General features: G+C 68.7%; 226 protein-coding genes, 4 tRNA genes, 1 other RNA gene and 1 riboswitch (2 of these 232 running past the window's edge). Of the genes, 120 read left to right on the top strand and 111 right to left on the bottom strand.

Features of this window, described 5'->3' with window-relative positions:
• On the bottom strand, positions 1-533 hold the 5' portion of the coding sequence (locus QTI45_RS22595) for a C40 family peptidase (RefSeq protein ID WP_286655967.1). The gene continues 28 nt to the left of window position 1, outside the view; the window shows 533 of its 561 coding nt (coding positions 1-533); it begins with the start codon at positions 531-533; its stop codon lies beyond the left edge, outside the window.
• A 242-nt stretch (positions 534-775) separates the two neighbouring features.
• Here QTI45_RS22595 and QTI45_RS22590 point away from each other — a divergent pair, with 242 nt between their 5' ends.
• Together QTI45_RS22590 and QTI45_RS22585 are read left to right on the top strand one after the other, a co-directional pair.
• A complete protein-coding gene (locus QTI45_RS22590) occupies positions 776-1,885 on the top strand; it encodes a PQQ-dependent sugar dehydrogenase (RefSeq protein ID WP_286655996.1) in 1,110 nt (369 codons plus the stop codon).
• Positions 1,886-1,953: 68 nt separating this feature from the next.
• A complete protein-coding gene (locus QTI45_RS22585) occupies positions 1,954-2,553 on the top strand; it encodes an isochorismatase family protein (protein WP_286655966.1) in 600 nt (199 codons plus the stop codon).
• Positions 2,554-2,577: 24 nt separating this feature from the next.
• On the opposite strand, the gene QTI45_RS22580 is transcribed toward QTI45_RS22585, so the two are convergent.
• From QTI45_RS22580 to QTI45_RS22555, 6 genes are all read right to left on the bottom strand, one after another.
• On the bottom strand, positions 2,578-2,997 hold the full coding sequence (locus QTI45_RS22580; RefSeq protein WP_286368200.1) for a hypothetical protein: 420 nt from the start codon (positions 2,995-2,997) through the stop codon (positions 2,578-2,580).
• Positions 2,998-3,071: 74 nt separating this feature from the next.
• Positions 3,072-3,632, bottom strand: a complete 561-nt coding sequence (locus tag QTI45_RS22575) for a GAF domain-containing protein (RefSeq protein ID WP_286655965.1) — start codon at positions 3,630-3,632, stop codon at positions 3,072-3,074.
• Between the two features lie 160 nt (positions 3,633-3,792).
• On the bottom strand, positions 3,793-4,602 hold the full coding sequence (locus tag QTI45_RS22570) for a tetratricopeptide repeat protein (RefSeq protein ID WP_286655964.1): 810 nt from the start codon (positions 4,600-4,602) through the stop codon (positions 3,793-3,795).
• Between the two features lie 26 nt (positions 4,603-4,628).
• Entirely contained in the window at positions 4,629-5,540 is a 912-nt protein-coding gene (ku, locus tag QTI45_RS22565; protein WP_286655963.1) for a non-homologous end joining protein Ku, read from the bottom strand.
• 83 nt (positions 5,541-5,623) lie between these two features.
• The gene (ku, locus tag QTI45_RS22560; protein WP_286655962.1) at positions 5,624-6,520 is read right to left on the bottom strand and encodes a non-homologous end joining protein Ku; all 897 of its coding nucleotides are present in this window, start codon (positions 6,518-6,520) and stop codon (positions 5,624-5,626) included.
• Between the two features lie 2 nt (positions 6,521-6,522).
• Entirely contained in the window at positions 6,523-6,696 is a 174-nt protein-coding gene (locus QTI45_RS22555; protein ID WP_286655961.1) for a DUF3606 domain-containing protein, read from the bottom strand.
• 260 nt (positions 6,697-6,956) lie between these two features.
• Here QTI45_RS22555 and QTI45_RS22550 point away from each other — a divergent pair, with 260 nt between their 5' ends.
• Entirely contained in the window at positions 6,957-7,163 is a 207-nt protein-coding gene (locus QTI45_RS22550) for a hypothetical protein (protein ID WP_286655960.1), read from the top strand.
• 50 nt (positions 7,164-7,213) lie between these two features.
• Here the strand turns inward: QTI45_RS22550 and QTI45_RS22545 are convergent, their stop codons facing one another.
• Positions 7,214-7,669, bottom strand: coding sequence for a hypothetical protein (locus QTI45_RS22545; RefSeq protein ID WP_286655959.1), 456 nt, complete (start codon positions 7,667-7,669; stop codon positions 7,214-7,216).
• A 281-nt stretch (positions 7,670-7,950) separates the two neighbouring features.
• On the opposite strand from QTI45_RS22545, the gene QTI45_RS22540 reads away from it, so the two are divergent.
• From QTI45_RS22540 to QTI45_RS22520, 5 genes are all read left to right on the top strand, one after another.
• Positions 7,951-10,833 (top strand): 2-oxoglutarate dehydrogenase E1 component, encoded by a 2,883-nt coding sequence (locus QTI45_RS22540; RefSeq protein WP_286655958.1) that lies wholly within the window; start codon positions 7,951-7,953, stop codon positions 10,831-10,833.
• 62 nt (positions 10,834-10,895) lie between these two features.
• Positions 10,896-12,170 carry a 2-oxoglutarate dehydrogenase complex dihydrolipoyllysine-residue succinyltransferase gene (odhB, locus tag QTI45_RS22535; RefSeq protein ID WP_286655957.1) on the top strand — a complete coding sequence of 425 codons (1,275 nt, stop codon included), beginning with the start codon at positions 10,896-10,898 and terminating at the stop codon, positions 12,168-12,170.
• Between the two features lie 10 nt (positions 12,171-12,180).
• Positions 12,181-13,611: a dihydrolipoyl dehydrogenase gene (gene lpdA / locus QTI45_RS22530; RefSeq protein ID WP_286655956.1), complete on the top strand. Its 1,431-nt coding sequence runs from the start codon at positions 12,181-12,183 to the stop codon at positions 13,609-13,611.
• 4 nt (positions 13,612-13,615) lie between these two features.
• The gene (gene zapE / locus QTI45_RS22525) at positions 13,616-14,716 is read left to right on the top strand and encodes a cell division protein ZapE (protein ID WP_286368183.1); all 1,101 of its coding nucleotides are present in this window, start codon (positions 13,616-13,618) and stop codon (positions 14,714-14,716) included.
• A complete protein-coding gene (locus QTI45_RS22520; RefSeq protein WP_286655955.1) occupies positions 14,713-15,372 on the top strand; it encodes a hypothetical protein in 660 nt (219 codons plus the stop codon). Before zapE ends, QTI45_RS22520 begins: the two co-directional genes overlap by 4 nt.
• A 21-nt stretch (positions 15,373-15,393) precedes the next feature.
• Here the strand turns inward: QTI45_RS22520 and QTI45_RS22515 are convergent, their stop codons facing one another.
• The gene (locus QTI45_RS22515; RefSeq protein ID WP_286368181.1) at positions 15,394-16,164 is read right to left on the bottom strand and encodes a PP2C family protein-serine/threonine phosphatase; all 771 of its coding nucleotides are present in this window, start codon (positions 16,162-16,164) and stop codon (positions 15,394-15,396) included.
• A gap of 125 nt (positions 16,165-16,289) precedes the next feature.
• Between QTI45_RS22515 and QTI45_RS22510 the strand changes: the two genes are divergently transcribed.
• Together QTI45_RS22510 and yoaA are read left to right on the top strand one after the other, a co-directional pair.
• Entirely contained in the window at positions 16,290-16,493 is a 204-nt protein-coding gene (locus QTI45_RS22510; RefSeq protein ID WP_286368180.1) for a DUF465 domain-containing protein, read from the top strand.
• Positions 16,493-18,520: a DNA repair helicase YoaA gene (yoaA, locus tag QTI45_RS22505; RefSeq protein WP_286655954.1), complete on the top strand. Its 2,028-nt coding sequence runs from the start codon at positions 16,493-16,495 to the stop codon at positions 18,518-18,520. Before QTI45_RS22510 ends, yoaA begins: the two co-directional genes overlap by 1 nt.
• 12 nt (positions 18,521-18,532) lie before the next feature.
• Here yoaA and QTI45_RS22500 read toward each other — a convergent pair whose 3' ends face one another.
• A complete protein-coding gene (locus tag QTI45_RS22500; protein WP_286368178.1) occupies positions 18,533-19,342 on the bottom strand; it encodes an outer membrane protein assembly factor BamD in 810 nt (269 codons plus the stop codon).
• Between the two features lie 14 nt (positions 19,343-19,356).
• Here QTI45_RS22500 and QTI45_RS22495 point away from each other — a divergent pair, with 14 nt between their 5' ends.
• The 20 genes from QTI45_RS22495 to QTI45_RS22400 all read left to right on the top strand — a co-directional run bounded on the left by QTI45_RS22495 (position 19,357) and on the right by QTI45_RS22400 (position 39,685).
• Positions 19,357-20,382, top strand: a complete 1,026-nt coding sequence (locus QTI45_RS22495) for an RluA family pseudouridine synthase (protein WP_286655953.1) — start codon at positions 19,357-19,359, stop codon at positions 20,380-20,382.
• A 127-nt stretch (positions 20,383-20,509) separates the two neighbouring features.
• Positions 20,510-21,301, top strand: a complete 792-nt coding sequence (gene scpB / locus QTI45_RS22490) for an SMC-Scp complex subunit ScpB (protein WP_286655952.1) — start codon at positions 20,510-20,512, stop codon at positions 21,299-21,301.
• The gene (locus QTI45_RS22485; RefSeq protein ID WP_286655951.1) at positions 21,298-23,040 is read left to right on the top strand and encodes a pseudouridine synthase; all 1,743 of its coding nucleotides are present in this window, start codon (positions 21,298-21,300) and stop codon (positions 23,038-23,040) included. Before scpB ends, QTI45_RS22485 begins: the two co-directional genes overlap by 4 nt.
• 151 nt (positions 23,041-23,191) lie before the next feature.
• Positions 23,192-23,617: a nucleoside-diphosphate kinase gene (ndk, locus tag QTI45_RS22480; protein ID WP_286368174.1), complete on the top strand. Its 426-nt coding sequence runs from the start codon at positions 23,192-23,194 to the stop codon at positions 23,615-23,617.
• Positions 23,618-23,637: 20 nt separating this feature from the next.
• A complete protein-coding gene (rlmN, locus tag QTI45_RS22475) occupies positions 23,638-24,786 on the top strand; it encodes a dual-specificity RNA methyltransferase RlmN (RefSeq protein ID WP_286655950.1) in 1,149 nt (382 codons plus the stop codon).
• A 4-nt stretch (positions 24,787-24,790) separates the two neighbouring features.
• Positions 24,791-25,624 carry a type IV pilus biogenesis/stability protein PilW gene (gene pilW / locus QTI45_RS22470; RefSeq protein WP_286655949.1) on the top strand — a complete coding sequence of 278 codons (834 nt, stop codon included), beginning with the start codon at positions 24,791-24,793 and terminating at the stop codon, positions 25,622-25,624.
• Positions 25,617-26,525 (top strand): helix-turn-helix domain-containing protein, encoded by a 909-nt coding sequence (locus QTI45_RS22465; RefSeq protein ID WP_286655948.1) that lies wholly within the window; start codon positions 25,617-25,619, stop codon positions 26,523-26,525. The genes pilW and QTI45_RS22465 overlap by 8 nt, the downstream gene beginning before the upstream one ends.
• Before the next feature lie 11 nt (positions 26,526-26,536).
• Entirely contained in the window at positions 26,537-27,829 is a 1,293-nt protein-coding gene (gene ispG / locus QTI45_RS22460) for a flavodoxin-dependent (E)-4-hydroxy-3-methylbut-2-enyl-diphosphate synthase (protein WP_286368170.1), read from the top strand.
• Positions 27,830-27,838: 9 nt separating this feature from the next.
• Positions 27,839-29,140: a histidine--tRNA ligase gene (gene hisS, locus QTI45_RS22455; protein ID WP_286655947.1), complete on the top strand. Its 1,302-nt coding sequence runs from the start codon at positions 27,839-27,841 to the stop codon at positions 29,138-29,140.
• A gap of 3 nt (positions 29,141-29,143) precedes the next feature.
• Positions 29,144-29,839: a YfgM family protein gene (locus QTI45_RS22450; protein WP_286655946.1), complete on the top strand. Its 696-nt coding sequence runs from the start codon at positions 29,144-29,146 to the stop codon at positions 29,837-29,839.
• On the top strand, positions 29,836-30,981 hold the full coding sequence (gene bamB / locus QTI45_RS22445; RefSeq protein ID WP_286655945.1) for an outer membrane protein assembly factor BamB: 1,146 nt from the start codon (positions 29,836-29,838) through the stop codon (positions 30,979-30,981). Before QTI45_RS22450 ends, bamB begins: the two co-directional genes overlap by 4 nt.
• Before the next feature lie 21 nt (positions 30,982-31,002).
• The gene (gene der / locus QTI45_RS22440; RefSeq protein WP_286368166.1) at positions 31,003-32,343 is read left to right on the top strand and encodes a ribosome biogenesis GTPase Der; all 1,341 of its coding nucleotides are present in this window, start codon (positions 31,003-31,005) and stop codon (positions 32,341-32,343) included.
• 187 nt (positions 32,344-32,530) lie between these two features.
• A complete protein-coding gene (hfq, locus tag QTI45_RS22435) occupies positions 32,531-32,776 on the top strand; it encodes an RNA chaperone Hfq (RefSeq protein WP_093123058.1) in 246 nt (81 codons plus the stop codon).
• 53 nt (positions 32,777-32,829) lie between these two features.
• A complete protein-coding gene (gene hflX / locus QTI45_RS22430) occupies positions 32,830-33,999 on the top strand; it encodes a GTPase HflX (RefSeq protein ID WP_286655944.1) in 1,170 nt (389 codons plus the stop codon).
• 79 nt (positions 34,000-34,078) lie between these two features.
• Positions 34,079-35,422 (top strand): FtsH protease activity modulator HflK, encoded by a 1,344-nt coding sequence (gene hflK / locus QTI45_RS22425; protein WP_286655995.1) that lies wholly within the window; start codon positions 34,079-34,081, stop codon positions 35,420-35,422.
• A gap of 13 nt (positions 35,423-35,435) precedes the next feature.
• Entirely contained in the window at positions 35,436-36,338 is a 903-nt protein-coding gene (gene hflC / locus QTI45_RS22420) for a protease modulator HflC (protein WP_286655943.1), read from the top strand.
• Positions 36,339-36,355: 17 nt separating this feature from the next.
• On the top strand, positions 36,356-36,544 hold the full coding sequence (locus QTI45_RS22415) for a DUF2065 domain-containing protein (protein WP_286368163.1): 189 nt from the start codon (positions 36,356-36,358) through the stop codon (positions 36,542-36,544).
• Between the two features lie 79 nt (positions 36,545-36,623).
• Entirely contained in the window at positions 36,624-37,778 is a 1,155-nt protein-coding gene (locus tag QTI45_RS22410) for an ATP phosphoribosyltransferase regulatory subunit (protein ID WP_286655942.1), read from the top strand.
• 20 nt (positions 37,779-37,798) lie between these two features.
• Positions 37,799-39,130, top strand: a complete 1,332-nt coding sequence (locus QTI45_RS22405) for an adenylosuccinate synthase (protein WP_286368161.1) — start codon at positions 37,799-37,801, stop codon at positions 39,128-39,130.
• A gap of 30 nt (positions 39,131-39,160) precedes the next feature.
• A complete protein-coding gene (locus QTI45_RS22400) occupies positions 39,161-39,685 on the top strand; it encodes a phosphoribosyltransferase (protein WP_286368309.1) in 525 nt (174 codons plus the stop codon).
• 21 nt (positions 39,686-39,706) lie between these two features.
• Here QTI45_RS22400 and QTI45_RS22395 read toward each other — a convergent pair whose 3' ends face one another.
• Together QTI45_RS22395 and QTI45_RS22390 are read right to left on the bottom strand one after the other, a co-directional pair.
• Complete coding sequence (locus QTI45_RS22395; protein ID WP_286655941.1) at positions 39,707-40,144, bottom strand: VOC family protein; 438 nt, start codon at positions 40,142-40,144, stop codon at positions 39,707-39,709.
• Positions 40,141-41,052: a helix-turn-helix transcriptional regulator gene (locus tag QTI45_RS22390; protein ID WP_286655940.1), complete on the bottom strand. Its 912-nt coding sequence runs from the start codon at positions 41,050-41,052 to the stop codon at positions 40,141-40,143. The genes QTI45_RS22395 and QTI45_RS22390 overlap by 4 nt, the downstream gene beginning before the upstream one ends.
• A 47-nt stretch (positions 41,053-41,099) precedes the next feature.
• On the opposite strand from QTI45_RS22390, the gene QTI45_RS22385 reads away from it, so the two are divergent.
• Positions 41,100-42,293: a PLP-dependent transferase gene (locus tag QTI45_RS22385; protein WP_286655939.1), complete on the top strand. Its 1,194-nt coding sequence runs from the start codon at positions 41,100-41,102 to the stop codon at positions 42,291-42,293.
• Positions 42,294-42,363: 70 nt separating this feature from the next.
• Positions 42,364-42,567: a hypothetical protein gene (locus QTI45_RS22380; protein WP_286368157.1), complete on the top strand. Its 204-nt coding sequence runs from the start codon at positions 42,364-42,366 to the stop codon at positions 42,565-42,567.
• A 100-nt stretch (positions 42,568-42,667) separates the two neighbouring features.
• On the opposite strand, the gene QTI45_RS22375 is transcribed toward QTI45_RS22380, so the two are convergent.
• Positions 42,668-43,372, bottom strand: coding sequence for an arylesterase (locus QTI45_RS22375; protein ID WP_286655938.1), 705 nt, complete (start codon positions 43,370-43,372; stop codon positions 42,668-42,670).
• Between QTI45_RS22375 and QTI45_RS22370 the strand changes: the two genes are divergently transcribed.
• From QTI45_RS22370 to rlmB, 3 genes are read left to right on the top strand one after another with little or no spacing between them, the layout of a single operon-like run.
• On the top strand, positions 43,335-44,045 hold the full coding sequence (locus QTI45_RS22370) for an ABC transporter ATP-binding protein (RefSeq protein ID WP_286368155.1): 711 nt from the start codon (positions 43,335-43,337) through the stop codon (positions 44,043-44,045). The two genes, QTI45_RS22375 and QTI45_RS22370, sit on opposite strands and share 38 nt — an antisense overlap.
• A 21-nt stretch (positions 44,046-44,066) precedes the next feature.
• Positions 44,067-44,249 carry a hypothetical protein gene (locus tag QTI45_RS22365; protein WP_286368154.1) on the top strand — a complete coding sequence of 61 codons (183 nt, stop codon included), beginning with the start codon at positions 44,067-44,069 and terminating at the stop codon, positions 44,247-44,249.
• A gap of 7 nt (positions 44,250-44,256) precedes the next feature.
• Positions 44,257-45,003: a 23S rRNA (guanosine(2251)-2'-O)-methyltransferase RlmB gene (gene rlmB, locus QTI45_RS22360; protein ID WP_286655937.1), complete on the top strand. Its 747-nt coding sequence runs from the start codon at positions 44,257-44,259 to the stop codon at positions 45,001-45,003.
• Between the two features lie 6 nt (positions 45,004-45,009).
• Here the strand turns inward: rlmB and QTI45_RS22355 are convergent, their stop codons facing one another.
• The 5 genes from QTI45_RS22355 to QTI45_RS22335 form a co-directional block, all read right to left on the bottom strand.
• Positions 45,010-45,483 (bottom strand): DUF3237 domain-containing protein, encoded by a 474-nt coding sequence (locus QTI45_RS22355; protein WP_286655936.1) that lies wholly within the window; start codon positions 45,481-45,483, stop codon positions 45,010-45,012.
• 34 nt (positions 45,484-45,517) lie between these two features.
• Positions 45,518-45,688, bottom strand: coding sequence for a hypothetical protein (locus QTI45_RS22350; protein WP_286368151.1), 171 nt, complete (start codon positions 45,686-45,688; stop codon positions 45,518-45,520).
• A 92-nt stretch (positions 45,689-45,780) separates the two neighbouring features.
• Positions 45,781-46,755 carry an aldo/keto reductase gene (locus QTI45_RS22345; protein ID WP_286368150.1) on the bottom strand — a complete coding sequence of 325 codons (975 nt, stop codon included), beginning with the start codon at positions 46,753-46,755 and terminating at the stop codon, positions 45,781-45,783.
• A 22-nt stretch (positions 46,756-46,777) separates the two neighbouring features.
• The gene (locus QTI45_RS22340; RefSeq protein ID WP_286368149.1) at positions 46,778-47,377 is read right to left on the bottom strand and encodes a chromate transporter; all 600 of its coding nucleotides are present in this window, start codon (positions 47,375-47,377) and stop codon (positions 46,778-46,780) included.
• A gap of 58 nt (positions 47,378-47,435) precedes the next feature.
• A complete protein-coding gene (locus QTI45_RS22335; protein ID WP_286368148.1) occupies positions 47,436-48,023 on the bottom strand; it encodes a chromate transporter in 588 nt (195 codons plus the stop codon).
• Positions 48,024-48,107: 84 nt separating this feature from the next.
• On the opposite strand from QTI45_RS22335, the gene QTI45_RS22330 reads away from it, so the two are divergent.
• Positions 48,108-49,019, top strand: coding sequence for a YihY/virulence factor BrkB family protein (locus QTI45_RS22330; protein WP_286655935.1), 912 nt, complete (start codon positions 48,108-48,110; stop codon positions 49,017-49,019).
• On the opposite strand, the gene QTI45_RS22325 is transcribed toward QTI45_RS22330, so the two are convergent.
• On the bottom strand, positions 48,998-49,591 hold the full coding sequence (locus tag QTI45_RS22325; protein WP_444813303.1) for a DUF924 family protein: 594 nt from the start codon (positions 49,589-49,591) through the stop codon (positions 48,998-49,000). The two genes, QTI45_RS22330 and QTI45_RS22325, sit on opposite strands and share 22 nt — an antisense overlap.
• A gap of 55 nt (positions 49,592-49,646) precedes the next feature.
• Between QTI45_RS22325 and QTI45_RS22320 the strand changes: the two genes are divergently transcribed.
• The 11 genes from QTI45_RS22320 to QTI45_RS22270 all read left to right on the top strand — a co-directional run bounded on the left by QTI45_RS22320 (position 49,647) and on the right by QTI45_RS22270 (position 60,608).
• Positions 49,647-50,096 (top strand): CHRD domain-containing protein, encoded by a 450-nt coding sequence (locus tag QTI45_RS22320; RefSeq protein WP_286368145.1) that lies wholly within the window; start codon positions 49,647-49,649, stop codon positions 50,094-50,096.
• A gap of 54 nt (positions 50,097-50,150) precedes the next feature.
• Positions 50,151-51,362 carry a patatin-like phospholipase family protein gene (locus QTI45_RS22315; RefSeq protein ID WP_286655934.1) on the top strand — a complete coding sequence of 404 codons (1,212 nt, stop codon included), beginning with the start codon at positions 50,151-50,153 and terminating at the stop codon, positions 51,360-51,362.
• 61 nt (positions 51,363-51,423) lie between these two features.
• Positions 51,424-52,206: a 3-hydroxybutyrate dehydrogenase gene (locus tag QTI45_RS22310; protein WP_286368143.1), complete on the top strand. Its 783-nt coding sequence runs from the start codon at positions 51,424-51,426 to the stop codon at positions 52,204-52,206.
• Positions 52,207-52,314: 108 nt separating this feature from the next.
• Complete coding sequence (locus tag QTI45_RS22305) at positions 52,315-53,121, top strand: substrate-binding domain-containing protein (protein WP_286655933.1); 807 nt, start codon at positions 52,315-52,317, stop codon at positions 53,119-53,121.
• A gap of 7 nt (positions 53,122-53,128) precedes the next feature.
• Positions 53,129-54,055 (top strand): LysR substrate-binding domain-containing protein, encoded by a 927-nt coding sequence (locus QTI45_RS22300; protein ID WP_286368141.1) that lies wholly within the window; start codon positions 53,129-53,131, stop codon positions 54,053-54,055.
• Positions 54,056-54,135: 80 nt separating this feature from the next.
• Positions 54,136-55,542: an FAD-dependent tricarballylate dehydrogenase TcuA gene (tcuA, locus tag QTI45_RS22295; RefSeq protein ID WP_286655932.1), complete on the top strand. Its 1,407-nt coding sequence runs from the start codon at positions 54,136-54,138 to the stop codon at positions 55,540-55,542.
• Positions 55,529-56,716, top strand: coding sequence for a tricarballylate utilization 4Fe-4S protein TcuB (gene tcuB / locus QTI45_RS22290; protein ID WP_286655931.1), 1,188 nt, complete (start codon positions 55,529-55,531; stop codon positions 56,714-56,716). Before tcuA ends, tcuB begins: the two co-directional genes overlap by 14 nt.
• Positions 56,717-56,750: 34 nt before the next feature.
• Entirely contained in the window at positions 56,751-57,539 is a 789-nt protein-coding gene (locus tag QTI45_RS22285) for a class II aldolase/adducin family protein (RefSeq protein WP_286655930.1), read from the top strand.
• Between the two features lie 135 nt (positions 57,540-57,674).
• Positions 57,675-58,592 (top strand): Bug family tripartite tricarboxylate transporter substrate binding protein, encoded by a 918-nt coding sequence (locus QTI45_RS22280; protein WP_286655993.1) that lies wholly within the window; start codon positions 57,675-57,677, stop codon positions 58,590-58,592.
• Positions 58,593-58,620: 28 nt separating this feature from the next.
• Entirely contained in the window at positions 58,621-59,604 is a 984-nt protein-coding gene (locus tag QTI45_RS22275; protein ID WP_286655929.1) for a D-2-hydroxyacid dehydrogenase, read from the top strand.
• A 23-nt stretch (positions 59,605-59,627) separates the two neighbouring features.
• Positions 59,628-60,608: a Bug family tripartite tricarboxylate transporter substrate binding protein gene (locus tag QTI45_RS22270; RefSeq protein WP_286655928.1), complete on the top strand. Its 981-nt coding sequence runs from the start codon at positions 59,628-59,630 to the stop codon at positions 60,606-60,608.
• Between the two features lie 19 nt (positions 60,609-60,627).
• Here the strand turns inward: QTI45_RS22270 and QTI45_RS22265 are convergent, their stop codons facing one another.
• Complete coding sequence (locus QTI45_RS22265) at positions 60,628-61,671, bottom strand: bifunctional helix-turn-helix transcriptional regulator/GNAT family N-acetyltransferase (RefSeq protein ID WP_286655992.1); 1,044 nt, start codon at positions 61,669-61,671, stop codon at positions 60,628-60,630.
• Positions 61,672-61,837: 166 nt separating this feature from the next.
• On the opposite strand from QTI45_RS22265, the gene QTI45_RS22260 reads away from it, so the two are divergent.
• A complete protein-coding gene (locus tag QTI45_RS22260) occupies positions 61,838-64,186 on the top strand; it encodes a YgiQ family radical SAM protein (protein WP_286655927.1) in 2,349 nt (782 codons plus the stop codon).
• A 34-nt stretch (positions 64,187-64,220) separates the two neighbouring features.
• Positions 64,221-65,117 carry a hypothetical protein gene (locus QTI45_RS22255; protein ID WP_286655926.1) on the top strand — a complete coding sequence of 299 codons (897 nt, stop codon included), beginning with the start codon at positions 64,221-64,223 and terminating at the stop codon, positions 65,115-65,117.
• 26 nt (positions 65,118-65,143) lie between these two features.
• On the opposite strand, the gene QTI45_RS22250 is transcribed toward QTI45_RS22255, so the two are convergent.
• The 5 genes from QTI45_RS22250 to QTI45_RS22230 form a co-directional block, all read right to left on the bottom strand.
• Entirely contained in the window at positions 65,144-65,590 is a 447-nt protein-coding gene (locus QTI45_RS22250; RefSeq protein WP_286368133.1) for a universal stress protein, read from the bottom strand.
• Between the two features lie 97 nt (positions 65,591-65,687).
• Positions 65,688-66,158 carry a nucleoside deaminase gene (locus QTI45_RS22245; protein WP_286368132.1) on the bottom strand — a complete coding sequence of 157 codons (471 nt, stop codon included), beginning with the start codon at positions 66,156-66,158 and terminating at the stop codon, positions 65,688-65,690.
• 22 nt (positions 66,159-66,180) lie between these two features.
• Positions 66,181-66,516, bottom strand: coding sequence for a hydroxyisourate hydrolase (gene uraH / locus QTI45_RS22240; RefSeq protein ID WP_286368131.1), 336 nt, complete (start codon positions 66,514-66,516; stop codon positions 66,181-66,183).
• A gap of 21 nt (positions 66,517-66,537) precedes the next feature.
• Positions 66,538-67,044 carry a hydroxyisourate hydrolase gene (locus QTI45_RS22235; protein ID WP_286655925.1) on the bottom strand — a complete coding sequence of 169 codons (507 nt, stop codon included), beginning with the start codon at positions 67,042-67,044 and terminating at the stop codon, positions 66,538-66,540.
• Position 67,045: 1 nt separating this feature from the next.
• Positions 67,046-68,383: an MFS transporter gene (locus QTI45_RS22230; RefSeq protein WP_286655924.1), complete on the bottom strand. Its 1,338-nt coding sequence runs from the start codon at positions 68,381-68,383 to the stop codon at positions 67,046-67,048.
• Between the two features lie 123 nt (positions 68,384-68,506).
• On the opposite strand from QTI45_RS22230, the gene QTI45_RS22225 reads away from it, so the two are divergent.
• The 4 genes from QTI45_RS22225 to QTI45_RS22210 all read left to right on the top strand — a co-directional run bounded on the left by QTI45_RS22225 (position 68,507) and on the right by QTI45_RS22210 (position 73,177).
• Positions 68,507-69,451, top strand: a complete 945-nt coding sequence (locus QTI45_RS22225; RefSeq protein WP_286368128.1) for a LysR family transcriptional regulator — start codon at positions 68,507-68,509, stop codon at positions 69,449-69,451.
• An 85-nt stretch (positions 69,452-69,536) separates the two neighbouring features.
• The gene (gene uraD / locus QTI45_RS22220; RefSeq protein ID WP_286655923.1) at positions 69,537-70,064 is read left to right on the top strand and encodes a 2-oxo-4-hydroxy-4-carboxy-5-ureidoimidazoline decarboxylase; all 528 of its coding nucleotides are present in this window, start codon (positions 69,537-69,539) and stop codon (positions 70,062-70,064) included.
• Between the two features lie 122 nt (positions 70,065-70,186).
• Entirely contained in the window at positions 70,187-72,313 is a 2,127-nt protein-coding gene (locus tag QTI45_RS22215) for an esterase-like activity of phytase family protein (protein ID WP_286655922.1), read from the top strand.
• A 147-nt stretch (positions 72,314-72,460) separates the two neighbouring features.
• Complete coding sequence (locus QTI45_RS22210) at positions 72,461-73,177, top strand: hemerythrin domain-containing protein (RefSeq protein ID WP_286655921.1); 717 nt, start codon at positions 72,461-72,463, stop codon at positions 73,175-73,177.
• 9 nt (positions 73,178-73,186) lie between these two features.
• On the opposite strand, the gene QTI45_RS22205 is transcribed toward QTI45_RS22210, so the two are convergent.
• The 3 genes from QTI45_RS22205 to QTI45_RS22195 all read right to left on the bottom strand — a co-directional run bounded on the left by QTI45_RS22205 (position 73,187) and on the right by QTI45_RS22195 (position 76,123).
• The gene (locus QTI45_RS22205) at positions 73,187-74,542 is read right to left on the bottom strand and encodes a GAF domain-containing protein (protein WP_286655920.1); all 1,356 of its coding nucleotides are present in this window, start codon (positions 74,540-74,542) and stop codon (positions 73,187-73,189) included.
• Positions 74,543-74,546: 4 nt separating this feature from the next.
• Entirely contained in the window at positions 74,547-75,044 is a 498-nt protein-coding gene (locus QTI45_RS22200; RefSeq protein ID WP_286655919.1) for a pyridoxamine 5'-phosphate oxidase family protein, read from the bottom strand.
• Between the two features lie 104 nt (positions 75,045-75,148).
• Positions 75,149-76,123 carry a LysR family transcriptional regulator gene (locus QTI45_RS22195; protein WP_286368118.1) on the bottom strand — a complete coding sequence of 325 codons (975 nt, stop codon included), beginning with the start codon at positions 76,121-76,123 and terminating at the stop codon, positions 75,149-75,151.
• 157 nt (positions 76,124-76,280) lie between these two features.
• Between QTI45_RS22195 and QTI45_RS22190 the strand changes: the two genes are divergently transcribed.
• Both QTI45_RS22190 and QTI45_RS22185 read left to right on the top strand, forming a co-directional pair.
• Positions 76,281-77,261, top strand: a complete 981-nt coding sequence (locus QTI45_RS22190) for a Bug family tripartite tricarboxylate transporter substrate binding protein (protein ID WP_286655918.1) — start codon at positions 76,281-76,283, stop codon at positions 77,259-77,261.
• A 99-nt stretch (positions 77,262-77,360) separates the two neighbouring features.
• Positions 77,361-78,014 carry a peroxiredoxin gene (locus QTI45_RS22185; protein ID WP_286655917.1) on the top strand — a complete coding sequence of 218 codons (654 nt, stop codon included), beginning with the start codon at positions 77,361-77,363 and terminating at the stop codon, positions 78,012-78,014.
• Between the two features lie 6 nt (positions 78,015-78,020).
• Here the strand turns inward: QTI45_RS22185 and QTI45_RS22180 are convergent, their stop codons facing one another.
• Positions 78,021-78,902, bottom strand: coding sequence for a CoA transferase (locus tag QTI45_RS22180; protein WP_286655916.1), 882 nt, complete (start codon positions 78,900-78,902; stop codon positions 78,021-78,023).
• A gap of 106 nt (positions 78,903-79,008) precedes the next feature.
• Between QTI45_RS22180 and QTI45_RS22175 the strand changes: the two genes are divergently transcribed.
• Complete coding sequence (locus QTI45_RS22175; RefSeq protein WP_286655915.1) at positions 79,009-79,911, top strand: SDR family oxidoreductase; 903 nt, start codon at positions 79,009-79,011, stop codon at positions 79,909-79,911.
• Here QTI45_RS22175 and QTI45_RS22170 read toward each other — a convergent pair.
• Genes QTI45_RS22170 through QTI45_RS22150 form a run of 5 tightly spaced genes read right to left on the bottom strand, consistent with a single transcriptional unit; the run spans position 79,902 to position 84,991 of the window.
• Positions 79,902-80,852, bottom strand: a complete 951-nt coding sequence (locus tag QTI45_RS22170) for an EamA family transporter (protein WP_286655914.1) — start codon at positions 80,850-80,852, stop codon at positions 79,902-79,904. The genes QTI45_RS22175 and QTI45_RS22170 overlap by 10 nt on opposite strands.
• Positions 80,852-81,835, bottom strand: a complete 984-nt coding sequence (locus tag QTI45_RS22165) for an SDR family oxidoreductase (RefSeq protein WP_286368112.1) — start codon at positions 81,833-81,835, stop codon at positions 80,852-80,854. Before QTI45_RS22165 ends, QTI45_RS22170 begins: the two co-directional genes overlap by 1 nt.
• Positions 81,836-81,841: 6 nt before the next feature.
• Positions 81,842-82,762, bottom strand: a complete 921-nt coding sequence (locus tag QTI45_RS22160; protein WP_286368111.1) for a bile acid:sodium symporter family protein — start codon at positions 82,760-82,762, stop codon at positions 81,842-81,844.
• An 11-nt stretch (positions 82,763-82,773) separates the two neighbouring features.
• Positions 82,774-84,105 (bottom strand): flavin-containing monooxygenase, encoded by a 1,332-nt coding sequence (locus tag QTI45_RS22155; protein WP_286368110.1) that lies wholly within the window; start codon positions 84,103-84,105, stop codon positions 82,774-82,776.
• A gap of 34 nt (positions 84,106-84,139) precedes the next feature.
• Positions 84,140-84,991, bottom strand: coding sequence for an SDR family oxidoreductase (locus QTI45_RS22150; RefSeq protein ID WP_286368109.1), 852 nt, complete (start codon positions 84,989-84,991; stop codon positions 84,140-84,142).
• A 92-nt stretch (positions 84,992-85,083) separates the two neighbouring features.
• Here QTI45_RS22150 and QTI45_RS22145 point away from each other — a divergent pair, with 92 nt between their 5' ends.
• Both QTI45_RS22145 and QTI45_RS22140 read left to right on the top strand, forming a co-directional pair.
• Complete coding sequence (locus QTI45_RS22145) at positions 85,084-85,872, top strand: IclR family transcriptional regulator (protein ID WP_286655913.1); 789 nt, start codon at positions 85,084-85,086, stop codon at positions 85,870-85,872.
• 7 nt (positions 85,873-85,879) lie between these two features.
• A complete protein-coding gene (locus tag QTI45_RS22140; RefSeq protein ID WP_286655912.1) occupies positions 85,880-86,305 on the top strand; it encodes an iron chaperone in 426 nt (141 codons plus the stop codon).
• A gap of 17 nt (positions 86,306-86,322) precedes the next feature.
• On the opposite strand, the gene QTI45_RS22135 is transcribed toward QTI45_RS22140, so the two are convergent.
• On the bottom strand, positions 86,323-86,742 hold the full coding sequence (locus tag QTI45_RS22135; protein ID WP_286655911.1) for a DUF1801 domain-containing protein: 420 nt from the start codon (positions 86,740-86,742) through the stop codon (positions 86,323-86,325).
• 82 nt (positions 86,743-86,824) lie between these two features.
• Complete coding sequence (locus QTI45_RS22130) at positions 86,825-88,087, bottom strand: DUF1835 domain-containing protein (protein ID WP_286655910.1); 1,263 nt, start codon at positions 88,085-88,087, stop codon at positions 86,825-86,827.
• A 247-nt stretch (positions 88,088-88,334) separates the two neighbouring features.
• Here QTI45_RS22130 and QTI45_RS22125 point away from each other — a divergent pair, with 247 nt between their 5' ends.
• Entirely contained in the window at positions 88,335-89,036 is a 702-nt protein-coding gene (locus tag QTI45_RS22125; RefSeq protein WP_286655909.1) for a DUF899 family protein, read from the top strand.
• Positions 89,037-89,049: 13 nt separating this feature from the next.
• Here QTI45_RS22125 and QTI45_RS22120 read toward each other — a convergent pair whose 3' ends face one another.
• Positions 89,050-90,195: a citrate/2-methylcitrate synthase gene (locus tag QTI45_RS22120; protein ID WP_286655908.1), complete on the bottom strand. Its 1,146-nt coding sequence runs from the start codon at positions 90,193-90,195 to the stop codon at positions 89,050-89,052.
• 94 nt (positions 90,196-90,289) lie between these two features.
• Here QTI45_RS22120 and QTI45_RS22115 point away from each other — a divergent pair, with 94 nt between their 5' ends.
• From QTI45_RS22115 to QTI45_RS22100, 4 genes are read left to right on the top strand one after another with little or no spacing between them, the layout of a single operon-like run.
• Positions 90,290-91,243: a 2-hydroxyacid dehydrogenase gene (locus QTI45_RS22115; protein WP_286655907.1), complete on the top strand. Its 954-nt coding sequence runs from the start codon at positions 90,290-90,292 to the stop codon at positions 91,241-91,243.
• Positions 91,244-91,261: 18 nt separating this feature from the next.
• Complete coding sequence (locus tag QTI45_RS22110) at positions 91,262-92,008, top strand: fumarylacetoacetate hydrolase family protein (RefSeq protein ID WP_286655906.1); 747 nt, start codon at positions 91,262-91,264, stop codon at positions 92,006-92,008.
• Positions 92,005-92,769, top strand: coding sequence for an SDR family oxidoreductase (locus tag QTI45_RS22105; protein ID WP_286368100.1), 765 nt, complete (start codon positions 92,005-92,007; stop codon positions 92,767-92,769). Before QTI45_RS22110 ends, QTI45_RS22105 begins: the two co-directional genes overlap by 4 nt.
• A 33-nt stretch (positions 92,770-92,802) precedes the next feature.
• Positions 92,803-93,783 carry a Bug family tripartite tricarboxylate transporter substrate binding protein gene (locus QTI45_RS22100; RefSeq protein ID WP_286368099.1) on the top strand — a complete coding sequence of 327 codons (981 nt, stop codon included), beginning with the start codon at positions 92,803-92,805 and terminating at the stop codon, positions 93,781-93,783.
• A gap of 18 nt (positions 93,784-93,801) precedes the next feature.
• Here the strand turns inward: QTI45_RS22100 and QTI45_RS22095 are convergent, their stop codons facing one another.
• A complete protein-coding gene (locus QTI45_RS22095) occupies positions 93,802-94,200 on the bottom strand; it encodes a DUF488 domain-containing protein (protein WP_286655905.1) in 399 nt (132 codons plus the stop codon).
• Between the two features lie 25 nt (positions 94,201-94,225).
• Entirely contained in the window at positions 94,226-96,076 is a 1,851-nt protein-coding gene (locus tag QTI45_RS22090) for a PhoX family protein (protein ID WP_286655904.1), read from the bottom strand.
• Between the two features lie 103 nt (positions 96,077-96,179).
• Here QTI45_RS22090 and QTI45_RS22085 point away from each other — a divergent pair, with 103 nt between their 5' ends.
• Positions 96,180-97,016 (top strand): crotonase/enoyl-CoA hydratase family protein, encoded by an 837-nt coding sequence (locus tag QTI45_RS22085; protein ID WP_286655903.1) that lies wholly within the window; start codon positions 96,180-96,182, stop codon positions 97,014-97,016.
• 9 nt (positions 97,017-97,025) lie between these two features.
• On the opposite strand, the gene QTI45_RS22080 is transcribed toward QTI45_RS22085, so the two are convergent.
• Complete coding sequence (locus QTI45_RS22080) at positions 97,026-97,697, bottom strand: nitroreductase (protein ID WP_286368095.1); 672 nt, start codon at positions 97,695-97,697, stop codon at positions 97,026-97,028.
• Positions 97,698-97,771: 74 nt separating this feature from the next.
• Here QTI45_RS22080 and QTI45_RS22075 point away from each other — a divergent pair, with 74 nt between their 5' ends.
• Both QTI45_RS22075 and QTI45_RS22070 read left to right on the top strand, forming a co-directional pair.
• Positions 97,772-97,990 (top strand): hypothetical protein, encoded by a 219-nt coding sequence (locus tag QTI45_RS22075; protein ID WP_286368094.1) that lies wholly within the window; start codon positions 97,772-97,774, stop codon positions 97,988-97,990.
• Between the two features lie 80 nt (positions 97,991-98,070).
• Positions 98,071-98,538, top strand: a complete 468-nt coding sequence (locus tag QTI45_RS22070; RefSeq protein ID WP_286655902.1) for a BON domain-containing protein — start codon at positions 98,071-98,073, stop codon at positions 98,536-98,538.
• A gap of 2 nt (positions 98,539-98,540) precedes the next feature.
• Here the strand turns inward: QTI45_RS22070 and dkgB are convergent, their stop codons facing one another.
• A complete protein-coding gene (gene dkgB / locus QTI45_RS22065; protein WP_286655901.1) occupies positions 98,541-99,353 on the bottom strand; it encodes a 2,5-didehydrogluconate reductase DkgB in 813 nt (270 codons plus the stop codon).
• Positions 99,350-100,555 (bottom strand): MFS transporter, encoded by a 1,206-nt coding sequence (locus QTI45_RS22060; protein WP_286655900.1) that lies wholly within the window; start codon positions 100,553-100,555, stop codon positions 99,350-99,352. Before QTI45_RS22060 ends, dkgB begins: the two co-directional genes overlap by 4 nt.
• 113 nt (positions 100,556-100,668) lie before the next feature.
• Between QTI45_RS22060 and QTI45_RS22055 the strand changes: the two genes are divergently transcribed.
• Together QTI45_RS22055 and QTI45_RS22050 are read left to right on the top strand one after the other, a co-directional pair.
• Positions 100,669-101,580, top strand: a complete 912-nt coding sequence (locus QTI45_RS22055) for a LysR family transcriptional regulator (RefSeq protein WP_286655899.1) — start codon at positions 100,669-100,671, stop codon at positions 101,578-101,580.
• A gap of 150 nt (positions 101,581-101,730) precedes the next feature.
• Positions 101,731-101,964 (top strand): DNA-directed RNA polymerase subunit alpha C-terminal domain-containing protein, encoded by a 234-nt coding sequence (locus QTI45_RS22050; RefSeq protein ID WP_286368089.1) that lies wholly within the window; start codon positions 101,731-101,733, stop codon positions 101,962-101,964.
• 28 nt (positions 101,965-101,992) lie between these two features.
• Here the strand turns inward: QTI45_RS22050 and QTI45_RS22045 are convergent, their stop codons facing one another.
• Complete coding sequence (locus tag QTI45_RS22045) at positions 101,993-102,190, bottom strand: hypothetical protein (RefSeq protein WP_286368088.1); 198 nt, start codon at positions 102,188-102,190, stop codon at positions 101,993-101,995.
• Positions 102,191-102,291: 101 nt separating this feature from the next.
• Between QTI45_RS22045 and QTI45_RS22040 the strand changes: the two genes are divergently transcribed.
• The gene (locus QTI45_RS22040) at positions 102,292-103,533 is read left to right on the top strand and encodes an NUDIX hydrolase (protein WP_286655898.1); all 1,242 of its coding nucleotides are present in this window, start codon (positions 102,292-102,294) and stop codon (positions 103,531-103,533) included.
• Positions 103,534-103,592: 59 nt separating this feature from the next.
• On the opposite strand, the gene QTI45_RS22035 is transcribed toward QTI45_RS22040, so the two are convergent.
• Positions 103,593-103,669 (bottom strand) — tRNA-Arg (locus QTI45_RS22035).
• Between the two features lie 152 nt (positions 103,670-103,821).
• On the opposite strand from QTI45_RS22035, the gene QTI45_RS22030 reads away from it, so the two are divergent.
• On the top strand, positions 103,822-104,640 hold the full coding sequence (locus QTI45_RS22030; RefSeq protein WP_286655897.1) for a class I SAM-dependent methyltransferase: 819 nt from the start codon (positions 103,822-103,824) through the stop codon (positions 104,638-104,640).
• A 68-nt stretch (positions 104,641-104,708) separates the two neighbouring features.
• Here QTI45_RS22030 and QTI45_RS22025 read toward each other — a convergent pair.
• The 4 genes from QTI45_RS22025 to QTI45_RS22010 form a co-directional block, all read right to left on the bottom strand.
• A tRNA-Pro gene (locus QTI45_RS22025) sits at positions 104,709-104,785 on the bottom strand.
• A 51-nt stretch (positions 104,786-104,836) separates the two neighbouring features.
• Positions 104,837-105,541 carry a glutathione binding-like protein gene (locus tag QTI45_RS22020; protein ID WP_286368085.1) on the bottom strand — a complete coding sequence of 235 codons (705 nt, stop codon included), beginning with the start codon at positions 105,539-105,541 and terminating at the stop codon, positions 104,837-104,839.
• Positions 105,542-105,624: 83 nt separating this feature from the next.
• On the bottom strand, positions 105,625-105,885 hold the full coding sequence (locus QTI45_RS22015; protein WP_286368084.1) for a UBP-type zinc finger domain-containing protein: 261 nt from the start codon (positions 105,883-105,885) through the stop codon (positions 105,625-105,627).
• A gap of 32 nt (positions 105,886-105,917) precedes the next feature.
• Positions 105,918-107,600, bottom strand: a complete 1,683-nt coding sequence (locus QTI45_RS22010; protein WP_286655896.1) for an FAD-dependent oxidoreductase — start codon at positions 107,598-107,600, stop codon at positions 105,918-105,920.
• Between the two features lie 134 nt (positions 107,601-107,734).
• Between QTI45_RS22010 and QTI45_RS22005 the strand changes: the two genes are divergently transcribed.
• The 3 genes from QTI45_RS22005 (at position 107,735) to QTI45_RS21995 (ending at position 111,319) form a co-directional block, all read left to right on the top strand.
• A complete protein-coding gene (locus QTI45_RS22005) occupies positions 107,735-108,595 on the top strand; it encodes a GNAT family N-acetyltransferase (RefSeq protein WP_286655895.1) in 861 nt (286 codons plus the stop codon).
• 120 nt (positions 108,596-108,715) lie between these two features.
• A complete protein-coding gene (ppk1, locus tag QTI45_RS22000; RefSeq protein WP_286655894.1) occupies positions 108,716-110,854 on the top strand; it encodes a polyphosphate kinase 1 in 2,139 nt (712 codons plus the stop codon).
• A 3-nt stretch (positions 110,855-110,857) separates the two neighbouring features.
• The gene (locus QTI45_RS21995) at positions 110,858-111,319 is read left to right on the top strand and encodes a SixA phosphatase family protein (RefSeq protein ID WP_286368080.1); all 462 of its coding nucleotides are present in this window, start codon (positions 110,858-110,860) and stop codon (positions 111,317-111,319) included.
• A gap of 28 nt (positions 111,320-111,347) precedes the next feature.
• Here QTI45_RS21995 and QTI45_RS21990 read toward each other — a convergent pair whose 3' ends face one another.
• Positions 111,348-112,865 carry a Ppx/GppA phosphatase family protein gene (locus QTI45_RS21990; RefSeq protein WP_286655893.1) on the bottom strand — a complete coding sequence of 506 codons (1,518 nt, stop codon included), beginning with the start codon at positions 112,863-112,865 and terminating at the stop codon, positions 111,348-111,350.
• 211 nt (positions 112,866-113,076) lie between these two features.
• Between QTI45_RS21990 and pstS the strand changes: the two genes are divergently transcribed.
• From pstS to phoR, 7 genes are all read left to right on the top strand, one after another.
• On the top strand, positions 113,077-114,117 hold the full coding sequence (pstS, locus tag QTI45_RS21985; protein ID WP_286368078.1) for a phosphate ABC transporter substrate-binding protein PstS: 1,041 nt from the start codon (positions 113,077-113,079) through the stop codon (positions 114,115-114,117).
• 17 nt (positions 114,118-114,134) lie between these two features.
• The gene (gene pstC / locus QTI45_RS21980; protein WP_286368077.1) at positions 114,135-115,205 is read left to right on the top strand and encodes a phosphate ABC transporter permease subunit PstC; all 1,071 of its coding nucleotides are present in this window, start codon (positions 114,135-114,137) and stop codon (positions 115,203-115,205) included.
• Positions 115,202-116,086, top strand: coding sequence for a phosphate ABC transporter permease PstA (gene pstA / locus QTI45_RS21975; RefSeq protein ID WP_286655892.1), 885 nt, complete (start codon positions 115,202-115,204; stop codon positions 116,084-116,086). The genes pstC and pstA overlap by 4 nt, the downstream gene beginning before the upstream one ends.
• 8 nt (positions 116,087-116,094) lie before the next feature.
• A complete protein-coding gene (gene pstB, locus QTI45_RS21970; RefSeq protein WP_286368075.1) occupies positions 116,095-116,877 on the top strand; it encodes a phosphate ABC transporter ATP-binding protein PstB in 783 nt (260 codons plus the stop codon).
• A 12-nt stretch (positions 116,878-116,889) separates the two neighbouring features.
• The gene (gene phoU / locus QTI45_RS21965) at positions 116,890-117,591 is read left to right on the top strand and encodes a phosphate signaling complex protein PhoU (protein WP_286368074.1); all 702 of its coding nucleotides are present in this window, start codon (positions 116,890-116,892) and stop codon (positions 117,589-117,591) included.
• A gap of 18 nt (positions 117,592-117,609) precedes the next feature.
• The gene (gene phoB, locus QTI45_RS21960; protein ID WP_286368073.1) at positions 117,610-118,302 is read left to right on the top strand and encodes a phosphate regulon transcriptional regulator PhoB; all 693 of its coding nucleotides are present in this window, start codon (positions 117,610-117,612) and stop codon (positions 118,300-118,302) included.
• 62 nt (positions 118,303-118,364) lie between these two features.
• Positions 118,365-119,699, top strand: a complete 1,335-nt coding sequence (gene phoR / locus QTI45_RS21955; RefSeq protein ID WP_286368072.1) for a phosphate regulon sensor histidine kinase PhoR — start codon at positions 118,365-118,367, stop codon at positions 119,697-119,699.
• Positions 119,700-119,715: 16 nt separating this feature from the next.
• Here the strand turns inward: phoR and QTI45_RS21950 are convergent, their stop codons facing one another.
• From QTI45_RS21950 to QTI45_RS21940, 3 genes are all read right to left on the bottom strand, one after another.
• Positions 119,716-121,077, bottom strand: coding sequence for an MATE family efflux transporter (locus QTI45_RS21950; RefSeq protein ID WP_286655891.1), 1,362 nt, complete (start codon positions 121,075-121,077; stop codon positions 119,716-119,718).
• Positions 121,070-122,800: a DUF4956 domain-containing protein gene (locus QTI45_RS21945; protein ID WP_286655890.1), complete on the bottom strand. Its 1,731-nt coding sequence runs from the start codon at positions 122,798-122,800 to the stop codon at positions 121,070-121,072. The genes QTI45_RS21950 and QTI45_RS21945 overlap by 8 nt, the downstream gene beginning before the upstream one ends.
• An 82-nt stretch (positions 122,801-122,882) precedes the next feature.
• Complete coding sequence (locus tag QTI45_RS21940; protein ID WP_158722485.1) at positions 122,883-123,152, bottom strand: type B 50S ribosomal protein L31; 270 nt, start codon at positions 123,150-123,152, stop codon at positions 122,883-122,885.
• 120 nt (positions 123,153-123,272) lie between these two features.
• Between QTI45_RS21940 and QTI45_RS21935 the strand changes: the two genes are divergently transcribed.
• Entirely contained in the window at positions 123,273-124,334 is a 1,062-nt protein-coding gene (locus tag QTI45_RS21935) for an oxidoreductase (RefSeq protein ID WP_286655889.1), read from the top strand.
• A gap of 26 nt (positions 124,335-124,360) precedes the next feature.
• On the opposite strand, the gene rho is transcribed toward QTI45_RS21935, so the two are convergent.
• A complete protein-coding gene (rho, locus tag QTI45_RS21930; protein WP_158722484.1) occupies positions 124,361-125,626 on the bottom strand; it encodes a transcription termination factor Rho in 1,266 nt (421 codons plus the stop codon).
• Between the two features lie 184 nt (positions 125,627-125,810).
• Positions 125,811-126,143, bottom strand: coding sequence for a thioredoxin TrxA (gene trxA, locus QTI45_RS21925; protein ID WP_286368068.1), 333 nt, complete (start codon positions 126,141-126,143; stop codon positions 125,811-125,813).
• 130 nt (positions 126,144-126,273) lie between these two features.
• Between trxA and QTI45_RS21920 the strand changes: the two genes are divergently transcribed.
• The 3 genes from QTI45_RS21920 (at position 126,274) to QTI45_RS21910 (ending at position 128,371) form a co-directional block, all read left to right on the top strand.
• The gene (locus QTI45_RS21920) at positions 126,274-127,512 is read left to right on the top strand and encodes a TIGR03862 family flavoprotein (RefSeq protein WP_286655888.1); all 1,239 of its coding nucleotides are present in this window, start codon (positions 126,274-126,276) and stop codon (positions 127,510-127,512) included.
• A gap of 59 nt (positions 127,513-127,571) precedes the next feature.
• Positions 127,572-127,769, top strand: a complete 198-nt coding sequence (locus QTI45_RS21915; protein WP_286655887.1) for a hypothetical protein — start codon at positions 127,572-127,574, stop codon at positions 127,767-127,769.
• Positions 127,770-127,969: 200 nt separating this feature from the next.
• Positions 127,970-128,371: a hypothetical protein gene (locus QTI45_RS21910; RefSeq protein ID WP_286655886.1), complete on the top strand. Its 402-nt coding sequence runs from the start codon at positions 127,970-127,972 to the stop codon at positions 128,369-128,371.
• Positions 128,372-128,387: 16 nt separating this feature from the next.
• Here the strand turns inward: QTI45_RS21910 and ffs are convergent.
• Both ffs and QTI45_RS21900 read right to left on the bottom strand, forming a co-directional pair.
• Positions 128,388-128,484: signal recognition particle sRNA small type (gene ffs / locus QTI45_RS21905), an RNA gene on the bottom strand.
• A 37-nt stretch (positions 128,485-128,521) separates the two neighbouring features.
• Positions 128,522-129,643 carry a M12 family metallopeptidase gene (locus QTI45_RS21900; RefSeq protein WP_286655885.1) on the bottom strand — a complete coding sequence of 374 codons (1,122 nt, stop codon included), beginning with the start codon at positions 129,641-129,643 and terminating at the stop codon, positions 128,522-128,524.
• A 112-nt stretch (positions 129,644-129,755) separates the two neighbouring features.
• Here QTI45_RS21900 and dnaX point away from each other — a divergent pair, with 112 nt between their 5' ends.
• From dnaX to QTI45_RS21865, 7 genes are all read left to right on the top strand, one after another.
• On the top strand, positions 129,756-131,582 hold the full coding sequence (gene dnaX / locus QTI45_RS21895; protein WP_286655884.1) for a DNA polymerase III subunit gamma/tau: 1,827 nt from the start codon (positions 129,756-129,758) through the stop codon (positions 131,580-131,582).
• A 159-nt stretch (positions 131,583-131,741) separates the two neighbouring features.
• Positions 131,742-132,074: a YbaB/EbfC family nucleoid-associated protein gene (locus QTI45_RS21890; RefSeq protein WP_012747441.1), complete on the top strand. Its 333-nt coding sequence runs from the start codon at positions 131,742-131,744 to the stop codon at positions 132,072-132,074.
• Between the two features lie 17 nt (positions 132,075-132,091).
• Positions 132,092-132,682, top strand: a complete 591-nt coding sequence (recR, locus tag QTI45_RS21885) for a recombination mediator RecR (RefSeq protein ID WP_286655883.1) — start codon at positions 132,092-132,094, stop codon at positions 132,680-132,682.
• 26 nt (positions 132,683-132,708) lie between these two features.
• Positions 132,709-133,101, top strand: a complete 393-nt coding sequence (locus tag QTI45_RS21880; protein ID WP_286655882.1) for an MAPEG family protein — start codon at positions 132,709-132,711, stop codon at positions 133,099-133,101.
• 114 nt (positions 133,102-133,215) lie between these two features.
• Entirely contained in the window at positions 133,216-134,250 is a 1,035-nt protein-coding gene (locus tag QTI45_RS21875) for an ABC transporter substrate-binding protein (RefSeq protein WP_286368060.1), read from the top strand.
• A gap of 50 nt (positions 134,251-134,300) precedes the next feature.
• Positions 134,301-135,116, top strand: coding sequence for an ABC transporter ATP-binding protein (locus tag QTI45_RS21870; protein WP_286368059.1), 816 nt, complete (start codon positions 134,301-134,303; stop codon positions 135,114-135,116).
• Positions 135,117-135,129: 13 nt separating this feature from the next.
• On the top strand, positions 135,130-135,969 hold the full coding sequence (locus tag QTI45_RS21865; protein ID WP_286368058.1) for an ABC transporter permease: 840 nt from the start codon (positions 135,130-135,132) through the stop codon (positions 135,967-135,969).
• Positions 135,970-135,990: 21 nt separating this feature from the next.
• On the opposite strand, the gene QTI45_RS21860 is transcribed toward QTI45_RS21865, so the two are convergent.
• Positions 135,991-137,595, bottom strand: a complete 1,605-nt coding sequence (locus QTI45_RS21860; protein WP_286655881.1) for a transglycosylase SLT domain-containing protein — start codon at positions 137,593-137,595, stop codon at positions 135,991-135,993.
• Positions 137,592-138,389 (bottom strand): hydroxyacylglutathione hydrolase, encoded by a 798-nt coding sequence (gene gloB / locus QTI45_RS21855; protein WP_286655880.1) that lies wholly within the window; start codon positions 138,387-138,389, stop codon positions 137,592-137,594. The genes QTI45_RS21860 and gloB overlap by 4 nt, the downstream gene beginning before the upstream one ends.
• On the opposite strand from gloB, the gene QTI45_RS21850 reads away from it, so the two are divergent.
• Together QTI45_RS21850 and rnhA are read left to right on the top strand one after the other, a co-directional pair.
• Complete coding sequence (locus QTI45_RS21850; RefSeq protein ID WP_286368055.1) at positions 138,388-139,182, top strand: class I SAM-dependent methyltransferase; 795 nt, start codon at positions 138,388-138,390, stop codon at positions 139,180-139,182. The two genes, gloB and QTI45_RS21850, sit on opposite strands and share 2 nt — an antisense overlap.
• Entirely contained in the window at positions 139,179-139,628 is a 450-nt protein-coding gene (rnhA, locus tag QTI45_RS21845) for a ribonuclease HI (RefSeq protein ID WP_286509015.1), read from the top strand. The genes QTI45_RS21850 and rnhA overlap by 4 nt, the downstream gene beginning before the upstream one ends.
• On the opposite strand, the gene QTI45_RS21840 is transcribed toward rnhA, so the two are convergent.
• From QTI45_RS21840 to QTI45_RS21805, 8 genes are read right to left on the bottom strand one after another with little or no spacing between them, the layout of a single operon-like run.
• Positions 139,625-140,113: a Crp/Fnr family transcriptional regulator gene (locus tag QTI45_RS21840; protein ID WP_286655879.1), complete on the bottom strand. Its 489-nt coding sequence runs from the start codon at positions 140,111-140,113 to the stop codon at positions 139,625-139,627. The two genes, rnhA and QTI45_RS21840, sit on opposite strands and share 4 nt — an antisense overlap.
• 35 nt (positions 140,114-140,148) lie before the next feature.
• The gene (gene moeA, locus QTI45_RS21835; RefSeq protein WP_286655878.1) at positions 140,149-141,456 is read right to left on the bottom strand and encodes a molybdopterin molybdotransferase MoeA; all 1,308 of its coding nucleotides are present in this window, start codon (positions 141,454-141,456) and stop codon (positions 140,149-140,151) included.
• A 13-nt stretch (positions 141,457-141,469) separates the two neighbouring features.
• The gene (gene mobA / locus QTI45_RS21830; protein WP_286655877.1) at positions 141,470-142,120 is read right to left on the bottom strand and encodes a molybdenum cofactor guanylyltransferase MobA; all 651 of its coding nucleotides are present in this window, start codon (positions 142,118-142,120) and stop codon (positions 141,470-141,472) included.
• The gene (moaA, locus tag QTI45_RS21825; RefSeq protein ID WP_286368050.1) at positions 142,117-143,232 is read right to left on the bottom strand and encodes a GTP 3',8-cyclase MoaA; all 1,116 of its coding nucleotides are present in this window, start codon (positions 143,230-143,232) and stop codon (positions 142,117-142,119) included. The genes mobA and moaA overlap by 4 nt, the downstream gene beginning before the upstream one ends.
• 60 nt (positions 143,233-143,292) lie before the next feature.
• The gene (locus tag QTI45_RS21820; RefSeq protein WP_286655876.1) at positions 143,293-144,054 is read right to left on the bottom strand and encodes an SDR family oxidoreductase; all 762 of its coding nucleotides are present in this window, start codon (positions 144,052-144,054) and stop codon (positions 143,293-143,295) included.
• Positions 144,055-144,112: 58 nt separating this feature from the next.
• Entirely contained in the window at positions 144,113-145,546 is a 1,434-nt protein-coding gene (locus tag QTI45_RS21815; RefSeq protein ID WP_286368048.1) for an aldehyde dehydrogenase family protein, read from the bottom strand.
• 45 nt (positions 145,547-145,591) lie between these two features.
• Positions 145,592-147,094, bottom strand: a complete 1,503-nt coding sequence (locus QTI45_RS21810; RefSeq protein WP_286655875.1) for a M81 family metallopeptidase — start codon at positions 147,092-147,094, stop codon at positions 145,592-145,594.
• A gap of 18 nt (positions 147,095-147,112) precedes the next feature.
• Positions 147,113-147,667, bottom strand: a complete 555-nt coding sequence (locus QTI45_RS21805; RefSeq protein ID WP_286368046.1) for a peroxiredoxin — start codon at positions 147,665-147,667, stop codon at positions 147,113-147,115.
• A gap of 86 nt (positions 147,668-147,753) precedes the next feature.
• On the opposite strand from QTI45_RS21805, the gene QTI45_RS21800 reads away from it, so the two are divergent.
• The 4 genes from QTI45_RS21800 to QTI45_RS21785 all read left to right on the top strand — a co-directional run bounded on the left by QTI45_RS21800 (position 147,754) and on the right by QTI45_RS21785 (position 150,777).
• A complete protein-coding gene (locus tag QTI45_RS21800) occupies positions 147,754-149,331 on the top strand; it encodes a phospholipase D family protein (protein ID WP_286655874.1) in 1,578 nt (525 codons plus the stop codon).
• 60 nt (positions 149,332-149,391) lie between these two features.
• The gene (locus QTI45_RS21795; RefSeq protein WP_286368044.1) at positions 149,392-149,739 is read left to right on the top strand and encodes a hypothetical protein; all 348 of its coding nucleotides are present in this window, start codon (positions 149,392-149,394) and stop codon (positions 149,737-149,739) included.
• The gene (locus QTI45_RS21790; protein ID WP_286368043.1) at positions 149,732-149,977 is read left to right on the top strand and encodes a hypothetical protein; all 246 of its coding nucleotides are present in this window, start codon (positions 149,732-149,734) and stop codon (positions 149,975-149,977) included. Before QTI45_RS21795 ends, QTI45_RS21790 begins: the two co-directional genes overlap by 8 nt.
• 233 nt (positions 149,978-150,210) lie before the next feature.
• Positions 150,211-150,777 carry a hypothetical protein gene (locus QTI45_RS21785; protein ID WP_286655873.1) on the top strand — a complete coding sequence of 189 codons (567 nt, stop codon included), beginning with the start codon at positions 150,211-150,213 and terminating at the stop codon, positions 150,775-150,777.
• Between the two features lie 110 nt (positions 150,778-150,887).
• On the opposite strand, the gene QTI45_RS21780 is transcribed toward QTI45_RS21785, so the two are convergent.
• Positions 150,888-151,256, bottom strand: a complete 369-nt coding sequence (locus QTI45_RS21780; RefSeq protein ID WP_286655872.1) for a nuclear transport factor 2 family protein — start codon at positions 151,254-151,256, stop codon at positions 150,888-150,890.
• A gap of 2 nt (positions 151,257-151,258) precedes the next feature.
• Positions 151,259-153,781, bottom strand: a complete 2,523-nt coding sequence (locus QTI45_RS21775) for a sodium-translocating pyrophosphatase (RefSeq protein WP_286655871.1) — start codon at positions 153,779-153,781, stop codon at positions 151,259-151,261.
• Positions 153,782-154,035: 254 nt separating this feature from the next.
• Between QTI45_RS21775 and ppa the strand changes: the two genes are divergently transcribed.
• Positions 154,036-154,563 (top strand): inorganic diphosphatase, encoded by a 528-nt coding sequence (gene ppa, locus QTI45_RS21770; protein WP_286368039.1) that lies wholly within the window; start codon positions 154,036-154,038, stop codon positions 154,561-154,563.
• Positions 154,564-154,611: 48 nt separating this feature from the next.
• On the opposite strand, the gene QTI45_RS21765 is transcribed toward ppa, so the two are convergent.
• Positions 154,612-156,042: a GNAT family N-acetyltransferase gene (locus QTI45_RS21765; RefSeq protein WP_286655870.1), complete on the bottom strand. Its 1,431-nt coding sequence runs from the start codon at positions 156,040-156,042 to the stop codon at positions 154,612-154,614.
• Positions 156,043-156,053: 11 nt separating this feature from the next.
• Positions 156,054-157,070, bottom strand: coding sequence for a DMT family transporter (locus QTI45_RS21760; protein ID WP_286655869.1), 1,017 nt, complete (start codon positions 157,068-157,070; stop codon positions 156,054-156,056).
• 29 nt (positions 157,071-157,099) lie between these two features.
• Here QTI45_RS21760 and QTI45_RS21755 point away from each other — a divergent pair, with 29 nt between their 5' ends.
• Positions 157,100-158,794, top strand: coding sequence for an NAD+ synthase (locus tag QTI45_RS21755; protein WP_286655868.1), 1,695 nt, complete (start codon positions 157,100-157,102; stop codon positions 158,792-158,794).
• A complete protein-coding gene (locus tag QTI45_RS21750; protein WP_286368035.1) occupies positions 158,791-159,129 on the top strand; it encodes a P-II family nitrogen regulator in 339 nt (112 codons plus the stop codon). The genes QTI45_RS21755 and QTI45_RS21750 overlap by 4 nt, the downstream gene beginning before the upstream one ends.
• A gap of 132 nt (positions 159,130-159,261) precedes the next feature.
• Here the strand turns inward: QTI45_RS21750 and QTI45_RS21745 are convergent, their stop codons facing one another.
• Genes QTI45_RS21745 through QTI45_RS21720 form a run of 6 tightly spaced genes read right to left on the bottom strand, consistent with a single transcriptional unit; the run spans position 159,262 to position 162,614 of the window.
• Positions 159,262-159,852 (bottom strand): LOG family protein, encoded by a 591-nt coding sequence (locus tag QTI45_RS21745; protein ID WP_286655867.1) that lies wholly within the window; start codon positions 159,850-159,852, stop codon positions 159,262-159,264.
• Positions 159,853-159,870: 18 nt separating this feature from the next.
• Positions 159,871-160,260, bottom strand: coding sequence for a diacylglycerol kinase (locus QTI45_RS21740; protein ID WP_286368033.1), 390 nt, complete (start codon positions 160,258-160,260; stop codon positions 159,871-159,873).
• 7 nt (positions 160,261-160,267) lie between these two features.
• Positions 160,268-160,825: an RDD family protein gene (locus tag QTI45_RS21735; protein WP_286655866.1), complete on the bottom strand. Its 558-nt coding sequence runs from the start codon at positions 160,823-160,825 to the stop codon at positions 160,268-160,270.
• 7 nt (positions 160,826-160,832) lie between these two features.
• Positions 160,833-161,603, bottom strand: coding sequence for a DUF3106 domain-containing protein (locus QTI45_RS21730; RefSeq protein WP_286655865.1), 771 nt, complete (start codon positions 161,601-161,603; stop codon positions 160,833-160,835).
• A 13-nt stretch (positions 161,604-161,616) separates the two neighbouring features.
• Positions 161,617-162,051, bottom strand: a complete 435-nt coding sequence (locus tag QTI45_RS21725) for a DUF3619 family protein (protein WP_286655864.1) — start codon at positions 162,049-162,051, stop codon at positions 161,617-161,619.
• Positions 162,048-162,614: an RNA polymerase sigma factor gene (locus QTI45_RS21720; protein ID WP_286368029.1), complete on the bottom strand. Its 567-nt coding sequence runs from the start codon at positions 162,612-162,614 to the stop codon at positions 162,048-162,050. The genes QTI45_RS21725 and QTI45_RS21720 overlap by 4 nt, the downstream gene beginning before the upstream one ends.
• A 284-nt stretch (positions 162,615-162,898) precedes the next feature.
• Here QTI45_RS21720 and QTI45_RS21715 point away from each other — a divergent pair, with 284 nt between their 5' ends.
• The 7 genes from QTI45_RS21715 (at position 162,899) to QTI45_RS21685 (ending at position 172,103) form a co-directional block, all read left to right on the top strand.
• Positions 162,899-164,683 (top strand): acetolactate synthase 3 catalytic subunit, encoded by a 1,785-nt coding sequence (locus QTI45_RS21715; RefSeq protein ID WP_286368028.1) that lies wholly within the window; start codon positions 162,899-162,901, stop codon positions 164,681-164,683.
• Positions 164,684-164,819: 136 nt separating this feature from the next.
• Positions 164,820-165,311 carry an acetolactate synthase small subunit gene (gene ilvN / locus QTI45_RS21710; RefSeq protein ID WP_286368027.1) on the top strand — a complete coding sequence of 164 codons (492 nt, stop codon included), beginning with the start codon at positions 164,820-164,822 and terminating at the stop codon, positions 165,309-165,311.
• 43 nt (positions 165,312-165,354) lie between these two features.
• Positions 165,355-166,371, top strand: a complete 1,017-nt coding sequence (ilvC, locus tag QTI45_RS21705; protein WP_286368026.1) for a ketol-acid reductoisomerase — start codon at positions 165,355-165,357, stop codon at positions 166,369-166,371.
• Positions 166,372-166,518: 147 nt separating this feature from the next.
• A complete protein-coding gene (gene pssA, locus QTI45_RS21700; protein WP_286368025.1) occupies positions 166,519-167,343 on the top strand; it encodes a CDP-diacylglycerol--serine O-phosphatidyltransferase in 825 nt (274 codons plus the stop codon).
• A 182-nt stretch (positions 167,344-167,525) separates the two neighbouring features.
• Positions 167,526-169,229 (top strand): 2-isopropylmalate synthase, encoded by a 1,704-nt coding sequence (leuA, locus tag QTI45_RS21695; protein ID WP_286655863.1) that lies wholly within the window; start codon positions 167,526-167,528, stop codon positions 169,227-169,229.
• Between the two features lie 51 nt (positions 169,230-169,280).
• Entirely contained in the window at positions 169,281-170,819 is a 1,539-nt protein-coding gene (locus QTI45_RS21690) for a 2-isopropylmalate synthase (protein ID WP_286368023.1), read from the top strand.
• 117 nt (positions 170,820-170,936) lie between these two features.
• Entirely contained in the window at positions 170,937-172,103 is a 1,167-nt protein-coding gene (locus tag QTI45_RS21685; protein WP_286655862.1) for a serine hydrolase, read from the top strand.
• Between the two features lie 93 nt (positions 172,104-172,196).
• Here the strand turns inward: QTI45_RS21685 and QTI45_RS21680 are convergent, their stop codons facing one another.
• From QTI45_RS21680 to aat, 3 genes are read right to left on the bottom strand one after another with little or no spacing between them, the layout of a single operon-like run.
• The gene (locus QTI45_RS21680) at positions 172,197-172,991 is read right to left on the bottom strand and encodes an IclR family transcriptional regulator (RefSeq protein WP_286655861.1); all 795 of its coding nucleotides are present in this window, start codon (positions 172,989-172,991) and stop codon (positions 172,197-172,199) included.
• 30 nt (positions 172,992-173,021) lie between these two features.
• On the bottom strand, positions 173,022-173,771 hold the full coding sequence (locus QTI45_RS21675) for an arginyltransferase (protein WP_286655860.1): 750 nt from the start codon (positions 173,769-173,771) through the stop codon (positions 173,022-173,024).
• Positions 173,768-174,520 (bottom strand): leucyl/phenylalanyl-tRNA--protein transferase, encoded by a 753-nt coding sequence (gene aat / locus QTI45_RS21670; RefSeq protein WP_286655859.1) that lies wholly within the window; start codon positions 174,518-174,520, stop codon positions 173,768-173,770. The genes QTI45_RS21675 and aat overlap by 4 nt, the downstream gene beginning before the upstream one ends.
• 122 nt (positions 174,521-174,642) lie before the next feature.
• On the opposite strand from aat, the gene QTI45_RS21665 reads away from it, so the two are divergent.
• Positions 174,643-176,973: a xanthine dehydrogenase family protein molybdopterin-binding subunit gene (locus QTI45_RS21665; protein ID WP_286655858.1), complete on the top strand. Its 2,331-nt coding sequence runs from the start codon at positions 174,643-174,645 to the stop codon at positions 176,971-176,973.
• 117 nt (positions 176,974-177,090) lie between these two features.
• On the opposite strand, the gene pobA is transcribed toward QTI45_RS21665, so the two are convergent.
• Positions 177,091-178,272, bottom strand: a complete 1,182-nt coding sequence (gene pobA / locus QTI45_RS21660; protein ID WP_286368017.1) for a 4-hydroxybenzoate 3-monooxygenase — start codon at positions 178,270-178,272, stop codon at positions 177,091-177,093.
• Positions 178,273-178,391: 119 nt separating this feature from the next.
• Here pobA and QTI45_RS21655 point away from each other — a divergent pair, with 119 nt between their 5' ends.
• From QTI45_RS21655 to QTI45_RS21635, 5 genes are all read left to right on the top strand, one after another.
• A complete protein-coding gene (locus tag QTI45_RS21655; protein ID WP_286655857.1) occupies positions 178,392-179,162 on the top strand; it encodes an IclR family transcriptional regulator domain-containing protein in 771 nt (256 codons plus the stop codon).
• A gap of 42 nt (positions 179,163-179,204) precedes the next feature.
• Positions 179,205-179,864, top strand: coding sequence for a response regulator (locus QTI45_RS21650; RefSeq protein WP_286368015.1), 660 nt, complete (start codon positions 179,205-179,207; stop codon positions 179,862-179,864).
• A gap of 22 nt (positions 179,865-179,886) precedes the next feature.
• The gene (locus QTI45_RS21645; RefSeq protein ID WP_286655856.1) at positions 179,887-181,191 is read left to right on the top strand and encodes an ATP-binding protein; all 1,305 of its coding nucleotides are present in this window, start codon (positions 179,887-179,889) and stop codon (positions 181,189-181,191) included.
• Positions 181,192-181,301: 110 nt separating this feature from the next.
• A complete protein-coding gene (locus tag QTI45_RS21640) occupies positions 181,302-182,792 on the top strand; it encodes a Do family serine endopeptidase (protein WP_286368013.1) in 1,491 nt (496 codons plus the stop codon).
• A gap of 208 nt (positions 182,793-183,000) precedes the next feature.
• Positions 183,001-183,273, top strand: coding sequence for a hypothetical protein (locus QTI45_RS21635; protein ID WP_286655855.1), 273 nt, complete (start codon positions 183,001-183,003; stop codon positions 183,271-183,273).
• A 2-nt stretch (positions 183,274-183,275) separates the two neighbouring features.
• Here the strand turns inward: QTI45_RS21635 and QTI45_RS21630 are convergent, their stop codons facing one another.
• A complete protein-coding gene (locus QTI45_RS21630; RefSeq protein WP_286655854.1) occupies positions 183,276-183,479 on the bottom strand; it encodes a hypothetical protein in 204 nt (67 codons plus the stop codon).
• 126 nt (positions 183,480-183,605) lie between these two features.
• Between QTI45_RS21630 and QTI45_RS21625 the strand changes: the two genes are divergently transcribed.
• The 3 genes from QTI45_RS21625 (at position 183,606) to QTI45_RS21615 (ending at position 185,966) form a co-directional block, all read left to right on the top strand.
• A complete protein-coding gene (locus QTI45_RS21625; protein WP_286368010.1) occupies positions 183,606-183,986 on the top strand; it encodes an FHA domain-containing protein in 381 nt (126 codons plus the stop codon).
• Between the two features lie 125 nt (positions 183,987-184,111).
• Entirely contained in the window at positions 184,112-184,273 is a 162-nt protein-coding gene (locus QTI45_RS21620; protein WP_286368009.1) for a hypothetical protein, read from the top strand.
• Positions 184,274-184,328: 55 nt separating this feature from the next.
• Positions 184,329-185,966 (top strand): putative bifunctional diguanylate cyclase/phosphodiesterase, encoded by a 1,638-nt coding sequence (locus tag QTI45_RS21615; RefSeq protein ID WP_286368008.1) that lies wholly within the window; start codon positions 184,329-184,331, stop codon positions 185,964-185,966.
• A gap of 19 nt (positions 185,967-185,985) precedes the next feature.
• Here the strand turns inward: QTI45_RS21615 and QTI45_RS21610 are convergent, their stop codons facing one another.
• The 8 genes from QTI45_RS21610 to QTI45_RS21575 all read right to left on the bottom strand — a co-directional run bounded on the left by QTI45_RS21610 (position 185,986) and on the right by QTI45_RS21575 (position 198,726).
• Complete coding sequence (locus QTI45_RS21610) at positions 185,986-190,281, bottom strand: cellulose biosynthesis protein BcsC (RefSeq protein WP_286655853.1); 4,296 nt, start codon at positions 190,279-190,281, stop codon at positions 185,986-185,988.
• Positions 190,257-191,477, bottom strand: a complete 1,221-nt coding sequence (gene bcsZ, locus QTI45_RS21605) for a cellulose synthase complex periplasmic endoglucanase BcsZ (protein ID WP_286655852.1) — start codon at positions 191,475-191,477, stop codon at positions 190,257-190,259. The genes QTI45_RS21610 and bcsZ overlap by 25 nt, the downstream gene beginning before the upstream one ends.
• A gap of 24 nt (positions 191,478-191,501) precedes the next feature.
• Positions 191,502-193,766 (bottom strand): cellulose biosynthesis cyclic di-GMP-binding regulatory protein BcsB, encoded by a 2,265-nt coding sequence (gene bcsB, locus QTI45_RS21600; protein ID WP_286655851.1) that lies wholly within the window; start codon positions 193,764-193,766, stop codon positions 191,502-191,504.
• Positions 193,763-195,934, bottom strand: coding sequence for a UDP-forming cellulose synthase catalytic subunit (gene bcsA, locus QTI45_RS21595; RefSeq protein WP_286655850.1), 2,172 nt, complete (start codon positions 195,932-195,934; stop codon positions 193,763-193,765). Before bcsA ends, bcsB begins: the two co-directional genes overlap by 4 nt.
• On the bottom strand, positions 195,931-196,743 hold the full coding sequence (gene bcsQ, locus QTI45_RS21590; RefSeq protein WP_286655849.1) for a cellulose biosynthesis protein BcsQ: 813 nt from the start codon (positions 196,741-196,743) through the stop codon (positions 195,931-195,933). Before bcsQ ends, bcsA begins: the two co-directional genes overlap by 4 nt.
• Positions 196,725-197,141 carry a hypothetical protein gene (locus QTI45_RS21585; protein ID WP_286655848.1) on the bottom strand — a complete coding sequence of 139 codons (417 nt, stop codon included), beginning with the start codon at positions 197,139-197,141 and terminating at the stop codon, positions 196,725-196,727. Before QTI45_RS21585 ends, bcsQ begins: the two co-directional genes overlap by 19 nt.
• 25 nt (positions 197,142-197,166) lie before the next feature.
• A complete protein-coding gene (gene bcsD, locus QTI45_RS21580) occupies positions 197,167-197,637 on the bottom strand; it encodes a cellulose biosynthesis protein BcsD (RefSeq protein ID WP_286655847.1) in 471 nt (156 codons plus the stop codon).
• 84 nt (positions 197,638-197,721) lie between these two features.
• Positions 197,722-198,726 (bottom strand): diguanylate cyclase domain-containing protein, encoded by a 1,005-nt coding sequence (locus QTI45_RS21575; RefSeq protein ID WP_286368000.1) that lies wholly within the window; start codon positions 198,724-198,726, stop codon positions 197,722-197,724.
• Between the two features lie 178 nt (positions 198,727-198,904).
• Here QTI45_RS21575 and QTI45_RS21570 point away from each other — a divergent pair, with 178 nt between their 5' ends.
• On the top strand, positions 198,905-201,052 hold the full coding sequence (locus QTI45_RS21570; RefSeq protein ID WP_286655846.1) for a PAS domain-containing hybrid sensor histidine kinase/response regulator: 2,148 nt from the start codon (positions 198,905-198,907) through the stop codon (positions 201,050-201,052).
• A 134-nt stretch (positions 201,053-201,186) separates the two neighbouring features.
• On the opposite strand, the gene QTI45_RS21565 is transcribed toward QTI45_RS21570, so the two are convergent.
• Complete coding sequence (locus QTI45_RS21565; protein WP_286655845.1) at positions 201,187-201,525, bottom strand: hypothetical protein; 339 nt, start codon at positions 201,523-201,525, stop codon at positions 201,187-201,189.
• Between the two features lie 179 nt (positions 201,526-201,704).
• Positions 201,705-202,241, bottom strand: a complete 537-nt coding sequence (locus tag QTI45_RS21560) for a thermonuclease family protein (RefSeq protein ID WP_286655844.1) — start codon at positions 202,239-202,241, stop codon at positions 201,705-201,707.
• 359 nt (positions 202,242-202,600) lie between these two features.
• On the opposite strand from QTI45_RS21560, the gene QTI45_RS21555 reads away from it, so the two are divergent.
• Both QTI45_RS21555 and QTI45_RS21550 read left to right on the top strand, forming a co-directional pair.
• Complete coding sequence (locus QTI45_RS21555) at positions 202,601-203,413, top strand: helix-turn-helix domain-containing protein (protein WP_286655843.1); 813 nt, start codon at positions 202,601-202,603, stop codon at positions 203,411-203,413.
• Positions 203,414-203,480: 67 nt separating this feature from the next.
• Positions 203,481-204,104, top strand: coding sequence for an FMN-binding negative transcriptional regulator (locus QTI45_RS21550; RefSeq protein ID WP_286655842.1), 624 nt, complete (start codon positions 203,481-203,483; stop codon positions 204,102-204,104).
• 23 nt (positions 204,105-204,127) lie between these two features.
• Here QTI45_RS21550 and QTI45_RS21545 read toward each other — a convergent pair whose 3' ends face one another.
• From QTI45_RS21545 to QTI45_RS21515, 7 genes are all read right to left on the bottom strand, one after another.
• Positions 204,128-204,334, bottom strand: coding sequence for a DUF3606 domain-containing protein (locus QTI45_RS21545; protein WP_286367994.1), 207 nt, complete (start codon positions 204,332-204,334; stop codon positions 204,128-204,130).
• Positions 204,335-204,546: 212 nt separating this feature from the next.
• Positions 204,547-204,622: transfer RNA gene (locus QTI45_RS21540), tRNA-Asn, on the bottom strand.
• 207 nt (positions 204,623-204,829) lie between these two features.
• Positions 204,830-204,905: transfer RNA gene (locus QTI45_RS21535), tRNA-Asn, on the bottom strand.
• A gap of 79 nt (positions 204,906-204,984) precedes the next feature.
• Positions 204,985-205,905, bottom strand: a complete 921-nt coding sequence (locus QTI45_RS21530) for a thiamine phosphate synthase (RefSeq protein WP_286655991.1) — start codon at positions 205,903-205,905, stop codon at positions 204,985-204,987.
• Between the two features lie 5 nt (positions 205,906-205,910).
• Positions 205,911-206,729, bottom strand: a complete 819-nt coding sequence (locus tag QTI45_RS21525; protein ID WP_444813102.1) for a thiazole synthase — start codon at positions 206,727-206,729, stop codon at positions 205,911-205,913.
• Between the two features lie 9 nt (positions 206,730-206,738).
• Positions 206,739-206,936: a sulfur carrier protein ThiS gene (gene thiS, locus QTI45_RS21520; RefSeq protein WP_286367993.1), complete on the bottom strand. Its 198-nt coding sequence runs from the start codon at positions 206,934-206,936 to the stop codon at positions 206,739-206,741.
• Entirely contained in the window at positions 206,933-208,033 is a 1,101-nt protein-coding gene (locus tag QTI45_RS21515; RefSeq protein WP_286655841.1) for an FAD-dependent oxidoreductase, read from the bottom strand. The genes thiS and QTI45_RS21515 overlap by 4 nt, the downstream gene beginning before the upstream one ends.
• A gap of 47 nt (positions 208,034-208,080) precedes the next feature.
• On the opposite strand from QTI45_RS21515, the gene thiD reads away from it, so the two are divergent.
• Positions 208,081-208,926: a bifunctional hydroxymethylpyrimidine kinase/phosphomethylpyrimidine kinase gene (gene thiD / locus QTI45_RS21510; protein ID WP_286655840.1), complete on the top strand. Its 846-nt coding sequence runs from the start codon at positions 208,081-208,083 to the stop codon at positions 208,924-208,926.
• On the opposite strand, the gene QTI45_RS21505 is transcribed toward thiD, so the two are convergent.
• The 13 genes from QTI45_RS21505 to QTI45_RS21445 form a co-directional block, all read right to left on the bottom strand.
• Entirely contained in the window at positions 208,871-210,208 is a 1,338-nt protein-coding gene (locus QTI45_RS21505) for a purine-cytosine permease family protein (protein WP_286655839.1), read from the bottom strand. The two genes, thiD and QTI45_RS21505, sit on opposite strands and share 56 nt — an antisense overlap.
• A 72-nt stretch (positions 210,209-210,280) precedes the next feature.
• Positions 210,281-210,388, bottom strand: a riboswitch (TPP riboswitch).
• Between the two features lie 61 nt (positions 210,389-210,449).
• The gene (locus QTI45_RS21500) at positions 210,450-211,034 is read right to left on the bottom strand and encodes a phosphatase PAP2 family protein (protein WP_286655838.1); all 585 of its coding nucleotides are present in this window, start codon (positions 211,032-211,034) and stop codon (positions 210,450-210,452) included.
• Between the two features lie 96 nt (positions 211,035-211,130).
• On the bottom strand, positions 211,131-212,207 hold the full coding sequence (locus QTI45_RS21495) for an NAD(P)/FAD-dependent oxidoreductase (RefSeq protein ID WP_286655837.1): 1,077 nt from the start codon (positions 212,205-212,207) through the stop codon (positions 211,131-211,133).
• On the bottom strand, positions 212,165-212,494 hold the full coding sequence (fdxA, locus tag QTI45_RS21490; RefSeq protein ID WP_286655836.1) for a ferredoxin FdxA: 330 nt from the start codon (positions 212,492-212,494) through the stop codon (positions 212,165-212,167). Before fdxA ends, QTI45_RS21495 begins: the two co-directional genes overlap by 43 nt.
• A 43-nt stretch (positions 212,495-212,537) precedes the next feature.
• Positions 212,538-213,875, bottom strand: coding sequence for a sulfate adenylyltransferase subunit 1 (locus QTI45_RS21485; RefSeq protein WP_286655835.1), 1,338 nt, complete (start codon positions 213,873-213,875; stop codon positions 212,538-212,540).
• Positions 213,875-214,828, bottom strand: coding sequence for a sulfate adenylyltransferase subunit CysD (gene cysD / locus QTI45_RS21480; protein ID WP_286367986.1), 954 nt, complete (start codon positions 214,826-214,828; stop codon positions 213,875-213,877). Before cysD ends, QTI45_RS21485 begins: the two co-directional genes overlap by 1 nt.
• A 42-nt stretch (positions 214,829-214,870) precedes the next feature.
• Positions 214,871-215,491 carry a phosphoadenosine phosphosulfate reductase domain-containing protein gene (locus QTI45_RS21475; RefSeq protein WP_286655834.1) on the bottom strand — a complete coding sequence of 207 codons (621 nt, stop codon included), beginning with the start codon at positions 215,489-215,491 and terminating at the stop codon, positions 214,871-214,873.
• On the bottom strand, positions 215,488-215,907 hold the full coding sequence (locus tag QTI45_RS21470; protein ID WP_286655833.1) for a DUF934 domain-containing protein: 420 nt from the start codon (positions 215,905-215,907) through the stop codon (positions 215,488-215,490). The genes QTI45_RS21475 and QTI45_RS21470 overlap by 4 nt, the downstream gene beginning before the upstream one ends.
• Positions 215,904-217,682 (bottom strand): nitrite/sulfite reductase, encoded by a 1,779-nt coding sequence (locus QTI45_RS21465; protein WP_286655832.1) that lies wholly within the window; start codon positions 217,680-217,682, stop codon positions 215,904-215,906. The genes QTI45_RS21470 and QTI45_RS21465 overlap by 4 nt, the downstream gene beginning before the upstream one ends.
• Positions 217,683-217,922: 240 nt before the next feature.
• Positions 217,923-218,720, bottom strand: coding sequence for an SDR family NAD(P)-dependent oxidoreductase (locus QTI45_RS21460; protein ID WP_286655831.1), 798 nt, complete (start codon positions 218,718-218,720; stop codon positions 217,923-217,925).
• 5 nt (positions 218,721-218,725) lie between these two features.
• Positions 218,726-219,484, bottom strand: coding sequence for an SDR family NAD(P)-dependent oxidoreductase (locus QTI45_RS21455; RefSeq protein WP_286655830.1), 759 nt, complete (start codon positions 219,482-219,484; stop codon positions 218,726-218,728).
• A complete protein-coding gene (locus QTI45_RS21450; protein WP_286367980.1) occupies positions 219,477-220,406 on the bottom strand; it encodes a branched-chain amino acid ABC transporter permease in 930 nt (309 codons plus the stop codon). Before QTI45_RS21450 ends, QTI45_RS21455 begins: the two co-directional genes overlap by 8 nt.
• 18 nt (positions 220,407-220,424) lie before the next feature.
• Positions 220,425-220,704: the 3' portion of an ABC transporter substrate-binding protein gene (locus tag QTI45_RS21445; protein ID WP_286655829.1), read on the bottom strand. The gene runs 1,040 nt beyond the window's last position; 280 of the gene's 1,320 nt are visible here — the last part of the coding sequence; its start codon lies beyond the right edge, outside the window; it ends in the stop codon at positions 220,425-220,427.

Below are 220,704 nucleotides of genomic sequence, written 5' to 3'. Positions count from 1 at the left end.
TGCACCGCCGCCACGCGCCGGGCGCCGCTGAAGCGGCGCGACCAGTAGCTGCCGCTCATGTCCTCGACCCGGACCTGCGCGCCGGGCTTGGGCGAATGGATGAACTTGCCTTCGCCGACATAGATGCCGACATGGCTGAAGGCGCGGCGCATGGTGTTGAAGAACACGAGGTCGCCGGGCTTGAGCTCGCTGCGGTCGATCTTCTGGGTGGCGGCGGCCTGTTCTTCGGCGCGTCGCGGCAGCAGGTGGCCCACGGTCTGCGTGTACATGGCGCGGACGAAGCCGCTGCAGTCGAAACCGGTCTCGGCCGTGTTGCCGCCGCGGCGATAGGGAACGCCCAGGAAACCGATCGCCGTGACCACCAGATCGGAGGTGCGGTCGACGACGGTCTGGCGAACTTGATGGAACTGGCTCATCAGTCCCTTGTCGACCACCAGCGTGTCGGCGTGATGGTCGTCGGCCCGATCCTGCTGCGGCGCGGCGTGGGCCGCGAAGGCGAACAGCATGGTGGCGGTGAGGAGAAAAAGTCGCATGGCGCGTAGGATATGGATGACACCTCGGGGTGTCAATTTCATGCGGATTCGGGATTTTGCACGTAAATGATTGTCGGGAAAAGGATTTTTTCCTTTTCTCACATACCCAAATGTAAAAGTCACCGTTATGCCTGATAAGTGCTTTGCTCGATGTAATGCAAAAGATTTGCAATTCGGGTTGAAATGGCGTTGATCTCCAACTCGTCGTTTCGAAGGAAAGCATGAAAGTCCTGCCCTGCCGGATGGCCTTCAGTCGGGCCTGCCGTCTCCTCATCACGGCCTCGGCGGCGATCGGCATCGCCCACGCCGCGCCGCGGCCCGAGGTCGTCGCCTCCGGACTCGAGAACCCGTGGGGCGTGGCTTTTCTTCCCGATGGACGCTTCGTCGTGACCGAGAAACCCGGCCGGATGCGCGTCATCGGGGCCGACGGCAAGCTCGGGGCGCCGCTGGCCGGGCTGCCGCCCATTGCGGCGGGGGGGCAGGGCGGCCTGCTCGACGTGCTGGCCGACTCCGACTTTGCGCGCAGCCGCACGCTGTATTTCTGTTACTCCGAACCTGAGGCGGGCGGATCGGCCAACGGCACGGCGCTGGCGCGGGCGCGGCTGTCCGTCGATGGCAGCCGCCTCGAGGATCTCGCGGTGATCTTCAGCCAGCGCCCCAAGGTCGCGAGCCGCAACCACTTCGGCTGCCGCATCGTCGAGGCCAAGGACGGCACGCTGTTCCTCACGCTGGGCGATCGCTTCAGCCGCAAGGAGGACGCGCAGAAGCTCGACAACCACCTGGGCAAGATCGTGCGCATCGGCAAGGACGGTTCGGTGCCCGCGGGCAATCCCTTCGTCGGCAGGGCGGGTGCGCTGCCCGAGATCTGGAGCTACGGCCACCGCAACGGCCAGGGCGCCACGCTGGGTCCCGACGGCGCGCTGTGGATGCACGAGCACGGACCGCAGGGTGGCGACGAGATCAACATCCCGCAGGCCGGCCGCAACTACGGCTGGCCGGTGATCACCTATGGCGAGAACTACGGTGGCGGCAAGATCGGTGACGGCCTCACGCAGAAGGCCGGCATGGAGCAGCCGCTGCACTACTGGGTTCCGTCGATCGCGCCATCGGGCATGGCCTTCCTCGGCAGCGACCGCTATGGTGCGGCCTGGAAGGGCAATCTCTTCATCGGTTCGCTGAAGTTCGGCTATCTGGACCGGATCGAACTCAAGGACGGCAAGGTCGCGGCCGAGCACAGGCTGCTAGAGGACGGCAGGGCGCGCATCCGCGACGTCAAGCAGGGGCCGGACGGGCTTCTGTATGTGCTGACCGACGAGTCCAACGGCAAATTGATCCGGCTGCTGCCCGACTGAGCGGTCCGGGCGGCGTCCGATCGGTGGTACGGTTTGGCCTCAAACCGCATTTCCCCGAAAGACTTTCCATGCTGCTCGACGCTTCGCAATCCCAACTGGTCCTGGTCGACTATCAGGCCCGCCTGATGCCGGCGATCTTCGAGGCCGATGCCGTCGCGAAGAACGCGGTCCGCCTGGGCGAGATCGCCCGGCTGGTGGACGTCCCGACCTGGGGCACCGAGCAGGCGCCGTCGAAGCTCGGCGAGAACCTGCCCGAGATCCGTGCCCTGTGCAAACGCACCCTTGCCAAGATGCATTTCAGCGGCGTCGAGGAAGGGCTCGGAGAGTGGCTCCGGGCACCCGCCAAGGCGCCGCAGGGCAACGCCCGCAGCCTGCCGAAGCACCTGCAGAAACCGGCCGCGGCCGAGGAGCGCAACACCATCGTGATGGCCGGCTGCGAAGCCCACGTATGCCTGATGCAGACCGCGCTCGACCTGCTCGAGGACGAATTCGAGGTCTGGGTCGTGACCGACGCCTGCAGTTCGCGCACCGAGCGCAATCGCGATGCGGCCTTCGACCGGCTGGCCGGCGCGGGCGCCGAGCTGGTGACCACGGAGATGGTCGGTTTCGAATGGCTGCGCACGGCCGAGCACCCGCGCTTCAGGGACTTCCTGGCGCTGATCCGCTGATTGCCGGGTTCCGAGGGCCGGGGCTCAGGGCGGCGTGCCGCGCCGCGGTCGCCGCAAGCGCTTGAGATAGGCCTCGCGCACGATCAGGGCCATGGTTTCGACCGGCGTGAAGACCAGCGAGGCGCCGCCGAGCACGGCCGAGGCAAAGTCGCCGAGCTGGAAGATGGCCGGCGTGCCGTCCTGGGCCAGGTAGTGGCTGAGGACCAGGGCGTGGAACACGAAAAGCAGGAAATTCGTTGCCACCACCGATTTCAGCAGCCGGCTGCCGAACATGGCGGAGCAGATGCCGGCCTGCACCGTCGACGCCGCCAGCAGTGACATGCCCATCGGATAGCCCGCCGCGTAGCCCTGCAGCGCGAATGCCGCCAGCAGCAGTGAGACGGCTGCGAGCAGTGTCGACTTGCGGCGAACCGAGACGATGGCGGCGGAACGGTGAGGTGTCACTGGCCCCAGTCTGGACGAAGCGCGTGCTCGTGGGTATCCGCCAGAAGGAAGAGGGCCCCGGCGCAGCTGCGGCTTCAGTGGGGCGCGGCCAGCGGCTCGACGTTGCGTCCCTCGGCCTGCGCGATCAGGCGGGCGGTGGCATTGGCGGCCATCTCCAGCCGCCGCACGTCGCGTTCGTCGAGATGGGGACAGGCTTCGAAGCTGAATCCGCACAGCATGCCGTACAGCGTGCCGTCCGAGAAGCGCACCGGCACGCCGATATGCCCGCCGAGCGCATCGTAGTAGAGGGGCAGCCCATGTTCGGCGCGCACGCGGGCGACATCGGGCGTGAGGGATGGCATCCGGCCATCGACGATGCGCTGGCAGATGGTTTCGTCCAGACCGTGGCACTCGCCCGGCTTGATGACCGGGTCGTCGCTGCTCGACGAGATGTGGCGGAAAACGCGGCTGGCGCCGACGAACTCGCCGATGAACACGACCTCCAGCTTGAGCTGCTCGCGCACCACGCGAAGCAGGCTGCCGATCGAGACCTCGATCATGTCGCAGTCCCGCAGGTCGGCGTTGGCGGTCACGGTGGCGAGGTGCATCGCCCAATCGGCCGCCGCGTCGGGCCCGGACTCGAGAATCGTTTTCATAGATCGGTAATTTTGCCGGCAGAGTCCTGCTTTTGGCGCTTGACAGCAAGCGAATCAGGTGTCTGTCGGTCACATCGTCGGGCCCGGGCAACGGCTTGCCCCCACGAGTTCGGCCAATAGTTCTCAATGGCGATTTCCCGGTCGAAATAGCCAGAACCGTTTATTTGTCTTGAAGACGCCGGTAGGCGCTGAAATGCCGAATCGCCTTCTGCTTGTCGCCGAGATGGTCGTGAAGCCGCGCCACGTTGAAGTGCGCGTCGCCGAGCCGGGGGTCGAGCGTGAGGCAACGGTCGTAGGCCAGCAGCGCATCGCGCAAGCGCTCGAGGTCTTCGAGTGCCACTGCGCGGTTGAAGTGCAGCAACGCGGTATCGGGGCAGTGCCCGAGGGCCGTGTCGTAGAGCGCCACGGCCTCTGCGCAGCGGCCCGATTCGCACAGCAAGGCGCCCAGGTTGAGGTAGCCGTCGGCGTGTGCCGGCGCGATGTCGAGCAGTCGCCGGTAGCTTCGCTCGGCGGCGCCGGGATCGCTGGCCTCGAGGGCCTCGGCCCGTGCGAACAGGAGCTCGGCCGATGACTCGACCAGGGCCGGCGCCTCGGCCGGTCCGCGTTCGACGAAGGCGACCGCACCGCGCACCGGCGCAACGTCGAAATCCATCAGCAACTGGCCCGACTCCGCCTCCCAGCGGCTCTCGCGTTCGTGTACGGCGATCTCGCTGCCGATGGCCGTGATCCGCAGCCCGCTCAGCGGCAGTTCGGCCGGCAGCGTGGCCTTGAGGCGCTGCAGCGCCCGGACGATCTTGCGCGTCGGGATGTCGGCCTGTTGAAGCCTGTGGGCCGTGCGCAGCAGAACGACGTCGCGAAACGAGAAGCGATATTCATTGCGCGGCCCGCGCGAGGGGCTGACGAAGCCGTGGGCGATCAGCCTGGAGACCGCGCTGCGGGACAGGCCCAGCATCTCCTGGATACCGCGCAAGGTGTGCGGAGCCTCCGGCGGCGCGTTCACTTCCTGGACCGCGCACGCGCCGGCGCCGCGACTTCGGGCGGCTTCGAGGTGGCCCGCTTGACGCCCTTGCGTTCCTTCGACGCCAGCGGCGTGACCTTCTCGGTCGGCTTGCCGGCGGCCGCGCGCTGGCCACCGCGGGCCAGGCTGGCACGCAGCATCTCGGTGAGGTCGATGATCTGGCCGCCCGATTCGGATTCGCGGGCCTCGGCGGCGACCACCTGCTTGCCGGCGATCTTGGCGTCGATCGCGGCCAGGATGCGCTGCTTCTCCTCGTCGACGTACTGCGTCGGGTCGTAGCTGTCCTGCGCGATCTGGTCGATCAGTTGCAGCGCCAGCTTCACTTCGGCGTCGGAAGGCGCGACCTGCTCGATCTCGAGTTCCTTCAGCGACCGGACCTCGTCGGCATAGAGCAACTGCTGCAGCACCAGGCCGTCCTCGGCCGCCCGGACCTGGACCACGTACTGCTTGCCTTTCCAGGCCCATTTGGCGAGGGCGCAGCGCCCGCTCTGCTGCATCGCGGCTCGCAGCAGTGAGTACGACTTCGCGCCGCGCTTGTCGGGGGCGAGGAAGTAGGCCTTGTCGTAGTAGATCGGGTCGACCGCCTTCTCGGGGATGAAGCTCACGATCTCGATCGCGTGGCTCGCGCTTTCCTCGACCGCCTTCAGTTCGTCGGGCGTGAAGAGCACGTAGCGATCCTTCTCGAATTCGTAGCCTTTGACCATCTCGGAGCGCGGAACGACCGTGCTCGGGTCCTTCTCGGAGACGTATTGCTGCTTGACCCGGGAGCCGTCCCTGGCCAGCAGGTTGAACCGGACCGTGCCGCTGCTTTCGGTCGCCGAGTACAGCTTGACCGGAATGGAAACCAGGCCGAAGCCCAGCGACAGGGACGCGATCGAACGAGCTGCCATGCCTATCTCCAACGCGGGTGCGACGGACACCCGGGGTGCGCAGAATGCCACTTTCCAGAGGCTTCGAGAAGGGGCCGCATGTTTCAGGCACGCTTTCGCGCCTTGCTCGCAGGCCTCTTGCCTGCGGTCTTCTTCGCGGTTGCCTTGGCAGCCGTCCGGGTCCCTGCGGCCTTGCCGCCCTTGAGGCTGCGCGCCAGCAATTCGGTCAGGTCGAGGATCCTGGCCCCGGCCGCGGGCGCTTCCTCCTCGGGTTCGACGACGGTCTCGGTGTCGCCGGCCTCGACCTTGCGATCGACCAGCTTCATGACCTGCCGCTTGAACTCGTCCTTGAATTCATCCGGCTCCCAGGGGCCCGTCATGTCCTTCACCAGTTGCTCGGCCATCTTCATCTCGGCGGCGCTGATCTTCGCGCCCCTGGTGCCTTCCGGCGGCAGATCGAGCCCTTCCATGCTGCGGACTTCGTCGCCCCAGCGCATCAGGTTGAGCACCAGCGCGCGGCCGGACGGCACCAGCACGGCCAGGTGCTGCCGGGTCGCGATCACCACCTTGGCGAGACCGACCTTGCCGGTCTTGAGGAGGGCTTCCCGCAGCAGGGCATAGACCTTCTGCCCGCGGTTGCTCGGTGCCACGTAGTAGGGGCGTTCGAGGTAGACGAAAGGGATCTCGCCCGCGTTCACGAAACGCAGGATCTCGATCGTCTGGGTGGTGCGCGGATAGGCCGATTCGATCTCCTGCGGCGAGACGATGGCGTATTTGCCGTCCTCGTATTCGACGCCCTTGACGATGTCCTTCCTGTCGATCTCCTTGCCGGTCTTCTTGTTGATGCGCTTGTAGCCCACCGGGTCCATGCTGCGCCGGTCCAGCCAGTCGAAATCGATACCCTGCTCGCTGCTGGCGGGGTGCAGGCCGATCGGGATGTGGACCAGGCCGAAGGTGATCGCGCCCTTCCAGAGCGTCCTGGCGGCGGAGCGCGTGACCATGCTCAGCCTTTGCCGAGGTGCACCGCGACCTGCTCGGCAGAGGCGCCGACATCGGCCACTGCCTGCCGCAGCGCGTGCTCGCTGACGCCAAGGCGTTCGCACCAGTACTGCACTTCGTCGACCCGGTTGACGTCGATCGGACGCTGGGAATCAGGGGCTTTGAGGTCTTCGGCCATCGCTCTCTCCAAAACGGTGGGAAGAGCTTGGCAGCCGCCCGGGCGCCGGCTTGGCGGAAAAGCCTCCGTCTTCGTGCAGGACGGCGCCGATGCGCCGCCGCCGCACTGCCTGGGCTGCAGGTGCATGAAGATTAGCCGCTCAGCGTGAAATCCGTCCGCGCGCAAGCGTGTGCAAGTTCACGGCGTTCACCAGATGGCGTATGCCCCTGGACCGCCAGACCGGGCAGACTCGCAGCACCCGAACGACGAGGAGGTCGATGATGGAAATCGCGCAATGGATACTGATCGTGGTCGCCACCGCCGTGATGGCGGTGGCCTGGCTGCTGGTGATGCCGCTGTGCCGCAACTGGAAGCCCCTGAACGACCGCATGGCGGACCATGCCACGCGCTCGGCCGCGCTGGTGAGGGAATGCTCGACCAGCATGGGTTGCGGCACGGCCTTCGGCAGGCTGTCGACGATTCGCTGAGCGAACCCGGCGACCAGCGGCAGGTTGGGAATGCTGACCGTCGCCTGACTTTATTTCGACGGGCCGGAGCCTCGATCACCCCGCAGTCCGACCACCACCCAGCAGCAACCGAGCGCCGCCACGCCGGCCACCGACAGCGTCAGGGCGAGCGTCAGGTCGGTGCTCTCGCTGCGCTCGGCCGCGGTCGCGGCAACCGGCGGCGTCGACCGATGGTCGCGCGGCAGACTGGCGAATGGGCTGTAGATCGCTGCGCCGGGGCCGGCCTCTTCGACCGGCGTCTGGCCGGCGGATGGCGTCGAGGAGGGCGTCGGAGAGGGTTCGGGCAGTGCTGGCGCCTCGGGGCCTTCGGGGATGAGGGTCGATTGCAGAACCCCGCCGTACGGGTCGGTCTCGACCGGGCCCGAGATGACCGGAGGAGGCGCGCCCGCAGGGGCGGCCTGCGCGATCAGCACCGCGCAAAGCGACACGGCACCGAGAATGGCATGGATCGACGCGTTGGGAGACATGCAGTTCCTTGCGTGTCCGCTCGAGCGGCATGGGCATGCGATTATGCGCTCGCGGCTGCGCCGCCCAGGGGGCGGTGCACAGAGCTATGCACGGTTCGACACAAGTGCAATCGCGCATTGAGAAAGTCCGGGTGCGCCTCCAGATAGCTGGCATGGCACAATCCTGGGTGTACTCAGGCCCTTCCCCAGCCACAGTCGCATCCGCCAATCGGTCCAGCCGTGTCGCGGAAGGTTTCTTAACCAGCTAGTGCTTCCTTCAGGGAAGCGAAGGTCAGCGGAATATGAGCGATTCCTCGTCGACGGGTTCTTCCGTCTACAGCGCCTACCAAGGCAACACCTACCTCTTCGGCGGCAATGCGCCCTATGTCGAAGAGATGTACGAAAACTACCTCTCGAACCCCGGCAGCGTGCCCGACAACTGGCGTGCGTATTTCGACGCGCTCCAGAACGTGCCCGCCACCGACGGCAGCAACGCCAAGGACGTGCCCCACCTGCCGGTGGTCAACGCCTTCGCCGAGCGCGCCAAGCAGGGCACCACCAAGGTCGTGGTGGCCAGCGGCGCCGACTCCGAACTCGGCCGCAAGCGCACCGCCGTCCAGCAGCTGATCGCCGCCTACCGCAACGTCGGCGCCCGCTGGGCCGACCTCGACCCGCTCAAGCGCACCGAGCGTCCGGCGATCCCCGAGCTCGAGCCTTCGTTCTACGGCTTCGCCGATGCCGACCTCGAGACGGTGTTCAACACCAGCAACACCTTCTTCGGCAAGGAGACGATGTCGCTGCGCGATCTGCTGAATGCGCTGCGCGAGACCTACTGCGGCACCATCGGCGCCGAGTACATGTACATGACCGACCAGGGCCAGAAGCGCTGGTGGCAGCAGAAGCTCGAGAGCGCGCGCACCAATCCGCAACTGGGTGCCGAGCAGAAGAAGCGCGTGCTCGAGCGGCTCACCGCCGCCGAAGGCCTCGAGCGTTTCCTGCACACCAAGTACGTCGGCCAGAAGCGCTTCTCGCTCGAAGGCGGCGAGAGCTTCATCGTCGCGATGGACGAGCTGATCAACCAGGCCGGCATCGCCGGCGTGCAGGAAATCGTGATCGGCATGGCCCACCGCGGCCGCCTCAACGTGCTGGTCAATTCGCTCGGCAAGCTGCCGGCCGACCTGTTCGCCGAGTTCGACCACACGGCCCCTGAAGACCTGCCCAGCGGCGACGTCAAGTACCACCAGGGCTTCAGCTCCGACGTGACCACGGGCGGCGGCCCGGTCCACCTGAGCCTGGCATTCAACCCCTCGCACCTCGAAATCGTGAACCCGGTGGTCGAAGGCTCGGTGCGCGCGCGCATGGACCGCCGCGCCGACCCGCTCGGCAAGCAGGTGCTGCCGGTGATCGTGCACGGCGACGCCGCCTTCGCGGGCCAGGGCGTCGTGATGGAAACGCTGGCGCTGGCCGAGACCCGTGGCTATTCCACGGGCGGCACGGTGCACATCGTGATCAACAACCAGATCGGTTTCACCACCAGCGACCCGCGCGACAGCCGCTCGACGCTGTATTGCACCGACATCGTCAAGATGATCGAGGCGCCGGTGCTGCACGTGAACGGCGACGACCCCGAAGCCGTGGTGCTGGCCACCCAGCTCGCTCTCGAGTTCCGCATGGAATTCCAGAAGGACGTGGTGGTCGACATCATCTGCTTCCGCAAGCTCGGCCACAACGAGCAGGACACGCCCGCGCTGACCCAGCCGCTGATGTACAAGAAGATCGCCCAGCATCCCGGCACGCGCAGGCTGTATGCCGACAAGCTGGCGGCCCAGGGCCTGGGCGCCACGCTCGGCGACGACATGGTCAAGGCCCAGCGCGCCGCCTTCGATGCCGGCAAGAACACCTCCGACCCGGTGCTCACCAACTTCAAGAGCAAGTACGCGGTCGACTGGAGCCCCTTCCTCAACAAGAAGTGGACCGACGCCGGCGACACCGCGATTCCGACCGCCGAATGGAAGCGGCTGGCCGAGCGCATCACGAAGGCGCCCGAAGGCTTCACGGTGCATCCGCTGGTCAAGAAGGTGCTCGACGACCGCGCCGCGATGGGCCGTGGCGACGTCAACGTCGACTGGGGCATGGGCGAGCACATGGCCTTCGCCTCGCTGGTGGCGAGCGGCTATCCGGTTCGCCTCTCGGGCGAAGACAGCGGTCGCGGCACCTTCACGCACCGCCATGCCGTGCTGCACGACCAGAACCGCGAGAAGTTCGACGAAGGCACCTACGTGCCGCTGCAGAACGTGGCCGACAACCAGGCTCCCTTCGTCGTCATCGACTCGATCCTGTCCGAAGAAGCGGTGCTGGCCTTCGAATATGGCTACGCCTCGAACGACCCCAACACGCTGGTGATCTGGGAAGCGCAGTTCGGCGACTTCGTGAACGGCGCGCAAGTCGTGATCGACCAGTTCATCGCCTCGGGCGAGGTCAAGTGGGGCCGCGTCAACGGCATCACGCTGATGCTGCCGCACGGCTACGAAGGCCAGGGCCCCGAGCACAGCTCGGCGCGCCTGGAGCGCTTCATGCAATTGGCGGCCGACACCAACATGCAGGTGGTGCAGCCGACCACGGCGAGCCAGATCTTCCACGTGCTGCGCCGCCAGATGGTGCGCAACCTGCGCAAGCCGTTGATCATCATGACGCCGAAGTCGCTGCTGCGTAACAAGGACGCGACCTCGCCGCTGTCCGAGTTCACCAAGGGCGCCTTCCAGACCGTCATTCCGGACAACAAGGAACTGAAGGCCGACAAGGTCAAGCGCGTCGTCGCCTGCTCGGGCAAGGTCTACTACGACCTGGCCAAGAAGCGCGAGGAGAAGGGCATCGACGACGTCGCGATCATCCGCGTCGAACAGCTCTATCCGTTCCCGCACAAGGCCTTCGGCGCCGAGCTCAAGAAGTACCCGAATCTGGTCGATGTGGTCTGGGCGCAGGACGAGCCGCAGAACCAGGGTGCCTGGTTCTTCGTGCAGCACTACATCCACGAGAACATGCAGGAAGGCCAGAAGCTCGGCTACTCGGGCCGTGCCGCTTCGGCATCGCCTGCGGTCGGCTACTCGCATCTCCATCAGGAACAGCAGAAGGCGCTGGTCGACGGCGCGTTCGGCAAGCTCAAAGGCTTCGTGCTGACCAAGTAAACAAAAGAGCGCCGAGAGCGCTCTGACCCAACTCCAAAGAAACACGAAGCGAGCACATAGAAATGTCCATCGTAGAAGTCAAAGTCCCCCAGTTGTCCGAGTCCGTGGCCGAAGCCACCATGCTGCAGTGGAAGAAGAAGGCCGGCGATGCCGTCGCCATCGATGAAATCCTGATCGAGATCGAGACCGACAAGGTCGTGCTCGAAGTGCCGGCCCCCGCGGCGGGCGTGCTGGCCGAGATCGTCCAGGGCGACGGTGCCACCGTGATCGCCGAGCAGTTGATCGCCCGCATCGACACCGAGGGCAAGGCCGGCGCCGCCGCGCCTGCCGCCGCTGCACCGGCCGCCGCGCCGGCCGCGGCCCCCGCGCCGGCTGCGGCCGCAGCCGCTGCCACCGGCGGTTCGAAGTCCGACGTCGCCATGCCGGCGGCCGCCAAGCTGCTGGCGGACAACAAGTTGAGCACCGGCGACGTTGCCGGCACCGGCCGCGATGGCCGCGTCACCAAGGGCGACGTGCTCGGCGCCGTGGCGGCCGGCACCACCGCGAAGGTGGCTGCACCCGTGCCGGTGCCGACCGGCGCGCCCAAGGCGGCGCTGCCGCAGGTTGCTGCGCCGACCCGCGCGCCCGACCTCGGCGACCGTCCGGAAGAGCGCGTGCCGATGAGCCGCCTGCGCGCGCGCATCGCCGAGCGCCTGCTGCAATCGCAGTCGAGCAACGCGATCCTGACCACGTTCAACGAAGTCAACATGGCCCCGGTCATGGAGATGCGCAAGAAGTTCCAGGACGCGTTCACCAAGGAGCACGGCGTCAAGATCGGCTTCATGAGCTTCTTCGTGAAGGCCGCTGTGCATGCGCTCAAGAAGTACCCGGTGATCAACGCCTCGGTCGACGGCAACGACATCGTCTACCACGGCTACTTCGACATCGGCATCGCGGTCGGTTCGCCGCGCGGCCTGGTGGTGCCGATCCTGCGCAACGCCGACCAGATGAGCTTCGCCGACATCGAGAAGAAGATCGCCGAGTTCGGCCAGAAGGCCAAGGACGGCAAGCTGGGCATCGAAGAGATGACCGGCGGCACCTTCTCGATCTCCAACGGCGGCACCTTCGGCTCGATGCTGTCGACCCCGATCATCAACCCGCCGCAGTCGGCCATCCTGGGCGTGCACGCGACCAAGGACCGCGCAGTGGTCGAGAACGGCCAGGTCGTGGTGCGTCCGATGAACTACCTCGCGATGAGCTACGACCACCGCATCATCGACGGCCGCGAAGCCGTGCTGGGCCTGGTCGCCATGAAGGAAGCGCTGGAAGATCCGTCGCGCCTCCTGTTCGACATCTGAGGAGCACCGGATGTCTGAAAAGCAATTCGACGTCGTCGTCATCGGCGGCGGCCCCGGCGGCTATGTGGCTGCGATCCGCGCGGCACAGCTCGGCTTCAACGTGGCCTGCATCGACGAGTGGAAGAACGCCAAGGGCGGTCCGGCACTCGGCGGCACCTGCACCAACATCGGCTGCATCCCCTCGAAGGCGCTGCTGCAGTCCTCCGAGCACTACGAGCACGCTGGCCACAGCTTCGCCGACCATGGCATCAAGGTCGAGGGCCTGGGCCTCGATGTCGCCAAGATGCTGTCCCGCAAGGACACTGTCGTGAAGCAGAACAACGACGGCATCGTCTACCTGTTCAAGAAGAACAAGGTCGCGTTCTTCCATGGCCGCGGCTCCTTCGTGAAGGCCTCCGACGCCGGCTACGAGATCAAGGTCGAGGGCGCTGCCGAAGAGAGCATCACGGCCAAGCAGGTCATCGTCGCGACCGGCTCCAACGCGCGTCCCTTGCCGGGTGCGCCGTTCGACGAGGAGAACATCCTCTCGAACGACGGCGCGCTGCGCATCGGCGCCGTGCCGAAGAAGCTGGCGCTGATCGGCTCCGGCGTGATCGGCCTCGAGATGGGCTCGGTCTGGCGCCGCCTCGGTGCCGAGGTCACGGTGCTCGAAGCACTGCCGACTTTCCTCGGCGCGGTCGACGAGCAGATCGCCAAGGAGGCGCTCAAGGCCTTCACCAAGCAGAACCTCAAGATCGAGCTCGGCGTCAAGGTCGGCGAGGTCAAGTCGGGCAAGAAGGGCGTCTCGATCGCCTACACCGATGCCAAGGGCGGCGCGCAGTCGCTTGAGGTCGACAAGCTGATCGTCTCGATCGGCCGCGTGCCCAACACCATCGGCCTCAACGCCGAAGCCGTGGGCCTGAAGCTCGACGATCGCGGCGCCATCGAGGTCGACGAAGAGTGCCGCACCAACCTGCCCGGCGTCTGGGCCATCGGCGACGTGGTGCGTGGCCCGATGCTCGCGCACAAGGCCGAGGAAGAGGGCGTGGCGGTGGCCGAACGCATGGCCGGCCAGCATGGGCACGTCAACTTCAACACGATTCCCTGGGTGATCTATACCTCCCCGGAAATCGCCTGGGTCGGCCAGACCGAGCAGCAGCTCAAGGCCAGCGGCCGCGCCTACAAGGCCGGCACCTTCCCGTTCCTCGCGAACGGGCGGGCGCGCGCGTTGGGCGACACCACCGGCATGGTCAAGTTCCTGGCCGACGCGGCCACCGACGAGATCCTCGGCGTCCACATGGTCGGCCCGATGGTGAGCGAGCTGATCTCCGAAGCCGTGGTGGCGATGGAGTTCAAGGCCAGCGCGGAAGACATCGCACGCATCTGCCATGCCCACCCGTCGCTGTCGGAAGCCACCAAGGAAGCTGCGCTCGCCGTCGACAAGCGTACGCTGAACTTCTGAGTACGTGACGACCGTCAGGCAAGCGTACGACGCCGAGCTGGTTGCGCGGGGTTATCAAAGTGACCCCGCGCAGTTGCGCGCCGTCGAGGCCCTCGACCGCTGCGCGCGGGAGTGGGGCGAGTACAAGGCGCAGCGCTCGAACGCCTTCAAGAAACTGATCAACCGGCCCGAGATCCCGCGCGGGGTCTACATGTACGGTGGCGTCGGGCGCGGCAAGAGCTTCCTGATGGACTGCTTCTACAACGCGGTCCCGCTCAGGCGCAAGACGCGCCTGCACTTCCACGAGTTCATGCGCGAGGTGCACCGCGAACTGGCGGATCTGCAGGGCACGGTCAATCCGCTCGACGAACTCGGCCTGCGGATCTCCAAGCGCTACAGGCTGATCTGCTTCGACGAGTTCCACGTGTCCGACATCACCGATGCGATGATCTTGCATCGGCTGCTGGCGGCGCTGTTCGACAACGGCGTGGGCTTCGTCACCACCTCCAATTTCAAGCCCGACGATCTCTATCCGGGGGGCTTGCACCGTGACCGCATCCTGCCGGCCATCGCCTTGCTGAACCAGCGGCTGGAGGTGCTCAGCGTCGACAACGGCACCGACTACCGGCGCCGCACGCTCGAGCAGGTGCGGCTCTACCTCACGCCCAACGGCGCGGCGGCCGACAAGGAGATGCGCAAGGCCTTCGAGCGGCTGGCGGAAAGCGCCGACGAAAACCCGGTGCTGCACATCGAGTCGCGCGAGATCCACGCCCGGCGCAAGGCCGGCGGCGTGGTGTGGTTCGACTTCAAGACGCTCTGCGGCGGCCCTCGCTCGCAGAACGACTATCTGGAGATCGCGACCCAGTTCCATACCGTGCTGCTGTCCGACGTGCCCTACATGCCGGTCCGCATGGCCTCTGAAGCACGTCGTTTCACCTGGTTGGTCGACGTGTTCTACGATCGTCGCGTGAAGCTGATCATGTCCGCCGAAGTGGCGCCCGAGGCGTTGTACACCGAGGGTCCTCTGGCCCACGAGTTTCCCCGCACCGTGTCGCGTCTCAACGAGATGCAGTCGGCCGAATTCCTGGCGCTGGAACGCCGCACCGTCGACACCCGCCTGACATGAAGAACATCGTCCTTGCCCTGCTGATCGGTCTCGCTGCTGCGCCCCTGTGGGCGCAGTCGGGCGCGACCACCGGCGGCGCCGACCTCGACGCCGAACGGGCGCGGCTGAGCGCCGAGCGCAAGGTGATCAGCGAGCGCTACGACGCCGAGCGGGCCGCCTGCTACAAGAAGTTCGCGGTCGAGGGCTGCCTGGAAGACAGCCGGCGCCGGCGCCGGCTCGCCACCGACGACATCAAGCGCCAGGAGGCGGCGATCAACGAATTCGAACGCAAGCGCCGCGGCGCCGCCGCGCTCGACAAGCTCGAAGAGAAGGGCAGCAGCGCCCGCTCCAAGGAGGCCGATGCAGAGCGCGAGCAGTCGGTCAAGTCGCAGCAGGAGCGCGAGCAGCGCGCCGCCGACCATGCGGCCGGCCGCGCCCAGGCGGCCGCCGAGGCGGCCGACAAGCAGCGCCAGTTCGACGACAAGCAGCGGGCGCACGCCCAAGAGCAGGAGAAGGCGGCGCGTCGCCGCGCGGAGGCTCCGGCGGCCCGGCAGGCCTACGATGAAAAGCTGCAGCGGGCCGAGCAGCAGCGCGCCGAGAACGAGCGCCGCAATGCCGCCAAGACCAAGCCGCGTTCGGCACCCTTGCCGGACCCGGAGCGTTCGGCCGCGCCCTGATCAGCGCGGCCCGGGGGGCTCTCAATCCTCCTTCGGGAGGTCTTCCAGCTTCACGACGACGATCGAGATGTTGTCGCCGCCGCCATGGGCGCGCCTGCGGGCTTCGGCCACCAGCAGTTCGACGGCCTCGCGCGGTGGCTTCGCGGCCAGCAGTTCGCCCATCTCGATCGGGCTGAAGTAGTGCCACAGGCCGTCGCTGCAGGCCATCAGCACGTCGCCGGCCTTGAGTCGCGGGATCAGGTGGACATCGACCGGCGGCGGCGTCGACTTCATGCCGAGGCAGCCGAGCAGGATGTTGCCCTGGGGGTGGACGCTGGCCTCGTCCTCGTCGATCTCGCCGCGATCGACCAGCACCTGCACATAGGAATGGTCCTTGGTGCGCTTGATCAGCCGGCCTTCGTGGAAGTGATAGATGCGCGAGTCGCCGGCGTGGATCCAGGCGCAGTCGCCTTCGGGGTTCATGAGGAAGGCGGCGAGCGTGCTGTGGGGCTCCTGTTCGCTGGACACCGCCGTGAGCTTGATCACGGTGTGTGCGTCCTCGAGCAGCTGGCGCAGCATGCCGACCGGCTCGTCGCGCCCCGGCTTGTAGCGGGAGAACAATTGGCGAGCGGTCAGCAGCACCTGGTCGGAGGCCTTGCGGCCGCCGCTGCGCCCGCCCATGCCGTCGGCCACGACCGCCAGCACGCAGCCCGCCACGCGCGGATGGGTGATGACCAGGACCTGGTCCTGCTGGTAGGGGCGATCTCCCTTGTGGAGGCCGGTGGCTGCAGCGAGTCGAAAGCCTCGGGTCATGTGGCGCGGTTGCGCCGATGGCGCGGTCGTTGAGGATGAGGTTGCAAACGGAGCGAAGACGTATTATCGAGCGAACACAAGCCGCGGCCGGACCGCCGCGGCATCGCTTTCCCTACTGCGCCCCCTTGGACTCCAATCTTCACTCATTTTCCCGCCAGCTGATCGAACTGCGGATCGAGCATGCCGACCTCGATGCCACCATCGACCGTCTCGGCGATGTCGTGCCGCAGGACGAGCTGCTGCTGCGCCGCCTGAAGAAAAGGCGGCTGGCCCTGCGCGACCAGATCGCGCGCCTGGTCGACCTGCTCGACCCGCAAGAGCCCGCCTGATGGCGCTCGAACAAGAGGTGCGCGAGGTCTTCGCGCAGGGCGGGGTGCTCTCGCATGCGGCCGACCAGTTCCGGGAGCGCGACGGCCAGACCGAGATGGCGGTCGCGGTCGCGCGCACCATCACGAACGGCGGCCAGCTCGTGGTCGAGGCCGGAACCGGCGTCGGCAAGACCTTCTCCTACCTGGTGCCGGCGCTGCTGAGCGGCGAGCGGGTGCTGCTGTCGACCGCCACCAAGACGCTGCAAGACCAACTCTTCGGCCGCGACCTGCCGCGGCTGGTTGCGGCGCTGGGCCTGCCGGTGCGCACGGCGCTGCTCAAGGGCCGAGCCAGCTACCTCTGCCTGCACCGGCTCGAGCTCGCACGCCACGACGCCTCGCTGCCCGAGCGCGGTTCGCTGCGTACGCTGGCCAAGATCGAGCAATGGTCCAAGGCCACGCGCACCGGCGACCTGGCCGAGCTGCCGGGGCTGGACGAGCGCTCGCCGCTGATCCCGCTGGTCACTTCCACGCGCGAGAACTGCCTCGGTGCCCAATGCCCGCAGTTCAAGCCCTGCCACGTGAACCTGGCGCGGCGCGAGGCCATGGCGGCGGACGTGGTGGTGATCAACCACCACCTTTTCTTTGCCGATCTCGCGGTGCGCGAGTCGGGCATGGCGGAACTGCTGCCGAGCGTGCGCGTGGTGGTGTTCGACGAGGCGCACCAGCTCAACGAGACCGGTGTGCAGTTTCTCGGCGTCCAGATCGGCACCGGGCAGGCCTTGGACTTCGCGCGCGACCTGCTGGCAGCCGGCCTGCAGCAGGCGCGCGGCCTGGTCGACTGGCAGCAGCTGGCGGCCGCGGTCGAGCGCGGCGCCCGCGAGCTGCGCCTGGCGGTCGGCAAGCAGTGGCCGGGCGCCAAGCTGCGCTGGGCGGGCGAGGCGCCCGAAGGGGTTCCCGGCCCCGACTGGCAGCAGGCGCTCGATGCCCTGCAGGAGGCCTTCGCGGGCGCTGCGCGCGGGCTCGACACGGTGAGCGAACTGTCGCCCGATTTCGTCCGCCTGCACGACCGCGCCCAGCAGCTGGCGCAGCGCGCCGAGCGCTTCGCCGAGCCCTGTGCGATCGGCTCGGTGCGCTGGGTCGACGTCGGCTCGCAGCTGCGGCTGGTCGAGTCGCCGCTGGACATCGCCGAGGCGGTGCGCACCCGCGTGCTCAAGTCATCCGCTGCGGCCGGGTCCGAGTCCGAGCCCGTGGAGGAGGGCCGCGCCTGGGTGTTCACCTCGGCGACGCTGGGCGACGACCCGAAGCTGCGCTGGTTCACCGAGCCCTGTGGCCTCGAAGAAGCCGAAGTGCTGCGCGTGCAGAGCCCCTTCGACTATGCGCAGCAGGCCGCGCTCTACGTGCCGCGCGCCTTTCCGAAGCCGAACGACCCTGCGCACAGCCAGCAGGTGGCGCTGCTGGCGGCTCGCGGCGCCGCTGCCCTCGGCGGACGCACGCTGGTGCTGACCACCACGCTGCGCGCGCTGCGGACCATCGGTGACGCGATGAAGGCGCAATTCGAACGTCTGGAGTCGGGCGAGCGCCCCGAGGTGCTGGTCCAGGGCGAGTTGCCCAAGCGGGTGCTGATGGACCGCTTTCGCGAAGGCGCCAGCGCCGGGCGGGCAGGCTGCGTGCTGGTGGCCTCGGCCTCGTTCTGGGAGGGCTTCGACGCCCCGGGCGACGCGCTGCAGCTGGTGGTGATCGACAAGCTGCCGTTCCCGCCACCCAATGACCCGCTGGTCGAGGCACGATCGCAGCGTCTCGAGTCGCAGGGCCGAAGCGCCTTCGGCGACTACTCGCTGCCGGAGGCTGCGGTGTCGCTCAAGCAGGGCGCGGGCCGGCTGATCCGGCGCGAATCCGACCGGGGCGTGCTGGTGATCTGCGACACGCGGCTGGTCGCGATGGGCTACGGCAAGCGCCTGCTGGCGGCGCTGCCGCCGATGCGAAGGATCGAGGGCGAAGCCGAGCTGGACGCCGAGATCGCCGCGCTCGTGCCGCCTACGCGCGACTGACCGGCCGACCGCTTACCAGAGCTTCCACCACGGATCGTCCTTGGCGCGGAAACCGCGCGACAGGTACTCGCTCTGCGGGTAGTTCTTGGTCAGCACGCGCTGGGTGTCGTCGCGCAGGTCGTTCATGCCGAGCTTGTCGTAGGACAAGTACATGATGTACAGCGCCTCTTCGAGCGCCGGCACTTCGCGGTAGTCCGCCAGCGCCAGCTGCGCGCGGTTGATGGCCGCCAGGTAGGCGCCGCGGGTGTAGTAGTAGCGCGCCACGTGCACTTCGTACTGCGCCAGCGAGTTGACGATGTAGTTCATGCGCAGCCGCGCATCCGGCGTGTAGCGCGACTCGGGGAAGCGGGTGATCAGTTCCTTGAACGACTCGAAGGATTCCTTGGCCGCCTTCTGGTCGCGTTCGGACAGGTCCTGGCGCGTCATCCACGCGAACATGCCGAGGTCGTCGTTGAAGTTGATCACGCCCTTCAGATAGAGCGCGTAGTCGATCGCCGGACTGGCCGGGTGGAGCTTCATGAAGCGATCGAGGGTGGCGATGGCCGGCACCTTGTCGCCGGCCTTCCATTGGGCGTAGGCCTTGTCGAGCTGGGCCTGCTGGGCCAGCGGCGTGCCGGCGGCGCGGCCCTCGAGCTTCTCGAGCAGGGGCACGGCCTTGTCGTAGGCGCCCGAGTTCGTTTCGTCCTTGGCTTCGGAGTAGATGCGGTTCGGGCTCCAGTTCGCGGTCTTGTCGGCTTCGGTCGTCGAGCAGCCGGCCACCAGCCAGGCCGTGGCGCACAGGGCCAGCCAGCCGGGGACGACCGATAATTTGGCGCGAAACATCAGATAAGGCTTTCGTGAAACAGTTGCCCCCGATTATATCGACCGACCCCCTGGCGGACGCCCCGGAGGCGGCCGAGCACGAGGAGGGCGCCGAGCTCTCCGCCGCGAGCGAAGTCCGGGATTTCCTGATCGGGCCGGCCGAACATGGCCAGCGGCTCGACCGTGCACTGGCGGCGCTGGTGCCGGAATTCTCGCGCAGCTACCTGCAGCAGCTGATCGAAGCCGGGATGGTCGAGATCCAGGGGCGGGTGCTCACCAAGGCCTCCGCCACGGTGCATGCCGGCGAGGCCGGGCGCATCGAGCTGCGGCCGACGCCGCAAAGCCAGGCCTTCAAGGCCGAGCCCATGGACCTGCGGGTGGTGTACGAGGACGATCACCTGCGGATCATCGACAAGCCGGTCGGGTTGGTGGTGCATCCGGCCCCCGGCCACTGGAGCGGGACCCTGCTCAACGGCCTGCTGGCGCTCGATCCGCGGGCGGCCCTGCTGCCGCGCGCCGGCATCGTGCACCGGCTCGACCGCGACACCAGCGGACTGATGGTGGTGGCGCGCAGCCGCCAGACGATGGATGCCCTGGTGGCGCTGATCGCGGCACGGGAGGTCAAGCGGCAGTACCTGGCGCTCGCCCACCGGAGCTGGCAGGGCGCCCGCGCGCGCCATGTCGATGCCCCGATCGGGCGCGATCCGCGCAACCGGCTGCGCATGGCGGTGGTCGATCTGGAGCGTCATTCGGGCAAGCTGGCGCGCACGCTGATCGAGGCGCTCGACAGCAACGAACAGGGCTGCACAGTGCGCTGTACGCTCGAAACCGGCCGCACCCACCAGATCCGCGTGCACATGGCGTCCATCGGTCATCCGCTGGTCGGCGACACGCTCTACGGCGGTGCGCCGGCGGCCGGCCTGACGCGGCAGGCGCTGCATGCCTTCAGGCTGGGATTCGCGCATCCGGTGACAGGGGAGCCGATGGAGTTTCGATCGCCGCCGCCGCCGGATCTGCTTCAGGGTTTCTCCGAGTGGGGGCTGGATTACAATCCCGGATGACGGTCCCGAGGGCCGCGCCGGCCACCTGATGCCGGCTTTGCGTTGCTTTTCGCCGCGTGCAGGCAGCGCTCCATCCATCCTTCTGAACAAGCGTCCTCGAGGCGCCTTTTCCCGGATAACGCGAACCATGAATACGGCGGATGCCAAGCGCATTCTCGAAACCGCCTTGATCTGTTCGACCCAGCCGTTGCCGGTGCGCGAACTGCGCGTGCTGTTCGACGACGAACTGGGCGCCGACACGATCAAGTCGCTGTTGCTCGAGTTGCAGGAAGACTGGTCGCAGCGCGGCCTGGAGCTCGTGAGCGTGGGCAGTGGCTGGCGCTTCCAGAGCCGCCCCGAGCTGCGCGACCACCTCGACCGGCTGCACCCCGAGAAGCCGCCGCGCTACACCCGTGCGGTGCTCGAGACGCTGGCGATCATCGCCTACCGGCAGCCGGTCACGCGCGGCGACATGGAAGACATCCGCGGCGTCACGATCAATTCGCTGATCCTGAAGCAGCTCGAAGACCGCAACTGGGTCGAGGTGATCGGCCACCGCGAAACGGTGGGCCGGCCTGCGCTCTATGCGACCACGCGCCAGTTCCTCGACGATCTGGGCCTGGCGTCGCTGGACCAGCTGCCCCTGATCGAGACGCCGGCGCAGCAGGGCGCGCTGATCGACGCGCTCGGCCAGGCCGCGGGCGACGACCAGCCGGCGCTGCCGATGGACGACTCGCCGGCCGATGAGCCGCCGGCCGTGGAGCCGTCGACCACGGAACCGTCGACCACGGAACCGTCGGCCGAAGCCCTGGCGACGTCCGATCCGGTGGCGCAGCCCGCCGCCGAGGTCGCCGAAACCGCAACCCCCATGCCCGTCGACGCCGAATCCGCGCCCGACGAGGCCGACACCACCGCTGTCTCTTCCGGAACCCGACCATGAGCCCCATTGAACCCGATGATGCAGCCGCGCTGCCGGCCGACACCGTTTCCGAGCTGCCTGCGGGCGAGACCCCGGTCGAGGCCGTGGAAGGAGCCGCAGCCCCGCGCAAGCGCCGCCCCCGCAAGCCGAAGGCGGTAGCGCAGGAGGTGCTGGCGGAAGTGCCCGCAGAGCCGCTGGCCGAGGCTATGGAGCCGGTCGAGCCGGCTGCCGCACCGGCGGCCGTCGCCGAGCCCGTAGCTGTCTCCGAGCCGGCCGCCGTCGCCGAGCCGGTCACCGAGCCGCCGGTGGAGGCCCGCAGCGCCGAAGCCGCGGCGCAGGACGACGACGAGGAAGATGAAGAGGAGGAGGAGCCGGACGAGGAGGAGGACGATCTCGACCGCGCCCGCCGGGCCGCCGAGCGCGAGCAGCGCAATGCGCCGCCGCCCGAGCCGATCCGCTTCGCCGACGTCATTTCGGGCCAGTTCGATGCCGACGAGGAAAGCCCCGAGGTGCCGCCGCTCAAGCGGGTGCTGCTGCCCGAGGCCGATTCGCCCAAGCTGCACAAGGTGCTGGCCCAGGCGGGCCTGGGTTCCCGGCTCGAGATGGAGCAGCTGATCCTGCAGGGGCGCATCTCGGTCAACAACGAGCCGGCCCACATCGGCCAGCGCATCCAGTACGGCGACCAGGTCAAGATCAACGGCAAGCCGATCCGCTATCGCATCGCGCCACCGCCGGCGCGCGTGATCGCCTACCACAAGCCGGTCGGCGAAGTCGTGACGCACGACGACCCGCAGAACCGCCCGACCGTGTTCCGCAAGCTGCCGCGCCTGCAGCAGGGCAAGTGGCAGTCGGTCGGCCGGCTCGACCTCAACACCGAAGGCCTGCTGCTGTTCACGAGCTCGGGCGAACTGGCCAACCAGCTGATGCACCCGCGCTTCGGGCTGGAGCGCGAGTACGCGGTGCGCGTGCTCGGTGCGCTGAGCGCCGAGGAGAAGAAGCGCCTGCTCGAAGGCGTGCGGCTGGACGACGGCATGGCCCAGTTCGGCACCATCGAGGAAGGCGGCGGCGAGGGCTCCAACTGCTGGTACCGCGTCACCATCTCGGAAGGCCGCAACCGCGAGGTGCGGCGCCTGTTCGAATCGGTCGGCCACGCGGTGAGCCGCCTGATCCGCATCCGCTACGGCGCCATGGTGCTGCCGCGCGGGCTCAAGCGCGGCGCCTGGATGGAGCTCGACGAGCGCGACATCCAGGCCCTGTTCCAGGCCGCCGGCGGCGGCGGCGAGCGGGCGCCCCGGCAGGGTGCCGGGCCCAGGGGCCAGGGGCCGGGCCAGGACAACGGCGGGCGCAACCGCAATCGCAAGCGCCGCGGCAACCGCAACGGGAGTGGTGCCGGTGCCGCCGGCCCGCAGGGCGAAGGGCGCGAGGCGATCCCGAATCCGCTGGCCCATGGTCCGGGTGCGCGCTCCGATCGCGGCGGCGGCAAGGGCCCGCCGCAAGGGCGCCGCAACAGCCGCGGCGGCGACCGGCAGGGCGGCGCCGCGCAGCAGGGCCAGGGGCGCAATCGGCAAGGCGAGGACCGCGCACCCGGCGGCGCCAGCCAGCCCGACCCGATGAAGACGTCGCTCGGCTACATCGGCACCGACAGCTTCTCGCGCCAGCGCAAGGAGCAGCGCCAGGGCCCGCGTCGCGGCGGCCCGGGGGGCGGCGGCGGTGGCGGCAACTTCGGCGGGTCGGGCGGCGGTCGGCGCCGCGGCCGCTGATTTTCGGTACCCCGGCACGGCCTTTCGCTCGCCGATGGCGAGGGAACGCTCTCGCGCCGGTTAAAATCAGAGGCTTTGTCAAGGCTTGCAACCCGCATGTTGCGGCCCTGGCGGAACTCATTCAGATTCAAGCTCTCAGGAAAGCACTTCAATGGCCATCGAACGCACCCTCTCCATCATCAAGCCCGACGCAGTCGCCAAGAACGTCATCGGCAAGATCGTTTCCCGCTTCGAGGCCGCCGGCCTCAAGATCGTGGCCGCCAAGCTGATCCACCTGTCGCGCGCCGAAGCCGAGCAGTTCTACGCCGTGCACAAGGAGCGTCCCTTCTTCAAGGATCTGGTCGAGTTCATGATCTCCGGCCCGGTGTTCGTGCAGGCGCTCGAAGGCGACAACGCGATCGCCAAGAACCGCGACCTGATGGGCGCCACCGACCCCAAGAAGGCCGCTCCCGGCACCATCCGCGCCGACTTCGCCGACAGCATCGATGCCAACGCGGTGCACGGCTCCGACGCGCCCGAGACGGCGCAGGTCGAAATCGCGTTCTTCTTCGCCGGCCTCAACGTCTACGCCCGCTGAGGGCGAGCCCGCCTGACGCAATGACCTCGGCCAACCTGCTCGACTTCGATCTGGAGGGATTGGCCGCGTTCTGCGAACGGCTGGGCGAGAAGCGTTTTCGCGCGACGCAGTTGTTCCGCTGGATCCACCAGCGGGGCGCCAGCGATTTCGCGCAGATGACCGACTTGGCGAAGTCGCTGCGCGAAAAACTCGCGACCACCGCCCGGGTCGAGGCGCTGCCGGTCATCACGCAGCACGAATCCGCCGACGGCACCATCAAGTGGCTGTTCGATGTCGGCGACGGCAATGCGGTCGAGGCCGTGTTCATTCCCGAGGACGATCGCGGCACGCTGTGCGTGTCGTCGCAGGCCGGCTGTGCGGTCGGCTGCCGCTTCTGCTCGACCGGCCACCAGGGCTTCAGCCGCAACCTGACGACCGGGGAAATCACGGCCCAGCTGTGGTTCGCCGAGCATTTCCTGCGCAAGCACCTGGGGCGCGCCGAGCGCGTGATCTCCAACGTCGTGATGATGGGCATGGGCGAGCCGCTGCAGAACTACGCGGCGCTGGTGCCGGCGCTGCGCACCATGCTCGACGACAACGCCTACGGCCTTTCGCGCCGCCGCGTGACGGTGTCGACCTCGGGCGTGGTTCCGATGATCGACCGCCTCGGGGGCGATTGCCCCGTGGCGCTCGCCGTCTCGCTGCATGCGCCCAACGATGCGCTGCGCGACGACCTGGTGCCGCTCAACCGCAAGTACCCGATCGCCGAACTGCTCGAGGCCTGCAAGCGTTACCTCGCGCACGCACCGCGCGACTTCATCACCTTCGAGTACTGCATGCTCGACGGCGTCAACGACCAGCCCGAGCATGCGCGGCAGCTGCTCGAGCTGGTGCGTTCGTCCGGCGTGTCCTGCAAGTTCAACCTGATTCCCTTCAATCCCTTTCCGGCGTCGGGCCTGCTGCGTTCGCCGCAGCCCCGGGTCCTGGCCTTCGCCAAGGTGCTGAGCGAGGCGGGCATCGTCACCACCGTGCGCAAGACGCGCGGCGACGACATCGACGCCGCCTGCGGGCAGCTGGCCGGCGACGTCAAGGACCGCACCCATGCGGCCGAGCGCATGGCTCAGCGGCGCACCGTGATCCTGCATCCGGCCCCTCGCAAGGCCGCCACCCCCACTGCCGAGGAGCAATGATCCGATGAGCAAGGCCTTTTCGAATGCACGCACGCTGATGCTGCAGGTGTCCTGCGGCCTCGCTGCAGTCTTCCTGCTGGCAGGCTGCATCAACACCCGCAATGGCGTGCTGCAGACTTCGGCCAACAAGGACGCGGCCATCGTGACCGACTCCGACGAGAGCAACGGACGCAAGCGGGCCAAGCTGCGCATCGAACTGGCGATCGGCTATTTCCAGCAGGGCCAGACCACGATCGCCCTCGACGAGATCAAGCAGGCGCTGGCGGCCGACCCGAGTTTCGCCGATGCCTACAACCTGCGCGGCCTGGTCTACATGCGGCTCGACGATCCGGCGCAGGCCGAAGACAGCTTCCGCCGCGCGATCGCGCTCGATCCGCGCGAACCCAACGTGCTGCACAACTACGGCTGGCTGCTGTGCCAGCAGAACCGCTTCGCCGATGCCCAGCAGCAGTTCAGCGCCGCGCTCGCGGTGCCCACCTACACGGACCGCGCCAAGACCCTCATGACGCAGGGCGTCTGCCAGCTGAAGGCGGGCCAGCGCGCCGAAGCCGAGCGCAGCCTGATGCAGGCCTACGAGATCGACGCCGGCAATCCGGTGATCGGCTTCAACCTGGCGTCGATCCTGGTCCAGCGCAACGATTGGCAGCGGGCCCAGTTCTACATCCGCCGCGTCAACAACAGCCCGGCGGCCAGCGCCGAGACCTTGTGGCTCGGCATCAAGATCGAACGCCAGCTCAACAACCGAGAAGCGGTGGCGCAGCTGGCGGGCCAGCTGCAACGGCGCTTCCCCCAGTCGCGGGAGGCGATTGCGTACGAGCGCGGAAATTTCAATGATTGAGCGAGCGAGTGAATTCGGGGCTTCGGCCGCCGTGCCCCTGGTCGGGGGCGACAGCACGAACATGACGGCCGGCGACATGCTGCGCGAGGCGCGGGAGGCCCACGGCCTGCACATCGACATGGTGGCGGCGGCGCTCAAGGTGACGCCGCAGAAACTGGCCGCCCTCGAGGCCGACGACATCGAGTCGCTGCCCGACGCGGTGTTCGCGCGCGCGCTGGCCGCGAGCGTCTGCCGCGCGCTCCGCATCGATCCGGCGCCGGTCCTGGCCAAGCTGCCGGGCGCCCAGCGGCCCGGCCTGGCGGATGCCGACCGCACCATCAGCAGGAGCCTCAAGTCGGCGGCGCCGCGTTCCGGCGCAGGCGCCAGCGGACTGCCTTCGCGTGCCCTGCTGACCGTGGTGGTGCTGCTCCTGCTGGGCGCAGCGGTCCTGTTCTGGCTCCCGCAGTCGGCCTTCGACCACGTCGGCGCGGCTTTCTCGCGCCTGAGTTCGTCCAGCGAGGAGGCCGCGCCGCCATCCACGCTGGCCGCGGGTACGCCGGCTGCGGCCGGCATGGCGGTCGAGCCCTCGGCCGCGCCCAATGCGCTGCCGGTGCTGCCGCCGCCGGCTGCTCCCGCCGAGCCCGTGGCGGCCGCGCCCGCAGCGGAGGCGGCTGTCGGCAACGACCTGATCGTCTTCGTCGCTCGCGACGAGTCCTGGATCACGGTGACCGAAGCCGGCGGCAAGCAGCTGATCCGGCGCACGGTCAAGGCCGGCGAGACCGTCGGACTGACCGGTGCACTGCCGCTTTCGGTCGTGGTCGGCCGTGCGGCGGCGGTCGATGTGCGCGTGCGCGGTCAGGCCTTTGACCTCACGCCGCTCGCGCGTTCCGGCGGCGTGGCACGCTTCGAAGTCAAACCCTGATCGAGCCCCTCATGACCGATGCCCCGAATCCCCTCGGCTGCCTGCCGATCGAACCCGCCGCGCCCCGGGCGCGCCGCTCGCGCCAGGCCCAGGTGGTCTGGGGACCGCGCACGGTCACGGTCGGCGGCGATGCGCCGGTGCGCGTCCAGTCGATGACCAACACCGACACCGTCGACGCCATCGGCACCGCGATCCAGGTCAAGGAACTGGCGCTCGCCGGCTCCGAGATGGTGCGCATCACGGTCAACACGCCCGAGGCCGCGGCGCAAGTGCCCTACATCCGCGAGCAGCTCGACCGCATGGGCGTCGACGTGCCGCTGATCGGCGACTTCCACTACAACGGCCACCGGCTGCTGACCGACTATCCGGCCTGCGCCGAGGCGCTCAGCAAGTACCGCATCAATCCCGGCAACGTCGGCAAGGGCGACAAGAAGGACAAGCAGTTCGGCCAGATGATCGATGCCGCGATGCGCTGGAACAAGCCGGTGCGCATCGGCGTCAACTGGGGCAGCCTCGACCAGGAACTGCTGGCCAGCCTGATGGACACCAACAGCGCCCGGGCCGAACCCTGGGACGCCAAGTCGGTCATGTACGAGGCGCTGGTCACCTCGGCGATCGATTCCGCGAAGCTGGCCGAGTCGATGGGCATGGCCGGCAACCAGATCATCCTGAGCTGCAAGGTGAGCGGCGTGCAGGACCTCATATCGGTCTACCGCGAACTGGCGCGCCGCTGCGACTACACGCTGCACCTGGGCCTGACCGAGGCCGGCATGGGCACCAAGGGCACGGTGGCTTCGGCGACCGCGCTGTCGATCCTGCTCCAGGAAGGCATCGGCGACACGATCCGCGTCTCGCTGACCCCGCAACCGGGCGAATCGCGCACCCAGGAGGTGCTGATCGCCAACGAGATCCTGCAGGCGCTGGGCCTGCGCGTGTTCGTGCCCAGCGTCACGGCCTGCCCGGGATGCGGGCGCACCACCAGCACCACCTTCCAGGAGCTGGCCAAGCAGATCGACGACTACCTGCGCATGCAGATGCCGGTCTGGCGCAACAAATATCCGGGCGTCGAGACCATGAAGGTGGCCGTCATGGGCTGCATCGTCAACGGGCCGGGCGAGAGCAAGCACGCCGACATCGGCATCAGCCTGCCCGGCACCGGGGAGGCGCCGGCGGCGCCGGTCTTCATCGATGGCCAGAAGGCCCTCACGCTGCGTGGCGACAACATCGCCAACGAGTTCCACCAGCTGGTCGAAACCTACATCCAAAAACGCTTCGGCAGCGGCATCGCTTCCGAGGTCGCCTGAGCTCCATCCATGGCTGAAAAAATCAGTGCCGTCAAAGGCATGAACGACATATTGCCGCCCGATTCGGCGCGCTGGGAATGGCTCGAAGCCATCGTGCGCGACCTGATGGGCCGCTACGCGTACCGCAATATCCGCACGCCCATCCTCGAGCAGACGGCCTTGTTCGTGCGCGGCATCGGCGAGGTCACCGACATCGTCGAGAAGGAGATGTACTCCTTCGAAGACAAGCTCAACGGCGAGGCGCTCACCTTGCGTCCCGAGAACACCGCCAGCGTGGTGCGCGCCGTGACCGAGCATTCGCTGCTCTACGACGGTGGCAAGCGCCTCTGGTACATGGGCCCGATGTTCCGCCACGAGCGGCCGCAGCGCGGGCGCTACCGCCAGTTCCACCAGATCGGTGCCGAGGCCCTGGGCTTCGCCGGTCCGGACGTCGATGCCGAGCTGATCCTGCTGGCCAGCGCGCTCTGGAAGGCCCTGGGCCTCACCGACGTGCGGCTCGAACTCAACAGCCTGGGCCAGCCGGCCGAGCGGGCGCTGCACCGCACGCAGCTGATCGCCCATTTCGAGCAGCACGCCGACAAGCTCGACGAAGACGGCAAGCGCCGGCTGCACAGCAACCCGCTGCGCATCCTCGACACCAAGAATCCGGCCATGAAGGAAGTGGTCGAATCGGCGCCCAGGCTGATGGACTTCCTGGGCGAGGAATCGCTGGCGCATTTCAACGGTCTGCGCGCCATCCTGGACGCCAACGGCATCGGCTACACGATCAATCCGCGGCTCGTGCGCGGCCTCGACTACTACAACCTCAGCGTGTTCGAGTTCGTGACCGACCGGCTCGGCTCGCAGGGCACGGTCTGCGCCGGCGGCCGCTACGACGACCTGATCGTGCAGATCGGCGGCAAGGCGGCGCCGGCGGTCGGCTGGGCGCTGGGCGTTGAGCGCGTGCTCGAGCTGGTGAAGGAGCAGGGCACGCAGATCCCGCTGCCGGTCCCCGACGTCTACGCGGTGGTGCCCGACGCCGCCGCCATGCCGGTCGCGCTGCGCACCCTGCAGCAGCTGCGCGATGCCGGCCTGCGGGCCCAGATGCATGCGGCCACGGCCGACGGCCTCGGCAGCTTCAAGTCGCAGTTCAAGAAGGCCGACGCCAGCGGCGCGGCGCATGCGCTGGTCTTCGGCGCCGACGAGCTCGCCCGCGGCGAGGTCACGGTCAAGGCGCTGCGCGACGGCAGCGGCGCCCAGACCACGCGGCCGCTGGCCGACGTGGCTGCCTGGGCCGCCACCCTACAATCCTCGGCTCCCCAACATTCATAGCGCATGGCCACCCATCTCGATCTCGAAGAACAGGAACAGCTCGACCAGCTCAAGCATTTCTGGAACACCTACGGCACCCTCATCACCTGGGTCGTGCTGCTCGCGGCCGGTGCCTTCGTGGCCTGGAACGGCTGGCAGTATTTCCAGCGCACCAAGGCCTTGCAGGCCTCGGCGCTCTATGACGAAGTCGAACGCAGTGCGCAGGCTGGCGACACGGCCCGCATCGAGCGGGCGCTGGCCGACATGAAGGACAAGTTCGCAGGCACCGCCTATGCGCAGCAGGCCGGCCTGCTGGCGGCCCGCGCGCTGTACGACAAGGGCAATGCCGAGGGCTCGCGCGGTGCGCTGGCCTGGGTTTCCGAGCACGCGGTCGACCCCGGCTACCAGGCGGTCGCCAGGCTCAGGCTGGCGGGCGAACTGCTCGAGGCCAAGCAGTACGACGAGGCCCTGAAGGCGCTTTCGAGCAGCGTGCCGAAGGAATTCGATGCGCTGGTGGCCGATCGCAAGGGCGACATCTACCTCACGCAGGGCAAGCGCGACGAGGCCAAGGCCGAGTACCTCAAGGCCCTGGCCGCCTTCGAACCGGGCGCCGACTACCGCCGCCTGGTCGAGATCAAGCTCAACGCCGTCGGCGTCGACCCGAAGAGCGTGGCTCCGGCGGCCGCCGGCGCCGCATCCCCAGCCAAGACCACACCATGAATTTGAAGCGTTACCTGACTCTGGCGCCCGCCCTGCGCATCGGGACCGCCGCGGCATTGGTCGCCGCGCTGGCCGCCTGCTCCGGCACGCCGCGGCCGAAGCCCGCCGACCTGCCGCCCAACGTTGCGCTGATGGGCATCAAGCAGGCCTGGACCATCAAGATCCCGAAGGTCGAGTTCCCCTTGTCCACCGTCGTGAACGGCGACCAGATCGCGGTCGCCGGGGCCGATGGAACCGTGGTCGTGATCGATGCCCGGGCCGGCACCGAACTCTGGCGCGCCAGCGTCGGTGCGCCGCTCGCGGCCGGCGTCGGCAGCGACGGCCGCACGGTCGCGGTGGTCACGGCCAACAGCGAACTGGTGGCGCTGGAGGCCGGCAAGGTGCTCTGGAAGGAGCGCCTCACGGCGCAGGCCTACACGCCGCCGCTGGTGGCGGGCCGCCGCATCTTCGTCCAGGCCGCAGATCGCACGACCAGCGCCTGGGACGGCCAGAGCGGCCGCCGCCTCTGGTCGCAGCAGCGCACCGCCGAGAACCTCGTGCTCAAGAAGCCGGGCGTGCTGCTGGCCGTGGGCGACACCCTCATCGCGGGCGTCGGCGGCCGCCTGGTCGGCATCAATCCGGCCAATGGCCAGTCGCGCTGGGAGTCGCCGATCGCGGCGCCGCGCGGCACCAACGACGTCGAGCGCCTGGTCGACCTGACCGGCACCGTGAGCCGGCAGGGCGAGGTGGTCTGCGCGCGGGCCTATTTCGCCAACGTCGGCTGCGTCGACACCGCACGCGGCGCATTGCTCTGGACCAAGCCGGCAGTGGGCGCCGACGGCGTCGGCGGCGACGACCGCTTCGTCTACGGCACCGAGGACAGCGGCGCCGTGCTCGCCTGGCGGCGCACCGACGGCGAGCGCGCCTGGCAGCAGGCCGACCTGCTCAAGTACCGGATCCTGACGGCGCCGCTGGCGGTCGGCCGTTCGCTGATCATCGGCGACACCACCGGCCTGGTGCACGTGCTCTCGCGCGACGATGGCAAGCCGTTGAACCGCCTCACGCCCGATGGCTCCGCCATCGCGGCGACACCGGTCCTGGCCGGCAACACGGTCGTGGTCGTCACCCGCAATGGCGGCGTGTTCGGCTATCGGCCCGAGTAATCAAGTGAAAGGACGCCTTCCATGAAGCCGGTCATCGCGCTGGTCGGGCGTCCCAACGTCGGGAAGTCGACCCTGTTCAACCGCCTGACGCAGACGCGCGACGCCATCGTCGCCGACTTCGCCGGCCTCACGCGCGACCGCCACTACGGCAACGGGCGCATCGGCAAGCACGAGTTCATCGTCATCGACACCGGCGGCTTCGAACCCGACGCCGGCAGCGGCATCTTCAAGGAGATGGCCAAGCAGACCCGGCAGGCCGTGGCCGAGGCGGATGTCGTGATCTTCGTGGTCGATGCGCGGGAAGGGCTGTCGGCCCAGGACCATGACATCGCGAACGAATTGCGCCGGCTCGGCAAGCCCTGCGTGCTGGTGGCCAACAAGGCCGAAGGCATGCACGACGGCACCAGGCTGGTCGACTTCTACGAGCTCGGCTTCGGCGAGGTGCACGGCATCTCGGCGGCGCACGGGCAGGGGATCCGCGACCTGGTCGAACTCGCGCTCGAGCCGCTCGCGCTGCCCGAACCCGAGGAAGATGCCGAAGAAGACCCCAACAAGCCGATCAAGCTGGCGGTCGCCGGCCGCCCGAATGTCGGCAAGTCGACCCTGATCAACACCTGGCTGGGCGAGGAGCGGCTGGTCGCCTTCGACCTGCCGGGCACCACGCGCGACGCGATTTCGGTGCCGTTCGAGCGCAATGGCCAGCGCTTCGAACTGATCGATACCGCCGGCCTGCGCCGCAAGGGCAAGGTGTTCGAGGCGATCGAGAAGTTCTCGGTGGTCAAGACGCTGCAGGCCATCGAATCGGCCAATGTCGTGCTGCTGCTGCTGGACGCCACCCAGGGCGTGACCGACCAGGACGCCCACATCGCCGGCTACATCCTCGAGAGCGGCCGGGCGGTGGTGATCGCGATCAACAAGTGGGACGCGGTCGACAGCTACCAGCGCGAGCAGATCCAGCGCCAGATCGAGACCCGGCTCCCGTTCCTCAAGTTCGCCTCGCTGCATTTCATTTCCGCCATCAAGCGGCAGGGCCTGGGGCCCGTGTGGCAGTCGATCGTGCAGGCCCACAAGTCGGCCACCCGCAAGATGTCGACGCCGGTGCTGACGCGGCTGCTGCTGGAGGCGGTGCAATTCCAGGCGCCGAAACGCTCGGGTATGTTCCGCCCGAAGATGCGCTATGCGCACCAGGGGGGGATGAATCCGCCGATCATCATCATCCACGGCAATTCGCTGGAGCATGTCACCGAGGCCTACAAGCGCTTCCTGGAAGGCCGCTTCCGCAAGGAATTCGACCTGGTCGGCACGCCGCTGCGCATCCAGCTCAAGACCTCCAGCAATCCGTATGCCGACAAGGACGAATAGGGCTCCGATGGCTGGCAGGCCCGGGCGCTTTTGAGCTCTAATGAGAGCCGATGACCGGCGTCGAGCACGGAAGTTCCGGCTTTCGGTGCCGTTATTTTTCAAAGGCCTTTGGACTTATTTGCTGCGATGCAGAATCGCTGTGTTAAGGTGACCGGTCCAACAACAACTCTTGAACACGGAGAATATCGTGAGCAATAAAGGGCAGCTTCTTCAAGACCCGTTTCTGAATACCTTGCGTCGCGAGCATGTGCCGGTTTCGATCTATCTGGTCAACGGCATCAAGCTGCAGGGCCAGATCGAGTCGTTCGACCAGTACGTCGTGTTGCTTCGCAATACGGTGACCCAGATGGTCTACAAGCACGCCATCTCCACCATCGTGCCGGGTCGGGCCGTCAACTTCTCGGCTGCCGAGAACGACGACACCGCCGCCTGATCGGCGCGAAGCGCGGCGGTTCATCCGCCGCGCTTTTTCACATGTGATTCCGCTTGTCTGAACTGATCCCCCGGATTGAAGGCGCCGTCGTTCTCGTCGGCGTGGATTTCGGACTGCCCCATTTCGACGGCGAACTCGAGGAACTCGGCCTGCTCGCGCAGACCGCGGGCCTGCAGCCCGTCGCGCGCCTGGTCTGCAAGCGAAAGGCGCCCGACGCGGCGCTTTTCGTCGGCAGCGGCAAGGCCGACGAGATCCGCGAACTGGCCGAACTGCATCGCGCCAGCGAGGTGGTCTTCGACCAGTCGCTGAGTCCCGCGCAACAGCGCAATCTCGAGCGCCAGCTCGGCATCGCGGTCTACGACCGCACCTTCCTGATCCTCGAAATCTTCGCCCAGCGCGCCCGTTCGCATGAAGGCAAGCTGCAGGTCGAACTGGCGCGCCTGCAGTACCTGAGCACCCGGCTGGTGCGGCGCTGGTCCCACCTGGAGCGTCAGACCGGCGGTGCCGGCGTGCGCGGCGGCCCGGGTGAAAAGCAGATCGAACTCGACCGCCGGATGATCGGCGAATCCATCAAGCGCACCCGCGAGCGCCTGGTCAAGGTGCAGCGCCAGCGCGGCACGCAGCGCCGGCAGCGCGAGCGGCGCGACACCTTCAACATCTCCCTGGTCGGCTACACCAACGCGGGCAAGTCGTCGCTGTTCAATGCGCTGGTCAAGGCCCGCGCATATGCCGCCGACCAGCTGTTCGCGACGCTGGACACCACCACGCGGCAGCTCTACCTCGGCGATGCGCGCCGCAAGGTGTCGATCTCCGACACCGTCGGCTTCATCCGCGACCTGCCGCACGGGCTCATCGATGCCTTCAAGGCGACCCTGCAGGAGGCGGTCGACGCCGACTTGCTGCTGCACGTGGTGGATGCCTCCAATCCGCATCATCCCGAGCAGATGGCCGAGGTCCAGTCGGTGCTCAGGGACATCGGCGCCGACGCCGTGCCGCAATTGCTGGTATTCAACAAGCTCGACGCCCTTGAAAGCACGCAGCGGCCCCTCAATCTGCAGGACGAAATGGACATCGACGGCGTGCAGGTGTCGCGGATCTTCCTGAGCGCGCATACCGCAGAAGGGCTTCCGGCGCTGCGGGCCGAATTGGCCTTGCGCTCGCAGTCGGTGGCCGAGGAGATGCCCTTAGAGGGCGGAGCCGAATTGCACGAGGCGGCCGACTGAGTTTGTGCACAATCCCACTTCACTGACCAAAGAACAGACTCGAATGAATTCAAAGCCAGTGTGGAGACGGTTTCCGGCGATGTTCAACCTGAACGACGGCCGCTGGGGCCGGGGCGACGATTCCTCGCCCAATGGCGACCGTCCGGCCGCCAACCGGCCCGACGGCGAGCCGCCCGCGCCACCGCCTTCCGGCAACAACAACCGCCCGCGGGGCCAGGGCCCGAACCAGGGACCGCCCGACCTCGACGAACTCTGGCGCGACTTCAACCGCAAGCTCGGCGGCCTGTTCGGCGGCGGGCGCGGCGGCGGCGACCGTCCGCCGGGCGGCAATGGCAACGGCGGCGGCATGCGCCCCGACATGAAGAACGCGGGCTTCGGGCTCGGGCTGATCGCGGTGGTCGCGGTCCTGATCTGGCTCGGCACCGGCTTCTTCATCGTCAACGAAGGCCAGCAGGCCGTGATCACCCAGTTCGGCCGCTACAAGGCGACCGTGGGCGCCGGCTTCAACTGGCGGCTGCCGTACCCGATCCAGCGCCATGAGATGGTCGTGACGACGCAGATCCGTTCGGTCGACGTCGGCCGCGACACCATCGTGCGCTCCACCGGCCTGCGCGAGTCGGCGATGCTGACCGAAGACGAGAACATCGTCGAGATCAAGTTCGCGGTGCAGTACCGCCTGAACGACGCCCGCGCCTTCCTTTTCGAAAGCAAGGCGCCCACGGACACCGTGGTGCAGGTGGCCGAGACGGCGGTGCGCGAAGTGGTCGGCAAGATGCGCATGGATGCGGCGCTGGCCGACGAACGCGACCAGATCGCCCCGCGCGTGCGCACCCTGATGCAGACCATCCTCGACCGCTACAACCTCGGCGTCGAGGTCGTGGCGATCAACCTGCAGCAGGGCGGCGTGCGTCCGCCCGAGCAGGTGCAGGCGGCCTTCGACGACGTGCTCAAGGCCGGCCAGGAACGCGAGCGCGCCAAGAACGAGGCCCAGGCCTACGCCAACGACGTGGTGCCTCGCGCGACCGGTACCGGCTCGCGCCTGAAGGAAGAATCCGAGGCCTACAAGGCGCGGATCGTGGCCCAGGCGCAGGGTGATGCGCAGCGCTTCAGCTCGGTGCTGTCCGAATACCAGAAGGCACCGCAAGTGACGCGCGACCGCATGTACACCGATGCCATGCAGCAGATCTACAGCAGCACCAGCAAGATCCTGGTCGATTCCAAGCAGAACTCGAACCTGCTGTACCTGCCGCTCGACAAGCTGATGCAGCAGACCGGCGCCAATGCCGCCGGCACGCCATCGGATGCCGCGAGCCCCAACGTCGCCGGCACCGCCGCGCCGCAGTCGTCGGTGATCCCGGTCGCTCCGTCCGCCGGCGATGCCCGGGCCCGCGACGGCCGTTCCCGCGATCGCGACGTGCGCTGAGGACCAGAAAAACATGAACAGAATCGGATTCATCGTCTCGTCGGTCCTGGTGGCGCTCGCGCTGCTGAGTTCCACGCTCTTCGTGGTCGACCAGCGCCAGTTCGGCGTCGTCTACGCCCTCGGCCAGATCAAGGAAGTGATCACCGAGCCCGGCTTGAACTTCAAGCTGCCGCCGCCGTTCCAGAACGTGTCGTACATCGACAAGCGGCTGCTGACCCTGTCCAGCCTCGACCCGGAGCCGATGCTCACGGCCGAGAAGCAGCGGGTGGTGATCGACTGGTACGTGCGCTGGCGCATCACCAATCCCTCGGAGTACATCCGCAACGTCGGCCTCGACGAGAACGCCGGCGCGGTGCAGCTCAACCGGGTGGTGCGAAACGCCTTCCAGGAAAACATCAACAAGCGCACCGTGCGCGACCTGATCTCGACCCGCCGCGACCAGCTGATGGCCGACGTCCAGCGCGAAGTGCTGGCGGTCGTGAAGGGCGCCAACAAGCCCTGGGGCGTGGACATCGTCGACGTCCGCATCACGCGGGTCGACTATGTCGAGGCGATCACCGAGTCGGTCTACCGCCGCATGGAGGCCGAGCGCAAGCGGGTCGCCAACGAGCTGCGCTCGACCGGCTTCGCCGAAGGCGAGAAGATCCGCGCCGACGCCGACCGCCAGCGCGAGGTGATCGTCGCCAATGCCTACCGCGATGCACAGAAGATCAAGGGCGAGGGCGATGGCCGCGCCGCCGGCATCTATGCCGAGGCCTTTGGCCGCGACCCGCAGTTCGCGCAGTTCTATCGCAGCCTGGACGCCTACAAGCAGAGCTTCAACAAGAAGAGCGACGTCCTGGTGCTCGACCCGTCGTCGGAATTCTTCCGGGCGATGCAGGGCTCCGGCTCGACCAGCAACGCACCGCGTCGCTGAGGACGGCCGCAAGCGTCGTGGACGGCGACACCTTCTGGAGCGCGCTGGCCCTGGTCCTGGTGATCGAGGGCCTGCTGCCTTTCCTGTCTCCAGGAGGATGGCGGCGGGGCTTCGGTCAGCTCATGCAGCTGCGCGACGGCCAGCTGCGCTTCTTCGGCCTTTGCAGCATTCTTCTCGGCCTGGCCCTGCTCTGGCTGCTCGCTTGAACCCCGGCCTGAGCCGGCGGCACGGCGCCTGCCTGCGCGCTCCCGGTAGAATCCCGGTTTAACCACGCCCCCGATCCCCATGTCCGCCTGGGTCCTCCCGGATCACATTGCCGATGTGCTGCCTTCCGAGGCGCGCCACATCGAAGAACTTCGACGCCAGCTGCTCGACACCGCCCGTGGCTATGGCTACGAGCTGGTGATGCCGCCGCTGCTGGAGCATCTCGAATCGCTCCTGTCCGGCACCGGCGAAGCGCTCGACCTGCAGACCTTCAAGCTGGTCGACCAGCTCTCGGGGCGCAGCATGGGCCTGCGCGCCGACACCACGCCCCAGGTGGCGCGCATCGATGCCCATCTGCTCAACCGCTCGGGCGTGGCGCGGCTGTGCTACTGCGGCCCGGTGGTCCATACCCGGCCCGACCGGCCCCACGCGACCCGCGAGCCGCTGCAGTTCGGGGCCGAGATCTACGGCCACGCCGGGCTCGAGGCCGACACCGAGGTCCTCCGGCTGGCCCTCGACTGCCTGCGCGTGACCGGATTCGCGCAGTCGCCCGTGATCGTCGACCTGGCCGACGCCCGCATCGTGCGTGCGCTGTTCGCCGGCGTGCCGGTCGATGCGGCCGCCATCGCGCGGGTCCATGCGGCGCTGGCGGCCAAGGACGCCAGCTCGCTGCGCGAGCTCACGGCCGCCTTTCCGGCGCCGTCGCGCGAAGGCCTGCTGGCCCTGGTGCAGCTCTACGGCGACGCCGCCGTGCTCGACGAGGCGGCCCGAGTGCTGCCCGACGCGCCCGGCATTCGCGCCGCGCTGTCCGACCTGAAGCAGCTCGCCGCCCGCCTCGAGGGCGCGCGCGTGAGCTTCGACCTGGCCGACCTGCGCGGCTATGCCTACTACAGCGGCATGCGCTTCGGCATCTACACCGAGGGCGCCAGCGACTCGCTGGTGCGCGGCGGCCGCTACGACGAGGTGGGTGCCGTGTTCGGCCGCAACCGTCCGGCGGTCGGCTTCAGCCTCGACCTGCGCGAACTGGTCGCGGCGCTGCCGGCGCGGCCGCTGCGGGCCGCGATCCGCGCGCCCTGGAGCGACTCCGAGACGCTCAACAAGGCCATCGCCGCATTGCGCGGCGAAGGCGAGACCGTGGTCTGCGTGCTGCCGGGCCACGGCAACGAAATCGACGAATTCCATTGCGACCGCGAGCTTGTCGAAGCCGGCGGCCAATGGCGCGTGCAAGTCATCTGAATCTTGAGAAGCGAGACATCATGAGCGTTACCACCGGAAGAAACGTGGTCGTCGTCGGCACCCAGTGGGGCGACGAAGGCAAGGGCAAACTGGTCGACTGGCTGACCGAAAGCGCGCAGGGCGTGGTGCGCTTCCAGGGCGGCCACAATGCCGGCCACACGCTGGTCATCAACGGCGTCAAGACCGCGCTGCACCTGATCCCGAGCGGCATCATGCGGCCGGGCGTCAAGTGCTACATCGGCAACGGCGTGGTCGTTTCGGCGGCCAAGCTGTTCGAGGAGATCGAAGGCCTCGAGAAGGCCGGGGTCGAAGTCCGGTCGCGGCTGCGCGTCAGCGAGGCCTGCCCGCTGATCCTGCCGTTCCATGCGGCGCTCGACATCGCCCGCGAGGCCTACCGCGAGAAGGGCGGCATCGAGAAGATCGGCACCACCGGCCGCGGCATCGGCCCGGCCTACGAGGACAAGATCGCACGCCGCGCGCTGCGCGTGCAGGACCTGAAGCATCCCGAGCGCTTCGCCACCAAGCTGCGCGTGCTGCTCGACCTGCACAACCACGTGCTGACCCAGGTGCTGAGCGCGCCGGCGATCGATTTCGACACCGTCTACGACGAGGCGATGCGTCACGCCGAACTGCTCAAGCCGATGATGGCCGACGTCTCGCGCGAGCTCAACGACGCCCATCGCGCCGGCGCCAACCTGCTGTTCGAGGGCGCGCAAGGCACGCTGCTCGACGTCGACCACGGCACCTATCCCTACGTCACCTCGAGCAACTGCGTGGCCGGCAATGCGGCCGCCGGTTCGGGCGTCGGCCCGGGCATGCTGCACTACGTGCTCGGCATCACCAAGGCCTACTGCACGCGCGTCGGCGGCGGCCCGTTCCCGACCGAACTCGACTGGGAAAAGCCCGGCACGGTCGGCTGGCACCTGAGCAACGTGGGCGCCGAGAAGGGCGTGACCACGGGCCGGAGCCGCCGCTGCGGCTGGTTCGACGCCGCGCTGCTCAAGCGCTCGGCCCAGGTCAACGGCCTCTCCGGCCTGTGCATCACCAAGCTCGACGTGCTCGACGGCCTCGAGGAACTGAAGCTGTGCACCGGCTACGAGCTGGACGGCGAGTACACCGACATCCTGCCGATGGGCGCCGACGAGATCGAGCGCTGCACGCCGGTCTACGAGACGCTCGAGGGCTGGAGCGACAGCACCGTGGGCGTGACCCAGTACGACAAGCTGCCGATCAATGCGCGGCTCTACCTGCAGCGCATCGAACAGGTCACGGGCGTGCCGATCCACATGGTGTCGACCAGCCCCGATCGCGACCACACGATCATGATGCGCCATCCCTACCTGGCCGACTGAACGCAACCACCCCGCAGGAACACCATGACCATGTTGACCGAAGACGGCAAGCACCTCTACGTGAGCTACGACGAGTACCACAACCTGATCGAGAAGCTCGCGATCAAGGTGCACCAGTCTGGCTGGCAGTTCGACACCATCCTGTGCCTGGCGCGCGGGGGCCTGCGGCCCGGCGATGTGCTGTCGCGCATCTTCGACAAGCCGCTGGCGATCATGTCGACCAGCTCGTACCGCGCCGATGCCGGCACGGTGCAGGGCCACCTGGACATCGCGCGCTTCATCACCACGCCCAAGGGGGAGATCGCGGGCAAGGTGCTGCTGGTGGACGACCTCGCGGATTCGGGCCACACGCTGCATGCGGTGGTGGAGCAGCTCAAGAGCAACTACAAGCCGATCACCGAGCTGCGCAGCGCGGTGCTCTGGACCAAGGCGCTGTCGACCTTCACGCCCGACTACTCGGTCGAGTTCCTGCAGACCAACCCCTGGATCCACCAGCCCTTCGAGGGCTACGACTCGCTGGGCGTCGAGAAGCTCATCGAGAAGTGGTCCGTCTGATCCCGGCTGGGCAGCCGGCACTCACTTGAGTTCGTCGGTGTAGCGCTGCTGCATCTGCTCGGTGCTCACTTCTTCGATGCTGTGGCCGACGTTCCAGCGGTGGCCGAAAGGGCAGCGGAAGGTGCCCGAGCGCTCGCCGTAGAAGTGGTCGGCGAGCGGCATCTCGAGTGTCGCGCCGGCCTTCAGCGCGCGCTCGACCAGCGCGTCCGCGTCGTCGACATGCAGGTGCAGCGTGACCGGCGTCGCGCCCAGGGTGCTTGCGCTGCGGATGCCGTATTCCGGAAACTCGTCGCACAGCATCACGGTGGTGCCGCCGAAGTCGAGTTCGGCGTGGCCGATGCGTCCGCTGGGCTCGGTCAGCCGGAACTTCTCGGTGGCGCCGAAGACCTCGCCGTAGAAGGCGATGGCGGCGGCCGTGTCCTTCACGCAGAGATAGGGGAACAGTTCATGGACGGTCATGCTGGAGTCCTCGATGAAGCGGGTGTCGGCGCGATTCTGAGCCTGTCCGACGCAGCCGTATTGGACGAATTTGACCTGCCGCCTTCGACCGCGACGTGGTTCGGCGCGCTCGGCGAGGCGCGGCGATAGGCCTCGGGCGTCATGCCGGCGATGTCGCCGAACTCGCGAATGAAGTGCGACTGGTCGCTGTAGCCCATCGACAGGGCCAGGTCGGTCCAGGGCAGGGGCCCGCTCCTGGGTGCGGCGGCCAGGAGCTGCTGCAGGCGCAGCACGCGCTGCAGGCGCTTGGGAGGCAGCCCTGCGGCCTCCTTGAAAAGCGCCACGAAATGCCGGTGGCTGTAGCCGCTGGCGCGAACCAGCTCGCGAACCGGGGTGCCGCCGGCCACGCCCCGCAGGGCCATCGCCACGGCGGGATGGAGGGCCTGCGGCCGCCGCGCCAGGCGCTCGGCCAGCAGGGCGGCCAGCGCCGCCAGGCGCTCCTCGAGCGTGGGCAGTCCGTGGAGCCGTTCGAGCGCCTCCGCCGCCTTCGTACCCCATAGGACGTCGAGCGGCGTGTGCCGCTCGGCCAGCGCCGAGGCGGGCATGCCGAACAGCGCCCAGGCCGCGCCCGGGTGCAGCTGCACGCCGACCGATGCGCTCGGCAGCGACAGCTCCCGCGCGTAGAAGGCCGAGCGCGCACCGCCCACGATCGCATGGCCGACGGCCCAGCCGGCCGTGTCGGCGGCATCGGCGAAGAGCCGCAGCGGCTCGGCCGACAGCCTGAACACCAGGTGCATGTCGCCGGTCGGCAGCACGTGCTGGCGCTGCGGCGTCCGCCGCGGGTCCGCACGCTCGGGGCCGGGCGCGCTCGCCCACATCGATCGAACGAAGGGCCGCAGGCAGGGGGGCGGCGCGCGCGTCAGCAGCATGCGCCATTGTGCGCACCGGCGCCGATCCGGTCGACTAGCATCGAGGGATGCCCAAGCCCATCACCGAACTGATCCACCATCCCTACAGCCCGCCGGCGCGGTTCGCGGCGCCCCAGCCAGGCGTCTACAAGGCCTCGACCGTGTTCTTCGCCGACGTCGCCGCCATGCGCGCGCGGGACTGGAAGACCAAGGCCGGCTACACCTACGGGCTGCACGGAACGCCGACCACCTTCACGCTCGAGGAGCGGCTCGCGACCCTGGAAGGCGGCACCGAATGCCTGCTGGTGCCCAGCGGCCTGGCGGCGATCTCGCTGGTCTCGTTCGCGCTGCTGAAGGCCGGCGACGAGGTGCTGATCCCGGACAATGCCTACGGCCCGAACAAGGCGCTGGCCACCGGCGAGCTGGCCAATTTCGGCATCAGCCACCGGCTCTACGACGCCATGAACCCGGCCGATCTGGCGGCCAAGCTGTCGGACCGCACCAAGCTGGTGTGGGTGGAGGCGGCCGGCTCGGTCACGATGGAATTCCCGGACCTGCCGGCCCTGGTCGGCGCCTGCCGCAACCGCGGCGTGATCACCGCGCTGGACAACACCTGGGGCGCCGGGCTGGCCTTCGCGCCCTTCGACTTCAATGGCACCGGGCAGGGCGTCGACATCTCGGTCCATGCGCTCACCAAGTACCCGAGCGGCGGCGGCGACGTGCTGATGGGCAGCGTGGTCACGCGCGACGAGCGCCTGCACCGGGCGCTCAAGCTGACCCACATGCGCATGGGCTTCGGCATCGGCGTGGGCGATGTCGAGACCCTGCTGCGCTCGCTGCCGAGCATGGCGCTGCGCTACCGCGCACACGACCAGAGCGCCCGCGAACTGGCGCGCTGGCTCGAAGGCCGCGGCGAGATCGCCCAGGTGCTGCACCCGGCGCTCGAAGGCTCGCCCGGCCACGCGCACTGGCTGCGCCTGTGCGGCGCGAGCGACCTCGCGGCGGGCATCTTCTCGGTGGTCTTCGATGCCCGCTATGGCACCGAGCAAGTCGATCGTTTTTGCGACAGCCTCGCCTTGTTCCGGCTCGGCTACTCGTGGGGCGGGCCGATCAGCCTGGTGGTGCCCTACGACATCGGCCTGATGCGCGATGCCGCTGTCGCCCGCTGGCCGCACAAGGGCACTCTGGTGCGCTTCTCGATCGGCCTGGAGGATGCGGACGACCTGCGCGCCGACCTCGAACAGGCCCTTGCAACTCTCTGAGGGCCCCCCTTTATCGCGTACAGTCTGCCCATGTGCAGTCACGGTGACTGTCTCGCGCGAAGGAGAAGCAGTGGCAACACCAAATTACGGCTATGAGAAGCGCCAGAAGGAACTGGCCAAGAAGAAGAAGAAGGAAGACAAGCTGAGGGAGAAAGCCAACCGCAAGCTCAGCCCAAGCAGCGACGGCCTGGCGCCGGGCGATCCGGAAACCGATGTCGCATCGCTGGAACGCGATCCGCCGACGGCGCCCGAGTTGCCCACCAAGAACGGCTGAGCCGTTCCGGCACCGAATCTCGTTGAAAAAGCCGCCGCGGCCGAGCGCCGCGGCGGCTTTTTGCTTGCGTGATCCGCGAACCCCGCGGCGGCCGCCAGCCCTATTTCGGCAGCATCTTGCGCAGCGTCGGCCAGACGTTGTCGAGCATGCGCGGCTGCGCGGCCGCCGTCGGATGGATGCGGTCGGCCTGGAACAGGGCCGCAGCGTCGGGCCCGTCGGCGATGCCCTTCAACAGGAAGGGCACCACGGGCGTCTTGGTCGCCGCCGCGACCTTCGCGAAGATGGCCTCGAAGCGGCGCGTGTAGTCGCTGCCGTAGTTCGGCGGCACCTGGATGCCGACCAGCAGCACCTGGGCTCCTGCGCTCTGCGCCGCCTTGGTCATCTGCAGCAGGTTGTCCTCGGTGCTGGCCAGCGGCAGGCCGCGCAGGGCGTCGTTGCCGCCCAGTTCGAGCACCACGTGCGTCGGCTTGTGCTGCGCGAGCAGGTTCGGCAGCCGGGCGCGGCCGCCCGAGGTGGTGTCGCCGCTGATGCTCGCATTGACCACCGTGGCCGGGACCTTCTGTTCGCCGAGCCGCTTGTCGAGCAGCGGCACCCAGCCTTCGCCGCGCTTGAGGCCGTACTCGGCCGACAGCGAGTCGCCGACCACCAGGATCAGGGGCTGCTTGCCGGGCGCGGCACGCGCATCGGCGGCCAGACATTCCCCTGAAATCGCGGCCAGGGTGCCGCTCAAGATAAAGTGCCGTCGATTCACCACGCGAAACCTTTCAATGTCCTCACTCCGATCCGATGGCCGAGCCGACGCCATCGTTGCCGTCCAGCATGTGTTCAAGTCCGTCACCGATTCCACCGGAACGCTGGACATTCTGCAGGACATCGATTTCACCCTGGGTGCGAAGGAAACGGCGGCGATCGTCGGCGCCTCGGGCTCCGGCAAGAGCACGCTGCTGTCGATCGTCGCCGGGCTCGACACGCCGACCCGCGGCACCGTGAAGCTCGGTGGCGAAGACCTGTTCGCGATCGACGAGGACGAGCGGGCGGCCTTGCGGGCCCAGAAGGTCGGCTTCGTGTTCCAGAGTTTCCAGCTGCTCGGCAACCTGAGCGCGCTCGAGAACGTGATGCTGCCACTCGAACTGGCCGATCGCAAGGACGCCCGCAAGGCGGCCACCGAGATGCTCGGCCGCGTCGGCCTGGGCCAGCGGCTGGGCCACTATCCCAAGGTGCTGTCGGGCGGCGAGCAGCAGCGGGTGGCGCTGGCCCGGGCCTTCGTGGTCCAGCCGGCCCTGCTGCTGGCCGACGAGCCCACCGGCAGCCTCGACTTCGCCACCGGCGAGCAGGTCATGCGGCTGATGTTCGACCTCAATCGCGAACTGGGCACCACACTCGTGCTGGTGACGCACGACCGCGGCATCGCGGCGCAGTGCGAGCGCAAAATCACGATCGAGGCAGGGCGCGTGGCGCTCGACGAGGGCGGGAGCTGAACTGAAGCAGGGGGATTTCCCATGCCTGGACCTTCATCCGACGGCGACGACGAAGAGGACACTGCATTCGGAGGACTGGCGCCGCGCAGCGGGCCGCAGGCCGAGCCCGCGGCCCGCAAACCGAGCCGATGGGGGCTGGTGGTCGGCGTGCTCCTGGTGCTGGGCCTGGTGGTCGCCATCGTGTTCCAGCTGGTGGCTCGATAATCACCGCATGTCTTCTCCCAAAGTGATCTTCGGCTTTCATGCCGTGGGCGTGCGCATCAAGACCGCGCCGAAATCGGTGATCGAGGTCTTGTTCGATGCCAGCCGGCGCGATGCGCGCATGCGTCAGTTCGTGGCCCGCGCGCAGGAGGCCGGGGTGCGGCTGGTCGAAGCCGACGGCTTGCGCCTGTCCAAGCTGAGCGGCAGCCACGGCCACCAGGGGGTGGCGGCGCGGGTCGAGCCCGTGGCCCAGACCCATTCGATCGACGAGCTTCTCGAAGGCCTGGAAGCGGCGGGCACGGTGCCGCTGCTGCTGGTGCTCGATGGCGTGACCGATCCGCACAACCTGGGCGCCTGCCTGCGCGTGGCCGACGGCGCCGGCGCGCACGCGGTGATCGCACCGAAGGACCACGCGGCCGGCATCAACGCCACCGTGGCCAAGGTGGCGAGCGGGGCGGCCGAGACCGTGCCGTACTTCATGGTCACCAACCTGGCGCGCACGCTGGGCGAGCTCAAGGAGCGCAACATCTGGTGCGTGGGCACCAGCGACGATGCGCCCGGGACGCTCTACCAGAGCGACCTCAGGCGGCCGCTCGCGCTGGTGCTCGGCGCCGAGGGCGAGGGCATGCGCCAGCTCACGCGCAAGACCTGCGACGAGTTGATCAGCATCCCGATGGCGGGTGCGGTCGAGAGCCTCAACGTGTCGGTGGCCAGCGGCGTGTGCCTCTACGAGGCGATGCGGCAGCGGCTGGTCTGAAAAGCCCTAGAGGCTGAAGAAGCGCATCACGACCTCGGCGGGATGGCGCACGCCGACACCGACGAACATGCGGTCGGTGATCCAGCCCAGCGCCTTCGAGGCGGTCTCGAAGCGCGGATGGCAGCGGAAATACACCTGCGACGGGTCCACAGGCTCGCCGCACAAGAGCTTGGCCATGACCTCGGCCGGCGCCGCGCGCACCGCGTGGTTCTGGACGTAGATCAGGTCGCCGGCGTCGGTCTCCAGGCCGTAGCGGGCGTCGAGTTCGGACAGGGTGTCGCTGACGATCAACTGGAAGTCGGTGCCGCCGGGCAGCACGCGGGCGGTCCAGCCGTCGCCGCGGGCCGTGCCGCCGGTGATCGGCACCAGGCGGCGCATGCCGCGCGGGCCGCGACTCAGGACTTCGGGCTTGCCGACCTCCACCCGGAGGTCGGCGAAATAGGCGAGCGCGGGCGCGGCGAGCGGGTCTTGCGGATTCATCCCCCGAGCGTAACGCGGTCGTCGCCCGCCGGGCTCAGGACGGGTCCTTGCCGCGCGTGCGGCCGACGCCGCTGAAGATGCCGATCCCGAGCAGGATCAGGGCGCCGATGCCGATGTAGAGCGAGGGGACGCCGGCGACCGTGGCCGCCCAGCCGAGGCCGGCCAGGAAGATCAGGAAGCCGATCATGTAGAGGGCGAAGGACATGGTTCTCTCTCCGGGACTTGGATTCGGCCCAGTCTGCCTGCGCATCGCCCAGGGCGCAGCGGCCATGGCCGCCATCGCGTGTCGGAGGGAACCTACCGTCCGGCCGGGTCGGCGGCTTCAGCGCTCGCTGCATCCAGTGCAGCGATGGTCTCGGGCGCCAGGCGCAGCGCGGCCGCCGCAGTGAGTTCCTGCAACTGCTTCATCGAGGTCGCGCTGGCGATCGGCGCGGTGATGGCCGGGCGTCCGATCTGCCAGGCGAGCGCCACCTGACCGGGCGTCGCGGCGTGGGTACGCGCTGCGGCGTCGAGCGCATCGAGGATGCGCAGCCCGCGCGGATTCAGGTATTTCTTCGTCGTGTTGGCGCCGCGTGCGCTCTTGGCGGCATCGGCTTCGCTGCGGTACTTGCCGGTCAGGAAGCCGGCCGCCAGTGCGTAGAAGTTGATGACGCCGACGCCGCGAGCCAGGCACAGCGGCTCGAGCGCATCCTCGAACACGGCCCGGTCATAGAGGTTGAACAGCGGCTGCAGGCTCTCGTAGCGCGGGAGGCCTCGCTGTTCGGCCAGGTCCAGCGCCTCGGCCAGGCGGGGAGCGCTGAAGTTCGAGGCCCCGATCGCACGCACCTTGCCGGCCTTGATCAGCGCGGCGAAGGCTTCGGCCGTGTCCGACAGCGGCGTCTCCGGGTCGTCGTCGTGCGACTGGTAGAGGTCGATGTGGTCGGTCTTGAGGCGCCTGAGCGAGGCGTCCACGGCCTCGTGGATGTAGGCCGGCGACAGGCCCTTCTTGCCTTCGCCCATCGGCTTGCCGAGCTTGGTCGCGAGCACCACGCGATTGCGCTTGCCGGTCTGCCGCAGCCACTTGCCGATGATCGTCTCGGATTCGCCACCGCTGTGGCCGGGCACCCAGCTCGAATAGACATCGGCGGTGTCGATGAAGTTGAAGCCGGCGTCGAGCCAGGCGTCGAGCAGCCGGAACGACAGGCTCTCGTCGACGGTCCAGCCGAAGACGTTGCCGCCGAAGGCGAGCGGCGAAACCTGGAGGCCCGAGCGGCCGAGGGGTCGGAGTTGCATGGAGAAACCTTGGTTGGGAGGATCAGACGAAACCGAGAGCGCCCAGCAGCGCCCCGGCGCCCAGCAGCCACAGCAGGTGGATGCGGGTGCGCCAGACGATAAACGCGGCCACGCCGGTCAGCAGCCACAGGTGCCAGGCGGGCGCGTTGCCGGCATGGTTTCCGGCCGCCAGCACCCAGCCGGTGGCGATCAGCAAGCCGATCACGATCGGCGCCATGCCCTGCTTGAAGGCGCGCACGCCGCGCCGGTTCCGGTTGCGATGGCCCCAGCGGGTTGCGAACCAGGTCAGGGTGGTGCTCGGCAGCATGATGCCGACCATCGTGATGGCGAGGCCCAGCAGGCCCAGCAGCCAGGCCTGGGGACCGGCCTCGATGCCGCCGCCGGCATTGAGCCCGACGTTCCAGCCCATCAGCGCGACGAACAGCACGTTGGGGCCCGGCGCCGCTTGGGCGATGGCCACTGACGAGCTGAACTGGGCGTCCGTCAGCCAGCCGTGGTCGCTGACCAGGTAGCGGTGCATGTCGGGCACGGTGGTGATGGCGCCGCTGATCGACAGCAGCGAGAGCATCAGGTACTGGGCGAAGAGCGCGAGCCAGTCCTGCCAGTGCATGACGATGCTCATGAAGCAACCTTCGTGCTGCGCACTGCGGTGCGAGCGCCTTCGGGCGGCCGGGCGTCGCTCATGGCGCGATCTTTCGCCAGGTCCAGGTGCAGGCCACGCCGCCGACCGCCAGCAGCACCCAGCCGAGCGGGATGCGGGCGAAGGCGATCGCGGCGAAGACCACGGCGACCAGCACCAGGCAGGTGGCGAAGCCGAGCGGATGCCTGCGCAGCTGGGGGATCAGCTTGATGCCGGTGGCGGCGATCAGGCCGCCGGCGACTGCGCCCATGCCGCGCAGCGCGCCCGCGACCTGGGGGTTGCCGGCGTAGTGGGCATAGAGCACCGCCAGCGCCAGGATCACGGCCAGCGGCACCGTCAGCATGCCGGCCACCGCGGCGATCGCGCCGCGCAGGCCGAAGTGGCGGTCGCCGATCATCAGCGCCAGGTTGATCACGTTCGGGCCCGGCAGCACCTGGGCCACGGCCCAGTCCTCGAGGAATTCGTCGGCCGTCAGCCAGCGCTTTTTCTCGACCATCTCGCGCTGCACGATGGCCAGCACGCCGCCGAAGCCCTGGAGGGCAAGCCAGGTGCAGGAAACGAACAGGTCGCGCGGGGACTTGGGGCGCGGGCGGTCGGACGCCGCCGCAGGGGAGGATGCCGGGTGCATGTGCGGCGATTATCGTTGGCGCTGCCGCCACCCCGGCGCACCGTCCCACGCGCCGCCGGCCAGCTTGCTGCGAAACTCCCGCCCATGAACGCTCGCTCGCTCTTTCAGCTCTGCAAGGATTCGGTCGCCTCGTGGCGGGCCGACTACGCCCCCAGCATGGGCGCCGCGCTGGCCTACTACACGGTGTTTTCGGTCGCGCCGCTGATCCTCATCGTGATCTCGGTGGTCGGCCTGGTGTTCGGCCAGGAGGCGGCCCGCGGCGAGATCTTCGAGCAGCTCTCGGGGCTGATGGGCGCCGACGGCGCGCGGGCGGTGCAGTCGATGCTCGAAGCCCTCAACAGGCCGACCCAGGGCGTGGTCGCCACCGTGGTGGGCGTCGGACTGGTGGTGATCGGCGCCACCACGGTCTTTGGTGAGCTGCAGGACGCCTTCGACCGCATCTGGCGGGCGCCGGTGCGCGACGAGGGCGGCGGCGTGCTGTCGCTGGTGCGGACCCGCCTGCTGTCGTTCAGCATGATCATGGGCATCGGCTTCCTGCTGATCGTCTCGCTGGTGGTCAACGCGGCGCTGGCGGCCCTGGGCGAATGGTGGGCGCCGCTCTTCGGCGGCTGGGCCACGCTGGCGCAGCACGTCAATTCGGTCTTCGGCTTCGTGACCGTGACGATCGGCTTCGCGATGATCTACAAGGTCATGCCGCGCGTCAGCGTGCAGTGGCGGGACGTCTGGGTGGGCGCCACGGTCACGGCGGTGCTGTTCACGGTCGGCAAGTACCTGATCGGCCTGTACATCGGCACCACCGGCGTCGCCTCGGGCTATGGCGCGGCCGGCTCGCTGGTGGTGGTGCTGGTGTGGGTCTACTACTCGGCGCAGATCTTCCTGTTGGGCGTCGAGTTCACCTGGGTCTATGCCCATGCCTACGGCTCGCTCAAGGCGGTGCCGCGGCCGGCGCCCGGACGGTCGCCGACGCGCCAGGATCAGCCCGCGAATCCGCCCTGATCGAGGAATTGCTGCTCCTCGGGCGTGCTGCGCCGGCCGAGCGCCGCGTTGCGATGCGGGAAGCGGCCGAAGCGCGCCACGATATCGCGGTGCAGCACGGCGAAGCGCTGGGTGTTGTCGTCCAGCGGGCTGCACAACTCGACCGAACGCTGCTGCTCGGCCAGCGACTCGGAGTGCATGAAGGGCAGGTAGAAGAACGGCCGCAGTCCAGGCTCGACCTGGCGGTCGAATCCGGCCGCGACCGCCGCCTGCGCGATCGCGAGCGCCTTGCCGTCGGTCGCGAACATGTGGCCGCTGCCGCGCCAGGCGTTGCGCGGCAACTGGTCCAGCAGCACCAGCAGGGCCAGCGCGCCTTCGGCGTCGGCCGCCCAGTGGTCGAGGGCGCCGCTGGCGGCGAGGTGGTGCGCGGCCTCGAAGCGGGTCTTGAATTCGGCGTCGAAGGCATCGTTCTTGGCGAACCATCGACTCGGGCCGGCGTCGCGCCAGAAGGCAGCGACGTCGCCGGGGGAGGGCAGGGTGTTCATGCGCCGGATGATGCCATCGGGCCCGAAAGTCGCGGCGGTGGCCGACATCGCTGCGGCTTGGCGCTGCCTAAGCTGAACGGGTCACCACTCGATGGAGGTCCTCATGACCCGTTACGGAAAACTACTGCGCCTGGCCCTCGTCGCAGGCGTCGCGACCGCGGCGCTCGCGGGCTGCGGAATGATGTCGAAGTCCAGCACCGCGAGCTTCAGCGGTGCCATGAACGCGGCCAGCGAAGTGCCGCCCAACATGACGCGCGGCAGCGGCACGGCGGAGGCCTGGCTCAACAAGGACACCAATGTGCTCAAGTACAAGATCACCTACGAGGGCTTGAGCGGGCCGGCCACCGCGGCGCACTTCCACGGCCCGGCCGCGGCCGGCGCGAACGCCGGTGTGGTCCTGCCTTTTGCATCGCCGGCCAGCCCGATCGAGGGCCAGGCCACCCTCACGCCGGCGCAGGCGGCGGACCTGATGGCCGGCAAGTGGTACGCCAACATCCATACGGCGGCCAACCCGGGCGGCGAGATCCGCGGCCAGATGCTGCCGAAGATGTAGGCCGATGCGGCGGACCGGCGCGAGGATCGGCGGCGGCTGGTGTCAAATGGCGCCATGTCCGCCGCTCGAAAACCCCGATCCCCCGTCTCCACCCCTGCCGGCCCGCGGGTCGACATCACGACCGCCCGCAAGGCCCTGGTGCTGCAGGGCGGCGGCGCGCTCGGCGCCTACCAGGCCGGTGTGTACGCCGGTGTCCTCGAGAAGCACAAGACGCTCGACTGGGTCGCCGGCGTCTCGATCGGCGCGGTCAATGCGGCTCTGATCGCAGGCAACCCGCCCGAATTGCGGGTGCAGCGCCTGCGCGAATTCTGGAACCTGGTGTCGTCGGGGCCGGCGCAGCGCCTGCCGGCCTGGTGGGGCGGCGACCGGGCCGCCCTGAACCAGTGGAGCGCCACGGCGGTCGCGATGTTCGGCGTGCCGGGTTTCTTCGAGCCGCGCCGCTCGCCCGCGCTGCTGCTCGGCGGGGCGGCGCCGCTGCTGAGCTACTACGACACCGCGCCGCTCAAGTCCACGCTCGAGCGCCTGGTGGACTTCGACCGCATCAACCATCGAGAGATCCGCTTCAGCGTCGGCGCGGTCAATGTGCGCACCGGCAACTCGATCTATTTCGACAACACGGTGCAGCGCATCGGGCCCGAGCACATCATGGCCAGCGGCGCGCTGCCGCCGGGCTTCGCGCCGGTCCACATCGACGGCGAGGACTACTGGGACGGCGGCATCGTGTCGAACACGCCGCTGCAGTACGTGCTGGACATGCACCCGCGCAGCGAGCCGCTGATGGTGCTGCAGGTCGACCTGTTCAGTGCCCGCGGCGCGATGCCGAGCACGCTGGCGGAGACCCTCGAACGGCAGAAGGACATCACCTATTCGAGCCGCACCCGGATGAACACCGACGCGCTGGCCTCCAACATGAACCTGCAGCAGGCCATCGCGGACCTGATCGGCAAGCTGCCGGCACCGCTGCGCAAGGACCCGAGCGTGCAGGCCGTCTGCGACCAGCTCAACCACGAGCCGGTCGAGATCGTGCACCTGATCTACCGTGACAAGCCCTACGAGCTCGATTCGAAGGACTACGAGTTCTCGCGCGCCTCGGTCGACGACCACTGGGAAGCCGGCATGCGGGACATCTGCAACACGCTGGATCATCCCGAGTGGCTGCAGGCCGCCTCGCTGTCGAACGGCGTCACCACCTTCGACCTGAGCGAGCCGAACGCGCGCCGGGTCCGCCATCCGATGAAGCTGCCGCAGATTCCGGCCGCCCGCTAGCCGCCGCACAGGCACGCAGATTGCACGCATTCCCCCATCCCCCTCATCCCAAGGAAAACCCATGCAGCTCAAGGACAAGGTCGCTTTCATCACCGGCTCGGCCAGCGGTATCGGCAAGGAGATCGCCATCGTCTTCGCCCAGGAGGGCGCGAAGATCGTGATCGCCGACCTCAACAAGCAGGCCGCCGACGCCACCGCGGCCGAGCTCAAGGCAGGCGGCGCCGAAGCCATCGGCGTCGGCGTCGATGTCACGAGCGAGGAACAGGTCGATGCCGCGGTCGAAGAGGCCGCCAAGGCCTTCGGCGGCATCGACATCCTGATCAGCAACGCCGGCATCCAGATCGTGCATCCGGTCGAGGAGTTCAGCTTCGCCGACTGGAAGAAGATGCTGGCGATCCATCTCGACGGCGCCTTCCTGACCACCAAGGCCTGCCTCAAGCACATGTACGCGCAGGGCCGCGGCGGCAGCGTGATCTACATGGGCTCGGTGCACTCCAAGGAAGCCTCGCTGCTGAAGGCGCCCTACGTGACCGCCAAGCACGGCCTGATCGGACTGGCCAAGACCGTCGCCAAGGAAGGCGCCAAGCACAACGTGCGGGCCAACGTGATCTGCCCCGGCTTCGTGCGCACGCCGCTGGTCGAAAAGCAGATCCCCGAGCAGGCCAAGACCCTGGGCATCACCGAAGAGCAGGTGATCAAGAACGTGATGCTCAAGGAGACCGTGGACGGCGAATTCACCACCACCGACGACGTCGCCCGCGTGGCGCTGATGTTCGCGGCCTTCCCGACCAATGCGCTGACCGGCCAGTCGCTGGTGGTGAGCCACGGCTGGTTCATGCAGTGAGCGGCACGGTAGTTTCCCTGTGTTCGATGCGGGCTGAATGACAGCTTGGCGGCCTAGGATCGCAGCAGCGGCGCACCCGGCGCCCGCCACGAACCGGAGACCCCGCCCATGACTGCATCCCTTCCCGCTCTCGGCCGCCGCGCAGTGCTGCTCGCGGCCGCGCTGGCGCTCGCCGGCTGCAGCAGCATCGCACCGAAGCCGGCTGCCACCGACATCCATGTCATGACCTCGGGCGGCTTCACGGCCGCCTACAACGACCTGCGGCCCGGCTTCGAGAAGGCCAGCGGCCGCGCGGTCAAGACCGCCTACGGCGCCTCGATGGGCAATGCCAGCGACTCGATCCCGAGCCGGCTGGGGCGCGGCGAGCCGGCCGACGTCGTGATCCTGGCGCGGCCGGCGCTCGATGCGCTGGTCGCCGAGGGCAAGGTCGTGCCCGGCAGCCAGGTCGACCTGGTGCGCTCGACCATCGGCTTCGCGGTCAAGAAGGGCGCGCCCAAGCCCGACATCGGCACCGTCGACGCGCTCAAGCGAACGCTGCTCGCCGCGCCCTCGATCGCCTATTCGGCGAGCGCCAGCGGCACCTACTACGAGACCGAACTGCTCCGGAACCTCGGCATCGAGGCGCAGGTCAAGCCCAAGAGCAAGCGCATCCTGAGCGAGCGCGTGGGCACCGTGGTGGCGCGCGGCGACGCGGCGCTCGGCCTGCAGCAGGTGAGCGAACTGCTGCCGATCGAAGGCATCGACTACGTCGGCCCGCTGCCGGCCGAGGTCCAGCGCGTCACCGTGTTCTCGGCCGGCGTCGCCACCGGCTCGAAGCAGCCCGAGGCGGCGCGCGAACTGATCCGCTACCTGAATTCGCCGGCCGCCGCGCCGACCATCGCCAAGACCGGCCTCGAGCCGATCACCGCCCGCTGAAGCCGCGATGGAACTGCGGCAGCTGCGCTATTTCGTCAAGACCTGCGAGCTGCGCAGCATGGGGCGCGCGGCGCTCGAACTGCAGCTGGCGACCTCGGCCTTGAGCCAGCAGATCAGCCGGCTCGAAAGCGAACTGAGCACGCGCCTGCTGCAGCGCAGCTCGACCGGCGTGACGCCGACCGATGCCGGCCTGGCCTTCCTGCAGCAGGCCCAGCTCACCTTGCGCCACGCCGACGAGGCGGTGCGGGCGGCCCAGCAGGCGCGGCTCGCGGGCCACGTCAGCATCGGGCTGCCGCCGACCACCTCGTCGGTGCTCGGCGTGCCGCTGATGCAGGCCATGGCCGAGCGCTACCCCGAAGTCCGGCTGCATCTGGTGGAGGCGCTGTCGGGCCATCTGGGGGTGATGCTCGGGGCGCGCCAGCTCGACCTCGCGGTGCTGTTCCAGACCGACACCGCACGGCGCTGGAGCGTGCTGCCGCTGCTGGACGAGAAGCTGTTCGTGATCGCCAGGGCCGACCTGCCCGGCCTGCCGAAGGGGCCGCAGGTTCGCATCGCCCGGCTGGGCGCGCTGCCCTTGATCCTTCCGAGCGCCTCGCACGGACTGCGCGCCACGCTGGCCGCGGCCTTCGCGCGGGCCCGGGTGGCGCCGCGCGTGGTGACCGAGATCGATGGCCTGGCGCTGCTGATGGATGCGGTGCGGGCCGGCCTGGGGGCCACCATCCAGCCCGGCGCGGCCACCGCGCGCCTCGGTGACGACCGTCTGGTGCAGGTGCGCATCGCCGATGCCCAGGTCGGGCGGCTCAACCTGCTGGCCAGCCTGTCGGACGACGAGCTGTCGCCGGCGGCGCTGGCGGCCCGCGTGGTGTTGTCCGATGTCGCGCGCCGGCTGGTGCGCGAAGGCCGCTGGGCCGGCGCCACCCTTCACGAAAACTGAAGACCCCTTGCCGCGGGCGGACTGTCGCTCGGAGCCCCCGTTGCCTACAGTCGTGCCCACCACGATAGGAGACAACGCAAATGATCGATGTGCTGGTCGTCGGCGGCGGCAATGCCGCGCTGTGCGCTGCGCTGATGGCGCGCGAGGCCGGCGCCCGCGTGCTGCTGGTCGAAGCCTCGCCGCGCGAATGGCGCGGCGGCAACTCCCAGCACACGCGCAACCTGCGCTGCATGCACGACGCGCCGCAGGACGTGCTGGTCGAGGCCTATCCCGAAGAGGAGTACTGGCAGGACCTGCTGAAGGTGACCGGCGGCCTGACCGACGAGCACCTGGCGCGCATCGCGATCCGCGCCTCCTCGAGCTGCCGCGACTGGATGCGCAGCCACGGCGTGCACTTCCAGCCCCCGCTGTCGGGCGCGCTGCACGTGGCACGCACCAACGCCTTCTTCATGGGGGGCGGCAAGGCGCTCGTGAACGCCTATTACCGCAGCGCCGAGCGGCTCGGCGTCGCGGTGCGCTACGACACGCCGATCGTCTCGGTCGAACTCGACGGCGATCGCTTCGTGGCGGCGCTCACCGAGGGCGGGGAGCGCATCGAGGCCCGCAGCTGCGTGCTCGCGGCCGGCGGCTTCGAGTCGAACCGCGACTGGCTCATCGAGGCCTGGGGCGAGAACGAGCGTGGCGAGCGTCCGGCGGAGAACTTCCTGATCCGCGGCACCCGCTTCAACCAGGGCGTGCTGCTCAAGGCGCTGATCGACGCCGGCGCCGATTCGATCGGCGATCCGACGCAGGCCCACATGGTGGCGATCGATGCCCGGGCGCCGCTGTACGACGGCGGCATCTGCACCCGCATCGACTGCGTGTCGCTCGGCGTGGTGGTCAACCGCGAAGGGCAGCGCTTCTATGACGAGGGCGAGGACTTCTGGCCCAAGCGCTATGCGATCTGGGGCCGGCTGGTGGCCCAGCAGCCGGGCCAGATCGGCTACTCGATCATCGACCGCAAGGCGATCGGACGCTTCATGCCGCCGGTGTTCCCGGGCACCGTGGCCGACACGCTGCCCGAGCTGGCGCGCAAGCTGGGCTTGCCCGAAGGCAGCTTCGTCGGCACCTTGAACGCGTACAACGCGGCTTGCCGGGTCGGCAGCTTCGATCACACGACGCTCGACGATTGCCACACCGAAGGACTGGCTCCCGCCAAGACGCACTGGGCGCGGCCGATCGACACGCCGCCGTACTACGGCTATGCGCTACGGCCCGGAGTCACCTTCACCTACCTGGGCCTGAGGGTCAACGACGAGTCGGCCGTGCACTTCGGCGGCCGGCCGAGCCCGAACCTGTTCGTCGCCGGCGAGATGATGGCGGGCAACGTGCTCGGCAAGGGCTACACGGCGGGCGTCGGCATGGCGATCGGAACCGCCTTCGGCCGCATCGCGGGCACCCAGGCCGCCAGGGCCGCAAGCAGGGAGCACGCGCATGCAGCAGCTTGAGGCCCTGACGCGCGAGGCGGTGTCGCTCGCGACCGGCGGGCAGCGCGTGATCCCGATCCTCGGCGAGCGCGAGACCGAGGTCGGCCGCCAGATGCAGATCTGCAATGCCTGCCGCTACTGCGAGGGCTTCTGCGCCGTGTTCCCGGCGATGACGCGGCGGCTCGAGTTCGGCCGCGCCGACATCCACTTCCTGGCCAACCTGTGCCACAACTGCGGCGCCTGCCTGCATGCCTGCCAGTACGCGCCGCCGCACGAGTTCGCGGTCAACGTGCCGAAAGCGATGGCCGAGGTGCGCGGCCGGACCTATGCCGACTACGCCTGGCCGCCGGCGCTGGGCCGCCTCTATCAGCGCAACGGATTGACGCTGTCGCTCGCGCTCGCGGCCGGGCTGGCGCTGTTCCTGCTGCTCGCGGTGGTGCTCAAGGGCTCGCTGTGGGGCGGGGCGCTGGGGGGCAACTTCTACAGCCTGTTCCCGCACAACCTGCTGGTCGGCCTGTTCGCGCCGGTGTTCGGCTTCGTGGTGTTCGCGCTCGGCATGGGCGTGACGCGCTTCTGGCGCGAGATCACGCCGGTGACCAGCGGCGCCCCGCTGCGGGCGCCGGCCGCGGCCGAAGCGGCCGATGCCGTGCTGCGCCTGAAGTACCTGGACGGCGGCCATGGCGAGGGCTGTCCCAACGAAGACGATGCCTGGACGCAATCGCGCCGGCGCTTCCACCACTTCACCTTCTACGGCTTCCTGCTGTGCTTCGCGGCCACCAGCGTGGCGACGCTCTACCACTACCTGCTCGGCTGGCAGGCGCCCTACGAGTTCCCGAGCCTGCCGAAGCTGCTGGGGGCGGTGGGCGGTGTCAGCCTCATGATCGGCACGGCCGGCCTCTGGCGGCTCAACCGGCGGCGCCATCCGCTGCATGGCGATGCGGCGCAGAAGCCGATGGACCTGGGCTTCATCGCCTTGCTGTTCCTCACCAGTGCGAGCGGCCTCGCGCTGTGGCTCGGGCGCGGCACGCCGGCGCTGGCGTTGCTGCTGTGCCTGCACCTCGGCGCGGTGATGGCGCTCTTCGCCACCTTGCCCTACGGCAAGTTCGCGCACGGCATCTTCCGCACTGCGGCGCTGCTGCGGCACGCGGTCGAGAAGCGCGAGCCGAATCCGATCGGCCTCGGTGCCGACGACTGAATCGACCACCACGATCCATCCCCAGGAGAAGCGCATGACGACCCCCGGCACGCTCGCCATTCCCTCGATGAAGCACCAGTGCACGCCGGCCGAATGGCAGGCCCGTGTCGACCTGGCCGCCTGTTACCGGCTGGTCGAGTTCTACGGCATGGCCGACATGATCGCCAACCACATCTCGGCGCGGGTGCCGGGCGAAGACGGTGCCTTCCTGATCAATGCCTACGGGATGATGTACGAGGAGATCACCGCCTCCAGCCTGGTCAAGGTCGACCACGACGGCAACGTGCTGTCGAAGCCGGACTTCGGCGACCTGGGCTACGGCATCAACAAGGCGGGCTACGTGATCCACAGCGCGGTGCATGCGGCGCGGCCGGAGGTCGCCTGCGTGATCCACACCCACAGCTGGGCCTCGATGGCCGTGTCGTCGCTCGAGTGCGGGCTGCTGCCGCTCACGCAAACGGCCATGCGCTTCCTCAAGGTCGGCTATCACGCGTACGAGGGCGTCGTGCTCGACACCGCGGAGCAGGCTTCGCTGGTGGCCGATCTCGGCCAGTCCGAAGCGCTGATCCTGCGCAACCACGGAGCGCTGGTGGTCGGCAACACGGTGGGCGAGGCCTTCAACTGGATGCACCGGCTGGAGCTGGCCTGTCGTTCGCAGCTGGCCGCGATGGCCTGCAACAGCCCGCTGCAAGCGGTGCCGCCGGCTGTGCTCGAGGCGACCTGGAAAAACTACCAGCCCGGCACCCGCCGCCCCTACGGCGTCATGGAGTGGCCGGCGCTGCTGCGAAAGCTCGACCGGATGGACCCGGGCTACCGCGACTGATTCACCCACCACAAGAACGAGAGACAAGACATGAGCCATGCACATTCTGGCGGCGCTTGCACGGCCGCGAGCCCCTTCGCGCGGCAGCCGAACCGGCGAGGGGCGACGCTGGCCCTGGTCGCGCTGGGCGCCTCCATGATCGCCCCGCCCGCGTTCGCGCAGGCCTACCCCGCCAAGCCGGTGCGCATCGTGATCGCCTTCTCGGCCGGCGGCACCACCGACATCCTGGCCCGCTCGGTGGCGCAGAAGCTCGGCGAGCAGCTCAAGCAGTCTTTCGTGATCGACAACAAGCCGGGCGCCGGCGGCAACATCGGCACCGAGTCGGTGGTGCGATCGGCGCCCGACGGCTACACGCTGATCGTCAATTCGGTGGGGCCGATCGCGGTCAACCAGACGCTCTACAAGAACCTGTCCTACGACCCGCTGAAGGACCTGGTGCCGATCGTGCAGATCGCCGACGTGCCGAACGTGCTGGTCGTCCACCCCTCGGTTCCCGCGAACAGCTTCGAGGAGTTCGTCGCCTACGCCAAAGCCAATCCCGGCGTGCTCAATTACGGCTCCACCGGCACCGGCACCTCGTCGCACCTGTCGAGCTACATGCTCAGCAAGCGCATCGGCACCGAGACCACGCATGTGCCCTACAAGGGCGCCAACGCACTCAATGATCTGCTGTCGGGTCGGCTGCAGTTCATGTTCGCCACCATCCCCTCGGTGATCCCGCACATCCGCGCCGGCAAGCTGCGCGCGCTGGCGGTGTCGAGCGACAAGCCGTCGCGCTCGCTGCCGGGCGTCCCGACGGTGGCCGAAAAGGGCTTCCCGGGATTCGCCGCCGGCTCGTGGTTCGGCTTCTTCGCGCCCAAGGGCACGCCGGAGCCGGTGGTCGCGCTGATCAACAGGACGGTCAACGACATCCTGCCCTCGCTGGAGGAGCAGATGATCCGCGAGGGCGCCGATCCGGTCGGCGGCTCGCCGGCCCAGTTCGGCCAGTTCACGCAGCGCGAGTACGAGAAGTGGAAGATCATCGTGCGCGACTCCGGCGCGACGCCGGAATGAGCGCCGTGCGCAGCCGGGAGGCTGTCCGGTGAGCCAGGCGCCGCTGCGCATCCTGCTGTCGGAGGCCGCCCGGCGAGCGGCGGGCGCCGCGATCGCCGAGACGGTGGGATCGCGCGGCCACCGCTTCGTCGCCCCGGCGCCGGGTGTGGATGCCGACATCGCCTTCGTGTCGCGCGATGTCACCGGCCTGTCGACCAAGCATGCCGTGCTGCCGGCCACCCAGGCCTTCCACGACGCGATGCGCGGGGCGCGCAGCCTGCGCTGGGTGCATGTGCATTCGGCCGGCGCCGACCGGCCCGTCTATGTGGAGCTGCGTGCCCGCGGCGTCGCCATCAGCAGCTCGTCGGGCGCCAATGCCGCCGTGGTGGCGCAGACCGCGCTGGCCGGCCTGCTGGCGCTGGCCCGGCGCTTTCCGCAGCTCATGCGGGCCCAGCGCGCCGGCAGCTGGGCGCCGCTGATCGGCAGCGGCCTGCCGCGCGACCTGGCGGGCCAGACCGCGGTGATCGTCGGCTGGGGCCCGATCGGCCGCCAGCTGGGGGCCTCGCTGCAACTGCTGGGCCTGCGCATCGTCGTGGTTCGCAGCAGCGCCGCCGCCGCCGCGGCGGATGTGCAGACCCTGGCCTTCGAAGACATCCGCCGCGTGCTGCCGCAGGCCGACTGGGTGCTGCTGGCCTGTCCGCTGACGCAGCGCACGCGCGGGCTGATCGATGCCGAGGCGCTGGCGCTGCTGCCGCCCGGCGCCCACCTGGTCAACGTGGCGCGGGGCGAACTGCTCGACGAGCCGGCGCTGGTCGAGGCGCTGGCCGGCGGCAGGCTGGGCGGCGCCTTCCTCGACGTCTTCGCGCAGGAGCCGCTGCCGCCCGACTCGCCGCTCTGGCGGCTCGACAACGTGATCGCGACGCCCCACAGCGCGGGGTTCTCGGACGGCAACGAGGCGCGCGTGACAGCGCTCTTCATCGACAACCTCGGGCACTGGCTGGCCGGCGGGTCGCTGCGCAACCAGGTTCCATGAGACAGAGATAAAGGAGACCCTCGATGAACAAGAGACGACTGCTGCTGCGCACCGCTGCGCTGGCCGCATCCACCCTGCTGCTGGCCGCGATCGGCCAGGCCCAGGACTTTCCGCCGGCCAAGCCGGTGACGCTGGTGGTGGGCTTCGCGCCCGGCGGTGCGGCCGATGCGGCGGCGCGACTGATCGCCAAGAAGCTGGGCGAGAACGTCAGCCAGAGCGTGGTGATCGACAACAAGGCCGGAGCCGGCGGCAACATCGCCCATCAGCTGGTGGCCGGCGGGCCGGCCGACGGCACGATGCTGCTGTTCGGCTCGATCGGGCCGCTGACCATCGCGCCGCACGTGATGAAGCTGCGCTACGACCCGTTCAAGGACCTGGCGGCGGTGTCGGGCGGCGTCAACTTTCCGAACGTGCTGGTGGTCCACAAGGGCCTTGGCGTGAAGACCCTGGCCGAGTTCGTGGCGCTCGCGAAGACCCGGCCCGGCGGCGTGGATTTCGCCTCCACCGGTGCCGGCTCGGCCTCGCACCTGGCGGGCGAATTGTTCAACCAGCGCGCCGGCATCGACATGGTCCACGTGCCGTACAAGGGCGGCGCACCGGCCATGCAGGACCTGATCGGCGAAAGGGTGGCCTCGTACTTCTCGGCGCCGCCGACGGCGCTGCCGCAGGTGGAAGCCGGCAGGCTGGTCCCGCTCGCCACCACCGGATCGACGCGGCCGGCCTACATGCCGGGCATCCCGACGGTGGCCGAGTCGGGCTATCCCGGCTTCGAGGCGCTCAACTGGTATGCCTTCGTCGCGCCCGGGAAGACGCCGGCGCCGATCCTCGATCGCTGGAACCTGGAGATCGTCAAGGTGCTGAACGACCCGGGCGTCAAGGAGGCGCTGGACAAGCACGGCCTGACGCCGCAGCCCACCACGCGGGCCGAACTCACGGCGTTCATGCGCAAGGAGGATGCCAAGTGGGGCGGCATCGTGCGCGAGCGCAAGATCTCTGCTGATTGATTGGAGCCCCCACGCTCCCTCACTGCGTGTGGTCGCTGCCCCCCGAGGGGGCCGCAGGCCGCCTTGGGGCGGCCCGGCGCCGGCCTGGGCCTTCAGGCGGAAGATGGGGGAGCTTGAGCTCCCAGGTCTCGCCGACGAGCTGCTGGCCGAAGCCCTCGTAGGGCTCGGACTTGACGAGCTTGAAGCCGCGCGCCGCATAGATGCCGCGCGCGGCCGCCAGGCAGCTGTTGGTCCAGAGCACCATCTTCCGGTAGCCCTTGGCGCGGGCGAAGGCGATGCACTCGTCGGTGAGCCGCGCGCCGAGGCCGAGCCCGCGGGCCTTCGGACTCAGGATCAGCATGCGCAGCTGCGCGGTGGTGGGGGACTTGCGCACCACGAACACCGCGCCCACGCGCTCGCCGTTCAGCTCGGCGATCCAGCAGCGCTCCCAGGCGGGCTGGAACTTGCGCAGGAACTGGCCCGCGATGTCGGCCACCAGCGCCTCGAACTCGCTGTTCCAGCCGTATTCGCGGGCGTAGATCTCGCCGTGCTGCTGCACCACCCAGCCGATGTCGCCGGGCGCCGGGTCGCGCAGCACCGCCGCCTGCGTGCGGGCCGGCGGCCGCGTTCCCGGCTCCAGAAGGTCCTGCAGCGTGTCCATCGCCTCGATCAGCCGGCGCCGCTCGGCCGGCGCCAGCGGTGCCAGCAGCGCGAGCGCCTCGTCGCGCGACTTCTGCTGCAGTGGCGCGAAAGCCGCGTGGCCGGCTTCGGTCAACGCCAGCAGGCTCTGCCTGGCATCGCGCGGATGGGGCTGGCGGCGCAGCCAGCCCAGGGATTCGAAGCGGCGCAGGATCCGGCTCAGGTAGCCGCCGTCGAGGTGCAGGTCCCGGCCGATCTCGCTGGCCACCGCTTCCGCCCGATGCGCCAGTTCGTAGAGCACCCGCACGTCGGTCAGCGACATGTCGCTGTCGAGGTAGGGATCGAGAACGCCGATGCGGCGCGTGTAGAAGCGGTTGAAACGGCGGATCGCCTTGACCTCTGCAACTTCCGTAGAAGGGGTGGGAATGCTGGACATGATTGCCATTGTCATGTAATTGATTGACTAAAGCAATCAAATGATCGACTGTTGTCGCTGCTGGTTTGCCCTTTAGGGCGACAGATCCAATGGAAAACCCTAAAATCACGGGTTGCCCACCACGGGCCCACCCGGCCCGCAGGCCTGCGCGGCAATCCCTTTGCCGCATATCCCGATGAACGCCCCAGTCGACGTCTCCTTTTTCGCGCGCGCCGCCAAGCCGCTGACCAGCTACCGCAAGTACTGGGCGGCCCGCTTCGGCACGGCCAGGTTCCTGCCGACCTCGCGCGCCGAGATGGAAGCCCTGGGCTGGGACAGCTGCGACGTCATCGTGGTCACGGGCGATGCCTATGTCGACCATCCGAGCTTCGGCATGGCCGTGATCGGCCGCATGCTCGAGGCCCAGGGCTTCCGGGTCGGCATCATCGCCCAGCCCGACTGGCAGAGCGCCGACCCGTTCAAGGTGCTGGGCCGCCCGAACCTGTTCTTCGGCGTCACCGCCGGCAACATGGATTCGATGATCAACCGCTACACGGCCGATCGCAAGGTGCGCAGCGACGATGCCTACACGCCCGGCGACATCGGCGGCCGGCGGCCCGACCGCGCGGCCATCGTCTATTCGCAGCGCTGCAAGGAAGCCTGGAGCGACGTGCCGATCGTGCTCGGCGGCATCGAGGGTTCGCTGCGCCGCATCGCGCACTACGACTACTGGCAGGACAAGGTGCGGCGCTCGATCGTGGTCGATTCGAAGTGCGATCTGCTGCTGTACGGCAACGCCGAGCGCGCCATCGTCGAGATCGCGCACCGGCTGGCCGCCCGCGAGCCGGTGGCGCAGATCACCGACGTGCGCGGCACGGCCTTCGTGCGCCGTGAAACGCCCGAAGGCTGGTTCGAGATCAACTCGACCAGCGTCGACGAGCCCGGCCGCGTCGAGGCCCACGTCAACCCGTACCTGATGGTGTCCGAGCAGGCCAAGGCCAACGGCGCGACCTGCGCCAAGGAAGACGAGGCGCAATCGGTGGCCCAGGCCGCCGAGGCTGCGGGCTCGGTCAACCTGTCGATCAAGCCGCTCAACTTCGTGCCCAATCCGGCGCTGCAGAGCCGCGAGCGCATCAAGGTGCCGCCGCGCGATCGTTCGGTGATCCGGCTGCCCTCCTACGAGCAGGTGCGCGCCGACCCGGTGCTCTACGCCCATGCCAACCGCGTGCTGCACCTCGAGACCAATCCGGGCAACGCCCGCGCGCTGGTGCAGGCGCACGGCGAAGGCACGACCGCGCGCGACGTCTGGATCAATCCGCCGCCGATCCCGCTGACCACGGCCGAGATGGACCACGTGTTCGACCTGCCTTATGCGCGCAGCCCGCATCCGACCTATGCCGACGAGCACGGCAGCCACGACGGCGCAACGAAGATCCCGGCCTGGGAGATGATCCGCTTCAGCGTGAACATCATGCGCGGCTGCTTCGGCGGCTGCACCTTCTGCTCGATCACCGAGCACGAGGGCCGCATCATCCAGAGCCGCTCCGAAGATTCGATCATCAAGGAAGTGGAAGCCATCCGCGACAGCGTGAAGGGCTTCACCGGCACCATCTCCGACCTCGGCGGGCCGACCGCCAACATGTACCGCATTGGCTGCAAGTCGCCCGAGATCGAATCGGCCTGCCGCAAGCCCAGTTGCGTGTATCCGGGCATCTGCCCGAACCTCAACACCAACCACGACCCGCTGATCAAGATCTACCGCCGGGCGCGCGCGCTCAAGGGCATCAAGAAGATCCTGATCGGCTCGGGTCTGCGCTACGACCTGGCCGTGCAGTCGCCCGAGTACGTCAAGGAACTGGTGCAGCACCACGTCGGCGGCTACCTCAAGATCGCGCCCGAGCACACCGAGCAGGGCCCGCTCACCAAGATGATGAAGCCCGGCATCGGCAGCTACGACAAGTTCAAGCAGATGTTCGAGAAGTACTCGGCCGAGGCGGGCAAGAAGCAGTACCTGATCCCGTACTTCATCGCCGCGCACCCGGGCACCAGCGACGAGGACATGATGAACCTCGCGATCTGGCTCAAGAAGAACGGCTTCCGCGCCGACCAGGTGCAGACCTTCTATCCGTCGCCGATGGCCACCGCGACCACGATGTACCACACCAACAAGAACCCGCTGCGCAAGATCACGCGCGAGAGCGAGACGGTGGACATCGTGCGCGGCGACAAGCGCCGCCGTCTGCACAAGGCCTTCCTGCGCTACCACGACGCCAACAACTGGCCGCTGCTGCGCGAAGCACTCAAGGCCATGGGCCGCGCCGACCTGATCGGCAACGGCAAGCATCACCTGATCCCGACCTGGCAGCCGCTGACCGACGGCAGCTACCAGAGCGCCCGGCGCAAGAACTCGACCACCGTGGCGGCGAAAACGGCGGCGCCGGTCAAGGGCCGCATCCTGACGCAGCACACCGGCCTGCCGCCGCGCGACACCGGCGCGGGGCGCCCGAAGCCCGCGGCCGGCAAGCCGATCCGCAAGGGACGCTGAGCGGCCGGCGGCGCGGTCGCTGTATCGTGTCGGCATGAACACATTGCCGGCCGTCTCGTTCCCGTGGTTGCGTGTCGGCCTGGGCCTGATGCTCTGGGCGATGGCTCTTGGCGCCCAGGCCTCGCTCGCGGCGGGCTCCGCCCAGGCCTTGCGCGAACTGCACGGCAAGCTGGGCGACAAGCTGGCCCACAGTCCCCTGAAGCGGCCCATCGTGCTCGACTCGGCGGAGACCGACGGCGGGCTGCAGGGCGACGTGTACGCCGTCGTCGACCACTCGCTCGACGATGTGCGGCAGGCCCTCGAGCAATCGTCGCAGTGGTGCGAGATGCTGCTGCTGCACATCAACAACCGGCGCTGCCGAGTGGCCGGCGACACGCTCACGCTGAGCGTGGTGCCGCGCTACGACAAGCCCATCGACCAGGCCTTCGAGCTGTCTTTCACGCATCGCACGGTGTCATCGGGGCGCGACTACCTGCAGATCGAGCTGGCGGCGCAAGAGGGCCCGATGGGCACCAGCCGGTACCGCGTGCTGGTAGAGGGCATCCCGCTCGGCGAGCAGCAGAGCTTCCTGCATTTCGCCTATTCCTACGACCACAACATGGTGGCCCGGCTCGCGACCATGGCCTACCTGGCGACCTTCGGCAGCCACAAGGTGGGATTCACGGTGGTCGACAAGAAGCCGGGCGGCGATCCGGAGTACATCCGTGGCCTGCGCGGCCTGGTGGAGCGCAATGCGATGCGCTATTTTCTCGCGCTGGAGGCCTACCTCGACGGGCTGCCGGTGCCGGCGGCGAATCGTGCCGACAAGCGGCTGCGCCGCTGGTTCGAGGGCAGCGAGCGCTATCCGGCGCAACTGCACGAGATCGACCTGGCGACCTACCTCGGGGTCAAGCGCGAGGATCGCCAGCGCGACGCGGCCCCGGCCCGCTGACCAGGGGCACGGTCGCGGTCGCCGCGTCAGCGCAGCACCAGCACCGGCGTGTGCGAGTGCGTCAGCACGTGCAGCGTCTCGCTGCCCATCAGCAGGCGCCGGATGCCGCGTCGGCCGTGCGAGGCCATCACGATCAGGTCGCACTGGTGGACCCGCGCGGCGTCGATGATGGCCTCCGACACGCCTTCGGAGCGCACCACGATGCCGGTGGTCTTCTTGACGCCCCGGGCATCGGCCTTGTCCTTGACGGCATCGACCACGCGCTGCGACTCGGCGTCGGCCTCGTCGCGCAGGCGCGCCGCGTCCATCTGGTTCAACAGCAGCGAGCCTTCGAAGTAGCCTGCGCTCTGGTGGTGAGAGACCTTGACTGCGAACAATTCCGATTGCGTCAGGAGGGCCAGGTCGATGGCGCTGGTCACGGCCTGTTCCGACAACTCCGAGCCGTCGGTGGCGACGAGGATGCGTTGGTACATGCGGAGCTCCCGGGCGGACGGGGGCCCGCCCCCGGTTTCAATTTAGTGCGCGCCCGGTCGCTGTGCAAGCCGCCGCCTGCGTTCTAGACGGGATTGCCTAGCGGCAGTGGCGCCAGGCCTCGTACAGGTCCTCGCCTTCGGCCCGCACGGGCAGGCTCAGCAGCTTCATTTCGCGCTCTTCCACGGGACGGGCCAGCTCCACGTAGCCGCGTGCCGCCGACAGGTCGTAGGGCTCGCCGTCCTCGTTCGAGTAGGCGTAGAAGACCTCCTTCACGCCCGCGAGGTACATGGCGCTGAGGCACATCGGGCACGGATAGCCGCTGGCGTAGACCGTGCATCCGGAGAGGTCGGTGCTGCGCAGCGCCTGGCCGGCGGCGCGCAGGGCCTGCATCTCGGCATGGGCCGAGGGGTCGAAGAGCGCCTCCACCTGGTTGACGCCGGTGGCGACGACCCGGCCCTCGCGCGCGATCACTGCGCCGAAGGGCCAGGTCTTGCGTTCGCGCACGTTCTGCATCGCGAGCCGGATGGATTCGAGCAGGTATTTTTCGGCGTCTTTGTCGTGTGTCATGTGAGTTTTCGCTAGTGATGAATCAGCTGCCGCGGTAGGTCGAGACGTACCAGGGCGAGCACAGCAGCGGCACGTGGTAGTGCTGCGCGGCGTCGAAGAGGGTGAAGCGCAGCGGCACTTCATCGACCAGTCCGTCGCTGGCCTTGAAATGCGCGCCGACCTGGAAGCGCAGCTCGAAATGGCCCGTGCGGGCTGCCCCGGCGGCGAGCATCGGCCCATCGGTGCGGCCATCGGCATTGGTCTGGCTGCGCCGCAGCAGGGCCGGCGGCGAGACCGCGAGATCGAACAGTTCGACCTGCATGCCGGCGATCGGCCGGCCGGTCGCGATATCGAGCACGTGCGTGGTGATGCCTGCCATGGGTGTCTTCCTTTGCGGCCTTCAGCTGCCGCGCGAATAGGTGTAGCTCCAGGGGCCGAACTGGATCGGCAGGTGGATGCGCTCTTGCGCATTCGCGACCTGGAAGCGGATCGGCACTTTCGTGAGGAAGGGCCGCCCGGGAAGCGGCGCCTTCTTCTGCGCGAAGTAGTCGTCGACGTGCAGCAGCAGCTGGTAGCGCCCCGTGCGGTAGCTGTCGCCGACCAGCAGCGGCTCGTCGGTGCGGCCGTTGGCGTTGAGCGTGAACGACCCGAGCAACGCGTAGTCCTCGGCGTCGAAGGAATGGAAGTCGATGCGCAACCCGGTCGCGGCCTCGCCGTGGAAGGTGTTCAGCGCGTGCACCGTGAGCCGCGGGCTCTGGCCGTGCAGGACGATCGGACCGCTGGCGCGGGCCGGCGCGGCCGCATCGCCGGCCTGCGCGCCCTTGCCGACCAGGGCCCCGGCGCCGATGGCCAGACCGGACATCGCGAAGCGGCGGCGGGCGAGCGAAGGGAAGGCTTGGCTGTGCATGTCAGTCCACCTGGCGGCGCGGGCGGCGGGCGATGAAGACGATCACCAGCACCGCCGCCAGCAGTTCGATGAAGGCCACGATATAGAGGCCCGGGGCGACCTGCCCGGTCGCGTTCTTGATCAGGCCCATGGCGTAGGGCGCTCCGAAGCCGGCGAGGTTCGAGATCGAGTTGATCAGCGCCACGCCGACCGCCGCCGCGCCGCCGCTCAGGAACATGTTGGGCAGCTGCCAGAACACCGGAATCGCGCTCATGGTGCCGACCAGGGCCAGGCCCATCGCGAGCAGCGGCACGAAGGCCGGCAGGCCCGGCACGCCGAGCGCCACGGCCAGCAGCAGCATGCCGCCGGCGCCGCACATCGCGGCCCCGCTGAAGTGCCAGCGCACCTCGCCGCGACGGTCGGAATTGCGGCCGTTGAGGATCATGCCGGCGGCGCCGAACAGGTAGGCTGCGCCGGCGATCCAGCCGATCGCCATCGGGGTGGTGAAGCCGGTCTCCTTGATGACCGTGGGGATCCAGAAGGTCAGCGTCGAGTTGGCGCACAGGAGGCAGAAGAAGATCGCGATCAGCAGCCACACCTTGGGGTTCGTGAACAACCGGCGCCAGTCGCTGTCGCGTTCGCCTTGCCGGCGGGCGTCGAGTTCGAGCTCGTGGCGCACCACCTTCTTCTCGTCGTCGCTGAGCCAGCGCGCCTGCTCGGGCCGGTCGGTCATGTAGAACCAGGCGACTACGCCGGCCAGCACTGAGGGGATGCCTTCGAGCACGAACAGCCACTGCCAGCCATGCCAGCCCTGGACGCCGCCCATCGAGGTCATGATCCAGCCGGCGAGCGGCCCGCCCAGCACCCCGGCGATGGCCGAGGCCGACATGAAGGTGCCGAAGGCCTTGGCGCGCCGCTGCGAGGGATACCAGTAGGTGAGGTAGAGGATCACGCCCGGATAGAAGCCGGCCTCGAAGGCGCCGAGCAGGAAGCGCAGCACGTAGAACTGGGTCGGGGTCGTGACCCAGGCCTGCAGCATGCAGATCACGCCCCAGCCGATCGTGATGCGCATGATCGTCTTCTTGGCGCCGATCTTCTGCAGCAGCATGTTGGACGGCACCTCGAAGAAGAAGTAGCCGAGGAAGAAGATGCCGGCGCCAAGGCCGTAGACCGCCTCGCTGAAGCGCAGGTCGTCGAGCATCTGCAGCTTGGCGAAGCCGATGTTGACGCGGTCGAGCCAGGCCAGCACCCACAGCGCGCCCAGGAAGGGCAGCAATCGCCATGAAATCTTCGCGTAGGTCGAATCGACCTGGTCCCGGGGGGCGATGGCGCCGGGCAGCGCCATATCGTGTGCACTCATGTCTCGCTCCTTGTCTTGGGCCTTGTTTGTGGCTGGACGAATGGTGGCGGCTCGCGCCTTCGTGCGAAACTGGGCAGCCGCAATAGAGCGCATAGCAATGTCGATATCCGGAGGCTGAAACCCGTGTCCCGCGCCGACGATCCGTTCGATACCTACCTGCTGAGGGTGCTGTGCGTCCTGATCGCCGAGCAGAGCGTCTCGCGCACCGCGATCCGCATGGACCAGTCGCAGCCGGCGATCAGCGCCGCCCTCAAGCGGCTGCGCGAGATCTTCGGCGACCCGCTGCTGGTGCGCGACAAGAACACCATGGTGCCCACCGCGCGCGCGCTCACGGTCGCGGCGCAGGCCCGGGCCGCACTGGCCCTGCTCGACGGCCTGGTGAGCAGCGGCGACCTGTTCGAGCCGGCGACCACCGAACTGGGCTTCACGATCGCGACGCCGGACTACCTGGCGCCGCCCTTCCTGGCCGAGGTGGTGCGGGTCTTCCGCTCGGTGGCGCCGCGAGCGCGGCTCAGCGCGATGCCGCTGGGCCCTCAGTTCGACTACGAGCGCGCGCTGCAGGACGGCGCGGTCGACATCGTGATCGGCAACTGGCCGAGTCCGCCGGAGCACCTGCACAGCTCCACGCTGCTGGAGGACGAGGTGGTGTGCATCCTGGCGCGCGAGAACCCGCTGGCCCGCGAGGGCGCGCTCACGGCCGAGCGCTACCTGGAAGCGGCGCACCTGGTGCCGATGCCCTATTCGAGCGGCCAGCGCGGGGTGGTCGAGGCCAGCCTCAACACGCTGCGGATGCAGCGCGACCGGCGCGTGGAGTGCCCGTACTTCAGCGTCGCGCCCAGCCTGCTGCCCGGCACCGACCTGATCATGACCACCAGCCGCCATTTCGCGCAGTACCACGCCGAACGGCACGCCATCGCGATCGTGCCGTCGCCGATGCCGTTCCCCGCGATGCGCTTCTACCAGCTCTGGCACGAGTCGCAGCACCGCGCGGCGCCGCATGCCTGGCTGCGCGGCGTGCTGACGGCCGCGGCGCGCACGCTGGTCGCGCCGCCCGCGCGGCCGGACTGAGCCCGCGCCGCCTTCGGCGCTTTGCTATGCGCCGTATAGCTGCGCAGGTCTTCGTGCCGGGCCGATGCGTTCCTACACTGGCCGCATGTCCACGCTGCAAACCACTCTCGATCTGCGCGCCGTCAATGCGATGGAGCGCAGCGCATTCACCGCCGCTCTGGGCGACATCTTCGAGCACTCGCCCTGGGTGGCCGAAGCGGCCTGGGTCGGGCGGCCCTTTCCCTCGGTGGCGGCGCTGCACGCGGCCATGATGGCCGCGGTGCGGGCCAGCGGCAGGAGCCGGCAGATCGAGTTCCTGCGCGGCCACCCGCCCTTGTCGGGCGCCGCGGTGCGGGCCGGCGCGATGACCTCCGACTCGATCGCGGAACAGAAAAGCGCCGGCCTCGAATCGCTGTCGGTCGGCGAAGAAGAAACCCTGGCCAGAATGAACCGCGACTACGAGGCGCGCCACGGCATCCCGTTCATCGTCTGCGTTCGGCACTACACGCGGGCCGGCATCTTCGCCGAACTGGCATCGCGTTCGGCCCGCGATCCGGTGCAGGAGCTCGACGAGGCGATGCGCCAGATCGGCTTCATCACCGGGCTGCGTCTTGCCGCGCGCTTCGGCGCCTGACCCGCACGCCGATCGAATCGGGGGGCCTGGCCTCGCATTGTTTTCACGCGGCTGTCACATGCATCCGCGCTAATGCCGGGGGCTCGCGCATGGTGCGCGGGCATCACTCTGCAGGAACAACAATGAACGAGCGATCGAGGATGACGTGGCTGGCGGTGGTGGGCGCCGGACTCGTGGTGGCCGCATGCGGCGGTGGCGGCGGCGGCGGCACTTTCACGCTGCCCACGGGCGCGGCCGGTGGAACCGGCGGCACTGCGGGAACCGGCGGCGGCACGAGCACGGGCCAGAGCGTGGCCGGTGTCTTCCTCGATGCCGCGGTCGAGGGCCTCGACTACGTGGCCGGCACGGCAGCCAAGGCCGTCACCTCGGCCAAGGGCGAGTTCGCCTGCAAGACCGGCGAGACCGTGAGCTTCAGCCTCGGCGGGCTCGTCATCGGCAGCGCCGCCTGCGGCGCCCAGATCACGCCGCTCTCGCTGGCCGGCCAGCAGGCCACGCCCGCCGGGCTCGGTGCCGACGCGGTGGTCAATCGGCTGATCGCGCTGCAGAGCTTCGACGAGGACGGCGACCCGAGCAACGGCATCCGCATCACCAATGCGCTGAAGGCCACGCTGAAGGCCGGTGCGCTCGACTTCTCGGCCCCGGCCGCGAGCTTCGACAGCGCGCTCAACACGCTGCTCGCGGCACTGCCGGCCCCGTACGCGACGCGCGTGTCCGATGCCGGCCGCCGCGCCCTCGCGCGTGAGCACTTCGAGAACACGCTGGCATCGCAGCTCGGCACGCCGGTGGTCGAGACCTCGACCCAGAACAATGCGCTAGGCGCCATCGCGGTGAGCGTCACGCGCAACCAGTTGCAGGCCGACAAGAAGTTCTACGTCCCGTACGAAGGCGCCAACGAGAAGATCAAGGCCGACTTCCCGGACGGCTTCCTGCCGGCCTATGGCTCCGGCCTGGCCTTCAAGGGCAAGGCCGCCGATGGCACGCTCGAGTTCTATGCCATCACCGACCGCGGCCCCAACGGCGACGGACCGACCGCCCCGGTGCCCGGCGGCGCCGGCACCAACATCAGCAAGGTGTTCCCGGCGCCGTCATTCGCGCCCAGCTTCGGCTTGGTCACGATCGGCAAGGGCGGCGCGGTGCTGCAGTCGAGCGTTGCGCTGAAGCTCGACGCCACGACGAAGATCAGCGGCCTGCCGCCGCAATCGGGCGTCGGCTCGACCGGCGAGACGCCGCTCAACGACGCCTACGTCTTCGACGCCGCCAAGGCCAACTTCGATGCCAACGGCCTCGACCCCGAGACGCTGGTGCTCGACAAGGCCCGCAAGGTGCTCTGGAGCAGCGACGAGTACGGCCCCTTCATCGTGCGCATCAACATCGAGACCGGCGTCATCGAGAAGCGCTACGCGCCGGGTGCCGGCGCGGCCGACCTGCCGGCGGTGCTGGCGCAGCGGCGGCCGAACCGCGGCATGGAGGGCCTCGCGCTCGACGCCGCCAGCGGCCGGCTGCACGGCTTCCTGCAAAGCCCGATCGATCCGCGCGACGGCGCCGGCAAGTCGATCAAGGCCAAGCCGCCCGGCGGCAGCAACACCGACGTGCGCCACATCGCGAAGTTCACGCGCTGGCTCGAATTCGATCCGGCGACCGAGCGCTCGAAGCTCTACGCCTATCCGATCGACGGCAGCCAGTACGACAAGGATCGCACCGGCAACGCCAAGCTCGGCGACGTCGTGAGCCTGGGCAACGGCCGCTTCATCGTGATCGAGCAGGGTGCGCGCAAGAGCGACGCCAAGGTGTTCAACAAGCTGGTGCTGGTCGAGATCCCGGCCGACGCGACCGATATCGCGGCGCTGGACCACAACCTCGAGATCAGCAGCATCACGCAGGCGCCTTCGAACGGCGCGGACTGGTCGGGCGTCGTGACGCTCAGGAAGACCGATCTGCTCGATCTCAACGCGCTCGGCTGGATGGCCGAGAAGGCCGAGGGCCTGACGCTGGTGGACGACAACACGCTGGCACTGGTCAACGACAACGACTTCGGCCTCGCCACCACGCTGCTGGATGCCAACGGCCAGCGCGTTGCGGGCAGCGTCGAGGACTGCACCGTCGACGCCGCCGGCGCGATCGTCAGCGGTTGCCCGGCGGGCGTGGTCGGCGCGCGCCTCACGCGCGGCAGCGATCTCGAACGGCCGACCCGGCTGTGGCTGCTGCGCTTCGATCGCAAGCTGACCGAGCTGAGATTGCCGACGCCTTGAGGACGGCGCCGGCGGGCGAAATTTAAGGTTCGGTGAGGGATTGCTTAAGCAATTCTTAGCGGCGCGCGAAGCTGTCGATTCCTAGACTTCATTCCGAGTGGGCAGGCGCATGGTGCGCTTGCCGCCGAACCCGGAAAGAAGGACCCCATGAACATCGATCAGCGCGAACTTCGCCATGTCGCGGAGGCCGCAGCGCCCCGCGTCGACCTGTACGCCGGCATTCACAAGGCGCTGCGTGCGCTGATGGCCGACAGCTTGCTGGCTGTCGGGCGCATGGACAGCGACGACGCGCTGGAACTCGCGCAGGTCACGCAGCGCGTGCTGGAACTGCTCGACTTCTGCCGCTCGCACCTGCAGCACGAGAACGATTTCATCCACCCTGCGATGGAGGCGCGCGCGCCCGGTGCCAGCGGCCAGATCGCGCACGAGCACGAGGAGCACCTGCAGGCCATCGTCGCGCTGGCGGCGCAGACCACGGCGCTGCTCCAGTGCGAGCCCGCGTTCCGCGCCGCGCGCGCGCTGGCGCTGTACCGCGCGCTGTCGCTGTTCGTCGCCCACAACTTCGAGCACATGCATGTCGAGGAGACGGCGCACAACGCGGTGCTCTGGGCCCGCTACACCGATGCCGAGCTGATCGCGATCCACGACGCGCTGGTCGCCTCGATCCCGCCCGAGGAGATGATGTTCGTGCTGCGCTGGATGGTGCCCTTCATGAACCCGGCCGAGCGCGCCGCGATGCTGGGCGACATGCGCGCGCACGCGCCGGCGCCGGCCTTCGCTGCCGCGCTGGATCTCGTGCGGCCGCATCTGGGCGAGCGCGAATGGGCCAAGCTCGGTGTCGCCCTGGGGCTGGGGCAGGGCTGAAGCCCCGCTTCAGCCCGCGATCTCGGTCAGCGCGACCGGACGCTCCACCCGCAGCAGGAAGCGTCCGCGTCCGGTCTTCTCGATCCGGATGTGCGGGCTGTTCTCCTGCAGTCGGCGTTGCAGCAGCACCAGCCGGGCCTCGAGGTTGTCCGAGAGGTCGGGCAGCCTCAGCGCCGGATCGAGCCGCAGCTCGCGGTTGCTGAACTCGCTGCGGCCCTGTTGCGTGTGCTCGCGCAGGAGCTTGCCGAAGATGGCGCCGGCCACGCCCTTGATCAGGTAGCTGTCGCCGATGAAGATGCTGCTGTTGGCGAGGTAGTGGCGCACCGCGATCGGTGCGCCGGAGGGTGGCGGCGCACGGCTGGGCGGTTCTGCGGCAGCGGCGGCTTCGTCGCTCGTTCGCAGCAGCTCCAGCGCGGCGCCGAGGTGGCCGGCGATCGCGACCAGCGCGTCCTCGTCCTCGAAGCCGAAGCGCAGGTCGAGCGGACTCTCGACGAACAGCGCGCCGAGCAGGCGGCCGCTGGAGACGATCGGCACCGCCAGCTGGCTGTGCGGCTCGGCCAGGCCCGGGAACGGGATCTCGGTGTCGAGCACCAGGCCGGGCTCGATCTCGCGCATGCTGCTGCGCATCGCGTGGCTGTAGCTCGCCGCGTTCGTCATGTGGCTGATGCGCACCGGCGTGCACTCGCGCGCGGCGACGCCGATCACGCCATGGCCGATCTCGATCTCCGAGCCGACGCCCGAGCTGGCATAGCCGCAGCTCGCCACCGTGTAGAGGCGGTCGCTGGCGCCGTCGCGCATCAGCACCATCGCGTGGCGGATGTCGAGCTGGTCGTTGAGCACCGCCAGCACGGCCTGCAGCAGCTCGTCGGTCGCGCAGCAACCGGCCAGCCTTTCGGCCGAGCGGCGCACGCCGGCCAGCAGGCCATGGCGGGGCGGCGGCAGGGGCAGGCGCTCGCCCTCCAGGGCCTCGATGGCCTCGACCTCGTAGAGGTCGGCGCCGAGCAGGCGGAACACGCCCGCCATGCCCGAATGGGAGGCGATGCCTGCGAGCTGCGCCTTCATGCCCTCGAAGCGCGGTCCCTCGGTCTCGGTGCGCAGGTAGCGCAGCTCGAGGCGATAGAAGGCGGCGGTCACCGGGTCCATCACCAGCACCGTGCTGCGCGGGTTGGCCAGGATGTTCTGCCGCGTCTTGTTGAAGAACTGGAACGACAGCGCGACATGCCGCTGGTCGACGTACCAGACCTGCGAGATGTAGGCGACGTTGGGCGTGCCGTCTTCCGAGCAGGTCGCCATCATGGCCGGAATGGCGCCCTCGAAGCAGGCGCGGATCGCGTCCAGCGACGGTGGCGGCGGGTGGGCGCTCATCGCGTCAGGCCGCGGGCAGCGCACTGCCTGCCCGGGGCCCGGGCGTCTGGTCGTAGGCCTCGGTCGGCGTGAAGCGGATCGCCACCACGTCGGCCAGGTCGAAGGCCAGCATCGCGCGCACGAAGCGGGCGTCGTAGCCGACGCAGGCGACCTCGTCCTCCATCGAGCGCAGGTAGCGGCCCAGCAGCGGCCGGTCGCTCTCGACGGCGGCGCGCAGTTCGGCGCGGCGGGCCTTGACCTGCACCGTGCGATGGCTCATCGGCTGGCTGAAGACCACCGCGATGTGGCCGGTGGCTGCGACGTCCTGCAGCAGCTGGCGCGACTGGCTGCGCGAGACGTAGACCGTGACCTCGCTGGCGTCGGCCGCGATGCCGGTGCCGACCGCGCGCATCAGGCTGGGCCGGTGGTCGGCGTTGCGCGAGGCGACGATGGCCGAGACGCCCTTGTCGATCATCGCGATGTGATCGGGACTCAGCAGCGGGCGGGCAGGGGCGGCGGACATGGGGCAGGGCCGGTCGGCGGGATGCGGCATTGTGATTCAAAGTCCCGCCGCCGTCCGTTTTGCGGACGGCCTACGCCAAGCGGCCGAGGCGCCGGCCGCGTGGCTCAGGCGGCCAGGCGAACTTCGGCGAGCGGCGCCGGACTGACCCGCAGATGGCGCGTCGCGCTGGCGGTGCGCATCACGGCCGACAGCAGCGAACGGAACCAGATGTGGCCCGGCGCGTGCTGGTTGCGGCCGTGCCAGAGCTGGTAGAAGCGCATCGGCGGGAAGTCGATCGGCGCCGGCACCACCGCCAGGGGCAGCATGGCCGCGAAGTGCAGCGCGAAATGCCGGCTGGTGGTGAAGATCAGGTCGGTGCCGGGAAGCAGGTGCGGAGCCATCGCGAAGTAGGGCACGGTCACCGTCGGCTTGCGCTGCAGCCGCTGGGCCGCCAGGTGGGTCTCGACCACGCCGCGCTGCAGCCCGCTGTAGAGCAGCGGCACCACGTGCGAGCCCTCCAGGTAGTCGCTGGCGACCATGCCGCCGGCGGCCGGATGGTCGCGGTCGACCAGGCAGACGATCTCGTCCTCCAGCAGCAGCGTGGTGCGCAGGTGCTCGGGCGGCTGCGGCCAGTTGCCGATCACGACGTCGATCTCGCCGTCGGCCAGGGCGCCGTCGTAGTCGTAGTCGGGCCCGAGCGGCTGCAGCAGCATGCGGGCCCCGGGCGCGGTGGTGCGCAGGTAGTGCACCACCGCCGCCATCAGCGGCGGCGCCAGGTAGTCGGGCGTGCCGATGCGGAAGGTCTGGCGCGTGGTGGCGGGGTCGAAGACGTCGCCGGGCGAGAGCAGGGCGTCGATCTCGCCGAGCACCACGCGCACCGAGGCCTCGAGCTGCAAGGCGCGCTCGGTCGGCACCATGCGCTGCTTGTCCTTGATCAGGAGCGGGTCGTCGAAGATCTCGCGCAGCCGTTTCAGCGCGGTGCTGATGGCCGGCTGCGACTGGTTCAGGCGGGTCGCGGCGCGCGAGACGCTGCGCTCGTTCATGAGCATGCTGAACACGCGCAGCAAATAGGTGTCGAAGGGATCATTGGAGCGTGACATGGCTTGTCTCCTGCACAACTTTGGTGCCCCGGGGCACCGGCGCCAGTCGCCGGCGGGCTCCGGGGCGGCGCTTTGCTATGCCGCTGATTGCTGCCTAGCGATTGGCGTGCCATGGTTGCCTTCCTAAAGTCGGGCATTCCTCTTGCTGCACCACAACATGACCACCACCCTGACCCCCACGCGCCGCGGCGCACTCCAGATGCTGGCCGCCGGCGCCGCCACGCTCGCGCTGCCCGCCTTCGCCCAGTGGCCGGACAAGCCGATCAAGATCATCGTCACCTTCCCGCCCGGCGGATCGAGCGACATCCTGGCGCGCGTGATGGCCGAGCAGCTCGGCAAGAAGCTGGGCCAGGCCGTGGTGGTGGACAACAAGCCCGGCGCCGGCGGCACCATCGGCGGCGCCCAGGTCGCGGCCGCCGCGCCCGACGGCTACACCTTCATGCTGTCGAACACCACGCCGGTCGCGCTCGGCCCCTTCACGCTCGACAAGCAGCCCTACGACCCGGTCGCCGCCTTCACCCACATCGCCTACCTGGGCTCTGCGCCGCTGGTGATCATGGCCAGCAAGCCCTCGGGCATCGCGAGCTTCGCGGATCTCGAGGCCCGGGCCCGCAAGGACGGCCGGCTGGACTTCGGCTCCGGCGGGCCCGGGTCGATCGGCCACATCCACGGCGAGCTGATCAAGAAGACCACCGGCGCCAACCTCGTGCACGTGCCCTACCGCGGCGGCGCCCCGATGACCACCGACCTGATCGCCAACGTGATCCCGGTCGGCATCGATGTCATCACCGCTTACGTGCCCTTCTTCAAGAGCGGCCAGCTGGTGCCGCTGGCCGTGACCGGCAGCGCCCGCTCGCCGCTGATGCCCGAAGTGCCGAGCATCGTCGAACTGGGCCAGCCCAAGCTGGTGCTGGAGAACTTCTTCGGCCTCAGTGCGCCGGCCAAGCTGCCGCCCGAGATGGTGGTGCGGCTGCACGACGCCTGCAACGAGGTGCTGGTGATGCCCGAGGTGCAGAAGAAGCTGATCGAACTGGGGATCGTCGCCAAGCCCGAGAGCACGGCCCGTTTCGAGGCCATGGTCAAGGAGCAGGTGGGCGTGCTCGGGCCGACGGTGAAGGCGGCGGGCATCAAGCTCTGAGGCTCGGGGTCGATGCGGTCGCGCGGGTTCCCTGAGTGTCCGGCCGGTCGCGATAGTGGCAAACTCGATGGGTTTTCGACAACCTAGGAGGACACTGCCATGGCATTGCGCATCAACGATCTCGTTCCCGATTTCTCGGCCGATACCGACCAGGGACCCATCAACTTCCACGATTGGATCGGCTCGGGCTGGGCGATCCTCTTCTCCCACCCCAAGGACTTCACGCCGGTGTGCACGACCGAGTTCGGCGTGGTCGCGCAGTTGGCCGACGAGTGGGCCAAGCGCGGCACCAAGGTGGTCGGGGTCTCCGTCGACGGCGTGGCTTCGCACCAGAAATGGAAGGGCGACATCGAAGGCGTCGCCGGCGTCAAGGCCGGCTTCCCGATCATTGCCGACGAAGGCCTGGAGGTGTCCAAGGCCTTCGACATGCTGCCGGCCGAAGCCTACCTGCCCGATGGCCGCACCCCCGCCGACACCGCGACGGTGCGCTCGGTGTTCATCATCGGTCCGGACAAGAAGCTCAAGCTCTCGATGACCTACCCGATGTCGGTGGGCCGCAATTTCGCCGAGGTGCTGCGCGCCCTGGATGCCTTGCAGCTGACCTTCAACGTTCCGCTGGCGACGCCTGCCAACTGGACCGTGGGCGAGGATGTCATCGTCGCGCTCGCGCTCAATGACGACCAGGCGCGCGAAAAGTACGGCAGCATCGACATCAAGCTGCCCTACCTGCGGACCGCCAAGGCGCCGAAGTAGGCCGAATCAGTCGGCGAGCGTGAGCAGGGGCACGTCGCGCTCGCGCGCCATGGCCTCGAGCTGGTCGCGCGTGCGGGTGCCGATCCAGCCGGCGAGCGCTTCGTGCGTCCCGGACGCGAACATGTTCGCCGGCGCCAGGCCGGCTGCTTCGCAGAGGCGCGCCGCGAAGTGCGGCTCGAGCGCCGCGACCGCCACCCGGCCATCCGCGCAGGGGTAGACGCGGTAGCCCGCATGGGCGCCGCCGACCGCGCCCGTGGGCGTCGTCAGGCCCCAGGTCCGCGGCAGTGCGAGCCAGTCGGCAGCCGCATTGAGCGCGACTTCCAGATAGACGCCGGCGGTGTGCGAAGCCCCGGTGCGCAGGGCCGCCTGCAGCACGGCTTCGCTCGCGAGCAGCGCGCCGCCCATGTCGGCGAACAAGGTCGGCGGCAGCGCGGTGCCGGTGACCAGGCCGCTCTCGGCCAGGTAGGTCAGGTCGTGGCCGGGCTCCTCGGCGCGCTCGCCGGGCGCGCCGACGATCGCGACCTGCGACAGCCGCGGATGCAGGGCCTGCAGCGCCGTCCATCCCAGCCCCAGCTTGGCCAGTGCCGAGGGCCTGAACGAGGTCAGCAGCACATCGGTCTGGCCCAGCGCCTCGTGCAGGCGCGCGCGGCCGGCGTCGGCCTTGAGATCGACGACCTCCACGGTGACGCCCGCGTGCAGCGCGGCATAAGCGGCGGCGTTGTAGAGGCCCATCGGATCGCCCGCGGGCGGCTCGAACTTGAGGCAGGTCGCGCCCATGTTGCGGCAGCGCAGCAGGGCGGCCGGACCGGGCAGGTTCAGCGCCAGGCTCAGCACGCGCACGCCGGCCAGCGGCGCGAATGCAGGTTCGGGAGAGACGGGATTCGGCATGAGGGCGTCCTTGGGAGTGTGTCGCCTCGGAGCTTACCGGCTTGCCGCCGCCGGCCTACGATGCACCTTGCGATCCGTTCAGCAACACCCCGACAAGGAGACATCCATGTTTCAAACCGATCTGATGGCCGGCCAGCGCATCCTGGTGACCGGCGGTGGCACCGGCCTCGGCCGCTCGATGGCCGAGCGCTTCCTGGACCTCGGCGCCGATGTGGCGATCTGCGGCCGGCGCCAGAGCGTCTGCGAGGAGACCGCAGCCGACTGGCGCACCCGGTTTCCGGGGAGGCGCGTCGACACCTTCGGCGTCGACATCCGGAATGCCCAGGCGGTCGACGAGATGATCGAGAGCCTCTGGCAGTCGGGCGGGTTGACCGGGCTCATCAACAATGCGGCGGGCAACTTCGTTTCGCCGACCGAGGCGCTGTCGCCGCGCGCCTTCGACGCGGTCGCCAACATCGTCTTTCACGGCAGCTTCTACGTCACGCAGGCGGTGGGCAAGCGCTGGGTGGCGGAGGCGAAGGAGGGCCGATGGAAGGCCGGCGATCCTTTCCGCAGCGTCATGAGCATCATCGTCACCTGGGTCGACAACGGCAGCCCCTATGTGGTGCCGTCGGCGATGAGCAAGGCCGGCATCGAGGTGATGACCAAGTCGCTGGCGGTCGAATGGGCGCGCTACGGGATCCGGCTCAACGCGGTCGGCCCGGGCGAGATCCCGACCGAGGGCATGAGCAAGCGGCTGAATCCCGGCGAGGAGCCCGGGGCACGCAGCAAGGCGCTCAACCCGATGGCGCGCACCGGGATGATGAGCGAACTGCAGAACCTCGCGACTTTCCTGATGGCACGCGGCCAGTGCGACTGGCTCACCGGCCAGAGCATCATGATGGATGGCGGCAGCGCGCTGGCGACCGGCGGCAACTTCTACGAACTGCGGCAGTGGAGCGATGCCGACTGGCTCGCGGCACGCGAGCGCATCGAGGCACAGAACTCGAAGGACAAGGCTCAGCGCTGAGGTCGAACGCCCGCCGGCCGGCGGGTCAACCGGCCCCAGGCCCGGCCGGCCATGCCCTGGTTGATCACCAGCCCGGCCAGCACCGCCGCGGTACCGAGCCATTGCGCCGGGCTCGGCTGCTCGCCGAAGGCCAGCGCCGCGGCCGCCAGTCCGACCACCGGCACCAGCAGCGAGAACGGCACCACGCGGCCGGCCGGATGGCGCTGCAGCAGCCGGGTCCAGAGCGTGTAGGCCAGCAGGGTCGCGAACCAGGCCAGGAACAGCACGGCCAGCAGCGCGCGCAGGTCGAGCCCGCCGATCTGCCGCAGCACCTGCGCCGGGCCGTCCATCGCCACTGCCAGCAGGGTGAAGGGCAGCACCGGCACCAGGCTGCTCCAGACGATGAAGCCGAAGGGGTCGTAGCCCGGCGCGGTCCGCACCGCGAAGCGAACCACGACGTTCGAGGCGGCCCACATGAAGGCGGCCGAGAGGGTGAGGATGAAGCCGATCAGCGTCATCTGGCCGGGGCCGTCGCCGTGCGCCGTGGCAATCACCAGCAGGCCCGCCAGCGCCACCGCGAGACCGAGCCACTGGTTGCGTTGGGCCCGTTCGCCGAGCAGCGGCCCGGCCAGCAGCAGCGTGAAGAAGGCCTGGGTCTGCATCACGACCGAGGCCATGCCGGCGGTCATGCCGAGTTGCAGGCCGAGGAACAACAGCCCGAACTGGCCCACGCCCTGCGCCAGCCCGTAGGCCGCGAGGAAGCGCCAGGGCATCGCCGGACGCGCCACGAACATCAGCAGCGGCAGCGAGGCGGCAGCAAAGCGCAGCGCGCCCAGCAGCATCGGGCTCAGGCCCTGCAGCCCGAGCTTCATGACGACGAAGTTCAGGCCCCAGATCAGCACCACGCACAGCGCGCGGGCGAGGTCGGCGCGACTCAGGGCCAGAGGCGGATTCGTGCTCATCAGGGCGCGCGCCGGGCGCGGGCCGCCTTGAAGGCCATGAAGGCCTCGAGACTGGTCTTCTTCGGCACGTAGCCGAACTCGGTCTTGAGCCGCTTGTTGCACAGCACCGGGCGATAGCGCAGGAAGTCGAGCTGCTCGGGGCCGTAGCGGCTGATGCCGAGCCGCGAGCCGACTGCGAGCGCGAGCCGGAGCAGCGGCGCCGGGATCGACAGCAGCGGCTTGCGCAGCAAGGCTGCGATCTGCGGCAGGGTCAGTGCGCCGTCGCCCGCGACATTGAAGCAGCCGGTGTGGCCGGTCTTGATCGCGTGCACCACGCAGCCGGTCACGTCCTCGTCCCAGATGAAGACGAAGGGGCTGTCGCTGCCGCGGATCGCAAGGATGCGCGGCTTGTCGAACAGCGCCGTGATCTGGTTGTGCACCTGCGTGCCCAGGATCGTGCCGATGCGCAGCACCGTCTGCTGCAGCGCTGGATGCCGCGCGCGGTACTCGGCCAGCATCTCCTCCACCAGCCGCTTGTGGTCAGAGTAGGCGAAGGCGGGATTGCCGCGCAGCGCATCGTTCTCGTCGATCCAGGCCGGGTTGTCGGCGTGGTAGCCGTAGGCGGCGCCGCTCGACGACACCACGATGTGGCGCACGCCATGGGCCACGCAGGCCTCGAGCACGTTGCGGGTGCCGAGCACGTCGACCGAATGCTCGAACTCGCGCGTGCTGCCGGGGCCGGGCGTGACGATCGAGGCCAGGTGCACCACGGCGTCGATCGCGTGCTGCTTCAGCGTGGCGCCGATCCCGGCGTCGCGCACGTCCTGCACGGCATAGCCGACGCCGGGCACGCGGCGCATCGCCGGCACCTCGCGGACGTCGAGTGCGACCACGCAATCGATGTCGGGCAGCGAGGCGAGGGCGGCCACCACCGTGCGGCCGAGAAAACCGTCGGCGCCGGTGACGAGCACCCGCCGCGCCGCGATGGGCAGAACTGCAACCATGGGGAATCAGGCCGAACGCGCGGCCGGTGAAGTCAGGGGGCGGCGCGCCCACCAGGCGGCGAGCCCGAGGCCCGCGATGATGTCCCAGAAGCCCCAGACGCCGGCGACCACCGCCATGCCGCCGAGGCCGCCGAAGAAACTGAAGATCAGCACCAGGCCGAGGCCGGCATTGCGCACGCCGACCTCGAAGCTGACCGCGCGGCGGTCGTACTCGGCCAGGCCGGTGGCGCTGGCGCAGGCGTAGCCGGTGGCGAAGGCCAGCGTGTCGTGCAGCACCACCGCCAGCAGCACCAGGCCCACGTAGTCGAGGAAGTAGCGCCAGTTGCCGGCGATCGCCGCCAGGATGAAGCCGATCAGGCAGACGAAGCTCAGGATGCGCGCCGGCTTCTTGATGCGTTCGGTGAGCCGCGGCAGCCAGTGCGAGCAGGCCAGCCCGATCACGAAGGGCGCGCCGATGATCGCGATGATGTGCAGCACCATCTCGGCCGGGTCGAGCGCGATGGTCTTAAGCAGCGGTGCGGCCGCGGGATGCAGGCCGCCCCAGAAGGCGAAGTTGAGCGGCATCACGACGATCGAGATCAGGTTCGAGATCGCGGTCATCGACACCGACAGGGCCACGTTGCCGTTGGCGCGGTGGGTCAGGATGTTCGACACGTTGCCCGGCGGACAGCAGGCCACCAGGATCATGCCCAGCGCGATGCTCGGCGCCGGGTTCAGCAGCAGCGTGAGGCCGAAGGTGACCGCCGGCAGCACGATGAACTGCGCCGCGATGCCGACCGCCATCGCCACCGGCATTCGCGCGACGCGCTTGAAGTCGGCGACGCGGGTGTCCAGCGCGATGCCGAACATCAGGAAGCCGAGCACCGCGTTGAGCGCGATCAGCGAGGCCGGGTTGAAGTTGAGTCGGATTTCGTCGACAGGCAGCATGTTCGGCTTTCTCAGGCCAGCGTCGCGGCGGCTTCACGCACGGCGCGGCGATAGGCGTCCTTGTTGACGTAGTAGGCCATGCGCTCGAGCTTCAGGTAGCTGTAGCCGCCCGAGAGGTCGGGTGTCGGGCCGGCCTTGGCCTGCTTCATCGCGGCCGCCTGCGGACGGCCTTCGGACTGGGCCTTGAAGTAGCGCGCCACCAGTTCGGCCTGCTCGTAGCGGCCCTGCCAGCCGATGCCGCTGGCCTCGATCATGCCGAGCACCGCCAGGTTGTCGAAGCCCGGCGCGAAGATGTTGAGGTAGAGCTTGGGCGCCATGCCCTGCCAGTTGAGCCAGGTGCGGTCGATGAAGGGGTAGTGCAGCTTGTAGCCGGTGGCGCACAGGATGAGGTCGTAGTCGCGCGCGCTGCCGTCCTTGAATTGCACCGTGTGGCCGTCGAAGCGCGCGATGTCGGCGCGCACGCCGATGTCGCCGTGGCCGATGTGGTGCAGCACCAGCGAGTTCACCACCGGATGCGATTCGTACATGCGGTAGTCGGGCTTCGGGAAGCCGAAGCGCACCGGGTCGCCGGTGAACCACTTGAGCACCTTGGCGTCGAGCCTCTGCTTGATCCAGGCCGGCAGCGGCCGCTTGCCGCCGAGCGTGTCGGCCGGTTTGCCGAAGATGTACTTCGGCACGAAGTAGTAGCCGCGGCGCACCGAGATGTCGACGCTCTTCGCGTAGTGCACCGCGTCGACCGCGATGTCGCAGCCGCTGTTGCCGGCACCCACCACCAGCACGCGCTTGCCCTCGAACAGCCGCGCATGCTTGTAGGCCGAGGTATGCAGCAGTTCGCCGTCGAAGCGGCCCTCGAAGCGCGGCATGCTGGGTTCGGACAGCGTGCCGTTGGCGATGATGACGCCCTTGTATTCGGCGCTCTCGATGCGGCCGTCGCCGGCGTCCACGCTCACGCGCCAGAGCGTCGAGGCGCTCTCGGTCACCGGCTCGACGCGGATCACGCGGGTGCCGAAGCGGAAGTGGCGGCGCAGGTCGAAGTGGTCCGCGAAGTCGCTGAAGTAGCGGCTCAGCTCGGTATGGCTCGGATAGTCGGCCACGCTGTCGGCCATCGGGAACTCGGCGAACTCGGTGGTGCGCTTGGACGAGATCAGATGCGCCGACTGGTAGACCGTGCTGCGCGGATTGCCGATGTTCCAGAGCCCGCCGACATCCGCGTAGGCCTCGAAACCCTGGAACGGGATGCCGAGCTTCTGCAGGTTGCGGGCGCCGGCGAGCCCCGAGGGGCCGGCGCCGATCAGGGCGATTTGCTGGTGCGAAGGCACGGGTGCGGACACGGGTTGGCTCACGAAAGAAGACTCCGGCGGAAAAGGGGGACAGCGCTCAGCGCGCGCTGGGTTCGTTGGGTGTGGGCACGCGGGGCGCCGCATCGGCGGACAGGCCCGGGATCGGCGTCGCGCCGGGATCGCCCGCGCGCGGCTTGCGCGGCTGGCGCAGCAGCAGGGCGTCGTGCCAGGCGTCGGGCAGCAGGCCGAGCGCACTCGACAGCCAGCCCAGGCGGCGCGGCAGCACCAGCTGCTCCTGCCCTTGCGCGAGCGCGTGCAGGATGGCGCTGGCCGCGGCTTCGGGCGCCATCAGTCCCGGCATCGCGAAGCGGTTGCCGGCGGTCAGCGCGGTGCGCAGGTAGCCCGGGCTCACGGTGCAGACGCCGACGCCGCTGGTGCGCAGTTCGGCCCGCAGGCTCTCGAGGTAGCGGATCAGGCCGCCCTTGCTGGCGCAGTAGGCGCCGTTGCCTGGCAGGCCGCGGCGGCCGGCCAGGCTCGCGATGCCGGCGAGCATGCCCCGGCCGCGCTCGCGCATCGGCGCGACGAAGGGCTGGAAGGTGGTGGCGACGCCGAGCAGGTTGATCTCGAGGATGCGGCGGAACACCGCCAGGTCGGAAGCCTGCGCGGTGTCGAAGCCGCCGGCCACGCCGGCGTTGGCGATCACGGCGTCGGGCGTGCCGAAGCGGCTGGCCCAGTCTTCGGCCATGGCTTGCATCGCGACGCTGTCGCTGACGTCGGGCGTATAGACGATGCAGCGCCCCGGCGCGGTCGCGGCCAGCGTTTCGAGCGTGGCGCGATCGAGCCCGACCAGCGCGACCTTGGCCCCACGGCCCAGCGCCTGCGCCGCCAAGGCGCGGCCCAGGCCGCCGCAGGCGCCTGTGATCACCAGGTTGTCTAGAGGAAAATTCATCGGAATCGCAATGTCACCGCTGGGTACTTTAGCGAATCTGCGGCAAAATCTCGGAATTATTGTTTCGATCGTCTCGTTTTTCGAGATTTATGATGGTTTATTCAGAGATTCCTCCCTCCGAGGAGACCGAACAGGCTGCCACTCCGGGGCTGCGCCTGCTGCAATTGCTGGAACTGGTGTGCTCCGCGTCCGAGCCGCAGACCCTGGTCGACATCGTGCGCCTGAGCGGCCAGCCCAAGCCTTCGGTGCACCGGATGCTGCAGCAGCTGGAGGTCGGCGGCTTGCTGGCGCGCGGAGGCGATGGCCGGCGCTATGCGATCACGCCGCGCCTGATGCGCTTCGCCGAGACCGTGCTTCGCAGCAGTTCCTCGACCGGCGTGAGGCACGCGGTGCTGCGCCAGCTGGTGGCCGATGTCGGCGAGACCTGCAACCTCACGGCGCTGTCGGGCGCCGAGGTGATCTACCTCGACCGCGTCGAGACCGCCTTCCCGCTGCGGCTCGAGCTCGGGCCCGGCTCGCGCGTGCCGCTGCATTGCTCGGCCAGCGGCAAGCTGTTCCTGGCGCACCTGCCGAAGCCGCAGCGCGAGCGGCTGCTCGACGGGCTCGGCTACCAGCGCTACACCGCCCACACGCTCGGATCGCGCGAGGCGCTCGAGGGCGAACTCGAGCGCATCCGGCAGGACGGCCATTCGGTCGATGCCGAGGAATTCATCGACGGCCTCGTGTGCGTCGCGGTGCCGGTGCGCGACGACGCCCACGGCCCGGTGCGCTGCGCCGTGGCGCTTCAGGCGCCGGCGGTGCGCATGCCGCTGCCGCAGGCGCTGCAGCAGCTGGACAAGCTGCGCATCGCGGCGCAGGGGATTGCGCGCGCGATGCGCTGATACGAGCATGAGCAACCAACAGCCGATGACGCCAGGCGTCCGTGTTCAACCCAAGAAGGCGGCAGTCAAGCATCCGACCTCCATCGCCGCCTACATCCGGGCTGCGCCGCGCGAGGGCCAGCCGCATCTGCGCCGGCTGTACGCGATCCTCAAGGAGGTCGCGCCGCAAGCCGAGGAGGCGATCAAGTGGGGAACCCCTTTCTTCGTCGAGCCGCGCTTCCTGTTCGCGTTCTCGGCGCACAAGGCGCACCTCAACTTCGCGCCCACCGAGTCGGGCCTGGCGGCGTTCGGCAAGGAACTGGAAGCGCACAAGACCACCAAGGGCATGCTGAAGATTCCCTACGCCCAGAGCCTGCCCGAGGACCTGATCCGCAGGATCGCCACGTACCGTGTCCGGGTCGTGGCGGAACGCGAAGACGACGCCTTCTGGTGAATCCGCACCCGCAGGCTTCAGGACTTCGGCTTCTTCGACGCCTTCGCCTTGCCGGCACTGTTGAGTGCGGCCGCCTCGCGCATGAGGGCCTTGAAGGCGGGCTCGTCGACTTCGTCCGCTTCGTGGATGTCGATCGCGCGGCGGACATTGCCGTCGAGGCTGGCGTTGAAGAGATGGCTCGGATCCTTCAGCGCCGCGCCCTTGGCGAAGGTGAGCTTCACCTTGTCCTTGTAGGACTCGCCGGTGCACAGGATGCCGTCGTGCGACCACACCGGCGTGCCCATCCACTTCCACTCCTCGACGACTTCCGGCACCGCTTCGTGGATCAGCTTGCGCATCCTGCCCAGGGTCTGGCCGCGCCAATCCCCGAGCTCCGCGATTCTTCGGGAGATGAGTTCCGATGCCGACTGGCCTGGGTTCTTGTCCGACTGGGTCATGTGTCCGCCTTGCAATTTCCGTGGAGTCCCTTTGAAGGCACCGGAGGATAGCCCGCCTCGGCGCAAGATCAAGAACGTGACGTCATCGAGCGCCGGATGAACGCCACCTCGGCACCAGCCGCTCGTCGATCGCCCAGTGGGGGCGGCCGGGCTCGATGCGCACGCCGCCGACCCAGCGCGCGGCGGCTGCATGGTCGGTCCAGCAGGCCTCGCCGGCGAGGATGCGCCGGCCCAGCGCAGTCAGTTCGAGCGGCCGCCGGGGCCAGTCCAGGTGAGCATCGAACTCGCGCAGCAGCGGCGCGGGTGCGTCGATCAAGGCGCGCACCAGCACATGGAACATCAGGTCCCCGAGAAAGGGCAGCGGTTCGCGGTGGCCATGCGACTCGGCGAAGACCTGGCCCAGCGTGGGCCGGCCGAGCTCGTCGACGATCTGCAGCACCAGCCGTTCGGTCAGCGACAGTCCATCGCGCAGCGAAGGCAGCTCCAGCAGTTGGCGCCGCAACGCCGGTGCCAGGAACGGCAGCGAGGGCGTTTCGCCCGCGGCGATCTCGGCCCAGGCCTCTGGCGAGGGCGCGCGGTAGGCCTTCCAGGCGCGGCGCGCCAGTGCCAGCGCATCGGCGCCGAGCGGACGGCGCTGGGGCCACAGCCAAGCGAGCAGATCGGGCGCCAACTGGCCGATGCCGATGAAGCGTTCGACGCTGGGGATGCGGTCGACTTCGATCAGCTCCAGCTTCTCGGGCGGCGTCGTCAGTCCGGCCAGCACCGCGATCAGGAACAACTGGTCGTAGGCGTCGGCGTCGCACCAGAGCACCGCCCGCCTGGCTTCGCCGATGCGCGCCAGGCCGCGATATTCATCCTGCATGCGGCGCTGCGCGTCGGCGATCGGCATGCCGAAAGCGCTGCTCACGAAGGCGCTGCGGAGGGCCAGGAACTCGGCCTCCGGCAGCTCCGGCGCCGGCCCCATGCACAGAGGATCCGCGAACATGTGGAACTCGCCGCGAAAGCCGGCGAGCTGCAGCGAGTGGGCGATGTCGTTGCCGCAGCGCCAGTGCTGCGTGCCGGCCTCGTCGTCGGCCGCGAAGCTGGGATGCCGGGCCGCGAAATCGACCGCATCGGCATGGGCCTTGAGCCTGGGCCAGCTCGCAAAGCCGTGCTCGCGCGCGATCAGCCATTGCGCGTCGGCCAGTCGAGGTACCGCTGGCAGGGGCGCCTGGCGTGCGAGGAGGGCCAGCTCGGCGAGCGCCGAGCCGTCCTTGAGCCGCAGCAGAAGCTCCTTGGCGCGCTTGCGTTGCTGCTCGAGGTTGATGTGGCCGCTGTGGGCCGAACTGCGATGTTCGCTGGACATACGATCTCCGGTGTCGGCCGTGTCCGCTGGAGGCCGGGAGTCGCATGGAATGCGATTCGGGTTCGAACCTGGGCGCAGCCCTTTCCGCGGACGGGAGGCGTGGAGAACGCCAGCGCGGATTCTAAACAGAGGCCTTGCAGGAGGCCGCCTGCATGCCTCACGCGGCTTGGCCTACCCGCATCCGCAGTCGCCTGCTGCACTTTGCTGATCGGGCGCGTCCCACGCAAAACGATTCCAGGAGCAATGCATGCAAGACCACCTCATCCCTGCGGCAGAACTCGCGCAGAAGGCCAGGACGCCATTCCCCGGCGCGTCCGCCGCCTACGACGCCGCGCGCAAGGCCCTGCTGGCCGAAGAGATCGAGTTTCGCCGCCACATGACGCGGCTGGTCGAGCAGCGCCGCGCGCTGCCCCCCGGGCCCGTGATCGAGAAGGACTACCGCTTCAAGGACGAGCAGGCGTTCGAGGTGGGACTGCGCGATCTCTTCGGCGACAAGGACACGCTCGTCACCTACTTCTGGATGTACGGGCCGCAGCGCGAAAGGCCGTGCCCCATGTGCACCAACTGGCTCGGCGCGGTGAACGGCAATGCGGCCGACATCAAGCAGCGGGTGGCGCTCAAGATCCTGGGTCGCTCGCCGGTGGATCGTCAGTTCGCGTTCGCGCAGGAGCGCGGTTGGCGCGACCTGAACTTCGTGCAGACCATCGGCGACGACTACGCCAACGACCTCGGCCTGCTGACCCCCGACGGGAGCGAATACCCGGCCCTGGTGGTCTACCGCCGCGAAGGCGACGAGGTGCGGCTTTTCTGGGCGGCCGAGATGACCCGCGAGATGGCGGACCCCGGACAGGACCCGCGGGACGCCCCCGACATCGCTTCGCTGTGGTCGGTGCTCGACCTGACGCCCGGGGGGCGCGGCAGCGATTGGTACCCCAGTCTCAACTACTGAGCGCGCCCCGCGCTCAGGTGGCGGCCGCCTGCGCCGTATCGGGCATCGGCCCCACATAGCGCCCGCGCGGCCGGATCACCTGCGCCACGCCCAACTGCTCGAGGCTGTGTGCCAGCAGCCCCACGCTGCGCGCCGTGGCGAACAGGCCGAAGGCCGCATCGGCGGGCAGCCGATGGTGCGCCACCAGGGCCGCCAGGGCGACGTCGATATTGGGCTGCAGGCCGGTCAGCTGCGTGACCTTCTCGATGAAGCGCGCGATCGCCTCCGGAGGTTCGAACAACGCCAGCAGGGCGGCCGCGCGCGGATCGCCGTCGGGATAGAGGTGGTGGCCGAATCCTGCCAGTGGCAGGCCGGTCGACAGGTAGTGGGCCACCACCTGGTCATCGCCGAGGCGCTCCACTTCGCTGAAGAGCGCCTGGACCCGGCCCGAGGCATCGCCATGCAGGGGACCCGACAGCGTGGTGAGGCCGGCCAGAAGGCAGGCCGGCAGCGAGGCGCCGGTCGAGGCCGCGATGCGGGCCACGAATGCCGAACTGGTCAGCTCGTGGTCGACCAGCAAGACCATCGCCGTGCGCAGCAGCTCCGCCACCTGGGCCGATTGCTTCCAGCCTTTGGCGAAGCGCAGATGCAGGGGCTGCTGTCCGGGCCGGGCACCGAACTCGGTTGCCAGCTGGCCCACCAGGCCCTGGCCCTCGGCGTGCAGCACCCGGGTCAGGCGTCCCCGCGTGGAATGCCCCGCGGCCGCCATGCCGGCCAGGAAGGTGAAGGCGGCGACGCGCCCGGGCTTGTCGGCGCGCATCGGCGTCGCGCACGAGAAGTCGACGGCCTGCCCGGCGTCCCACAACAGCTGGGCCACGTCTTCCAGGTCGGCCGACCGGGCGAGGGCCACGGCATCCTGGCCCCGGTAGTAGGGGCGGCCGCGAAAGAAGGCGCAGAGCGCGGTCGGAATGCTGGGCTCCGAGCCGAACAGCGTGTTGGCGGCCAGTGTCTCGTGCTTGCGGCCGGCCTGCTTGCGCCGGGCGAGGCCGGCGACATCCTCGGCGCGGTAGAGGCTGCGGCGGGTGTCGGTCGGGTCGGGCATGACTTCGAGCTTGCCGCGGCTCACGTAGGCGTAGACGGTCTGCGCTTGCACGCCGAGGCGCTCGCATGCCTCGCTCATCGAAATCCAGGATGCCATGGCCGGGGAAGAAGTTTTATGTTGATTTTATACATCAAGATTGACGATTAAATCAACGATTAACTAGCATGCAGGCATGAAACCCCAGGTCCTGCAACTCAACCCGATCCTGATCCCCGAGATCAACGAAGAACTCGCCGCGCGCTACACCGTCCACAGGTATTTCGAGGCCAGCGACCCGCAAGGCTGGCTGCGCGAACATGGCGCATCCATCGATGCCGTCATCACCGGCGGCCACACCGGGATCTCGCGCGCCATGCTGGAGCAGTTGCCCGGCATCAAGGTCGTGGCGGTCAATGGCGTCGGCACCGACGCGGTCGATCTCGCGTATTGCCGGGAGCGCGGCCTGCCCGTCACCGCGACCCTGGGTGCGCTGACCGAAGATGTCGCCGACCTTGCCATCGGCCTGCTGATCGCCGCCTGCCGGAACCTGTGTGCCGGCGACCGCTTCGTGCGCGACGGCCAATGGGAGCGCTTCCCGCAGCCCAGCGCCATCCCGCTGGCGCGCCGTTTCAGCGGTATGCGGGTCGGCATCGTCGGCATGGGGCGGGTAGGGCGTGCGGTCGCGCTGCGTGCGGCGGCCTTCGGCTGCCCGATCGGCTATACCGACCTGCGCGCCATGGACGACATCGCGCACCGCTTCGTGCCCAGCCTGGTGGACCTCGCGCGCGACTCCGACGCGCTGGTGCTGTGCGCAGCGGCGGACTCGGCCGAAGGCATCGTCGACGCCGCGGTGCTCGATGCGCTCGGACCGCGCGGCTTCCTGGTCAACGTCGCCCGCGGCCGCCTGGTCAACGAGGCCGACCTGACAGCAGCGCTTGCCGCCGGTCGCATCGCCGGCGCGGGCCTCGACGTGTTCGTCGACGAACCCCGCGTGCCGCTCGCGCTGCGCCAGTCCGACAGCGTGACCCTCCAGGCGCACCGCGCCAGCGCCACCTGGGAGACCCGGACCGCCATGGGCGAAATGGTGCTGGCCGGTATCGCCCAGGCCCTCGCAGGCGAACGCCCCGCGATGAGTCTCACCACCTGAGCCGCAGGGCGAGCCCACATGAGCGATCTCGTCTTCCCCGCGCCGGCACCGACGCGCCTGCCCGTGGCGGGCAGCTCGGCGGCCTTTCCGGTGGGCCGCGTGTTTTGCATCGGCCGCAACTACAGCTGGGCCGTCGGCGAGCCGAAGCCGCGGGAGATGCCCGCCTGGTTCATGAAGCCCGCCACCGCCGTCGTGCCCGCGCACGGCCTCCTGCCTTGGCCACCGGGGACCGGCGATTTCTGCCATGAGATCGAGATGGTGGTGGCCATCGGACGCGGCGGACGGGACATCGCCCCGGCGCAGGTGGAGCCGCATCACGTCTGGGGCTATGCCGCCGGACTGGATCTCACGCGGCGCGACCTGCAGCAGCAGGCCAAGCGTGCCGGTGGTCCTTGGGAGGCCGCCAAGGCCTTCGACCACTCGGCCCCCTGCACGCCGATCGTGCCGGCTGCGACCTGCGGCCACCCGAGGCAGGGGGCCGTGTGGCTGGCGGTCAACGGCATCGAGCGCCAGCGCGCCGACTTGTCCGAACTCTTGTGGCCGGTGCCTGAACTGGTCGCCATGCTGTCGAGGTCGATCGCGCTTGCGCCCGGCGACCTGATCTTCACCGGCACGCCTGCGGGCGTGGGCCCGCTTGCGCCCGGCGATGTCCTGAGCGCGGGTGTCGCGGACATCGGCCGCATCGCCATGACCGTGGACCGCGCGCCTGCGCCCATCCTTGCCGTCCACCCATCCGCATCACCCCATCAGGAGACTTTCCCTTGAGCGCAACCACTTCCAAGAAGATCGCCCTGGTCACCGGCGCCGGCAGCGGCATCGGCCGCACCGCCGCCCTCGGACTGCTGGAGGACGGCTGGGCCGTCGTGCTGGCCGGCCGTCGGGCCGAGCCCCTGCAGGCGCTGGCGGCCGAGGCCGAGACGCGGGGCCTCATCGCCATGGCCGTGCCCACCGATGTCACCGACCCCGACAGCGTGCAGGCGCTGTTCGCCGCCATCGAAGGCCGCTTCGGCCGGCTGGACCTGCTGTTCAACAACGCCGGCGTCAACGCCCCGGCGCTGCCGATGGACGAACTGCCGCTGGAGAAATGGTTCAGCGTGCTCGACACCAACGTGACCGGCGTGTTCCTGTGCGCGCGTGCTGCCTTCGGCCTGATGCGCCGTCAGTCGCCGCAGGGCGGACGCATCATCAACAACGGCTCGATCTCGGCGCACACGCCGCGTCCCTTCACCGCGCCCTACACCGCCAGCAAGCACGCGGTGTCGGGCCTGACCAAGGCCCTGGCTCTGGACGGCCGCGCATTCGGCATCGTGGCCAGCCAGATCGACATCGGGAATGCACTGACCGAGTTGTCCGAGCGGATGACGCGCGGGGTCCTGCAGGCCAACGGCACAGTCGCGCCCGAACCCATGATGGACGCCAGGCACGTGGCCGACGCGGTGCGCCACATCGCCGCGCTGCCGTTGAGCGCCAACGTGCTGAACATGACCGTCATGGCCAGCGCCATGCCCTTCGTCGGGCGCGGCTAGACCCATCGATACCAGTAAAAAAAGGAGACTCCCATGCAACTTGCTTCCCTCGTCAAGGTCCTTGCCGTCTCGGCTTCGCTGGCCATGGTGCCGGCACTGGCATCGGCCCAGGCCCAGCCCTATCCGAACCACGCGATCAAGATCATCGTGCCCGCCCCGCCGGGCGGCGCGATCGACACGATCGCCCGCGTGGTCGGCGACAAGCTCGCGCTGTCGATGGGCCAGCCGGTGGTGGTCGACAACCGGCCCGGCGCCTCCAACAACCTCGGCACCGACGTGCTCGCGAAAGCGGCGCCCGACGGCTACACGATCGGCATCGTGGGCGGCAGCCACAACACCAACAAGTTCCTGTTCAGGAACCTGGGCTGGGATCCCGAGAAGAGCTTCGAGCCGATCGTCTACACGCACGAGGTGCCGCTGGTGTTCGCCATCTACCCGCAGATTCCCGCCAGGACGCTGCCCGAATTCGTGGCCTGGATGAAGGCCAATCCGGACCAGGCCAAGGTGGCGACCTCGGGTCGCGGCAGCGCGCAGGAGATGGCGGCCGAGATGTTCCGCATGGCCAGCGGCGCGCAGATGCTGCTGGTGCCCTACAAGGGTTCCTCGGCGGCGCATCCGGATCTGCTGGCCGGGCGCACCGCGCTCTACATCGACACGGTCAGCGCCATCCAGTCGCAGGTGAAGGCCGGCAACGTCCGCGCCGTCGCGGTGTCGACGCGCAAGCGCAGCAGCTCGCTGCCCGATGTGCCGACCGCCGAAGAACAGGGGCTCAAGGGCTACGACGCCAACACCAATGGCGGCTTCCTGGCGCCCGCCGGCACGCCCAAGGCGATCGTCGCCAAGCTCAATGCCGAAATCAACGCGGCGCTGAAGCTGCCCGATGTGCGGGCCAAGCTGGAGGCTGCGGGCATCGAGATCCAGGGCGGAACGCCGCAGGAGTACGCCGCGCTGATCAAGTCCGACCTCGCCAAGTGGGGCAAGGTCGTCAAGGAGGCGGGCATCCAGCCGGAGTGAGTCCGCCGGCGTTCGTGCTCAATCCGCGATCTCGGCCCCGCGCTCCATCAGCAGCGCACGCAGGAAGGAGCGATGGCAACGCGACTCTTGCTCGCAATAGCAGCCGACCGAGAGGGCGCTCTGGTGCGACAGCGCGGCCAGCAGGTCCAGGCTGCGGCTCGCATCCGGCTCGGCCATCTCGCTCTTGTACTTGCGTCCGAAGGCAGCCCACTGCGCGGGCACGCCCGAGGCGATGGCGGCCTGCGCCTGCTTCATGGTCTCGACCGAGGGTGCGAGGTTGGGGTACCAGACGTCGTACCAGTTCTGCGACGCGAACTCGGCCTTGGGCACGCCGCGCGGCGGGCGCCGCACGGTGCCGATGCGCAGGCCCTCGCCGGGTGCGCGGTCGCTGCCGAGGCGAACGATGCGGATGGGCATTTTCTTGTTCCTCCTTCTTGGACTGTCAGGTGCCGACGATACCGCCGTCGCGCCTTCGCACCACCACGGTCGCCGAACGCGGCCGCGCGCTGCCGGGCAGCGTGCCGTCGGGCCAGGCGCTGTTGGGCGTGCCGCTCGTGCCCTCGCGGGTCTCGCCCGGGTGCTGGATGTTGACGAACAGGCTGCGGCGGTCGGGCGTCAGCACGCAGCCCGTGACCTCGCAGCCGCTGGGCCCGACCAGGAAGCGCTTGATGCGCCCGCTCGCCGGGTCGGCGCACAGCATCTGGTTGTTGCCCAGCGCGGCCATCGGCCCCTGGCCGATCGCGCGTCCGCTCATGTCGGTCTGGATCCACAGCAGGCCGCCGCTGTCGAAGTGCAGGCCGTCGGGGCAGCCGAAGGCGTCGGCCTCGGCGCTCGGATAGCGCGCGCCGGCGCCCGGCAGATCGGGGTCGCCGGCCAGCGCGAAGTGATCCCATGCGAAGGAGGTGGCGGCCGCATCGCCACCGGCCTCGCGCCAGCGCAGGATGCCGCCGAAGATGTTCTCGGCTCGGGGGTTGGCGGCATCTGCCGCCGGCATTCCGGGCCGGCCGCGCGACACGTTGTGGGTCAGCGTGACATAGACCTCGCCGCTCGCCGGATCGATCGCGATCCACTCGGGCCGGTCCATGCGCGTGGCGCCGACGATGTCGGCCGCCCGCCGCGCATGGATCAGCACCTCGGCCTGGCCGGCGAAGCCGCTGTCCGCATCGACGCCGCCGAGCCCGTGCCGCAGTTCGAGCCATCGGCCGCGGCCGTCGTCGTCATAGCGTGCGACGTGGAGCGTGCCCCGGTCGAGCAGGTCGCGATTGGCGGCCCGGGCCGCCGCATCGCTGCCGGGCCGCACCTTGTCGCGGCTGACGAACTTGTAGATGTACTCGAAGTTCGAGTCGTCGCCCATGTAGACCGCGAGCCGGCCGTCCTTCGTGAGCGTGCAGGTCGCGCTCTCCTGGTGCTTGCGGCCGAGCGCGGTGCGCTTGACCGGCGTGGACGCCGGGTCGAAGGGATCGATCTCGACCACCCAGCCGAAGCGGTTCGATTCGTTCGGGTTCTTCGCCAGGTCGAAGCGTTCGTCGACGCGCCAGTAGTCGACCCACGAGCCGGCGCCGAGCCCGTAGCGCTGCTGCGCCGCGCCGGCAGTCGGCAGCGCCTCCTTCGAGGCACCGAAGTAGACCTGGAAGTTCTCCTCGCAGCTCAGGTAGGTGCCCCAGGGCGTGACGCCCATCGCGCAGTTGGCGAAGGTGCCGTAGACCCGTTCGCCGGCCGGATCGGCGGCGGTGCGCAGGAGCGGGCTGCCTCTGGCGGGGCCGGCGATGCGCATCGGCGTGTGGCCGTGGATCCGGCGGGCGAAGCGGGACGGCAGGACCTGGCGCCAGCCGTCGGGGCCGAGTTCGACCTCGATCACCGAGACGCCCATCGCATGCAGCGACTTGCGGGCCTTGTCGGCAGTCATCGGCCGGGCGCCCTCCGGATGCAGCAGTTGCTCGTCGGTGTACTCGTGGTTCATCACCAGCAGGCCGCGATCGGCGCGGCCGTCCAGCGCGAAGAAGTGCATGCCGTCGTGGTGCATGCCGGCCTGCAGCGCCTGCTCGGCGGCGCTGTTCGAGGCGTCGGGCGCGAAGGCCGGCATGGCACCCGCGATGCCGGTCGGCGCGCCCCAGGGATAGAGCAGCCTCGCCTCGTAGCCGGGCGGCACCGTGACGGCATCGCGAAGGGTGGCGGGCACGGATTCGAAGCCGAGTCGGCCGTCGCCGGCCGGCCGTGCGCGCGCCTCGCCGACCAGGGCGACGAGGGCGGCAGCGCTCCCGGAGCGAAGGAACTGGCGGCGGGCGATCGGCATGAGGGCTTCTCTCTCTGTCTCTCTGTTGACTGGGCGACAGCCGCATCATCGCCGAGCCTCCATACTCGCTCCACCGTAGCCCAACCGAACACCAGGAGACACCGTGAACGACCGCATCGAATCCATCCGCCACGCCGACGGCGTGGTCGAACTCCACATGGCGCGCGCAGACAAGATGAACGCGCTCGACCCGGCCATGTTCGACGCCCTGATCGACGCCGGCACCCGCCTGCGCGACGACCCGACGGTGCGGGCGGTGGTCCTGGCCGGCCGCGGCAAGGCCTTCTGCGCCGGGCTCGACATGAAGTCCTTCGAGCGCATGGGGGACGGCGCCGCGTCGTCGGTGATCGGGGAGGGCGCTGCCAGCGCCGACATCATGGCGCGCACCCACGGCATCTCGAATGCGGCGCAGCAGGTGGCCATGGTCTGGCGCCAGGTGCCGGTGCCGGTGATCGCCGCGGTGCATGGCGTGGCCTTCGGCGGCGGCTTCCAGGTGGCGCTGGGTGCCGACGTGCGGCTGGTCGCGGCGGACACGAAGATGTCGGTGATGGAGATCAAGTGGGGCCTGGTGCCCGACATGGGCGGCATCGTGCTGATGCGCGAACTGGCCCGCGACGACGTGGTGCGCGAGCTGACTTTCACCGGCCGCATCTTCTCGGGCCAGGAGGCGGTGGCGCTCGGCTTCGCGACCCGTGTCGCGGCCGATCCGCTGTCGGAGGCGCTGGCGATGGCGCACGAGATCGCATTGAAGAGCCCCCACGCGATCCGCGCCGGCAAGCGGCTGCTCAACGCGGCGATGGTGCCGGGCGCGGCCGAACTGCTGCTGGCGGAGTCGCTCGAACAGAAGGCGCTGATCGGCAGCGCCAACCAGACCGAGGCGGTGCGCGCCAACGTCGAGCGGCGGGCGCCGCGCTTCAGCGACCCGCAGCCCGCGCGTTGAGGCGCTGCCTCAGATCCCCTTGAAGCTCAGCCATTCGGCTTCAGGCGCGCGATCGCTCACGAGGCCGTTGACCGCATGGTCCGGATCGCGATGGCCGATCGCCATGCCGCAGAACAGCATGCGACCGGCCGGCAGCTCGATCGCCGCGCCGACGGTCTGCGGGTAGATCGCCCAGCACTCCTGCGCGCAGCTGTCCAGCCCCTCGCCGCGCAGCAGCAACATCACGGTCTGCAGGTACATGCCCAGGTCCGACCACTGCGGCGGGCCCATGCTGCGATCGACCGAGCAGAACAGGGCCAGCGGGGCGCCGAAGAAGTCGAAGTTGCGGGAGAACCAGCGGCGCCGGGCGGCCTTGTCCTCGCGCGGGATGCCGAGCCGCGCGTACATGGCCTCGCCGACCTGGAAGCGGCGGTCGCGCCAGGGTGCGCGCAAGGACGGCGGATAGATGTCGTACTCGGTCGCTTCGGGTTCGTCGCCCCGCGACAGCTTCTCGCGCAGGGTCGCCCTCAGCGCCGCCAGCGCATCGCCGGCGACCACGTCGATGTGCCAGGGCTGCAGGTTGCCGCCCGAAGGTGCGCGGGCCGCTGCGCTCAGGACCCGGCGGATCGTGTCGCCGTCGACCGGCGTGGGCAGGAAGGCCCGGATGGAATGGCGGCTGGCGACGGCTTCCTGGATCTGCATGGTGTTCGCTTAGAAGTGGTCGGGCGAGTTTAAGCAGGGCGTAAGGACACAAACGGCATACTGTCGCCGTGGCCATGAACCTACTCCATCGGTTGGCAGCCGAACAACTGCCCGTCGCCGTCACCGCAGGTGCGGAGGTCGACGCCGTGCGCGTGCTCAGCATGGCGGGGCACATCAGGGCCACGATCCCCAAGCCCTTGCGCACGCTGGACGGCTACACCCAGCCGCCGGCCATGGTCAACGAGATCACCTCGCTCGGCAGGACGATGTTGAAGCGCTTCCCTTGCCGCTGAGAGGCGATGCGCTGTCGGCCTACAGGCATTCGCGGCGCCATCGGCGACCCGCCTCCGGCCCGCCGGCATAGACTGCCGGCATGCACTCCTCGAAGCACTTCCGACTGAAAACGCTCGCGCTCGGCCTGGCCTTCATGGCCCTCGCCGCCTGCAGCGAGCGATCGGCGAACGAAGCCGAACGCACCGCCGCCGCGGCCGGCAACAAGGCCGCCGAACTGGCCGAAACCGCACGCGACAAGACCCGGGCCTTCGTGACCTCGCCCGAGACCCGGCAGGATGCCGCGGCCGTCAAGGATGCCATCAAGAACGCCGGCACCGCCGCCGTCGCCGGGATCGACGATGCCGCGATCACCCTGTCGGTCAGCAAGGCCCTGGCCCGCGACACCGAACTGAGCGCCAGCCGCATCGATGTCGAGACCCGGCGCGGCGTGGTGCACCTGCGCGGCCCGGCGCCGAGCGCCGCGGCCAAGGCCCGCGCCAGCGAACTCGCCGGCAGCGTCCAGGGTGTCACCACGGTCGACAACGCGCTCGAAGTCAAGGCTATGTGAGCTCAGTCCCAGGCCGGGGCCAGGCCCTCGGGACTCACCAACCGGCCGTTGCGCTCCAGCGCCGCCATCTGCGCCATGTCTTCCTGGCCGAGGCGAAGCTGTTGCGCGCGCAGGTTGCTCTCGAGGTTGACGCGCTGCGTCGACGAGGGGATCACCGCATGGCCCAGTTGCATGGCCCAGGCCAGCGTGACCTGCGCCGGGGTCGCGCCATGCGCTGCAGCGATGCGCTCGATCACCGGGTCCTTGAGCACCGCGCCGTAGCCCAGCGTCATGTACGAAGTGATCGCGATCCCGTGGCTGCTGGCGAACTCCGCCACCTTGCGGTTCTGCAGATAGGGATGCAGTTCGACCTGGTTGGTCGCGATCTCCTCGGCACCGACCGCCGCGATCGCTTCGCGCAGCAGCGCGATGTTGAAGTTCGACACCCCGATCTGCCTGGCGAGTCCCCGCGACTTGGCTTCGGCCAGCGCGCCCATGAACTCCGCCACCGGCACCGCGCCTCCCGGCGAGGGCCAGTGGATCAGCACCAGGTCGGCATGGTCGGTGCGCAGCTTCTCGAGGCTGTCCTCGAGACTGGCGACCAGCTTGTCGGCGGCGTAGTTGTCGGTCCAGATCTTGGTCGTGACGAAGAGCGCGTCGCGCGCCACGCCGCTCTCGGCGATCGCCTGGCCGACCTCGGCCTCGTTGCCGTAGATCTGCGCGGTGTCGACGGCACGGTAGCCGAGCTCGAGGCCGGTCGCGACCGAATCGATCGCCGCCTGGCCCTTGAGGCGGAAGGTGCCGAGGCCGAAGGGAGGAATCTTGCTGTTGTTCATGAACTTGTCCTGGGGTGGTTGAAATCGATGGAGGGAGAAGCGGGGCGCCTGCGGTCCAGCCGACCGCTCCAGGCGGTCAGGGCCAGCGCGACCAGCACCACCAGGGCGCCGATCCATCCGGCGTGGATCAGGCCCAGGTGCGTGACGACCAGGCCACCGGCCCAGGCGGCGCCGGCGATACCGAGGTTGAAGGCGGCGATGTTGAGGCCGGAGGCTACATCGACCGCATCCGGCGTGTAACGCTCGGCCTGCTGCACCACGTAGACCTGCAGCCCGGGCACGTTGCCGAAGGCGACCGCGCCCCACAGCAGCACGGTGGCCAGCGCCAGCCACTTGTGCGGCGCCGTGAAGCTCAGCAGCAGCAGCACGGCCGCGAGCAGCGCGAAGATGATCTTCAGCGCCGGGATCGGGCCCAGCCGGTCGGCCAGCTTGCCGCCCCAGATGTTGCCGGCCGCCACAGACAGGCCGTAGACCAGCATCACGCCGCCGACCGCGCCGGGGCTGAAGCCCGACACCTCGGTCAGGATCGGCGCCAGGAAGGTGAACGGGATGAAGGAGCCGCCGTAGCCGATCGCGGTCTTGGCGTACACCAGCAGCAGGCGCGGCTCGCCCAGCACGCGGAACTGCTGCGCCAGCGAGGCCGGCGGCGTGTGGCGGATGTCCTTCGGCACGAACAGCGCGCTGCCGACGAAGGCGACCACGCCCAGCGCAGAGACCGCGAGGAAGGTCTCGCGCCAGCCGAAATGCTGGCCGATGAAAGTGCCCAGCGGCACGCCGGTCACCAGCGCCACGGTGAGGCCGGTGAACATGATCGCGATCGCGCTGGCGGCCTTGTCCTTGGGCACCAGGCCGGTCGCGATGGTCGATCCGATCGAGAAGAACACGCCATGCGCGAGCCCGGTCAGGATGCGCGCCGCGATCAGCGTCTCGTAGCCCGGCGCCTTCCAGGCCAGCAGGTTGCCGAGCGTGAAGAGCGCCATCAGGCCCAGCAGAAGCGCCTTGCGCGGCAGCTTGCCGGTGAGCGCGGTGAGCACCGGCGCGCCGATGGCGACGCCGAGCGCGTAGAGGCTCACCAGCAGGCCGGCCGAGGGAAGGCCGATCTGCAGGTCGGCCGCGATGGTGGGGATCAGGCCGACGATCACGAACTCGGTCGTCCCGATGGCGAAGGCGCTGAGGGTCAGCGCCAGCAAAGCAATGGGCATGAATGCACTCCTTGGAATCAGGGTGCGAGTGTGGCGGCGGAACCTTTGCAGAAAAACACCAGCTCAAGCAGAATATATTTGACTGAAAAGCAACAATCAAAAGGAGCCGGGACTTGAAGACGACGGTGGAAGAACTGCAGGCCTTCGCCGCGGTGGTCGATGGCGGATCGATCACCGCCGCTGCCGAGCAGCTCGGCCAGACCGTCTCGGGCATCAGCCGGGCGCTGGGCCGGCTGGAGCGCAAGCTGGCCACCACCCTGCTGCGGCGGACCACGCGCCGACTCGAGCTGACCGAGGAGGGCCGGGCCTTCCTGGCGCATGCGCGCGCCATCCTGAACGCGATCGACGACGCCGAGGAGCAGATGGCCGCGCGACGCCAGCAGCCCGCCGGGAGGCTGCGCGTCAACGCGGCGTCGCCCTTCATGCTGCATGCCATCGTTCCGCTGGTGCCGGCCTTCCGGCGCGCCTACCCGCAGATCGAGCTGGAACTCGACAGCGACGAACTCAACATCGACCTGCTGGAGCGCCGCACCGACATCGCGATCCGCATCGGCGCACTGCGCGACTCGACACTGCACGCCCGCCCGATCGCCACCAGCCGGCTGCGGGTGCTGGCCAGCGCAGGCTACGTCGCCGAGCACGGGCGGCCGAAGAACCTGGCGGCCCTCGCGCGCCACACGCTGCTGGGTTTCACGCAGCCCGAGTCGCTCAACCGCTGGCCGCTGCGCGGGCCGCATGGCGACGAATGGCCGATCGCGCCGGCGCTCACCGCGTCGAGCGGCGAGACCCTGCGCCAGCTGGCGCTCGCCGGAGCAGGCATCGCCTGCCTGGCCGATTTCATGACCGCCGCCGACTGCGCCCGCGGCGACCTGGTGCAGCTGCTCGCGCGCGACACGGTGGAGGTGCGGCAGCCGATCAACGCCGTGTACTACCGCAACACCCAGCTGACCGCGCGGATCACCTGTTTCCTCGACTTCATCGGGGAGCGCCTGGGCGGCGGCGGGGTTCTGGAAAACCCTGTATGAAATGAGATCAACTGCCTGAAAAAAATACAGTCGCGTTGTTTTCGTTTCAGGCGAAGCATTGATTTTGAAGAAGATTCCCTGCGAAAACGATGCGACGAAGGGTGGCATGAACTGTGCAAGTTCCAGCCAATGTATTCAGGAGGCCTCGCCATGCAACCCCCCAATCCTGCCTTCTCCGCCGACCCGATCCTCGACGCCGACATCGCGGTGCTGCGCTTGTGCGACCGCACCACCAACCTGCTGCGCGTGAACGAACTCAACACCGTGCGCGACCTGGTCCGGCTGCCGGCGCGCAAGCTGTTCGCGCTGTCGCGGCTGGGCCGCAATTCGCTGCGTGAGATCGTCGACAGCATCGACCGCCAGGGCCTGCGCCTGGCCGACTGAAGCCCCCGCACGCCACTGCGTGCGCTTCTCAGCGGCCCTGGTTGAGGCGTTCCAGGCCCTGTTCGGTCAGGAACTTGCCGCCGTCGCGGTCACGGCCGACCAGGCCGTTCGAGAGCAGGCGCTCGGACACGCTGATCGAATCGGTCGGCGAGCGCCGCGCGTGGGCCTCGAGCAGGGCCTGCAGCGTGCGCCATTGTTCCTCGTTGAGCTGAATCTTCTTGACCAAATGAATCTCCGTCGACGCGCCGGAGTGTGGCGCAAACGGCGGCCCGATTCCTCCCCCCTCCAGACGAGGCGCGAAGCTGGTAAAACGGCAGCCGACCTCGAATGAATCCAGCCTCCACATCCCCCTCGCCGGCGCCGCCGCGCCCGATCCGCTTCGCGGCCACGCTGATCGTCCTGCGCGACGGGGCCGATGGCCTCGAGGTCCTGATGCTGCGCCGCGCCGAGAAGGAAGGCGACCAGAACAGCGGCGCCAGCGTCTTTCCCGGCGGCGGCGTGGATCCTCGGGACCGGCTGCTGCATCCGCGCTGCGCCGGTCTGGACGACGCGATGGCGAGCCGGCGGCTGGCGTTGCCGGCCGCTGGACTCGACTTCTACGCCGCGGCGATCCGGGAGTGCTTCGAGGAAGCCGGCCTGTTGTTCGCCTGCGGCGCCGATGGCCTTCCGGTCACGCTCGACCACCTGGCCGACGACCAGATCTCGGCGCTCCGGGCAACCACGGAAGAGGGCGCCGAATCGCTGCTCGGGCTGTGTGTCGAGCACGGCTGGCGGCTGGCGGCCGACCGGCTCGCCTACTTCGCCCACTGGCTCACGCCACCGGGCATGCCGCGGCGCTTCGACACCCGTTTCTTCGTCGCGCTGGCACCGGCCGGCCAGCAGGCCCGCCCCGACGGGCGTGAGACCGTGGAGCACTTCTGGCTGCGGCCGGCCGAGGCGCTGGCCCCGGCGCGCGGGCTGCGCCTCATGAACGTGCAGCGCCGCGTCCTTCAGCAGCTCGACGCCTTCGACAGCGCCGAGGCTTGCCTGGCGCATGCCCGTGCCTTGCAGCAGATCCCGCTGGTCATGCCGCGCCGGGCGCTGGCCGCGGACGGCCTTCGTGCCGTGAATCCGGGCGAACCGGCCTATGCGGAGATCGCCCGCCTCGATCCGGAAGGCGAGGGCCACGCGCGCTGCGAACTGGCCGATGGGCTCGCGATGTTCCTGTCGCCGCGGGTGCTGCGGGTGACCGCGCGCCGGGCCGGCGCGCTGGTCAATGGCTACCTGGTCGGTGGCGAGCGCAACGAATGGGCGCTGATCGACCTCGATGCCGGCGACGAGCGGCATCGGTCGATGCTGATGGCGTCGGCGCCGGGACCGGTGCGCTGGGTGCTGTCCTTGCGCGAGCCGCCGTCCGTGGCCGGCGAGGGCATCGACCTCGGGGGCTGCAGGCTGCGCCGGCTCGAGCAAGGCTTCCTGCTCGAGGAGGAGCGGATGCTGTTCGCCGCCGAGGCGGATTCGATGCCGGCGCCTGCCGGCATCGAGGTCGAATGGCTGGCGCTGCGCAGCGGCTTCCTGCTGCGGGCCTGATCGATCGGCCTTGCCGGGGCGGGGGCGCTTCATGGCCCCGTTGCGGAAATCATGTGGGATGGCGCGGCGGACAGGAATCGAACCCGTAACCCCCAGCTTAGAAGGCTGGTGCTCTATCCGGTTGAGCTACCGCCGCGCAGAGAAAAAAGGCCCCGACCGGGCCTGCGCGGGGCAGCGGCTGGGGGTTTGCGATTCTACGGTGACCCGCGACGCCGCCGTGCGGGCCCCGCAAGGACGGGCCATACTTCTGCCCGTCGGGGCGCAGCTGCCCCGGGCAGGAGGTTCGCCGTGACCTTGTCCTCTACCGACGCGCTCTTCGCCGGCTCGATCCCCGAGCTGTACGAGACCTACCTGGTGCCGCTGATCTTCGAGCCCTACGCGCTCGACCTTGCGCGCAGGGCGCAAGCGACGGCACCGGCACGCGTCCTCGAGACCGCCGCCGGGACCGGCGTGCTGACCCGCGCCCTGGCGCAGGCGCTGCCTGCATCGGTCGAACTGGTCGCCACCGACCTGAACCCGCCGATGCTGGCGCGCGCCGCCGCCGTGGGCACCGCCCGGCCCGTGACCTGGCAGCAGGCCGACGCCTTGCAGCTGCCGTTCGGCGACGCCGCATTCGATCTCGTGGCCTGCCAGTTCGGCGTGATGTTCTTTCCCGACAAGGCGGCCGCCTTCGCCGAGGCGCGCCGCGTGCTGCGGCCCGGCGGGGCGTTGCTGTTCAATGCCTGGGACCGGATCGAGGAGAACGAATTCGCCGCGGTGGTGACTGGCGCGCTCGGCCTGCTCTTTCCCGCCGATCCGCCGCGCTTCATGGCACGCACGCCGCACGGCTACTTCGATCGCGACCTGATCGCGCGCGACCTGGCTGCCGGGGGCTTCGGCGCCTCGCCCGAGTTCGAGACCGTGACCGGACGCAGCCGTGCTGCGACGCCGATGTTGCCGGCCATCGCCTACTGCCAGGGCACCCCGCTGCGCAACGAAATCGAGGCGCGCTCCCCGGACGGCATGGCCGCCGCGACCCAGGCCTGCGCGCAGGCGCTCGAAAAGCGCTTCGGTGCCGGGCCGGTCGAGGGGAAGATCCAGGCTCAGGTGGTGCTGGTGAGGAAGTAAGGGCCGGATCACGCGGAAAGCAAAACGCCTGCAAGCACCGAAGTCCTTGCAGGCGTTCACTTTTTTGATGGTCGGGGCGAAAGGATTCGAACCTTCGACCCTCTGGTCCCAAACCAGATGCGCTACCAGGCTGCGCTACACCCCGACGAGCCTTCGATTCTAACCTGCGAATCGAGGGGTCGCAGCCGGACCGCGTTCATCGGCGTTGATATTGCGTCTTGCCGAACAGGATTTCGCGCTCCTTGTCGCCCGTGATCGGTTGCCGCAGGTCGGCCAGCACCTTGACGCCGCGCTGCACCGCGGGCCGCTCGGCGATGCCTTCGAACCACTTCTTCAGGTGCGGATAGTCGTCGAGCACGATGCCCTGGTTCTCCCAGCTGCGCAGCCACGGGAAGATCGCGATGTCGGCGATCGAATAGCTCTTGCCGGCGATGAACTTGTTGCTCGACAACTGCCTGTCGATCACGCCGTAGAGCCGCTTGGCCTCGTTGCTGTAGCGGTCGATGGCATAGCCGATCTTCTCGGGCGCGTAGATGCGGAAGTGGTGCGCCTGGCCGAGCATCGGGCCGACCCCGCCCATCTGGAACATCAGCCACTGCAGCACCTCGTAGCGCGCGCGGTCGCCGGTGGGCAGGAACTTGCCGGTCTTGCCGGCCAGGTAGACCAGGATCGCGCCGGACTCGAACAGCGAGATCGGCTTGCCGTCCGGCCCCTCGGGATCGGTGATCGCGGGAATCTTGTTGTTCGGGCTGATCTTCAGGAATGCGGGTTCGAACTGGTCGCCCTTGCCGATGTGGACCGGGTGCGCATGGTAGGGCAGGCCGCACTCCTCCAGCATGATGTGGACCTTGTGGCCATTGGGCGTGGGCCACGAATAGACGTCGATGGGTGCTTGGCTCATGTCTGGGAAATCCGAGGGGTGATGACGAGGCCGGCCAGCATAGCCGCGGCCGCGGTTTCCTGCAGGCCGCCCCCGGGTTCGGCCTATCCGACCTGGCTCCCGTGCGCGTAGCACCACATCCAGTCCTCGTCGGGCTCCAGCGATGCGACCACCGCGTGCCCGGTGGCATGGAAATGCCGGGTGGCGTGCCGGTTTTTCGATGAATCGCAGCAGCCCACGTGGCCGCAATGGACGCACAGGCGCAGGTGAACCCACTCGTCGCCGAGCGCGAGGCATTCCTCGCAGCCCTCCGAGGAGGGCGGCACGATCACGTTCGGCACGTGGGAGCAGGGATAGACGGACATCGGGGGCTTCTCCTTGCGGGCAGCGATGCGTGTCAGGCGGCCGTCTTCGCGGCGGCCGCCAGGTGTTGATGGATCAGCGCAACCACCGCGGCGCCTTCGCCGATGGCGCCGCCGACGCGCTTGACCGAGCCCGAGCGCACGTCGCCGACCGCGAACACGCCCGGCACGCTGGATTCGAGCGGAGCGGCGGTCTTGGCCGGAAATCCGCCGCGCGCCACCTGGCCCGTGAGCACGAAGCCGTGCTTGTCGAGGGCGACGCCGCAGCCTTCGAGCCAGTCGGTCTCGGGCACCGCGCCGATGAAGAGAAAGATGTTGCGCGCCGGGCAATCTTCGAGCTGGCCGCTCTGGCGGTCGCGCCAGGTCGCGCCGTTCAGGCCGCTGCCGGGTTCGCCGTGCAGCGACACCAGTTCGGTGTGCGGATGCAGCTCGATGTTGGCAGTGGCCTCGATGCGATCGATCAGGTAGCGCGACATGGTGGCGGCCAGCGAGGGGCCGCGCACCAGCACGTTCACCTTGGCCGCGTGCTGCGACAGGAACACCGCCGCCTGGCCCGCCGAGTTGCCGCCGCCGACCAGCGCGACCTCCTGGCGGGCGCAGAGCCTGGCCTCCAGCGCGGAGGCCCAGTACCAGATGCCCCGGCCCTCGAAATCGGCGAGCCGCGGCACCTCGGGCCGGCGGTAGCGCGCACCGCTGGCGATCACCAGCGTCCTCGACTTGAGGCGCCGGCCGTCCGCCAGCAGCACCGAGACTTCACCGCGGGTTTCGGCATCGGTGCAGTCGAGCGACTCGACCTGTGCCGGGATCAGCATCTCGACGCCGAACTTCTGCGCCTGCACATAGGCGCGGCCGGCCAGCGCACCGCCCGAGATGCCGGTCGGGAAGCCGAGGTAGTTCTCGATCCGCGCACTGGCGCCGGCCTGGCCGCCGAAGAAGCGGCAATCGACCACGATCACGCGCAGGCCCTCGGAAGCCGCGTAGACCGCGGTCGCCAGGCCGGCCGGCCCGGCGCCGACCACCAGGACGTCGAAGACGTCGTCGCGCGCGAGGCTGTCGACCATGCCCAGGCAGCGGGCCAGCGCGTGCTCGGTCGGGTTCGTCATGACGCTGCCGTCGGGGCAGACCACCAGCAGTTCGGCTTCGCCGTACTGCTCGAGCAGCGCCGCGGCATCGGCGTCCTGGGTGGCGTCGACCACGTGGTAGGGGTGGCCGTTGCGACCCAGGAAGTTCTGCAGCCGCATCACGCCGGCCGATTCCGGCGGCCCGATCAGGACCGGCCCGCTGGCGCCCGATTCGATCAGGGCCACGCGGCGCAGGATCATCGCGCGCACCAGCCGTTCGCCGAGGTCGGCCTCGGCGATGATCAGCGCCCGCAACTGGTCCGGCGGCACCAGCAGGGTCTCGACCTCGGTCTCGGCGTGGCCGTCGACCAGCGCGGGGCGGCCCGACAGCTGGGCGATCTCGGCCAGGAACTGGCCCGGCCCCTGCCGCTCGATCGGCACCACGTGCCCGAGGCCGTCGCGCTGGGTGATCGCCACCAGGCCTTCGAGCACCACGAACATCCCCGGGCCCGGCTCGCCGGCCCGGAACAGGCAGTCGCCCAGGGCGTAGCGCCGCACGCTGCCAAAGCGCCGGATGCGCCCGATGTCCGCGGCGCCCAGCACCGGAAACATCTGGTGGCGGCGGGTCTCGACTTCGATTCTTGTTTCGGTGGCCATCAAAACTCCATGGATCGCAACTGCGGCATTAAACGCCGAAGCGGCCGGCGCCGGGCCGCGTCATTCAAATGACTTCGAACCGACATGCGCCTTTCATGGCTGCTGACCAGACTGCCACCGCAGAAAGGGTCCCCATGAAAGAACTGCCCACACCGACCTTCCCGTTCCACCAGCTGGACCTGCGCGGTGCACTGTGGCCTGCGCCGGTTCCGGCCAGCCGTTCCGATGCAATAGCCGTGCCGCGCGCGCCTGCCGACGCTGCCGCAAGCGCCGGCATCGAGGTGAGATGGGCCCGTCACCTGGACGAAGTGCGCGCCGCCCAGCGCCTGCGCTACGAGGTGTTCGCGGGCGAGATGGGTGCCCGGCTGGCAACGCCGATCCCGGGCCACGACATCGACCTCTTCGACGACTTCTGCGAGCACCTGCTGGTGCGCGACGCGGCCAGCGGGCAGGTGATCGGCACCTACCGGGTGCTGACGCCGGCCCAGGCCCGGCGCGTCGGCAGCACCTACAGCGACATCGAGTTCGACCTCACGCGGCTGCGCGACCTGCGCGAGCGCATGGTCGAGCTGGGCCGCAGCTGCGTGCACGCCGAGCACCGCCAGGGCGGCGTGATCCTGGCGCTCTGGGGTGCGCTGGCCGGTTTCATGAACCGCAACAAGCTCGACACCATGATCGGCTGCGCCAGCATCCCGATGTCGCACCACGGCGTGACCCGCGGCGATGCGGCGGCCAGCATCTGGCGGCAGCTGTCGGCCACGCACATGGCGCCGATCCAGTACCAGGTGCAGCCGCGCCTGCCGCTGCCGGTGCAGCAGCTGGACGACGCGCTCGAGGTCGAGCCGCCGGCACTGATCAAGGGCTATCTGCGCGTCGGCGCCAAGGTGCTGGGCCCGCCGGCCTGGGACCCGGACTTCAACAGCGCCGACCTGCCCATGCTGATGCGCATCGACGAGCTGCCGGCCCGCTACAGGCGTCATTTTTCGGGCCGCTGAGCGCTGCCGGCCTGTTGGAATTCGTCACGCAATCGTCACAAAAGTGTCATGTTCGGACTCGACACTGGCATGCTGCAATCGTGGAGCATTCCCGCGACGGTTGTTACAAAATCCTCCTTCATGTCGCCAGCCATTTCCGACACTACGCCTGCCATCACCGAAGCGCCCCTGACCCTGCTCGATCGGGACCATGCCATCCTGGGCTTCAACGAGCGCGTGCTCGACTGGGCCTACCGCACCGAGGTGCCTCTGATCGAGCGGCTGCGCTACCTGTGCATCGTGTCCTCCAATCTGGACGAGTTCTTCGAGGTGCGCGCGGCGCCCCATCTCGCGGCCGGCGTGGCCGGCGAGCAGAAGGGCAACTACACGGTCGATTCGTTCGAGCGCCTGGCCCAGGCGGCGCATGCGCTCGTGGCGAGCCAGTACGCGCTCTACAACGACGGCCTGATCCCGGCCTTCGCGAGCCAGGGCATCCAGATCATTTCGCACGGCGAGCGCAATCCGGCGCAGCGCAAATGGGTGAACGAGTACTTCGAGCGCGAGGTTCGGCCGCTGCTGATCCCGGTCGGCCTCGATCCGGCCCATCCGTTCCCGCAGGTCGCGAACAAGTCGCTCAACTTCATCGTCCGGCTCGGCGGCAAGGATGCCTTCGGGCGCGAGAACCCGATCGCGATCCTCAAGGTGCCGCGCGTGCTGCCACGGGTGATACGCATGCCGGCCAAGCTGTCGGGCGGCAAGACGCTGTTCATCGCGCTGTCGAGCGTGGTGCGGGCCCACCTGTCGAGCATGTTCCCGGGCCGGGAGGTGAGCGAGTTCTCGCAATTCCGCGTCACGCGCCACTCCGATCTCGCGGTGGACGAGGAGGACGTGCGCAACCTGCGCACCGCGCTGCGCCAGGGGCTGCAGCATCGCCATTACGGACAAGCCGTGCGGCTGGAGGTGTCGGCGAGCTGCTCCGAGTCGCTGTCGGCCTTCCTGCTGGCGCAGTTCGAGCTGCCGCCGCTGGCGCTCTACCGCGTGCACGGGCCGGTGAACCTGGCGCGCCTCACGCAGCTGATCGACCTGCTCGACGAGCCGCAGCTGCGCTTTCCGCCCTATCTGGCCTCCTACCCGGTCACGCTGTCGCCGGGCCAGTCCTTCTTCGACCGGCTGCAGCGCAGCGACGTGCTGATCCACCAGCCCTTCGAGAGCTTCGGCGGCGTGCTGGCCTTCCTGCGGGAAGCGGTACAGGATCCGCAGGTGCTGGCGATCAAGCAGACCATCTACCGCACCGGCACCGACTCCGAGCTCATGGACCTGCTGCGCGAAGCGGTGCGGCGCGGCAAGGAAGTCACCGTTGTGGTGGAACTCAAGGCGCGCTTCGACGAGGAGGCCAACATCAACTGGGCCGAGATGCTCGAGTCGATCGGCGCCCAGGTGGTCTACGGCGTGGTCGGCCTCAAGACCCACGCCAAGATGCTGCTGGTGACGCGCCGCGAGGGCAAGAAGCTGCAGCGCTACGGCCACCTGTCGACCGGCAACTACAACCCGCGCACGGCGGCGCTCTACACCGACATCAGCCACCTGACGGCCGATCCGCTGCTGACCGCCGACATGGAGGCGGTCTTCGTGCACCTGGCCAGCCAGAGCCGGCTGCCCAAGCTCAACCGCATGTGGCTGGCGCCCTTCGACCTGCACCGCAACCTGATCGCACGCATCGATGCGCTGGGCGCGGCGGCGGCGGCTGGGGAAGCCGCCCGCATCGTCGCCAAGATGAACGCGCTGACCGACGAGGCCCTGATCGCCGCGCTGGTCCGCGCGGGACGCAACGGCGTCAAGATCGACCTCATCGTGCGCGGCGCCTGCACGCTGCCGGCCCGGGTGCCGGGGCTGACCGACAACATCCGCGTGCGCTCGGTGATCGGCCGCTTTCTCGAGCATTCGCGGGTCTTCTATTTCCGCCAGGCGCTCGACGAATCGCTCTACCTGTCGAGCGCCGACTGGATGAACCGCAACATGCTGCGGCGCGTCGAACTGGCCTGGCCGGTGACCGATCCCGGGCTGCGCCAGCGGCTCATCGACGAGTGCCTGGTGGCCTACCTGCACGACGGCCGCGACGCCTGGGACCTCGGTGCCGACGGTGTCTACCATCGGGTCTACAAGGACACGCATGCGGGCGAGGAGGGCGCTTCCCGGGCCATCGAGGCTCACGGCGCCCAGACCGCGCTCATGAACCGCTACGCATCGCGCGGACGCAGCCGCGCCGCATCGAGAGACTGAACCATGGACCTCATTTTCTGGCGCCACGCCGAGGCGGACGACTGGACCGAAGGCTGCGACGACCTGCAGCGCTCGCTGACCGCGCGCGGGGAGAAGCAGGCCAAGCGCATGGCCGCCTGGCTCGACCGCCAGCTGCCCGAGGGCACCCGCATCGTCTGCAGCCCGGCGCGCCGCTGCGAGCAGACCGCGCTGGCGCTCGGGCGCAAGTTCAAGATGCGCACCGAGCTCGCACCCGACACCACGCCCGACGCGCTGCTGGCCGCCGCCGGCTGGCCGAACGGCAAGTCGGTGGTGCTGATGATCGGACACCAGCCTTCGCTGGGGCAGGCGATCTCGCTGCTGCTCGGGCTGCAGCAGGACAGCTGCCCGGTGCGCAAGGGCGCGGTGTGGTGGATCCGCACGCGCGAGCGCGACGGCGACGTCCAGACCGTGGTGGTCACGGTGCAGGCTCCCGAGCTGCTCTAGGGGCCGAGGCCGGCCGCTTCGAGCGGCCTCAGAGTCCCGCGGTCTCGACCCGCCAGGCGGTCTTCTGCCAGGCCACGACTTCCTCGCGCAGCAGGTGCGCGGACTGCGGGAACAGGGCCGACCAGTCGGCGCGGCAGCCGACGATGAAGCGCCGCGCATCCGGGCGCTCGAGCGTGAAACCCTTCAGGTCCGGATCGCGCCGCGCATGGCAGAGGATCACGGCCAGCCGCAGCGCGATCAGCTGCGACACGAAGGTCTCGTCTTCGAGCGCGTTCTCCAGCTTGCGCAGCTTGCCGCGATGTCCCAGCACCAGCTGGCTCAGGGCGTGCATCTCGTTGACCGCGAAGCCCGGCGCATCGGCGTTGTCCAGGATGTAGGCGCCATGCTTGTGGTACTCGCTGTGCGAGATCTGGGCGCCGATCTCGTGCAGCTGCGCGGCCCAGCCGAGCTTGCGCAGGGCCCGGCCGGCGCGGTTGGTGGTGCTGCCGCCGCGCGCCGCCGGATTCAGCTGCACGTAGAGCGAGGCCGCGGTCTCGCCGACCCGCTTGACCTGGGCCGCATCGACCGGGAAGCGGGCCGCGAGCCGGGCCACGGTGGCGGTGCGCAGGTCGGCGACCGTGTCGTCGCGCTCCAGCAACTCGTACAGGACCCCGTGGCGCAGCGCGCCCTGGGCCACCCGCATCTCCTCGATCTCGAGCAGGTCGAACACCGCCCGCAGCACGCTGACGCCGCCGCCGATCACCGGCTTGCGGTCCTCCCGCATGCCCTCGATGCGCAGCCGGTCGGCGCTGCCGGCCCGCAGCAGCCGGTCGACCAGCCAGTCGAGGCCGTCGCGCGTGATCAGGCCCGGCTCGCCGCCGGCCAGGGCCAGCACGTCGCCGACCGCACCGATGGTGCCCGAGGCGCCGTAGACGACATCCCAGCGGTCGGGGACATAGGTGCCGAGCGCATCGTCGAGCACCGCCTTGGCTGCCACCTCGGCGGCCTGGAACGCCGCCTGGGTGAACAGGCCCTGGGGGAAGTGCTTCATCGACCAAGCGACGCTGCCGACCCGGTAGGACTCCATGACCTCGGCCTCGAGCGCTCGGCCGATGATCATCTCGGTCGAGCGGCCCCCGATGTCGACCACCAGCCGCCGCTCGCGATTCGAAGCGTCGGTGTGGGGCAGGGTGTGGGCCACGCCCTGGTAGATCAGCCGGGCCTCCTCGCGGCCGGTGATGACGTCGATGCCGAAGCCGAGCACGGTGCGTGCGCGCAGCAGGAACTCGTCGCGGTTGCGTGCCTCGCGCAGGGTCTGGGTGGCCACGGCGCGGACCTGGGAGCGGTCGAAGCCGGCCAGCCGTTCGCCGAAGCGGGCCAGGGCGTCCCAGCCGCGCTGCATCGCCTCGGGCGTGAGGTTGCGGGCGCTGTCGAGGCCGTTGCCCTGGCGCACGGTCTCCTTGAGGTATTCGGTGCGATGGATCTGGCCATGGTCGACCTGGCCGATTTCGAGCCTGTAGCTGTTCGAACCGAGATCGACCGCCGCGAGGCGGGTTCCGTTTTTCATAGAGGGTTGTGGGTGTCGGGACCTGATCGTAGCCGGGCGGGCTCGCAAGGCTAGGCGCGCCGTGTGACGAATATGTGACAGTGACACGCAAGCAGGCGCTGCAATGGGCGATTTCTCCTCTGTACGCAAGTGTCACGACGTTGTCACACAAGCTTTCTAGAGTCGCTGCCAAGCCCCCTGAGGGGTCCTTCTTGCAGTTCAAAGGAAGCACATGAAAACGACGTTCAAATTCGCAGCCGCCGGCCTGATCGCCGCGGCCTTCGCCCAAGTTCCGGCACTGGCCCAGGAGGCCGCCACCGGCGCCGGCGCCAGCTTCCCGGCACCGCTCTACTCGAAGTGGGCCGCCGATTTCAACAAGGCCACCGGCGCCAAGATCAACTACCAGTCGGTCGGCTCGGGCGCCGGCCTCAAGCAGATCGACGCCAAGACGGTCGATTTCGGCGCCTCGGACATGCCGCTGTCGGACGACGAGCTCAAGAGCAAGGGCCTGATCCAGTTCCCGACCGTCATCGGCGGCGTGATCCCGGTGGTCAACATCCAGGGCATCAAGCCGGGCGAGCTGAAGCTCAGCGGCGCGGTCATCGGCGACATCTACCTCGGCAAGATCACCAAGTGGAACGACCCGGCGATCAAGGCGCTGAACCCCTCGCTGGCACTGCCGGACGCCGCGATCGCGCCGGTGCGCCGCGCCGACGGCTCGGGCACCACCTTCCTGTTCACCAACTACCTGAGCAAGGTCAATCCGGACTGGAAGGCCAAGGTCGGCGACGGCACCGCGGTCAACTGGCCGACCGGCGCGGGCGGCAAGGGCAACGAAGGCGTCGCGGCCTTCGTGAACCGGCTGCCGAACTCGATCGGCTACGTCGAGTACGCCTACGTCAAGCAGAACAAGATGACGTATGCCCAGATGCAGAACCAGGCCGGCAGCTTCGTCTCGCCGGACGATGACGCCTTCAAGGCGGCGGCCGCGGGCGCCGACTGGTCCAAGAGCTTCTACCAGGTGCTGACCGACCAGCCGGGCAAGGATTCGTGGCCGATCACCGGCGCCACCTTCATCCTGATGCACAAGTCGCAGGACAAGCCGACGCAGGCCACGACCACGCTCAAGTTCTTCGACTGGGCCTACAAGAACGGCGACAAGACCGCCGGCGAGCTCGACTACGTGCCGATGCCCGACAAGGTGAAGGGCGCCATCGCCACCGCCTGGGGTGAGATCAAGGACGCTTCGGGCAAGCCCGTCGCGATCAAGTAAGACCCCTCGGCGCGCGTATGAGTACACCGCTTGATCGCGCGCCGAATCCGGAGCGACACGTGTCATCCACATTCCCCGCCAGCCCCACGCCGCTCGACCTTCAGGCCGAGCGCGCCCGTTCCAAGGCCGGCCCGCCGCCGGCCAAGCGGCCGCGCAGTGGCCCCGCCACCGACCGGCTGTTCGGCTGGGCCGCCAAGGGCGCCGCGCTGCTGACGCTGGCCATGCTGATCGGCATCCTGCTGTCGCTGCTGTACGGCGCCTGGCCCGCCATTTCCAAGTTCGGCCTCGGCTTCCTCACCAGCAGCGTCTGGGATCCTGTCAAGGACGAGTACGGCGGCCTGGTCATGATCTACGGCACGCTGGCGACCTCGCTGATCGCGCTGCTGATCGCGGTGCCGGTGAGCTTCGGCATCGCGCTGTTCCTGACCGAGATGTCGCCGGCCTGGCTCAAGCGGCCGCTCGGCACCGCGATCGAACTGCTGGCGGCGGTGCCCTCGATCGTCTACGGCATGTGGGGCCTGCTGGTGTTCGGCCCGATCCTCTCGACCTACGTGCAGCAGCCGCTGCAGAAGCTGTTCGAGGGCGTGCCCTATCTGGGCGCGCTGGTGGCCGGCCCGCCGGTGGGCATCGGCATCCTGTCGGCCGGCATCATCCTGGCGATCATGATCATCCCGTTCATCGCCTCGGTGATGCGCGACGTCTTCGAGGTCACGCCGCCGCTGCTCAAGGAGTCGGCCTACGGCCTGGGCTCGACCACCTGGGAAGTGGTGTCGAAGGTGGTGCTGCCCTACACCAAGGCCGGCGTCATCGGCGGCATCATGCTCGGCCTCGGCCGCGCACTGGGCGAGACCATGGCGGTCACCTTCGTGATCGGCAACACCAACCAGTTGAACTCCCTGTCGGTCTTCGAGCCGGCCAACAGCATCACCTCGGTGCTGGCCAACGAGTTCGCCGAGGCCGGCGCCGGCCTGCACCAGGCTTCGCTGATGTATCTCGGCCTGGTGCTGTTCTTCATCACCTTCGTGGTGCTGTCGCTGTCCAAGCTGCTGCTGGCGCAGATGAAGAAGAGCGAGGGCACGAAATCATGACCACTGCGGAACGACTCCTGAACGCCAAGACGCTCGACGAGACGCGCGCGGCGCGCTTCGCCGGCCGCAAGCGGCTCAACTTCGTTGCCCTGACCCTGTCGCTGGCGGCCATGGCCTTCGGCGTCTTCTGGCTGGTGTGGATCCTCTGGGAAACACTGCGCCTGGGCATCGGTGGCCTGGCGCTGAGCACCCTGACCGAGATGACGCCGCCGCCGAACGAGGCCGGCGGCATCGCCAACGCGATCTTCGGCTCGCTGGTGATGGTGCTGTTGGCGACCTTCGTCGGCACGCCGATCGGCATCATGGCCGGCATCTACCTGGCGGAGTACAACGTCAAGGGCTGGCTCTCGACCATCGTGCGCTTCGTCAACGACATCCTGCTGTCGGCGCCCTCGATCGTCATTGGCCTCTTCGTCTACGCGGTGGTGGTGGCCTACTTCAAGTCCTTCTCGGGCCTGGCCGGCGCGCTGGCGCTGGCGCTGATCGTGATTCCGGTCGTCATCCGGACCACCGAGAACATGCTGCAGCTGGTGCCGCCGGGCCTGCGCGAAGCCGCCTACGCGCTCGGCACGCCGAAGTGGAAGGTGATCCTGAGCATCACGCTGCGCGCCGCCCGCGCCGGGGTGGTCACGGGCATCCTGCTGGCCGTGGCCCGCATCGCCGGCGAGACCGCGCCGCTGCTGTTCACCGCGCTCAGCAACCAGTTCTGGACCTCCGACGTGACGCAGCCGATGGCCAGCCTGCCGGTGACCATCTTCAAGTTCGCGATGAGCCCGTACGAGAACTGGCAGCAGCTGGCCTGGGCCGGCGTGTTCCTGATCACCGTCGCCGTGCTGGCACTCAATATCCTCGCGCGGGTCCTGACGCGCAACAAGCTCTAAGAAAAACCATGCCTACCACCACTCTCGCACAGCCGACGCGCTCGAAGATCTCGGTCAAGGACCTGAACTTCTACTACGGCAAGTTCCACGCGCTCAAGGGCATCAACCTCGAGATTCCCGAAAACAAGGTGACCGCCTTCATCGGCCCGTCGGGCTGCGGCAAGTCGACCCTGCTGCGCACCTTCAACCGCATGTTCGAGCTCTATCCCGAACAGCGCGCCGAGGGCACCATCGCGCTCGACGGCGAGAACCTCCTGACCTCCAAGCAGGACGTGGCCCTGATCCGCGCCAAGGTCGGCATGGTGTTCCAGAAGCCGACGCCGTTCCCGATGTCGATCTACGACAACATCGCCTTCGGCGTGAAGCTGTTCGAGAACCTCAGCGCATCGGAGATGGACGACCGGGTCGAATGGGCGCTCAAGAAGGCCGCCCTCTGGACCGAGGTGCGCGACAAGCTGCAGCAGAGCGGCTCGGGTCTCTCGGGCGGCCAGCAGCAGCGCCTGTGCATCGCCCGCGGCATCGCGATCAAGCCCGAGGTGCTCCTGCTCGATGAACCTTGCTCGGCACTCGATCCGATCTCCACGGCGAAAATCGAGGAGTTGATCGCCGAACTGAAAAGCGAGTACACCGTGGTCATCGTGACCCACAACATGCAGCAGGCAGCGCGCTGCAGCGACTACACCGCCTACATGTACCTGGGCGACCTGATCGAGTTCGGCGCCACCGAAGACCTGTTCTTCAAGCCGAAGCGCAAGGAGACCGAGGACTACATCACCGGCCGTTTCGGCTAAAGGGACAGCAAAATGACCGAGAAGCACCTTTCCAGCCAGTTCGACAGCGAACTCAACACCGTCTCCTCGCGCGTGATGGAGCTCGGCGGCATGGTCGAGGCCCAGATCCACCAGGCGGTCTATGCGCTGCAGGAGTTCGACGCCGAGGCGGCCGAGCGGGTCACGGAGACCGAGCACCGCGTCAATGCGATGGAGATCGAGATCGACCGCGAGTTGTCGTCGATCATCGCCCGGCGCCAGCCGACCGCGCGCGACCTGCGCCTGCTGATCGCGATCTCCAAGACCACCGCCAACCTCGAGCGCGTCGGCGACGAGGCCAACAAGATCGCGCGCATGGTCAAGTCGATCATCGAGAGCGGATCGGCCCGGGCGCTGCCCTCGACCGAACTGCGCATCGCCGCCGACCTGGCCTCCGGCCTGCTGCGCAAGGCGCTCGACGCCTTCGCGCGCCTGGACACCGCGGCGGCGCTGTCGATCCTCAAGGACGACGACCTGATCGACAAGGAGTTCGACGGCTTCGTGCGCAAGCTGGTCACCTACATGATGGAAGACCCGCGCAAGATCTCCGCCAGCCTCGACCTGCTGTTCCTCGCCAAGGCGATCGAGCGCATCGGCGACCACGCCAAGAACATCGCCGAGTTCATCATCTACATCGTCAAGGGGGCCGATGTGCGGCACACTTCGATGGAAGCCATCGAGTCGGCATTGCAGTGACCGGCAGACATTGAATTCATGAAGAAACCAAGGATCCTGATCGTCGAAGACGAGTCGTCGATCGCCGAGCTGATCGCGGTCAACCTGCGCCACAACGGCTTCGAGCCGATCTGGGCCGAGGACGGTGCCGCCGCCCAGCGCGAGATCGACGCCTTCCTGCCCGACCTGGTGCTGCTCGACTGGATGCTGCCGGGCCAGAGCGGCCTGCAGCTGGCGCGCCAGTGGCGCAAGGACCCGCGCACCAAGGCCATCCCGATCCTCATGCTGACCGCGCGCGGCGACGAACCCGACAAGGTGGCCGGGCTGGATGCCGGCGCCGACGACTACATCACCAAGCCTTTCTCGACCCAGGAGATGCTGGCGCGGATCCGCGCCGTGCTGCGCCGCCGGGCGCCTGAGGCCGTGGCCGAGCGGGTCGAGATCGGCGAGCTGGTGCTCGACACCGCCACCCATCGCGTCACCTGGCAGGGGGCGCCGCTGAAGGTCGGGCCGACCGAGTTCAAGCTGCTGGGCTTCCTGATGCAGCACGCCGAGCGCGTCCACAGCCGGGCCCAGCTGCTCGACAAGGTGTGGGGCGACCACGTCTACATCGAGGAGCGCACGGTCGACGTGCACGTCAAGCGCCTGCGCGAATCGCTCGGCGCCGCCGCGCCGATGGTCGAGACCGTGCGCGGCGCCGGCTACCGGCTCACCGCCCAGGCGACAGTCTGAACACGCTTCGTGCAAGAGGCCCGGCAGGCTCCGCCTGCGAGCGGGCGGGATAATCGCCCGGCATGCCGTTTCGTATCGCAACCTTCCTGATGGCTTCCGCGCTGGGCGGCGGCATCGCCACGGCATTGCTGAACTGGCACTACGCCGGCCTCGGCGCCTGGCTGGGCGCGCTGCTGTGGCTGCTGCTCGATGCCTGGCGCGCCCAGCGACTGCTGAACGTGCTGCGCAGCGATGCCGCGGGGCTGCCCTCGCGGGGGCCCGGCATTTGGGGCGAGCTGTCCGAACGCATCCGCAAGCTGCTGCGCGAGCGCGAGCAGCAGACCCGCCATGCCGAAGACCGGCTGCAGGAGTTCCTGGCTGCCATCCAGGCGTCGCCGAACGGCGTCGTGCTGCTCGACGAACAGGGCCGCATCGAGTGGTGCAACCAGACCGCGGCCGGCCAGTTCGGCATCGATGCCGAACGCGACCTGCTGCAGCACATGGCGAACCTGGTGCGCGATCCGGCCTTCGTGGCCTACCTGGCCTCCTGGCACTACAGCCGCGACGTCGTGATCGATGCCCAGGGCCCGCAGCAGCGCAATCATCCGGCGCGGCTGTCGGTGCAGGTGCATCCCTACGCCGGCAACCGGCGCATGCTGCTGACGCGCGACATCACCTCGCTCGAGCAGGCCGAGGCGATGCGGCGAGACTTCGTGGCCAACGTCTCGCACGAGATCCGCACGCCGCTCACGGTGCTGGCGGGCTTCGTCGAGACGCTGCAGAACCTGCCGCTCGACGCCCAGGAGCGCGCGCGCTATCTCGGCCTGATGGCGCAGCAGTCGCACCGCATGGAGACCCTGGTCAACGACTTGCTGACCTTGTCGCGGCTCGAAGGCAGCGCAGCGCCGCCGGCCACCCGCTGGACCCGCATGCGGGCGCTGATGGCGCAATGCGAGGACGAAGGGCGAGGGCTTTCGAGCCGGCTGAGTTCGCAAGGGCATCAGCTGTCGTTCACGCTGCAGGCCGACTCGGAAATCGCCGGTGCGCCGACCGAGTTGCAGAGCGCGATGTCGAATCTGCTCAGCAACGCCATCCGCTACACGCCCGGCGGGGGCGAAGTCGCCGTGAGCTGGCGCCTGTTGCCCGACGGCCGCGGCGAATACGCGGTGCGCGACAGCGGCCCGGGCATCGCCGCCGAGCACCTGCCGCGGTTGACCGAACGCTTCTACCGCATCGACCGCAGCCGCTCTCGCGAGACCGGCGGCACCGGGCTCGGTCTGGCGATCGTCAAGCACATCGCTCAGCGCCACGGCGCCGAACTGCGCATCGAGAGCACGCCCGGCAAGGGCTCGCGTTTCGCGCTGGTGTTCCCGGTGGCCCGCCTGCGTCAGGCAGCGCCGCTCAGCGCCATCGCTTGAAAATGCCGACGAGGCCTCAGGCCAGCCTGGGGCGGCCCGGCGCCGGCCTGAGCGTGGACAGCAGCAGGGCGATGAACAGGCCGGCGGTGACTGCCAGCGCCAGCGCGCCCATGAGCCAGAAGGCGAGCGGCGAAGGCATCGCGCTCCAGTGGCCGAAGCCGCGATAGGCCAGCAGGTAGCCGCCGCCCAGCCCCAGGCCCCAGAGCAGCCCGCAGTAGAGCACCAGCGGCGCCACGGTGACGCGGTAGCAGCGCAGCACGAAGACGCACAGCGTCTGCAGGGCATCGGCGAAGTGATAGACCGCGGTCGCCAGCAGCAGTGTCGCCCCGAGCGCCACCACCGCCGGGTTGGCCGAATAGATCCCGGCCAGCTGCCAGCGCAGGGCCGCCATGCCGCCGGCGAACAGCAGGGCGAAGCACACGGTCAGCTCGAAACCGCGGCGGCAGGCACGCCGCGCCTGGGTGGCGTCGCCGGCACCGAGCCAGAAGCTGACGCGCGCACTGGTCGCGATGGCGAGCGACAGCGGCATCATGTAGGCCACCGCCGTGAGGTTCGACGCGATCTGGTGCGCGGCCGATGCCGCGGTGCCGAGCCGGGCGATGAACAGCGCCATCAGGGTGAACGAGGTCACCTCCACCAGCACCGACAGGCCGGCCGGCACGCCGAGTCGCGCGAAGCGGCGCAGCTGCTGCCAGTCGGGCGGCTCGATCCGCTGCCAGAAGCGGTAGCCGGTGTAGAACGGGTCGCTGCGCAGCAGCCAGACGGCGGCGCCGAGCATCGTGTAGTTCACCACCAGGGTGGCCCAGCCGCAGCCGACCAGCCCCATCGCCGGCAGCCCGGCGCCGCCGAAGGTGAACCAGATCGACAGCGGCAGCTTCAAGCCCAGCGAGGCCAGCTGCAGCCAGGTCACGAGCTGCGGCTTGCCCAGGCTCTGGTTGAGGGTGCTGAAGAGGCGGAACAGCAGCGCCGGCGCCAGCGCGAAGGCCAGCACCTGAAGGTAGGCCTCGACCTCGTCGCGCATCGCCGGCGGCACCTCGGTCCAGCGCAGCAGCGGCGCCGGGAACAGCAGCAGCGCCATGCCGAGCGCGATTGCGGCGGCGCAGAGGTAGAGCGACTGCCGCACCGAACGGCCGACCTCGGAGGTGCGCCGGGCACCGTGGAGTTCGGCCCACACCGGCAGCAGCGCCTGCAGCCCGCCCATCAGCGAGACGTAGACGCTGATGAAGATCGCCGAGCCGACCGACAGCGCCGCCAGTGCGCCTTCGGCATAGCGGCCGGCGACGATGGTGTCGGTCACGCCGAAGGCCATCACCGCGAGCTGGCCGACCAGCACCGTCGCGGCGTGGCGCGCGATCACCCCGCGTTCGCTGCTAGCCACCGATGCGCTGGAAAAGGAGCAGGTCGTCGCTCGGGCTGGTCGGGCGGCGCAGGGTGCCGATCAGGCGCCAGCGCTCGAGGCTCACGATGTCGTGCAGCCGCGCGATCGCCTCGGGGCTGACCAGCAGCCAGGGGCAGGTCGGCTCGGACCCCAGCGACCGGAGCTTGAAGTTGCCGTGGTGGCGCAGCGCGGCGATGTGCGGCCGGCTGAGCGCGAGCTCGGAGATGCATTCGGGCTGGCCGACCTTGTCGGCGATCGCGCGCACCTGCGGCACGTAGCTGCGCGCGTAGTCCAGCAGCGGCAGCCACAGGGTCATCAGCAGCATCCAGCACAGTGCGGCGCCGCCGGCCGGCAGCACCAGGGTCTTCCAGAGCGCGGCGCGATGGCGCCCGGTGCGCCAGCGCACCAGCCAGGCCCAAGCCAGGGTCGCGACCAGCGCGAACACGAAGGCGACGGCGGAGAAATGCGGCACGAAGCCGGGCGCGAGCTTGGCCACGTTGGCGGCTGGCTTGGCCGGCACGCCGGTCTGCATCGCCACCCACATCACCCAGATGATGATCGCCGAGCCGGTGAAGAACAGCAGCGTGAACCAGTCGATCAGGGCTGCCACGCTGCGCCGCAGCGTCGGCAGCGCAAAGGCGGCCAGCGTCGCGAAGGCCGGCAGCCCGAGCAGCAGGGAGCGCTCGGAGAAATCCGTCGTCCAGGTGGCCAGCAAAGGCATCAGCGCGAACCACAGGGGCAGCGCGACGTGGCGCGCCATGAGCTGCCGGCGCCAGCGCCACAGCGTCCAGACCGCCAGCGGCCAGGTCGGCCAGGTGAACCACAGCAGCAGCTTGGCCTGGCTGCGCACTTCGGAGAGCACGCGCGGATGCGGGTCGCTGCCGCCGAAGTCGATCTTCCACTGGAACAGGCCCATCGCGGCCGAGAGTGCCGCGGCCAGCACGGTCGCGCCGAGCACGGCGGCGATGGCCGCGACGCTGTAGGTCGGTTCGGATTCGGAAGGCTCGTCGGCGGCGCTGCGCAGGCGCTCCGCCGCCAGCACCCCGACGCAGCCGAGGCCCAGCCCGAGCGCCACCGTGGGCCCGCCGGACAGCGCCAGGCCGACGCTGCCGACCAAGAGCGCGACGAACGCGCCGACGCGGTGGTAGGGCAGCGCCGCGACGCCGTAGAACAGGTGCGAGGCAAAGAACAGCTGCGCCAGTGCCGGCGTGGTTTCGTGTCCGAGCTGCGCCAGGCCCAGCGAGGCGATCATGGCCAGCAGGGCGCCATCGGCGATGGCCCGCGCATAGTCGGTAGGCTGCGCTTCGCCGCCGAAGGCGAAGGCCACCGGCTGCGCCCGCGGCGTGCGCGCCAGGTAGTAGGCGGCATACCAGGTGGCGCTGAAGGTTCCCCACAGCAGCAGCGCGAAGGCGATGCGGACCGCGAGGTCGGGGCTGATCCAGGCCGGCGCGATCTTGATCGCCCAGGCGCCGATCCAGTACGGCAGCAGCGCGGGGGTCTCGGGCCGCAGGCCGAGCAGCATCGGGTCCAGCCAGCGGGCGATGCCGCCGCCGCCCTTGGCGAGCTCGGCCATGAAGCCGAAGGCCGCGATGTCGGCGCTCTTCCAGGGGCCGCGGCCCAGCAGCCCCGGCATCAGGTAGGCGGCGCACAGCAGCAGCAATGCGATCCGCGGCAGGCGGCGCACGGCGCTCTGGGCAACGATCGCTGGCGTCGGCTGGTTCAAGGGTCGGGAGTGGAGCGTGGATGCGAAAGAAAAAAAGGGCAGCACGGTAAACCGGGCTGCCCTCGACGCGGAAGCGCCCGCCTTACTTGGAGGCGGCGCCGGTGGTCTTGCCGAAGCGGTTGCGGAACTTCTCGACGCGGCCACCCATGTTGTCGACCGACTTCTGCGTGCCGGTGTAGAAGGGGTGCGACTCGCTCGAGGTGTCGAGCTTGAAGAGAGGCAGTTCGCGACCGTCGTCGGTCTTGCCCATTTCCTTGGTGTTCGCGCACGAACGGGTCACGAACTTGAAACCGTTCGAGAGATCCACGAACAGAACTTCGCGGTAGTTGGGGTGAATGCCTTCTTTAGCCATGATCATTTCCTTGTGGGTCGATGCGAGAGCCACAGCGGGGCAGAACGCCCTCGAAGCACTTTTCGCTTAGCCGTTGATTATCGCATACTGAGCGGTTTCAGCGCCAGAGGTCCGTTCAAGATGCCAATTCCCACCCTGAGAGCCGGTTTGGTCGGCTACGGATTCGCCGGCCAGACCTTCCATGCGCCGGTGCTGTCGGCGGTCCCGGGCCTCGAACTCGCCGCCGTCGCCAGCTCGCAGCCTAACAAGGTCCATGCCGACTGGCCCGAGGTGGACGTGGTGCCCGACGTCGACGCCTTGTTGCGCCGAGGCGACATCGACCTGGTCGTGGTCGCCGCTCCCAACGCCCAGCACCATCCGCTGGCGAGGTCTGCGCTGGAGGCCGGCAAGCACGTGGTGGTCGACAAGCCCTTCACGCTCGATGCGGCGCAGGCGCGCGAGCTGGCCGGGCTCGCGCAGCGCCAGGGCAGGCTGCTCTCGGTCTACCAGAACCGTCGCTTCGACTCCGACTTCCTGAGCCTGCGCGGACTGCTCGAGCGCCGCGAACTCGGACGCCCGGTGTACTTCGAATCGCATTTCGACCGCTTCCGGCCGCAGGTGCGCGAGCGTTGGCGCGAGCAGCCGGTGCCTGGCGCCGGTTTGTGGGTCGATCTCGGGTCGCACCTGGTCGACCAGGCGCTGCAGCTCTTCGGCCGTCCGGACACGCTGCAGCTCGACACCGCCGCGCTGCGCGAGCGGGCGCAGGTCGAAGACTATTTCCACGCCGTGCTGCGCTACGAAAGCGGCGAGCACGCGCCGCTGCGGGTGGTGCTGCACGCCACCACGCTGGCGGCCTTCGCGGCGCCGCGCTTCATCGTGCACGGCACGCGCGGCAGCTTCATCAAGCGCGGCGTCGATCCGCAGGAAGACGCGCTGCGCGCCGGCGGCCGGCCCGGCGATGCGCAGTGGGGCGCCGACCCGGTCGACGGCGAACTCACGCTGGTGGGGCTGGACGGCAGCGCGCGCACGCAGAAGCTGCCCACGCAAGCGGGGAACTACGTGGGCTACTACGCGGCGGTGCGCGATGCGATCCTGGGGAAGGGCCCGAATCCGGTGACGCCGGAGCAGGCGGTCGAGCTGATGGAACTGCTCGACCTGGGTCGCCAGAGCGCGGCGGAAGGCCGGGCCCTGGCGGCGCGCTGACAAGGCGTCAGCGCGAGGAGGCTTTCTCAGCCTCCGCGACGCATCATGTCGAAGAACTCGACATTGGTTTTCGTCGCCTTCATGTTCTTGAGCATGAGCTCCATCGACTCGATCTCGTCCATGTTGTACATGAGCTGGCGCAGGATGCGGGTCTTCTGGAGGATCTCGGGCGCAAGCAGCAGCTCTTCGCGGCGGGTGCCGCTGCGGTTGAGCTGGATCGAGGGGAACACGCGCTTCTCGTAGAGGCGGCGGTCGAGGTGGATTTCGGAGTTGCCGGTGCCCTTGAACTCTTCGAAGATCACTTCGTCCATGCGGCTGCCGGTGTCGATCAGGGCGGTGCCGATGATGGTCAGCGAGCCGCCTTCTTCGACGTTGCGCGCCGCGCCGAGGAAGCGCTTCGGGCGCTGCAGCGCATTGGAGTCGACGCCGCCGGTCAGCACCTTGCCCGACGAGGGCACGACGTTGTTGTAGGCGCGGGCCAGGCGGGTGATCGAGTCGAGCAGGATCACGACGTCCTTCTTGAGCTCGACCAGGCGCTTGGCGCGCTCGATCACCATCTCGGCGACGTGCACGTGGCGCGCGGCGGGCTCGTCGAAGGTCGAGGCGATGACCTCGCCCTTCACGGTGCGCTGCATCTCGGTCACTTCTTCAGGCCGCTCGTCCACCAGCAACACCATCATGTGCACTTCGGGGTAGTTGGCGCTGATCGCGTGCGCGATGTGCTGCATCATCACGGTCTTGCCGCTCTTGGGCGGTGCCACCAGCAGGGCCCGCTGGCCCTTGCCGATGGGGGCGATGATGTCGATGATCCGGCCGGTGATGTTCTCTTCGCCCTTGAAGCCGTCGCGCTCGAGCTTCATCTGCTCCTTCGGGAACAGCGGCGTCAGGTTCTCGAACATGACCTTGTGCTTGTTGTTCTCGGGCAGTCCGTCGTTGACCTTGTCGAGCTTGGTCAGCGCGAAGTAGCGCTCGCCGTCCTTGGGCGTGCGCACTTCGCCTTCGATCATGTCGCCGGTGTGCAGGTTGAAGCGGCGCACCTGGCTCGGCGAGATGTAGATGTCGTCGGTGCTGGCGGTGAAGCTGGTGTCGGGGCTGCGCAGGAAGCCGAAGCCGTCCGGCAGGATCTCGAGTACGCCGTCGGCGAAAACCTGCTCGCCGGCCTTCGCGCGCTTCTTGATGATCGCGAACATCAACTCCTGCTTGCGCATGCGGCCGACGTTTTCGATCTCAAGGGCTTCGGCCTGCTTGAGGACTTCGGACACGTGGAGTGCCTTGAGTTCGTTTAAGTGCATGGAATGACCCCGCGAGGGGAAATCTGTCTAGAACCAGGAGGGGGAGGTTTGGTGAGAGGCGAGAGATGCCTCACAAACCGGGGAACTCGAACCGGGTCCCTGGAAGGGCCGGTGATCTGCGGGAGATTATGACAGGAAAATCGGCGGCTGCCGGCGCGTTGCGCGCGGGCAGCCGGGGAAGGCTTCAGGCGAGTTGCTGATCGATGAAGGCCGTGAGTTGCGCCTTGCTCATGGCACCGACCTTGGTGGCGGCCAGTTGGCCGTCCTTGAACAGCATCAGGGTCGGGATGCCGCGGATGCCGAACTTGGCCGGGATGTCGCGGTTCTCGTCGACGTTCATCTTGGCGACCTGCAGCTTGCCTTCGTAGGTGCTGGAGACCTCGTCGAGGATCGGCGCGATCATCTTGCAGGGGCCGCACCATTCGGCCCAGTAGTCGACCAGCACGGGCTTGCCGGACTTGAGCACGTCGGCTTCGAAGGAGGAGTCGGAGATGTGTTTGATGAGGTCGCTGGCCATGGAATTGTGTCCTTCTGCGCGGAGAGTTTTGGGTGCTGCCAAAGTGCAGGTCATTGTGACAGAAACCAAGTAGCGACGTGCCCGGCGCGGACGCTATGGCGCCGATAGCCAAAGCGGTGACACTCGACGCATGAATCAGACAAGAAATGTTGCGGTGGTCGGTGGCGGCCCCGCCGGATTGATGGCCGCGGAAGTGCTCGCAAGAGAGGGCGCCGAGGTGCACGTCTACGACGCCATGCCCTCGGTCGGGCGCAAGTTCCTGCTCGCGGGCCGCGGTGGTCTCAACCTCACGCACTCCGAGCCCGGCGAGCTCTTCGCCACCCGCTTCGGCGAACGCAATGCGCAGATCGAGCCGCTGCTGCGGGCCTTCGGTCCGGACCAGATCCGCGCCTGGGCGCATGGTCTCGGCATCGAGACCTTCGTCGGCACCTCGGGGCGCGTGTTCCCGAAGGACATGAAGGCCGCGCCGCTGCTGCGCGCCTGGCTGCATCGGCTTCGGCAGGCCGGCGTGCGCTTTCACATGCGCCATCGCTGGCTCGGCTGGCCGGACGCTGCGACGCCGGCCGCGACGCTGCGCTTCGCCACGCCCGAGGGCGAGATCACGCAGGCGCACGATGCCGTCGTGCTGGCACTCGGGGGTGCGAGCTGGTCGCGGCTCGGTTCCGATGGCGCCTGGGTGCCGTGGGTGTCGGGGCGCGGCGTGGCGGTGGCACCGCTGGTGCCGGCCAACTGCGGCTTCGACATCGGATGGACGCCCCATTTCGCGGAACGCTTCGCCGGCATGCCCTTCAAGTCGGTGGCGATCGCATGCACCGATGGGCGAGGTCGTCGCTTCACGCGAAAGGGCGAGTTCGTGGCCACCGCCACCGGCGTCGAAGGCAGCCTGGTCTATGCGGCTTCCGCCTTGCTGCGCGACGAGATCGCCGAGCGCGGGAGCGCCACGCTGATGCTCGACCTGCTGCCCGACCGCAGCGCCGAGCAGGTGCGCGCCGCGGTGCTGCATCCGCGCGGCGCGCGTTCGCTGGCCAGCCACCTGAAGAGCCGTCTCGGCCTCGAAGGCATCAAGGCCGGCGTGCTGCACGAGGTGCTGACGCGCGACGAGATGCATGCGCCGGACAAGCTCGCCGAGACCATCAAGGCGGTGCCCCTGCGGCTGCAGGCGGCGCGGCCGATCGACGAGGCCATCAGCACCGGTGGCGGCGTGCGTTTCGATGCGCTGGACCCGGGGCTGATGGCGAACGCGTTGCCTGGCGTCTTCTTCGCCGGCGAGATGCTCGACTGGGAGGCGCCGACCGGGGGCTACCTGCTGACCGCCTCGATGGCGAGCGGCGTGGTTGCCGCGCGCGGCGTGCTGGCGAGCTGGAAGTAGGGCGCCGGCTGGGTTCGCCTCAGTCCCGGACCCGCAGCCAATGCCGCGCGGTGGTGGCGATGACCTCGGCTGCCCGGTTCCTGATCTGCGACGCCGGTGCTGGCTCCCGGGCCACGGGAAACGGCCAGGACGAGCGCCTCTGGACGCTCGGCCGAGGCCTGAAGGGCAGCACCCGGGCGGCGCTGAACGATGGCGTGGGGGAAGTCATGGTCTCGTTGCGCGCGGGTGGATGGTGGCAGGCCATTCTACAAGAATGACTGTATGAAAATACAGTATTTATTCGAGCCGGCGGGAGGCTTAAGCGTGTCTTCAGCGAGATCGTCGAAGCTCGTCGAATGTTCACGTCCAGACCCTTCCTCCCCCACTCGGGCGCTCTCCGCGCCAGGGCCTCGCGCCGCCCTTCGTCCATCTGCAGGGAGGCCTGCAGCGTCCCTGGGTCCCCATCGGGCACGGCAGCATGACGCAGGACAAGGCAACGACGGCCGCACGAATCCTGGCGCGCGGTGTGCTCGCGGATGCGGATGCCACCGGCCTGGATCCCGCGATCCTGGGCGCCTGCAAGCGCGCGGCGCGCGCGCTGAACGCGTACCTGGCCACGTGCGGCGAGCAGTCGCTGAGCTTCTCGCAGTTGAACCTGATCCGCGCGATGCATCTGGCGGAGACCGCCACGGGCCGCCCGCTGCGCGAGGCCGGTCACGTGATGGCTGCCGTGGCGCCGTACTTCACGCCGATGCAGATGGAATTTGCGCAGGAATTGCTGGCCGAGTGCCTCGAGGGCGAGGAAGGCGAGGGCTGGGCCATCCTGGACGAACTCGAGATCATGGCCGCCGAGCAGCAGGGCGGCTCGCGCACGGCCTGATGTCGCTTGATGTTAGGTTGACGAGCCTTACCCCCGGCACTGACTACGCAGTTAGGGCTGCTTGGTTCCCCACCTGACCCGGTTGGCCGCTTCACCATGCGGGGAGGCCCGTCAGCTTCCGATTGTAGGCGACGGCGAAGGCCCCGGCTGTCACCAGACCAACAACGAGGTTTCCAACGCGGCATCGGCGTAGTAGAGGCGCACGCCGACCTGGTAGTTGCGGCCCTTCTGCAGCCGCATGCTGACCCGGGCGTTGAGGTCGGTGCCGCTGTCGTCGGCCCCCGCGATCTGCACGTTGCCGTTCGGCGTCACCTCGAACAGCACCAGCACGGTGTCCGAGGCTCCGAAGGTGCCGATGTTGTAGGTCCGCGTGCGGGGCGGCGTGAAATCGAAGGTCCGCGTCTCGCCGGCCTTGAGCTTCAAGAGCTGCGACAGGCCGACCTTCAGGGTTGCCGCCGACGGTGCTCGGACGCCCGGATACGATTCCACCACCCAGGCCTTGTCCGCAAAGGACAGTCCGCCCTTGGGCTGCAGGCCGGCCTGGTATTTTTCCGGCGCGACGATCAGGCCGGCATCGAATTGGTATTCCATGACGGAATCCGGATCCCAGGTGGTGCCCTTGATCTGCGACACCGGGATCTTGCGCAGGATGTTCCACTCGATCTGCGACTCCTCCCAGTTGTTCGGCGGCCCCTTGAAGTAGGTCAGCACCGCGTCGCGGTTCCAGGCGATGCCGGCGTTCGGGTTCTGGTGCTCGTGCTCGAGGCCGAGCGTGTGGCCGATCTCGTGCAGTGCCGTGTCGCGGCCGTAGGTCGTGGTCAGCGCCCAGCCGAAATTCATGGTGCGCTCCTGTGGCGACCGGGTGTTGAGCACGTCGCGCCCCACATAAGACCAGGAGCCGTCCTGCTGGTCGAAGCCGATGCGCACCATGGCGTCCTCGGGCGCCTCCACGCGGCGGAAGCTGATGCCGATGCCAAGCTTGGCCCAGGCCTCGAAGGAATCGGCGACGACGCCAATGTCCGCCGTGCTGCCCTGCCACGCCGCCGGGACGCTGTCGCCGCGCTTGAAGCAGTAGAAGGTGAGCTGGGTTCCGTTCACCCATTTCTTGCTCGCCGACAGGATGGCACGGGCGCGGCCGGCGGCGACGCCGACGTCGAACTGGCGGATCTGCTGCACCGGCTGCACGCAATAGCGCCGGGGGGCGTTGACTGCCGGCTGGCTGGATTTGCGGGCCACGGCCGGGCGGGCCGCCTTGCGGGTCGCAGTGGGCATGTCGGTCTCCTCGGTAGGTTTTTCATGCTAGGCGCGGGCGGCGCGAAATCCATCTGCAAGATGGACTAGGCCGCCGCGCGGGGGCAGGCCCGCGTCGACCTAAAATGCGCCGATGGCCTATCTCGTGCTCGCTCGCAAACACCGTCCCCGAACCTTCAGCGAGATGGTGGGCCAGGAGCATGTCGTCCAGGCGCTCGCGAACGCGCTCACCTCGCAGCGGCTGCACCACGCCTATCTCTTCACCGGCACCCGTGGCGTCGGCAAGACCACGGTTTCGCGCATCCTGGCCAAGTCCCTCAACTGCCAGGGCCCCGACGGGCAGGGCGGCATCACGGCCACGCCGTGCGGCCTATGCCAGGCGTGCAAGGACATCGACGCCGGCCGCTTCGTCGACTACACCGAACTCGACGCCGCCTCCAACCGCGGGGTCGACGAGGTGCAGGCGCTGCTCGAGCAGGCGGTCTACAAGCCGGTGCAGGGGCGCTTCAAGGTCTTCATGATCGACGAAGTGCACATGCTCACCGGGCACGCTTTCAATGCGATGCTGAAGACCCTCGAGGAGCCGCCCGAATACCTCAAGTTCGTGCTGGCCACCACTGATCCGCAGAAGGTGCCGGTCACGGTGCTGTCGCGCTGCCTGCAGTTCAACCTGCGCCCGATGGCGCCCGAGACCGTGCTCGAACACCTCACGCAGGTGCTGCAGGCCGAGGCCGTGCCGGCCGAGGCGCCCGCGCTGCGACTGATTTCGCGCGCTGCCCGTGGCTCGATGCGGGATGCGTTGTCGCTGACGGACCAGGCGATCGCCTTCGGCAACGGCGAGCTGCTCGAGGCCGGCGTGCGGCAGATGCTCGGCAGCGTCGACCGCGGCCATGTGTTCCGGCTGATCGAGGCGCTGGCGCAGGGTGACGGCAAGACGGTGGTCGAGACCTCCGAGGGGCTGCGTCGCGACGGCTTGTCGGCGGCCTCGACGCTGGAAGAAATGACCGCCGTGCTTCAAGCCATGGCGGTGCTGCAGGCGGTGCCCTCGCGGGCCGAGCCGCGCGACGGCGCCGATCCCGAGGCGGTCGAGACCGCACGCCTCGCGGCCTTGCTGCCGGCCGATGAAACCCAGCTGCTCTACAGCCTCTGCCTGCACGGCCGCGGCGAACTCGGACTGGCGCCCGACGAGTACGCGGCGCTCACGATGGTGCTGCTGCGGCTGCTGGCGTTCAAGCCCATCGGCGCCGCCGGAGCGGAAAAAAAAACTCTGAATGAAGCGGCGCGGCCGGTCGCGGATGCGCCGCGCTCCATGCCGGCGGTCGAGGAAGCCCCGCGGGCCGTGGTCCACGCCGAGCGCGCGCTGGCCGCAGCGCCAGCGTTGGCGCCTGCGCCGCCGGGCCAGCGCCTGCCGGTGGTCGACGGGCCGGCGCTGAGCGCAGCGTCGCCCCCGAGGCCGGCGCCCGCTTCGGCTTCCGCTCCCGCGCCGGCCAGGGTCATGGCGATGCCGGTGCGGGTTCAGCCGCCGCCCGGCGCCCGCGAGGCCGAAGCCTCCGTCTCCTCGGCGCCCATACCGCCCAGCGAAGAGGGCGATTTCTGGTACGCGACCGTGACGCAGATGGTGGTGGCCGAAGCCATCACGGCGCTGGCGCGTGAACTCGCACTGCAATCGCAGCTGGTGGCGCGCGACGTCGATCAATGGCTGCTGCGCGTGGAGCGCGAGTCGCTCAACCAGACCAGCAGCCGGGAGAAGCTGCAGGTGGCGCTGGCGGCGATGGGCCATGGCGTCAAGATCGCGATCGAGATCGGGGGCGTGGTCGACAGTCCGGCCCGGCGCAACAAGCAGGCGGCCGAAGAGCGCCAGCGCGTCGCCGAGGAAGCGATTCGCAACGACCCCGAGGTGCAGTCGATGATGCGCGACTGGGACGCGAAGATCGTTCCGGGGACGCTGCGCCCAGCCTGAGACCTTGCGGGACAGACCAACAAACTGCGCAGCAGTTTTTTGCTCTGTCCTCAACTGACTAGACCCCTGCGGGACAGACCAAGAAACTGCGCAGCAGTTTTTGCTCTGTCCCCAACTGACTAAACTGACACTGATTTTTCAACGATCGACAGGACCCACATGTTCAACAAAGGACAACTGGCCGGCCTCATGAAGCAGGCGCAGGCAATGCAGGACAACCTCAAGAAGGCCCAGGAAGAACTGGCCACCATCGAGGTCGAGGGCGAATCCGGCGCCGGACTGGTCAAGGTCGTGATGACCTGCAAGCACGACGTCAAGCGCATCACCATCGATCCCAGCCTTCTGGCCGACGACAAGGACATGCTCGAGGACCTGGTGGCCGCCGCCTTTAACGCCGCCGTGCGCAAGGCCGAGGAAACCAGCGAGCAGAAGATGGGCAAGCTGACTGCCGGCATGCCCGGCCTGCCGCCCGGCATGAAGCTGCCGTTCTGAGCTTCCATCAGCCCTCGATGGCGGATTCCAGTTCGCTCGAAGCGCTGGTCGAAGCACTGCGCCGCTTGCCCGGCGTCGGTGCCAAGTCGGCCTCGCGCATGGCTTTCCATCTGCTGCAGCACGACCGCGACGGGCTCCAGAAGCTCGCGCGCGCCCTGCAGCAGGCGGCCGGCAACGTGCGCCATTGCGAACGCTGCAACACCTTCACCGAAGGACAGATCTGCAGCGTCTGCCAGGATGCGCGACGCGACGCCAGCAAGCTCTGCGTGGTCGAGACGCCGGCCGACCAGGCGGCGCTCGAGCGCACCGGCGTCTTCCGCGGCTACTACTTCGTGCTGATGGGCAAGCTGAGCCCGCTCGACGGCATCGGGCCGAACGACATCGGGCTCTCGAAGCTGTTCGAGCGCGCCCTCGACGGCAGCGTGAGCGAGGTGATCCTCGCCACCAACTTCACGGCCGAGGGCGAGGCCACGGCGCACGTGATCGGCGATGCGCTCAAGCAGCGGGGCCTGTCGGTCACGCGGCTAGCGCGGGGCGTGCCGGCCGGCAGCGAACTCGAATACGTCGACCTCGGTACCATCGCCCACGCGCTGGTCGACCGTCGCTGACGACACGCTCGATCCGAAAGACGCATGTGAACCTTCCTTCGCTGAGCTGGGCCTACTGGTGCGTGCTGGTCGCCGCGCTGTTGCCCTACCTGTCCTCCTACATCGCCAAGGCCGGCGCCTTCAAGCCCGGCGACAACCGCTCGCCGCGCCAATGGAGCACCCACCTGAGCGGCTGGCGGGCGCGGGCCAACAGCGCGCAGGCCAACGGCTTCGAAGGGCTGCCTTTCTTCATCGGCGCCGTGATCATCGCCCACCAGCTCGGTGCGGCGCAGCCGATGCTCGACCTGTTGGCAGCGGCTTATGTGCTGCTGCGCATCGTCTACGTCGCGCTGTACATCGCCGACCGCAGCTCGCTGCGCAGCGCGGTCTGGGCACTGGCTTTCGTGGTCAATATCGCGATCCTGTTCGCGGGTCGATAGAGGCCTTCGTGCTTACGTGAAAACCCGCACGGGATGTTCCCGATGCAGGGGCAGGGGGGCGCCCCTAAGCTCGATTCGAATCACACGATCAGAGAGCCCGCAGGCGCCCCATTCATGCTCAATCGCCGAACCTTCTCCGTCGCCGCTGCGCTGGGCGCCGCCGCCATCGGCGTACCGCTGGTCCATGGCCAGCCCAAGCTCGAGAAGACCAAGGTCTCGATCGCGGTCGGCGGCAAGGCCGCGTTCTACTACCTGCCGCTCACGATCTCCGAGCAACTGGGCTACTTCAAGGCCGAGGGCCTCGATGTCGAGATCTCCGACTTCGCCGGTGGCGCACGCGCCTTGCAGGCGGTGGTCGGCGGCTCGGCCGATGTCTGCTCCGGTGCCTTCGAGCACACCATCAACCTGCAGTCCAAGAACCAGTTCTTCCAGGCCTTCGTGCTGCAAGGCCGGGCACCGCAGATCGCGATCGGCGTGTCGACCAAGAACATGCCCACCTATGCCGGCATCGCCGATCTCAAGGGCAAGAAGATCGGAGTCTCGGCGCCCGGTTCGTCGACCAACATGGTGGCCAACCTGGTGCTGTCACGCGGCGGCCTGAAGGCCAGCGACGTCAGCTTCATCGGGGTCGGCGTCGCCGCCGGTGCGCTCACGGCGCTTCGCTCGGGGCAGATCGACGCCATCAGCAACACCGATCCGGTGATGACCATGCTCGAGCAGAAGGGCGACGTGAAGATCATCAGCGACACCCGGACGCTGAAGGGCACGCAGGAAGTCTTCGGCGGGTTGATGCCGGCGGCCTGCCTCTATGCCTCGACCGAGTTCATCCAGAAGCATCCGAACACCTGCCAGGCGCTCGCCAATGCCATCGTGCACGGTCTCAAGTGGCTGCAGACCGCGGGGCCCGGCGACATCATCAAGACCGTGCCCGAGACCTATCTGCTCGGCGACCGGGCCCTGTACCTGGCGTCCTTCGACAAGGTGCGCGAAGCCATCGCGATCGATGGCCTGGTGCCGGCCGACGGACCCAAGACCGCGCTCAATGCCATCGCGAGCTTCGACCCGACGGTCAAGGCCGACAAGATCGATCTCGCGAAGCTCTATACCAACGAATTTGCGCGGCGTGCCAAGGACAGGTTCAAAGCCTGACCGCGGCGTCCCTGCAACCCGGCCTCGGCCGGGTTTTTTCTTCCGATCCCATGGCCGACCACGCGCTCGAACTGATCGATATCCATTGCACCTTCCGCTCGAAGGACGACCGCAGCCAGCGCTACACGGCGGTGGCCGACACCACGCTGCGGATCGGCGAGGGCGAGTTCGTCTCGGTGGTCGGGCCGACCGGCTGCGGCAAGTCGACGCTGCTGAATGTCGGGGCCGGCCTGCTCGAGCCGTCGTCGGGCACGGTGCGGGTCTTCGGCCAGCCGCTCACGGGCATCAATGCCCGCGCCGGCTACATGTTCCAGAGCGAAGCCCTGATGCCCTGGCGCAGCGCGCTCGACAACGTGATGGTGGGCCTGCAATACCGCGGCGTGGCCGATGCCCAGGCGCGCCGGCAGGCCGAGCAGTGGCTCGCGCGCGTCGGCCTCGCCGGCTTCGGCGACCGCTATCCGCACCAGCTCTCCGGTGGCATGCGCAAGCGCACCGCGCTGGCCCAGGTGCTGGCGCTCGATCCCGACATCATCCTGATGGACGAGCCCTTCAGCGCGCTCGACATCCAGACCCGGCAGCTGATGGAGAACGAGGTGCTCGAGCTCTGGGCGGCGAAAAAAAAGGCCGTTCTCTTCATCACCCACGATCTCGACGAGGCGATCGCGATGAGCGATCGCGTGGTGGTGCTGTCGGCCGGGCCGGCGACCCATCCGATCGGCGAGTTCACGATCGACCTGCCGCGCCCGCGCGACGTCGCCGAAGTGCGTGCGCATCCGCGCTTCGTCGAGCTCCATACGCAGATCTGGAACGTGCTGCGCGACGAGGTGCTGAAGGGCTATGCGCAACAGCTGAAGAAGGCCGCATGAGAGCGGCACCCCGATGACGATGCGCATCAGGCCCAGCGAGAGCAACGCGCGCTTCTGGCAGGTGGCGGTGCTGGTGCTGCTGCTCGTGGCCTGGCATCTGGCTTCGCGCAACCCGCAATTCGCCTTCTTTCTCGGCGCGCCGATCGAGGTCGCCGGGCGGATCTGGCGCTGGTTCATGCCGTTCGCGATTCCGCCCAATCCGCTGTTCCCCGAGGGCCTGCCGGGCAACGCCGACATCTATCTGCACCTCGGCACCACCTTGCTCGAGACCGTGCTGGCCTTCGTGATCGGCACCGTGCTGGGCCTGGCCTGCGGCCTCTGGCTGGCGCTGGCACCGACCGCAAGCCTGGTCTTCGACCCCTACATCAAGGCGGCGAACTCGATGCCGCGCGTGATCCTGGCGCCGATCTTCGCGCTGTGGTTCGGCCTCGGCATCTGGAGCAAGGTGGCGCTGGCGGTCACGCTGGTGTTCTTTATCGTCTTCTTCAACGTGTACCAGGGCGTGCGCGAGGTGAGCCCTGTGGTGCTGGCGAACGCACGCATGCTGGGCGCCAACCAGCGGCAGCTGCTGCGCACCGTCTATCTGCCGAGCGCGACCAGCTGGGTGTTCTCGAGCCTGCACACCTCGGTGGGGCTGGCCTTCGTGGGCGCGGTGGTGGGCGAGTACCTGGGCTCGGCGCGCGGTGTCGGCTACCTGATCCTGCAGGCCGAGGGCACCTTCGATGTCAACACGGTGTTCGCGGGCATCGTGGTGCTGACCGCCTTCGCGCTGCTGCTGGACGCGATCGTCGGCGTGGTCGAGAAGCGGCTGATGAAATGGCAGCCGCGCAGCGGCGAGACCGAGAAGCTCTGAGCGCTCTCGCCGGGCGCCGGCTCAGCGCTTTTTCTTCGACGGCGTGCCGCCGCGCGGCTCGCGCGCGACCTGCTTGCTGCTGGCGGAAGACTTCGACGTCTTGGCCGCAGGTGCCGGCGCGTTGCGCGCACTCTTGCTCGTCACGCTGCTGCTCTTGAGCGCGCCGGCGCTCTTGATGACGGGCGGGCCGCCGCGCACGGGGCTGGCACCCGAGCCGACGCTCGCCCCACGCGCGGCTCGCACCGGCAGGAACACCACGACTTCGTAGCCGCGCTGGAATGTGTGGTTCGATTTGACGTCGTTCCATTCGGCGACGCTGGCCGGGCTCAGGCGGTAGCGCCGCGCGATGCTGGCGACGCTGTCCTGGCGGCCCGCCTTGACCACGGTGCGGCGCGTGACGATCTCGGGCTGGAAGCTCAGCTGGCCGGTGTCGGCGACCAGCGCCGCGACGTCTTCCTGGACTCTTGCGCTGCGCGGCACGATCAGGGTCGAGCCGGCCTTGATCAGCATGCGCGGCGGCACGTTGTTGACCGCGCGCAGGTCGGCCTCGCTCATGCCCGAGCGCTGCGCGGCATCGGCGACGGTCATGGTCGCGGGCACGGTCCAGGCGGTCCAGCTGGCGTACTGGCCCTGGCTGTAGGCCTCGAAGTTGCGCTGGAAGACCGCGGCGTTGTCCCACGGCAGCAGGATCTCGGGCGTGCCGGCGGCCAGCAGGACGGGCTTGTGGGCCGAGGGATTGAGGGCCCGGAAGTCCTCGATCTGGACGTCGGCCAGCTTCGCGGCCAGGGCGACGTCGAGGTCGCGCTTGAGCGTGACGGTCTGGAAGTAGGGGTGGTTGGCGATCAGCGGCAGATCGACGTTGAAACGCGCCGGGTCGGCGACGATGTTCTTCACCGCCTGCAGCTTGGGCACGTAGAGCCGGGTCTCGGCCGGCATGGAGATGTCGCTGTAGGTGGCGGGCAGGCCGGCGCGCTGGTTCTTCGCGATCGCCTTGCCGACGTTGCCTTCGCCCCAGTTGTAGGCCGCCAGCGCGAGCTGCCAGTCGCCGAACATGCCGTAGAGCCGCTGCAGGTAATCGAGCGCGGCACGGGTCGAGGCGACCACGTCGCGACGGTCGTCACGGAAGATGTTCTGCTTCAGGTCGTAGTCGGTGCCGGTGGCCGGCATGAACTGCCACATGCCGGCGGCGCGCGCACTCGAGACGGCCTGCGGGTTGAAGGCGCTCTCGATGTACGGCAGCAGCGCGATCTCGGTCGGCATGTCGCGACGCTCGAGCTCCTCGACGATGTGGAAGATGTAGCGGTTCGAGCGCTCGGTCATGCGCTGGATGTAGTCGGGCCGGGTGGCATACCACTGCTCGCGGTCGCGCACCAGGTCGCTTTCCAGGTTCGGCATCTTGAAGCCGCGGCGAATGCGGTCCCACATGTCGGTGGGCGGGGCCAGCGTGACCACCGGCCGGGACTTGGTGTCGCCCGACGTGATCGGCGTCAGGCTGCCGCGCGGGTACACGGGCGAGGCGTCGCCCGAGGCGGCGCCCGGTGCGGAGCCGGGCGCCGAACCGGTGCCAGTGGCACAGCCCGCGAGAAACAGGGAGCCCGCGAGGCAGGCGGCTAGCAGGAATTTCATCGAAAGTCGTTCTTCCATTGGCGCAGCGCGGCGAACACTTCGGCGGGCGCTGCTTGCGCGGGCAGGCCGGCATGAGCGTGGACCGCCCGGCTGACAGTGGCTTCGCGGCTGCGAAGAAAAGGATTGATCTTGCGTTCGGTCGCCAGCTGCGAGGGCAGGGTGGGTTCGCCGCGCGCGCGCAAGGCTTCGCAATGCGCCATGTAGTGAGTGAGATCCGCGTTGCCGGGTTCCACGCTTTGCGCGAATCTCAGGTTAGCAAGTGTGTATTCGTGGCCGCAGCAGACGCGGGTGTCGCCCGGCAATGCGGCCAGCGCCTCGAGCGAGGCCAGCATCTGCGCCGGCGTGCCTTCGAACAGCCGCCCGCAGCCGCCCGAGAACAGGGTGTCGCCGCAGAACAGCAGCGGCGCCAGGCCGCCGGCGGCGGCGTTGCGCGGATCGGCCGGCAGGAAGAAGGCGATGTGGCCTGCCGTGTGGCCGGGAATGTCGATCACCTCGAAGCGCAGGCCGAGCGCTTCGGCGTGGTCGCCTTGCGCCAGCGGCGTGCTGGGCTCGGGTATGCGCTCGCGGGCGGGGCCGAAGACCTTGGCGCCCGTGGCCGCGTGCAGCGCCGCCACGCCGCCGGTGTGATCGGCGTGGTGGTGCGTGACTAGAATCGCGGCCAGTTGCAGATTCCCGCGGCCCAGCGCATCGAACACGGGCCCGGCGTCGCCGGGGTCGACCACGATCGCGTTGTGCCCATCCTGCAGCATCCAGATGTAGTTGTCGGCGAAGGCGGGCAGCGGAACGAGGGTCATGAGCGGTCAAATTATAGGTTTGCACGATTGGTTCGAGACCCCCCCGGGCCGCTATCTGCTGGCCTGGGAACAGGCCCAGTTCGACCAGGCCGTGGCCGACATCTTCGGCTATCACGCGCTGCAACTGGGGCTCGGAGAGGTCGCGGGACTGCGCGCCAACCGCATGCCGCACCGCTGGCTGGCCTTGTCCGACCCGGCCCAGCCCGGCGCCGCCGCGCTGCTGACCGACTTCTCGGCCCTGCCTTTTCCGGCCAACAGCCTCGATCTCGTGGTGCTGCCGCACGCGCTCGAACTCAGCCCCGACCCGCACGCCACCCTGCGCGAGGTCGAGCGGGTGCTGGTGCCCGAGGGCCGGGTGGTCATCTGCGGCCTGAACCCGGCCAGCCTCTGGGGCATGCGGCAGCGGCGCGCCCATCTCTACCGCCGGCTCGGCTTCGGCGAACTGTTCCTGCCCGAGGCCGGCGATTTCATCGGCTACCGGCGCATGCGCGACTGGCTGCGCCTGCTCAGCTTCGAGGTCGAATCGGGGCGCTTCGGCGTCTACAGACCCGCGGTGCGCAGCGAGGCCTGGCTGGAGCGCTGCCGCTGGTTCGATGCCGCCGGCGAGCGCTGGTGGCCCATCTTCGGCGCCGTCTATTTCCTGGTGGCGGTGAAAAGGGTGCGCGGGCTGCGGCTGCTGAGCGCCGACTGGCGCCGCGCCGCCTCGCGTGCCAGCGCGCCGGTGCCGATCGCCGGCAAGATGCACCGGGGGCGCGACAATGGCGGCCAGCTAGAAGAAGGAAACGGTTCTTGAACGAAGTACAGATCTACACCGACGGTGCCTGCAAGGGCAACCCCGGTCCCGGCGGCTGGGGCGCATGGCTCAAGTCGGGCGCCACCGAGAAGGAGCTTTTCGGCGGCGAACTCAACACCACCAACAACCGCATGGAGCTGCAGGCCGTGATCGAGGGGCTCGGCGCGCTCAAGCGCCCGTGCAAGGTCGTCCTCTACCTCGACAGCCAGTACGTGCGCATGGGCATCACCGAATGGATCCGGGGCTGGAAGGCCAAGGGCTGGCGCACCTCGACCAAGCAGCCGGTGAAGAACGTCGAACTCTGGCAGCAGCTCGACAAGCTCGTGGCCGAGGGCGGCCATCAGATCGAGTGGCGCTGGGTCAAGGGCCATTCGGGCGATCCGGGCAACGAGCGCGCGGACGCGCTGGCGAACAAGGGCGTCGAGCGCGCGCTGGGCCGCATCTAACGGGCCAGCTTCTCGTGCGCTTGCGGCACCTCGCCCATGCGGGCGCGGAACAGCAAGTCGTCGGTGATCCGCAAGCGCCGGCTCATTTCGCGGGCGATGTTCATCTGGATCAGCGCGAACTGCTCGACATCGCGCTCGAACAGCCGGTAAAGGTTGGCCGAGGTGAGTTCGATCGCAATGCAGTCGGCGTCGGCGCGCACCGAGGCGCTGCGTGGAAAAAGGTCGAGCAGCGCCATCTCGCCGAAACAATCGCCTTGAACCAGGCGCCGGATCAGCAGTTCATGCGACTGCCAGCTCTTGGAGACGGTCACGCTGCCCGCTTCGAGCACGAACATGCCATGGCCCGGCTCGCCTTCGCGGAAGAAATAGTCGCCGCAAGGCATTTCGATCACTCGCGCGGCGGTCAGCATGAATTCGACGGTGTCGGCCGCGATGGCGCCGAAGATCGGCATCTGCTGCATCAGTTCGATCCTGCTGGCTGCCATGCGCAACTCCGGTGAGGCCAGGGCGGGGACAGACCTTACACCACGCCGTCGAAGATCATCACGTCCACCGTGTCGCCCGGCGCCACGCTCGCCTGGTCGTGGTGCAGCACCACCAGGCCGTTGGCCTCGACCATCGAACTCAGCACGCCCGAGCCCTGGTTGCCGGCGATGCGCACCTGCGGCAAGGCGCCGGCCACGGGCTCCACACGTCCGCGCTGGTATTCGGTGCGGCCGGGCTTCTTGCGGATCGCTTCCACGCTGGTGGCGCGCAACAGCGGCGGCGGTGCGGCGCAGCTGGCGTTGCAGCCCATCATCTTCAGCAGCGCCGGTCGCACGAAGGCCAGGAAAGTGACCATCACGGCGACGGGATTGCCGGGCAGTCCGAACAGCACGGCCGGTCCGCGCTGGCCGTCCGGCGCCGGGATCAGGCCCACCGCCATCGGCCGGCCGGGCCGCATGGCGACGCGCCAGAACGCCATGTCGCCGAGCCGCTGCATGACTGCGCGCGTGTGGTCGGCCTCGCCGACGCTGACGCCACCGCTGGTGATGATCGCGTCGGCCTCGGCGGCGGCGCGGCGCAGCGCCGATTCGAGCGCCGCCGGATCGTCGGGCACCAGCCCGAGGTCGATCACCTCGCAGCCCAGCCGCGTGAGCAGGCCGAACACGGTGTAGCGGTTGCTGTCGTAAACCGCACCTTCACGCGGCAGTTCGCCGAGGCTGAGGATCTCGTCGCCGGTGGAGAAGTAGGCCACGCGCAGCCGCCGCAGCACCGGCACCATCGGCAGGCCGAGGCTGGCGACCATGCCGAGCGCGGCCGGCGTGATGATCTGGCCGCGCCGCAGGGCCGGCTCGCCCTGCATCAGGTCTTCGCCGGCGAAGCGCCGGTTGTCGCCGCGCCGCAGTGCCTTGGCCGGGAAGCTCACGCGTTCGCCCTCGACGGTGCAGAATTCCTGGGGGATCACGGTGTCGAGGCCGGCCGGCATCACCGCACCGGTCATGATCCGCAGCGCGTCGCCGACACCCAGCGTGCCCCGCCAGGCGGCGCCGGCCAGCGCCGTTCCGGCCACGCGCAGCGTCAGCGTGGCATCGCCGGCGGCGTCGAGCAGCGTGCCGTCGAAGGCAAAGCCATCCATCGCGGAGTTGTCGTGCGGCGGCACGCTGACCGGCGAGACGATGTCCTCGGCCAGCACCCGACCGAGCGCATCGCGCAGGGCCAGCCGTTCGACCTCGGTGACGATCGCGGGCTCGGCCAGTTGCGCCAGAAACGCCTGCACGGCGTCGACGCCCAGCGCCTTGGGGTCGTAGCCCGCCAGTGCGGCGGCGATTTCGGCGATTCGGCTCATGGCAGTAAAGGCATCAGGACCGCTGGCGCTCGAGATGGTGCAGTTCGGCCAGCGTGTTGGCATTGAAGAACGCATCGGCGGCGTCGCCAGGGCGGTCGAAGGGCACGAGCACAGTGCGGTGCTGGCCGGTCCACTTGTCGATCTTGCGGCCGCCGGCCTGCGTGAAGAGCACCAGGCTTTCGAGCAGCGTGGCGCGCAGCAGGCAGAACACCGGCTGCGGGAACAGCACCGGTGCGGTGTCGGGTGCGTCGGCGGCCTCGGGTGCGCTGACCATCGCGATATCGGCGTCTTCCGACGCGAGGGCGGTTGCCAGGCGGCTGGCGAGATCGAGCGGGAACAGCGGCGTGTCGCAGGGCACGGTGAGCAGGTACGGCGTCTCGCAGCGCTCCAGCCCGGTCAGGAAGCCGGCCAGCGGGCCCGCATAGTCGGCCAGGCCATCGGGCCAGACCGGCACGCCGAAGGACTCGTAGGCCGCCAGGTTGCGGTTCGCGTTGACCATCACTTCGCCGACCTGCATGCCCAGCCGCAGCACCGCATGCATCGCCAGCGGCGTGCCGTTGAAATTCTGCAAGCCCTTGTCGACGCCGCCCATGCGTGAGCCGCGCCCGCCGGCGAGCACGAGGCCGGTGATCTCGCTGGCGGTGATCGAGGCCAGGGCGCTCATCCGCCGATGTAGCTCATTTCGACCCGGCGCGGCGCACCCGCATCGGTGTCGGGAACGCGCTGCGCGCGCAGTTCGGAATAGCGGTCGCTGCGGCCTTGCCAGATGTGGCCGAGCGCGGAGGCGATCTGTGCGTCGTCGGCGTCGCCGCGCAGCAGCGGCCGCAGGTCGTGGCCCTGGCTTGCGAACAGGCACAGGTAGAGCTTGCCTTCGGTCGACAGGCGGGCCCGGCTGCAGTCGTGGCAGAAGGCCTGGGTCACGCTGCTGATGACGCCGATCTCGCCGCCGCCGTCGGCGTAGGCCCAGCGCTGCGCGGTTTCGCCGGCAGCAGTGGCTTCCAGGGGCTGCAGCGGGAATTCGGCGCCGACGCGGCTCACCACATCGGCCGAGGGCAGGACCTCGTCCATGCGCCAGCCGTTGGTGGCGCCGACATCCATGTACTCGATGAAGCGCAGCACCACGCCGCTGCCGCGGAAGTGGCGCGCCATTGGCAGGATCTCCTGCTCGTTGGTGCCGCGCTTGACCACCATGTTGACCTTGATCGGACCCAGGCCCGCCGCCTTCGCCGCCTCGATCCCTGCCAGCACCTCGGCGACCGGGAAATCGACGTCGTTCATGCGGCGGAACACCGTGTCGTCGAGGCCGTCGAGGCTCACGGTCACGCGATTCAGGCCGGCGGCCTTCAAGGCCCGGGCCTTGCGGGCGAGCAGAGAGCCGTTGGTGGTCAGCGTGAGGTCCAGCGGCTGGCCGTCCGGCGTGCGCAGGGCGGCGAGCTGCTCCACCAGCACCTCGAGGTTCTTGCGCAGCAGCGGCTCGCCGCCGGTGAGCCGGATCTTGCGTACGCCGTGGCTGGCGAACAGGCGCGCCAGCCGCGTGATCTCCTCGAAACTCAGCAGTGCGCTGTGCGGCAGGTACTGGTAATCCTTGTCGAACACTTCCTTCGGCATGCAGTAGCTGCAGCGGAAGTTGCAGCGATCGGTCACGCTGATGCGAAGGTCGGTCAGCGGACGGGCCAGCCGGTCGAGCAGCACGCCGGTGGCGGGCACGGCGTGCGCGCCCGAGGCCGCGCGCGGCGCGCGACCGATCTCGGAGACTCTGACGACGTGCTGGTTCATGGGGAAGGCCAATTTACCGCATCGACGGGCGCGATGTCCCAGCAAGGCCTTGGCGCCGGGTCAGACGCAGCGCGCGCCGTCGACCTCGATGCAGACGCCGCTGATGAAGGACGCTTCGTCGCTCGCCAGGTAGAGCGCCGCATTGGCGACGTCGAGCGCGGTCGAGAATCGGCCGAGCGGGATGGTGGCGCGGAACTTCGCCTTGCGCTCTTCGGTGAGCGGCCCGCCGGCGAACTCGGCCGCCAGGCCGGTGTCGGGATTGAAGACCGGGTTGATGCAGTTGACCCGGATGTTGTCGGGGCCGAGTTCGGCGGCCAGCGACTTGCTGGTCGTGATCACGGCCCCCTTGGAGCCGTTGTACCAGGTGAGGCCGGGGCGGGGGCGCACCCCCGCGGTCGACGCGATGTTGATGAAGGATCCGCCGCCGTTGGCGCGAAAAGCCGGCACCGCATGGATCGTCGACAGGTAGATGCTCTTGACGTTGACCGCGTAGCAGCGGTCGAACTCGTCTTCGCCGACTTCGAGCGCCGGCCGGTTGCGGTGCGTCCAGCCGGCGTTGTTGACCACCGCGTCGAGCTTGCCGTGGCGCTGCACGGCGGCCTCGACCAGCGCCTTGACCTGGTCCGACTTCGTGACGTCGGCGGCGAAGAAGGAGGCGCGGCCGCCAGCCCGCAGGATGGCCTCGACCACCTGCTCGCCGAGCGCCTGGTTGATGTCGTTGGCGACGACCTGGGCGCCCTCGGCCGCCAGCCGCTTCGCGATGCCTTCGCCGATGCCTCCGCCGGCACCGGTCACGATGATGGATTTGTCCTTGACGCGCACGGGTGTCTCCTGAGAAATGAATTTGCAGCCGGGCAGTGTATCGGCCCGGTTCCGGCGCTCAGCCGTGCTTGACGGCCACCGTCTTGAGGGTGGTGAAGCCGTACAGCGCCTCGAAGCCCTTCTCGCGCCCGTAGCCCGAGGACTTGACGCCGCCGAAGGGCAGTTCCACGCCGCCGCCGGCACCGTAGTTGTTGATGAACACCTGGCCGCTGCGGACCCGCTTGGCCATGCGGAACTGGCGTCCGCCGTCGTTCGTCCAGATGCCGGCCACCAGCCCGAACTGCGTCGCATTGGCCAGGGCCACGGCCTCGTCCTCGTCGCGGAAGGACATCGCGGCCAGCACCGGCCCGAACACTTCCTCCTGCGCCAGGCGGTGGTCCACCGGCACGTCGCGCAGCAGGGTCGGCGCCTGGTAGAAGCCGGCCTCGGGCGCTTCATCGACCACCACGCCCTGGGCCACCATCGGAATGCCGGCCACGTGCGCGTCCGAGAGGAAGTCCCACACGCGCTGCTGCTGGGTCTGCCGGATCAGCGGGCCGACATCGAGGTCCATCGCGGCCGGGCCCACCCGCAGCGCCTCGAAGGCATGGCCCAGGCGCTGCAGCAGCGGCTCGTAGATGGCCTGGTCGATCAGCACCCGCGAGCCGGCCGAGCAGGTCTGGCCGGCGTTCTGCACGATGGCGTTGATCAGCACCGGGATCGCCGCGCCGAGGTCGGCGTCGGCGAACACGATCTGCGGGCTCTTGCCGCCGAGTTCGAGCGTCACCGGGCAGTGGCGTTCGGCCGCCACCTGCTGGATCAGCGTGCCGACCTTGGGGCTGCCGGTGAAGCTGATGTGGTCGACGCCCGGGTGCCGCGCCAGCGCATCCCCGACCTCGTGGCCGAAGCCCGTCACGATGTTCAGCGCGCCCGGCGGAAAGCCGACCTCGGCCGCCAGCTTGGCGACCCGGATCAGCGACAGGCAGGCATCTTCCGAGGGCTTGACCACGCACACATTGCCCGCGGCCAGCGCGCCGCCGACGCTGCGCCCGAAGATCTGCATCGGGTAGTTCCAGGGCACGATATGGCCGGTGACGCCGTGCGGCTCGCGCCAGGTGAAGACGCTGTAGCCGTCCTGGTAGGGAATGGTCTCGCCATGCAGCTTGTCGCAGGCCCCGGCGTAGAACTCGAAGTAGCGCACCAGCGCCAGCGCATCGGCGCGGGCCTGCTTGACCGGCTTGCCGCAGTCGCGCTGCTCGATCAGCGCCAGTTCGTCGACATGCTCGGCGATCTTCTGCGACAGCTTGTAGAGCAGGCGGCCCCGTTCGGCCGCGCTGACCTTGTGCCAGCCGGTGTCGAAGCAATGGCGCGCGGCGCGCACCGCGGCATCGATGTCGGCGGCATTGCTGCGCTGCAGTTCATCGAAAGGCTGGCCGTCGGAGGGGTCGATCACCGGCAGCGTGCGGCCGGACGAGGAAGCAACGTTTTCGTTGCCGATGTAGTTGAGTTGCATGGGGCGAAATCTTAAGGCTCCCGGCGCAGGGCCGGGCGAGGGGCTTCAGGGGCGCAGCGCCATCGTCGCGGGCAGGCGCGTCCAGGGCAGGTCGGCCGGGTCGGCGGCCATCGGCCCGGCTGCCTTGGCAACCAGGATACGGCTCGCGATCGGCGCGAAGTCGGCACGAAAGTGGACCGAACTCTTGGCGACCAGCAGCTTCATGGACTCGGGCTCGATGCCGACGAAGCGAAACAGTTCGCGATCGAGCATCTGGCTCTTGCCGCTGGCCACCGCCACCAGCACGCCGTCGATCTCGAGGCAGGCGCTCGGGCCCACCGAGACCACCGAGCCCCAGCTCATCGGGCCCTTGAGCAGCAAATCGCCGTCGCTGAGCGCTCGCACCGTGAAGACGCCTCGCACCGGCGGATCGCTGCGCTGGCCGGCCCAGGTCGCAACCTCGGTGCCCAGGCTGATCTCGATCCGGGCACCCAGGCCGGCGGCATGCGCGGCGGCGGCGGCGGCCGGATCGAACAGGAGGCCCAGCGCGACGCGTCCGGGATGGCGCTCGCCGGCGCCTTCGGCCAGCAGGGCGCGCAGCATGCCGGTGGTGTTGCTGTTGCTGCCCGCGCCCGGGTTGTCCTGCGTGTCGGCGATCACCACCGGCCGGTCGGCGCCTTCGGCGATGGTCAGGGCCGCGGCGACCGCTTCGCGCGGCGGCAGCACATCGAGGCGCCATTGCGCCCGCGGGCTGTCGATGCGCGCGAACAAGGCTTGCACCGCGACATCGGCGGCATCGCCGTAGCCCCACACCACCGGGCCGCATTCGGCGATGTCCGCGGCCGGGAATCCGGTGGCGAAGCTCAGCACCGTGCCGTGCTGCGCGTCCAGATCCCGCAGCAGCTGGTACACCGAAGCGGCGGGCTCGACCATCGTGCACTGGACGTTGAGCGGCAGCAAAAAGGCGAGCCGCCGCACCTGCAGGGATTCGCGCACGCCGCGCGCGATGCGGCGGGCGAGCAGTTCGGCGGCCAGGCGGCCGGTGTCGGCCGAGTCCACGTGCGGATAGGTCCGGTACGCCACCAGCGCATCGGCTTCATGGAGCATGCGCCGGCTGACGTTGGCATGCAGGTCGAGCGTGGCGACGATGGGCACCGCTTGGCCGACGATCGCCCGGAGGCGACCGAGCAGTTCGCCCTCGAGGTCTTCCAGATGCTCGCCCACGGCGGCGCCGTGCAGGTCGAGAAAGACCGCGTCGACGCTGCCTTGCGCATGGGCCTGCGACAGGTCGCGGGCGATGACGCCGGCAATACGCTCGAAGGCGTCCTCGGTGACATGCGCCGACGGCGTGGCGCCGGCCCACGCCGAAGCGATCAGACCCCATCCGCGCTCGCGCGCCGAATCGATGAAGCCGCCGATGGGGATGTTCTGCCCGCCATAGGCCTCGATGACTTCCGGACCCTCGCGGTAGGGCGGAAATGACTCTCCGAGCTGGAACGCGGCCCAATCGGCCTTGCTCGGCGCGAAAGTGTTGGTCTCGTGCTGGAAGCCGGCGATGAAGATGTTCAAGGCTTGTTCCTGGATGGGTCAGCGTGCCGCCGTCGCCTTCGGCAGCGCCCGCACCGCGTTCAGCATGCGCTCGACATGCTTGTCCGGATTCAGGTTCTGGTAGAAGTAGGCGACCTTGCCGTTGGGGGTGATCACATAGGACAGGCGGTTGGCGAAATCCGGCCGCGTCTGCATCAGGGCGTCGAAGCCTTCGATCACGGTCTTCGATTCGTCGGAGGCCACCGGAAAGCGGCTCTGGCAGGACTTGACCGAGAACTTCGCCAGCGTGTCGATATCGTCGGCCGAGACCCCGATCACGGTGGCGCCGAGGGCGGCGAACTGGTCGATCGCCTCGGCGAAGGCGTGAGCCTCGAGCGAGCAGTCGCGCGAGTCGGCAGCCGGAAAGAAATAGACCACCACCGGACCCTTGGCCAGCGCGTCGGCGAGCGAATAGCGGAAGGTCTTGCCGCCCAGCGCAGCGGTGGCGGTGAACTTCGGCACCGGGTCGCCGATGTCGAGTGCTGCAAAGGCCGGCGCGGCCAGCGCCGCGGCGATGGCAATGAAACTTGCGCGCACGGCGATCGAGGGCGTCATGATGTAACTCCGGTTGGAAGCGCTTCGAATTCTAGGTCTGCACGCCGTGCGGCGCCGTTTCGGCCGTGAGCAAGGAAATGAACGACATGAGGATTGCCCTGGATCGCCGGGTCCGCCTGGCGCTGGCCTGCGCCGGCATCGCGCTGCTGGCTGCCTGCGGCTCGCTGCCGATTTCCCGCGACCGGCCGGCCGACTACGCCGCCGCGCCCGACCGCTCGAGCCGCCTCGCGAAGATCGTCGCGGACTCGACGCCGCCCGACGAGCATTCCGGTTTCCGGCTGATGCCCCTGGGCGTCTATTCGCTCGATGCACGGATCCAGCTCGCCCAGCGGGCCCAGCAGTCGCTGGTGATCCAGTACTACCAGCTCGAGAACGACGCCACCGGGCGGCTGCTGATGCGCGCGGTGCGCGAGGCGGCTTCGCGCGGCGTCAAGGTGCGGGTGCTGGTGGACGACCTCTACACGGCCAAGAGCCAGCAGCCGCTGCTGGCCCTGGCGCAGACGCCGAACGTCGAAGTCCGCCTCTTCAATCCCTTCTGCTGCGGCCGGGACGGCTTCCTGTCGCGTTTCGTGGCGTCGCCGCAGGACATCGTGCGGCTCAACCATCGCATGCACAACAAGCTGTTCATCGCCGACGGCGTGATGGCGGTGGTCGGCGGGCGCAACATCGCGGACGAGTATTTCGTGCTCAGCGAGGCGCAGAACTTCATCGACATGGACGCTCTGGTGGTGGGCAAGGTGGTGGCCGAGCTCGAGGCGATCTTCGACGAATACTGGAATGCCGAGCAGGCCTGGCCGATCGCCGAGATCGTGCGCGGCGCCGATGGCCGCTTGCCCGCCCCGGACGCCTTCGACGCCTGGATCGGCATGAGCTCGCCGCCGCCGAAGATCGAACTGCCGCCTTCGGACGTGCTCGGCTACGGCCCGATCGCCGAAGAGCTGGACGGCGGCCGCATGGGGCTGCTGTGGGGAGAGGCGCACGCGATCGCCGATCCGCCCACCAAGCCGGCGACCATGACCGCCGACCAGGCATTCGCCACCAGCGTGACCATGAAGGTCTGGGCTCTGCTGCTCGATGCCAGGACCGAGGTCGACCTGACTTCGCCCTATCTGGTGCCCGGCGAGAAAGGCATGGCCGCCTTCGAGGACCTGTCCCGGCGCAAGGTCAAGCTGACGCTCCTGACCAATTCGCTGGCCGCCAATGACGAGCCGCTGGTTCACACGGGCTATGCGCGCTACCGGGAGCGCCTGCTGGCCAGCGGTGCCGACCTGTACGAACTGAGTCCGCAGCGCACCACGGCCAACACGCGCTTCGACATGTTCGGCAAGTCGCTAGGCCGCCTGCATGCCAAGACCGCCGCCATCGACCGGCGCCGCATCTTCGTCGGCTCGATGAACCTGGACCCCCGCTCCGCGACCCAGAACACCGAAATGGGGGTGGTGGTCGACAGCCCGCAACTGGCGCGCGAAATGCTGCGGGTGATCAACATCAGCAAATTCCAGAACTCCTACCGGCTGCGGCTGGACCCGGGCACCGGGACGCTCGAGTGGCTCACGACGGACGGCGAAAAAGAGATCATCCTGACTTCGGAGCCCGAATCCGGCTTTTTCAAGCGTTTTTACAACTCCCTGATCGCGCCGATCGTGCCCGAAATGCTGCTGTAGGCTCGGGGGATGGTCCTTTCACGCTCTTGCAATCCGTTGGCGCCGCCCCACATGCTCTGCATGAACGCTACCCACACCCCCGCGCACAAGGCCGATCTGGCCGTGACGCATGTCCTGGCCCAGCTTCTGGAGCGGCTGGAACACAGCGCCGTGCCGGTAGGCCCCGAGCAATACCGGTCGGTGGTGATGCACCTGGTCGAGCAGTTCCGGGATGCCGAGCCCGGCGCCGACCTCGGCAAGCTCCTGGATGCCTATCCGGCGGCCTCGCAGCTCTACGAAAACCTCAACTACCAGCACGCCGGCCTGTGCCGTTCCGCGCTGGACGCGTCCCTGGCCGCCGAGATGGCGGCGAAGAAGGCCATCGAGCGCGCCATGCACGCTGCCGGACCGGAATCCGCCCATGAGTAAGGGCGAGGTCAAGACCGCGGTGGTGGCCGACGGACTGCGCTACAAGGCCAAGGCACCCGGTTCCCCGTTCCGCGCGTCGGCGTCGTTCAGCGGCGCGACCATGTCCTGCTTCATGTGCGGCAAGCATCGCGTGCGCTCCCAGATGCGCACCCGTCAGCTGCTCGGCAAGTCGCAGACCGTGTGCGCGCCGTCCTGCAAGGCGCTCGACGAGCTGGTCGAAGCCTCCGGCGCTGCCTGACGCGGCGCCCGCGGGCGTGGGGCTATCGACCCCGCCCATTCAATTGATTGAGTTGATTTAATACTTCGTGTTGCCTATCCATTGAGGTCAATTCGAACTACAGTTAGAAACAATTGGTGCAAATGATTTCGCCAATACCTAAGTTCTAATTCAGTAGTTCCAATGATCCCAATGAAGACCCTGGCCCGCGTCTGGTCGAAACTGGGTCGAATGCATGCGAAAGGACGGCCTCTGTGAGCCAACCGCGTCACGTGATCATGCAGGTCGTCAAGCGCTCGGGTGGTGCCACGCACCATGTCGAGTTCTGCATCGACGACAACTTTGCCGAGCGGCTGCGGCAACTGCGTTCGCTCGTCCCGCCTCTCAATGCGCTCAACAAGCAGCGTGACCTGGTCATCGACAAGGTGCGGGTCCGGCTGCCGACCGCCATCTGGCGCTGCGGCGGCGACATCGACAGTTCGGTCGAGGGCTCTTGCATCGTGATCGCCGCCGAGGGCTTCTTCAATTGCGGAGCCAAGGACCGCAAGACCAAGGAGAAGCTGGTGACCTACACCTTCCCGATCGCGCGGCTCATCGAACTCCACCTGGAACGGCCGGCGGGCGAGACCTTCTACATCCGCGACGGCATCTTCACCAACGACGAGCCGGCCGAATCCGCCGCGGGTCGTTGGGTTGCCTCGCTGCATGAACTCGAAGAGATGCGGGTGCCCGAGGCGCCCTCCGACTTCGACACGCTGCAGGGCGTGCCGCTGCGTACCGAGCAGGGTGCGCTGCCGTCGCCGCGCGTCGGCCTGAACTGAGCCCCCACGCTCGTCACTTCGTGTACTCGCTGCCCCCGAGGGGGCGCAGTCCGCCTTGGGGCGGCCCGGCGGCGGACTGAGGGCAGGGCGCCGCGCGGCGCCCCCTGCGATCACGCCGGCTTCATCTGTGCCGGGTCATAGAAGAACTCTTCCTCGGCAATGCGCTCGCCCTCCCAGCGCTGCCAGGCGAGTTCTTCCATGTGCATCCGGCGGCCGTCCGTGCCGGTGAAATCGAAGATCCAGCGGATCACGACATGGTCGCCGTTCACCAGCACCGGGCGCACGCATTGCGAAGCCACCGAGGCGGTTCGCGCGAGCACGGCACGCTCGTGCGCGACCAGCACCGCGCGGCCGCGCCGGGGCTCGGCCTTGTTCTCGCGCATCGAGGCCTGCTCGGTGTAGAAGTCCTCGATGGCCTGCGCATGCTGGCCACTCTCGACCGCGGCGACGAAGGCCTCGAGCGTTGCGGCGGAAGGCATCGCTACTGGAGCTTGACCTCGACCCGGCGTGCTTCGGCCGGCGGCCCGTCGGCCTGCGCCTGGGCGGGCTTGGCCAGTTCGACCTTGTCGTCGGGCACGCCGGCGATCTTGAGCGCCGCGCCGACCGCCATGGCGCGCTGCTTGGCGAGTTCCGCGTTCTTCTCGGGGTCGCCGCTGGCGTCGTGATAGCCGCTCACGAGCACGCGGCCACCGCTCTGCACCGACTTCACGATGTCTGCCAGCGCAGCGCTGGAACCGGCAGGCACCTCGGCGCTGCTGGTCGCGAAGTAGAACTTGACCACGCCGCCCTCGCTCTTGATCGAGGCGCCCGCGTCGGCTGCGGCCACCGGTGCCGCGGCAGGCGCTGCGGCGGCGGGTGCCACGGACGGCGCGGACGGTGCTGCCGGGGCGCTGGCCGGCGGCGGGGCCACGGCGGGCGCCGTCATCGCACCCGCATCGCCGGCGTGGAATTTGACCACCAGCGGCACGATCAGCAGCGCCACGATGTTGATGATCTTGATCAGCGGGTTCACCGCGGGGCCGGCCGTGTCCTTGTAGGGATCGCCCACGGTGTCGCCGGTGACCGCGGCCTTGTGCGCCTCCGAGCCCTTGCCGCCATGGTGGCCGTCCTCGATGTACTTCTTGGCGTTGTCCCAGGCGCCGCCGCCGGTGCACATCGAGATGGCGACGAACAGGCCGGTGACGATGGTCCCCATCAGGAGGCCGCCCAATGCCTTCGGTCCGAGCAGCAGGCCGACCAGGATCGGCACCACCACCGGCAGCAGGGACGGGATCATCATTTCCTTGATCGCCGCGCCGGTCAGCATGCTCACGGCGCGGCCGTACTCGGGCTTGCCGGTGCCTTCCATGATCCCGGGGATCTCGCGGAACTGCCTGCGCACCTCCTCGACCACCGAGCCGGCCGCGCGGCCCACGGCTTCCATCGCCATGGCGCCGAACAGGTAGGGGATCAGGCCGCCGATGAAGAGGCCGACGATCACCATCGGGTCGCTCAGGTTGAAGCTGATGTTGAGCCCGTAGCTCTCGAGCTTGTGGGTGTAGTCGGCGAACAGCACCAACGCCGCGAGGCCGGCCGAGCCGATCGCGTAGCCCTTGGTCACGGCCTTGGTGGTGTTGCCCACGGCGTCGAGCGGGTCGGTGATGTCGCGCACGCTGGCCGGCAGATCTGACATCTCGGCGATGCCGCCGGCGTTGTCGGTGATCGGGCCGTAGGCATCGAGCGCGACCACGATGCCGGCCATGCTCAGCATCGCGGTGGCGGCGATTGCGATGCCGTAGAGGCCGGCCAGCATGTAGGAGGCCAGGATCGCGATGCAGACGAAGATCACCGGCCAGGCGGTGGAGCGCATCGAGACGCCGAGGCCGGCGATGATGTTGGTGCCGTGGCCGGTGGTCGAGGCCTGCGCGATGTGCTGCACCGGCTTGTACTGGGTGCCGGTGTAGTACTCGGTGATCCACACCAGCGCCGCGGTCAGCGCCAGGCCGACGAAGCAGGCGCCGAAGAGCTTCAGCTGGCTGCCGCTGGCGGCGATCGCGTTGTCCGGGATCAGCCAGGCGGTGACGAACCAGAAGGCGATCAGCGACAGGATGCCCGCCACCGCGAGGCCCTTGTAGAGCGCCGGCATCACGTTGACCATTCCCGGCGAGGCCTTGACGAAGAAGCAGCCGATGATCGACGCGATGATCGACACGCCGCCCAGCGCCAGCGGATAGAGCACCGCGTTGACCGGCGCCGCCGCAACCATCAGCGCGCCCAGCACCATCGTGGCGATCAAGGTCACGGCGTAGGTCTCGAACAGGTCGGCGGCCATGCCGGCGCAGTCGCCGACGTTGTCGCCCACGTTGTCGGCGATCACCGCCGGGTTGCGCGGATCGTCCTCGGGGATGCCGGCCTCGACCTTGCCGACCAGGTCGGCGCCGACGTCGGCGCCCTTGGTGAAGATGCCGCCGCCGAGCCGGGCGAAGATCGAGATCAGCGAGGAGCCGAAGGCGAAGCCGATCAGCGGGTTGAGCAGGCTCGCGAGGCTCTTGTCGGGCGTCAGGTTGCCGTTGCCGACCAGGAACCAGTAGAAGGCCGAGACGCCCAGCAGGCCCAGGCCGACCACCAGCATGCCGGTGATGGCGCCGCCGCGAAAGGCGACGTCGAGGGCCGGGCCGATGCCCTGGGTCGCGGCCTGCGCAGTGCGCACATTGGCACGCACCGAAACATTCATGCCGATGAAGCCGCAGGCGCCCGACAGCACGGCGCCGATCACGAAGCCCACTGCCGTCGTGACGTCGAGGAAGATGCCGATGAGGATCGCCAGCACCAGGCCGACGATCGCGATGGTGCGGTACTGCTTGGCCAGGTAGGCTGCCGCGCCGGTCTGGATCGCCGCGGCGATTTCCTGCATTCGGGCGTTGCCAGGGTCTTTAGCGAGGATCCAGCTGCGCGCCCAGAAGCCGTACGCCACGGCCACCAAGCCGCAGACGATGGCCAGGACGAGAGGGGTGTTGCCAGTCATGCCTTTGCTTCTCCAGTCGTTCGTTGTGACTAATGGAGACGAAAGCCCAACCCTGTGCGCAACGCGTACGGGACAGTGCTTCCGCCGCGTTGCTTCCTCGAAGCCCCGGTGCCGCGAGGGGCAGGGACCGATTGGCCAACGTGGGCAATTTACAGGCAAAAACGTGTTTGTGTGCGACTGTCCCGTGACATGGAAAGTAAACTTCGGGTTTGTCCGCATCCCGATAACACTTTCAACTACTCCAAAGACAGACCATGTCCCTCGGCAAAGTTTCCCCCGGCAAAGACGCCCCCGAAGCCTTCAATGTCGTCATCGAGATCCCGATGAACGCCGACCCGATCAAGTACGAAGTCGACAAGGAATCGGGTGCGATCTTCGTCGACCGCTTCATGACCACCGCCATGCACTACCCGACCAACTACGGCTACGTGCCGCAGACGCTGTCGGGCGACGGCGATCCGGTCGACGTGCTGGTGATCACGCCCTGGGCCCTGGTGCCCGGCGTGGTGGTGCCCTGCCGCCCGATCGGCATCCTGATGATGGAAGACGAGGCCGGCGTCGACGGCAAGGTGCTGGCCGTGCCGACCGACAAGGTGCTGCCGATCTACAGCCACTGGAAGAAGGTGGAAGACGTGAACCCGATGCGTCTCAAGGCGATCACGCACTTCTTCGAGCACTACAAGGACCTCGAAGCCGGCAAGTGGGTCAAGGTGCTGGGATGGGAAGGCATCGACGCCGCCAAGAAGGAAATCATGGACGGCATCGCCAACTTCAAGAAGTAGCCGACGCCGCTCCCGATCGACGCCTCGCGCTGTGCCGCGAGGCGTTTTTCATGGGGCCTCGGAATGACGGAAGGGGCTGCGTTCGCCCAGGTGGTCCAGGTAGTTCTCGATCCCCGCGCCCTCGCGCTCCAGGAAGCGCTCCACCGCATCGGCGAAGGCGGGGTGGGCCAGCCAGTGCGCGCTGGTGGTGCGCACCGGCATCAGCGCGCGTGCCATCTTGTGTTCGCCTTGTGCGCCGCCTTCGAAGCGACGCACGCCGTGCTCGATGCACCATTGCAGCGGCTGGTAGTAGCAGGCCTCGAAATGCAGGCAGTCGACGCGCTCGAGCGCGCCCCAGTAGCGGCCGTAGGCGATCAGTGGCGCCGCCGAGTCATGCTCGCCCCCTGGGCCGGCGGACAGCGCGATCAGGCTGCTCGCGATCGGCTTTCCCTCGCGTTCGGCGATGAACAGCAGCCAGGCCTCGGGCATGCCGGCGGCCATGCGATGGAAGAAGTCGCGGTTCAGGTAGGGCGGATTGCCGTGCTCGCGATAGGTGCGGGCATAGCAGCGATAGAAGAAATCCCAGTCGGCCTCGCTGATGTCGCGGCCCCGCGACCAGCGGAAGCGGACGCCTGCCTCATGCACCTTGCGACGCTCCTGGCGGATCTTCTTGCGCTTGTCGTGGGAGAGGCTTGCGAGGAAGGTGTCGAAGTCGGGCCAGCACGTTCCGCCGCCGGGCCGTCCCAAGACGGAACGCGCCCCCTCGGGGGGCAGCGAGGACACGTCAGTGCCGAGCGTGGGGGCTGCGGTTCCGCCGCCGGGCCGCCCCAAGGCGGAACGCGCCCCCTCGGGGGGCAGCGAGGACACGTCAGTGCCGAGCGTGGGGGCTGCGGTTCCGCCGCCGGGCCGCCCCAAGGCGGAACGCGCCCCCTCGGGGGGCAGCGAGGACACGTCAGTGCCGAGCGTGGGGGCAGCATTGTCCCAATGGAACTGGACCGTGTGGCGCAGCATCAGGCCGGCTTCGGAGCAGGCGGCGATGTCCTCGTCGGCGCCGAACAGCAGGTGCAGCGAAGACAACTCCTCTTCCTTGCACCAGGCCACGAGGGCCTGCACCAGCAGGGTGCGGCTGTCGGCGTCGCGCGCCAGCAGCCGGGCCCCCGGCACCGGCGTGAAGGGAACGGCGCAGACCGCCTTCGGGTAGTAGGCCAGTCCGTGCTGCTCGTAGGCATTGGCCCAGGCCCAGTCGAAGACGTACTCGCCGTACGAATGGTCCTTCGTGTAGAGCGGACAGGCCGCCATCAGCGTCTTGCCGCGCCACAGCGTGATGAACTGCGGCGACCAGCCGCTCGCCGGCGAGGCGCTGCCGCTGGCGTCGAGCGCCGCCAGGTAGGCGTGCCGCATGAAAGGCGAGGGCGCGGCCTGCACCGCCAGCAGCGCGTCCCAGGCGGCGGCGTCGATCTCGGCGGGCGAGCGGTGGATGCGGACGATCGGGGTGGCCAAGGGCGTGGACCTCAGCGCTTGCCGGGCCCGAAGGACTCGGCGATGGTGATGCCGCCGAGCACCAGGGCCAGTGCGACCGCGTGGTAGCCGGACAGCGGTTCGCCGAGGATCAAGACCGCCAGCAGCGGCCCGAAGATCGGCACCAGGTTGAGGAACAGGCCGGCCCTCGCCGGGCCGATCGTTGCGACAGCCTGAATGAAGAAGACCTGTGAAACGAAGCTAGGCAGCAGGCCGATGAAGACGATCAGGGCGACGCCCATCGGCGTCGGCATGAAGAAATCCCCCATCGCCACCTCGGCAGCCAGCAGCGGCAGCGAGGTCAGGGCCGCGACTGCCGCGGTTGCGGCGAAGAAGACGATCGCCGGCACCTTCGGCCGGTTGCGCAGGCCGAGCGCATAGCCGGCATACAGCAGGCAGGCCAGCACCATCCAGACGTCGCCGATGTTGAAGGCAAGGTCGGCCAGCAGCGCCAGCCGCCCGCGCGACGCCACCACCACGATGCCGCCCAGCGTCAGCGCCACCCCGACCACTTGCAGCGCGCCGATCCGGCTGCGAAAGAAGATGAAGCTGCCGACCAGCACGAGCACCGGAATGGTGCCCTGGATGATCGCGATGTTGATTGCCGTCGTGTGGTGCGCGGCGGCGTAGAAGAGCGCATTGAAGCCGGTGAAGCCGAGCGTGCCCATCAGCGTGATGGGCAGCCAGGACGGCCGCAGTGCGCGCCAGTGGGTGGCGATCTCGTGGCGCGAACTCAGGGCCAGCGCGGCGCAGCAGACGAACCAGCGCGAGAAGGTCAGCATCATGGGCGAGACTTCGCCTACCGCCAGCCGGGCGGCCACCGCGTTGGCGCCCCAGGTCAGCGTCGCCAGCACCAGCAGCACGTAGGCCTGCCCCTGGGGCCGCGGGAGAACGGAGTCGAAGAAAGTATGGAGAGAAGAGCCCGTGCGCATCGACACCGAGGGTAACAGTCCGCGTCGCCGGGCGTGGAACGCGCGCCGCAAGCCATGGCCTTCGAAGGCCGATGACATAATCGTCCAGGCCTTTTCCTGTAAGTGACATGACCCTGAAACTCGCCATCGCGCAGCTCAATTTCGTGGTGGGCGATCTCACCGGCAACGCCCGCAAGATCGTCGACGCGGCGCGCGACGCCTACAGCCAGGGCGCGCGCCTGCTGCTGACTCCCGAGCTGTCGATCTGCGGCTATGCGGCCGAGGACCTGTTTCTGAGGCCGGCCTTCGTGGCGGCCTGCGACGAGGCGGTGCGGGCCGTGGCAGCCGAACTGGCCGATCTCGATGGCATGGTGGTGGTGGTGGGGCATCCCACCGGCCGCAGCCTGCGCAGCCGCTCGGTGGCCGTTCAGTTGCGCCACAACGCCGCCAGCGTGCTCAGCGAGGGCCGCATTCTGGACACCTACGCCAAGCGCGAACTGCCGAACTACCAGGTGTTCGACGAGCGCCGGTATTTCACGCCGGGCGAGGGTGTCTGCGTGTTCGAGGCCGGCGGTGTCTCGGTCGGCCTGCTGATCTGCGAGGACGCCTGGTTCGACGCGCCGGCCCGGCTGGCCAGGGAAGCCGGCGCCGAGATCCTCGCGGTGATCAATGCCTCGCCCTTCCATGTCGGCAAGGAAGGCGAGCGCACCGTGCGCATGGCCGAGCGCGCCCGGACGGTCGGGCTGCCGCTGGTCTACGCGCACCTCGTGGGCGGCCAGGACGAGGTGGTCTTCGATGGCGCCTCCTTCGCGCTCGAGGCCGTCGGCTCCGCCGCGCTGCAGGCCGAGAGCTTCAAGGAGCAGCTGGTGTTCGCGCAGCTGGAGCGTCGGGAGCGAGGCATCGGATTCGTGCGCGACGAAGCCGCCCTGGCACCACCGCGCGAGGCCGAGGCCCAGCTCTGGGATGCGCTGGTCGTGGGCGTGCGCGACTACATCGGCAAGAACGGCTTTCCCGGCGCGATCCTCGGCCTGTCCGGCGGCATCGATTCGGCGCTGGTGCTGGCGATCGCGGTCGATGCTATCGGCCGCGACCGCGTGCGCGCCGTCATGATGCCGTCGCCCTACACCGCGGACATCAGCTGGATCGACGCCCGCGAGATGGCAGGGCGGCTCGGCGTGCGCTACGACGAGATCTCGATCCGGGACACCTTCGAGTCGTTCCGGGGCGCGCTGGCCGGGGAGTTCGAGGGCCTGGCCGAAGACACGACCGAGGAGAACCTGCAGGCGCGCATCCGCGGCACCCTGCTGATGGCGCTGTCGAACAAGTTCGGCTCGATCGTGCTGACCACCGGAAACAAGAGCGAGATGGCGACCGGCTACTGCACGCTGTACGGCGACATGGCGGGCGGTTTCGCGGTCATCAAGGACCTGCTGAAGACCACCGTGTTCGCCCTGGCGCGCTGGCGCAATGCCCACGATCCCTACGGCACCGGCGCCGCGCCGATCCCGGAACGCATCATCACGCGACCGCCCAGCGCCGAACTCCGGCCCGACCAGACCGACCAGGACAGCCTGCCGCCCTACGACATCCTCGACGGCATCCTGGCGCGCTACATGGAGGACGACGAAGGCATCGACGAGATCATCGCGGCGGGCTACGAGCGCGCCGTGGTCGAGCGGGTGGCTCGCCTCATCAAGATCAACGAGTACAAAAGACGCCAGGCGCCGGTGGGTATCCGTGTCACCCACCGCAGCTTCGGCAAGGATTGGCGCTACCCTATCACCAGCAAGTTCAACGAAACCGCCGGAAGAAAGTCCCTATGAAGCAAATCACCGCCATCCTCAAACCGTTCAAGCTCGATGACGTGCGCGAGGCCCTGGCCGAGGTCGGCGTCACCGGGCTCACCGTCACCGAGGTCAAGGGCTTCGGCCGGCAGAAGGGCCACACCGAGCTCTACCGCGGCGCCGAGTACGTGGTCGACTTCCTGCCGAAGATGCGCGTCGAGGTGGTGGTCAACGAGGCCGACGTCGAGCGCTGCGTCGACGCCATCGTCAGCGCGGCGCGCACCGGCAAGATCGGCGACGGCAAGATCTTCGTCACCAACGTCGAGCGCGTCGTGCGTATCCGCACCGGCGAAGAAGACGAAGCCGCTGTGTAGGCTCGCCCCCAGGTTGCCCGGCACTTCGTGTCCGGGCGCCCACCCCCGTCCGGGGGCGACACCGGCGGCCTGGCAGAGCCAGTTCCGCGGTGTCTCACCAACAAGGGCCTGGCTGCGCCGGCCCCTTCGCGATCAAAGAACTTCTGCGAGCTTGTCGCCCTTGGGGTGCTGCCTGGCTTCTTCGGCCAATGCCTCGAGCAGGGGGGTGGCATCGGTGCCGGTGCGCACCAGGGTCATCTGCCAGTCGTTCATGAAGCCCGCGCGGACGCTCTCGGCCAGGAAGGCGAGCATGCCGTCGTAGTAGCCGCCGGCGTTCAGGATGCCGATCGGCTTGTCGTGGTAGCCGAGCTGGCGCCAGGTCCAGATCTCGAACAGCTCCTCGAAGGTGCCGATGCCGCCCGGAAGCGCCAGGAAGGCGTCGGCGCGTTCGCCCATCATCGCCTTGCGCTCGTGCATGGTGTCGACCACGTGCAGCTCGTCGCTCAGGCGGTTGGCGAGTTCCTTGTCGACCAGCGCCTTCGGGATGATGCCGACCACCCGGCCGCCGGCCTCGCGCGTGGCTTCGGCCACCGCGCCCATGAGGCCGGTGCGGCCGCCGCCGTAGACCAGCTGCCCGCCACGCTCGCCGATCCAGCGGCCGACCGCCTGCGCCACGGCGGTGAATTCAGGACGCTCGCCGGGACGCGAGCCGCAATAGACGCAAATCGAAAAAGAGGGAGTCATGCCCCGATCATGCCGCGCCTAGATGAAACGTTGCCACAGGGCCGCCACCCAGACGCCGCTGCACAGCAGGATGGACAGCAGCACCGCGGCGCTGCCGAGGTCCTTGGCCGCCTTCGACAGCGAATGCCATTCGGGCCCGATCCGATCGATCGCGCTCTCGATGGCGCTGTTGAGCAGTTCGACGATCAGCACCAGCACCACCGTGGCGATCAGCAGTGCGATCTCGACCCAGCTGCGGCCGACCCAGAAGGCAGCGGGGATCATCACGATGGCGCAGACCACCTCCTCGCGGAAGGCGGCTTCGCGCCAACCAGCCCGAAAACCGTTCACCGAGATCAGCGCGGCATGCCAGATGCGGGACAGACCGCGCCGCAGGGCCTGCGGGTTGACCGGGTCGGAGTCGCTCATCGGCGGCTCATCGGCGGCTCATCGGCCTGGAGCTGACCAACTGGGTGCCGGCCCAGGCGTCGTGCCAGAACTGGCGCTCCGGATGGAAGCGCGCGAGCAGGGCCCATACCGCGACCCAGCCGAGGAGGAGGACGGTGGCTTCGCCGCCGCCGAGCTTGAAGGGGGCGATGACGGCCAGAGGAGGCAGGAACCAGACCCAGCTCAGCAGATAACGCAGTAGGGCGCGGCCCTGGGTCAGCGGGGCGCCCTGGCGGTCGACCACCCGGATGCCCCAGGTCTTCATCGCCAAAGTCTGGCCTTTGGCCCAGAAGAAGACGAAATAGACGCCGAAGACGACAAAAAGGAAGGCTTGAAGCAGATGGCGGCGCGAATCCATCGCATCGCGCATCTGGCCCAGGGTGCTGAACAACCAGCCGGCGACGAACACCACTGCGAAAAGCAGCATGCCCTCGTAGAGCCAGCAGGCCATGCGGCGCCAGAGGCCGGGTGTGGTCAGGGGCTGGAGCGGGGATGCTGCGGCCGCGGCGGCCTGCGGCCCGGCCTGGCCGGAAGAGCTGGAAACCATGCGTCGATCAGGGCGCCGAAGAGGGCTGGTCGGTCAGGCGAACCGGGGGCGATGAAGCCATGGAGGGTTCCGGCGTCGACGGGGCGGCGGGTGCCGGCACCTGCGCCTCTGCGGACACCGGGGCCGACGGGGCGGCGGGCGCAGCAGGGCGCGCCGATGCCGTCGGTGGCACCGTGGGCGGCGCGAGCTGGATGCGCGGTGTGTGCTGCGAATCGGATCCGACCGCCGGCAAGGGCACCAGCTTCTGGGCCGGCACCGGCCGGATGGTGGCGGCGGCGCCGGGCGCTGCGCTCGGCGCGCTGGCCGCCAGTCGACCCTTTTCCTCGTCGCTGAGTGCCTGGTAGGCCTCCCACTTGGCCTTGCGTTCGCCCGCAGGCAGTCGCTTGGCATCGACGAAGTTGAGACGCGCCTGGGCGCGTTCGCGGTTGCTCAACTTGGCCCATTCCTTCATGCGGCTGTTGAGGATTTCCTTGTCTGCAGCCGACATCTCCTCGTAATCACGCACGATCGCCAGCCATTTGCGCTTATGAGGCTCGTTCAGATCGTCCCAGGTGGATGCCAGGGGTTCGAGCGTTCGCTGCTGCTGGCTGCTCAGCTCGCGCCACGCGGGCTTGGCGACGGGCACCGGCTTCGCGACCGCGGTCTTCGCCGCAGTCTGGGCCTGGGCCGACATCAGGCCGCCCAGGGTCAGCAGGGCGGCGACGAGCACGCCGGCCATGAGCGGATGGGCGCGCACCTTGCGGGGCGCCGGCACACGAGAAAGGAGGGGACGCGGCATTCGTGGCGGGGTATCAGCGCTCGGCAGCGTCGCTGGTCTTGAGGAACTGCGCGAAGCCGGGGTCGGTATAGGCCGCAGGCGGCAGGTCGTCGGTCAGCAGGGCCGAATCGACCTCCGCCAGTTCGTTGGTGCGGCGTTCATCCTGGATGACGCTGATCGCCATCAGGCCCGCCGCCAGCGCGACCAGCGGCACCACCGAGCCGATGCGGGTCCACCAGCCGCCACCGAGGGCCGCAGCGGGTCCGTTCGACAGCGCGACGGGCGCCGGCCGCAGCTGCGGCACCGCCTTGCGTCGAGCCACCGCCTGGACGCGGGCCGCGCGGAGCCGTTCGCCGATATCGTGCGAGAGCTCGAGGTTGCCGGCGGACAAGCGCGCAGCAACCCGGCGACCGAATTGCTCTTCGATGGCTGCGGCAGACCCTGACGGTGCAGAGTTCGATGGTTTCATAGCGAAATTCCCTTGGCTTTGAGCGCCTTGCTCAAGGCGTGAACCGCCCGCGAACAGTGGGTCTTGACGCTCCCTTCGGAGCAGCCCATCGCGGCGGCCGTCTCGGCGACGTCCATTTCCTCCCAGTAACGCATCAGGAAGGCCTCGCGTTGACGCCCTGGCAGCGCGGCGATTTCTTCTTCGATCTCGTGAAAGATCTGAGTCCGCCGGGTGGTGTCTTCCGCGCTCTCGCTCTCGCGTGCGTCGGCGGGCGCCTGGACATGCTCGAGGAGGTCGAAATCGCCGTCGTCGTCGATCGATTCGAAGTCGCTCAGGTTGGAGAACAGCGCCCGCCGCGTCTTCTGCCGGCGGAACCAGTCGAGCGTGCAGTTCGACAGGATGCGCTGGAACAGCATCGGCAACTCGTTGGCGGGCTTGTCGCCATAGTGCTCGGCCAGTTTCATCATGCTGTCCTGCACGATGTCGAGCGCCGCCTCCTCGTCCCGCACGTGGTAGACGGAACGCTTGAACGCCCGTCGTTCGACGCTCTTCAGGAAGTCGGAAAGTTCTTTGTCAGTGGCCAAGCGGATCCGGCGCCAAAAGCTGCGCCTCGTGGGGAAGTGTCTCTGGGACGTTTGTCTTTTTGTCGCCGCGGATTATGCCTCCGCACCCGATCTGGCGCCTCCGGCCGCCGGGTGCCATTGGCGCGTGTCATAATCCGCCTTGCAAGTCAAAAGGCAAACGGGTCAAGGTCCGGCGGTATACAGATACGCCCATGGCTTTGGCCTCAAGTCCTGACGCGGCTTCACAAGAGCTGGCGAAGGGGCACCCAAGGTTTTTCGTTCCCGAAAAAACGCAAAGGTTCATCATGGAAATCTCGAAAGCGGAACTCGCTTCCGCAGCAGCCGCATCCTCAGGGATGGGCAATCAACCCCAAGAACTCATGGGCGCCGAAGTGCTGGTCAAGGCACTGCAGGCCGAGGGCGTCCAGTACGTCTGGGGCTACCCGGGCGGCGCGGTTCTCTATATCTACGACGCGTTCTACAAGCAGGACACCATCCAGCACGTGCTGGTGCGCCACGAGCAGGCCGCGGTGCACGCGGCCGACGGCTATGCCCGCGCCACCGGCGATGTCGGCGTGGCCCTGGTCACCTCCGGGCCGGGCCTGACGAATGCCGTGACCGGCATCGCGACCGCCTACATGGACTCGATCCCGATGGTGATCATCTCGGGCCAGGTGCCGACCGCGGCGATCGGGCTCGATGCCTTCCAGGAATGCGACACCGTCGGCATCACGCGGCCGATCGTCAAGCACAACTTCCTCGTCAAGGATCCCAAGGACCTGGCGATGACCATGAAGAAGGCCTTCCACATCGCCCGCACCGGCCGTCCGGGCCCGGTGGTGGTCGACGTGCCCAAGGACGTCTCCTTCAAGAAGATTCCCTACGCGGGCTATCCCGACAAGGTCGAGATGCGCTCGTACAACCCGGTGCGCAAGGGCCACGGCGGCCAGATCCGCAAGGCGCTGCAACTGCTGCTGAACGCCAAGCGGCCCTACATCTACACCGGCGGCGGCGTGCTGCTGAGCAACGCCACCAACGAGCTGCGCACGCTGGTCGACATGCTCGGCTACCCGGTCACCAACACCTTGATGGGCCTGGGCGCCTATCCGGCCAGCGACCGCAAGTTCCTCGGCATGCTGGGCATGCACGGCACCATCGAGGCCAACAACGCCATGCAGAACTGCGACGTGCTGCTGGCCGTGGGCGCGCGCTTCGACGACCGGGTGATCGGCAATCCGAAGCACTTCGCGCAGAACGAACGCAAGATCATCCACATCGACATCGACCCGTCGAGCATCTCCAAGCGCGTCAAGGTCGACATCCCGATCGTCGGCGACGTCAAGGACGTGCTGACCGAGCTGATCTCGATGATCCGCGAGAGCACGACGCGGCCCGACGCCGGCGCGCTGGCCAGCTGGTGGAGCACCATCGAGGAATGGCGCGGCAAGGACTGCCTCAAGTACGACCGCGGCAACAAGGAAGTGATCAAGCCGCAGTACGTCGTCGAGACGCTGTGGAACATGACCAAGGACGCCGACACCTACATTACGTCCGACGTCGGCCAGCACCAGATGTGGGCGGCGCAGTACTACCGCTTCGACGAGCCGCGGCGCTGGATCAATTCCGGCGGCCTGGGCACGATGGGCGTGGGCATTCCGTACGCGATGGGCATCAAGCTCGCCAAGCCCGAATCCGAGGTGTTCTGCATCACCGGCGAAGGCTCGGTGCAGATGTGCATCCAGGAGCTCTCGACCTGCCTGCAGTACAACACGCCGATCAAGATCTGCTCGCTGAACAACCGCTACCTCGGCATGGTTCGGCAGTGGCAGGAGATCGAGTATTCGGGCCGCTACAGCCACAGCTACATGGACGCACTGCCGAATTTCGTGAAGCTCGCCGAGGCCTATGGCCATGTCGGCCTGCTGATCGAACGCCCGCAGGACGTGGAGCCGGCGCTGCGGGAAGCGCGGAAGCTCAAGGACCGCACCGTGTTCATGGACTTCCGCACCGACCCGACCGAGAACGTGTTCCCGATGGTCAAGGCGGGCATGGGCATCACCGAGATGCTGCTGGGTTCCGAAGACCTCTGACGCGAGCTAAAGCGAAGCCACAAGTCCCCGTGTCCGAAGGACCGGGTTTCAACTCTTAATTGACGAATCTATTGTCCGCCGAGCCCGCGCATTACCGTGCACGGGGGAGGGCGGCGAAAAGAGGAGTCCTGCTGACATGAAACACATCATTGCCGTGCTGCTCGAGAACGAGCCCGGTGCACTCTCCCGCGTCGTCGGCCTGTTCTCGGCCCGCGGCTACAACATCGAATCGCTGACTGTCGCGCCGACCGAGGACGCTAGCCTCTCGCGCATGACCATCGTCACCGCCGGCTCGGACGACGTGATCGAGCAGATCACCAAGCACCTGAACCGGCTGATCGAGGTCGTCAAGGTCGTCGACCTGACCGAAGGCTCCTACACCGAGCGCGAGCTCATGATGGTGAAGGTGCGCGCGGTCGGCAAGGAGCGCGAAGAGATGATGCGCATGGCGGAGATCTTCCGCGGCCGCATCATCGACGTGACCGACAAGAGCTACACCATCGAGCTCACCGGCGACCACGGCAAGAACGACGCCTTCCTCGAAGCCATCGATCGCGGCGCGATCCTCGAGACCGTCCGTACCGGCGCCAGCGGCATCGGCCGCGGCGAGCGCATCCTGCGCGTCTGAACCCCCTCATCCACACCCACCGAATCAACGAAGGAGCACTCTCATGAAAGTCTATTACGACAAGGACGCGGACCTGAGCCTCATCAAGGGCAAGACCGTTGCGATCATCGGCTACGGCAGCCAGGGCCATGCGCACGCGCAGAACCTGAACGACAGCGGCGTGAAGGTCGTGGTCGGCCTGCGCAAGGGCGGCGCCTCGTGGGACAAGGTCGGCAAGGCCGGCCTCAAGGTCGCCGAAGTGGCCGACGCGGTGAAGTCCGCCGACGTGGTCATGATCCTGCTGCCCGACGAGCAGATCGCCAGCGTCTACAAGAACGACGTCGCGCCGAACATCAAGGAAGGCGCTTCGCTGGTCTTCGCCCACGGCTTCAACGTGCACTACGGCTTCGTGCAGCCGCGCGCCGACCTCGACGTCTGGATGGTCGCTCCCAAGGCACCGGGCCACACCGTGCGCAGCACCTACACCCAGGGCGGCGGCGTGCCCCACCTCGTGGCCGTGCACCAGGACAAGAGCGGCAAGGCGCGTGACCTGGCGCTGTCGTACGCCACCGCCAACGGTGGCGGCAAGGCCGGCATCATCGAGACCAACTTCCGCGAAGAAACCGAGACCGACCTGTTCGGCGAGCAGGCGGTGCTGTGCGGCGGTACGGTCGAACTGATCAAGGCCGGCTTCGAGACGCTGGTGGAAGCCGGCTACGCGCCCGAGATGGCGTATTTCGAATGCCTGCACGAGCTCAAGCTGATCGTCGACCTGATCTATGAAGGCGGCATCGCCAACATGAACTACTCGATCTCGAACAACGCCGAATACGGCGAGTACGTGACCGGTCCGCGCATCGTCACGGACGAGACCAAGAAGGTCATGAAGCAGGTGCTGAAGGACATCCAGACCGGCGAATACGCCAAGAGCTTCGTGCTCGAAGCCGCTGCCGGCCAGCCCGCGCTGATCAGCCGCCGCCGCATCAATGCCGAGCATCAGATCGAAGTCGTGGGCGAACAGCTGCGCGCGATGATGCCCTGGATCAAGAAGAACAAGCTGGTCGACCAGACCCGCAACTGATCGGATCGATCCGATGCCGGAAGGGCCACCATGCGGTGGCCCTTTTTCATGGAGGCGCGCGTTGCGCCTGAACTACACTGCCACCGATGCTTGCCACCCCCCGTCCTGCCGCGAATCCGACTCCCCTTCATGCCGGAGGCCGAACCCATGCATGACGACACGCTGCCCGAAGAGTTGCCCACGCGCAAGCGCCGCAAGGGCATCTACATCCTGCCGAACCTGTTCACGCTGGCGGCGCTGTTCGGAGGCTTCTATGCGATCGTGATGGCGATGAACGCGCGCTTCGACCTGGCGGCGCTCGGCGTGTTCGCGGCGATGATCCTCGACAGCCTCGACGGGCGCGTGGCTCGCATGACGAACACGCAGAGTGCCTTCGGCGAGCAGATGGATTCGCTGTCGGACATGGTGTCCTTCGGCGCCGCGCCGGCGTTGATCGCCTACGAATGGTCGCTCAAGGGGCTTGGGCGCTGGGGCTGGATCGCTGCCTTCGTCTATTGCGCCTGCGCGGCGCTGCGCCTCGCGCGCTTCAACGTGAACACGGGCGTGGTCGACAAGCGCTGGTTCCAGGGCCTGCCGTCGCCGGCCGCGGCAGCGCTGGTGGCCGGCTTCATCTGGCTCATGACCGAGTGGGGCAAGCGCGGCGGCGAGGTGCTGTACCTGTCGTGGAGCCAGATCACCTGGATCACCTTCGGCTTCACGCTGTATGCGGGCCTCTCGATGGTGACCAACGCGCCGTTCTACAGCTTCAAGGACATCCAGATGAAGAAGAGCGTGCCCTTCGCTGCGATCGTGCTGATCGCGCTCGGCATCGCGGTTATCAACATTCATCCTCCGACGGTGCTGTTCGGCCTCTTCGTCGCCTACGGCCTGAGCGGCTACGTGGTGTACGCGTGGCGCAAGGCCAAGGGGCAGCAGGTGAGCGTGATCAGCATTTCGACGGACGAGCCCGACGAACGCGGACTCCACAATTGAGCCGCACTGTGCTACATTCGAAACCCTCATGAACAAGATTTCGCTGGCCCTACTACTGATCCCCTTCGGGCGGAGACGGTAGAGCGCGCGCGCAAATCCCTCACCACGGCCCGTTCGCACCAGCAACGGGCCGTTTTGTTTGGGGTTGCTGGTGGACTCCCAACCACAGCGAGAAATCCAAGATGTTGAAGCAACCCGACCGCAAGTACCGCGCCTTCGCCCCGATCGCATTGAAGGACCGCACCTGGCCCGACGCCGTGCTGACCCGCGCGCCGATCTGGCTGTCGACCGACCTGCGCGACGGCAACCAGGCGCTGGTGGAGCCGATGGACATCGCCCGCAAGATGAAGATGTTCGAGACGCTGGTGGCGATCGGCTTCAAGGAGATCGAGGTCGGCTTTCCATCGGCCTCGCAGGTCGAATTCGACTTCGTGCGCAAGCTCATCGAGGAAGACCGCATCCCCGACGACGTGACGATCCAGGTGCTCACGCAGGCCCGCGACCACCTGATCGAGCGCACCTTCGAAGCCTTGCAGGGCGCGCCGCGCGCGATCGTGCATCTGTACAACGCGGTGGCGCCGATCATGCGGCGCGTGGTGCTCGGCATGGACGAAGACCAGATCGTCGAACTCGCGACCACGCATGCGCGCATGTTCAACGACTGCGCCGCGAAGCAGCCCGCCACGCAGTGGACCTTCCAGTATTCGCCCGAGATGTTCTCGGGCACCGACCTCGCGTTTTCCAAGCGCGTGGTCGATGCCGTGACCGCGGTCTGGGCGCCGACGCCGCAACGCAAGTGCATCGTCAACCTGCCGTCGACGGTGGAGCATTCGACGCCGAACATCTTCGCCGACATGATCGAGTGGATGCACCGCCACCTTGCGCGCCGCGATGCGATCGTGCTGTCGGTCCATCCGCACAACGACCGCGGCACCGGCACGGCGGCCGGCGAGTTCGCCCTGATGGCCGGCGCCGACCGCATCGAGGGCTGCCTGTTCGGCAACGGCGAGCGCACCGGCAATCTCGACCTCGTCAACGTGGCGCTCAACCTCTACACGCAGGGCGTTTCGCCCGAACTCGACTTCTCGAACATCGACGAGATCCGCGCCACCGTCGAGCATTGCAACCAGTTGCCGGTGCACCCGCGGCATCCGTATGTCGGCGACCTGGTCTACACCTCGTTCTCGGGCTCGCACCAGGATGCGATCAAGAAGGCCTTCAGCGACCGCAAGGACGGCGACATCTGGGACATGCCCTATCTCCCGATCGATCCGAAGGACGTCGGGCGCAGCTACGAGGCGGTGATCCGCGTGAACAGCCAGTCGGGCAAGGGCGGCATCGCCTACCTGCTCGAGAGCGAGTACGGGCTCGAGCTGCCGCGCCGGCTCCAGATGGAATTCAGCCAGGCCGTGCAGCGTGTGATGGACGTCGCAGGCAAGGAGCTCACCGCCGCCGACCTCTACGCGTTGTTCGAGTCCGAGTACGGCGTGCGCGATGACAACGGTCCCCAGCACCAGGTGCTCGAGGAGCAGGGCGAGGGCGCCGGCGCCTCGGTGCAACTGCGCGCCGACCTGCCCTGGGAGGGCGAGATCCGCCGCATCGAAGGGCGCGGCAACGGGCCGATCGACGCCTTCATCCACGCGCTGGCCGGCGCCACCGGCCACGCGATCCGCGTGATCGACTATCACCAGCATGCGATCGGCGCCGGCGCTGACGCGCAGGCGGTGGCCTACCTCGAACTGCGCGTCGACGAGGCGATGACGCTGTTCGGGGTCGGCATCGACGGCAATATCATCTCAGCCTCGCTCAAGGCGATCGTTTCCGGCCTGTCCCGGGCGCGGGCACGCGGCGCGCGGAGCGCACAATCCATGGCTGAATCCGCTTGAGGCGAACGAGCGGCGCGCCCCAGGGGCGCGTCGCCGCAAAGGAGACCCACGATGACTGACAAACTGATCATTTTCGACACCACCCTGCGCGACGGCGAGCAGTCACCCGGTGCTTCCATGACCAAGGACGAGAAGCTGCGCATCGCGCGCCAGCTCGAGCGGCTCCGGGTGGACGTCATCGAGGCCGGCTTCCCGGCCAGCTCGAACGGCGATTTCGATGCCGTGAAGGCGATCGCCGGCGCGATCAAGGACTCGACCGTGTGCGGCCTGTCGCGAGCCAACGACCGCGACATCTCGCGCGCCGCCGAGGCGCTCAAGGGCGCGGCCAACGGGCGCATCCACACCTTCATCGCGACCTCGCCGCTGCACATGGAGAAGAAGCTCCGCATGACGCCCGACGAGGTGTTCGAGCAGGCGAAGCTGGCGGTGCGTTTCGCCCGCAACCTGGTGGCCGATGTCGAGTTCAGCCCCGAGGACGGCTACCGCAGCGATCCCGACTACCTGTGCCGGGTGCTCGAAGCCGTCATCAATGAAGGCGCGACCACGATCAACGTGCCGGACACCGTGGGCTATGCCATTCCCGAGCTCTACGGCAACTTCATCAAGACCCTGCGCGAGCGCATCCCGAACAGCGACCGCGCCATCTGGTCGGTCCATTGCCACAACGACCTCGGCATGGCCGTGGCCAATTCGCTGGCCGGCGTCAAGATCGGCGGCGCGCGCCAGGTCGAGTGCACCATCAACGGGCTGGGCGAGCGCGCCGGCAACTGCTCGCTCGAAGAGATCGTGATGGCGGTCAAGACTCGCAAGGACTACTTCGGTCTCGAAATGGGCATCGACACCCGCCACATCGTGGCCGCCAGCCGGATGGTCAGCCAGACCACCGGTTTCGTGGTGCAGCCGAACAAGGCGGTGGTCGGCGCCAACGCCTTCGCCCACGCCTCCGGAATTCACCAGGACGGCGTGCTCAAGGCGCGCGATACCTACGAGATCATGCGTGCCGAGGATGTCGGCTGGAGCGCCAACAAGATCGTGCTGGGCAAGCTCAGCGGCCGCAACGCCTTCAAGCAGCGGCTGCAGGACCTGGGCGTGACGATGGAGAGCGAAGCCGACATCAACGCCGCCTTCGCCCGCTTCAAGGAACTGGCCGACAGAAAAAGTGAAATATTTGACGAAGACATCCTCGCGCTGGTCAGCGAAGGAGAGTTCTCGCACGTTGGTGAGCAGTTCGGCTTTGTATCCTTGTCGCAACATAGTGAAACAGGTGAGCGGCCCCAGGCACGCATTGTTTTCACGGTGCAAGGCAAGGAAGTCACGGGCGAATCCGACGGCAACGGGCCGGTGGATGCGTCCCTCAAGGCGATCGAGGCCCATGTCAAGAGCGGGGCCGAGATGGTGCTCTATTCGGTCAATGCGATCAGCGGATCGACGGAGAGCCAGGGGGAAGTGACAGTGCGCCTGCAGAATGCCGGCCGGGTGGTGAATGGGGTCGGTGCCGATCCCGACATCGTGGTCGCGTCGGCAAAAGCATACTTAAGTGCTCTCAACAAGTTACAGAGCCAAGCTGAGAGAGTAGCTGCACAAGGTTAGGTATTTGGTGCTCCTTGTATTCGATTTGAAGAAGAGGGTGCAAGTAACTGATATTGCGTGTCTTTTTTGATTTCGTTTACACTGCGGACACCTTTTTCGCCGCTGGAGAGTTTTTCAATGCCCGAAGCCCGTTCCTACCGAGTTTCAAGCCAGCGGTTCCTTCCCGCCCTTCGCCTGGTCGCCGTCGCGCTCTGCGCCACGGCGTTTTTGTTGCCCGCCGCGAATGCCGCGACGGCCTCCAAGAAGGCCGCCGCGACCCCGAAGCCCGCTGCAAGCAAGGCCAGCGCCACCAAGCGCCAAGCTGCCAAGCCGGTCGCAAAGGTTGACAAAGCCGACAAGACCGTGAGCGGTGGCCGCAATGTCGTGGCTTCGATCCGGCAAAAGAATGGCAAGACCGTGGTGGCAGTGCAACGCCGCTCGGTCGTGCGTGTGACGGAATCCGCACCTGCGCGTCAATCCTTCGGCCAGATGGCCGGCCTGCACGGAACCGAGGACGCGCTCGACCTGAAGTCCAGCGTCGCCCTGGTGATCGACCAGGACACCCAGGAAGTGCTGTTCAGCAAGAACGACCACGCCGTGCTGCCGATCGCCTCGCTGACCAAACTCATGACCGGCCTGCTGATCAGCGAGGCCAAGCTGCCCTCCGATGAACTGATCACCATCACGCAGGACGATGTCGACACCGAGAAATTCAGCCGCTCGCGCCTGATGGTCGGGGCGACCCTGCCGCGCGGCGAACTGCTGCACCTGGCGCTGATGTCGAGCGAGAACCGGGCCGCCCACGCCCTGGGCCGTACCTATCCCGGCGGGCTGTCGACCTTCGTGAGCGTGATGAACGCCAAGGCCAAGATGCTCGGCATGAAGGACACGCGCTACGTCGAGCCGACCGGCCTGTCGAGCCGCAACCAGTCGAGCGCCCAGGACCTGGCCCTGCTCGTGAACGCCGCCTATGCCGACGCCACGGTGCGCCAGCTGTCGACTTCGCCCGAGTACCAGGTGGAGGTCGGCAACCGGACGCTGCAGTTCAACACCACCAACCGGCTGGTCAAGAGCCCGGATTGGGACATCGGCCTGCAGAAGACCGGCTACATCTCGGAAGCCGGCCAATGCCTCGTGATGCAGGCGAAGATCGCCGGCCGCAAGCTGATCATGGTGTTCCTGGATTCCGCCGGCAAGTTCAGCCGCATCGGCGACGCCGAGCGCGTGCGCCGCTGGGTCGAGGCAACCCACATGGCCAGGCCCAATCAGAATCTGCAGCAGGCGTTTGTGCATGCTGCCAGTTGAGGGCGGGGGGTTCTAGTCAGTTGAGGACAGAGCAAAAACCGCTGCGCGGTTTCTTGGTCTGTCCCGCAAGGTCTCAAGAGGTCCCGCAAGGTCTCACGACGTCCCCGCCTGGTCGGCCTTGTAGCCCAGCGCGCCTGAAATCTCGTTGGCGGTGGCCTGCAGCTTCGGCAGCCAGCCCTCGTCGAGCCGATCGGCCGGCGCCGAGATCGACAGTCCCGCAACCAGCTTGCCCTGGTCGTCGTAGATGCCGGCGGCCATGCAGCGCACGCCGAGTTCGAGCTCTTCGTTGTCGCGTGCGATGCCGTACTGGCGGGCCTTGGACAGTTCCCGCTCCAGTGCCGGCAATTGCGTGATGCTGTTGCGCGTGTGGCCGGCCAGTCCGGTCCGCGTGGCGTAGCTGCGGATGCGCTGCGGCTCGTCCACCGCGAGGAAGAGCTTTCCGGTGGAGGTCAGGTGCAGCGGGGCGCGGCCGCCGATGGCCCGCACCACCTGCATGCCCGAGCGCTCGCTGTAGGCGCGCTCGATGTAGACGATCTCGTCGCCCTGACGCATGCTGAGGTTGACCGGCTGCTGGGTCAGCTTGTGCAGCTCCCGCATCGGGGTCAGGGCTGCGTCGCGCACGTTGAGCCGTCCCTTGACCAGGTTGCCGAGCTCCAGCAGGCGCATGCCGAGCCGGTAGCTGCCGGCCTCGGGGCGGTCGACGAAGCGGCCTACCGCCAGGTCGTTGAGGATCCGGTGCGTGGTGGACGGATGCAGGCCCGTCTTTTCGCTGATCTCCTTGAGGGAAATCGCTTCTTCACGGGACGCCAGCACGTCGATGAGCGAAAACATCCGCTCGATCACCTGGATGACGGGAGTGGCGGGAACGTCTGATTGTGGTTTTCTCATGTGCAACGCGGTGGGAGACCGGTCGCCATTTTACTTGGTGAAATCGGTTGGCGCCTGCCAGCGGCCGTCGATCAGCACTTCATGCGGTGTGTAGAGGGCCTTGTAGTTCATCTTGGAACTGCCTTGGATCCAGTAGCCGAGGTAGACGTGGGGCAGGGCGAGCTTGCGCGCCTGCTCGATCTGCCACAGCACGCTGTAGTTGCCGTAGCCCGCACCCGGCTCGGGCTCGTAGAAGGTGTAGACAGCGGACAGCCCGTCGTTGAGCACATCGAGGATCGAGACCATCTTGAGCGCGCCGGCGCTGCCGTCGGCGAGCGTTTCGCGGAACTCGACCAGCCGCGAGTTGACCCGGCTCTGCAGCAGGAACTGGGTGTACTGGTCGATGCTGTCGTGGTCCATGCCGCCGCCCGCATGGCGGCCGTTCTGGTAGCGCAGGTAGAGCTGGTAGTGCTCGGGCACGAAGCACAGCTTGAGCACCCGCGCCTGCAGGTCGGCGTGTCGCGCCAGGGCGCGGCGCTGGCTGCGGTTGGGCTTGAACTGGTTGGCCAGCACGCGCAGCGGCACGCAGGCGGAGCAGCCGTCGCAATAGGGCCGGTAGGTGAACATCCCGCTGCGCCGGAAGCCGCTCAGGACCAGGTCGGAGTAGGCGTCGTTGTGGATCAGGTGGCTCGGCGTCGCGACCTGCGAGCGCGCCTGCCGGTCCGGCAGGTAGCTGCACGGATAGGGTGCCGTTGCGTAGAACTGCAGCGTGTGGAGCGGGAGATCCTTGAGGTGCGTCACGTCGGGGTGGAAGTTCGCGCAGGCAGGAGTTCGGTCCAGTATACGGGCTCGAAGCGCCACTGCGGGCTGCGCTCCCGCCGTGCGTGGGCGACGTGCGACACGAAGCGCTGGCGCGGCATTTCGCGGGCGCCGAGGCTGGCGAGATGGCCGGTCTTCTGCTGGCAGTCGATCATCGCGATGCCATGGCGGCGACAGAACGCGACCAGCGCCGCCAGTGCGATCTTGGAGGCGTCGGGACGGCGCGTGAACATCGATTCGCCGAACACCGCACGGCCGATCGCGACGCAATAGAGGCCGCCCGCCAGCTGGCCGTCGATCCAGGTCTCGACGCTGTGGGCATGGCCCTCGCGGTGCATGGCGACATAGGCGGCCACCATCTCGGGCAGGATCCAGGTGCCCGACTGGCCGACCCGGGGCGCCTGCGAGCAGGCGGCGATGACGCTCTCGAAGGCGTGATCGATGCGGATCTCGCAGCTTCCGCTGGCACGGAAGGCGGCCAGGGTCTTGCGCAGCGACCGGTGCAGCCTGAAGTCTGCGGTCTGGAGCACCATGCGCGGATCGGGGCTCCACCAGAGGATCGGCTGGCCATCGCTGAACCACGGAAAGATGCCGCTGCCGTAGGCCTGCAGCAAGCTGGCGACGTCGAGCCGGCCGCCGGCCGCCAGCAAGCCGGGCACGGGGTCGGACTCGCCCCACGCGAGGGCCGCGTCGGGCAGCGGGTCACCGGGATCGAGCCAGGGCAGTTGCATGGTGGGAGGTATACACGGCTTCGGACGGGGTGGTTCCGCCTCAAGCCGAATGATCGCTAAAACCCTATAGTCGTTCCTGCGCCCGAGAAAAATCATCAGGACATACGCATAAAAGGACCACGGTGACCACTGAAACGAACCCCGCGCGCTTCGGCAGCGGCCAAGCCGTCCGGCGGCTGGAAGACGAAAAGCTGCTGGCCGGCGCCGGCCGCTATACCGACGACGTCGCACCGGAAGGCCTGAGCTGGCTTTGCTTCGTGCGTTCACCCTATCCGCATGCGCGGCTGGCGTCGGTCGACACTTCGGCGGCCCAGGGCATGCCCGGCGTGCTGGGCATCTTCACCGGTGCCGATCTGGACCGGGCCGGCGTCAAGCCGATGCCCGGCGCGGCCGGCTTCAAGCGTGCCGACGGCGCCGACTGCGCGACGCCCGCGCGCCGCGCGCTGGCGCTCGACCGAGTGCGCTTCGTCGGCGAGCCGGTGGCGATCGTGGTGGCCGAGACCGCCGCGCAGGCCCGCGACGCCGCCGAAGCCGTGATGGTCGACTACGAAGAGCTGCCGATGATGGTCGACATCGCCAGCGCGACCGCCGAAGGCGCGCCGCTGATCTGCGAGGAAGGCAGCGGCAACATCGCAGCAGAGATGCGCCACGGCAGCGCCGAGGCCACCGCGGCGGCCTTCGCCAAGGCCAGTCACGTGGTCGCGCTCGATGTGGTCAACCAGCGCGTGGTCGCGCTGACGATCGAGCCGCGTTCGGTGCTGGCCGCGTTCGATCCGGCCACCGACCGCATCACGATCCGGATGAGCACGCAGATGCCCTCGGGCGTGCGCGATTCGGTGTGCGACGCGATCGGCCTCGCGAAGGAAAAGGTGCGCGTGGTGGTGGGCGACGTCGGCGGCGGCTTCGGCATGAAGACCGGCGCCTATCCGGAAGACATCGCGGTCGCCTACGCCGCCCGCGCGCTGCGGCGCCCGGTCAAATGGGTGGCCGACCGCAGCGAGGAATTTCTTTCGACCTCGCACGGCCGCGACATCGAGGCGCGGGCCGAACTCGCGCTCGACGCCCAGGGCCGGATCCTCGGCCTCCGGATCAGGACGCATGCCAACGTCGGTGCCTACGCGACCGGCACCGGGGTCGCGATCCAGCTGCTGATCGGCCCCTGGGTGCAGACCAGCGTCTACGACATCCAGACCATCGATTTCCATTTCAAGGCGGTGCTGACCAACACCGCACCCACCGGCGCCTACCGCGGCGCCGGCCGGCCCGAGGCCATCTACACGATCGAGCGGCTGATGGACGAGGCCGCGCGGCAGACCGGCATCGACCGGATCGAACTGCGCCGGCGCAACTTCATCGGGCCGGCGCAGATGCCCTACAAGAATCCGATGCAGCAGGTCTACGACACGGGGGCCTTCGAATCGGTCATGGACCAGGCGCTGGCGCTGGCCGACTGGCAGGGCTTCGACGCCCGGGCGGCCGAATCGAAGCGGCAGGGGCGGATGCGCGGACTGGGCATCGCCACCTTCCTCGAATGGACCGGCGGCAACGTGTTCGAGGAGCGCGTCACGGTCGCGGTGCGCGCCGACGGCGTGATCGAGGTCTTCTCGGCGGTCAACGCGATGGGGCAGGGCATCGCGACCACGCTGGCGCAACTGGTGGTCGATGCCTTCGGGGTGCCGATCGAGCAGGTGCACATCGTGCTGGGCGACACCGACCGCGGCGACGGCTTCGGCAGCGCCGGCTCGCGATCGCTGTTCACCGGGGGTTCGGCGGTCCGGGTGGGGGCCGAGCGCACCATCGAGAAGGCGCGCGAACTCGCGGCGCAGGAACTCGAAGTGGCGGCCGCCGACGTCGAATACGCCGCCGGCGTGTTCAAGGTCGCCGGCACCGACCTGAAGCTGGACCTGTTCACGCTGGCCGGCAAGCAGGCCGAGCAGCAGATCTTCGTCGACTCGACCAGCACGGTGTCGGGGCCGACCTGGCCCAACGGCTGCCACATCACCGAGGTCGAGATCGATCCGCCCACCGGCGAGGTCAGCGTGCTGACCTATGCGTCGGTCAACGACGTCGGCCGGGTGGTCAACCCGCTGATCGTGCGCGGCCAGCTCGAGGGCGGGGCGGTGCAGGGCATCGGGCAGGCGCTGTGCGAGCGCGTGGTCTATGACCGCGAGACCGGCCAGCCGCTGACCGGCAGCCTGATGGACTACGCGGCGCCGCGGGCCGACATCGTCGCCACCATGTTCCGCATGGAGATGGACGAGTCGACGCCGTGCAAGAACAACCCGCTGGGGGTCAAGGGCGTGGGCGAGCTGGGGACCATCGGCGCCACGCCGGCGGTGGTGAATGCGGTGGCGGATGCGCTGGCGCGCAACGGGCTGGCGGGCCGCACGCCGCATCTGGACATGCCGTTGACGCCGGACCGGGTCTGGCGGTTGATGCAGCCGGAGGCTTGAACCACCCCCGATAGCGCCTGCGGCGCCCCCCTCAAGGGGGCGATACCAGCGGCCCGGCGAAGCCGGTTCCGCGGTATCCCTGGAAGGGGGGGTCCGGTTGGACGCAGCTCTCTGGCGCTAGAACTCCTCCATCGGCAGCCCGACGTAGTTCTCCGCCAGCGAGGTCGAGGCCGCACGCGAATGCACCAGGTAGTCGAGCTCGGCCTCCTGGATCTTCTGGCCGAACTCGCCGGTGTCCGGGAAGCGGTGCATCAGCGAGGTGAACCACCACGAGAAGCGCTCGGCCTTCCAGACCCGACGCAGGCAGAGGTCGGAGTAGCGGTCGAGGGCCGACGCGGTCTTGTCGGCGTAGAAGATCTCGAGGGCGCGCGACAGGTAGCCGACATCGGCCGTGGCCAGGTTCAGGCCCTTGGCGCCGGTCGGCGGCACGATGTGGGCCGCGTCGCCGGCCAGGAACAGGCTGCCGAAGCGCATCGGCTCGGCCACGAAGCTGCGCAGCGGCGCGATGCTCTTCTCGAGCGAAGGGCCGGTCACGAGGCGCTCGCGGGCCTCGGGGTCGAGCCGCAGGCGCAGCTCGTTCCAGAAGGCCTCGTCGCTCCAGTTCTCGACCTTTTCCTCGGTCGGCACCTGCACGTAGTAGCGGCTGCGCGTGGCGCTGCGCATGCTGCACAGCGCGAAGCCGCGCGAGGTGTTGGCGTAGATCAGCTCGTGCGACACCGGCGGCACGTCGGCCAGCACGCCGAGCCAGCCGAAGGGATAAATCTTCTCGTAGGTGTGGAGCGCGTCGGCCGGCACGCTGGCGCGGCTGACGCCGTGGTAACCGTCGCAGCCGGCGATGAAGTCGCATTCGATCTCGTGCGTGGCGCCGTCCTTCTGGTAGCGCACGCGGGGGCGGGCGCCGTCGAAGTCGTGCAGGCTGACCGATGCGGCGCTGTAGATCGTCGGCAGGCCCGCGGCCTGGCGTGCTTCCATCAGGTCGCGCGTGACCTCGGTCTGGCCGTACACCGTGACCTGCTTGCCGTCGGTCAGGCCGTGCAGGTCGATCCGGTGGCGCGCGCCCTTGAACAGCAGCTCGATGCCGTCGTGGGGCAAGCCCTCGGCCTTGGCGCGGGCATCGACGCCGGCCCGGGCCAGCAGGTCCATCGTGATCTGCTCGAGGACGCCGGCGCGGATGCGGCCGAGCACGTAGTCGCCGGTCTGGCGTTCGACGATCACGTTGTCGATGCCGGCCTTGTGCAGCAGCTGGCCGAGCAAGAGGCCGGCGGGGCCTGCGCCGATGATGGCAACCTGTGTTCGCATGCGAGTCTCCTGAAGTTTTCGCAAGCGTAGGGCTCAGGCGCCGTTTCGGGGGGGCCGAACGGCACGCTGTGTGCGATCATGAAAGCAGTTGCGCGATCATCGCGCAAACAGTTCCGACCATGACCATCGCCAAAGCAGACTTCATCGAGGGCATCGCCAAGGGCATGGCGGTGCTCGAGAGTTTCGACACCGAGCGCCAGCGGCTCAACGCCACCCTGGCCGCCGAGCGCGCCGGCCTGACCCGCGCCGCCGCGCGGCGCCACCTGCTGACCCTGGCGCACCTGGGCTACCTGGAAACGGACGGCAGCTACTTCTGGATGGCGCCCAAGGTGCTGCGCTTCTCGGGCAGCTACCTGGCGTCGTCGCGGCTGCCGCGCGCACTGCAGCCGACCCTGAACCGGCTGGCGGCCCAGACCCAGGAGTCGTTTTCGGCCGTGGTGCTCGACGGCGAGGAGGTGGTGATCGTCGCCCGCAGCGGCAGCTATGGCGCGCCGACGCGGGTGCTGGCCTACGGCCTGCATCTCGGGGCCCGGCTGCCGGCGCATGCGACCTCCACCGGCCGGGTGCTGCTGGCCGCGCTGAGTCCGGCCCAGCTCACCGCATGGCTCAAGGCCCGCCGGCTGTCGCGGCTCACGCCCCAGACCATCACCCAGGCGCGGGTGCTGCGCCAACGCATCGCCCAGGCCCGCAAGGACGATTTCTGCTTCGCCAGCGAGGAGCACGAACTCGGCGTGCAGGCGCTGGCGGTGCCGCTGCGCGACATGCAGGGGCGCACGGTGGCGGCGCTCAACGTCGTGCTGTCCGGCGGCCGCTACCAGGAAGAGGCGCTGCGCCGCGACCTGCTGCCGCTGCTATTCGAGGCGGCCCGCGAGGTCCGGGCGCTGCTGTGAGCCGCTACCATCCCGACCAGTCCAACCGGGGATGACCGAACCATGCGACTGCTGCTGCTCGAAGACGACGTGATGATCGGCGAAGCCGTGCTCGACCTGCTGCGCGCCGAGCAGTACGCGGTCGACTGGGTCAAGGACGGCGATGCCGCCGACACGGCCTTGCGCACCCAGCAGTACGACCTGGTGCTGCTCGACCTGGGCGTGCCGCGCCGCGACGGACTCGAGGTGCTGCGCGCGCTGCGGGCCCGCAAGCAGCGCATGCCGGTGCTGATCGCGACCGCGCGCGACTCGGTGGCGCAGCGCATCGAGGGACTGGACGCCGGCGCCGACGACTACGTGCTCAAGCCCTACGACCTGGACGAACTGCTGGCCCGCATCCGGGCGCTGCTGCGGCGGGCCTCGGGGCGGGCCGAGCCGGTGTACGAGCACATGGGCGTAAGCGTCAATCCGGCCACGCGCGAGGTCACGGTGGCGGGCCAGCCGGTGATCCTGTCGGCGCGCGAATGGGCGGTGCTCGAGCCGCTGCTGGCCCGCCCCGGCATGGTGCTGTCGCGCGCCCAGCTCGAGGAGAAGCTCTACAGCTGGAAGGACGAGATCAGCAGCAACGCGGTCGAGGTCTACGTGCACGGGCTGCGCAAGAAGCTCGGCGCCGACCTGATCCGCAATGTGCGCGGCGTCGGCTACATGGTGCCGAAGGAATGATCGGCGCAGCGTGGGGGCATCCATGAGGTCGCTCAGGGCGCGCCTGCTGTGGTTCCTGCTGGCGGCCATCGTGCTGGCGGCGGGCACGCAGGCCTTCATTGCCTATCGGACCGTGCTCCAGGAGGCCGACGACATCTTCGACCATCACATGCAGCAGATGGCGCTGTCGCTGCGTGCGGGACTGCCGCCCAGTTCCGCGGTGGGCGGCCTCGGCGGCGGCGAGGAGAACTTCGAATTCATCGTCCAGATCTGGACCCTGGACGGCATCCGGATCTTCGAATCGGCGGCCCAGGCGGCACTGCCGCAGCGCGCGGTGCTGGGCTTCTCGAATGTGCAGGCGCGCGGCACCACCTACCGCGTGTTCTCGCTGGCGACCCGTTCGCTGGTGATCCAGGTGGCGCAGGACATGGCGGCGCGGCGCCGCATGGCGGGCACCCTGGCCTTGCGCACCGTCGGCCCGATCGTGCTCGCGGCGCCGCTCCTGATGCTGGTGGTCTGGTGGGTCGTGAGCCGCTCTCTGGCGCCGGTGTCGCGGGTACGCCGGCAGGTGGCGACCCGCCAGGCCGACGACCTGTCTCCGCTCAGCGAGACCGACCTGCCCGAGGAAGTGCGCCCGCTGGTGCACGAGCTGAATCTTCTTTTCGTCCGCGTGCGCCAGGCCTTCGAGGCCCAGAAGCACTTCGTCGCCGATGCGGCGCACGAACTGCGCTCGCCGCTGGCGGCGCTCAAGCTCCAGGTGCAGGGCCTGCAGCGAGCCTCCGACGACGCGACGCGCGAGCTCGCGGTGGCCCGGCTGGCGGCCGGGATCGACCGGGCGACCCGGCTGGTCGAGCAGATGCTGGCCCTGGCGCGCCACGAGGCCAGCGCGGCGGCCGGCGCGCAGCCGGAACCTGTCAGCCTGCCCGAGGTCGCGCGGCTGGCGATCTCCGACACCGTGGCCGCGGCCCAGTCGCGCGACATCGACATCGGCATCGTGCGGGCCGACCCGGCCACGGTGCAGGGCCAGCCCGAGGCGCTGCGCACCTTGCTGCGCAACCTGATCGACAACGCGGTCAAGTACACGCCGCCCGGCGGCCGGGTCGACATCGCGATCGCCGCCGCCGCGGCCGGCGTCGAACTGAGCGTCGACGACAGCGGACCGGGCTTGCCCGAGAGCGAGCGCGAGCGCGTGCTCGACCGCTTCTACCGCGCGGGCCAACCCCAGGCCCCCGGCAGCGGCCTGGGCCTGTCGATCGTCAAGTCGATCGCCGACCTGCACGGCGCGACCGTGGCGCTCGACCGCTCCGCCCTCGGCGGCCTGCGCGTCCTGATCCGCTTCCCGTCCTGAACGCCCGGCTGGCACTGCGGGGCAGCCCGAGGGGCGCGCTTTAAGCATTGCTTAAGCCGTCGGCCCGACATTCCTTTCGTGCTCTCTTCCAACACTCGAAAGGATTCCTGATGAAAACCGGTTTGACCTCGCCCCGCGCGCTCGTGCTTTCGCTGGCAGCCGCCGGCGTGATCGGTGCCGTCGGCACCGGCGCCTACACCAGCGCCCGTGCCGTGGCCGCGCCGCCGGCGCAGGCCGTTGCCGTGGCCGGCACCACCGCCCCGACGGTGACCATGCCCGACTTCTCCACCATCACCGCCCGCGATGGCCAGGCAGTGGTCAACATCAGCGTCACCGGCAGCAGCAAGACCGCCGGCGCGCAGGGCGGCCCGCAGATGGATCCGGACGACCCGATGTACGAATTCTTCCGCCGCTTCGGCGGCGGCCAGGGCCCGCGTGGCGGCCAGCAGCAGCCGCAGCGTGAAACCCCGGTGCGTGGCCAGGGCTCGGGCTTCATCCTGAGCGCCGACGGCATCATCCTGACCAATGCGCACGTCGTGAAGGACGCCAAGGAAGTCACGGTCAAGCTGACCGACCGCCGCGAATTCAGCGCCAAGGTGCTCGGCTCCGACGCCAAGACCGACGTCGCCGTGATCAAGATCGAGGCCAAGAACCTGCCGGTGCTGTCGGTCGGCAGCACCAAGGACCTGAAGGCCGGCGAATGGGTGCTGGCGATCGGCTCGCCCTTCGGCTTCGAGAACACCGTGACCGCCGGCGTCGTCAGTGCCAAGGGCCGCTCGCTGCCGGACGACGGCTACGTGCCCTTCATCCAGACCGACGTCGCGATCAACCCGGGCAACTCGGGCGGCCCGCTGCTCAACACGCGCGGCGAGGTGGTGGGCATCAATTCGCAGATCTACAGCCGCAGCGGCGGCTACCAGGGTGTGTCCTTCGCGATCCCGATCGAGGTCGCGATGCAGGTCAAGGACCAGATCGTCGCCACAGGCAAGGCCACCCATGCCCGCCTCGGCGTCGCGGTCCAGGAAGTGAACCAGGCCTTCGCCGATTCGTTCAAGCTGGACAAGCCCGAGGGCGCGCTGGTGTCGAACGTCGAGAAGGGCGGCCCGGCCGACCAGGCCGGCCTGCGCTCGGGCGACGTGATCCGCAAGGTCGACGGCGAGGCCGTGATCGCTTCCGGCGACCTGCCGGCCCTGATCGGCCAGAAGAAGCCGGGCAGCAAGATCACGCTCGACATCTGGCGCCAGGGTGCGCGCGAGCAGATCTCCGCCAAGCTCGGCGATGCCGCCGAGAAGGGCACTGCCGTGGCGAAGAGCGAAGAGGGCGGCGCTGCGACCCAGGGCAAGCTCGGTCTGGCGCTGCGTCCGCTGCAGCCGCAGGAACAGCGCGAGGCGCAGGTCGACGGCGGCCTGCTGATCGCCGATGTCGGTGGCCCGGCGGCACTGGCTGGCGTGCAGACCGGCGACGTGCTGCTGGCGATCAACGGCACGCCGGCGAAGAACATCGAGCAGGTCCGCGAGGTGGTGGCCAAGGCCGACAAGTCGGTGGCCCTGCTGATCCAGCGCGACGGCAACAAGATCTTCGTGCCGGTGCGCCTCGGCTGATGCACCCCGCCCGCGAAGCCGGCCGATTGCGACATAGTGCCGGTCTCGCGGGCCGCGGCGTCGAGGCAGCGTGCAATAGTGCCTTGGCGATGAAATGTCCGCGAAGTAACAATCCAGACTTCTAAGATCGAAAGGTTTCCCGGTGGCACTTCGCGACATTGCGCTGACTGTTCTTGAACTGGAACCCAATGAGTTTCATTGGGTCCTGATGGAGGCAGTCCAGGCCGAGTCCGAGGACTGCCTGGGATTCCGGCCGATCGACTGCTCGACCCAGGGCGTTCCGGACTACTCGGAAGCCCTCATCCAGGGCGCCTCGGCACTTCGCGTGCTGCAGGGCCTCGCACCTTTCGGCAAGCCCAAGACACCCGTCGGCATCGGTGAAAGCACGGCTGCCGCCCTGTCCGATACGGGCCCGGCGACCACGGCCTCCAGCACCGACCCGGACTCTTGCCTCTTCACGACCGACCACTCGATCCTGTAGCTTCAGCGCCCCTGGGCGTCGAAGTGCATCGCCGTGACGGCGATCACGCGGGCGGCCCGCGAACGGATGGTGCCTTGCTGGGACACGCCACGCAGCACCAGCAGCGGCGGCGCCGGCGTGCGGCAGGGCGCCGGGGCGCTTCGATGGAAGCCGGCCGCCGCGAACGGCAGCCGGAATCTGGCAGCGAGCGTGGTGGGATGTTGCATGATCTCGAAGTTACGCGGCCGCCGCACTTTCGCCCATCTCTCCGAAGGAGGCATGGCACCCCCAAAGCGGCATAGACCGGAAGGGCGGCCGCTGCATTTCAGCGTCAACATGGAGAGGAAGCAAGAATGACGAGACTGATCGTGCTGCAGAAGAATGGCTCTGCAAAGCAGGTCAACATGACCCACATGCCTTTTGTGGTCGGCCGCGCCGACAGCTGCGACCTGGTGCTCGACAACCCGCTCGTGAGTCGCTCCCACGCGGTGTTCGAGGCGGTTGGCGAAGCGATGACGATCCGCGACCTGCAAAGCCACAACGGAACCTACGTCAACGGCCAGCGGGTCGAGAGCGCCGCCCTGCGCTCCGGCGACGAAGTCAAGATCGGCGGCTACCAGATCCGCTTTCTCTCGCAGGGCGGCCCGATCGCACCGGCCGAGGCGCTCCGGCTGGTCACCGTGCCGGGCCGGCTGGCGGACATCGACCTGCAAAGGCTCGGTACCAAATCCTGACCGGACCCTGACGCGCAAGCCTGGAAAAATGGCACTAAATCACAAGGCAGACACGCCGTTCGGCTGATTCACCTCCGCCCGTTTGCAGCGCAAAGTGACGCTTCGACGATTTTCGGGAGTACAGCATGGACTCAGAGGTCATGACCCTTGGCGCATTGGCGATCCTGGTGGCCGGCGGCTGGTTGATCGACGTCCTCAGCCATCGAGGATCGTCGCCGCTGCAGCGCCGGATGGCGAGCCAGATCAAGAAATCGGCCGAGACCATCCGGGGCGCACCCCTGTCCTGAAGCTGTTGCTGCGGCGGGACGCAGGAGGCTTCGATTTGAGTGAACAATAGCGTCCATGCCCATTCGCACCCTCGTCGGCCACCTCAAGATCTGCGACGGATTGATTCTCTGGGCCGACGAAGACGCACACACCCTGCTCGACTATCCCTCGGGCGCCCTGACCGACATGCCTTTCAGCGACGTGCTGGCGCCGGCCTTGGCCCAGGCGCTGCAACTGCCTGCGCGCGGGGCGGTCGATGGCAACGGGATCGTGCTGCGGGCCGGCCACGGCCACAGCATCCAGGCCGACGTGCGCGGCGAGCGCATGGACGACCGCTGCGCGCTGTGGTCCTTCACCCCGTCCGCGCGCGGCGTGCGGGGCGAGCGGCTCGATCTGCTGTCGCGGCATGACGCGCTGACGCGGCTGCCCAACCGGGTGCCGTCGGCGGATGAGCTGAATCCGGCGCCCGGGCGGGACGGCGATGGCGAGCGCCTGCTGGCCGTGTGCTACCTCGACCTCGACCGCTTCCGCGACATCAACGACAACTTCGGCCCGGTCGGCGGCGATGCGGTGCTGCGCGAGGTGGCCCGCCGGCTCAAGGCCGCGGTGCCCCACGATGCGAGCGTCGCCCGGGTCGGCGGCGACGAGTTCGCGCTGCTGTTGTTCGTCAACGACGCGGCGCAGAGCGAATCGCTGCTGGAGCAGATCCTGGCGCGGCTGGCGCATCCGTTCCGGCTGCAGGACCGCTCGGCGCGCCTGCGCACCAGCGTCGGCGTCTCTCTGATGCGGCTCGGCGAGCAGCCGACCGAAGTGATGCTGCAGCAGGCGCAGCACGCGGTGTTCTTCGCCAAGCGGGCCGGCGGCAGCCAGGTCCACTTCTTCGATGCCGGCCAGGCGCTCGAGGAGCAGCAGGAACTGCTGATCCGCGACCGCATCCAGAGCGGACTGGCGAACCACGAATTCCTGCTGGCCTACCAGCCCAAGGTCGACATGCAGTGCGGCCGGGTGATCGGCTTCGAGGCGCTGGTGCGCTGGCAGCATCCCGAGCGCGGCCTGCTGCAGCCGTCCGCCTTCGTGCCGATGATCGAGGACCACGAGCTGGTGGAGCAGCTCGGCGACTGGGCCATCGGCGAGGCCGTGCGGCAGGCGGCGGACTGGCTGGCGGCCGGCGTCAAGACATCGGTCAGCGTCAACATCAGCCCGCGCCACCTGCTGCGGCCGGATTTCATCGAACGGCTGAGCTTCCACCTGGGCCGTTTCCCGCAGCTGCATGCGGGCGTGCTCGAGCTCGAGATCCTCGAGACCACCGCGATCAAGGACTTCGCCGCGGTGGCCGATTTCATCGTCGCCTGCAAGGCCCTTGGCGTGCCGGTCGTGATGGACGACTTCGGCACCGGCTATTCGTCCCTGACCTATCTGCGGCGGCTGCCCGTGACCGCGCTCAAGCTCGACCAGTCCTTCGTGCGAGGCATGCTCGAAGACCCCGAGGACGAGGCCATCATCCGCGGCATCCTCGTGATGGCGCGCGGCTTCGGACGCAAGACCATCGCCGAGGGCGTCGAGTCGGTGGCCCATGGCGATGCCTTGCTGGCGCTGGGCTGCACCCTCGGCCAGGGCTACGGCATCGCCAAGCCGCTGCCGGCCGCCGAGGTTCCCCCCTGGATCACCGAGTTCGAGCGGGCGCCGCCCTGGGGCCGGGCCGAGGGCTGCTGAGCGGCCCTGCCTGCGCCTGCTAGAGCAGCGGCGTGTACGGCGAGCTCAGCGGCTTGAGCGTCGCCCCGGTCGGAGCGCCGAAGCGACCCGTGTTCCCGAGCATGTAGCGCAGGTAGGCGCTGACCGTGACCTGGCGGTAGTTCTGCGCGTTGTTGAAGGCCATGGCGCCGCCCAGGAAGAGCTGCGGCGCCACCTGGTATTCGACGACGCCGGCCAGGTTGTAGGCCACGCCCGTGTGGCTGGTCGACGGATAGAAGCCGGTGAAGGGCGCCTTGTTGAGGCCCAGTCCGGTGGCCGTCGCGACCGCGCCTGCTGCGGCCGCCTGGCGCGCCGGATCGGTCGGGAACCAGGGCGTCGCGTCCTGGGTGAACGACTGCACGCCGAGCGAGGCGTTGAGGCGCCACGAGAGCCGGTCGTCGCGGCCGCTCCAGTCGACCGGGAAGGCGACGCTGACATAGGACTGAGGGCTGAAGTAGCCGCCCTGGCCATAGGTGAAGTAGCTCAAGTTCTTGTCGTAGCTCAGCAGGTCGAGGTTCATGCCCGCGGTCAGCGTCGAGCCGGGCTTGTTCTGCAGGTGGACGTACATGCCGCCGCCGAGTTCGTAGCGCGAGTTGTCGGCCACGTTGCGGCCGGTGATCGAATGACCCGATCCGTAGCCGTAGATGCCGTAGGTGCCGTCGTCGCGCGTCACGTCCAGCCGCGCGCCGGTGGCGACCACGCCGCCCCAGCGGTCGCCGGTGCGGGTGTCCTCGGTGCCGGCGAAGGACAGCAGGCTGTCGGTGACGGCGCGGCGCGACAGGTCGGCCTTCATGGACACGGTGTCGGAGATCGCGCCGCTGTACGTGATGTTGCCCACCGCGTTGGTCTCCTGGAAGCCCAGCGGCGTGGTGCCGATGCTGGCGCTGAGGTTCTTGCCCTCGTAGCCGACCGCGAGGCCGACGCCGCTGGCGTGCTGGCCGTCGACCGCGGGAACCCGTCCCGCGAGCAGGTCGATCGCGGCCTGCGGGCCGGCGCCGAAGCGGCTCGACGTGCCGTAGTCCTGGGCCAGCGCGCCGTTCTCGAGCACGGTCGGGGTGGCGGTGAGGACCACCTTGCCGTTGCCGGCCGGAATGCGGGCTTCGATCGGCACCTGCAGGTCCTGCAGCCGGCTCAGGCCGGATTCGCCGTCGCGGCTGCGGTAGACGCTGCCGATGTCGATCGTCGTGCTGCGCTCGGACTGGAGGTCCTGCAGTTCGCTCAGCAGCGGGTTCACCGGCGCCGCGCCGGCCCGCGGCAGCGCGTTCCAGCTGCCTTCGCTCGACAGGCTGCTGCCGGCCACCGGGGCTGGCAGCGGGTAGACCGGCTGGCCGGCCGGCTGCGGCAGCGGATAGGCCTGCGCGTACTGTGGCGTGGCCGCAGGCAGCGGTACCGGCGGCAAGGCGCTGGCGGACGCGGCGGATGGAGTCTGGCCGGCAGCGGCGGTCCGCTTGCGTGCCTCGGCGCTGTTGCGGCTGCTCGCGCCGGCGGCCGCTGCCGGCGCCGCGGCGCCGCTGCCCCAGGGCATGCTGGCGGCCGGCAGGCCCGCGTTGGCTGCATAGGCCGGCGGCACGGCAGCGGGCAGCGGCGGCAGCGCCGCGACCGGTGCTGCGCCGCCGCGCATGCCGGCGAAGGGCGAGGGCTGCAGGCCCGGGGCGGTGGCGGCCGCCGGGTAGCCCGCCGCCGGCAGCCCGACAGGCTGCAGGCCGGCTCCGAAGGGCGAGGCCGCGCTGGCCGCGCCGCCGGTCATGCCGGCAAAGGGGTTGACGGGTGCGGCCGGCTGGCCGGCTGCGAACCCACCGCCGCCGGCGGCGCGGCTGTCCGACGCCACGGCGGCGCGCAGGTATTGTTCGGCCCGCGCGTTGTCGCCCGCATTGCGGTAGACGCGGCCGGCGGCCGCCAGCACGCGCGACTGGTCCGGCGCCTGCTTCAGGGCGGCCTGGACGTAGCTCTCGGCCTCGCCGTGGGCCCGCAGCGCGCTCGCACTGGCGGCGGCGGCGAGGAGGGTGTCGAGGTCGGTCGGGCTGCGCTGCAGGATGCGCTGGTACAGCGCCAGCGCCTGCTTCTCGTCGCGAGCCGCCGCGTAGAGACGGGCCAGCGCGGCGAGCACCTGGGGATCTTCGGGGCGGGCGGCCAGCACCGGTGCCATCGCGTTGTAGGCGGCCTCGAGGTTGCCGGCTTCGCGCAGGGCGTCGGCCTGGCGCAGGCTGAAGGCGATCGTGAGGCGCTCGTAGTCGGCGCGCTGGGCGCTGGTCATGTTGGCCGACTGGAGCTGCCGCAGCACCGCGGACAGTTCGACGTCCTGCTGGGTCTTGAGCAGCACCGAGGCATACAGCAGGCGATCGCCGACTCCCGGGTTCGGGCTGCGCGCCAGCAGCTGCCGGCTCATCGCCAGCGCCCTCGGCGCGTCGCCGATGTCGGCATAGGCCATAGCCAGCTGGCCCCACAGCTCGGGCGGCATGTCGGCACCGAGCGTCGCCTCGGTCTGCGCCAGCACGCCGCGCGCCGCCGCCACCTGGCCCTGCCGCGCGAGCGCCTGGGCCTGCTGCGCCTGGCCAGCGGCCCACAGGCGCCGCTGCAATTGCGTCATGTCGCGCGTTCGGGAGGCTGCGGGGATGCGCTCGAGGTACTGGAGCCCGGCCACCGGATCGCCGGCGTCGGAAGCCAGCAGGGCGCTGGCGTACAGGGCGTCGGGCATGTCGGGCTGCGACATCAGCAGACCGTCCATCACGCCTCGGGCCTGGGCCATCATGCCCTGGCGGCGGTAGATGTTGGCCAGGTCGAGCCGGACCCAGGGGCTGTCGGGCGCCGCCAGCATGGCGTCCTCGAGCGTGCGCTGGGCGCCTGCGGTGTCGCCGGCCTCGATCTGGGAGCGCGCCGTGGCGCGGGTCGCTTCGACCTTGACGTCCTGCAGGCTGCCGATCTGGCGCGCCTGCTCCGGCGTGAGCCGCTGCGACAGCGCCATCGCCTCGTCGCTGCGGCCCTGGCGGGTGTAGGCGGTGATGAGCCCGCGCAGCGCCTGGGTGTCGTTGGGCTTGCTCTCGAGCGCGCGCCGGTAGCCCTGCTCGGCACCGGCGAAGTCGCCGGCGGCCAGGCGCAAATCGGCCAGCGCCACCTGGCCGACGGTTTCGCGCGGATCGATCTTGACCGCGCGTTCGAGCAGGCCCTGGGCCGTGCGCGTGTCGCCCCTGGCGCGCGCCGCATTGGCCTGGCCGATCAGGTTCCAGTAGGTGGCGCTCTGCAGGGCCGAGGCCCACTTGCCGCCGCCGGCGGCCTTGGAAGCCTGTTCGAGCAGTTGCTGGGCTTCGGCGAAGCGCTCCTGGCGCAGCCGGATCAGACCCAGGCCACCGAGCGCCTCGGCGTCGCCGGGCTGCAGCTTCAGCGCTTGCTGGAAGCGCTGTTCGGCAGTCGCGGCATCGCCGCGGTCCAGGGCCTTGAAGCCCTCGCCGAGCGGCTGCGCAGCCGGCGAAGCCGGCGCGGCGGCGCTGCGTGCCGCGCTCAAGCCGTCGAGCCTGGCCTGCACCGCCGTGTCGGGATGGCTGGCCAGGAACTGGGTGTAGAGCGGCGCATCGGGCTCGCGCGCATCGAGCCAGATCAGCGCCTGGCGCCAGCTCGCGGTGGCGGCAACGCCGACGCCCGGCTGCTTCGCCAGTTCCGCCAGGGTGCGGATGCCTTCGCGCCGGGTCGGCTCGCGGTAGGTCTGCAACTGGGCCAGCGCCAGCTTGTAGTTGAGGTTGTCGGGCTTGTCCTTGACCAGCTGATCGAGCCCTTTGCGTCCTTCCTCCCAGCCCTGCTGGGTTCCGCCCAGCAGCTGGTAGTACTCGACCGCGAGCGGTTCCGGGGGCGTCCGGTTGGCGAAGATCGCGCGATAGAGCTGGATCGCCTCGGTGGTGCGCCCGGCCTTGGAGGCGGCGCGCGCGCGCTGCAGGTCGGTCTGCGGCGTGCCGGACTGCTGCTGCGCCTGGAGCGACCCGCGCGGGTCGCCGGGATGGGCGGCATTCAGGCGCGTGATCCAGCTGCGCGCGGGTTCGGCCTTGCCGCGCGCCAGTTCCACCTGCGCCATGCCGTACATCGCATCCGCCGATTGCGGATCGATGCTCAGCAGCTTGCGCCAGCTTTCCTCGGCCAGGTCGGTCCGGCCCATGCTCTGCCAGTAGTTGCCCTGCTCGACCAGCGCCGCCTTGGCATCGCCCTGTGCCTGCGCCGGCCCGCCGGCATAGAGCGCGCCGACCAGGCCCAGGCAGGTCAGCAGGCGGCTGGCCGCCGTGGTTGCCCTCAGGCGAGTTGAGTGGCGGGGCATAGCAGTCTCCAATGGGTTTGCAACTGGCCAGTCCGGCTGAACGCGTAGCGGCCATCGAGCCAGGCTTGTCCGAAGAGAAGCAGCATGCGCTCGTAGTAGGGAAGGGGCGTGGGCGCGGGCTGCGCCGGGCTGCCGACGCGGGCCCGGACCCGGGCCAGTTCGGCATCGAGCTGCGGCGCCAGGCCCTGCGCCTTCAGGTAGGGCAGCAGGGCGCCCGAAAATCCGACCGGACCGGTGCCGCGGGTGACGCCGGTGTCGGTGTCGACGAACTCCGGCATCGGCTTCTTCTGTTCGAGCAGACGACGCGGACCGTAGAGCGACTTGAGCAGCGGCTGGCGCGCCGGGTCCGACGCGTTCAGCATGCCGGCCCAGAGGTACACGCGGATCGCGTCATAGCTGCCCACCGCTCCCTTCTCGGGGTCGGCGACGAAGGCCTGCTCCTGGGTCGACCAGGCGCACCAGTCGGGCGTGAAGCCGTGGGGCGACACCGCGGCGATCATGCGCACGGTGTTGTCGGCGATCTCGCCCCAGGGGCCCTTGCCGTCGACCTGTTGGAAGCGGCGCAGCAGCTGCAGCGGCAGGTAGCTCGGGTTGAGGCGCCAGGCCGGCCCCTTGGCGATGGCCTTGGGCCAGGGCAGCAGGATGCGGCCGAGGCCGGGGAGCGTTGCCACTTCGTCGCGTGCGGCCAGCGCCAGCACGGTGCGGCCCAGGTTCTGGTAGCGCGGCTCGTTCCAGAGCCGGCCGGCCTCCAGCAGCGAATAGGCGATCCAGAGGTCGGAATCGGAGGCCGGGTTGTCGTCGAGCACGCCCCAGCTGTCGTCCGGCTTGTGGCCCCACTGCCAGGCGGGCAGGCGCTGCGCGAGGCTGCCGGCGGCCAGGTTCTTTTCGGTCCATTCGAGGATGCGGGCGAAGGCCGCGCGGTCGTTGTGAACCAGCGCGAAGAACAGCCCGTAGGACTGGCCTTCCGAAGTCGAATGCTGCTTCGGCGTATCGAAATCGACGATGCGGCCATCGGCCTGGACATGGCGGGCGGCGAAGGAGGTCCAGTCGGTCGCCGGCAGGCAGGCGCCGTTGGCCGCCTGCGCGGCGGCCGGCAGTACGGTCGCCAGCGGCATCAGGGCCAGCCCGGCCAGGCAGCGGCGACGGCCCCTGTCGGCGCTCGACGCGGGCGGGACGGTCGGAAGGTTTCGGGTCATGGCCAGGGCGCTCTCGGGTTCGTGTCAGCGCAGTCGGCGACGGGCACGCAGTTGAAGACTCAGGTAGGCCGCCGCGGCGCCGATGAAGGCCAGCGCGACCACCGCCGCGGCCAGCAGCAGCGGGCTGCGCGACAGGTTCCACTGCAGCCACATCACCGGCGGCAGGCGACCGACATAGTAGGTGCCGCCGGCCAGCAGGCTGCTGACCTGGTTGCCGCGCACGAAGGCCGTGCTGCCCTGGATGTTGCGCACCAGGCTCGGGCTCATGAGCGCATTGAGCAGCGCCGGCTGCGAGGCCGCACCGGCCACCACCGCCACCACGCTGCGTTCTTTCTGCAGCGGCGACTCGAAGCCGGCCAGCACCGCATCGGAGCCGTCCTGGGCGACCGTCATCTGGGTCGTGGCGGGCAAGTCCTCGCGCTGGCGGGTGCCGGTGATGAGGTTGAGCGTGTCCTCGATCCAGCTGCCGAGCTTGAATTCACTGGCGTCCGTGCTGCGCCTGAGCGGCATCCGGTCGGCCCACTGCGTGAACAGCGGCTGGCTTTGCAGGCTGCCGATCACCAGCAGGTCCTTCTGGGCGAACTGCGAGACGTTCGCGGCCCGGCCGGCCGTGAGCCGGAGCGCCGGATAGCCGGTGGCGTTACCCAGGTGGCCCAGCAATGCCAGGTAGGTCTCGGTGTCGCTGGTCTCGGGCTGGTCGGGCAGCACCACGACGGTCTCGGCCAGGTCGGCCAGGCGCGAGAACGGAAAGCCGCTGTTGGCATAGGCCGCCAGCTCGGGCATCGCGATGTAGTGCGGGAAGCGCGAGACATCGATGGTCGAGGCCGGGTCGATGTTGCCGCGCACGTTGTTGACCAGCGGCTTGCAGTCGCCCGCCGGCGGCTCGAAGTAGTAGTGCATGCGCAGCTGGCTGCGCGAACTCAGCAGCAGCGGCGGCAGCAGGATGTCCTTGCTCTGCGAGATGGTGCCGTCGGGCAGCAGCTTGAGCGCCAGCGGGTTCCACCAGTGGTCGCCGGCGGGGTTGGCGGCGCGCAGCGGCAGCGAGGCGATGAAGCTGTTGTCCAGGCTCAGGTTGAGGGTCGACTGGTCGGCCCGCACGCGCGGCGTGTAGTTGAAGCGCAGGTCGAGCGGGATGCCGCGGCTGCGCCAGGTGAAGAGGTCGGGCGGCAGCTGCAAGTTGACCTTGACCACGTCGGGCGTATAGCCCGCGACCGAGAAATCGCTGGCGGGCGCGAGTTCGCCGAGCTTGACCGGGCGGTCGTCCGCGAGCCAGCGCGGCGCGTCGTAGGGGCGGCGCGGCGGCGGCTCCTGGAAATTGCCGAGGCTCGCCGTGGTGCCCGTGAAGGCCCGGCTGTTGACCGCCAGCGCCGCGGCGGCGGTGCGCAGCTCGGCCGGATTGCGGCCCATCACCAGCAGCAGCTTGTAGGTGGCATCGCGGGGGTGGTCGACCACCGCCAGCGTCGGGCCCTGGATGGCAGGCAGCGCGAGGCCGGCGATGGCGGTCTCGGGCGTGGCGAGCACCACCGCATGGCCCGCCGGCGGCAGTTCGCCGTTGCTGACCGGGAACACGGCGCCGCGGTAGCCCGCCAGCGCGCCGAACCACGACGACACGATGCCCGCCGCCTCCAGGGTCGGCGTGCCCACGGCATTGCCGAAGACGAAGGGGACGCTGGCGCGGCGCACGTCGCGCCGATCGAAGAAGGGCTGCGGCAGGGTCGCGAGATCGGCCGCCACCTTGAGCGGGATGAGGTTCAGGCGCAGCGTGCTCGAGGCATCGACCGTGGCCCACAGGCTGCTGTGGGTCGGGTCCTCGCATTCGCGCGTGTAGTGGCCGACCAGCTCGATGTTGATGCGGTTGAAATCGGTGATCAGGCGCCGGTCGATCGGGATCTCCGCGCTCTGCGGCTTGCCGGCCTCGCCCCGCACCACCGGCAGCGTGGTCACCAGCACGTCGTTGACGCTGACCTTGAGGTGCGAGAGCTCCGGGATCAGCGCCGGCGAGTAGGCGTAGTTGAGCTTGAGCGATGCGCTGGTCACCAGCTCGTCGGCCCGCACGCTGAACGGAATGCCCACCGTGCCGCTGGTGCCGCGCAGGTTGATCGCGTAGTCGATGCCGAGCTGCGTCAGGGTCAGATCGCGTGCCGTGCCCGTGGGTTGTGCCGGCTGTGCCGCCGCGGGCGGCGTTGCGGCCGCGCCCTTGCCCTGCGCCTGCGCTGCCGGGCCACCGGCCCAGGCCAGCAGCGCCAGCGCGATGGCGCCGGCTTGTTGTCGATGTCGGGCCGATGTCACGTAGGTTCCTTTGCGTTGACGGCGCGCGCTGCGGCCGGCGCCGGGCGCAGCTTGCGTCCGGCGGCGCGTGCGTAGTGGGCGAACATGTCGCGGAAGCCGACCAGGCTGATGCGCGCGATATGGCCGATCACCTTGTGGGCGGCGACGCGCGGATGGTTGCCCCAGCGCGCCGCCCAGATGTCGGCGCGGGCGGTGGTGCACTGGACCAGCGCACGCTCCTGGGCGAAGTCGAGCGGCGCGAACTGCAGCCCCATGCGCTTGCCGCGGTTGAAGCGCACCGTGGCCGGGAAGCGATGCTCGGTCTCGCCGCGGTACAGCGACACCTCCAGCGGCGCGGCGTTCGCGAGCGCGACCTCGGCCGGCAGCTCGATGCCCAGGCCGCCGCTCGAGAAGTCGGAGGTGTGGCAGCGCATCGAGTGGCCGTCGGCGAAGTGCAGCGTGGCCGGCACCTTGAGCGTGACGCGATGGGCGCCTCGCACCTGGCGCGATTCGTTGGCCGCCGCCACGCAGGCCCCGAGGATCATCAGGTTGTAGAAGGTCCAGGCCAGGTTGAGCCAGACCGTCGCGATGTTGTCCGCGTCGACCCAGGTCAGCCGCCACAGGCCGAAGCCGACGCCGATGAAGTTGAGCGCCAGCAGGAACAGGCTGGCCTTGGCGATCTGGGTGTCGAAGTACTGCTCCTGGATCAGGCCGCCCTTGGCCGTCACGTTGAAGCTGCCGAGCTTCGGATTGATCAGCGCCACCAAGGTCGGCCGGAAGATGTACCAGGCCAGCACGGCCTCGTAGACCTCGTTCCAGAACAGGTAGCGGAAGCGCCCCTGGATGCGGCTGTTGGTCAGGTTGGCATGGAAGATGTGCGGCAGCGCGTAGGCGAAGATCATCGGCGCCGAGGCGTGGATCACGCTGGCGCCGAACAGCAGGTAGGCCAGCGGCGCCGTCAGGTAGATCAGCCGCGGCAGGCCGTACAGGAAGTGCAGCATCGCGTTGATGTAGCAAAGTCGCTGCGGCCAGCTGAGGCCACGGCCGAACAGCGGGTTGTCGACGCGGAAGATCTGCGTCATGCCGCGGGCCCAGCGGATGCGCTGGCCGACGTGGCCGGACAGGCTCTCGGTCGCCAGCCCGGCGGCCTGCGGCAGCGCCAGGTAGGCCGTGTTGTAGCCCTTGCGATGGATCTTGAGTGCGGTGTGGGCGTCCTCGGTCACGGTCTCGACCGCGATGCCGCCGACCTCTTCGCAGATGGTGCGCCGGAGCACCGCGCAGGAGCCGCAGAAGAAGGTCGCGTTCCAGAGGTCGTTGCCGTCCTGGATCAGGCCGTAGAACAGCTCGCCCTCGTTGGGCACCGTGCCGAAGGTGTCGAGGTTCTTCTCGAACGGATCGGCCGAGAAGAAGTAGTGCGGCGTCTGCACCATGCCGAGCTTCGGGTCGCGCCCGAACCAGCCCATCGCGATCTGCAGGAAGGAGCGCGTCGGCGTGTGGTCGCAGTCGAAGATCGCGATGAATTCGCCGCTGGTGTTCTTGAGCGCCGCGTTGATGTTGCCGGCCTTGGCGTGGCGGTTGTTGTCGCGCGTGACATGGTGCACGCCCACGCCTTCGCAGAAGACTCGGAACTCTTCGCGGCGGCCGTCGTCCAGCACATAGATGTTGATCTTCTCGGGCGGCCAGTCGATCGACTGGGCCGCCAGCACGGTCGGCCGCACCACCGACAGCGGCTCGTTGTAGGTCGGGATGAAGACGTCGACCGTGGGCCACAGGCTGGTGTCCTCGGGCAGCGGGTGCGGCTTGCGCTCGAGCGGCCAGGCGGTCTGGATGTAGCCGAGCAGCAGCACCACGAAGGCGTAGATCTCGGCGCCCAGCAGGCCGGTGCCCAGCACCAGATCCAGCAGGTTGTCCATGTACATGGTCTCGGTGATCCGCCAGTACATGTAGCGCGAGGAGACGATCACCGACAGGAAGATCATCGCCAGGGTCGGGATCCGGCCCGGGAAGCGGTTCAGCACCAGCGCGGCGATGAAGATCGCGATCGACAGCGTCAGCTGCTGGTGCAGCGTCAGCGGCGTGATGACCAGCATCGGCAGCACGACCAGCGTGATCGCCCAGGCGACCAGGCGAGGCACCCGATGGCTCGGGGGAGGCGGGGCCTCGCGGTGCGGGGCGGTGGAGGTGCTCATGGGCGGCGGTTCTCTGCGAGGGGCGCCGGCGGCGCGAGGCGTCTGAGGATCTGGCGGGCGCACTGGGCGAAGTCTTCGGCGGCCTCGCTGAAGGGGGCGTAGCGGCGCACGTCGACCGCCGAGGCCAGCGCCTCGCACACGGCCTGGTCCTGGTGGACCACGCCGAGCAGGCGGTCGCCGAGTTCGTGGCGCAGTGCCTGCAGCACGTCGCGGTTGAGGCGCTTGCCGGCATCGACCTGGTTGACCAGATAGAGGTCGGCGACGAAATCGGCGCGCCCGCGGCAGTACTTGTCGATCATCCGGTCGACCAGCGGCAGGGTGGCGAAGGAACCGGCATCGGGCAGCACGGTGACCACGCAGAGCTGGGCCACGCGCAGCGCCTGCTGCAGGTAGACCGAGGGGCCGGGCGGCGTGTCGAGCAGCACCAGGGTGTCGGGCGGCAGCTGGAAGCGCGCCAGGGTTTCCGCCAGCCAGCCCGGATGGTCTGCCAGGTGGCGTTCGAGGTCGATCTGGTGCTCGTCATCGATCGCCCCGAAGGGCAGCAGCACCACGCCGCGCCGGCCCGGCTGCATCGCCTGGGTCCAGTTGGCGCGGCCGGCCAGCACGCCGGCCAGGCCGGTTTCGCAGGCTTCGCGATCGAGCGCCAGGTGGAAGCGCAGGGCGTTCTGGGGGTCGAGGTCGACGGCCAGCACGGCGTGGCCGGATTCCGCGAGCGTGGTGCCGAGATTGGCGGCCACGGTGGTCTTGCCGACCCCGCCCTTGGCGCCGATGACAGCGATCACGGGCATCGTCAGGACGGCTTGCGCCATCGGGACATCAGACCGTGGCTGCCTGTGGGCGTGGAGGGGGGCTGGCCGGCCAGCCGGGCGAAAAGGAGGTCGAGCTCGCGTGGCGCTGCGAAGGCGGAGGCCGGGGCTGCAACGGCCGGCGGCGCGGCGGGCTCGGCGTGCCGGGGTGCGGGGATCGACGGCGCCGGGGCTGGGGCCGGAACTGGAGCCGGGGCCGTGGGCTGCGGGGTCGCGGCGACCGGCGCGGGTGCCGGTTCGGCCGCCTGCGTCGGCGTGCCCGCACCCGGGATCAAGGTCCAGGCTGCCGGCGGCTGTCCGGCCACCGGCGCCGGCTCGAATTCCCGGTATCCCTTGACGTCGCCGCCGAACTTGCGGAACAGCCCCGCCACGTCCTCGGCTTCGCGGTCGTCTTCACTCATGCGTCGACCCCTTCTGCCGGGCGGCTCATTGCGGGGCCCTTTCGAGGCGCAACACCACCTGGGGCAAGCCGTCGGCGCCGCTGCTGTCGGCGCGCACCTTCAGATCCGCCGGCGTGCCCTGTGCCGCGAACCAGGTCTGGTAGGCGCCCTCGAAGAAGCCGCCTGCCCAGTCGGTCGCATCGGGTCCGAAGGCCATCGCGAGCGGGCTGCAGGCATGCACGATGCCCAGGTGGTCGGACTGCTCCTGCAAGGTGGCGAAGCCCCAGTCGATGGACTTCCATCGGCTGTTGAATCCGGCGCGGAGCTGCTCGACCGTGTCGCAGCGCTCGATCGGAAGCGCCACGGCAACGCGCTCGCCGATTCGGCGGAACAGTTGGCGGATCTCTTCAGGCGGAAGGCCGGCGCTCAGTTCGGCGGCGAAAGCTCTGTTGAATTCCAGCCACTGGACAGAGCAAGTACTGCGTTCGTAGTAACTAAGAATGTCTTTGTCTGTCATGGGCAACAGCTTTCGATTGTCACGGCGGGCCCGCGGATTGACAACAAAGCGAAGCCCGGTTGTCGCGTGGATGCGATTTCGCGATCAGTCTCCGACGATGCAGTTCCGGCCATTGCACTTGGCCTGGTACAGCCGGGCATCGGCGGCCGCGATCAGCAGGTCGGACGAAGCATCGGGGGGCGCCGCCATCGTGGCCGCGCCGATGCTGACCGTGACGCTGGTCGCCGTCGGCGCGGCATGGGGCAGGGCCGTGCCTTCGACCTGCCGCCGGATCGCTTCGGCGATGCCGGACGCCTGCGCCACCGTCAGGCCGGGCATCACCATGGCGAATTCCTCGCCGCCGAAGCGGGCCGGCAGGCAGGACGGGTCGGGGCAGCACTCGCGAATCGCCTCCGCCACGCACTTGAGCGCGTCATCGCCGGCCAGGTGGCCGAAGCGGTCGTTGTAGGACTTGAAATGATCGACGTCGATCATTAAGAGCGACAGCGGCGAGCCCTGCTCCTGCGAAGTGGCCCAGGCGCGCGCGAGGTAATCGTTGAACGAGCGCCGGTTCGGCAGTCCGGTGAGCCCGTCGGAGTGGGTCAGGCGCTGCAGTTCGAGGTTGCTCAGCAGCAGCTTCTGCTGGCTCAGGCGCAGCGCCCGGTAGGCGTTGTCGCGCTCGACCAGCGCCATGAAGGCGCGCGAGTGGTAGCGGATGCGCGCGACCAGCTCGATCGGCTCGGGCAGCTTGACCAGGTAGTCGTTGGCGCCGATCGCGAAGGCCGACTTCTTCATCTCCGGCTCGTCGTTGGAGGACAGCACGATGATCGGGATGTTCCGGGTCTCGGGCATCGACCGGTAGGCCACGACGAGATCGAGCCCGTTGGCCTCGGGCATGACGAGGTCCTGCAGGATCACGGTGGGGTGCACCTGACGCGCCTGGGCCACCGCTTCGGTCGCCTGCGTGCACACATGCAGGGTGATCGCCGGATCGACCGCGAGCATCTTGCGCACCATCAGCGCGATCACGGGCTGGTCGTCCACCAGCAGCACCGTGACCGTCTCCTGGACGTCGGTCTCCGGGTCTTCCGGCGCCGTTTTCCCGGGCATACTCATCGGACGACGAACGCCATGGAGGTGCAGGTGGGCTTGGCGGTGATCAGCGGAAGTGCCATGGAGGCCTGGAACAATTGCAGCAAGACGCTCGGTCGCCCGGATGGCGATCGGCGTCATTATCAGGGCTCGCCACGATGTCCCGACGAAGGCGCCCCGGATGGCAGCAGATGAAATGACACACCCGGCACCCGATGCCGACCTGCAGGACGCGCTGTCGCGCCTCGAGGCCTCGAGCCAGCGCCAGCTCGAACTGGTTCGCCGGGTGGTCGCGCTCACCGCCGAGCGCGACAAGCTGGCTGCCCGCGTGCGCCAGCAGGATGAAGAACTCGGCGCTTCGCACAAGGTCCTGGTGGCTGCCAAGCGCCACTTGATGGTGTCCGAGGCCGCCCGGGTGGCGCAATGGGAATGGGACATGACGGGCGGCAAGGTGCTGCTGGGCCGTCGCTGGGACCAGATGATCGGCGAGGTGGTCGAGGACCGCCGCTGGGAGCTGGGCGCCCTGGAAGCGCGGGTGCATCCCGATGATCTGCCGACGGTGCGGCAGGCCCTGAAGGACGCGCTCAGCGGCAAGTCCGACCGCTACATCGCCGAGCACCGCGTCTCGACCGCCCACGGCTGGATCTGGATCGAGAGCATCGGCATGGTCACCGAGCGCGATGCCGAGGGCAAGCCGCTGCGGCTCACGGGCTTCAATTCCGACGTCACGGCCCGGCGCACCATGCATGCGGAGATCGAGCAGGCGCGTGCGCAGGCCGAGGCCAGCAACCGCGCCAAGAGCGAATTCCTCGCCAACATGAGCCACGAGGTCCGCACGCCGCTCAATGCCGTGATGGGCCTGACGAGGCTGCTGCACCAGTCGCCGCTCAACGAGGAGCAGCGCCAGCACCTGGAGCTGATCGACACCGCCGCCACCTCGCTGTTGGCCCTGCTCAACGACGTGCTCGACCTGTCCAAGATCGAGGCCGGCAAGCTGGTGTTCGAGCAGGTCCGCTTCGATGTCGGCCGCTGGGTCCGCGAGGCCGTGGCGCTGCATCGGCCGGCGGCGGCGAAGAAGGGCCTGAAGGTCGAGGTCGAGATCGCCGACGGCGTGCCCTGGAAGGTGGCCGGAGACCCGGGGCGGCTGCGCCAGGTGATCTCCAACCTGGTCTCCAACGCCGTGAAGTTCACCGACTTCGGCCGCATCTCGGTGACCGCGCGCATGGCCCCGAACCAGAGCGAACTGCGGCGGGACCAGTTGCGCCTGCTGTTCACGGTGCGCGACACCGGCATCGGCGTCCCGGAGGACAAGCAGGCCCACATCTTCGAGGCCTTCACCCAGGCCGATGCATCGATCACGCGGCGCTATGGCGGCACCGGCCTGGGCCTGGCCATCTGCGCGCGGCTGGTGTCGATGATGGGCGGCGCGCTGCACCTGCTGAGCCGGCCGGGCGAGGGCAGCACCTTCCGCTTCACCGCGGTGTTCGAGCAGGCCGCCGACGAGATGAGCGTGCTGACCGAACCGGCCCCGCTCGAAGCCGTGACGCTGCAGGGCCTGCACGTGCTGGTGGCCGAGGACCACGCGGTCAACGAACTGCTGATGCGCAAGCTGCTGACCCAGATGGGCTGCACCTTCCATGTGGCGCGCAACGGCGAAGAGGCGCTGCGCTGCTGGACCGGCGAGCGCTTCGATCTGGTGCTGATGGACGTGCAGATGCCGGTGCTGAGCGGTCTCGATGCGGTGGCGCGGATGCGCGCGCTCGAGGCGGCGGAGCCGGGCCGCGGCCATACGCCGGTGGTGGCGCTGACCGCCCACGCGATGGCCGGCGATCGCGAGCGCTGCCTAGCGGCCGGCATGGACTCCTACGTGTCCAAGCCGGTGTCGCCGGCGCTGCTGGCGCAGGCGATCCAGGAGGCGCGGGCCGCGCGCCGGGCGCCGGACAGCGGCTGGGAGCCCGCCGGGCCGGACGATGTGGACGACCTGTTCGGGGCCGTGATGGAGTCGACGCCGGTCGACATGCGGCAACTGGTGCGGACCCTGGGCGGCGACCTGGAGATGGTGCGCGAGATTGCCGTCGCCATGCGCAGCGACATGGAAGTGCGCCGCCTGGCGATCGAGAAGGCGCTGGCCGAGCGCGATGCCTCAGCCGGCAAGGAACAAGTCCACGCGCTGAAGGGCGCGCTGGCCAGCATTTGCGCCCAGCCGGCGGCGCAGCTGGCCAAGAAGCTCGAGAGCGCCTGGCGCGAGGGTGGCGACTGGGAGACGGTGCAGGTTGCCGCCGACCTGCTGGCGCGCGAGGTGGCGCGCGTCGACGCCGCGCTGGCGCAGGTGGCCGAAGGCTGAGTCGGGGCGTGGTCTCAGTCAGTTGAGCAAAGAGCACAAACTGCTGCGCAGTTTCTTGGTCTGTCCCGCAAGTCTGATCAGTTGAGGACAGAGCAAAAACTGCTGAGCAGTTTCTTGGTCTGTCCCGCAAGGTCTCAGTACTTGATCGTCACGCCGGCCTTCACGCCCTTCTTTTCCTTGCCGTCCGAGAAGACGCCAGCCGAGTAGGAGAGGTCGCCGGCGGTGCTGCCGCCCAGCGAGTAGGTCGGGCGCGGTCCGGTGGTCTCGACGCCCATGTATTTGCTGCTGCCGTCCGGGCGTTCCACGCCGACCGTGGCGCCATTCGAGTCCATCGACTTCTCGGTCGGGGACAGGTTCGGATTGACGTAGACCGTCCCGCCGTCGTCGCTCTTCAGCGGCAGCTTGGGAGACTCGGCGAAGGCGGGGGCGCAGCAGAGGGCGAGGCCCAGCAGCGCGGCAGCGGATTTGCTCATCCGGCACAGGGTAGCCGCGCGTCGATTCGGCCGCGTAGGCGGCCAGCCCCTCGGGGTCGAGGGCTTGTCCGACACAGGCGCAAAAACGCCCGCCGAAGCGGGCGAAGGACCTGGGGGTCCGGAGGAAAGCACGTATTTTTCAAGCCCAGGCTGAACAGCGCATGAACGCGCCGCCGGATTCAACGCGGTCCCGCGTGCTCGGCCTTGCGCCAGGACCAGGGCGCCAGCGGTTGCGGATCGCGCCAGAGACCGGCCCGTCTCGACTTCGCCTCGAACTCGGCGAATTCGTAGCGCCCCCGCTCCTCGGGCGATTGCTCGCCGGCGTAGCTGCGATACCACCAGGCCATCCCGACGGTCAGCATGGCCAGGCCGGCATCGAGGGTCTGGGGACCGCCGGGCGCCGATGCCGGCGCCACCATCACCTTGCAGACGCGGCGTGCATACCTGTCGATGTTCAGGCAGTCGAGCCTGGCCGGCTTGCCGAACACCATGCCGGACAGGACCTGCTTGGCGCGCATGCCGTAGGCCTGGCGCTTCTCGGGCGCGTCGATGCCGTGCAGGCGCACGCGGATCTGTTCGTGGGCGCCGCGATCGCCGCAGCGGGCGGTGACCGTGTCGCCGTCGATGACGCCGACGATCACGCAGTTGTCGGGGGATTGCGCGGCGTGCGAGAGGATCGGGAACAGAAGACAGAAAAGGGCGAAGAGGAACTGCATGCGCGCCGAGATTGGATGAGGCGCCGATCTTAGAACCTGCTCGCGATCTCCCTGGGGTCGCGTTGGGGCGCAATCGGGATGAGTTCGAAGTGACGTTGCGCCGCATGGGCTCATGCCCATGCAAGCAGCGGCACGCAGAAATCGCCCGATTTCGCCCCAACCCGAAGGGCAGGCGTCTTTTCGGGCGGTCTGCGGCGTTGCAGCGCTTGCCCATAGCCATGCTATGGGCGGCGCACTGCGCCTTGCATCCCCTCCCGAAAAGACGCCTGCGCGACCCCAGGGAGATCGCGAGCAGGTTCTCAGCCATTGGGGTGTCCGCGAATAGCCGCCCGAGGCGGCAGCCGGCAGACTGGCTCCCCATGCTTGGCAGTGAAGAACCCAACGAAGCGGCGCAGCCGGGCTATGTCGAGTTGCCGCTCGAATCCCTGGACAGCGCGCGCATCGAGGCTGCGTGGCGCTACGAGCCTGTGGCAGCGGGCACCCAACGCGTGCTGCCGGACGGCAGGATGGATCTTCTTGCGCATTGCGCGGCGCAGCCTGATGGCAAGGTCGACGCGGTGCGCCTGGTCATCGCAGGTCCGGCCGACCGGCCTTCGCTGGTGCCCGTCCGGCCCGGCACCATCCTGCTCGGCGTGCGCTTCCAGATCGGCTGGGGCGGCGCAGTCCTCGGCGTCGATCCGATGGCGCTGTGCAATCGCACGCTCGTGGGAAGCCGCGTCGAACTGCTGCTGGCGCCCTTGGCGCAGCGGGTCACGCGCGCGAGCAGCCTGGACGAGGCCCTGGCCGCATTGAGGACGGTCGCCAGCGCACTGGCGGCGAGAACGCGCGTCACCGAAGCGCATCGCCGGGCGCTCGGCGCCATCGAGCGCATGAAGGCGCTGGCGCAAACGGGTGCGGCACCGCAAGCCCGGGCCGAATGGTCGTCCCGGACATTGCGCCGCGACGTGGCGGCCGCCGCCGGACTTCCGCTGCGGACCTTGGCGGGCATCCTCCGATTCCAGCGGGCCATGGCCCTGCTGGACGGCGGCGCCGCGTCGCTGAGCGAGCTTGCCGTCGCTGCCGGCTATGCCGACCAGGCGCACATGACGCGGGCGTTTCGCAGGTTCGGCGGCTTCACGCCAGCGCTGCCGGAGCCGGTGCCCCTGGTTCGCCTGGCGCCGGCGTCGCGCTGAGGCTGGCCGAAACGTTCAAGACCTGCGAGGACGGCAGCCGCAGACTCGCGCATTTTCGCCAGTCGCCATGCATACCCAGCCATTGTTCGAACTCGAAGACCCGAAGGAGATCGAGCGCCTCGTGCGCGCCTACCCGCTGGCGACCCTGATCGCGTCGACGTCAGGAGGACTGGAGGCGAACCTGCTTCCGCTGGAATGGAGCGACGACGGCGAGCGCGTCCGACTCAGGGGCCACGTGGCGCGTGCGCATTCGATGTCCCAGGGCTGCGCGGACGGCTGCCGGGTGCTCGCCGTCTTCCAGAGCCCGAATGCGTACATCTCGCCGCGCTGGTACGTGAACGGCCAGCGCAGCGGGCGGCTGGCGCCGAGCTGGAACTATGCCGCGGTGGAAGCCAGGGGCTGCATCCGGTTCATCGAAGACAGCCAATGGCTGCTGCGCCACCTGAGGGCGCTCACGGCTTTTCAGGAGGCGCAGCGCGAGGCGCCCTGGTCATTGGAGGACGCATCGCCATCGTTCGTCGAGGAGGCAGCCAGGCGACTGGTCGGATTCGAGATCGACGTCGAGCAGTTGGCTGGCAAGCGCTTCCTGTCGCAGCAGCGAACGCAAGCCGATCGGCACAGCCTGATCCGCCATCTGTCGCTGGAGCGCGCGGGGTCGGCGCGCGAGCTTGCATCGCTGATCGTTCCCTGATCTCCCGCGCTGGGCGTGGAGGCTCAATGGCGCGACATGGATGGGGGCTGACCCAGGTCGATGCGCAGATACTTGCGGACCTTCTCCACCGAGTGGCCCACGGCCGCGACCGCGCTCCTCAGGTCCTTCTCGCTGACGCCGAGGGACTCGGTCCAACTTCGCACCTCGTGCGGCTCGCGCAGGGAAATCAGCTTGCGGTCGTGGGCGGTTTTCTTGGAGTCGTCTGCCATCGGTGCCTCCTGCAGGGGGACACGCGGCTCCTCGTGGGCCGGCGCATCGCGCATGCTCGTTGCGCGGTCTGCGGCTTCACGTGAGACTTTGTCCGACATCGTTGACAGACTAGGCCTCGTCTGCGCCTGCGCGCTGGCAACTGGCGACCGGAAAAGAAAATGCCCCGCTACCTTTGGGGTAGCGGGGCATCCAGTGGCCTTGCGGCTTGATCTGGCTCCTCGACCTGGGCTCGAACCAGGGACCTACGGATTAACAGTCCGGCGCTCTACCAACTGAGCTATCGAGGAACAAGCCTTAAATTATATATCGAGTGAACGGGCCGAATCCCCGGGCACGCATGCGACTCGCCACAAAAGTCAGGCCGCCGAAGCAAAAAAAACGCGCCGACAAGGGCGCGTTGTGTAGAGGCACTCGAAGCTCGCCGTGGCGGCTGAATGCGGAGCCGAAGCTCTTGTTGCTTTGCCGCGGCGAACAGGTTCGCTGCGGCTTGATTCTGGCTCCTCGACCTGGGCTCGAACCAGGGACCTACGGATTAACAGTCCGGCGCTCTACCAACTGAGCTATCGAGGAACAAGCCTTAAATTATAGCGTGGTTTTTGGCCCTCTTCGGACGGCGCCGGACATTCCTGCGCCGCCGCGCAGCGATGCCTCAGGCGGCGCGCTTGCAGATCGCCATCAGCCGCCTTGCCGCCTCCTCGGGCTGCGGGTCGGCCACCAGCGCGCGCACTACGGCCACCGAGCCGACGCCCGTGGCCAGCACCTCGGGCATGCGCTCTTCATCGACGCCGCCGATGCCGACCTGCGGATAGCCGCACATGAGCCGCGCATACGCAGCCAGGCGCGCCACGCCTTGGGGCGCGGTCGCCATCCGCTTGAGCGTGGTCGGGTAGACCGCGCCCATCGCGATGTAGCTCGGGCTTGCAAGATCGGCGCGAAGCATTTCCGCGTAGCCGTGGGTGCTGACGCCGAGGCGAATGCCGGAGTCGCGGATCGTCCGCAATTCTTCGGGAGCCAGCGCGTCGAGGTCTTCCTGGCCCAGATGCAGGCCGTAGGCCCGCGCGGCGATGGCGTTCTTCCAGTGGTCGTTGATGAAGAGCAGGGCGCCCGTGCCGCGTACCGCCTCGACAGCCGCCCGCACCTCGCGCTCGATGGCGCCGGCATCGTCCGACTTGAAGCGCAGTTGCACCGTCGGCACGCCCGCGCGCGCCATGCGGCCGACCCATTGGGCATCGGGCAGCACCGCATACAGGCCCAGCTTCTCGGGGCAGGGCGGAAATGCGTCGTCGCGGTGCATCGGCGGAAAGGAGCGCAGGCCGAAATCGGCCGGGGTGTCGGGCCAGGCGTCGGCATCGAAGCGGCCGTTGCGCTCGCTCTGTGCCCGCCATGCGCGGGCCAGGCATTCGGCATCGATGTCGATGAAGCCCAGCGTGCCGCAGGCCTGCTTCGCGCCGCGGTAGATCGGGTCGTCGGAGCTGAACGAATCCGCGGCGGGGCTCGTCGCGCCGAAGCGCGCAGCGTGGGCCGCCACGATGGCCCGTGCGATGGTGGAGGCGTCGGTCATGGCGTTCATGGTGGTCATTGGGATGCTGCGTGATGCCAGAAGGGCGTGCCCAGCACCGGCGTGCTCGGCTGGGCCGAATCCTGTGCCGCCATCGCGCCCGCATGGTGCGCGCTGCGGCCGGCCTGGACCGCATCGGCAAAGGCGCCGGCCATCGCGACCGGGTCCTGCGCCAGCGCCACCGCGGTGTTCAGCAGCACGCCGTCGTAGCCCCATTCCATCACCTGGCAGGCATGCGACGGCAGGCCGAGGCCGGCATCCACCAGCAGCGGTACCGACAGCCGCTCGCGCAGGACTTGCAGCGCATAGGGATTGACCGGCCCGCGACCGGTGCCGATCGGCGCCGCCCAGGGCATCACGGCCTGGCAGCCGACGTCGACCAGCCGCTGGCACAGCACGAGATCCTCGGTGCAGTAGGGCAGCACCTGGAAGCCGTCGCGGATCAGCTGCGATGCCGCATCGACCAGGTTCAGCGTGTCGGGCTGCAGCGTGTAGTCGTCGCCGATCAGCTCGAGCTTGATCCAGGGCGTGTCGAACAGCTCGCGCGCCATCTGCGCCGTGGCGACCGCCTCCTGCACGCTGTGGCAGCCGGCCGTGTTGGGCAGCACCGGCACGCCGAGCCGGCGCAGCAGGTCCCAGAAGCCGTTGTCGCTGCCGGTGCCGCCCGGCGTCGCGGTCTGGCGGCGCAGCGAGGCCGTCAGCATCGCCGGCCGGGCGCGCCGCACCGCGGCTTCGAGCACGTCGGGGGACGGGTAGCGCGCGGTGCCGAGCAAGAGGCGGCTCTCGAAGCGCTGGCCGTAGAGGACGAGCGGGTCGTTGTCGGGCAGGGAGTTCATGGCTTTCCTTCAGCCGCCCGTCACGGGGCGGATCACTTCGATGCGGTCGTCGTCCTGCAGCAGGTGCGAGCCGTAGCTGGAGCGCGGCACGAACTGGCGATTGACCGCGACCGCGAACGGCGGCTTGGCATCGACGAGCACGAGCGCATCCGCGAGCTTCGCGCCGGGCGGCAGCGTGTGGGGGATGTCGTTGATCAGCAGGTTCATGGATTCGGTGCCAGGCCGAAGCGCGCCGCGAGCGCGGAGCGGCCGGTGGCGAGCAGTTCCATCGCCACGTCGAGGATCGCCGGCGCGATCATGAAGCCGTGGCGGTAGAGGCCGTTGATCTGCATCACGTGCGGACGCAGTTGACGCAGGGCCGGCAGATTGTCGGGCAGGGTCGGGCGGCACTGGGTCGCGATCTCGACGATGCGTGCTTCCGCGAAGCCGCTGTGCACCGCGTAGGCCGCGCTCAGCAGCTCGAGGGTCGAGCGCACGCTGGCCGGCGACATGTCGTCCGACTCGATTTCGGTGGCGCCGATCACGAACAGATGGTCGGGCTTGGGCGCGATGTAGATCGGATAGCGCGGATGCACCAGGCGGGTCGGCCGCTGCAGCGTCACCTCGGGCGCGTGCACGCGGATGACTTCGCCGCGCACGCCGCGCAGCGCGTTCCACTGGGGTTTGGCGCCGAGGCCCCGGCAGTCGATCACGCGCTCGGGCTGGCCCGGCTCACCGGGTGCGAAGTCGTCGGTGCTGCGCGGCGCGTGCCAGTGCAGGCGGACCTTCGGCTGCGCCTGCAGCGTGTCGCGCAGCGCCGCGAGCAGGGCCCGGTTGTCGAGCTGGCCTTCGTCGGGCAGCAGCAGCGCCTGTGCGAAGCGCCGTCCCAGCGAGGGTTCGAGGGCCTCGATGCCGGCAACGTCGAGCACCTGCATCGCGGGCAGCTCGGGCACGGCCTCGCCGGTGCGCGCCAGCACGCGCCGCAGCCGGGCCGCTTCGGCGGCATCCTGGCGGTGCCACAGCACCAGCGTGCCCTCGCGCTGGAAGAACACCGGCGCGGCCAGCGAGGCGATCAGCGCCGGCCAGCGGTCGAGCGCGTGATGGCCCATGCGGACCACCGATGCCGGCGCCACGGCCGATTCGGCCAGTGGCGCGAGCATCGCGGCCGCGACGCGCGCGGCGGCGCCCTCGGCCTCCGGGCCGCCGGCTTCGTACACGTCGACCTCGCAGCCGGCCCGTGCCAGCGCGAGTGCCAGCAGGCGGCCCATGAGCCCGGCGCCGAGCACGGCGGCGGAGCGGAAAGGAAGTTCGGTCGGCAGGCTCATCGCGGGTTCAGATGGGGCCAGGGTGCGCGTGGCTGATAATTTTGAGCATGACCACTGCATTTTCCCGCTACGCACGCGTGCTCTCGATCGCCGGCTCCGACAGCGGCGGCGGCGCCGGCATCCAGGCCGACCTCAAGACCTTCTCGGCGCTGGGCTGCTACGGGATGACGGCGATCACCGCGCTGACGGCGCAGAACACGCTCGGCGTCTCGGGCATCCACGGCGTGCCGCCGGCCTTCCTGAAGGCGCAGATCCAAGCCGTGGTCGAGGACATCGGCGTCGATGCGGTCAAGCTCGGCATGCTGCATGCGCCCGAGATCGTCGAGGTGGTGGCCTGGGCCATCGACCACTACAAGCTGCCGAACGTCGTGCTCGACCCGGTCATGGTCGCCACCAGCGGCGACCGGCTGATCGCGCAGGAAACCGTGGCGGTGCTGGTGCGCGAGCTGTTCCCGCGGTCGGTGGTCGTCACGCCCAACCTGGACGAGGCGGCGTTGCTCATCGGCCATGGCATCGCCGGCGTCGAGGCGCTCGACGACGCGGCCTCCGAACTGCTTGCGCTCGGCGCCCGGGCGGTGCTGCTGAAGGGCGGACACCTGCCCGGCGAGGACGTGGTCGACCTGCTGGCCGAAGCGGATGGCGAGAGGCTGCGCCTGTCGTCGACCCGCATCCGCAGCCGCAACCTGCACGGCACGGGCTGCACGCTGTCGTCGGCCATCGCGGCCCACCTCGCGCTGGGCTACGCGCTGCCCGAGGCGGTGGAGCGGGCCCGTGGCTACGTGGTCGCCGCCATGGCGGCCGGGGCGGACATCCAGATCGGTGCGGGCCACGGTCCGCTCAACCACGGCTTTGCGCCAGTGCCGAGCGTCCGTTTGCCGGCGCCGGGCGCGTGATCCAGGCCAGCACGAAGGTGGTGACCAGGGTCGGGAGCGCCGAGCCCAGATGCGGCGCCCAGGCTGCGCAGGCGTGGTAGATCGCGATGCCGCCGATCCAGAGGCCGGCAGCCACCAGGTCCACGCGGCGGGTGCCGACGGCCACCGGCGTGCTGCCGCTGCCGAGCCGCCCGAGGATGACGCCGTAGAGCGGCACGAAGACCGAACTCAGCAGCAGCAGGAAGGGCTCGAGCGAGTGCATCGGCAGCACCAGCGCGAAGGCGATGCAGACCGATGCCAGCAACAGTCCCCAGCGCCGCACGCTCCAGCGCGGCTGCAGGCTGTGGGCCGACACCGAGCCTGAATAGACGTCGCCGTAGGCGTTGTCGAGTTCGTCGATCAGGATCAGGCCGAGGGCGATCAGGCCGCCCTGCGCCAGCAGCAGGGCCGTGACCAGGTTGGTGCCGGGCTCGGCCACGCTCACCACCATCACGCCGAGCGCGTAGCACCAGATGTTGGCCAGCACGTAGCCGATCCAGGTGCCGCCGAAGGCACCGCCCAGCCCGCCCGTGCTGCGCTTGCCGTGGCGCGCATAGTCGGCCACCAGCGGCAGCCACGAGACCGGCATCGCGATCACGAGGTCGAGGGCGCTGAACATCCCCATCGAGCCGTCGCCCGGCCGGGCCCAGAAGGCGTCCAGCCCCTTGGCCTGGAGCCGGGTCGCGAACTGCCAGGTCAGCCAGGCCAGCGACAGCACCACCAGCGGCAGGCCGAAGCGGGTCACGAAGCGCCGCACCAGCTTGACCATCGAGCCGGCGAGCAGGGCCAGCAGCACGGCGCCCCACAGCAGCGTGGTGACGATGGTGCCGAGCGGGCCGCCGAGCGCCCCGCCGAAGGCCTGGCTGCCGATGGCCTGGGTGCCTTCGCGCATGATCACCAGTTCGAAGGTGGTCCAGCCGATCAGCTGGACGATGTTGAGCACCACCGGCAGGCGGGCGAAGGCGCTGCCGTAGGTCGCATTCATGAGGCCTGCGCTGGCCAGGCCGCTCTCGCAGCCGACGCGTGCGGTCCACGCCAGCAGGCCGGCGCCGATGCACGACCCCAGCACGATCGCCAGCATCGCGTCTCGGGTTCCGACCGCCGGCACCAGGTAGGCGCCGATCTGCATCACCAGCAGGCCGACGCCGAGGCTGAACCACAGCGCCATGTGGTCATGCCACTGGAAGACGCGTCCGGCTTCGGCCAGCGGTGTCAAGGCCTCGTTGGCGGGGGCCGATGCCGGTTCGTTCGTGGTGTGTGCCATCCATTTGCTCCATGCAAAGTGTTTGGCAGGTGGGCGAGGCCGGCAGTCGGACCGCCCCGCGAGAAAACGTGGCGGCCGCCGGACCAGCTTCCCTGCGCGAGGATTACCTCAGTCAGGTTCAAAGGGACTCTCTCAGCCAGCCTGCAACTGTGTTGCGGGCCGGCACCCCTAGCGTTGCTTCCGTCAGGCGAAGCAGGTCGGATTGTAGGGCCGGCGGCGGTCGGCCGGCAGGCGCGCCGTTTCAGGCGCCGAAGGAGCCGGCGGCCTGCGCCGTGCGTGCGTCGTCGCGGGCGATCAGCGGGACGATCAAGCGCCTGACGACGAACGCCAGGGCCTGGAACAGGGCAGCGATCACCAGCGCGAGCGCGAGGCCGGCTGCGATGTCGAGCGGGAAATGCACGCCCACGTAGACGCGGGCCCAGCCGGTGAGGAGCGCGACCGCGAACACCGCCCAGCCATAGTTTCTGAGGGCCGGGCGCAGGGCCATCACCAGCGCCACCGTGAACATCACCGATGCATGGGTGCTGGGCAGCGAGCCCCGGGCCCCGTGTTCGATGTAGCTGGGACTCATGCCGGATGCGAAGGGGCGCGGCATGTTGAGGGCATCGGCCAGCGCATGCGCAGCAACGGCAGCGACCGCCGCGGCGACCAGCGTCGCCATCGCATAGGCGCGCTGCGCCGGCCGGCGCCACGCGACCCAGCCGAGAAGGGCCAGGCAAAGCCAGGACGACCCTTCGGCCACCAGCGTCGCGAACCACAGGAGATGCGCGTGGGGTGCGTGGCCCGCCCCGATCCATTGAAAAAGGGCGTGGTTGACTGACTGCATGCGGTCGATCCTACGGCCCCCGGGTGTCACAAGCATGAACACCCCGTTCACATACGGTTCAGGGTTGAAAGCAATGCCTTCGTGGAGCGCCCAGGGTCAGGCGCCGGGTCCGTGGGCCACTCCGAGCAGCGCGTGCAGCCGGGTGCTGGTGGTCGTGTATTGCAGCGGGATCGACTTGCCCGGGAACACGACCGCGGCCGCCCCCCAGGCGGCCAGGGTGGCCTCGTGGAAGCCGCAGACGATCAGCTTCTTCTTGCCCGGGTAGGTGTTGATGTCGCCCACCGCGAAGATGCCGCGCTCGCGAGTCTCGTACTTCTCGGTGTCGACCGGCAACTGCTTGCGCTCGAGGGCGAGGCCCCAGTCGGCGATCGGCCCGAGGCGCGGCGAAATGCCCAGGCAGGCGATCAGGGCGTCGAAGGGCAGCGACACGGTCTGCGCATCGGGCGTGGCGACCTGGAGCTGCGTGTCGTCGAAGCCCGCGGGCTGGCCGACCCGCAGCCGGATCGTCCCGGCCGCGATGCGTTCGCGCACGGCGGCGATCGTCGCGTCCTCGGCCTGGAAGACATCGCGGCGATGCAGCAGCGTGACCGTTTTCGCGAGGGACGCCAGCGCCAGCGCGGCTTCCAGCGCGGCATCGTCGCCGCCATGGACGATCACCGACTGGCCGGCGAAGCGCTCGAGCGCGTCCGGGTGATAGAAGAGCCGGCTCCCCTCGAGTCGCTCGATGCCGTCGACGGCGATCCGCCGGGGCACGAAAGCGCCGACGCCGGCCGCGATGAAGACGGTCTTGCAGAGAAAGCTGCTGCCGCGCGAGGTGCCCAGCAGGAAACGGCCGTCGTCCTGGCGGTCCAGCGTGGCGACCTGCTCGGCGAAATGGAACTGCGGCTTGAACGGCGCGATCTGCTGCAGCAGAGAGTCGGCGAGGCCGCGGCCGGTCGTCACGGGCGTGCCGGGAATGTCGTAGATCGGCTTGTCGCCATAGAGCGCCACGCACTGGCCGCCGGCCCGGGGCAGGGCGTCGACGAGGTGGCAGGAGATTTCGAGCAGGCCGAGCTGGAAGGCCTGGAACAGGCCGACCGGGCCCGCGCCGATGATCAGCGCATCGGTTTCGATGAGGGCTGCCGTCGTGCTCAGCGCACCAACTCCCCGATCTTGTCGGTCTTGTCTTTCCAATCTTCGGCGTCGGGCAGCGCCGGCTTGCGCTTGGTGATGCTCTTCCAGCCGTCGGCCAGCGCCAGTTCGGCATTGAGCTTGATGAAGGCCAGCTGGTTCGCCGGCAGGTCTTCCTCGGCGTAGATCGCGTTGACCGGGCACTCGGGGATGCAGACCGCGCAGTCGATGCACTCGTCGGGATCGATCACCAGCATGTTCGGCCCTTCACGGAAGCAGTCGACCGGACAGACGTCGACGCAATCGGTGTATTTGCAGCGGATGCAGGATTCGGAGACGACGTGGGTCATGGTCTTTGGCTATCGGGAGGAAGGATCGGGAAAACCCCGAATTTTAGGCCTTTGTGGCGGCGGGCCGGACCAGCACGGCCGCGGAGGTCCGATGCGAGGCGGTATCGACCAGGATCAGCGAGCCCAGCGTGCGCGACTGGGTGAAGGGCAGCACGGCCAGCGGCTGCTGCAGCGACAGCACGACGTCGCCGATCGCATTGGCCTCCAGCTGGTCGGTCGGCTCGGCGTCCAGGGTCGTGATGTTGACCCGGTCGACGATCCGCGCCACCTTGGCCTTGACCCAGCGATGGCCCTGCAGCGCCCAGTAGACCCGGCCGGCCACCAGCGGCTCGTCGTCGAGCCAGGCCACCGTGGCGGTGATCTCGCGCACCGGCTCGAAGGCATCGGGTGCCAGCAGCCAGTCGCCGCGCGAGACGTCGAGTTCGCGATCGAGCACGATGCCGGCGCTGTGGCCGGCATGCACGGCCTTGGGCTCGCGCGTGTGGCTCAGTACCTGGGCCACCGTGGCGTGCTGGTTGCTCGGCAGCACGGTGATGCGCTGGCCGGGCTCGATGTGGCCGCTGGCGACCCGGCCCCAGAACACGCGGCGGCCGCGCGAGGTGTCGGCCGAGGCCGAGAATTTCTCGACCCATTGCACCGGGAAGGCGAAGGGCACGGACTCGTCCTGCGCGGTGACCGGCAGCTGCTCGAGCAGTTCGAGCAGGCTCGGGCCCTTGTAGCCGGCCCAGTCGGCGTGGCGCGAGGCCACGTTCCAGCCCTTGAGGGCGGAGATCGGCACCGTGGCGGCGACCTGCACGCCGGCGGCTTCGGCGAAATTCGCGAGCGCCTCCGAGATGCGTTCGAAAGCCAGCTCGGCATCGTCGATCGCATCGAGCTTGTTGACCGCGAAGACGATCGACTGCACGCGCAGCAGGTGGCACAGCAGCGTGTGGCGGCGGGTCTGCGGCAGCAGTTCGCGCTTGACGACTTCGCCGTCGCCCACTTCGCCGGCCCAGGCCAGCTTGGTGGCGTCGACCAGCACCACGGCGGCGTCGGCGCTGGAGGCGGCCGTGACCATGTTGCGCGTGTACTGCTCATGGCCCGGCGCGTCGCCGATCACGAACTTGCGGTGCGCGGTCGAGAAGTAGCGGTAGGCGACGTCGATCGTGATGCCCTGCTCGCGCTCGGCCGAGAGACCGTCGGTGAGCAGCGCGAGGTCGGTCTCGCCGCCGCGCTGCACGCCGGCCAGCTGGTCCTGCAGCACGGTCTTGCTGTCGACCAGGAGGCGGCCGATGAGGGTGCTCTTGCCGTCGTCGACGCTGCCGCAGGTGATGAAGCGCAGGGCGGCGCCGGTCTCGGCGTGAAGGGCGGAGGCCGCCGGAATCGAAGTTGCGGCGGTCATCAGAAGTACCCGTCCTTTTTACGTTTTTCCATCGAGGCTTCGGAGGTCTTGTCGTCCATGCGGGTCGCGCCGCGTTCGCTGACGTCAGCCGCCAGCGTCTCCACCACCACGTCGCCGGCATCGGCCGCCAGGCTGTCGACCGGGCAGGTGCAGGTGATGTCGCCGACTGTGCGGAAGCGCACGTCGCGCACTTCGACCTGCTCGCCATCGCGCGGCGGCGTGAGCTCGGTGACGGGCACCAGCAGGCCGCGGCGCTCGACCACTTCGCGCTTGTGCGTGTAGTAGATCGAGGGCAAGGCGATCTGCTCGCGCTCGATGTACTGCCAGACGTCGAGTTCGGTCCAGTTCGAAATCGGGAAGACTCGGAAATGCTCGCCCGGTGCCAGCCGCGTGTTGAACAGCGTCCACAGCTCGGGCCGCTGGTCCTTCGGCTGCCACTGGCCGAAGCTGTCGCGGTGCGAGAAGATGCGCTCCTTGGCGCGTGCCTTCTCCTCGTCGCGGCGGGCGCCGCCGATCAGGGCGTCGAAGCGGAATTCCTCGATCGCCTCGAGCAGGGTCACCGACTGGTGCACGTTGCGCGATTCGCCGGGATGGGCGAGGCGCACCGTGCCGCGCTTCATCGAGTCCTCGACGTTGCGCACGATCAGCTCTGCACCGAGTTCCTTGGCGCGTTGATCGCGGAAGGCCGTCACTTCAGGGAAGTTGTGGCCGGTGTCGATCATCAGCAGCGGATACGGGATGCGGCCCACGCCGAAGGCCTTCTCGGCGCATTTCAGCAGCACCAGCGAATCCTTGCCGCCCGAGAACAGCAGGGTCGGCCGCTCGAACGAGGCCGCGACCTCGCGCAGGATGAAGATGGTTTCTTCTTCCAGGGCGTCGAGCTGGGTATTGGACAGGTGGGCCAGCGTCTGTGCGGTCGACAGCAGCAGGTCGGGTTCGGTTCGGGCGTTCATCGGGTGGGTCTTGCAGGCGGGGGATCGGTCGGGCGTTGGCGCTCAGTGCGCGAGATGCAGTCCGCACTCGCGGTTGTCTTCGCCCTTGGTCGGGTCCACGTAGTCGAAGTTGTTGGGCAGGCCATGCGCCTCGCAGTAGGCGTACAGGTCCTTCGACGACCAGTGCAGCAGCGGCGCGACCTTGATCAGGCCGTCCGGATTGACGCTGACCGGGTCCATCTGCGCGCGCACGGCCGTGTCGGTGGCCCGCAGCGCGGTGAACCAGACCTTCGGTGCGGTCTCGCGCAGGGCGCGGGCGAAGGGCTCCAGCTTGACCTCTTCCGTGAAGGCGGCGTGGCGCGGATCGTCGAGTGCCGGCGTCGGGCCCTCCACCGCCTCGCGATGCGCCCGCGAGCGGCGCGGCAGGTAGATGTGCAGATCCAGGCCCAACTGCTTCGTCACTTCGTCGGCGAAGCGATAGGTGGCCTCGGTGTTGTAGCCGTTGTCCATCCAGATCACCGGCACGTCCGGCCTGGCGCGCGCGACCATGTGCAGGATCACGGCCTCGAAGGGGCGGAAATTGGTGGTGACGATGGTCGGCTGGCCGAGGCCGATGGCCCAGTCCACCAGACCCTCGGCGTTGCGGCCGAGTTCGGCGTTGATGCGTGCGAGGTCGATGCTCATGCCGAGGGCTCCGTTGCGGTCTCGGGTGCCGCGACGAAGTGCGGCGCGGCCTGCACCGCATCGCCCTGGTAGAAGGCGGCGAAGCGGTCGAACTGACGCTGTGCGGCCGACGCATCGACGCCTTCCTTGAGCACGGCGCTCGAGAAGCCGGTGCGCTGCATCTGCACCAGCTGGTCGATCAGCACGTCGCCGGTGGCGCGGATGTCGCCCTTGAAGCCGAGGCGTCGGCGCAGCAGGAAGGCCTGGCTGTAGGCGCGGCCGTCGGTGAACTTCGGGAAGTCGAGATCGATGCGCTCGACGTCATCCAGGCAGACCTCGATCGCCAGCGGATCGGCGTCATTGGGAAGCTGGAGCACGTTCGGCTCGCCGTTGTCGACATGGTCCTCGGCGGCGATCAGGGTGAGGGTGCGGTTCATGCGGCCACCTCGACCTTGAAGCGGGCGCCGTTGGCGGCGGCCTTGAAGGGCTCGATGCCGAGCCGGCGCAGCGCGTCGATGAAGGTCTCGCCGGCTTCGCGGGCGTCGCGGTAGGTGTTGAGCACGGCCTCGATCACGTCGGGCACTTCGGCCGCCGAGAACGACGGGCCGACCACCTTGCCGGCTTGCGGCGCGCCGCTGAGCAGCGAGCCGTCGGAGCCGCCGAGCGTGACCTGGTACCACTCCTTGCCGTCCTTGTCGACGCCGAGGATGCCGATATGGCCGCTGTGGTGGTGGCCGCACGAATTGATGCAGCCGCTGATGTGGAGGTCGATCTCGCCGAGGTCGTCGAGTTCGTCCAGGTCCTGGTAGCGCTCGGTGATGGCTTCGGCGATCGGGATCGAGCGCGCATTGGCCAGGGCGCAGAAGTCGCCGCCGGGGCAGGCGATCATGTCGGTCAGCAGGTGCACGTTGGCGCTGGCGAAGCCGGCTTCGCGGGCGTTGAGCCACAGTGCGTGCAGGTCTTCGGCATGGACCCAGGGCAACAGCAGGTTCTGGTCGTGCGTGACGCGCGCCTCGCCGGCGCTGAAGCGGTCGGCCAGGCGGGCAGCGGTGTCGAGCTGGTCGGCCGAGGCATCGCCAGGCGCCTGCAGGCGGCGCTTGAAGGACAGCGTGACCGCGCGCAGCGCGGGGTTCTGGTGCGGCGCCACGTTGCGCTGCAGCCAGCGCGCGAACATGACGTCGTCGGCGGCCTGCGCGCGCAGATCGGCGTCGGTGGCCTCGGCGCTGCGGAAGACGCGCGTGGCGAGCTGCGGCGGCACGAAGGAGGCGGCGACGCGGTCGAGCTCGGCCTGCGTGATGGTGTGCGGCGCACCGTCGTGCTCGATGACCTGCTTGTACTCGGCCTCGACGTCGTCGATGTAGCGCTGGCCCTCGGCCTTGACCAGGATCTTGATGCGCGCCTTGTAGATGTTGTCGCGCCGGCCGTAGCGGTTGTAGACCCGGATCACCGCTTCGAGGTAATTCATGATCTGGTTCCACGGCAGGAACTCGCGCAGCACGGTGCCGATGATCGGCGTGCGGCCCATGCCGCCGCCCACCTGCACGCGGAAGCCGAGCTCGCCGCCCTCGTTCTTGACCAGGTGCAGGCCGACGTCGTGCCAGCCGGTGGCGGCGCGGTCTTCCTTGGCCCCGGTGATGGCGATCTTGAACTTGCGCGGCAGGAAGGCGAACTCGGGGTGCAGCGTGCTCCACTGGCGCATGATCTCGGCGAAGGGGCGCGGGTCGGCGATCTCGTCGACCGCGATGCCGGCGCGCTCGTCGCTGGTGATGTTGCGGATGCAGTTGCCGCTGGTCTGGATGCCGTGCATGTCGACCGAGGCCAGCAGGTCCATCACGTCGGCCGACTTGGCCAGCGGGATCCAGTTGTACTGGACGTTCTGGCGCGTCGTGAAGTGCGCGTAGTGGGTCGGCAGCTTGTGCGTGCCGAGCTTGCCTTGCGTCGCCAGCGCGGTCTTGTAGACCTCGGCCTCGGGCTCGTCGTACTCGCGGGCGATCTTGGCCAGCACGCGCAGCTGGCGGCTCGACAGTTCACCGTAGGGCACGGCCACGCGCAGCATCGGCGCGTAGCGCTGGACGTACCAGCCGTTCTGCAGGCGCAGCGGACGGAACTCGTCCTCGGCAAGCTTGCCGCTCTGCCAGCGCTCGAGCTGGTCGCGGAATTGCGCGGCGCGCAGGTGCACGAACTGGCGGTCGAAATCAGTGTATTGGTACATCGTGTGTCAGTTGCTGGAAGGCGGCGCGTCCACCGCACGTCAAAGCGAGCGTGGAATGTAAAAGCCAGCCTTATGGAAACAAACTATTTTTTGGTTCGCGCCTTATGCGGATAAGCTTATTCACCAGTCCCCATGCGGGTTTGCGGGCGATTGGCGGGCTTTTCCGGATAAGGCGGAACCGGCGCGAACCGGTTGATTCTAGGAAAGGGCGCGGCCCCCTGCAGGGCGCCGGCGCCGCGGCTACTGGGTGGCCGTGATGCCGCCGTCGAGGTACAGCACCTGTCCGGTCACATAGGCCGCCGCCGGGGCGCAGAAATAGACCGCCGTGCCGGCGATGTCCGCCGGTTCCGCGACCCGGCCCAGCGGGATGCGCGCCAGCAGCTGCTCGTGCGTCGCGGGGTTGTCCAGCCAATGGCGCGCCATCCCGGTGCGCACCACCGTCGGCGCGATGCCGTTGACCGTGATGCCGTGCGGCGCCAGTTCGGCCGCGTGCTGGCGGATCAGCATCACCAGCGCTCCCTTGGTGCTCGCATAGGCCGAGTAGCCGCGCCCGCGCAGGCCGAAGCGCGAGCGCACCGACAGCAAGTGCACCTGAGCGCCGCCCCGGCCGCCCGCGATCTGGTGCCTGGCCGCTGCCTGGGCCAGGAACATCGCCGCCTTCAGGTTGACCTGCGTCACTTCGTCGAAGGCTTCTTCGGTGACCTCGAGCAGGCTCTGCTCGCGCTGGATGCCGATGCAGTTCATGAGGATGTCCAGCCGCCCGAAATGCCGGGCCGCCGCGTCCACCGCCTCCTGCGTGGCAGCGACCGAATGCGCGTCCATGGCCAGCCCGAGCGCGTCGTGGCCCGCCGCGCGCAGCGAGGCCGCCAGCGCTTCAGCCTTGTCGCCGTCGCGCCCGGCGACCGCCACCCGGGCGCCGGCCTGCGCCATGGCCCAGGCGATCGCCTCGCCGATGCCGCCATAGCCGCCCGGGACGAAGGCGGCCTTGGCTTCGAGACCGAACAGGCTGGACAGGGTGCGGGGCGTCGGGTTGTCCATGCGGGTCAGTCCATCAGCAGGCCGCCGTTGAGGTCGATGACCTCGCCGGTGATGAAGCCGGCCAGCGGCGAAGCCAGGAAGCGCACCACGTGCGCGAATTCTTCGGGCTCGCAGAAGCGTCCCACCGGGATGTCCTTCAGCAGCGCCTGGCGCTGCGCCTCGCTGAGTTGTTCGGTGATCATCGGCGTCCTCACGTAGGCCGGCGAGATGCCGTTGGCCGTGATGCCGAAGGATGCCAGTTCGCGCGCCAGGGAGAAAGTGAGCGAGGTCAGCGCGCCCTTGGAGACCGAATAGGCGGTGCCCGCGGTCAGGCCGCCGGTCTTGGCGGCCAGCGAGCAGGTGTTGATGATCCGGCCCGAGCGCCGCGCCTTCATCGCCGGCACCACCTGCTGCGACAGGTAGAAGGCGCCGTCGAGGTTCACCGCCAGCACGCGGCGCCATTCGGCCGCATCGGTGGCTTCGACCTTGTTGTTCGACAGGATGCCGGCGTTGTTGACCAGGATGTCGACCGGCCCGGCCGAGGCCGCGATGCGCGCATGGCCCTGTCGCACCGCGTCCGGGTCGCTGATGTCGAAGCAGAAGGGCAGGGCGTCGCCGCCGAGGCTCTCGGCGATGGCCAGCGTGCGTTCGTGGTGGGAGTCGACCAGCGCCACCGTGCAGCCGTCGTCGAGCAGCGCCCGGGTGGCGGCCAGGCCCATGGTGCCGGCCGCGCCGGTGACCAGCGCCACCTTGCCCTGCAAGGGCTTGTTCGAGGCTTCAGACATCGAGCACGCTCTTCTTTCCGAACAGTCCGCGCGAGCGGAAGGTGACGACCGCGATGAACAGCAGGTACATCGACATCAGCGACCACTCCGATGCGTAGGAGCCGGTCAGGCCGACCACCATGCCGACCATCAGCCCGGCGATCACCGCGCCCCACAGCGAGCCGACGCCGCCGAGCACGATGATCAGGAAGGCCGGCACCACCGCATCGACCCCGACGTGCGGCCGGATGCCCCAGATCGGCGCCATCACGACGCCCGCGATGGCAGCCAGCGCGACGCCCAGGCCGAAGACGAACAGCCGCAGCCGCTTCAGGTTGATGCCCAGCGCCCGCACCATCTCGCTGTCGTGGGCGCCGGCCTTGATGATCGCGCCGTAGGGCGTCTTCTGGAGGAACAGCCAGAGCAGGAAGATCATCAGCACCGCGAAGGCGCTGGCGAAGAAGCGGTAGCGCGAGTAGATCAGGTCGCCCACCAGCAGCGCGCCCGAGATCGCCTGCGGCAGCTGCAGCTGCTTTTCCGACGAACCCCACAGCAGCCGGATCCCTTCCTCGATCACCAGCGCCGCGCCGAAGGTGAGCAGCAGCCCGTAGAGCGGGTCGCGCCCGTAGGTGCGCCGCATGCACAGCTCGAGCAGCATGCCGAACAGGCCGACGAAGACCGGCGCCAGCACCAGCGCGAACAAATAGCGCAGCTCGATCGGCAGCGCCATGTAGGCGGCCTGCGTTTCGGGCAGGAGCCCGAGCGTCGGCGCGACGATGAAGAAGGCCACGTACATGCCGAGCGCGAACAGCGAGCCGTGCGCGAGGTTGATGGTCTCCATCACGCCCACGATCAGCATGAAGCCCAGCGCGATCAACGCGAACAGCAGCCCCAGCGAGATGCCGTTGACCAGGTGGGGAAGGAGCTGGAACAGGAAGTCCATCGGGTGCGTGCCGCGGCGTCAGACGTCGTAGCTGGGCGTGGCCTCGTAGCTCTCTAGCTTGCAGGCGGCCGGTGCATCCTTGTCCATCACGTCCTTCGGGTTGGCCTGCGTCAGGATCTTGAAGATGTCGTCCTTCTCGGCCGGCTTGTCGTTGTAGCGCGCCATGTAGATGGTCTGCTGGCACTGGTGGGTGTCGGCGTCCATCCAGGCGTCGTAGTGCTGCAGGCGGTCGGCCGCCGTCATCTTGCGGCCCTCCAGCTTCTTGATGACCGCGATGTTCTGCACCGTGCCGGCCTCC

It is taken from the genome of Variovorax saccharolyticus (genome assembly GCF_030316765.1).
GTDB classification, from domain to species: domain Bacteria; phylum Pseudomonadota; class Gammaproteobacteria; order Burkholderiales; family Burkholderiaceae_C; genus Variovorax; species Variovorax saccharolyticus.
The sequence above is the reverse complement of the archived record's forward strand: the minus strand, read 5'-3'. Positions and strand labels throughout refer to the sequence as shown.

Coding starts and splice junctions, on each gene's coding strand:
- QTI45_RS22590 (WP_286655996.1), top strand. CDS start 776: ATGGCCTTCAGTCGGGCCTGCCGTCTCCTCATCACGGCCTCGGCGGCG.
- QTI45_RS22585 (WP_286655966.1), top strand. CDS start 1,954: ATGCTGCTCGACGCTTCGCAATCCCAACTGGTCCTGGTCGACTATCAG.
- QTI45_RS22575 (WP_286655965.1), bottom strand. CDS start 3,632: ATGAAAACGATTCTCGAGTCCGGGCCCGACGCGGCGGCCGATTGGGCG.
- ku (WP_286655963.1), bottom strand. CDS start 5,540: ATGGCAGCTCGTTCGATCGCGTCCCTGTCGCTGGGCTTCGGCCTGGTT.
- ku (WP_286655962.1), bottom strand. CDS start 6,520: ATGGTCACGCGCTCCGCCGCCAGGACGCTCTGGAAGGGCGCGATCACC.
- QTI45_RS22555 (WP_286655961.1), bottom strand. CDS start 6,696: ATGGCCGAAGACCTCAAAGCCCCTGATTCCCAGCGTCCGATCGACGTC.
- QTI45_RS22550 (WP_286655960.1), top strand. CDS start 6,957: ATGGAAATCGCGCAATGGATACTGATCGTGGTCGCCACCGCCGTGATG.
- QTI45_RS22545 (WP_286655959.1), bottom strand. CDS start 7,669: ATGTCTCCCAACGCGTCGATCCATGCCATTCTCGGTGCCGTGTCGCTT.
- QTI45_RS22540 (WP_286655958.1), top strand. CDS start 7,951: ATGAGCGATTCCTCGTCGACGGGTTCTTCCGTCTACAGCGCCTACCAA.
- odhB (WP_286655957.1), top strand. CDS start 10,896: ATGTCCATCGTAGAAGTCAAAGTCCCCCAGTTGTCCGAGTCCGTGGCC.
- lpdA (WP_286655956.1), top strand. CDS start 12,181: ATGTCTGAAAAGCAATTCGACGTCGTCGTCATCGGCGGCGGCCCCGGC.
- QTI45_RS22520 (WP_286655955.1), top strand. CDS start 14,713: ATGAAGAACATCGTCCTTGCCCTGCTGATCGGTCTCGCTGCTGCGCCC.
- QTI45_RS22515 (WP_286368181.1), bottom strand. CDS start 16,164: ATGACCCGAGGCTTTCGACTCGCTGCAGCCACCGGCCTCCACAAGGGA.
- yoaA (WP_286655954.1), top strand. CDS start 16,493: ATGGCGCTCGAACAAGAGGTGCGCGAGGTCTTCGCGCAGGGCGGGGTG.
- QTI45_RS22500 (WP_286368178.1), bottom strand. CDS start 19,342: ATGTTTCGCGCCAAATTATCGGTCGTCCCCGGCTGGCTGGCCCTGTGC.
- scpB (WP_286655952.1), top strand. CDS start 20,510: ATGAATACGGCGGATGCCAAGCGCATTCTCGAAACCGCCTTGATCTGT.
- QTI45_RS22485 (WP_286655951.1), top strand. CDS start 21,298: ATGAGCCCCATTGAACCCGATGATGCAGCCGCGCTGCCGGCCGACACC.
- ndk (WP_286368174.1), top strand. CDS start 23,192: ATGGCCATCGAACGCACCCTCTCCATCATCAAGCCCGACGCAGTCGCC.
- rlmN (WP_286655950.1), top strand. CDS start 23,638: ATGACCTCGGCCAACCTGCTCGACTTCGATCTGGAGGGATTGGCCGCG.
- pilW (WP_286655949.1), top strand. CDS start 24,791: ATGAGCAAGGCCTTTTCGAATGCACGCACGCTGATGCTGCAGGTGTCC.
- QTI45_RS22465 (WP_286655948.1), top strand. CDS start 25,617: ATGATTGAGCGAGCGAGTGAATTCGGGGCTTCGGCCGCCGTGCCCCTG.
- ispG (WP_286368170.1), top strand. CDS start 26,537: ATGACCGATGCCCCGAATCCCCTCGGCTGCCTGCCGATCGAACCCGCC.
- hisS (WP_286655947.1), top strand. CDS start 27,839: ATGGCTGAAAAAATCAGTGCCGTCAAAGGCATGAACGACATATTGCCG.
- QTI45_RS22450 (WP_286655946.1), top strand. CDS start 29,144: ATGGCCACCCATCTCGATCTCGAAGAACAGGAACAGCTCGACCAGCTC.
- bamB (WP_286655945.1), top strand. CDS start 29,836: ATGAATTTGAAGCGTTACCTGACTCTGGCGCCCGCCCTGCGCATCGGG.
- der (WP_286368166.1), top strand. CDS start 31,003: ATGAAGCCGGTCATCGCGCTGGTCGGGCGTCCCAACGTCGGGAAGTCG.
- hflK (WP_286655995.1), top strand. CDS start 34,079: ATGTTCAACCTGAACGACGGCCGCTGGGGCCGGGGCGACGATTCCTCG.
- hflC (WP_286655943.1), top strand. CDS start 35,436: ATGAACAGAATCGGATTCATCGTCTCGTCGGTCCTGGTGGCGCTCGCG.
- QTI45_RS22410 (WP_286655942.1), top strand. CDS start 36,624: ATGTCCGCCTGGGTCCTCCCGGATCACATTGCCGATGTGCTGCCTTCC.
- QTI45_RS22405 (WP_286368161.1), top strand. CDS start 37,799: ATGAGCGTTACCACCGGAAGAAACGTGGTCGTCGTCGGCACCCAGTGG.
- QTI45_RS22400 (WP_286368309.1), top strand. CDS start 39,161: ATGTTGACCGAAGACGGCAAGCACCTCTACGTGAGCTACGACGAGTAC.
- QTI45_RS22395 (WP_286655941.1), bottom strand. CDS start 40,144: ATGACCGTCCATGAACTGTTCCCCTATCTCTGCGTGAAGGACACGGCC.
- QTI45_RS22390 (WP_286655940.1), bottom strand. CDS start 41,052: ATGCTGCTGACGCGCGCGCCGCCCCCCTGCCTGCGGCCCTTCGTTCGA.
- QTI45_RS22385 (WP_286655939.1), top strand. CDS start 41,100: ATGCCCAAGCCCATCACCGAACTGATCCACCATCCCTACAGCCCGCCG.
- QTI45_RS22370 (WP_286368155.1), top strand. CDS start 43,335: ATGTCCTCACTCCGATCCGATGGCCGAGCCGACGCCATCGTTGCCGTC.
- QTI45_RS22375 (WP_286655938.1), bottom strand. CDS start 43,372: ATGGCGTCGGCTCGGCCATCGGATCGGAGTGAGGACATTGAAAGGTTT.
- QTI45_RS22365 (WP_286368154.1), top strand. CDS start 44,067: ATGCCTGGACCTTCATCCGACGGCGACGACGAAGAGGACACTGCATTC.
- rlmB (WP_286655937.1), top strand. CDS start 44,257: ATGTCTTCTCCCAAAGTGATCTTCGGCTTTCATGCCGTGGGCGTGCGC.
- QTI45_RS22355 (WP_286655936.1), bottom strand. CDS start 45,483: ATGAATCCGCAAGACCCGCTCGCCGCGCCCGCGCTCGCCTATTTCGCC.
- QTI45_RS22350 (WP_286368151.1), bottom strand. CDS start 45,688: ATGTCCTTCGCCCTCTACATGATCGGCTTCCTGATCTTCCTGGCCGGC.
- QTI45_RS22345 (WP_286368150.1), bottom strand. CDS start 46,755: ATGCAACTCCGACCCCTCGGCCGCTCGGGCCTCCAGGTTTCGCCGCTC.
- QTI45_RS22340 (WP_286368149.1), bottom strand. CDS start 47,377: ATGAGCATCGTCATGCACTGGCAGGACTGGCTCGCGCTCTTCGCCCAG.
- QTI45_RS22335 (WP_286368148.1), bottom strand. CDS start 48,023: ATGCACCCGGCATCCTCCCCTGCGGCGGCGTCCGACCGCCCGCGCCCC.
- QTI45_RS22330 (WP_286655935.1), top strand. CDS start 48,108: ATGAACGCTCGCTCGCTCTTTCAGCTCTGCAAGGATTCGGTCGCCTCG.
- QTI45_RS22325 (WP_444813303.1), bottom strand. CDS start 49,591: ATGTCGGCCACCGCCGCGACTTTCGGGCCCGATGGCATCATCCGGCGC.
- QTI45_RS22320 (WP_286368145.1), top strand. CDS start 49,647: ATGACCCGTTACGGAAAACTACTGCGCCTGGCCCTCGTCGCAGGCGTC.
- QTI45_RS22315 (WP_286655934.1), top strand. CDS start 50,151: ATGTCCGCCGCTCGAAAACCCCGATCCCCCGTCTCCACCCCTGCCGGC.
- QTI45_RS22310 (WP_286368143.1), top strand. CDS start 51,424: ATGCAGCTCAAGGACAAGGTCGCTTTCATCACCGGCTCGGCCAGCGGT.
- QTI45_RS22305 (WP_286655933.1), top strand. CDS start 52,315: ATGACTGCATCCCTTCCCGCTCTCGGCCGCCGCGCAGTGCTGCTCGCG.
- QTI45_RS22300 (WP_286368141.1), top strand. CDS start 53,129: ATGGAACTGCGGCAGCTGCGCTATTTCGTCAAGACCTGCGAGCTGCGC.
- tcuA (WP_286655932.1), top strand. CDS start 54,136: ATGATCGATGTGCTGGTCGTCGGCGGCGGCAATGCCGCGCTGTGCGCT.
- tcuB (WP_286655931.1), top strand. CDS start 55,529: ATGCAGCAGCTTGAGGCCCTGACGCGCGAGGCGGTGTCGCTCGCGACC.
- QTI45_RS22285 (WP_286655930.1), top strand. CDS start 56,751: ATGACGACCCCCGGCACGCTCGCCATTCCCTCGATGAAGCACCAGTGC.
- QTI45_RS22280 (WP_286655993.1), top strand. CDS start 57,675: ATGATCGCCCCGCCCGCGTTCGCGCAGGCCTACCCCGCCAAGCCGGTG.
- QTI45_RS22270 (WP_286655928.1), top strand. CDS start 59,628: ATGAACAAGAGACGACTGCTGCTGCGCACCGCTGCGCTGGCCGCATCC.
- QTI45_RS22265 (WP_286655992.1), bottom strand. CDS start 61,671: ATGGCAATCATGTCCAGCATTCCCACCCCTTCTACGGAAGTTGCAGAG.
- QTI45_RS22260 (WP_286655927.1), top strand. CDS start 61,838: ATGAACGCCCCAGTCGACGTCTCCTTTTTCGCGCGCGCCGCCAAGCCG.
- QTI45_RS22255 (WP_286655926.1), top strand. CDS start 64,221: ATGAACACATTGCCGGCCGTCTCGTTCCCGTGGTTGCGTGTCGGCCTG.
- QTI45_RS22250 (WP_286368133.1), bottom strand. CDS start 65,590: ATGTACCAACGCATCCTCGTCGCCACCGACGGCTCGGAGTTGTCGGAA.
- QTI45_RS22245 (WP_286368132.1), bottom strand. CDS start 66,158: ATGACACACGACAAAGACGCCGAAAAATACCTGCTCGAATCCATCCGG.
- uraH (WP_286368131.1), bottom strand. CDS start 66,516: ATGGCAGGCATCACCACGCACGTGCTCGATATCGCGACCGGCCGGCCG.
- QTI45_RS22235 (WP_286655925.1), bottom strand. CDS start 67,044: ATGCACAGCCAAGCCTTCCCTTCGCTCGCCCGCCGCCGCTTCGCGATG.
- QTI45_RS22230 (WP_286655924.1), bottom strand. CDS start 68,383: ATGAGTGCACACGATATGGCGCTGCCCGGCGCCATCGCCCCCCGGGAC.
- uraD (WP_286655923.1), top strand. CDS start 69,537: ATGTCCACGCTGCAAACCACTCTCGATCTGCGCGCCGTCAATGCGATG.
- QTI45_RS22215 (WP_286655922.1), top strand. CDS start 70,187: ATGAACGAGCGATCGAGGATGACGTGGCTGGCGGTGGTGGGCGCCGGA.
- QTI45_RS22210 (WP_286655921.1), top strand. CDS start 72,461: ATGAACATCGATCAGCGCGAACTTCGCCATGTCGCGGAGGCCGCAGCG.
- QTI45_RS22205 (WP_286655920.1), bottom strand. CDS start 74,542: ATGAGCGCCCACCCGCCGCCACCGTCGCTGGACGCGATCCGCGCCTGC.
- QTI45_RS22200 (WP_286655919.1), bottom strand. CDS start 75,044: ATGTCCGCCGCCCCTGCCCGCCCGCTGCTGAGTCCCGATCACATCGCG.
- QTI45_RS22195 (WP_286368118.1), bottom strand. CDS start 76,123: ATGTCACGCTCCAATGATCCCTTCGACACCTATTTGCTGCGCGTGTTC.
- QTI45_RS22190 (WP_286655918.1), top strand. CDS start 76,281: ATGACCACCACCCTGACCCCCACGCGCCGCGGCGCACTCCAGATGCTG.
- QTI45_RS22185 (WP_286655917.1), top strand. CDS start 77,361: ATGGCATTGCGCATCAACGATCTCGTTCCCGATTTCTCGGCCGATACC.
- QTI45_RS22180 (WP_286655916.1), bottom strand. CDS start 78,902: ATGCCGAATCCCGTCTCTCCCGAACCTGCATTCGCGCCGCTGGCCGGC.
- QTI45_RS22175 (WP_286655915.1), top strand. CDS start 79,009: ATGTTTCAAACCGATCTGATGGCCGGCCAGCGCATCCTGGTGACCGGC.
- QTI45_RS22170 (WP_286655914.1), bottom strand. CDS start 80,852: ATGAGCACGAATCCGCCTCTGGCCCTGAGTCGCGCCGACCTCGCCCGC.
- QTI45_RS22165 (WP_286368112.1), bottom strand. CDS start 81,835: ATGGTTGCAGTTCTGCCCATCGCGGCGCGGCGGGTGCTCGTCACCGGC.
- QTI45_RS22160 (WP_286368111.1), bottom strand. CDS start 82,762: ATGCTGCCTGTCGACGAAATCCGACTCAACTTCAACCCGGCCTCGCTG.
- QTI45_RS22150 (WP_286368109.1), bottom strand. CDS start 84,991: ATGAATTTTCCTCTAGACAACCTGGTGATCACAGGCGCCTGCGGCGGC.
- QTI45_RS22145 (WP_286655913.1), top strand. CDS start 85,084: ATGGTTTATTCAGAGATTCCTCCCTCCGAGGAGACCGAACAGGCTGCC.
- QTI45_RS22140 (WP_286655912.1), top strand. CDS start 85,880: ATGAGCAACCAACAGCCGATGACGCCAGGCGTCCGTGTTCAACCCAAG.
- QTI45_RS22135 (WP_286655911.1), bottom strand. CDS start 86,742: ATGACCCAGTCGGACAAGAACCCAGGCCAGTCGGCATCGGAACTCATC.
- QTI45_RS22130 (WP_286655910.1), bottom strand. CDS start 88,087: ATGTCCAGCGAACATCGCAGTTCGGCCCACAGCGGCCACATCAACCTC.
- QTI45_RS22125 (WP_286655909.1), top strand. CDS start 88,335: ATGCAAGACCACCTCATCCCTGCGGCAGAACTCGCGCAGAAGGCCAGG.
- QTI45_RS22120 (WP_286655908.1), bottom strand. CDS start 90,195: ATGAGCGAGGCATGCGAGCGCCTCGGCGTGCAAGCGCAGACCGTCTAC.
- QTI45_RS22115 (WP_286655907.1), top strand. CDS start 90,290: ATGAAACCCCAGGTCCTGCAACTCAACCCGATCCTGATCCCCGAGATC.
- QTI45_RS22110 (WP_286655906.1), top strand. CDS start 91,262: ATGAGCGATCTCGTCTTCCCCGCGCCGGCACCGACGCGCCTGCCCGTG.
- QTI45_RS22100 (WP_286368099.1), top strand. CDS start 92,803: ATGCAACTTGCTTCCCTCGTCAAGGTCCTTGCCGTCTCGGCTTCGCTG.
- QTI45_RS22095 (WP_286655905.1), bottom strand. CDS start 94,200: ATGCCCATCCGCATCGTTCGCCTCGGCAGCGACCGCGCACCCGGCGAG.
- QTI45_RS22090 (WP_286655904.1), bottom strand. CDS start 96,076: ATGCCGATCGCCCGCCGCCAGTTCCTTCGCTCCGGGAGCGCTGCCGCC.
- QTI45_RS22080 (WP_286368095.1), bottom strand. CDS start 97,697: ATGCAGATCCAGGAAGCCGTCGCCAGCCGCCATTCCATCCGGGCCTTC.
- QTI45_RS22075 (WP_286368094.1), top strand. CDS start 97,772: ATGAACCTACTCCATCGGTTGGCAGCCGAACAACTGCCCGTCGCCGTC.
- QTI45_RS22070 (WP_286655902.1), top strand. CDS start 98,071: ATGCACTCCTCGAAGCACTTCCGACTGAAAACGCTCGCGCTCGGCCTG.
- dkgB (WP_286655901.1), bottom strand. CDS start 99,353: ATGAACAACAGCAAGATTCCTCCCTTCGGCCTCGGCACCTTCCGCCTC.
- QTI45_RS22060 (WP_286655900.1), bottom strand. CDS start 100,555: ATGCCCATTGCTTTGCTGGCGCTGACCCTCAGCGCCTTCGCCATCGGG.
- QTI45_RS22050 (WP_286368089.1), top strand. CDS start 101,731: ATGCAACCCCCCAATCCTGCCTTCTCCGCCGACCCGATCCTCGACGCC.
- QTI45_RS22040 (WP_286655898.1), top strand. CDS start 102,292: ATGAATCCAGCCTCCACATCCCCCTCGCCGGCGCCGCCGCGCCCGATC.
- QTI45_RS22020 (WP_286368085.1), bottom strand. CDS start 105,541: ATGAGCCAAGCACCCATCGACGTCTATTCGTGGCCCACGCCCAATGGC.
- QTI45_RS22015 (WP_286368084.1), bottom strand. CDS start 105,885: ATGTCCGTCTATCCCTGCTCCCACGTGCCGAACGTGATCGTGCCGCCC.
- QTI45_RS22010 (WP_286655896.1), bottom strand. CDS start 107,600: ATGGCCACCGAAACAAGAATCGAAGTCGAGACCCGCCGCCACCAGATG.
- QTI45_RS22005 (WP_286655895.1), top strand. CDS start 107,735: ATGAAAGAACTGCCCACACCGACCTTCCCGTTCCACCAGCTGGACCTG.
- ppk1 (WP_286655894.1), top strand. CDS start 108,716: ATGTCGCCAGCCATTTCCGACACTACGCCTGCCATCACCGAAGCGCCC.
- QTI45_RS21995 (WP_286368080.1), top strand. CDS start 110,858: ATGGACCTCATTTTCTGGCGCCACGCCGAGGCGGACGACTGGACCGAA.
- QTI45_RS21990 (WP_286655893.1), bottom strand. CDS start 112,865: ATGAAAAACGGAACCCGCCTCGCGGCGGTCGATCTCGGTTCGAACAGC.
- pstS (WP_286368078.1), top strand. CDS start 113,077: ATGAAAACGACGTTCAAATTCGCAGCCGCCGGCCTGATCGCCGCGGCC.
- pstC (WP_286368077.1), top strand. CDS start 114,135: ATGAGTACACCGCTTGATCGCGCGCCGAATCCGGAGCGACACGTGTCA.
- pstA (WP_286655892.1), top strand. CDS start 115,202: ATGACCACTGCGGAACGACTCCTGAACGCCAAGACGCTCGACGAGACG.
- pstB (WP_286368075.1), top strand. CDS start 116,095: ATGCCTACCACCACTCTCGCACAGCCGACGCGCTCGAAGATCTCGGTC.
- phoU (WP_286368074.1), top strand. CDS start 116,890: ATGACCGAGAAGCACCTTTCCAGCCAGTTCGACAGCGAACTCAACACC.
- phoB (WP_286368073.1), top strand. CDS start 117,610: ATGAAGAAACCAAGGATCCTGATCGTCGAAGACGAGTCGTCGATCGCC.
- phoR (WP_286368072.1), top strand. CDS start 118,365: ATGCCGTTTCGTATCGCAACCTTCCTGATGGCTTCCGCGCTGGGCGGC.
- QTI45_RS21940 (WP_158722485.1), bottom strand. CDS start 123,152: ATGGCTAAAGAAGGCATTCACCCCAACTACCGCGAAGTTCTGTTCGTG.
- QTI45_RS21935 (WP_286655889.1), top strand. CDS start 123,273: ATGCCAATTCCCACCCTGAGAGCCGGTTTGGTCGGCTACGGATTCGCC.
- rho (WP_158722484.1), bottom strand. CDS start 125,626: ATGCACTTAAACGAACTCAAGGCACTCCACGTGTCCGAAGTCCTCAAG.
- trxA (WP_286368068.1), bottom strand. CDS start 126,143: ATGGCCAGCGACCTCATCAAACACATCTCCGACTCCTCCTTCGAAGCC.
- QTI45_RS21920 (WP_286655888.1), top strand. CDS start 126,274: ATGAATCAGACAAGAAATGTTGCGGTGGTCGGTGGCGGCCCCGCCGGA.
- QTI45_RS21915 (WP_286655887.1), top strand. CDS start 127,572: ATGACCTCGGCTGCCCGGTTCCTGATCTGCGACGCCGGTGCTGGCTCC.
- QTI45_RS21910 (WP_286655886.1), top strand. CDS start 127,970: ATGACGCAGGACAAGGCAACGACGGCCGCACGAATCCTGGCGCGCGGT.
- QTI45_RS21900 (WP_286655885.1), bottom strand. CDS start 129,643: ATGCCCACTGCGACCCGCAAGGCGGCCCGCCCGGCCGTGGCCCGCAAA.
- dnaX (WP_286655884.1), top strand. CDS start 129,756: ATGGCCTATCTCGTGCTCGCTCGCAAACACCGTCCCCGAACCTTCAGC.
- QTI45_RS21890 (WP_012747441.1), top strand. CDS start 131,742: ATGTTCAACAAAGGACAACTGGCCGGCCTCATGAAGCAGGCGCAGGCA.
- recR (WP_286655883.1), top strand. CDS start 132,092: ATGGCGGATTCCAGTTCGCTCGAAGCGCTGGTCGAAGCACTGCGCCGC.
- QTI45_RS21875 (WP_286368060.1), top strand. CDS start 133,216: ATGCTCAATCGCCGAACCTTCTCCGTCGCCGCTGCGCTGGGCGCCGCC.
- QTI45_RS21870 (WP_286368059.1), top strand. CDS start 134,301: ATGGCCGACCACGCGCTCGAACTGATCGATATCCATTGCACCTTCCGC.
- QTI45_RS21865 (WP_286368058.1), top strand. CDS start 135,130: ATGACGATGCGCATCAGGCCCAGCGAGAGCAACGCGCGCTTCTGGCAG.
- QTI45_RS21860 (WP_286655881.1), bottom strand. CDS start 137,595: ATGAAATTCCTGCTAGCCGCCTGCCTCGCGGGCTCCCTGTTTCTCGCG.
- QTI45_RS21850 (WP_286368055.1), top strand. CDS start 138,388: ATGAGCGGTCAAATTATAGGTTTGCACGATTGGTTCGAGACCCCCCCG.
- gloB (WP_286655880.1), bottom strand. CDS start 138,389: ATGACCCTCGTTCCGCTGCCCGCCTTCGCCGACAACTACATCTGGATG.
- QTI45_RS21840 (WP_286655879.1), bottom strand. CDS start 140,113: ATGGCAGCCAGCAGGATCGAACTGATGCAGCAGATGCCGATCTTCGGC.
- moeA (WP_286655878.1), bottom strand. CDS start 141,456: ATGAGCCGAATCGCCGAAATCGCCGCCGCACTGGCGGGCTACGACCCC.
- mobA (WP_286655877.1), bottom strand. CDS start 142,120: ATGAGCGCCCTGGCCTCGATCACCGCCAGCGAGATCACCGGCCTCGTG.
- moaA (WP_286368050.1), bottom strand. CDS start 143,232: ATGAACCAGCACGTCGTCAGAGTCTCCGAGATCGGTCGCGCGCCGCGC.
- QTI45_RS21815 (WP_286368048.1), bottom strand. CDS start 145,546: ATGCAACTCAACTACATCGGCAACGAAAACGTTGCTTCCTCGTCCGGC.
- QTI45_RS21805 (WP_286368046.1), bottom strand. CDS start 147,667: ATGACGCCCTCGATCGCCGTGCGCGCAAGTTTCATTGCCATCGCCGCG.
- QTI45_RS21800 (WP_286655874.1), top strand. CDS start 147,754: ATGAGGATTGCCCTGGATCGCCGGGTCCGCCTGGCGCTGGCCTGCGCC.
- QTI45_RS21795 (WP_286368044.1), top strand. CDS start 149,392: ATGAACGCTACCCACACCCCCGCGCACAAGGCCGATCTGGCCGTGACG.
- QTI45_RS21790 (WP_286368043.1), top strand. CDS start 149,732: ATGAGTAAGGGCGAGGTCAAGACCGCGGTGGTGGCCGACGGACTGCGC.
- QTI45_RS21780 (WP_286655872.1), bottom strand. CDS start 151,256: ATGCCTTCCGCCGCAACGCTCGAGGCCTTCGTCGCCGCGGTCGAGAGT.
- QTI45_RS21775 (WP_286655871.1), bottom strand. CDS start 153,781: ATGACTGGCAACACCCCTCTCGTCCTGGCCATCGTCTGCGGCTTGGTG.
- ppa (WP_286368039.1), top strand. CDS start 154,036: ATGTCCCTCGGCAAAGTTTCCCCCGGCAAAGACGCCCCCGAAGCCTTC.
- QTI45_RS21760 (WP_286655869.1), bottom strand. CDS start 157,070: ATGTCATCGGCCTTCGAAGGCCATGGCTTGCGGCGCGCGTTCCACGCC.
- QTI45_RS21755 (WP_286655868.1), top strand. CDS start 157,100: ATGACCCTGAAACTCGCCATCGCGCAGCTCAATTTCGTGGTGGGCGAT.
- QTI45_RS21750 (WP_286368035.1), top strand. CDS start 158,791: ATGAAGCAAATCACCGCCATCCTCAAACCGTTCAAGCTCGATGACGTG.
- QTI45_RS21745 (WP_286655867.1), bottom strand. CDS start 159,852: ATGACTCCCTCTTTTTCGATTTGCGTCTATTGCGGCTCGCGTCCCGGC.
- QTI45_RS21740 (WP_286368033.1), bottom strand. CDS start 160,260: ATGAGCGACTCCGACCCGGTCAACCCGCAGGCCCTGCGGCGCGGTCTG.
- QTI45_RS21735 (WP_286655866.1), bottom strand. CDS start 160,825: ATGGTTTCCAGCTCTTCCGGCCAGGCCGGGCCGCAGGCCGCCGCGGCC.
- QTI45_RS21730 (WP_286655865.1), bottom strand. CDS start 161,603: ATGCCGCGTCCCCTCCTTTCTCGTGTGCCGGCGCCCCGCAAGGTGCGC.
- QTI45_RS21725 (WP_286655864.1), bottom strand. CDS start 162,051: ATGAAACCATCGAACTCTGCACCGTCAGGGTCTGCCGCAGCCATCGAA.
- QTI45_RS21715 (WP_286368028.1), top strand. CDS start 162,899: ATGGAAATCTCGAAAGCGGAACTCGCTTCCGCAGCAGCCGCATCCTCA.
- ilvN (WP_286368027.1), top strand. CDS start 164,820: ATGAAACACATCATTGCCGTGCTGCTCGAGAACGAGCCCGGTGCACTC.
- ilvC (WP_286368026.1), top strand. CDS start 165,355: ATGAAAGTCTATTACGACAAGGACGCGGACCTGAGCCTCATCAAGGGC.
- pssA (WP_286368025.1), top strand. CDS start 166,519: ATGCATGACGACACGCTGCCCGAAGAGTTGCCCACGCGCAAGCGCCGC.
- leuA (WP_286655863.1), top strand. CDS start 167,526: ATGTTGAAGCAACCCGACCGCAAGTACCGCGCCTTCGCCCCGATCGCA.
- QTI45_RS21690 (WP_286368023.1), top strand. CDS start 169,281: ATGACTGACAAACTGATCATTTTCGACACCACCCTGCGCGACGGCGAG.
- QTI45_RS21685 (WP_286655862.1), top strand. CDS start 170,937: ATGCCCGAAGCCCGTTCCTACCGAGTTTCAAGCCAGCGGTTCCTTCCC.
- QTI45_RS21680 (WP_286655861.1), bottom strand. CDS start 172,991: ATGAGAAAACCACAATCAGACGTTCCCGCCACTCCCGTCATCCAGGTG.
- aat (WP_286655859.1), bottom strand. CDS start 174,520: ATGCAACTGCCCTGGCTCGATCCCGGTGACCCGCTGCCCGACGCGGCC.
- pobA (WP_286368017.1), bottom strand. CDS start 178,272: ATGCGAACACAGGTTGCCATCATCGGCGCAGGCCCCGCCGGCCTCTTG.
- QTI45_RS21655 (WP_286655857.1), top strand. CDS start 178,392: ATGACCATCGCCAAAGCAGACTTCATCGAGGGCATCGCCAAGGGCATG.
- QTI45_RS21650 (WP_286368015.1), top strand. CDS start 179,205: ATGCGACTGCTGCTGCTCGAAGACGACGTGATGATCGGCGAAGCCGTG.
- QTI45_RS21645 (WP_286655856.1), top strand. CDS start 179,887: ATGAGGTCGCTCAGGGCGCGCCTGCTGTGGTTCCTGCTGGCGGCCATC.
- QTI45_RS21640 (WP_286368013.1), top strand. CDS start 181,302: ATGAAAACCGGTTTGACCTCGCCCCGCGCGCTCGTGCTTTCGCTGGCA.
- QTI45_RS21635 (WP_286655855.1), top strand. CDS start 183,001: ATGGAGGCAGTCCAGGCCGAGTCCGAGGACTGCCTGGGATTCCGGCCG.
- QTI45_RS21630 (WP_286655854.1), bottom strand. CDS start 183,479: ATGCAACATCCCACCACGCTCGCTGCCAGATTCCGGCTGCCGTTCGCG.
- QTI45_RS21625 (WP_286368010.1), top strand. CDS start 183,606: ATGACGAGACTGATCGTGCTGCAGAAGAATGGCTCTGCAAAGCAGGTC.
- QTI45_RS21620 (WP_286368009.1), top strand. CDS start 184,112: ATGGACTCAGAGGTCATGACCCTTGGCGCATTGGCGATCCTGGTGGCC.
- QTI45_RS21615 (WP_286368008.1), top strand. CDS start 184,329: ATGCCCATTCGCACCCTCGTCGGCCACCTCAAGATCTGCGACGGATTG.
- QTI45_RS21610 (WP_286655853.1), bottom strand. CDS start 190,281: ATGCCCCGCCACTCAACTCGCCTGAGGGCAACCACGGCGGCCAGCCGC.
- bcsZ (WP_286655852.1), bottom strand. CDS start 191,477: ATGACCCGAAACCTTCCGACCGTCCCGCCCGCGTCGAGCGCCGACAGG.
- bcsA (WP_286655850.1), bottom strand. CDS start 195,934: ATGAGCACCTCCACCGCCCCGCACCGCGAGGCCCCGCCTCCCCCGAGC.
- bcsQ (WP_286655849.1), bottom strand. CDS start 196,743: ATGGCGCAAGCCGTCCTGACGATGCCCGTGATCGCTGTCATCGGCGCC.
- QTI45_RS21585 (WP_286655848.1), bottom strand. CDS start 197,141: ATGAGTGAAGACGACCGCGAAGCCGAGGACGTGGCGGGGCTGTTCCGC.
- bcsD (WP_286655847.1), bottom strand. CDS start 197,637: ATGACAGACAAAGACATTCTTAGTTACTACGAACGCAGTACTTGCTCT.
- QTI45_RS21575 (WP_286368000.1), bottom strand. CDS start 198,726: ATGCCCGGGAAAACGGCGCCGGAAGACCCGGAGACCGACGTCCAGGAG.
- QTI45_RS21570 (WP_286655846.1), top strand. CDS start 198,905: ATGACACACCCGGCACCCGATGCCGACCTGCAGGACGCGCTGTCGCGC.
- QTI45_RS21565 (WP_286655845.1), bottom strand. CDS start 201,525: ATGAGCAAATCCGCTGCCGCGCTGCTGGGCCTCGCCCTCTGCTGCGCC.
- QTI45_RS21560 (WP_286655844.1), bottom strand. CDS start 202,241: ATGCAGTTCCTCTTCGCCCTTTTCTGTCTTCTGTTCCCGATCCTCTCG.
- QTI45_RS21555 (WP_286655843.1), top strand. CDS start 202,601: ATGCTTGGCAGTGAAGAACCCAACGAAGCGGCGCAGCCGGGCTATGTC.
- QTI45_RS21550 (WP_286655842.1), top strand. CDS start 203,481: ATGCATACCCAGCCATTGTTCGAACTCGAAGACCCGAAGGAGATCGAG.
- QTI45_RS21545 (WP_286367994.1), bottom strand. CDS start 204,334: ATGGCAGACGACTCCAAGAAAACCGCCCACGACCGCAAGCTGATTTCC.
- QTI45_RS21530 (WP_286655991.1), bottom strand. CDS start 205,905: ATGAACGCCATGACCGACGCCTCCACCATCGCACGGGCCATCGTGGCG.
- QTI45_RS21525 (WP_444813102.1), bottom strand. CDS start 206,729: ATGAACTCCCTGCCCGACAACGACCCGCTCGTCCTCTACGGCCAGCGC.
- thiS (WP_286367993.1), bottom strand. CDS start 206,936: ATGAACCTGCTGATCAACGACATCCCCCACACGCTGCCGCCCGGCGCG.
- QTI45_RS21515 (WP_286655841.1), bottom strand. CDS start 208,033: ATGAGCCTGCCGACCGAACTTCCTTTCCGCTCCGCCGCCGTGCTCGGC.
- thiD (WP_286655840.1), top strand. CDS start 208,081: ATGACCACTGCATTTTCCCGCTACGCACGCGTGCTCTCGATCGCCGGC.
- QTI45_RS21505 (WP_286655839.1), bottom strand. CDS start 210,208: ATGGCACACACCACGAACGAACCGGCATCGGCCCCCGCCAACGAGGCC.
- QTI45_RS21500 (WP_286655838.1), bottom strand. CDS start 211,034: ATGCAGTCAGTCAACCACGCCCTTTTTCAATGGATCGGGGCGGGCCAC.
- fdxA (WP_286655836.1), bottom strand. CDS start 212,494: ATGACCCACGTCGTCTCCGAATCCTGCATCCGCTGCAAATACACCGAT.
- QTI45_RS21485 (WP_286655835.1), bottom strand. CDS start 213,875: ATGACCGCCGCAACTTCGATTCCGGCGGCCTCCGCCCTTCACGCCGAG.
- cysD (WP_286367986.1), bottom strand. CDS start 214,828: ATGAACGCCCGAACCGAACCCGACCTGCTGCTGTCGACCGCACAGACG.
- QTI45_RS21475 (WP_286655834.1), bottom strand. CDS start 215,491: ATGAGCATCGACCTCGCACGCATCAACGCCGAACTCGGCCGCAACGCC.
- QTI45_RS21470 (WP_286655833.1), bottom strand. CDS start 215,907: ATGAACCGCACCCTCACCCTGATCGCCGCCGAGGACCATGTCGACAAC.
- QTI45_RS21465 (WP_286655832.1), bottom strand. CDS start 217,682: ATGTACCAATACACTGATTTCGACCGCCAGTTCGTGCACCTGCGCGCC.
- QTI45_RS21460 (WP_286655831.1), bottom strand. CDS start 218,720: ATGGACAACCCGACGCCCCGCACCCTGTCCAGCCTGTTCGGTCTCGAA.
- QTI45_RS21455 (WP_286655830.1), bottom strand. CDS start 219,484: ATGTCTGAAGCCTCGAACAAGCCCTTGCAGGGCAAGGTGGCGCTGGTC.
- QTI45_RS21450 (WP_286367980.1), bottom strand. CDS start 220,406: ATGGACTTCCTGTTCCAGCTCCTTCCCCACCTGGTCAACGGCATCTCG.